This window comes from Chryseobacterium lathyri, assembly GCF_019970085.1.
In the GTDB taxonomy this organism is placed as follows: Bacteria; Bacteroidota; Bacteroidia; order Flavobacteriales; family Weeksellaceae; genus Chryseobacterium; species Chryseobacterium lathyri.
Map to the genome: position 1 here is coordinate 57,672 of NZ_JAHXYG010000001.1, position 230,686 is coordinate 288,357.

The 230,686-nt window shown below is 37.8% G+C and carries 209 protein-coding genes, 2 tRNA genes and 3 riboswitches (2 of these 214 only partly in view); of the genes, 99 read left to right on the forward strand and 112 right to left on the reverse strand.

What is annotated here, in order from left to right:
- The 3 genes from LC418_RS00260 to flxA form a co-directional block, all read right to left on the reverse strand.
- A protein-coding gene (locus tag LC418_RS00260) for a beta-ketoacyl-[acyl-carrier-protein] synthase family protein (protein ID WP_223557686.1) crosses the window boundary here: on the reverse strand, window positions 1–1,155 show its 5' portion. It extends 66 nt beyond the left edge of the window; the window shows 1,155 of its 1,221 coding nt (coding positions 1–1,155); its start codon is at window positions 1,153–1,155; its stop codon lies off the left edge, out of view.
- A gap of 102 nt (window positions 1,156–1,257) precedes the next feature.
- The gene (gene flxB / locus LC418_RS00265; protein ID WP_111958631.1) at window positions 1,258–1,989 is read right to left on the reverse strand and encodes a flexirubin biosynthesis SDR family reductase FlxB; all 732 of its coding nucleotides are present in this window, start codon (window positions 1,987–1,989) and stop codon (window positions 1,258–1,260) included.
- A gap of 77 nt (window positions 1,990–2,066) precedes the next feature.
- On the reverse strand, window positions 2,067–3,587 hold the full coding sequence (gene flxA, locus LC418_RS00270; RefSeq protein WP_223557687.1) for a flexirubin biosynthesis tyrosine ammonia-lyase FlxA: 1,521 nt from the start codon (window positions 3,585–3,587) through the stop codon (window positions 2,067–2,069).
- A 97-nt stretch (window positions 3,588–3,684) separates the two neighbouring features.
- On the opposite strand from flxA, the gene LC418_RS00275 reads away from it, so the two are divergent.
- Entirely contained in the window at window positions 3,685–4,935 is a 1,251-nt protein-coding gene (locus LC418_RS00275) for an NAD(P)/FAD-dependent oxidoreductase (protein WP_223557688.1), read from the forward strand.
- Between the two features lie 35 nt (window positions 4,936–4,970).
- On the opposite strand, the gene LC418_RS00280 is transcribed toward LC418_RS00275, so the two are convergent.
- The 4 genes from LC418_RS00280 to LC418_RS00295 form a co-directional block, all read right to left on the reverse strand.
- Complete coding sequence (locus tag LC418_RS00280) at window positions 4,971–5,579, reverse strand: hypothetical protein (RefSeq protein ID WP_223557689.1); 609 nt, start codon at window positions 5,577–5,579, stop codon at window positions 4,971–4,973.
- A 55-nt stretch (window positions 5,580–5,634) separates the two neighbouring features.
- A complete protein-coding gene (locus tag LC418_RS00285) occupies window positions 5,635–6,237 on the reverse strand; it encodes a hypothetical protein (RefSeq protein WP_223557690.1) in 603 nt (200 codons plus the stop codon).
- Window positions 6,238–6,248: 11 nt separating this feature from the next.
- A complete protein-coding gene (gene flxY / locus LC418_RS00290) occupies window positions 6,249–7,541 on the reverse strand; it encodes a flexirubin biosynthesis putative acyl-CoA ligase FlxY (protein ID WP_223557691.1) in 1,293 nt (430 codons plus the stop codon).
- Between the two features lie 84 nt (window positions 7,542–7,625).
- A complete protein-coding gene (locus LC418_RS00295) occupies window positions 7,626–9,314 on the reverse strand; it encodes a M23 family metallopeptidase (RefSeq protein ID WP_223557692.1) in 1,689 nt (562 codons plus the stop codon).
- A gap of 229 nt (window positions 9,315–9,543) precedes the next feature.
- Between LC418_RS00295 and LC418_RS00300 the strand changes: the two genes are divergently transcribed.
- The 9 genes from LC418_RS00300 to trpS all read left to right on the forward strand — a co-directional run bounded on the left by LC418_RS00300 (window position 9,544) and on the right by trpS (window position 19,782).
- Window positions 9,544–12,159 carry a hypothetical protein gene (locus tag LC418_RS00300; RefSeq protein ID WP_223557693.1) on the forward strand — a complete coding sequence of 872 codons (2,616 nt, stop codon included), beginning with the start codon at window positions 9,544–9,546 and terminating at the stop codon, window positions 12,157–12,159.
- Window positions 12,160–12,172: 13 nt separating this feature from the next.
- Window positions 12,173–12,481 carry a hypothetical protein gene (locus tag LC418_RS00305; protein ID WP_223557694.1) on the forward strand — a complete coding sequence of 103 codons (309 nt, stop codon included), beginning with the start codon at window positions 12,173–12,175 and terminating at the stop codon, window positions 12,479–12,481.
- A gap of 522 nt (window positions 12,482–13,003) precedes the next feature.
- A complete protein-coding gene (gene ileS, locus LC418_RS00310) occupies window positions 13,004–16,393 on the forward strand; it encodes an isoleucine--tRNA ligase (RefSeq protein ID WP_223557695.1) in 3,390 nt (1,129 codons plus the stop codon).
- Window positions 16,394–16,452: 59 nt separating this feature from the next.
- A complete protein-coding gene (locus tag LC418_RS00315; protein ID WP_048505480.1) occupies window positions 16,453–16,833 on the forward strand; it encodes a TraR/DksA family transcriptional regulator in 381 nt (126 codons plus the stop codon).
- Between the two features lie 81 nt (window positions 16,834–16,914).
- Window positions 16,915–17,160 carry a DUF6576 domain-containing protein gene (locus LC418_RS00320; RefSeq protein ID WP_223557696.1) on the forward strand — a complete coding sequence of 82 codons (246 nt, stop codon included), beginning with the start codon at window positions 16,915–16,917 and terminating at the stop codon, window positions 17,158–17,160.
- A gap of 20 nt (window positions 17,161–17,180) precedes the next feature.
- Window positions 17,181–17,366 carry a DUF2683 family protein gene (locus tag LC418_RS00325; RefSeq protein WP_111958618.1) on the forward strand — a complete coding sequence of 62 codons (186 nt, stop codon included), beginning with the start codon at window positions 17,181–17,183 and terminating at the stop codon, window positions 17,364–17,366.
- Window positions 17,366–18,004: a lipoprotein signal peptidase gene (locus tag LC418_RS00330; protein WP_111958616.1), complete on the forward strand. Its 639-nt coding sequence runs from the start codon at window positions 17,366–17,368 to the stop codon at window positions 18,002–18,004. The genes LC418_RS00325 and LC418_RS00330 overlap by 1 nt, the downstream gene beginning before the upstream one ends.
- 14 nt (window positions 18,005–18,018) lie before the next feature.
- Complete coding sequence (locus LC418_RS00335) at window positions 18,019–18,663, forward strand: SanA/YdcF family protein (RefSeq protein WP_223557697.1); 645 nt, start codon at window positions 18,019–18,021, stop codon at window positions 18,661–18,663.
- A 150-nt stretch (window positions 18,664–18,813) separates the two neighbouring features.
- The gene (gene trpS / locus LC418_RS00340) at window positions 18,814–19,782 is read left to right on the forward strand and encodes a tryptophan--tRNA ligase (RefSeq protein WP_223557698.1); all 969 of its coding nucleotides are present in this window, start codon (window positions 18,814–18,816) and stop codon (window positions 19,780–19,782) included.
- A gap of 3 nt (window positions 19,783–19,785) precedes the next feature.
- Here the strand turns inward: trpS and LC418_RS00345 are convergent, their stop codons facing one another.
- From LC418_RS00345 to LC418_RS00380, 8 genes are all read right to left on the reverse strand, one after another.
- Window positions 19,786–21,078 carry a sensor histidine kinase gene (locus tag LC418_RS00345; RefSeq protein ID WP_223557699.1) on the reverse strand — a complete coding sequence of 431 codons (1,293 nt, stop codon included), beginning with the start codon at window positions 21,076–21,078 and terminating at the stop codon, window positions 19,786–19,788.
- Complete coding sequence (locus LC418_RS00350) at window positions 21,079–21,750, reverse strand: response regulator transcription factor (protein WP_223557700.1); 672 nt, start codon at window positions 21,748–21,750, stop codon at window positions 21,079–21,081.
- 174 nt (window positions 21,751–21,924) lie between these two features.
- Entirely contained in the window at window positions 21,925–22,374 is a 450-nt protein-coding gene (locus tag LC418_RS00355; protein ID WP_223557701.1) for a PepSY-like domain-containing protein, read from the reverse strand.
- A gap of 250 nt (window positions 22,375–22,624) precedes the next feature.
- Window positions 22,625–23,320 (reverse strand): YjjG family noncanonical pyrimidine nucleotidase, encoded by a 696-nt coding sequence (locus LC418_RS00360; protein ID WP_223557702.1) that lies wholly within the window; start codon window positions 23,318–23,320, stop codon window positions 22,625–22,627.
- 204 nt (window positions 23,321–23,524) lie between these two features.
- Window positions 23,525–24,115, reverse strand: a complete 591-nt coding sequence (locus tag LC418_RS00365; protein WP_111958602.1) for an RNA polymerase sigma factor — start codon at window positions 24,113–24,115, stop codon at window positions 23,525–23,527.
- 197 nt (window positions 24,116–24,312) lie between these two features.
- Window positions 24,313–24,804, reverse strand: coding sequence for a hypothetical protein (locus LC418_RS00370; RefSeq protein WP_111958600.1), 492 nt, complete (start codon window positions 24,802–24,804; stop codon window positions 24,313–24,315).
- 83 nt (window positions 24,805–24,887) lie between these two features.
- Window positions 24,888–26,168, reverse strand: a complete 1,281-nt coding sequence (gene metK / locus LC418_RS00375) for a methionine adenosyltransferase (protein ID WP_111958598.1) — start codon at window positions 26,166–26,168, stop codon at window positions 24,888–24,890.
- Window positions 26,169–26,397: 229 nt separating this feature from the next.
- Window positions 26,398–27,348, reverse strand: coding sequence for a LysR substrate-binding domain-containing protein (locus LC418_RS00380; protein ID WP_111958596.1), 951 nt, complete (start codon window positions 27,346–27,348; stop codon window positions 26,398–26,400).
- Between the two features lie 132 nt (window positions 27,349–27,480).
- On the opposite strand from LC418_RS00380, the gene LC418_RS00385 reads away from it, so the two are divergent.
- From LC418_RS00385 to LC418_RS00405, 5 genes are all read left to right on the forward strand, one after another.
- On the forward strand, window positions 27,481–28,968 hold the full coding sequence (locus LC418_RS00385; protein WP_223557703.1) for a catalase: 1,488 nt from the start codon (window positions 27,481–27,483) through the stop codon (window positions 28,966–28,968).
- Between the two features lie 104 nt (window positions 28,969–29,072).
- On the forward strand, window positions 29,073–29,840 hold the full coding sequence (locus LC418_RS00390) for an enoyl-CoA hydratase/isomerase family protein (protein WP_223557704.1): 768 nt from the start codon (window positions 29,073–29,075) through the stop codon (window positions 29,838–29,840).
- A gap of 43 nt (window positions 29,841–29,883) precedes the next feature.
- Window positions 29,884–30,306 (forward strand): deoxycytidylate deaminase, encoded by a 423-nt coding sequence (locus LC418_RS00395; protein WP_111958590.1) that lies wholly within the window; start codon window positions 29,884–29,886, stop codon window positions 30,304–30,306.
- Window positions 30,307–30,312: 6 nt separating this feature from the next.
- The gene (gene xerD, locus LC418_RS00400) at window positions 30,313–31,227 is read left to right on the forward strand and encodes a site-specific tyrosine recombinase XerD (protein WP_111958588.1); all 915 of its coding nucleotides are present in this window, start codon (window positions 30,313–30,315) and stop codon (window positions 31,225–31,227) included.
- A 41-nt stretch (window positions 31,228–31,268) separates the two neighbouring features.
- Entirely contained in the window at window positions 31,269–31,787 is a 519-nt protein-coding gene (locus tag LC418_RS00405) for an NUDIX hydrolase (protein ID WP_223557705.1), read from the forward strand.
- A gap of 60 nt (window positions 31,788–31,847) precedes the next feature.
- Here LC418_RS00405 and LC418_RS00410 read toward each other — a convergent pair whose 3' ends face one another.
- From LC418_RS00410 to LC418_RS00450, 9 genes are all read right to left on the reverse strand, one after another.
- Window positions 31,848–32,306, reverse strand: a complete 459-nt coding sequence (locus LC418_RS00410; protein WP_223557706.1) for a heme-binding domain-containing protein — start codon at window positions 32,304–32,306, stop codon at window positions 31,848–31,850.
- Between the two features lie 4 nt (window positions 32,307–32,310).
- Window positions 32,311–34,065 (reverse strand): Ig-like domain-containing domain, encoded by a 1,755-nt coding sequence (locus tag LC418_RS00415; RefSeq protein WP_223557707.1) that lies wholly within the window; start codon window positions 34,063–34,065, stop codon window positions 32,311–32,313.
- A gap of 23 nt (window positions 34,066–34,088) precedes the next feature.
- Entirely contained in the window at window positions 34,089–35,351 is a 1,263-nt protein-coding gene (locus tag LC418_RS00420) for a serine hydrolase domain-containing protein (RefSeq protein ID WP_223557708.1), read from the reverse strand.
- A gap of 153 nt (window positions 35,352–35,504) precedes the next feature.
- Window positions 35,505–36,434 (reverse strand): 2-hydroxyacid dehydrogenase, encoded by a 930-nt coding sequence (locus tag LC418_RS00425; RefSeq protein ID WP_223557709.1) that lies wholly within the window; start codon window positions 36,432–36,434, stop codon window positions 35,505–35,507.
- Window positions 36,435–36,478: 44 nt separating this feature from the next.
- Window positions 36,479–36,865 carry a GxxExxY protein gene (locus LC418_RS00430; protein WP_262901748.1) on the reverse strand — a complete coding sequence of 129 codons (387 nt, stop codon included), beginning with the start codon at window positions 36,863–36,865 and terminating at the stop codon, window positions 36,479–36,481.
- An 84-nt stretch (window positions 36,866–36,949) separates the two neighbouring features.
- Entirely contained in the window at window positions 36,950–37,501 is a 552-nt protein-coding gene (locus tag LC418_RS00435) for an acyl-CoA thioesterase (protein ID WP_048500903.1), read from the reverse strand.
- Window positions 37,489–38,241: an HU domain-containing protein gene (locus LC418_RS00440; protein WP_223557710.1), complete on the reverse strand. Its 753-nt coding sequence runs from the start codon at window positions 38,239–38,241 to the stop codon at window positions 37,489–37,491. The genes LC418_RS00435 and LC418_RS00440 overlap by 13 nt, the downstream gene beginning before the upstream one ends.
- A 138-nt stretch (window positions 38,242–38,379) precedes the next feature.
- Window positions 38,380–40,518, reverse strand: coding sequence for a TonB-dependent receptor (locus LC418_RS00445; protein ID WP_223557711.1), 2,139 nt, complete (start codon window positions 40,516–40,518; stop codon window positions 38,380–38,382).
- A 301-nt stretch (window positions 40,519–40,819) separates the two neighbouring features.
- Window positions 40,820–41,590, reverse strand: coding sequence for a WG repeat-containing protein (locus LC418_RS00450; RefSeq protein WP_223557712.1), 771 nt, complete (start codon window positions 41,588–41,590; stop codon window positions 40,820–40,822).
- A gap of 411 nt (window positions 41,591–42,001) precedes the next feature.
- Between LC418_RS00450 and LC418_RS00455 the strand changes: the two genes are divergently transcribed.
- Both LC418_RS00455 and LC418_RS00460 read left to right on the forward strand, forming a co-directional pair.
- Entirely contained in the window at window positions 42,002–44,791 is a 2,790-nt protein-coding gene (locus LC418_RS00455) for a bifunctional aconitate hydratase 2/2-methylisocitrate dehydratase (protein WP_223557713.1), read from the forward strand.
- Between the two features lie 314 nt (window positions 44,792–45,105).
- On the forward strand, window positions 45,106–47,373 hold the full coding sequence (locus tag LC418_RS00460) for an aconitate hydratase (RefSeq protein WP_223557714.1): 2,268 nt from the start codon (window positions 45,106–45,108) through the stop codon (window positions 47,371–47,373).
- Window positions 47,374–47,422: 49 nt separating this feature from the next.
- On the opposite strand, the gene LC418_RS00465 is transcribed toward LC418_RS00460, so the two are convergent.
- Window positions 47,423–48,100, reverse strand: coding sequence for a LytR/AlgR family response regulator transcription factor (locus LC418_RS00465; protein ID WP_223557715.1), 678 nt, complete (start codon window positions 48,098–48,100; stop codon window positions 47,423–47,425).
- The gene (locus LC418_RS00470; RefSeq protein WP_223557716.1) at window positions 48,087–49,115 is read right to left on the reverse strand and encodes a sensor histidine kinase; all 1,029 of its coding nucleotides are present in this window, start codon (window positions 49,113–49,115) and stop codon (window positions 48,087–48,089) included. The genes LC418_RS00465 and LC418_RS00470 overlap by 14 nt, the downstream gene beginning before the upstream one ends.
- Before the next feature lie 189 nt (window positions 49,116–49,304).
- Here LC418_RS00470 and LC418_RS00475 point away from each other — a divergent pair, with 189 nt between their 5' ends.
- Complete coding sequence (locus LC418_RS00475) at window positions 49,305–51,431, forward strand: outer membrane beta-barrel family protein (protein WP_223557717.1); 2,127 nt, start codon at window positions 49,305–49,307, stop codon at window positions 51,429–51,431.
- Window positions 51,432–51,500: 69 nt separating this feature from the next.
- Here the strand turns inward: LC418_RS00475 and LC418_RS00480 are convergent, their stop codons facing one another.
- A complete protein-coding gene (locus tag LC418_RS00480) occupies window positions 51,501–54,245 on the reverse strand; it encodes a TonB-dependent receptor plug domain-containing protein (RefSeq protein ID WP_223557718.1) in 2,745 nt (914 codons plus the stop codon).
- Between the two features lie 290 nt (window positions 54,246–54,535).
- A riboswitch (SAM-I-IV-variant riboswitch) is annotated at window positions 54,536–54,634 on the reverse strand.
- A 121-nt stretch (window positions 54,635–54,755) separates the two neighbouring features.
- On the opposite strand from LC418_RS00480, the gene LC418_RS00485 reads away from it, so the two are divergent.
- The gene (locus tag LC418_RS00485) at window positions 54,756–56,978 is read left to right on the forward strand and encodes an outer membrane beta-barrel family protein (RefSeq protein WP_223557719.1); all 2,223 of its coding nucleotides are present in this window, start codon (window positions 54,756–54,758) and stop codon (window positions 56,976–56,978) included.
- 278 nt (window positions 56,979–57,256) lie between these two features.
- On the opposite strand, the gene LC418_RS00490 is transcribed toward LC418_RS00485, so the two are convergent.
- From LC418_RS00490 to LC418_RS00545, 12 genes are all read right to left on the reverse strand, one after another.
- Entirely contained in the window at window positions 57,257–57,967 is a 711-nt protein-coding gene (locus tag LC418_RS00490) for a HesA/MoeB/ThiF family protein (protein WP_223557720.1), read from the reverse strand.
- 136 nt (window positions 57,968–58,103) lie between these two features.
- Window positions 58,104–59,222 (reverse strand): 2-iminoacetate synthase ThiH, encoded by a 1,119-nt coding sequence (gene thiH / locus LC418_RS00495; RefSeq protein WP_223557721.1) that lies wholly within the window; start codon window positions 59,220–59,222, stop codon window positions 58,104–58,106.
- A 14-nt stretch (window positions 59,223–59,236) separates the two neighbouring features.
- Complete coding sequence (locus LC418_RS00500) at window positions 59,237–60,013, reverse strand: thiazole synthase (protein WP_223557722.1); 777 nt, start codon at window positions 60,011–60,013, stop codon at window positions 59,237–59,239.
- Entirely contained in the window at window positions 60,010–60,624 is a 615-nt protein-coding gene (locus LC418_RS00505) for a thiamine phosphate synthase (protein ID WP_223557723.1), read from the reverse strand. The genes LC418_RS00500 and LC418_RS00505 overlap by 4 nt, the downstream gene beginning before the upstream one ends.
- Window positions 60,625–60,626: 2 nt before the next feature.
- A complete protein-coding gene (locus tag LC418_RS00510; protein WP_223557724.1) occupies window positions 60,627–61,376 on the reverse strand; it encodes a hydroxymethylpyrimidine/phosphomethylpyrimidine kinase in 750 nt (249 codons plus the stop codon).
- On the reverse strand, window positions 61,352–61,939 hold the full coding sequence (locus LC418_RS00515) for a thiamine phosphate synthase (protein ID WP_223557725.1): 588 nt from the start codon (window positions 61,937–61,939) through the stop codon (window positions 61,352–61,354). Before LC418_RS00515 ends, LC418_RS00510 begins: the two co-directional genes overlap by 25 nt.
- Entirely contained in the window at window positions 61,936–63,747 is a 1,812-nt protein-coding gene (thiC, locus tag LC418_RS00520; RefSeq protein WP_223557726.1) for a phosphomethylpyrimidine synthase ThiC, read from the reverse strand. The genes LC418_RS00515 and thiC overlap by 4 nt, the downstream gene beginning before the upstream one ends.
- A 25-nt stretch (window positions 63,748–63,772) precedes the next feature.
- Window positions 63,773–63,979, reverse strand: a complete 207-nt coding sequence (gene thiS / locus LC418_RS00525) for a sulfur carrier protein ThiS (protein ID WP_223557727.1) — start codon at window positions 63,977–63,979, stop codon at window positions 63,773–63,775.
- A gap of 59 nt (window positions 63,980–64,038) precedes the next feature.
- A riboswitch (TPP riboswitch) is annotated at window positions 64,039–64,136 on the reverse strand.
- Window positions 64,137–64,278: 142 nt separating this feature from the next.
- Window positions 64,279–64,956, reverse strand: coding sequence for an RluA family pseudouridine synthase (locus LC418_RS00530; RefSeq protein ID WP_223557728.1), 678 nt, complete (start codon window positions 64,954–64,956; stop codon window positions 64,279–64,281).
- A 3-nt stretch (window positions 64,957–64,959) separates the two neighbouring features.
- Window positions 64,960–65,283: a hypothetical protein gene (locus tag LC418_RS00535; RefSeq protein ID WP_111958537.1), complete on the reverse strand. Its 324-nt coding sequence runs from the start codon at window positions 65,281–65,283 to the stop codon at window positions 64,960–64,962.
- Window positions 65,284–65,286: 3 nt separating this feature from the next.
- On the reverse strand, window positions 65,287–66,102 hold the full coding sequence (gene panB, locus LC418_RS00540) for a 3-methyl-2-oxobutanoate hydroxymethyltransferase (protein WP_111958535.1): 816 nt from the start codon (window positions 66,100–66,102) through the stop codon (window positions 65,287–65,289).
- A gap of 63 nt (window positions 66,103–66,165) precedes the next feature.
- Window positions 66,166–66,879, reverse strand: coding sequence for a Crp/Fnr family transcriptional regulator (locus tag LC418_RS00545; RefSeq protein ID WP_062652074.1), 714 nt, complete (start codon window positions 66,877–66,879; stop codon window positions 66,166–66,168).
- Window positions 66,880–66,968: 89 nt separating this feature from the next.
- Here LC418_RS00545 and LC418_RS00550 point away from each other — a divergent pair, with 89 nt between their 5' ends.
- The 10 genes from LC418_RS00550 to LC418_RS00595 all read left to right on the forward strand — a co-directional run bounded on the left by LC418_RS00550 (window position 66,969) and on the right by LC418_RS00595 (window position 77,471).
- The gene (locus LC418_RS00550; protein ID WP_223557729.1) at window positions 66,969–69,344 is read left to right on the forward strand and encodes a heavy metal translocating P-type ATPase; all 2,376 of its coding nucleotides are present in this window, start codon (window positions 66,969–66,971) and stop codon (window positions 69,342–69,344) included.
- A gap of 109 nt (window positions 69,345–69,453) precedes the next feature.
- Window positions 69,454–69,681: a cbb3-type cytochrome oxidase assembly protein CcoS gene (gene ccoS, locus LC418_RS00555; protein WP_111958533.1), complete on the forward strand. Its 228-nt coding sequence runs from the start codon at window positions 69,454–69,456 to the stop codon at window positions 69,679–69,681.
- A gap of 5 nt (window positions 69,682–69,686) precedes the next feature.
- Window positions 69,687–71,948 carry a cytochrome-c oxidase, cbb3-type subunit I gene (gene ccoN, locus LC418_RS00560; RefSeq protein WP_111958531.1) on the forward strand — a complete coding sequence of 754 codons (2,262 nt, stop codon included), beginning with the start codon at window positions 69,687–69,689 and terminating at the stop codon, window positions 71,946–71,948.
- A gap of 16 nt (window positions 71,949–71,964) precedes the next feature.
- Window positions 71,965–72,165 carry a cbb3-type cytochrome oxidase subunit 3 gene (locus LC418_RS00565; RefSeq protein WP_111958529.1) on the forward strand — a complete coding sequence of 67 codons (201 nt, stop codon included), beginning with the start codon at window positions 71,965–71,967 and terminating at the stop codon, window positions 72,163–72,165.
- Window positions 72,166–72,175: 10 nt separating this feature from the next.
- Window positions 72,176–73,057, forward strand: coding sequence for a cbb3-type cytochrome c oxidase N-terminal domain-containing protein (locus LC418_RS00570; protein WP_111958527.1), 882 nt, complete (start codon window positions 72,176–72,178; stop codon window positions 73,055–73,057).
- A 98-nt stretch (window positions 73,058–73,155) separates the two neighbouring features.
- On the forward strand, window positions 73,156–74,610 hold the full coding sequence (gene ccoG / locus LC418_RS00575; RefSeq protein WP_223557730.1) for a cytochrome c oxidase accessory protein CcoG: 1,455 nt from the start codon (window positions 73,156–73,158) through the stop codon (window positions 74,608–74,610).
- A gap of 50 nt (window positions 74,611–74,660) precedes the next feature.
- The gene (locus LC418_RS00580) at window positions 74,661–75,113 is read left to right on the forward strand and encodes a FixH family protein (protein WP_223557731.1); all 453 of its coding nucleotides are present in this window, start codon (window positions 74,661–74,663) and stop codon (window positions 75,111–75,113) included.
- The gene (locus tag LC418_RS00585; RefSeq protein ID WP_111958521.1) at window positions 75,104–75,859 is read left to right on the forward strand and encodes a sulfite exporter TauE/SafE family protein; all 756 of its coding nucleotides are present in this window, start codon (window positions 75,104–75,106) and stop codon (window positions 75,857–75,859) included. The genes LC418_RS00580 and LC418_RS00585 overlap by 10 nt, the downstream gene beginning before the upstream one ends.
- A 16-nt stretch (window positions 75,860–75,875) precedes the next feature.
- Entirely contained in the window at window positions 75,876–76,616 is a 741-nt protein-coding gene (locus LC418_RS00590) for a hypothetical protein (protein ID WP_223557732.1), read from the forward strand.
- A gap of 78 nt (window positions 76,617–76,694) precedes the next feature.
- A complete protein-coding gene (locus tag LC418_RS00595; RefSeq protein ID WP_223557733.1) occupies window positions 76,695–77,471 on the forward strand; it encodes a hypothetical protein in 777 nt (258 codons plus the stop codon).
- A 79-nt stretch (window positions 77,472–77,550) separates the two neighbouring features.
- Here the strand turns inward: LC418_RS00595 and serS are convergent, their stop codons facing one another.
- From serS to LC418_RS00640, 9 genes are all read right to left on the reverse strand, one after another.
- Window positions 77,551–78,819 (reverse strand): serine--tRNA ligase, encoded by a 1,269-nt coding sequence (gene serS, locus LC418_RS00600; protein ID WP_223557734.1) that lies wholly within the window; start codon window positions 78,817–78,819, stop codon window positions 77,551–77,553.
- 66 nt (window positions 78,820–78,885) lie between these two features.
- A complete protein-coding gene (locus tag LC418_RS00605) occupies window positions 78,886–79,395 on the reverse strand; it encodes a hypothetical protein (protein ID WP_223557735.1) in 510 nt (169 codons plus the stop codon).
- Between the two features lie 26 nt (window positions 79,396–79,421).
- Complete coding sequence (locus tag LC418_RS00610; RefSeq protein ID WP_223557736.1) at window positions 79,422–80,666, reverse strand: oligosaccharide flippase family protein; 1,245 nt, start codon at window positions 80,664–80,666, stop codon at window positions 79,422–79,424.
- Complete coding sequence (locus LC418_RS00615) at window positions 80,663–81,799, reverse strand: glycosyltransferase family 4 protein (RefSeq protein WP_223557737.1); 1,137 nt, start codon at window positions 81,797–81,799, stop codon at window positions 80,663–80,665. Before LC418_RS00615 ends, LC418_RS00610 begins: the two co-directional genes overlap by 4 nt.
- Window positions 81,800–82,177: 378 nt before the next feature.
- Window positions 82,178–82,666: a hypothetical protein gene (locus LC418_RS00620; RefSeq protein WP_111958507.1), complete on the reverse strand. Its 489-nt coding sequence runs from the start codon at window positions 82,664–82,666 to the stop codon at window positions 82,178–82,180.
- 102 nt (window positions 82,667–82,768) lie between these two features.
- Entirely contained in the window at window positions 82,769–83,554 is a 786-nt protein-coding gene (locus LC418_RS00625; protein ID WP_111958505.1) for a (Fe-S)-binding protein, read from the reverse strand.
- A 71-nt stretch (window positions 83,555–83,625) separates the two neighbouring features.
- Window positions 83,626–84,969: a 4Fe-4S dicluster domain-containing protein gene (locus LC418_RS00630; RefSeq protein ID WP_223557738.1), complete on the reverse strand. Its 1,344-nt coding sequence runs from the start codon at window positions 84,967–84,969 to the stop codon at window positions 83,626–83,628.
- 7 nt (window positions 84,970–84,976) lie between these two features.
- Window positions 84,977–85,927 (reverse strand): MlaD family protein, encoded by a 951-nt coding sequence (locus LC418_RS00635; RefSeq protein WP_111958719.1) that lies wholly within the window; start codon window positions 85,925–85,927, stop codon window positions 84,977–84,979.
- Between the two features lie 126 nt (window positions 85,928–86,053).
- Entirely contained in the window at window positions 86,054–88,207 is a 2,154-nt protein-coding gene (locus tag LC418_RS00640; RefSeq protein WP_223557739.1) for a peptidylprolyl isomerase, read from the reverse strand.
- A 260-nt stretch (window positions 88,208–88,467) separates the two neighbouring features.
- Between LC418_RS00640 and lon the strand changes: the two genes are divergently transcribed.
- Complete coding sequence (gene lon, locus LC418_RS00645) at window positions 88,468–90,873, forward strand: endopeptidase La (protein ID WP_111958499.1); 2,406 nt, start codon at window positions 88,468–88,470, stop codon at window positions 90,871–90,873.
- Between the two features lie 239 nt (window positions 90,874–91,112).
- Window positions 91,113–92,225 carry an AI-2E family transporter gene (locus LC418_RS00650; RefSeq protein WP_111958497.1) on the forward strand — a complete coding sequence of 371 codons (1,113 nt, stop codon included), beginning with the start codon at window positions 91,113–91,115 and terminating at the stop codon, window positions 92,223–92,225.
- Between the two features lie 66 nt (window positions 92,226–92,291).
- On the opposite strand, the gene LC418_RS00655 is transcribed toward LC418_RS00650, so the two are convergent.
- Window positions 92,292–92,531 (reverse strand): bacteriocin-like protein, encoded by a 240-nt coding sequence (locus LC418_RS00655; RefSeq protein WP_223557740.1) that lies wholly within the window; start codon window positions 92,529–92,531, stop codon window positions 92,292–92,294.
- Window positions 92,532–92,688: 157 nt separating this feature from the next.
- On the opposite strand from LC418_RS00655, the gene LC418_RS00660 reads away from it, so the two are divergent.
- Window positions 92,689–93,066 carry a DoxX family protein gene (locus LC418_RS00660; protein WP_111958493.1) on the forward strand — a complete coding sequence of 126 codons (378 nt, stop codon included), beginning with the start codon at window positions 92,689–92,691 and terminating at the stop codon, window positions 93,064–93,066.
- Window positions 93,067–93,163: 97 nt separating this feature from the next.
- Here LC418_RS00660 and LC418_RS00665 read toward each other — a convergent pair whose 3' ends face one another.
- Window positions 93,164–94,522 carry an acyl-CoA dehydrogenase family protein gene (locus LC418_RS00665; protein WP_223557741.1) on the reverse strand — a complete coding sequence of 453 codons (1,359 nt, stop codon included), beginning with the start codon at window positions 94,520–94,522 and terminating at the stop codon, window positions 93,164–93,166.
- Between the two features lie 207 nt (window positions 94,523–94,729).
- Between LC418_RS00665 and LC418_RS00670 the strand changes: the two genes are divergently transcribed.
- The 12 genes from LC418_RS00670 (at window position 94,730) to LC418_RS00725 (ending at window position 105,842) form a co-directional block, all read left to right on the forward strand.
- Complete coding sequence (locus LC418_RS00670; protein ID WP_223557742.1) at window positions 94,730–95,632, forward strand: DUF4349 domain-containing protein; 903 nt, start codon at window positions 94,730–94,732, stop codon at window positions 95,630–95,632.
- Window positions 95,633–95,789: 157 nt separating this feature from the next.
- Window positions 95,790–96,659, forward strand: a complete 870-nt coding sequence (locus tag LC418_RS00675; protein ID WP_223557743.1) for a TraB/GumN family protein — start codon at window positions 95,790–95,792, stop codon at window positions 96,657–96,659.
- A 25-nt stretch (window positions 96,660–96,684) separates the two neighbouring features.
- A complete protein-coding gene (locus tag LC418_RS00680) occupies window positions 96,685–97,194 on the forward strand; it encodes an RNA polymerase sigma factor (protein ID WP_223557744.1) in 510 nt (169 codons plus the stop codon).
- Window positions 97,184–97,792, forward strand: coding sequence for a hypothetical protein (locus LC418_RS00685; protein WP_111958483.1), 609 nt, complete (start codon window positions 97,184–97,186; stop codon window positions 97,790–97,792). Before LC418_RS00680 ends, LC418_RS00685 begins: the two co-directional genes overlap by 11 nt.
- Before the next feature lie 206 nt (window positions 97,793–97,998).
- Complete coding sequence (gene pgi / locus LC418_RS00690; RefSeq protein ID WP_223557745.1) at window positions 97,999–99,639, forward strand: glucose-6-phosphate isomerase; 1,641 nt, start codon at window positions 97,999–98,001, stop codon at window positions 99,637–99,639.
- Between the two features lie 3 nt (window positions 99,640–99,642).
- A complete protein-coding gene (locus tag LC418_RS00695; RefSeq protein ID WP_223557746.1) occupies window positions 99,643–100,467 on the forward strand; it encodes a class I SAM-dependent methyltransferase in 825 nt (274 codons plus the stop codon).
- Window positions 100,468–100,489: 22 nt separating this feature from the next.
- Window positions 100,490–101,374 carry a bifunctional 5,10-methylenetetrahydrofolate dehydrogenase/5,10-methenyltetrahydrofolate cyclohydrolase gene (locus LC418_RS00700; RefSeq protein ID WP_223557747.1) on the forward strand — a complete coding sequence of 295 codons (885 nt, stop codon included), beginning with the start codon at window positions 100,490–100,492 and terminating at the stop codon, window positions 101,372–101,374.
- Between the two features lie 7 nt (window positions 101,375–101,381).
- Window positions 101,382–102,011 (forward strand): 7-carboxy-7-deazaguanine synthase QueE, encoded by a 630-nt coding sequence (locus tag LC418_RS00705; protein WP_223557748.1) that lies wholly within the window; start codon window positions 101,382–101,384, stop codon window positions 102,009–102,011.
- A gap of 176 nt (window positions 102,012–102,187) precedes the next feature.
- Complete coding sequence (locus LC418_RS00710; protein ID WP_223557749.1) at window positions 102,188–103,558, forward strand: exopolysaccharide biosynthesis polyprenyl glycosylphosphotransferase; 1,371 nt, start codon at window positions 102,188–102,190, stop codon at window positions 103,556–103,558.
- Between the two features lie 118 nt (window positions 103,559–103,676).
- Window positions 103,677–104,429: an MlaE family ABC transporter permease gene (locus LC418_RS00715; protein WP_111958471.1), complete on the forward strand. Its 753-nt coding sequence runs from the start codon at window positions 103,677–103,679 to the stop codon at window positions 104,427–104,429.
- Entirely contained in the window at window positions 104,429–105,244 is an 816-nt protein-coding gene (locus LC418_RS00720) for an ABC transporter ATP-binding protein (RefSeq protein WP_111958469.1), read from the forward strand. Before LC418_RS00715 ends, LC418_RS00720 begins: the two co-directional genes overlap by 1 nt.
- A complete protein-coding gene (locus LC418_RS00725) occupies window positions 105,228–105,842 on the forward strand; it encodes an outer membrane beta-barrel protein (protein ID WP_111958467.1) in 615 nt (204 codons plus the stop codon). Before LC418_RS00720 ends, LC418_RS00725 begins: the two co-directional genes overlap by 17 nt.
- Before the next feature lie 33 nt (window positions 105,843–105,875).
- Here the strand turns inward: LC418_RS00725 and LC418_RS00730 are convergent, their stop codons facing one another.
- Window positions 105,876–106,184: a hypothetical protein gene (locus tag LC418_RS00730; RefSeq protein WP_111958465.1), complete on the reverse strand. Its 309-nt coding sequence runs from the start codon at window positions 106,182–106,184 to the stop codon at window positions 105,876–105,878.
- A gap of 94 nt (window positions 106,185–106,278) precedes the next feature.
- Window positions 106,279–107,085 (reverse strand): M48 family metallopeptidase, encoded by an 807-nt coding sequence (locus LC418_RS00735; RefSeq protein ID WP_111958463.1) that lies wholly within the window; start codon window positions 107,083–107,085, stop codon window positions 106,279–106,281.
- Window positions 107,086–107,193: 108 nt separating this feature from the next.
- On the opposite strand from LC418_RS00735, the gene LC418_RS00740 reads away from it, so the two are divergent.
- Window positions 107,194–107,748, forward strand: coding sequence for a DUF4251 domain-containing protein (locus LC418_RS00740; protein ID WP_223557750.1), 555 nt, complete (start codon window positions 107,194–107,196; stop codon window positions 107,746–107,748).
- Here LC418_RS00740 and meaB read toward each other — a convergent pair.
- Entirely contained in the window at window positions 107,745–108,728 is a 984-nt protein-coding gene (meaB, locus tag LC418_RS00745) for a methylmalonyl Co-A mutase-associated GTPase MeaB (protein ID WP_223557751.1), read from the reverse strand. The two genes, LC418_RS00740 and meaB, sit on opposite strands and share 4 nt — an antisense overlap.
- 141 nt (window positions 108,729–108,869) lie before the next feature.
- Here meaB and LC418_RS00750 point away from each other — a divergent pair, with 141 nt between their 5' ends.
- Entirely contained in the window at window positions 108,870–109,160 is a 291-nt protein-coding gene (locus tag LC418_RS00750; RefSeq protein ID WP_223557752.1) for a c-type cytochrome, read from the forward strand.
- Between the two features lie 21 nt (window positions 109,161–109,181).
- Complete coding sequence (locus LC418_RS00755) at window positions 109,182–109,469, forward strand: cytochrome C (RefSeq protein ID WP_111958717.1); 288 nt, start codon at window positions 109,182–109,184, stop codon at window positions 109,467–109,469.
- Window positions 109,470–109,598: 129 nt separating this feature from the next.
- Here the strand turns inward: LC418_RS00755 and LC418_RS00760 are convergent, their stop codons facing one another.
- The 8 genes from LC418_RS00760 to scpA all read right to left on the reverse strand — a co-directional run bounded on the left by LC418_RS00760 (window position 109,599) and on the right by scpA (window position 117,879).
- Entirely contained in the window at window positions 109,599–110,588 is a 990-nt protein-coding gene (locus LC418_RS00760; protein ID WP_223557753.1) for an enolase C-terminal domain-like protein, read from the reverse strand.
- A gap of 72 nt (window positions 110,589–110,660) precedes the next feature.
- Window positions 110,661–111,164, reverse strand: coding sequence for a hypothetical protein (locus LC418_RS00765; RefSeq protein ID WP_223557754.1), 504 nt, complete (start codon window positions 111,162–111,164; stop codon window positions 110,661–110,663).
- Complete coding sequence (gene prfH / locus LC418_RS00770) at window positions 111,151–111,849, reverse strand: peptide chain release factor H (protein ID WP_223557755.1); 699 nt, start codon at window positions 111,847–111,849, stop codon at window positions 111,151–111,153. The genes LC418_RS00765 and prfH overlap by 14 nt, the downstream gene beginning before the upstream one ends.
- Window position 111,850: 1 nt before the next feature.
- Entirely contained in the window at window positions 111,851–112,402 is a 552-nt protein-coding gene (locus LC418_RS00775) for a hypothetical protein (RefSeq protein ID WP_223557756.1), read from the reverse strand.
- A 195-nt stretch (window positions 112,403–112,597) separates the two neighbouring features.
- Window positions 112,598–113,989 (reverse strand): RtcB family protein, encoded by a 1,392-nt coding sequence (locus LC418_RS00780; RefSeq protein ID WP_223557757.1) that lies wholly within the window; start codon window positions 113,987–113,989, stop codon window positions 112,598–112,600.
- Between the two features lie 25 nt (window positions 113,990–114,014).
- Window positions 114,015–114,749: a hypothetical protein gene (locus LC418_RS00785; protein ID WP_223557758.1), complete on the reverse strand. Its 735-nt coding sequence runs from the start codon at window positions 114,747–114,749 to the stop codon at window positions 114,015–114,017.
- 457 nt (window positions 114,750–115,206) lie between these two features.
- Window positions 115,207–115,707, reverse strand: a complete 501-nt coding sequence (locus LC418_RS00790; RefSeq protein WP_223557759.1) for a hypothetical protein — start codon at window positions 115,705–115,707, stop codon at window positions 115,207–115,209.
- 54 nt (window positions 115,708–115,761) lie between these two features.
- Window positions 115,762–117,879: a methylmalonyl-CoA mutase gene (scpA, locus tag LC418_RS00795; RefSeq protein ID WP_111958441.1), complete on the reverse strand. Its 2,118-nt coding sequence runs from the start codon at window positions 117,877–117,879 to the stop codon at window positions 115,762–115,764.
- 440 nt (window positions 117,880–118,319) lie between these two features.
- Between scpA and LC418_RS00800 the strand changes: the two genes are divergently transcribed.
- The 6 genes from LC418_RS00800 to LC418_RS00820 all read left to right on the forward strand — a co-directional run bounded on the left by LC418_RS00800 (window position 118,320) and on the right by LC418_RS00820 (window position 122,103).
- Window positions 118,320–119,843 (forward strand): helix-turn-helix domain-containing protein, encoded by a 1,524-nt coding sequence (locus LC418_RS00800; RefSeq protein ID WP_223557760.1) that lies wholly within the window; start codon window positions 118,320–118,322, stop codon window positions 119,841–119,843.
- Window positions 119,844–119,971: 128 nt separating this feature from the next.
- The gene (locus tag LC418_RS00805; protein WP_223557761.1) at window positions 119,972–120,241 is read left to right on the forward strand and encodes a hypothetical protein; all 270 of its coding nucleotides are present in this window, start codon (window positions 119,972–119,974) and stop codon (window positions 120,239–120,241) included.
- A 167-nt stretch (window positions 120,242–120,408) separates the two neighbouring features.
- Window positions 120,409–120,546, forward strand: a complete 138-nt coding sequence (locus LC418_RS21005; protein ID WP_338075506.1) for a hypothetical protein — start codon at window positions 120,409–120,411, stop codon at window positions 120,544–120,546.
- Between the two features lie 5 nt (window positions 120,547–120,551).
- Window positions 120,552–120,659 carry a hypothetical protein gene (locus LC418_RS21010; RefSeq protein ID WP_338075515.1) on the forward strand — a complete coding sequence of 36 codons (108 nt, stop codon included), beginning with the start codon at window positions 120,552–120,554 and terminating at the stop codon, window positions 120,657–120,659.
- Complete coding sequence (locus tag LC418_RS00815) at window positions 120,635–120,970, forward strand: helix-turn-helix domain-containing protein (protein ID WP_223557762.1); 336 nt, start codon at window positions 120,635–120,637, stop codon at window positions 120,968–120,970. Before LC418_RS21010 ends, LC418_RS00815 begins: the two co-directional genes overlap by 25 nt.
- A gap of 212 nt (window positions 120,971–121,182) precedes the next feature.
- Window positions 121,183–122,103: a YckD family protein gene (locus LC418_RS00820; protein ID WP_223557763.1), complete on the forward strand. Its 921-nt coding sequence runs from the start codon at window positions 121,183–121,185 to the stop codon at window positions 122,101–122,103.
- Between the two features lie 57 nt (window positions 122,104–122,160).
- Here LC418_RS00820 and LC418_RS00825 read toward each other — a convergent pair whose 3' ends face one another.
- From LC418_RS00825 to LC418_RS00855, 7 genes are all read right to left on the reverse strand, one after another.
- Window positions 122,161–124,269: a prolyl oligopeptidase family serine peptidase gene (locus tag LC418_RS00825; RefSeq protein WP_420837275.1), complete on the reverse strand. Its 2,109-nt coding sequence runs from the start codon at window positions 124,267–124,269 to the stop codon at window positions 122,161–122,163.
- A gap of 87 nt (window positions 124,270–124,356) precedes the next feature.
- On the reverse strand, window positions 124,357–125,031 hold the full coding sequence (locus LC418_RS00830) for a hypothetical protein (protein ID WP_223557764.1): 675 nt from the start codon (window positions 125,029–125,031) through the stop codon (window positions 124,357–124,359).
- A 90-nt stretch (window positions 125,032–125,121) separates the two neighbouring features.
- Entirely contained in the window at window positions 125,122–126,207 is a 1,086-nt protein-coding gene (prfA, locus tag LC418_RS00835) for a peptide chain release factor 1 (RefSeq protein WP_111958425.1), read from the reverse strand.
- A gap of 135 nt (window positions 126,208–126,342) precedes the next feature.
- Window positions 126,343–127,638, reverse strand: a complete 1,296-nt coding sequence (locus LC418_RS00840; RefSeq protein ID WP_223557765.1) for an APC family permease — start codon at window positions 127,636–127,638, stop codon at window positions 126,343–126,345.
- Window positions 127,639–127,645: 7 nt separating this feature from the next.
- Window positions 127,646–130,066: a TonB-dependent receptor plug domain-containing protein gene (locus LC418_RS00845; RefSeq protein WP_223557766.1), complete on the reverse strand. Its 2,421-nt coding sequence runs from the start codon at window positions 130,064–130,066 to the stop codon at window positions 127,646–127,648.
- Between the two features lie 97 nt (window positions 130,067–130,163).
- Window positions 130,164–130,272: riboswitch (SAM riboswitch) on the reverse strand.
- 102 nt (window positions 130,273–130,374) lie between these two features.
- On the reverse strand, window positions 130,375–133,209 hold the full coding sequence (locus tag LC418_RS00850) for an alpha-amylase family glycosyl hydrolase (RefSeq protein ID WP_223557767.1): 2,835 nt from the start codon (window positions 133,207–133,209) through the stop codon (window positions 130,375–130,377).
- Between the two features lie 194 nt (window positions 133,210–133,403).
- Window positions 133,404–135,482, reverse strand: coding sequence for a T9SS type A sorting domain-containing protein (locus LC418_RS00855; RefSeq protein WP_223557768.1), 2,079 nt, complete (start codon window positions 135,480–135,482; stop codon window positions 133,404–133,406).
- Between the two features lie 149 nt (window positions 135,483–135,631).
- On the opposite strand from LC418_RS00855, the gene LC418_RS00860 reads away from it, so the two are divergent.
- The gene (locus LC418_RS00860; RefSeq protein ID WP_223557769.1) at window positions 135,632–136,501 is read left to right on the forward strand and encodes a helix-turn-helix transcriptional regulator; all 870 of its coding nucleotides are present in this window, start codon (window positions 135,632–135,634) and stop codon (window positions 136,499–136,501) included.
- Window positions 136,502–136,596: 95 nt separating this feature from the next.
- On the opposite strand, the gene LC418_RS00865 is transcribed toward LC418_RS00860, so the two are convergent.
- Together LC418_RS00865 and LC418_RS00870 are read right to left on the reverse strand one after the other, a co-directional pair.
- On the reverse strand, window positions 136,597–136,881 hold the full coding sequence (locus LC418_RS00865) for a hypothetical protein (RefSeq protein ID WP_174772309.1): 285 nt from the start codon (window positions 136,879–136,881) through the stop codon (window positions 136,597–136,599).
- Between the two features lie 91 nt (window positions 136,882–136,972).
- The gene (locus LC418_RS00870; protein WP_111953633.1) at window positions 136,973–138,580 is read right to left on the reverse strand and encodes a fumarate hydratase; all 1,608 of its coding nucleotides are present in this window, start codon (window positions 138,578–138,580) and stop codon (window positions 136,973–136,975) included.
- Window positions 138,581–138,716: 136 nt separating this feature from the next.
- On the opposite strand from LC418_RS00870, the gene fumC reads away from it, so the two are divergent.
- The gene (fumC, locus tag LC418_RS00875; protein WP_111953635.1) at window positions 138,717–140,111 is read left to right on the forward strand and encodes a class II fumarate hydratase; all 1,395 of its coding nucleotides are present in this window, start codon (window positions 138,717–138,719) and stop codon (window positions 140,109–140,111) included.
- Window positions 140,112–140,255: 144 nt separating this feature from the next.
- Window positions 140,256–140,462 (forward strand): bacteriocin-like protein, encoded by a 207-nt coding sequence (locus LC418_RS00880; protein ID WP_223557770.1) that lies wholly within the window; start codon window positions 140,256–140,258, stop codon window positions 140,460–140,462.
- 43 nt (window positions 140,463–140,505) lie between these two features.
- Here LC418_RS00880 and LC418_RS00885 read toward each other — a convergent pair whose 3' ends face one another.
- From LC418_RS00885 to LC418_RS00925, 9 genes are all read right to left on the reverse strand, one after another.
- Entirely contained in the window at window positions 140,506–141,231 is a 726-nt protein-coding gene (locus tag LC418_RS00885) for an ABC transporter ATP-binding protein (protein ID WP_223557771.1), read from the reverse strand.
- Window positions 141,232–141,233: 2 nt separating this feature from the next.
- Window positions 141,234–142,700, reverse strand: a complete 1,467-nt coding sequence (locus tag LC418_RS00890; protein WP_223557772.1) for a DUF5687 family protein — start codon at window positions 142,698–142,700, stop codon at window positions 141,234–141,236.
- 48 nt (window positions 142,701–142,748) lie between these two features.
- Window positions 142,749–144,398: a DNA repair protein RecN gene (locus tag LC418_RS00895; protein ID WP_223557773.1), complete on the reverse strand. Its 1,650-nt coding sequence runs from the start codon at window positions 144,396–144,398 to the stop codon at window positions 142,749–142,751.
- Between the two features lie 71 nt (window positions 144,399–144,469).
- Window positions 144,470–145,372, reverse strand: a complete 903-nt coding sequence (gene porD, locus LC418_RS00900) for a type IX secretion system protein PorD (RefSeq protein ID WP_111953645.1) — start codon at window positions 145,370–145,372, stop codon at window positions 144,470–144,472.
- A gap of 36 nt (window positions 145,373–145,408) precedes the next feature.
- Window positions 145,409–146,614: a bifunctional phosphopantothenoylcysteine decarboxylase/phosphopantothenate--cysteine ligase CoaBC gene (gene coaBC, locus LC418_RS00905; RefSeq protein WP_223557774.1), complete on the reverse strand. Its 1,206-nt coding sequence runs from the start codon at window positions 146,612–146,614 to the stop codon at window positions 145,409–145,411.
- A gap of 122 nt (window positions 146,615–146,736) precedes the next feature.
- Window positions 146,737–147,060: a DNA-directed RNA polymerase subunit omega gene (locus LC418_RS00910; protein ID WP_027372958.1), complete on the reverse strand. Its 324-nt coding sequence runs from the start codon at window positions 147,058–147,060 to the stop codon at window positions 146,737–146,739.
- A gap of 42 nt (window positions 147,061–147,102) precedes the next feature.
- A complete protein-coding gene (locus LC418_RS00915) occupies window positions 147,103–148,098 on the reverse strand; it encodes an outer membrane protein assembly factor BamD (protein WP_111953649.1) in 996 nt (331 codons plus the stop codon).
- Window positions 148,099–148,261: 163 nt separating this feature from the next.
- Window positions 148,262–148,885, reverse strand: a complete 624-nt coding sequence (locus LC418_RS00920; RefSeq protein ID WP_223557775.1) for a GyrI-like domain-containing protein — start codon at window positions 148,883–148,885, stop codon at window positions 148,262–148,264.
- Window positions 148,886–149,014: 129 nt separating this feature from the next.
- Window positions 149,015–149,644, reverse strand: a complete 630-nt coding sequence (locus LC418_RS00925; RefSeq protein WP_073328854.1) for a TetR/AcrR family transcriptional regulator — start codon at window positions 149,642–149,644, stop codon at window positions 149,015–149,017.
- A 96-nt stretch (window positions 149,645–149,740) separates the two neighbouring features.
- Here LC418_RS00925 and LC418_RS00930 point away from each other — a divergent pair, with 96 nt between their 5' ends.
- The 4 genes from LC418_RS00930 (at window position 149,741) to LC418_RS00945 (ending at window position 152,280) form a co-directional block, all read left to right on the forward strand.
- Window positions 149,741–150,367 (forward strand): TatD family hydrolase, encoded by a 627-nt coding sequence (locus LC418_RS00930; RefSeq protein ID WP_223557776.1) that lies wholly within the window; start codon window positions 149,741–149,743, stop codon window positions 150,365–150,367.
- Window positions 150,360–151,085 carry a tRNA threonylcarbamoyladenosine dehydratase gene (locus LC418_RS00935; RefSeq protein WP_111953655.1) on the forward strand — a complete coding sequence of 242 codons (726 nt, stop codon included), beginning with the start codon at window positions 150,360–150,362 and terminating at the stop codon, window positions 151,083–151,085. Before LC418_RS00930 ends, LC418_RS00935 begins: the two co-directional genes overlap by 8 nt.
- The gene (gene rnpA / locus LC418_RS00940; RefSeq protein WP_223557777.1) at window positions 151,085–151,462 is read left to right on the forward strand and encodes a ribonuclease P protein component; all 378 of its coding nucleotides are present in this window, start codon (window positions 151,085–151,087) and stop codon (window positions 151,460–151,462) included. The genes LC418_RS00935 and rnpA overlap by 1 nt, the downstream gene beginning before the upstream one ends.
- A gap of 209 nt (window positions 151,463–151,671) precedes the next feature.
- Window positions 151,672–152,280 carry a DUF4126 domain-containing protein gene (locus LC418_RS00945; RefSeq protein WP_223557778.1) on the forward strand — a complete coding sequence of 203 codons (609 nt, stop codon included), beginning with the start codon at window positions 151,672–151,674 and terminating at the stop codon, window positions 152,278–152,280.
- Window positions 152,281–152,336: 56 nt separating this feature from the next.
- Here LC418_RS00945 and LC418_RS00950 read toward each other — a convergent pair whose 3' ends face one another.
- The 14 genes from LC418_RS00950 to LC418_RS01015 all read right to left on the reverse strand — a co-directional run bounded on the left by LC418_RS00950 (window position 152,337) and on the right by LC418_RS01015 (window position 168,105).
- Entirely contained in the window at window positions 152,337–154,304 is a 1,968-nt protein-coding gene (locus LC418_RS00950; RefSeq protein WP_223557779.1) for a hypothetical protein, read from the reverse strand.
- Window positions 154,305–154,371: 67 nt separating this feature from the next.
- Window positions 154,372–154,893, reverse strand: coding sequence for an LPS assembly lipoprotein LptE (gene lptE / locus LC418_RS00955; RefSeq protein ID WP_111953663.1), 522 nt, complete (start codon window positions 154,891–154,893; stop codon window positions 154,372–154,374).
- A 153-nt stretch (window positions 154,894–155,046) separates the two neighbouring features.
- Entirely contained in the window at window positions 155,047–156,333 is a 1,287-nt protein-coding gene (locus LC418_RS00960) for a sigma-54 interaction domain-containing protein (RefSeq protein WP_223557780.1), read from the reverse strand.
- 30 nt (window positions 156,334–156,363) lie between these two features.
- Entirely contained in the window at window positions 156,364–157,161 is a 798-nt protein-coding gene (locus LC418_RS00965) for a tetratricopeptide repeat protein (protein WP_223557781.1), read from the reverse strand.
- The gene (locus LC418_RS00970; RefSeq protein ID WP_223557782.1) at window positions 157,133–157,312 is read right to left on the reverse strand and encodes a hypothetical protein; all 180 of its coding nucleotides are present in this window, start codon (window positions 157,310–157,312) and stop codon (window positions 157,133–157,135) included. The genes LC418_RS00965 and LC418_RS00970 overlap by 29 nt, the downstream gene beginning before the upstream one ends.
- Window positions 157,313–157,512: 200 nt before the next feature.
- Entirely contained in the window at window positions 157,513–158,949 is a 1,437-nt protein-coding gene (gene miaB, locus LC418_RS00975) for a tRNA (N6-isopentenyl adenosine(37)-C2)-methylthiotransferase MiaB (protein ID WP_223557783.1), read from the reverse strand.
- A 119-nt stretch (window positions 158,950–159,068) separates the two neighbouring features.
- Window positions 159,069–159,380 (reverse strand): energy transducer TonB, encoded by a 312-nt coding sequence (locus LC418_RS00980; RefSeq protein ID WP_223557784.1) that lies wholly within the window; start codon window positions 159,378–159,380, stop codon window positions 159,069–159,071.
- Between the two features lie 54 nt (window positions 159,381–159,434).
- The gene (locus LC418_RS00985; RefSeq protein ID WP_223557785.1) at window positions 159,435–159,845 is read right to left on the reverse strand and encodes an energy transducer TonB; all 411 of its coding nucleotides are present in this window, start codon (window positions 159,843–159,845) and stop codon (window positions 159,435–159,437) included.
- A 9-nt stretch (window positions 159,846–159,854) separates the two neighbouring features.
- A complete protein-coding gene (locus LC418_RS00990; RefSeq protein WP_223557786.1) occupies window positions 159,855–160,340 on the reverse strand; it encodes an energy transducer TonB in 486 nt (161 codons plus the stop codon).
- Between the two features lie 113 nt (window positions 160,341–160,453).
- Entirely contained in the window at window positions 160,454–161,698 is a 1,245-nt protein-coding gene (locus LC418_RS00995; protein WP_223557787.1) for an MFS transporter, read from the reverse strand.
- On the reverse strand, window positions 161,698–163,431 hold the full coding sequence (locus LC418_RS01000) for a thiamine pyrophosphate-dependent enzyme (RefSeq protein ID WP_223557788.1): 1,734 nt from the start codon (window positions 163,429–163,431) through the stop codon (window positions 161,698–161,700). The genes LC418_RS00995 and LC418_RS01000 overlap by 1 nt, the downstream gene beginning before the upstream one ends.
- A 265-nt stretch (window positions 163,432–163,696) precedes the next feature.
- On the reverse strand, window positions 163,697–164,896 hold the full coding sequence (lysA, locus tag LC418_RS01005) for a diaminopimelate decarboxylase (RefSeq protein WP_174772310.1): 1,200 nt from the start codon (window positions 164,894–164,896) through the stop codon (window positions 163,697–163,699).
- A 260-nt stretch (window positions 164,897–165,156) separates the two neighbouring features.
- Window positions 165,157–166,380 carry a 3'-5' exonuclease gene (locus LC418_RS01010; protein WP_223557789.1) on the reverse strand — a complete coding sequence of 408 codons (1,224 nt, stop codon included), beginning with the start codon at window positions 166,378–166,380 and terminating at the stop codon, window positions 165,157–165,159.
- Window positions 166,381–166,578: 198 nt separating this feature from the next.
- Window positions 166,579–168,105 carry a helicase HerA-like domain-containing protein gene (locus tag LC418_RS01015; protein ID WP_223557790.1) on the reverse strand — a complete coding sequence of 509 codons (1,527 nt, stop codon included), beginning with the start codon at window positions 168,103–168,105 and terminating at the stop codon, window positions 166,579–166,581.
- Between the two features lie 350 nt (window positions 168,106–168,455).
- Here LC418_RS01015 and LC418_RS01020 point away from each other — a divergent pair, with 350 nt between their 5' ends.
- From LC418_RS01020 to LC418_RS01030, 3 genes are all read left to right on the forward strand, one after another.
- Complete coding sequence (locus LC418_RS01020; protein WP_223557791.1) at window positions 168,456–169,865, forward strand: MBL fold metallo-hydrolase; 1,410 nt, start codon at window positions 168,456–168,458, stop codon at window positions 169,863–169,865.
- A 1-nt stretch (window position 169,866) separates the two neighbouring features.
- Entirely contained in the window at window positions 169,867–170,244 is a 378-nt protein-coding gene (locus LC418_RS01025; RefSeq protein WP_223557792.1) for a rhodanese-like domain-containing protein, read from the forward strand.
- Window positions 170,245–170,305: 61 nt separating this feature from the next.
- Window positions 170,306–170,605 carry a thioredoxin family protein gene (locus tag LC418_RS01030; RefSeq protein WP_034701246.1) on the forward strand — a complete coding sequence of 100 codons (300 nt, stop codon included), beginning with the start codon at window positions 170,306–170,308 and terminating at the stop codon, window positions 170,603–170,605.
- Window positions 170,606–170,726: 121 nt separating this feature from the next.
- On the opposite strand, the gene LC418_RS01035 is transcribed toward LC418_RS01030, so the two are convergent.
- Together LC418_RS01035 and LC418_RS01040 are read right to left on the reverse strand one after the other, a co-directional pair.
- A complete protein-coding gene (locus LC418_RS01035; RefSeq protein ID WP_223557793.1) occupies window positions 170,727–171,548 on the reverse strand; it encodes a hypothetical protein in 822 nt (273 codons plus the stop codon).
- A gap of 124 nt (window positions 171,549–171,672) precedes the next feature.
- Window positions 171,673–172,428, reverse strand: a complete 756-nt coding sequence (locus LC418_RS01040) for a nitrilase family protein (RefSeq protein ID WP_223557794.1) — start codon at window positions 172,426–172,428, stop codon at window positions 171,673–171,675.
- A 105-nt stretch (window positions 172,429–172,533) separates the two neighbouring features.
- Between LC418_RS01040 and LC418_RS01045 the strand changes: the two genes are divergently transcribed.
- The 5 genes from LC418_RS01045 (at window position 172,534) to LC418_RS01065 (ending at window position 175,729) form a co-directional block, all read left to right on the forward strand.
- Complete coding sequence (locus tag LC418_RS01045) at window positions 172,534–172,974, forward strand: DUF6646 family protein (protein ID WP_223557795.1); 441 nt, start codon at window positions 172,534–172,536, stop codon at window positions 172,972–172,974.
- Window positions 172,975–173,077: 103 nt separating this feature from the next.
- A complete protein-coding gene (gene rseP / locus LC418_RS01050; RefSeq protein WP_223557796.1) occupies window positions 173,078–174,559 on the forward strand; it encodes an RIP metalloprotease RseP in 1,482 nt (493 codons plus the stop codon).
- Between the two features lie 80 nt (window positions 174,560–174,639).
- Window positions 174,640–174,716: transfer RNA gene (locus LC418_RS01055), tRNA-Asn, on the forward strand.
- 81 nt (window positions 174,717–174,797) lie between these two features.
- On the forward strand, window positions 174,798–175,517 hold the full coding sequence (locus tag LC418_RS01060) for an AAA family ATPase (RefSeq protein WP_223557797.1): 720 nt from the start codon (window positions 174,798–174,800) through the stop codon (window positions 175,515–175,517).
- A gap of 138 nt (window positions 175,518–175,655) precedes the next feature.
- Window positions 175,656–175,729: transfer RNA gene (locus tag LC418_RS01065), tRNA-Asn, on the forward strand.
- 88 nt (window positions 175,730–175,817) lie between these two features.
- Here LC418_RS01065 and LC418_RS01070 read toward each other — a convergent pair.
- On the reverse strand, window positions 175,818–178,016 hold the full coding sequence (locus tag LC418_RS01070; protein WP_223557798.1) for a prolyl oligopeptidase family serine peptidase: 2,199 nt from the start codon (window positions 178,014–178,016) through the stop codon (window positions 175,818–175,820).
- 4 nt (window positions 178,017–178,020) lie between these two features.
- The gene (locus LC418_RS01075) at window positions 178,021–178,182 is read right to left on the reverse strand and encodes a hypothetical protein (protein WP_223557799.1); all 162 of its coding nucleotides are present in this window, start codon (window positions 178,180–178,182) and stop codon (window positions 178,021–178,023) included.
- Between the two features lie 726 nt (window positions 178,183–178,908).
- On the opposite strand from LC418_RS01075, the gene LC418_RS01080 reads away from it, so the two are divergent.
- Window positions 178,909–181,437: a DUF5686 family protein gene (locus tag LC418_RS01080; protein ID WP_223557800.1), complete on the forward strand. Its 2,529-nt coding sequence runs from the start codon at window positions 178,909–178,911 to the stop codon at window positions 181,435–181,437.
- Between the two features lie 157 nt (window positions 181,438–181,594).
- Here LC418_RS01080 and LC418_RS01085 read toward each other — a convergent pair whose 3' ends face one another.
- From LC418_RS01085 to rplU, 3 genes are all read right to left on the reverse strand, one after another.
- Complete coding sequence (locus tag LC418_RS01085; protein WP_223557801.1) at window positions 181,595–181,762, reverse strand: bacteriocin-like protein; 168 nt, start codon at window positions 181,760–181,762, stop codon at window positions 181,595–181,597.
- A 200-nt stretch (window positions 181,763–181,962) separates the two neighbouring features.
- On the reverse strand, window positions 181,963–182,220 hold the full coding sequence (gene rpmA / locus LC418_RS01090) for a 50S ribosomal protein L27 (RefSeq protein ID WP_111953703.1): 258 nt from the start codon (window positions 182,218–182,220) through the stop codon (window positions 181,963–181,965).
- A gap of 12 nt (window positions 182,221–182,232) precedes the next feature.
- On the reverse strand, window positions 182,233–182,808 hold the full coding sequence (rplU, locus tag LC418_RS01095) for a 50S ribosomal protein L21 (protein WP_111953705.1): 576 nt from the start codon (window positions 182,806–182,808) through the stop codon (window positions 182,233–182,235).
- Window positions 182,809–183,001: 193 nt separating this feature from the next.
- On the opposite strand from rplU, the gene LC418_RS01100 reads away from it, so the two are divergent.
- The 8 genes from LC418_RS01100 to LC418_RS01135 all read left to right on the forward strand — a co-directional run bounded on the left by LC418_RS01100 (window position 183,002) and on the right by LC418_RS01135 (window position 192,329).
- Window positions 183,002–183,889: a neutral zinc metallopeptidase gene (locus tag LC418_RS01100; protein ID WP_111953707.1), complete on the forward strand. Its 888-nt coding sequence runs from the start codon at window positions 183,002–183,004 to the stop codon at window positions 183,887–183,889.
- Between the two features lie 114 nt (window positions 183,890–184,003).
- Window positions 184,004–185,092, forward strand: coding sequence for an acyltransferase family protein (locus tag LC418_RS01105; RefSeq protein ID WP_223557802.1), 1,089 nt, complete (start codon window positions 184,004–184,006; stop codon window positions 185,090–185,092).
- A gap of 75 nt (window positions 185,093–185,167) precedes the next feature.
- Window positions 185,168–185,749: a MiaE family protein gene (locus LC418_RS01110; protein WP_111953711.1), complete on the forward strand. Its 582-nt coding sequence runs from the start codon at window positions 185,168–185,170 to the stop codon at window positions 185,747–185,749.
- Window positions 185,750–185,775: 26 nt separating this feature from the next.
- The gene (locus LC418_RS01115) at window positions 185,776–186,393 is read left to right on the forward strand and encodes a DUF502 domain-containing protein (RefSeq protein WP_111953713.1); all 618 of its coding nucleotides are present in this window, start codon (window positions 185,776–185,778) and stop codon (window positions 186,391–186,393) included.
- A 149-nt stretch (window positions 186,394–186,542) separates the two neighbouring features.
- Window positions 186,543–187,463, forward strand: a complete 921-nt coding sequence (locus LC418_RS01120) for a DsbA family protein (protein ID WP_111953715.1) — start codon at window positions 186,543–186,545, stop codon at window positions 187,461–187,463.
- Between the two features lie 24 nt (window positions 187,464–187,487).
- Window positions 187,488–188,573, forward strand: a complete 1,086-nt coding sequence (locus LC418_RS01125) for an FAD-dependent oxidoreductase (protein ID WP_223557803.1) — start codon at window positions 187,488–187,490, stop codon at window positions 188,571–188,573.
- A gap of 3 nt (window positions 188,574–188,576) precedes the next feature.
- Entirely contained in the window at window positions 188,577–189,734 is a 1,158-nt protein-coding gene (locus LC418_RS01130; protein WP_223557804.1) for a pyridoxal phosphate-dependent aminotransferase, read from the forward strand.
- Window positions 189,735–189,896: 162 nt separating this feature from the next.
- The gene (locus tag LC418_RS01135; RefSeq protein WP_223557805.1) at window positions 189,897–192,329 is read left to right on the forward strand and encodes a TonB-dependent receptor plug domain-containing protein; all 2,433 of its coding nucleotides are present in this window, start codon (window positions 189,897–189,899) and stop codon (window positions 192,327–192,329) included.
- An 82-nt stretch (window positions 192,330–192,411) separates the two neighbouring features.
- Here the strand turns inward: LC418_RS01135 and LC418_RS01140 are convergent, their stop codons facing one another.
- Window positions 192,412–193,629: a PQQ-dependent sugar dehydrogenase gene (locus tag LC418_RS01140; protein WP_223557806.1), complete on the reverse strand. Its 1,218-nt coding sequence runs from the start codon at window positions 193,627–193,629 to the stop codon at window positions 192,412–192,414.
- 105 nt (window positions 193,630–193,734) lie between these two features.
- On the opposite strand from LC418_RS01140, the gene LC418_RS01145 reads away from it, so the two are divergent.
- From LC418_RS01145 to uvrB, 3 genes are all read left to right on the forward strand, one after another.
- Entirely contained in the window at window positions 193,735–194,106 is a 372-nt protein-coding gene (locus LC418_RS01145) for a BlaI/MecI/CopY family transcriptional regulator (RefSeq protein WP_223557807.1), read from the forward strand.
- A gap of 2 nt (window positions 194,107–194,108) precedes the next feature.
- Window positions 194,109–195,506 carry a M56 family metallopeptidase gene (locus LC418_RS01150; RefSeq protein ID WP_223557808.1) on the forward strand — a complete coding sequence of 466 codons (1,398 nt, stop codon included), beginning with the start codon at window positions 194,109–194,111 and terminating at the stop codon, window positions 195,504–195,506.
- 149 nt (window positions 195,507–195,655) lie between these two features.
- On the forward strand, window positions 195,656–197,647 hold the full coding sequence (gene uvrB / locus LC418_RS01155) for an excinuclease ABC subunit UvrB (protein WP_111953729.1): 1,992 nt from the start codon (window positions 195,656–195,658) through the stop codon (window positions 197,645–197,647).
- Between the two features lie 85 nt (window positions 197,648–197,732).
- On the opposite strand, the gene LC418_RS01160 is transcribed toward uvrB, so the two are convergent.
- From LC418_RS01160 to LC418_RS01175, 4 genes are all read right to left on the reverse strand, one after another.
- Window positions 197,733–197,960 (reverse strand): DUF3820 family protein, encoded by a 228-nt coding sequence (locus tag LC418_RS01160; RefSeq protein ID WP_034701224.1) that lies wholly within the window; start codon window positions 197,958–197,960, stop codon window positions 197,733–197,735.
- 2 nt (window positions 197,961–197,962) lie between these two features.
- Window positions 197,963–199,045, reverse strand: a complete 1,083-nt coding sequence (locus LC418_RS01165) for an AI-2E family transporter (protein WP_223557809.1) — start codon at window positions 199,043–199,045, stop codon at window positions 197,963–197,965.
- Window positions 199,046–199,069: 24 nt separating this feature from the next.
- On the reverse strand, window positions 199,070–199,807 hold the full coding sequence (locus LC418_RS01170) for a beta-carotene 15,15'-monooxygenase (protein ID WP_223557810.1): 738 nt from the start codon (window positions 199,805–199,807) through the stop codon (window positions 199,070–199,072).
- 71 nt (window positions 199,808–199,878) lie between these two features.
- The gene (locus LC418_RS01175; protein ID WP_223557811.1) at window positions 199,879–200,601 is read right to left on the reverse strand and encodes a hypothetical protein; all 723 of its coding nucleotides are present in this window, start codon (window positions 200,599–200,601) and stop codon (window positions 199,879–199,881) included.
- Between the two features lie 47 nt (window positions 200,602–200,648).
- Between LC418_RS01175 and LC418_RS01180 the strand changes: the two genes are divergently transcribed.
- On the forward strand, window positions 200,649–201,626 hold the full coding sequence (locus tag LC418_RS01180) for an aminodeoxychorismate synthase component I (protein WP_223557812.1): 978 nt from the start codon (window positions 200,649–200,651) through the stop codon (window positions 201,624–201,626).
- Window positions 201,610–202,236 carry an aminotransferase class IV gene (locus tag LC418_RS01185; protein WP_223557813.1) on the forward strand — a complete coding sequence of 209 codons (627 nt, stop codon included), beginning with the start codon at window positions 201,610–201,612 and terminating at the stop codon, window positions 202,234–202,236. Before LC418_RS01180 ends, LC418_RS01185 begins: the two co-directional genes overlap by 17 nt.
- On the opposite strand, the gene menD is transcribed toward LC418_RS01185, so the two are convergent.
- The gene (menD, locus tag LC418_RS01190; protein WP_111953743.1) at window positions 202,233–203,909 is read right to left on the reverse strand and encodes a 2-succinyl-5-enolpyruvyl-6-hydroxy-3-cyclohexene-1-carboxylic-acid synthase; all 1,677 of its coding nucleotides are present in this window, start codon (window positions 203,907–203,909) and stop codon (window positions 202,233–202,235) included. The two genes, LC418_RS01185 and menD, sit on opposite strands and share 4 nt — an antisense overlap.
- Before the next feature lie 84 nt (window positions 203,910–203,993).
- Here menD and LC418_RS01195 point away from each other — a divergent pair, with 84 nt between their 5' ends.
- Together LC418_RS01195 and LC418_RS01200 are read left to right on the forward strand one after the other, a co-directional pair.
- Window positions 203,994–204,944: an isopenicillin N synthase family dioxygenase gene (locus LC418_RS01195; RefSeq protein WP_111953745.1), complete on the forward strand. Its 951-nt coding sequence runs from the start codon at window positions 203,994–203,996 to the stop codon at window positions 204,942–204,944.
- A gap of 182 nt (window positions 204,945–205,126) precedes the next feature.
- Window positions 205,127–205,288, forward strand: a complete 162-nt coding sequence (locus LC418_RS01200) for a bacteriocin-like protein (protein WP_167409392.1) — start codon at window positions 205,127–205,129, stop codon at window positions 205,286–205,288.
- 84 nt (window positions 205,289–205,372) lie between these two features.
- Here LC418_RS01200 and LC418_RS01205 read toward each other — a convergent pair whose 3' ends face one another.
- Both LC418_RS01205 and LC418_RS01210 read right to left on the reverse strand, forming a co-directional pair.
- A complete protein-coding gene (locus tag LC418_RS01205; protein WP_111953747.1) occupies window positions 205,373–206,419 on the reverse strand; it encodes a PA0069 family radical SAM protein in 1,047 nt (348 codons plus the stop codon).
- A gap of 119 nt (window positions 206,420–206,538) precedes the next feature.
- A complete protein-coding gene (locus LC418_RS01210) occupies window positions 206,539–206,733 on the reverse strand; it encodes a hypothetical protein (RefSeq protein WP_111953749.1) in 195 nt (64 codons plus the stop codon).
- Window positions 206,734–206,906: 173 nt separating this feature from the next.
- Between LC418_RS01210 and LC418_RS01215 the strand changes: the two genes are divergently transcribed.
- Window positions 206,907–207,257 (forward strand): hypothetical protein, encoded by a 351-nt coding sequence (locus LC418_RS01215; RefSeq protein WP_223557814.1) that lies wholly within the window; start codon window positions 206,907–206,909, stop codon window positions 207,255–207,257.
- A gap of 57 nt (window positions 207,258–207,314) precedes the next feature.
- Here LC418_RS01215 and LC418_RS01220 read toward each other — a convergent pair whose 3' ends face one another.
- From LC418_RS01220 to LC418_RS01230, 3 genes are read right to left on the reverse strand one after another with little or no spacing between them, the layout of a single operon-like run.
- Window positions 207,315–209,963 carry a hypothetical protein gene (locus tag LC418_RS01220; protein ID WP_223557815.1) on the reverse strand — a complete coding sequence of 883 codons (2,649 nt, stop codon included), beginning with the start codon at window positions 209,961–209,963 and terminating at the stop codon, window positions 207,315–207,317.
- 37 nt (window positions 209,964–210,000) lie between these two features.
- Entirely contained in the window at window positions 210,001–210,798 is a 798-nt protein-coding gene (locus tag LC418_RS01225; RefSeq protein ID WP_111953755.1) for a DUF2797 domain-containing protein, read from the reverse strand.
- A gap of 37 nt (window positions 210,799–210,835) precedes the next feature.
- Window positions 210,836–211,894, reverse strand: a complete 1,059-nt coding sequence (locus LC418_RS01230) for a DUF389 domain-containing protein (protein WP_223557816.1) — start codon at window positions 211,892–211,894, stop codon at window positions 210,836–210,838.
- Between the two features lie 76 nt (window positions 211,895–211,970).
- Between LC418_RS01230 and LC418_RS01235 the strand changes: the two genes are divergently transcribed.
- From LC418_RS01235 to msrA, 9 genes are all read left to right on the forward strand, one after another.
- The gene (locus LC418_RS01235; RefSeq protein ID WP_223557817.1) at window positions 211,971–212,993 is read left to right on the forward strand and encodes a GDP-mannose 4,6-dehydratase; all 1,023 of its coding nucleotides are present in this window, start codon (window positions 211,971–211,973) and stop codon (window positions 212,991–212,993) included.
- Window positions 212,994–213,135: 142 nt separating this feature from the next.
- Window positions 213,136–213,357 (forward strand): DUF2795 domain-containing protein, encoded by a 222-nt coding sequence (locus LC418_RS01240; protein WP_002662059.1) that lies wholly within the window; start codon window positions 213,136–213,138, stop codon window positions 213,355–213,357.
- Window positions 213,358–213,484: 127 nt separating this feature from the next.
- Window positions 213,485–216,559: a preprotein translocase subunit SecA gene (gene secA / locus LC418_RS01245; protein ID WP_223557818.1), complete on the forward strand. Its 3,075-nt coding sequence runs from the start codon at window positions 213,485–213,487 to the stop codon at window positions 216,557–216,559.
- A gap of 153 nt (window positions 216,560–216,712) precedes the next feature.
- A complete protein-coding gene (locus tag LC418_RS01250; protein WP_223557819.1) occupies window positions 216,713–218,857 on the forward strand; it encodes a TonB-dependent siderophore receptor in 2,145 nt (714 codons plus the stop codon).
- A gap of 40 nt (window positions 218,858–218,897) precedes the next feature.
- On the forward strand, window positions 218,898–220,100 hold the full coding sequence (locus tag LC418_RS01255; protein ID WP_223557820.1) for a PepSY-associated TM helix domain-containing protein: 1,203 nt from the start codon (window positions 218,898–218,900) through the stop codon (window positions 220,098–220,100).
- Window positions 220,100–222,217, forward strand: coding sequence for a TonB-dependent receptor (locus tag LC418_RS01260; protein ID WP_223557821.1), 2,118 nt, complete (start codon window positions 220,100–220,102; stop codon window positions 222,215–222,217). Before LC418_RS01255 ends, LC418_RS01260 begins: the two co-directional genes overlap by 1 nt.
- A gap of 51 nt (window positions 222,218–222,268) precedes the next feature.
- Window positions 222,269–223,480, forward strand: coding sequence for a PepSY-associated TM helix domain-containing protein (locus LC418_RS01265; protein ID WP_223557822.1), 1,212 nt, complete (start codon window positions 222,269–222,271; stop codon window positions 223,478–223,480).
- A gap of 84 nt (window positions 223,481–223,564) precedes the next feature.
- Window positions 223,565–224,533, forward strand: a complete 969-nt coding sequence (locus LC418_RS01270; protein WP_111953769.1) for an ROK family protein — start codon at window positions 223,565–223,567, stop codon at window positions 224,531–224,533.
- Between the two features lie 275 nt (window positions 224,534–224,808).
- Window positions 224,809–225,363, forward strand: coding sequence for a peptide-methionine (S)-S-oxide reductase MsrA (gene msrA, locus LC418_RS01275; RefSeq protein WP_223557823.1), 555 nt, complete (start codon window positions 224,809–224,811; stop codon window positions 225,361–225,363).
- 49 nt (window positions 225,364–225,412) lie between these two features.
- Here the strand turns inward: msrA and LC418_RS01280 are convergent, their stop codons facing one another.
- Window positions 225,413–226,279 carry a hypothetical protein gene (locus LC418_RS01280; protein WP_223557824.1) on the reverse strand — a complete coding sequence of 289 codons (867 nt, stop codon included), beginning with the start codon at window positions 226,277–226,279 and terminating at the stop codon, window positions 225,413–225,415.
- 381 nt (window positions 226,280–226,660) lie between these two features.
- Between LC418_RS01280 and LC418_RS01285 the strand changes: the two genes are divergently transcribed.
- The 5 genes from LC418_RS01285 to LC418_RS01305 form a co-directional block, all read left to right on the forward strand.
- Window positions 226,661–226,858 carry a hypothetical protein gene (locus tag LC418_RS01285; protein WP_223557825.1) on the forward strand — a complete coding sequence of 66 codons (198 nt, stop codon included), beginning with the start codon at window positions 226,661–226,663 and terminating at the stop codon, window positions 226,856–226,858.
- 64 nt (window positions 226,859–226,922) lie between these two features.
- Window positions 226,923–228,566 (forward strand): tetratricopeptide repeat-containing sensor histidine kinase, encoded by a 1,644-nt coding sequence (locus LC418_RS01290; protein WP_223557826.1) that lies wholly within the window; start codon window positions 226,923–226,925, stop codon window positions 228,564–228,566.
- A gap of 14 nt (window positions 228,567–228,580) precedes the next feature.
- The gene (locus LC418_RS01295; protein WP_223557827.1) at window positions 228,581–229,246 is read left to right on the forward strand and encodes a response regulator; all 666 of its coding nucleotides are present in this window, start codon (window positions 228,581–228,583) and stop codon (window positions 229,244–229,246) included.
- A 127-nt stretch (window positions 229,247–229,373) separates the two neighbouring features.
- Window positions 229,374–229,823, forward strand: coding sequence for a hypothetical protein (locus LC418_RS01300; protein WP_223557828.1), 450 nt, complete (start codon window positions 229,374–229,376; stop codon window positions 229,821–229,823).
- Window positions 229,824–229,841: 18 nt separating this feature from the next.
- Window positions 229,842–230,686 carry the 5' portion of a hypothetical protein gene (locus LC418_RS01305; protein WP_223557829.1) on the forward strand. Its footprint extends 859 nt past the window's final position, so 845 of the gene's 1,704 nt are visible here — the first part of the coding sequence; the start codon lies at window positions 229,842–229,844; its stop codon lies off the right edge, out of view.

The window sequence follows — 230,686 nt, forward strand, 5'->3', positions numbered from 1 at the left end:
TACGTCAATTTTTTGATTTTTCGTTTTTGAGACCAAATTTATCTTCTTAGCCTCATCGTCAGGGTTTTCCAGGTTAATGTTGGGTGCAACGAAATCGTTCTGCATCATCAGAATTGAGTAAACGACTTCACTTGCGCCTGCCATCCAGCATTCATGACCAGTCATGGACTTGGTAGAACTTACAGGAACACTGCTTCCGAAGATCTCGTATATCGCTTTGGCTTCATTGGCATCACCAATGGGTGTGGAAGTCGCATGAGCATTGATATAATCGATATCCTCTGCTTTTAATCCTGATTGTTTTAAAGCCCTATCCATCGCTAAGGCCGGACCGTCCACATTAGGGGTTGAGATATGTCCTCCATTGGAAGAGAAACCATAACCCACTATCTCTGCAAGGATAGTTGCTCCCCTTTTCTGGGCAGATTCTAAGCTTTCCACAATAAGGCTGGCTGCTCCCCCGCTTGGAATAAGCCCGTCTCTTCCGGTATCAAAAGGTCTTGATGCTTTTGTAGGCTCATCTTCCCTTACAGAGAAAACACCGAGGCCATCAAAGCTTGCCATTGAATATTTGTTGGTTTCCTGGGCTCCTCCACAAATGATCATATCCTGAAAACCGTTCCTGATCATCATATAAGCAAGTCCTAATGAATGTGAACCGCTGGCACACGCCGCACTGATGGTAAGATTAATTCCTTTCAGCTTAAAGATAGTTGAAAGGTTCATCGTTACGGTAGAATTCATTGATTTGAAGATCGCTCCCGATCCCATCAATGTGGTATCTTTCTTTTCTCTGGCAATGTCGATAGATTCTACTACTGCCTGAGAAACGCTGTCGTTTCCGTATAAAATACCTACTTCATGGCTGTCCAGGAAATCCTGGTCTATACCTGCCTGTTGAAGCGCATCACTGGTCGCAAGGTAAGCATATTCGCTTTCCTCGCCCATGCTTACACGCTGGCGTCTGTTGAGTAGATTTTTAAGATCGGGCTTTGGTACTACACCGGTAAGGCCTGACCTGAACCCGAATTCTTTTCTTTCCTGTACTAAAGCAATACCGGATTTTCCTTGATATAGGGATTCTCTGACTTCTTCCAAAGAGGTCCCGATGCAAGAATAAATTCCCATTCCGGTAATTACAACCCTATTTTCCATGAGTTCTATTAATTTAACAATGTATCAGTTTAACAAGGTAACAATCTTATTGAGGTCACAGCACTATTGTTACACCGGTACATTATTATATTGTTACATTATTTAAGAGTAAATTCCTCCGTTTATATTTACTATTTCCCCGGTAATGTATGAAGCTTTTCTTGAAGCTAAAAATGCTACTAAGTCTGCCACTTCTTCTGCTTCTCCAAATCTGTTGGCCGGGATCATCGCTTTAAGCTCGTCTTCATTAAAATCCTGGGTCATATCTGTTCTGATGAATCCGGGAGCTACTGCATTTACCGTAATATTTCTTTTCGCAACTTCCTGAGCTAAAGCTTTTGTAGCACCAACTAAGGCTCCTTTTGCTGCAGAATAATTGGTTTGTCCCGCTGTTCCTTTTACTCCGGAAACGGAAACCATATTGATGATTCTTCCGTATTTATTACGAAGAAGTTTTTGGATAAAGAAATTAGTTACGTTGAAAAAACCATTCAGACTTGTATTGATCACACTGTTCCAGTCTTCACTCTGCATCCACATGAATAATCCGTCTCTTGTAATTCCGGCGTTGTTTACGATCACCTCAACAATAGCATCAGGATTATTATCCTGCCATTGCGTCAAAACATTCAAGCTTTCTTCAGCATTGGCTACATCAAATTTAAGGATCTCTCCTGTAGCTCCCAATTCCTGTACTTTAGCCAAAGTTTCTTTAGCCGCTGCCTCGTTTGAAGCGTAGTTGATGAGTATATGATAGTTTTTTTCTTCCGCCAGTTTTATACAGACCGCTCTTCCAATTCCCCTGGAGCCGCCTGTGACAATTGCACATTTCATGTGTTAGTGTTTATTTAGTTTTAGTTTTTTCCGTTAATTTAATCCTCAAGTGTATAACAATTCATTATCACTGATAATTACATTGCCTTTAAATACTTTTTCACCTCCTCCAGGTAAGGATACATCACCATATCATCAGAGAATGCAGGAATAATCTTTCTTATCTCGTCATACAGCTCTTTGGTAGAAGACGAAACTTTATCCTGAAATCCAAGATATTCAACAGCCTGGATGATTGTAATTGCTTCAATAGCCAGCACTTCAAATGCATTCTCGATTACTTTTCTGCAGATCACTGCTGCATTGGTCCCCATACTTACAATATCCTGATTATCATTATTATTAGGTATACTGTGTACATACATGGAATTTGAAAGCATCTGACTTTCCGCCGTTGTAGATGTTGCTGTAAACTGAACACCCTGCATCCCGAAATTGAAGCCTAATTTACCTAAATTTACAAAAGGAGGCAATATTTCGTTGATCTTTGCATTTAAAAGGTAGTTCAACTGCCTTTCTGCAAGCATCGTAAGTTTGGTAACAACAATTTTCAGCTTATCCATTTCCAATGAAATATAATCTCCGTGGAAATTTCCGCCGTGGTATACATGCTTGTCTTTTACATTGATGATCGGGTTGTCATTCGCTGAATTGATTTCATTTTCAAGAACGTTCTCTGTATATTCCAAGGTATCCAAAACCGGACCTAAGATCTGGGGCACACATCTTAAAGAATAATATTCCTGGACTTTTTCCTTAAATACTTTTTCCTGCTCTTCAAAGTGGGTATAAAGATGGTCCTCTCTTTTTCTGATCAGTTTGCTGTCTGCCAAATGAGCACGCATTCTTTCTGCTACTTTCTGCTGACCGTAATGTTTTTTTGTACCGTTCAAAGCTTCTGATAAATGATCATCATAAGCCTGAACAATCTCATTGATCGCACAGGAAAGCCTGATTGAAATATCCGTTAACTGATTGGCTTTATATGCATTAACGATCCCTATTCCGGACATTACAGAAGTTCCGTTCATCAGGGCAAGTCCTTCACGGATTTCCACTGTGATTGGTTCTAATCCTTCTGTTTCAAAAACTTCTTTTGTTGCTTTTCTTTCTCCTTTGTAAAAAACTTCACCTTCCCCGATCAGGACCAAAGCAAGGTGGGCAAGCTGAACTAAATCACCACTAGCACCTACTCCTCCGTGTTCAAAAATCAGCGGTGTAATATCTCTGTTGATCAACTCTTTAAGCAAATGAATAACAGACTGGTGTACCCCTGAATTTCCCAATGAAAGAGTATTGAGTCTTGCCAGCATACAGGCTTTTACTTCCTCTGCAGGCAATGGGTTTCCGATTCCTGAAGAGTGGCTTCGGATCAAATTATACTGAAGCTGATGCGTATCTTCATCACTGATTTTGAACTGAGCCATCGGCCCGAAGCCGGTATTGACACCATATATTACTTTATTTTTCGAAAATTCCTTTAAAAACTGAAAACTTTCTTCCACTCTGTCCAAAAGTGATTCATTCAGCTCGATTTTTTCGTTTTCAATGATAATTTTTTGAAAATCCTTCAGTTCTAAAAAGTTATTTATTTTCATCAATTAAAAGTAATAGTTGCTAATTTTGTAAAATATTAATTAATTGTCACTAATTTTGCGGCAAAGATAGAAGTTATTATTAAAATAAAAAATCAAGATGAGTAAAGAATTTGTTGATGTTCTCGTAATCGGTGCTGGGCCTTCCGGATGCGTATCTTCTTCATACTTAAAGAAGAACAATGTCAACGTGAAAGTTGTTGAGAAGACAAAATTCCCCAGACTGGTCGTTGGTGAAAGCTTAATTCCCAGGGTAATGGATCATTTTGATGAGGCAGGACTTTTTCCGGCTTTGGATAAAATGGGCTTTGAAAAAAAGCTAGGAGCACGTTTTTTACGAGGCGATGAAGTATGCATTTTTGATTTTAGTGACAAGTTCGGGGAAGGCTGGGACTGGACCTGGCAGGTTCCGAGAGCTGATTTTGATAATACTCTGGCTCAGGAAGTAATCAACAAAGGTATTGATCTGGAGTTTGAAACGGAAGTCATTGATATTCAGTTCAACGGTACAGATTCTATAACCACCGTAAGAAACAAAGACGGTGAAACGAAAGAGATCCATTCTAAATTCGTAATCGACTCAAGCGGATACGGGAGAGTGCTGCCAAGACTTCTTGACCTTGAAAAACCTTCAAAACTTTCTCCACATTCTGCTATCTTCTCTCATGTAGAAGATATTAACAGAGAAGAGGGTGAGGAAGGTACTTTAATTTCTTTTGATATCATTGAAACTGAAGTCTGGCTTTGGGTAATTCCTTTTTCTAACGGAAACACGAGTGTGGGCATTGTAGGCCCTACTGAATATATTGAAAAACTGTCTGAAAATGATGATACAACAGAGGCATTAAGGAAAGCTATTTCCCTTTCTGATTATTATGTAAAACGTTTTGGCCATGTAGATTTTATTTTTGAGCCAAAGCACCTGAAAGATTATTCCTGCTCAGTAAAGCAGCTGTTCGGTGACGGATATGCCCTGACCGGAAACGCTTCTGAGTTCCTGGATCCTGTTTTTTCATCGGGAATGGCATTTGCTACGGAATCGGGAATGCTTGCCGCGAAACTGGCTTTGCGACAGCTTAACGGCGAGAAAATCGACTGGCAGAAAGAATACAGTGATTATATTCTTTACGGTGTAGATGTTTTCACAACTTACGTAAAGGAATGGTATACGGGGAATCTTCAGGAATTATTTTTCCACAGACCTGAAAATGAAGATGTAAAGCAGAAAATATGTGCCGTTTTAGCCGGCTATGTCTGGAATAAAGAGAATCCTTTTGTAAAAAAGCACGATACAGTTATTAAAAATCTTGCCAACCTCATCAAAACGGAGAGACAGCAGGAACAACCATAAAAAAGCGGTCTGAAATTTTCAGACCGCTTTTTGTTTTATTTAATTGCTTTTTTAATTTCCGCACCTAACTTCTTTCCTGTTACTTCGTATGCTGCTGCAATTCTTCCGTATTCCCAGGAAAAATCTTTATTCATCTTCTTTCCTTGAATTTTGTCAGCGTGTAATTTCATAACCACCTTTGAAGGGTTGTCAGTTTCCACGAATGTAAGATCTGAAGTTAATTTCGCTTCCTGTGATCCGATCATTCCACCGTACCAGCCTGCATAAATCCATTTTGCATCAATAATTAAAGTGTATTTTGCCTTTACATCATTTTTAAAAGTTATTTTTTTCGATTTGCTGTTAATTCCCTTAAAGAAATAATCCAAATACTCTGAAGCTTTAAATTTCCCCCATTGAAAAATCCAGTTTTTCCAAACAGCTTCATTCTTTTTAGCGACAATATCTTTTTCCCTGTTTTCAAGATACTGTGCTTCTGTGAAATTTTTCTCCTGATAAACAGCATTATCAAATTTCAGCTGAACATTAACTTCAGTCTGGTCTTTTAAGAAATCAAAGTTTCCTGATTCAAAGTTAATTTGATTCTGAGCAAAAACTGTTGTTGTAATGGCTATCAACAATAGAAATAATAGTTTTTTCATCATTATATTTTCTTTAAAAATTGAAGTTTCAAATATATTATAAAAAAGCAATCAATTATTACTTTTTTTCTTTGCAGTGGTTTGCTTTCAGAGCCAACATTTTAGAAGTTTTTGCATAGCATTCTGCGATCCGGTCATTATGGTTGGGAATTCCTATCACATTATCACCTGTTGCTCCAACTCCTTCAACAACCAGTAAAACATGATCGGGATTATTTGTTTCTACAAAGGTCATTCTGGAATCCAATTTTGCAGGCTCGTTGACAACCCCGGCAAACCATCCCTGGGAAATCCATGTAGGCTCTACAATAAGGGTATATTTTGTCTGCTCAATGTTTGTGGCAGCCTTTATATCGATATTTTTATTCCATGAAGCCAAAAATTTATCCGGAAAACTTTTTTCTTTTGAATATTCCCAGTCTTTTCTCCATTTTTCAGATTCTTCTTTACCGCTGGTCTGCTCAATATCCTCCATCCTATCTTTGATATACTGATCCTCACTGATCTTCTTTTTCGCAAAAGTAACGCCATCAAATTTGAAAATTACTTTGATGAATTTCTGATCTTTCAGGAATTTGTAATCTCCGGAAACAACTCTTACCCTTTGAGCCATAACACCGGCAGAAAGAGCAATTAACAAAAGAAATAATATTTTTTTCATCTCTGGTCTTATTATCTTAAATCTATAAATGTGATTGGTTTTCTGCTGTTCGGATTAAAAACAGTTTTAGACAGAATATCAAAATCTATGATTTCAATTTTAGGACTTACCCTCAGTTTTGCCCTGAAATGATCCCGAACTTCATTAACGAAGGTTTCATGGTCCTGATCTGTACTTAGCTTGATGATAATTTCATCCAACCCTATTTCATTAGACTGAATAACAATCTGATAGCATAATATAGTATTAAAATCATTTAAAATATCATTCATTGCAGGCGGATACAATGTTGTCCCTTTGTACTTGATCATCTGCTGTTTTCTTCCGACAACGGGACCAAGCCTCATGGTATTTCTTCCACAGCTGCAGGGCTCGTAATGCGCCTTTACGATATCTCCTGTTTTAAAACGCAGCAAAGGAACAGCCTCAACACCTAAAGTGGTGATCGCCAGTTCACCGTTCTCTCCTTTCTGCACAGGATTTCCATTATCATCAAGAATTTCCGTGATAATCAATTCCGGGTGATGATGACCTCCGATCTGGAACTCGCATTCCGTGAAGGCTGTACTCATTTCTGTAGAAGCATAGGTTGAGAATAACTTAATATTCCATTTCTCTTTGATTTTCTGCGAAAGAATATTGTCTGTAAAATCCTGATTTTTGATGCTTTCACCAATACAAACTGCTCCGTAGACACTGGAATTTTTATAGTCCAATCCATGTTTTTCAGCATAATCAATCATCTTCAAAAGAAAAGACGGAACTGTGATGAGGTATTTAGGTTTGTACCTTAGAATAGAATCCCACTGTAGCTCCGGAATACCGGGACCCATTCTTACCACGCTGGCACCCATTTTTCTTAGTCCCAGAAAATAGGCAAGACCTGCCATAAATCTTTTATCGATTGTGGTGATCATCTGCACTACATCTCCTTTCTGAATTCCGGCGCAGGCAAATGAAATGGCTTCATTATAAGCCAGTCTTTCAAGATCACTGTCTGATAATCCGAAAGTTACCGGATCACCCAAAGTTCCTGAAGTGGTGCTGTAGTCTACAATTTTATCCGGTGAAATACAGAAAAAATCATGATTATGTTCCTGCAGGTCATTTTTTGTGGTGGTAGGAATTTTTTGCAGATCTTCTAATGTCTGAATATCCGAGATATTGATACTGTTCTCTTTAAACAGTCTCTGATAAAAAGGCGAATGGGTTTGAAGATACGTTAACAGTTCCTGGAGCTTATGCTCTTGAAACTTTTTAATGTCCTTAAGGTCTGATCTTTCGATGTCCGGATAGAATTCCAATGATTTAATTTTAAGGAACAAATTTATTTAATTAAAATTAAACGTTTGAATGAATAAAAAATTAAAACAGGAACCCACAATATTTTACCTCTGAAAAGTAAAAGTCTGTATATTGGTATTTCCGGCCGTATTGGTTGTTGTTACTTTTAAAGTATGTGAACCTGAGCCTTTGGGACATTTTTCATCAAAAACATAGATAAAGTCATCTTTTACCCGGGCAAAGCGGAGCCATTTTCCGTCCAGTTCCGCACGGAATGATATGATGTCACCAATTTTAGTTCTTCCATTCAATCGTAGAGTACTGTTTTTCATGAGTGCTTCGTCCTTCCAACCTGCAGAGACAGATGGTAAACTTTGATCTAACAAGAGGGTTGCTGTTCCCAACCTGTTAAACTCTGCTTCTACTTTATCACCGCTCCATTTTGCTTTGACAACATCCGTATCACTTCCATAATCGAACAAAACAACTGTTCTTTCTTTTTCTTTATCCGATAATTTTCTGTTGGGCTTTATTTTCAAAGTATAACCATCATGAACCGGAATATATGGAGTATGAAGAATAACGGTGTTGGAAACAGCATCTGCATTGGAGCTTAGCTTTTCATCCATCTTAAAATTCACAGCATCATACAATGCATTTTTGCTGAGACTGATTTCGGCATTTCCCGTACTTACTGTTTTTGCTTCATCCGGTTTCACCAATTGATCCGAAGAAGTAACCTGCTGCGAATTTCTTGCATAACGGACTTTTGTAACCAGCTTACTTGTATTTCCATTGACGTCCTTTAAAACAATCTCAATATTGTGAACACTGTCATCCTCGAGATGAATAATTCCTGTTTTACCGGATAAATTGTAATTTTTCAGTTTCATTCCCGGTAATTCAGATAAATGCTGGATGCCCATTTTATCTCTTGAAAACTTTGTGTAATCTATACAGCCATTAATATATCGGGTATCGTCATAGCTCACTTTATCAATGGAAAAGCTATAGATCAGCTGACCATCCATCAACAGCTCTGCCTGATAAATTCCAAGATTAAACCCCTGATTGGCTTTATCCACAGCTTTAACCGCAAAGCTTATTTCCGGTGAAGTAACCTGAATAACATCTGTTGTATATCCATTTCCGGCTTTTTTAACTGAAATTCCATTTGCACCAGGCTCATAGGTACTGAAACGACGGTCATACCAATATAGCCCGCTGATCGAAGGAACAACACGGTCCGGAATATTAAAGCCAAAAAGCAAAGGATTGATGCATTCTTCTGTTTTAGTATCCCTGATCTCAAAATGTAAATGCGGTCCTGCCGAACCTCCGGTATTTCCACTTAAAGCAATGAGCTGCCCCTTAGAGACGGGAAACTGTCCGGGAGAAAAAGTGATATCCTGTTCCCATTTTTCGTCTTTATATTGTCTTTCTTTTACATATTCATCCAATTTATCGAAGTATTTATTTAAATGTGCATATACTGTGGTATAACCATTCGGATGGGTAATATAAACAGCATTTCCGAAGCCGTATCGTTCCACTTTTATCCTGCTTACATAACCGTCTGCAGCGGCAACAACGGATAGGTTTTCCTTGCTGTTGGTTCTCAGATCTAAACCCATATGAAAGTGATTGGAGCGGACGGCTCCAAAGTTGGCAGCCAACTGCATGGGAATATTCAGAGGGTTCCTAAAATAATTTTGTGGATAATTATCCTGGGCTGATGCTACAAAATAATTTAGAAAATAAACAACGAAGATGAGTTTGCAGAAAATTTTCATACAGCATTTGGGTTTATACGTCTATTTAAATGTACAAAATTCCGACCAATAAGCAATTCCCGTCGTATCTTATTTTTAGAATCACATTTATTTTTATACGCCAAGTTTTGTCGTTTCCAGCATTGATATTTACCCTATAAAGGTTCAGATGAAAGAATGATTTCTTTTGATCTGATTTTATATTCCAACAACCAGAACATAAAAATAGTATTAATGAAAAAACTTAAAGATGAATTTTAAAGACCCTTTAAAAAAGATGGACGATTTTGATAGGATCAGCCGGGAAATATGGGCAGATATGAAAGGAGAAAAGGTGGCTACCAATTCCGTAGAACCTTTTTTCACCAACCTTTGGGTAGACGAGGGAAAACTTTTCAGAGTGCTTGCTTCTTCCACAGATTTCAACACTTATCTTTTCGATGCCAGGAAAAACTTTATAAACTACTCGCAAGAAGTGGAAAAAGTAAACCTGAAAGAAATACCTCCTGCGAAAATTGATAGCGTAAGGGTAAAGGCCAAGATGATTGAAAAATTAGTCATACAGGAGCCTAAAATAGACCCGAAACAGTTTGAAAATTCTTTTTTAGAACGTATTGATAAAAAAGTATGGGTCAATGTGAGTCCAGGCTATATTGATCCTAAAAACTACACCCATCACACAGAAATTGGAATCAGGGAAAGAAACATTAGCTGTACCATCAATATTCCTTATCGTGAATATAACAGAGAAGCTACACAAACTGCTATCAACGAAGTAGAAACTACCATAACCTATTCTTCAAAATCTCCTGATGCGATAAAAATTAACCTCAGCGATGTGGAAGATTATATGGATGTGATCACCTATCTTTTTCCTTATCACAGAGAGATGGCACAGGTAGGTTTGATTGCCCACTTTGAGGAGGCAGGAAACGGGCTTACCACAGTTGATGATCTGATGTTTTTCTATAATCAGCTTCCTAATTTTGCTCTGACAGGCATAGATTACAAAGGAAAAGCAAAGAAGCTTTCAGATGAAATGCTATGGAATCATTTTTTACAGTTCCTAAATTTTGATTCTCAACTGCTTCGTGATGTAGATTCAATAGGGAAAGCTGCTGCTCTGGCAGTAGAGCCTTTCAGAGATAAAAGCCGATATGCTATCCGTATCCTCACAGCTATTTCCGGAGAATTTGTTTATAAAAAGATTAAAAAAGATCCTAAGCTCATTCTTCACATTTATCATTCTTTAGATGGGGAAAGTGTATACATGGGAAAAGGCATTATTTCCGATACCAATCAGGTTGCTCATGGGCAGATGTTTGAAAACAAAGAGCTTTTTGTAATTTACGTTACGGCTTTCATGCAGGCTCAGCACGCTATGGATGATGCTCATCAGCCTTTGCAAAGAGGTTCTCTTTTCGCATTGGGAGTCAGCAGAGATTCTGACACCATAGAAAGACATTGTGAGCTTACAGGATATTTTATGGAAGGAGATCCTGATAATATTGTCACCTTGATTAATACTGTAAAGGTTTTTAATCTAAAAACGAAGGAAATTGAAGCTGAAAATGAGATTGAAAACGGAGAGTTCAGACCTCTGGACATGCTGCATCTCAAAGTATATGAAAAGGAAAAACTTCGTACAGGTAAAGTTCAAACTCTTGAGACGGATACTGAAGTTCCTGCATTATTTCTTTATCATATCGCTCAGAAGAAGGCAGTAGAGGATGCATTGAGATGTCTTCGTGTTGCTGCTGATCTTATGGTGATATCAGCCAGTCTTGCGACTATAGAATCCGGGGTTTCAGGGTTACCTCTATATGTAGCTTATGCCGATATTGGGGTTGCCCTTTCAGATTTCTATATAGAGACTCAGCTTAGAGATGAGCTTAAAATGACTGCCAAAGGGCAAGATCTTTTAAAATTATGGGATGATATTTATATGGTTCAGGGCGCGACAAGTGCCATGGCGAGTATGCTGCCTAAGGCAGAAAAAGCACTGGATGCCACCGTAGAAGTATTATACACTTCCAGATATCCGCGTCAACAGGAAAGCATACAAAAGTTAATCAAAAATACATTATATTCGTTTCCTTTAAGGAATTATTCTAAAAATGGATTAAATGTTCTTTCAAAGGCCAGCCTTGAAAATATTACCAGACATTCTTCTGATTTTGAGAAGCTGAGAGTGTTTTTTATTGAGAATGCAGCGAAAGAAATAGGAGTACTTCATAAAGGAAAATTGCTTTTCAAAGGAGAATCTCCTGCAAGGACAGATATTTTTTTAGATTATGTCTATAGAAAAGCAGGTGGAAATGTAGCTAAGCTTGAAGAAGAGTTTAGCAGACTTGCCGGAATGGCAGAGAATCTCACACCCCACATTAGTCTTACTGTTGAGGAGTTTAAAGCAGGATTAAAAGTCCTTGAAGAAACTGAAATCAATGCTGAAAACGCAATTGATTACATATATGATGTATTACCATATTTCAATCACTATATACTTAACAATGAGGTAATTATGGTTTCTGATTCCAATTGTGTTAATGTTGTTCAAAAAGTAATAGAATATTTAGAAACAGGTAATATATCACAAGCATTACATTCCGATGGACAAGATGTTGAAGTTTTAGAACAAATATTTGAGAATAGTTTTTCTTCACCTGTTAAAATTGAAGATATTAGGAGTATTGATATGGCCGAAGGTGAAATTGGTATAATGTATATTTATAAAAAAGGATTTAAACATGGACACGTTTTCAATGTTATTAAAAAAAATAAAAGACTAATGCTTCTTAATGGACAAAAAGGACTTATGCAAACATTTGAAAAGGCAGATTTTGTAGAATATTTAAAAGTAAAATAAAAATAAAAACAATATGTTAACAGACGACAAAATGCTAGAAATAGCCAATAAGTATATAAAACAAATAGGGCAAAGAATAAATATTGAACTTGAAATTCCTCACGAATTCATTAAGAAAAGCTATGGCAATGTTTATGATTATGTTGCGAAGGACTCTACAAAACATCGCTTAGCAGGCAATGGCCCATTCCTCGTAAGAAATGACACCGGTATAGTCATTCAGTTTGGAACATCGGACGATGTAGAGTATTATTTAAATGGATATGAAAATGGCACATGGAAACCTAGCATTCATGGAGTTTGGGATCCTAACCAGAATTAATATCAAACTCACTCTTGTATTAAAATAAAAACCTAGATGTTGACGGAGCAAAAAGTAATAGAAACCGCAAAAGACTATATAAAAAAATTAAGTCAAAAATGAGAAATAGAACTTACTATTGCAGAGGAACACTCAATTCAAAAAGAATATGGCATGGTATTTTATTTTAACTCAAAAAAATTTGTAGAAGATAAAATTGAAAAAGCCAAGCTAATAGGCTGCTCTCCATTGGAATACGAAGCAGGAAGATGGCCAGATATGCCTAGCCTTAGCAACTTTAAATAATTCACAGCCACCTTCGGGTGGCTTTTTTATAGATAATATGGCTTCAATTTCATGCTCAAAACAGTCTGAAAAATTCACTTATTGACTATTCACCATTCACTTTTTACCACTTCCTTCATTTATATTTCTGAAATTGAACTTTTTAATAGATATAAGCTAAATAAAACATATCTTATAAACCGACAAAAATCACTAAATTTGCAGACTTAATTAATCAACGATATTGAGATATTTACAATGAGCCAATTTAAAGAATACAAAAACCTCAACCTTATTGACGTAGCCGAGAATGTAGCGGAATTTTGGAAACAGAATAAAACGTTCAGTAAAAGTGTTGAGATTCGCGAGGGTAATGCCGAGTTTGTTTTTTATGAAGGTCCGCCTTCAGCAAACGGTATGCCCGGAATTCACCACGTTATGGCCAGAGCATTAAAGGATATTTTCTGTCGTTTCCAGACTCAGAACGGGAAGCAGGTTTTCCGTAAAGCGGGCTGGGATACACACGGACTTCCTGTGGAACTGGGCGTAGAGAAAGAATTAGGAATTACGAAAGAGGATATTGGCAAAAAAATCTCTATTGAAGATTACAACAAAGCCTGCCGTGAAGCGGTAATGCGATATACAGACGTATGGAATGACCTTACGGAAAAAATCGGATACTGGGTAGACCTTGAGGATCCGTACATTACGTATAAGTCAAAATATATGGAGACGGTTTGGTGGTTGCTGAAGCAATTGTATGATAAAGAATTATTGTACAAAGGTTACACGATTCAGCCTTATTCTCCGAAAGCCGGAACAGGATTATCTTCCCACGAGCTGAATCAGCCGGGAACGTACCGTGATGTTTCGGATACAACGGTTGTGGCACAGTTCAAAGCGAAGAAAGAAACTTCTGAACTGTTCAGTGATGTGGATGGAGACGTACATGTTTTAGCATGGACGACTACTCCATGGACTTTACCTTCCAATACAGCACTTGCAGTAGGGAGAGATATTGAATATGTTTTGGTTAAAACATTCAACCAATATACCTTTGAACCTATCACCATTGTATTGGCAAGGGTTCTTTTACCTAAAGTATTCGGTAAGAAATATGCAGAAGGTACAGATGAAGATTTTGCCGGTTATACTGAAGAAAGCAAAGTGATTCCTTTCAAGATAGTAAAAGAGTTTACCGGAGAAAAATTGGCCGGAACCCAATATGAACAGCTGATCCCGTGGTTTACACCGGAGGAGTCACCTGAAAAAGCTTTCAGAGTGATCATCGGAGATTTTGTAACCACTGAGGACGGTACCGGTATCGTTCACATTGCCCCTACATTTGGTGCTGATGATGCGAGAGTAGCTAAAGAGGCAGGAATTCCTCCCATGTTGATTAAAGATGGAAACGACAATCTGGTTCCGTTGGTTGACCTGCAGGGTAGATTCATTAAAGGTGAAAATGTACCTGAAGTATTTTCAGGAAAATATATCAAGAACGAATATTACGATGATGGAACCGCTCCTGAGAAATCATGGGATGTAGAACTGGCGATCGTCTTAAAGACTGAAAATAAAGCTTTCAAAGTAGAGAAATATGTTCACAGTTATCCGCATTGCTGGAGAACTGACAAGCCGGTATTGTATTATCCTCTTGATTCATGGTTTGTGAAAATGACCGCTGTAAAAGACAGACTGGTTAATTTAAACAAGGAAATCAACTGGAAGCCGAAAGCTACCGGAGAAGGACGTTTCGCGAACTGGCTTGAAAATGTGAACGACTGGAATTTATCCCGTTCAAGATACTGGGGAATTCCGTTGCCAATCTGGAGAACAGAAGATCTTAAAGAAGAAAAGATCATAGGATCTGTAGAGGAATTATACAATGAAATAGAAAAATCTGTTGCAGCAGGATTCATGAAAGAAAATCCGTTCAAAGGTTTTATAATAGGAAATATGTCCGAGCAGAACTATGAATTGGTTGATCTTCATAAAAATGTGGTGGACAAAGTGGTTCTGGTTTCAGAGTTCGGAAAAGCAATGAACCGCGAGAGCGACCTTATCGACGTTTGGTTCGATTCAGGATCTATGCCTTATGCACAGCTGCATTATCCTTTTGAAAATAAGGAAATGATCGACAACAATAAAGCATTCCCTGCTGATTTCATTGCAGAAGGTGTTGACCAGACGAGAGGTTGGTTCTATACCCTTCATGCGATCGGTACCGCTGTTTTTGATTCGGTTGCTTATAAAAATGTGATGAGTAACGGTCTTGTTCTGGATAAGAACGGGCAGAAAATGTCAAAACGTTTAGGAAATGCTGTGGATCCTTTCGAAACACTTTCTGTATACGGTCCGGATGCTACCAGATGGTACATGATCTCGAATGCAAACCCTTGGGAAAACCTGAAATTCGACATCGAAGGAATTGACGAAGTGAGAAGAAAGTTCTTCGGAACACTTTATAATACGTACTCGTTCTTTGCATTGTATGCCAATGTGGATGGCTTCAATTATACGGAAAAAGAAGTGGAAAACCGTCCGGAAATCGACAGATGGATCCTTTCTGAGCTTAATCTTTTAATCAAAGAAGTAAAAGCATTCTACGAAGATTACGAACCGACAAGAGTAGCAAGAGCAATCAGCACATTTGTGAATGATAACCTGAGCAACTGGTACGTAAGACTGTGCAGAAGACGTTTCTGGAAAGGAGATTATTCTGATGATAAAATCTCAGCTTACCAGACTTTATATACGTGTCTTGAGACTGTGGCGAAATTATCAGCCCCTATTGCTCCGTTCTTTATGGATCAATTGTATCAGGATTTAAATAAAGTAACAGGAAAAGAAAACTGCGAATCTGTGCATTTAACAGACTTCCCTGTAGCTAATGAAAGTCTGATAGATCAGGATCTGGTAGAAAAAACACATTTGGCTCAGAACATCACGAGTATGGTTTTCTCCCTGAGAAAGAAAGAAAATGTGAAAGTTCGCCAGCCCTTACAGAAAGTACTGGTTCCGGTTCTGGATGCTAAAACTGAGGAGCAGATCTTAGCCGTTGCAGACCTGATCAAGCAGGAAGTGAACGTGAAAGAATTACAGTTGATTAATGCAGAAGAAGCATCGCATTTAATTGTAAAGCAAATCAAGCCGAATTTCAAAGCTTTAGGTCCTAAATTAGGGAAAGACATGAAAACGGTAGGCGGAGAAATTGCGAATTTCAGCACAGAGCAGATTGCCAATCTTGAAAAAGACGGAAAAATAGATATTCAAGGGTATGAGATCACCCTTGATGATGTGGAAATCTCTACAAAAGATATCCCGGGATGGACGGTAACTTCCGACGGGAAAACAACTGTGGCATTAGATTTGACGTTAACAGAAGAATTAAAATCTGAAGGTATTGCAAGGGAGTTCATCAACAGGATTCAGAATCTGCGAAAAGAGAAGGACTTTGAACTGACGGACAGGATTAAAATCTCCATTGAAGAAAACTCACCTTTCATTGAAGATGTTAAGAAAAATGAGGAATATATTTCATCTGAGGTCTTGTCAAATAAAATAGAAATTGTATCTTCACTTTCAAATTTTAACGAAATCGAAATAGATGAGGTTAATTTTAAGATAAATGTCGAAAAAAATTAACATATAGTTATTGTATTTCAAATTCCATTTCATAATTTTATTAAAAAAGAGAAAAGAATATGTCAGACGAAAGAGTAAGATACAGCGATGCTGATTTACAGGAATTTAAAGCTATCATAAGAGAAAAAATAGAAAAAGCAGAAAGAGATCTTCAGCTGATCAGAGAAAGCTTCATCAATGACCAGAATAATGGTACAGACGATACTTCTCCTACATTCAAAGCTTTTGAAGAAGGAGCAGAAACGCTGAGCAAGGAGCAGAACTCTATATTAGCAGGACGCCAGGAAAAATTTGTGCGTGATCTTAAGAATGCTTTGATCCGAATCGAAAATAAAACCTATGGTGTATGCAGAGTGACAGGAAAGCTGATCCCTAAGGAAAGACTTTTAGCCGTTCCTCATGCTACGCTGAGCATTGAAGCGAAAAATATGCAGAAATAAACCGTTAAGGTTTGTAAAAATACTATTGGGTTTATATCGTATTCACGGATACTTTATAAACCTAATTTTTAATGTATACCCATGAGCGAAGTATTAATTTTAGCAATTATTGTTGCTGCAGTTTTACTGTTTTTCAATAGAGAATGGATCAAAAACAGATTCTTTCCTGACCGGCAGAAGAACTACACCATTGATGATCAGTTTAATTCTGATAAACGTGAAAGGGAAAAAGAAATTGACAGAATTTTGAGTAAGATGGGCAAAAACGGGGTTAGTGACCTGTCTGCAAAAGACCGGAAAAGACTCGATGAGCTGTCCAAAATGTAACATTTAAAAAAGAAAAGAAAATGGAATCTATCATAGTACATCCTAAAAATCCTATGGAACTGAGTGCACTGAAAAGTGTTTTAAAAGATATGAACATCAGATACGAGCGTGCTCAGACCAAAAATACGTTCCATACAGAAAAGGTAGCCAAGAAAATCTTTGACAAGAAAAATTCTGAGAAACCTTCTAAACCAAAAGGACAGTAATGAAAAAGATCTTAGCTATAACATTTTTAGTATTGTTAATTGATCAGGCTTCAAAAATTTACATCAAAACCCATTTCAATCTGGATGACAGTGTTACTGTTCTTCCGGGCTTTAAACTGACTTTTGTAGAGAATCCGGGAATGGCTTACGGGCTTCATTTCGGAGGTATTATCGGGAAATATTTCCTGGTGATCCTTAGACTTTTCTTAATTGGAGGAATGGTTTATATGTTCAAAAAATGGCTGCAGCAGGGAGCATCCAACTATCTTTTGATCCCAATGGCTATTATTTTTGCCGGTGCCATTGGAAATATCATTGACGGAATGTTTTATGGACTTATCTTCGACAGCGGAACAGTTTACGACCCAAGCATCGACCGATGGATAGGATATGGAGGAGTTTCGAAGTTTGTTCCTTTCGGACAAGGTTATTCTGCTTTTATGAAAGGCTGTGTAGTAGATATGCTTCACTTTCCTCTGGTAGACTGGTATGTTCCTGATAATATCCCTTTGATTGGTGGTAAACACCTTGAATTCTTCAAGTATATTTTCAATGTGGCCGATTCTGCCATTACGGTAGGAGCTGCTTTATTATTAATATTCAGAAAAAAAGCTTTTCCTAACGGACTTGAGTTTTAAAAACAGTATTCCGGATGAAAAAAGTAATCAAAAATATTTTTAAAATTTTCCTGCTGCTTGTTGTAGCGGGAATTATTTTTATGGCCTGGGCTAACTACAGTATCAGAAAAGAAAGCAGCGCTTTTGTTTCTTACAATATCTCTGATGTTCCTGAAACCAAAGTGGCTTTACTGCTCGGAACCGGGAAGAATCTGAACAACGGCATGCCGAATGCTTATTTCTACAATAGGATACAGGCCGCCATAGACCTGTATAAAAGCGGAAAGATCAAATACATTATCGTAAGCGGAGACAACAGTACCAAAGATTATAATGAACCGGAAGATATGCAGCTTACTTTAATGAAATACGGCATTCCAAAGGATAGGATTATAATGGATCATGCCGGATTTCGTACTCTGGATTCCGTGGTAAGGGCAAAAGATATCTTTGGACAGCAGAAGCTGGTGATCATTTCACAGAAATTCCACAATGAAAGAGCTGTTTTTCTGGCTAAAAAAAACGAAATAGAAGCTTTCGGGTATAATGCTAATGATGTAAATAAATACGCCGGCTTAAAGACCAACCTCAGAGAGTATCTGGCCAAAGCAAAGGTTTACTGGGATTTGCTTTTCGGAGTACAGCCGAAATTCGGGGGAGAAAAAATTATTATTCCTTAACTATCTATCTTCACTGGAAATAACATTGCTTTTTAGCTTAAAAATTCTCCGCAATTTTAATTTCACACAAACATCTGTGCAAATCTGTGTAATCTGCGGGAGAATTAATTAAATTTGCAATTCATTAATTTTTATAAATAATTTAAACAAATGTCAAGAATTCTTACCGGCATTCAAGCCACCGGAACCCCCCATCTTGGAAATCTTCTTGGGGCGATTATTCCTGCTATTGAACTTTCCAAGCAGGAAGGAAATGAATCATTTTTATTCATTGCGAATCTTCATTCTCTTACCCAGATCAAAGATGCGAAGGTTTTAAAACAGAATACCTACGAGATTGCTGCGGCTTGGCTTGCTTGTGGGCTGGATACAGAAAAAACATATTTTTACAGACAGAGTGATATCCCTGAAACCTGTGAACTTTCTTGGCATTTATCATGTTTTTTTCCTTACCAGAGATTAACCCTTGCTCATTCATTTAAAGATAAAGCAGACAGGCTTCAGGACGTTAACGCCGGACTGTTCACCTATCCTATTCTGATGGCTGCGGATATTTTACTGTACGATGCAGAAATAGTTCCTGTAGGAAAAGATCAGCTTCAGCATCTTGAAATTGCCCGTGATGTAGCATCAAGGTTCAACAATCAAATGGGAGAAGTTTTTGTACTTCCTCAATCTGAGCTTCAGGAAGACACGAAATATGTTCCCGGAACAGATGGCCGTAAAATGTCTAAATCCATGGGAAATATCATTAATATATTCTTACCTGAAAAAGAGCTGAAAAAACAGGTAATGAGTATAGAAACCGATTCTAAAGCTCTGGAAGAACCAAAAGACCCTGAAACAGATAAAGTTTTTGCGATCTATGAACTGATTGCTACTCCTGAGCAGACGGAAGAATTAAGAGCTAAATACTTAGCCGGAAACTTCGGTTACGGACACGCCAAATTAGAGCTTTTAAATCTGATTTTAACCCGTTTTGCAAAAGAAAGAGAAATGTTCACTTATTATATGAACAATCTGGATGAGCTGGAAGCAAAACTTCAGGAAGGTGCTGCAAAAACAAGAGTAGTTGCAACAGAAACCATTAGAAAAGTAAGAGCAAGCTTAGGAATTTAAACATTAAGATACCAAAGCATTGTTTTTAGAAAGAATAAAGCAGTGCAATCCATCTTCAAACTCATAGACAATATCCCATCCGGGATATTGTTTTGTTATAGTCCTGATGATAGAGAGTCCCAAACCGGTAGAACTATGGTCTGAGCCCTGCTTATAAAAGCGGTTGAAGATCTGCACTTTGTCCAATGGAACACCATTACTGCTATTCCGGAAGACGAGCCTGTTATCTTCTATAATGATATTGACAATCCCCTCCTGATTATTATATTTAATTGCATTTTTAAGCAGATTGGAAAGCAGGATATCCACCAGATCAGGATTAAAATCTGCCCCAAAGAATCCTTTTTCAACAATGCTGACTTCAATTTTTTTGAATTCGATAAAATCCTCATAGCTTTTAACCAGTTCCGCAATCATTTCATTGAAATTTACTTTTGACATTTTATTGAACTGGCTATTCTCTATTTTTGAAAGCATCAGCAGGGATTTATTCAGTCCTGCCATTCTTCTCAGGTCTCCTTTCACTTCAGTAAGGAAATTCATATTCTTCTTGTCAAGATCATCATTCTGGATCATCAGATCGATCTTATTAGTCACAATAGCCAGCGGTGTCTGAAGTTCATGAGATGCATTTTCAATGAATTGCTTCTGCTGATGGAAAACAAATTCGTTCCGTTTAATCATTTCCTCTATTTCCACATTAAGCTCTTCAAATTCTTTAATAGAATAATTCTGAGGTTCCTGTGGGGAAGAAGCTCCGAACTGGTATTTCTTCAGCCTGTTTAAAATGGCATAGAACGGACGCATGGCTTTGTTCAGCATATACCCATTGACAGCAACAATACTGATCACAAGTAAAATATACAGCACGATTAAAGCTGTAGTCAGGTCATACACCAGCTCGTCCTGCTCTACAGTAGAAGTCCGTATTTCAAGTCTCTGGCGTTTTCCAAACTGATCTATAAAATCGGTCTCAAGTACGCGGTAAGGCTGGTCCTTATCATCATATTCCATATAGAACATCTTGTTATAGAGCCTGTTTTTATCTTTATATTCAGATTCTGAAATAGGTTTGATCTTAAATTCGTTAAATCCGAAATCTTTACTGTTCAACAGTTTAGGATCGTGATATACGGCCTTAATGATTTGTATCTTTCTGTCTTTCAGTCCGTCATCTACATTATCATAAACCTCGTCCAGGATATAGGCATAAAATAGCGCTGCCCAGACCGCAATGATCAACAGCAGAATGCCGATCATATATTTGATAGTGTAATATTTTAAGGAAACTTTCATCTAGACAAATTTATAACCAATTCCGTAAACGGCCTGGAAATCGGCTTCTGCATTGAGGCTTTTCAATTTTTTACGGAGATTTTTAATTTGTGAATAGATAAAGTCCAGACTGTCTGCCTGGTCAATATAATCTCCCCAAATAGCTTCAGCCAAAGTCGTTTTCTGCAACGTTTTTTCCGGGTGGATAACAAAATAGTACAGGAGGTCATATTCCTTACGGTTAAGAATCAGATCTTCATTCCCGACTTTAACGGTTCTGTTTTCCGGATCAATGCTGATGTTTTTATAGGTAATTGTATTTTCCCCATCCTGATTCTTTCTTCTGATTACAGACCTGATTCTCGCCATTAACTCAGCAAGATGAAAAGGTTTTGCCAGATAATCATCGGCCCCTATTTCCAGTCCTGCCACCTTATCATAAACAGAATCTTTGGCCGATAGAATAATCACAGGATCTTTCTTATGCAGCTTCCTGATTTCTCTCAGCAGGTCAATTCCATTTCCATCCGGCAGCATAATATCCAGAAGAATACAGTCATATTCATACGAAATGATCTTTTCCAGCCCTGTATTGTACGTAAGGGCAAATTCTACAATAAAACGCTCTGCTTCCAGAAAAGTCTGTACAGTATCTTTCAGTTCCGGTTCATCTTCTATGATTAATATCTTCATTCTGCAGTATTAGTCTATCAAATATATGAAATAGAAGAAAGATGAAAGCTCAGGGTTATTTTCAAGGACTGTTGTTTTTACAATAGTAATTGAATATTCTTCAATCGATACTGTTACTTAAAAACTTCCATCTTCTAGCTTTCATCTTCCTTCAGCTATATTTTTTCAATTGAATTAATCATCAATTCTCTTGAAGTTTCCTTTTCTGTCAAATTCAAGATCCAGGCCGTTAGAAAGTTCTGCTTTATAAGACCACCTTTCTTTTTCTATCTTAACGATATAGGTATTTGGAAAGTTCTTAGCAGCATAGTTCCTGATCGATGCCGGAATAAATGCATAAGGCAGCTTCTGATGTTTTCCGTCCACTTCTTTCCAGTCTCCGCTACTGTCGAATTCTACCTTCATCCCGTTAGCAAGATAGACCTGGTATTCATCAACACCATAGATTTCTCTGTCTTCGATTGCCGATCCTACAGCAACACCTTTAAAATGGGAGGCAAGGAAATTTTTAGCCGTTTTAGGCAGTTGATTGGCATTGATTGCTTTGTCCTGTGCAAAGATAAATCCGCCTGCCAGTAAGAAAATTAAAACGAATGCTCCGGTGATTTTCCTAAAATTTCTCATAATCTTAAATTTTTTCTGTTTTATTATGGAGCAAAGTTCAGAATCAATTTAGGAAAGAATTAGGAAAAATGAAAAGTGGAGAATGAATAATGAAAAAAAATTGAACCATTAAGATCAGATAAGTGTTTAAGAAAATTAAGAAAGCTGCTGCCTAATAAAATCATTTGATTTTTTCTTAATTAAACTTAAGACCTTCAATCATCTTAATGGTTCAAAAAATAAATTTTGTAGCTATTGAAAGCTGTGTATTTTATAAATATTCTTTAATCTGCAAAAGATGGGTAATACTTTTCAGACCTTCTTCCTGCTTATTTTCTTTATACACATCGAAGAAGATTACATCAATTCCATAATTCTGGGACCCGACAACATCCGCGATCCAGTCGTCACCAATCAGGATACTCTCTCCTTTACCGGCTTGTGCAAGCCCCAACGAATATTCAAAGATCTTCGGATTGGGTTTTCTCACCCCTACAGAATCAGCACTGGTAATGGTTTTGAAATATTTATCAATTCCTGAAAGGATGCATTTCCTCTCTGTTACTTCCTGGAAGCCATTGGAAATAACGTGCAACGTATAATCTTTTGATTTCAGATATTCCAAAATGTACTCTGCACCTTCTACCAGCTCGTTGTGGTTGAGGATCTTATCCAGGAAATGCTCTTCAAAATATTGCGAAAGCTCTTCATCATCCACTCCGAAATGTTTGAAAGTATCATAGAAACGGTGTTTTCTCAGGTATTCTTTACCGATAATACCGTCTCTGATCTTTTCCCAAAGGCTCTCATTAATTTCATGATAGACAGAATGGAAGGCCTCAAAGTCGATATTATAATGTAAGGTGATTTCCTGTTTTTCAAAAAGGTCTTTGATGGTAAGGTAAGCGTTCTTACGGTGATCCCAGAGCGTATTGTCCAGGTCAAAAAAAATGTGCTGAATTTTCATACAGCACAAAATTACTCAATTTAATTTTTGGAAATCGGGAAATTCTTGCTTTTGGTTTGTACCAATTCAAGACTTTTGGAGTAACTCAGTAAAAAATCAATTGTTTGTTTCTTAGGTTTCAAAGTTTTCACTTTTAAGGAATCATTTTTTTTCATAGGCGAAAGTATGTTTTCCTTTAAACGTGAATTTTTCGAAAATATTATTCTAACGTGTCAATACAATGTTATTTTCGTCCATGATTTTTCTCAGGTTAATGAGTGCATAGCGTACTCTTCCCAATGTGGTATTGATACTCATATTAGTATGATCTGCAATTTCTTTGAAACTTAAACCATCGAAAAATCTTAATTTAATAACTTCCTGCTGATTCTGTGGCAAGAACTGAAGCATCCTCAAAAGATCTTCCTGGATCTGCAACGTTACTAGCTGCTCTTCAATATTTTCTGAAGGCTCCCGGATCAGATCGAAAATAGAATACTCATCTGTTTCAAAAGTAGTTTCTGAAACTTTAACGTTTTTCGCTTTCAGTCTGAAATGATCAATAATAAGGTTGTGTGCAATTCTTTTTGCCCAAAGAATAAATTTTCCTTCTTCGTTATATCGTCCTTCTTTCAACATCAGGATGATTTTCATGAATGTATCCTGAAAAACATCATTGGCCAGGTCTTCATCATTAATTTTGTAAAAAATGAATGTAAACAGTTCTCTCTGATGACGATGAATAAGGGCTGATAGGGCTTCTTCATCTCCTTTCTGATAAAGGGAAATTAGTAGGCTGTCCGTTTTTGATTTCATAACTCTTCTCAATAATAAAAAATTTGCAGACCAGCAATTCTCCAGATATTTTATCTGGCCCTAGCTGTAAATACAAAACAGTTTTTTAGAGTAAAGTAAAATCAATAGGCAGTACAATTATTATATGGTGTAAATATAATAATTTTTTAATAACTGTTAACCTATTATTAAATTTTTACGGGAAAATTTAAAAAAAATCACTTAAACATATCATGAATAAAGACTGTAGGAATATTTAATGTTAAATTAACATTTAAGCCTTTCAGCTCTTTTCCGTTCAAACGGGCCTCTCCGATTGGGAAAGCATAGCCTCCGGTAAGATCCAAAAGGCCGAAAAGAGTAACTCCTATTTTTGGTGCGATATATTTATTAGTTCCTTCTGCCCCAATTAAAAGATAATATGAGTGGTAGAAATCTACATTTTTTTCAAAATTAAGAAGAACATCGGCCTGCAGTTTCGGCATGATCGCAAACTTAGACCCGGCGGATCCCATTAAAGCAGATGCACCCAAACGGTATATCACATCATCATTCTTCAGAAAAAGCAGCTTCCCTCCCAATTCTCCAAAGCTTTGGTTCTGGTATGTATATCCTACGGTGACCATTTTATGCATGGTATACTGTGCCCTTGCCACTATGCTCAGGAAAAATATAAAAAGTACGGTAACTGCTGATCTAAAATTCATCATCTCTAATTATTTAAGGTGTAAAATTAAAAAAAACTGCCTTACCCAAAGATAAAGCAGTCCTATTTATTATTTCTGAAGACAAATTAAATGCCGAAAGCAGCTTTAATTTCGTCTACTTTGTCAAGTTTTTCCCAAGTAAAGAACTCAAGACCCGTAAGGGTAATTTCATTTTTCTGACCTTTATTGAATGTTTTGTCAGCTATATAATGCTCTTTCCCCATATGCCCGTAAGAAGCCGTTTCCTGGTAGATAGGATTTCTTAATTTTAAGTTCTGCTCAATGGCATAAGGTCTTAAATCAAAGATTGAAGTCACTTTTTTAGCAATATCACCATCATGAAGATCTACTTTCGCGGTTCCATAAGTGTTGATATACAAACCGCAAGGTTCAGCAACACCAATTGCATAGGAAACCTGTACCAGAACTTCGTCAGCTACTCCTGCAGCCACTAAGTTTTTAGCAATGTGTCTTGTAGCGTAAGCAGCACTTCTGTCTACTTTCGACGGATCTTTTCCAGAGAAAGCACCACCACCGTGAGCTCCTTTTCCTCCGTAAGTATCTACGATAATTTTTCTTCCCGTAAGACCTGTATCCCCGTGAGGACCTCCGATCACAAACTTCCCTGTTGGGTTGATGTGATATTTGATCTGATCGTTGAACAATGCCTTGATCTCTTCAGTCTGCTGAGCTACTACTCTTGGAACCAGGATCTTTTTGATGTCTTCACGGATCTTATCCAGCATTTCTTCTTCAGTTCCAAAGTCATCATGCTGTGTAGAAACCACAATAGAATCAATTCTTACCGGCTTGTGATCGTCAGAATATTCAATTGTTACCTGGCTTTTTGCATCCGGACGAAGGTAAGCGATTTCGTTTCCTTCTCTTCTCAATACAGAAAGTTCTTTAAGGATCGTGTGGGCAAGGTCTAAAGCAAGCGGCATATAATTAGCCGTTTCGTTGGTTGCATAACCGAACATCATCCCCTGGTCACCAGCTCCCTGTGCGTTAGCTTTGGCTTCAAAAGATTCATCGTTTACTGCTCTATCCACTCCCTGGTTGATATCCGGAGACTGTTCGTGAATCGCGGAAATTACTCCACACGAATCTCCATTGAACATATATTCTCCCTTAGTGTATCCAATTCCGTTAATAACATCTCTTGCAATAGTTTGAACATCAAGATATGCATCGGACTTCACTTCTCCGGCCAGCACGACCTGCCCTGTTGTTACAAGGGTTTCACATGCTACCTTAGAGCTTTTATCATATGCTAAAAAGTGATCGATTAATGCATCGGAGATCTGATCGGCAATTTTATCCGGATGTCCTTCTGAAACTGATTCAGATGTAAATAGATAAGACATATTATTCTTTGTTTTTTAGATTAAAATATATGAAGAAAAATAAGAATAAATTGCCTAGAAAGAATACTGTTTTAGCATATTTTTAGAGAGGTTGCAATCAGGTCAAATTTTTCCTCGTTTATAAACGTTCGCAAATTTAAGTACTATTTTTTTAATACTAAAGGTTTTTGCTTATTAATTGTAATTTTCTTAAGATTAATGATTTATATCACTTTGCGGTCTTCTTAGTTCATTGCGGTTTGATGCTCACAAATTCCTTTGGATTTACATGATAATTCAGTTTAAGCTCAAGGGATTTTTTGATAGACAGCGCCAGCTCATCAATAATTTTCTGCTTAAAAGTCGGCTTATAGTAAATAATGCTGATCTCTCTGTAAGGAAAAGGTTTTTTGAACCTGAAAACATTTTCTTTTTGTTCTTCCGAAAGCTGGCTCAATGCTAATTCCGGCAGAATGCTGATCCCTCCCACTTTATCCACCATATGGACCAAAGTCTGAATATTGGATGCTAAAAAATCCAAATTCTTAGGCTTTAATGTATTTTCTTTTAAATGACAGATATTCTCAAACTGGTTTCTCAGGCAGTTCCCTTCTTCCAGGAGCCAGACTTTTTCCACATTCAGTTCTTCAGGTATGATGTAAGAGTTCTTTTTATTCGCTTCCGTATTGGAGCTGTAGATCATCAATTCTTCATTGAAAAGAAAGTCCTGATAAAATTCATCAGCAGAATCATAAGGGGTAGAAATAATTCCGGCATCCAGTTCACCTGCTTTTAAAGCCTTGACAATATTGTCTGTAGTCATTTCTTTTACATTCATCTGGATTTTCGGATTATCTTCCAAAAATTTAAAGATTTCTGTCGGCAAAATGAAAGAAGAAACGGTAGGAATGATTCCTAAATTGATCGTTCCTCCTAAAATATTATTCAAAAGGTTGGCTTTATTTTTCAGCTCATTGACAGATTCTATAATTACCTTTGCCTGATCAATGATTTGGAGCCCAACATCTGTAGTACGGATTGGGTGTGTTGTTCTGTCGAACACCTTCACATCCAGTTCATCCTCAAATTTTTGTATCATCGCACTTAATGTAGGCTGTGTAATAAAGCATGCCTGAGCTGCTTTACCAAAATGTTTGTACTTATCTACAGCGATAAGATACTCCAGTTGCTGAATGTTCATCTGATTAATATTATCTATTACAAAGATAAAATGTTTTTGCTATTTGTAATCAAAAATTCAAGTAAATTTGATATTTAATACGTCTGCATAAGACAGTTTACAAGGGAAATCAACCATACAAATCATAACTATATGGATTCTAAAAAATTAACGCTAAGCAATGGCGCACCTTATTTTGAACATCAGGACTCACAGACAGTAGGTCCCAGAGGGCCTGTCCTGCTGCAGGATTTCATTCTTCAGGAAAACCTTGCACACTTTGTAAGGGAAAGAATCCCCGAGAGAATTGTGCATGCCAAAGGAACCGGAGCCTACGGAACATTTACCGTAACACACGACATCAGTCAGTATACAAAAGCCAAATTATTTTCAAAAATAGGAAACTCATGCAGAATGTTTGCCCGGTTTTCTACTGTTGGGGGTGAAAAAGGAAGTGCAGATACAGCAAGGGACCCGAGAGGTTTTGCTTTAAAATTTTATACGGAAGACGGGAACTGGGATCTGGTAGGAAATAACACGCCGGTATTCTTTATTAAGGATGCCAAAAAATTTCCAGACTTCATCCATACCCAGAAAAGAGTTCCGAAAACCAATTTAAAGAGTGCTACGATGATGTGGGATTTCTGGAGCCATAATCCGGAATCTCTTCACCAGGTTCTTATTTTAATGTCTGACAGAGGAACACCTTATGGTTACAGACATATGCACGGGTTCGGATCACATACTTTTTCGATGATCAATGCTCAAAATGAAAGAGTCTGGGTAAAATTCCATTTTATAACAAAACAGGGAATCAAAAACTTCACTGATGCAGAGGCCGTAAAGATGGCTGGAGAAAACCCGGATTTTGCACAGGAAGATCTTTGCAACGCCATTGAAAATGGAGATTTTCCGAAGTGGACCATGTATATCCAGGTGATGACGGAAGAGCAGGCAAAAGATTTCAGATGGAATCCTTTTGATATTACGAAAGTATGGTTTCATGATGATTTCCCGATGATCGAAGTAGGTGAAATGGAACTGAATGAAGTTCCTGTCAATTATTTTGCACATGTGGAACAGTCTGCATTTTCACCAAGCAGTCTTATTAACGGAATCAGCTTTTCTCCGGACAAAATGCTTCAGGGAAGGTTATTCTCTTATCCCGATGCCCACAGATACAGAGTGGGAGTCAATGCTCACCAGTTGGAAGTGAATCGATGCCCTTTTGCAGTCAACAACTACCAGAGAGACGGTTTTATGGCAGATTCCAGTCAATACCAGGATAAACCGAATTATTTCCCGAACAGTTTTGATGACATTAAACCGGATCCGGGTTATAAGAATTATGAATATGAGCTGGACAGTGCCCATGTTGCCAGCTATAACAGAAATGAAAATGATGATGATCATTATACCCAACCCGGATTACTGTATACAAAATCTATGACCGCTGAAGATAGAGAGCACCTAATCAGCAACATCGTAGGAAGTATGAGAGGAATTTCCGGACCGAAAAAAGATGAGATCATCAACCGTCAATTATGTCACTTTTTCAGGACTAATATAGAACTTGGCATGAAAGTGGCATCTCAGCTAAATATCAATATTGATGCTAATATGATGAATCATTCGAAATAGGATTTTGAAGGATTCATTAAGTAAAAGGAAAAAAAACTAATATTTTTTCCTTTTTTTTGCAAAAAATTCATAATTTGCAAAAAATAATATTTTATAGTGGAAAAATGAGTTACGAAAATATATTATTAGAAAAGGAAGGGAAATTAGCTGTTGTAACCATAAACAGACCTCAAAGCTTAAATGCTTTAAACGCAAAAACGATTCAAGAGATAAGCTCAGCCATGGATGAACTTAACGCTGATGCATCCTGTAGAGTAATTATTATTACAGGAAGCGGCGAAAAATCATTTGTAGCGGGAGCCGATATAAAAGAATTCAGTGATTTTGGACAGGAAAAAGCCGAAGAACTGGCCAGAAACGGGCATAATACCCTGTTCAACAAAATTGAAAATACATCTAAGCCTGTTATTGCAGCCGTGAACGGTTTCGCATTGGGAGGAGGTTTAGAGCTAGCTATGGCTTGCCACATCAGATATGCATCAGAGAATGCAAGACTGGGGCTTCCGGAAGTTACTCTGGGATTAATTCCGGGGTATGGAGGGACTCAAAGGCTTCCTAAATTGGTAGGAAAAGGTATTGCCAACGAAATGATCTTCTCAGCCAAAATGATCCCTGCTCAAAAAGCAAAGGAAATCGGATTGGTGAATGAAGTATACCCTATTGAAGAATTATTAACCAAAACAAAAGAATTAGCGAATATTATAGCCAATAACTCACCAATGGCTATATCAAAGGCCATCCAAGCCGTAAACTTGTCTGACACGGATAAAGGTTTTGAATCTGAAATCAAATATTTCGGAGAACTTTTTGAAATGAACGACAAGAAAGAAGGAGTTACCGCTTTTTTAGAGAAAAGAAAGCCTAATTTCTAAGATTTTTAATCCAAATTATTTCGAAAAAAACTAATGCTGCGGTATGAATAAGTTTGATAAAGCTTATCTAAAAATGGCCCAAGAGTGGGCAAAATTATCCTACTGTAAGAGAAAACAGGTAGGAGCTCTTATCGTAAAAGATAGGATGATTATTTCAGATGGTTACAACGGAACTCCTTCGGGATTTGAAAACTGCTGTGAAGATGGAGAAGGGAAAACACACTGGTATGTACTTCATGCGGAAGCCAATGCTATCTTAAAGCTGGCCGCTTCCACTCAGTCTGCAAAAGGTGCTACGTTATATTTAACGCTGTCGCCATGCAAAGAATGCAGTAAGCTGATTCTGCAGGCTGGAATTACAAGACTTGTGTATATTAATGAGTATTCAGACGACGACGGGATAGCGTTCTTGAGAAACCATAACATTGAAATAGAACAAATATCGGACTGTGAACTAAAAAAATAAGCACAAATGACCTGGGATGAAAAGATCAAAGATTTTGAAATATTTCTTCGTTTCGAACGAAATTTTTCAGAAAACACTCTCGATGCCTATATTCGAGACATCAAAAAATTAAAAGATTATGCCGAAGTGGATCTGGAAAACGTCGGTCCAGACTCTATCGGTTACGAAAACTTACAGGAATATATCTTCAATCTTTCCAAACAGAAGTTCAGCGAAAGATCACAAGCAAGATGGATTTCTTCGATAAAAGCTTTCTTCAAGTTTCTGCTTGAGGACGAGTTCAGAGAAGATAATCCTGCCTCACTGCTTGAAGGTCCAAAACTGGGATTGTATCTTCCTGACACCTTAAGCCTGCCTGACATCAATAAGATTATTGCAGCCATTGAGTCGCATTCTGACCTCGGAAAGAGAAATCATTGTATCATTGAAGTTCTTTACGGATGCGGATTACGTGTCTCGGAACTTATTGACCTTAAGATTTCGAACATCAATTTCAAAGAACAGTACATTAAAGTAAACGGAAAAGGCAACAAAACACGTTTCGTTCCTCTAGCCGATTATACTGCTGAACTTTTGGAAACTTACATTAAAGAAGTACGTTCGAAAAGCAAGATCAATAAAAAATATGAGGATACGCTGTTTCTTAACAGCCGTGGAACATCCATGTCCAGAGTAATCGTATTTCTGATCATTAAAGAACTTACAGACAAAGCTGGGGTAAGCAAAAAAATATCTCCACACACTTTCAGACATTCTTTTGCAACGCACCTTTTACAGAATGGGGCAGACCTTCGTTATATCCAGGAAATGCTGGGACATTCCAGTATTACCACTACGGAGATCTATACTCATCTGAAAACAGAAGAACTTCGGGATGTGATTTTAACTTATCACCCGAGAAATATTAATATTGCTCAATAAAACGAAGTTCCATCTGACTTTTGAAAAAATATTGTTAACAGATGAAATTATTGAAATACTGCCCAAGCTGTGGCAAAGAAACCCTGCATTGGGATGGCGAAAAGAAATGGAGCTGTCCCGAATGCGGTTTTACCCTCTACAATAACGTTGCCGGCGCGGTAGCTGTTGTTATCCGATATGCTGATGAAATCTACCTTACCAGAAGAAACAGGGAACCTAAAAAGGGAAAACTTGATCTGGCCGGAGGTTTTGTAGACCCAAGGGAAAGCGCAGAGGAAACGTGCAAAAGAGAGCTTTTTGAAGAGCTTCAGCTTGATGTGGATATTTCAAAACTAAAGTATCTTACCAGCCTCCCGAACATCTATCAATATAAAGAAATTGATTACAATACAATCGATCTTTTTTATGAGTATCGTGTTCAGGAAAAGTTTGAAGTGAGCCTGGAGCTTTCTGAAATATCAGAAGCGACCTGGATTCCTTTGAATGCTTTGGACCTTGATGATATTGCTTTTGAATCTCAGCAGAGATTTTTTGTAGAATATCTGAAGAATAACCGGTAAGTTATTATAAAGAAATTTACTCCCACAGATTACAATGTGTGGGAGTTATTTTATTTGATATCAATAAGATTTTGATTTCAGCATATCTTCAAAATACTGAACTAGTAATGTTCTTTCAGCGTCTGTAAGATTAGCTTCTTTGTGGTAGACGATATATCCCGGCATAGGCATCGCTTTGCTTTGGATTGTCTGAATGGATTTGCTCAGCATGCTTTCCTTCAGTTCCTTGTTATATGTACCCCAAACAGAAAAATTGAGATGTTCCCGGCCTTCATTCACATGGCTTTTTACAGACCACGAAATAGGCGCAACATAAGCATATTTGGGATATACTGTTTCATTGGAGTGACAATCGTAACAGGCTCCTTTTATCAAACCCCTGATCTTTTCCGGAGTCTTTTTTGTATCGATGAAGTTAACTGCTGTATTGACAGGCTTATTTACTTTATCAATAGAAATAAACTGCATCAGTGCAAAAACTACCAGCGCCCAGAATAACACTTTCTTTAATGTATTCATAGCTTTATTTTACCGGTGTTAAGACTGCATTTCCGGATTCTGACTTCACTTCTTTATTCAATTCCTTCTGTACGGTGTCTTTAGGGGTTTCTGCAGGAGCATCTACAGGCTTAGGAATATTTCCTTTAGGATTATCCAGCGTTCTGGTATCTTTCAGGTCCCAGTCTTCCTTGGTTTCCCATAACGGCCGCACAACAGCTTTTTTGTAGAAGACATAAGAATCTTCAGCAAAAGTTTCTTTTTCAAAATCCGCTTCGTCCCAGAATTTATTCCCATTGTTATCCACCAGTATCCTTACGATATATTCATTAGGTTTCAGGATGTCAAATTTCACGCTGTTTCCTTTGGTATATCTTGAATAAATAACTTTATCCGAAGCATCCAGGAGCTGGATCCAATAACTGGCCTCCGGTGCATTCTGTATATTAAATGCAAGACTTCCGAATTGATCTACCTTTTCTACTTCGAAATCAAAACGTTTTGACTGTACATTTTTAGCGTAATAGGACGATACCGTCTCCTTTGGAATCGTAAGCTGATATTTTTTGCCATTCACAAAATCTGAATGAATCTGAATCTGGTAAGGATCTGTTTCAGAGATTTTAGCAGTAAATTCCTGAGTGGTTAAACTGTCACTTTTAAGAGTCCATTTTTCAGGACTTATCTTATCGATGATATAGCCGGATCTGATATTAAAGTCAGAATTCGGAGCCAATAATGGGCCTCCGCTGTCATTTTCAAGATCCATTGCATTTTTCTTGTTGTATTTATAGAATACGGAAACAGTATCCTGCTTGCTCCCGATATCGTAGCTGAATTTAAGATTTTCAGTAACCGTTTGCCCCACATCGCTTTTTACAGCATCAAACCAGATTTTTACGGTATCCGATTTCGGGCGGTGGGTCACTTTAATGTCCTGAAGCTTTTCATTTACAGAGGCTACTTTCACATTCTCAGGGTTTCCTTCAAATGTCATGATAACTCCTCCGGGACTTTCTTTCATTTCAAGATATTTCAAAGGCTTTTTGGAAGGATATATTTTTAAATTTAATCCTGAAACAGACTTTTCAACATCTACAGCTTCTTTTTGAAATCCTATTTTTTCTTTTCCGGGATCATAAATAGAATTACTATTCTCATCCTCAAAGGCTATAATCTTATATTTTCCCGGGGTAAGATAGTTAAGCTCATAATACCCATCTTCATCCACTTTGGTAATGTAATAGGGTTTCTGTCTGTAATTCATCGTATCTTTCACCTGGTAAAGCCCTACAACAAGCTTATTTTCTCCTTCTTTCTTTTTAAGCGCTACTGCATCCGAAATTTCACCGCTGATATAAAGATCATCCAGCTTATCTCCTGTAGAAAAAGCAAAATTGAAATACCTAAGAATATTAGACTCATTATTATCAGCAATTGAGTTTCCAAAGTTGAAGTTATAAGTCGTATTGGCCTGGAGGGTATCTTCCCACTGGATCATCACAAACTTATTGGCGATGTTGGAAGGAAGAATCCGCTTTATATTTTTGATAGGCGGAGAAATGATCAGGTTTTTATTGATATCCTTTAAGGTAATATATTCGTCGAAATCCAGTCTGAGCTCATGGATGTCTCTTTTTACATTAACTCTTGTAGTGTCAATATTTGAGCTTAAAAACTTTGGAGCCAGGGTATCTTTCGGTCCTCCCACGGGAGATCCTACTCTTGCACATGAGTGTACAAGAAAACAGATAACGAATAATAGAAGAAGTCTTTTCATATATGTTTAAGCAAAATTAAACATTATTCTCCAAAAACTTCATGTCCGGCATTCAAAGTATCTTTATTGTCGTTCATTACACTGTGCAGCTTATCTTTCTGAGCCGGAAAATCTTCAAATAATCCTGATAAAGCCAATGCTGTATATACTTTCCCTGAATATTTGTTCCCAATAGCTACGATCGTCACTTTTGACTTCAGCAGATGGGCAAATACGGAATTGGTTCCGTGCCACCATCCGTTATGATAAGTAAGTTTCTCGCCATTGTCAAAGATCTTCATCCTGAAACCGAGTCCGTAATTATTCATTCCTGCTTTCTCGTTGCTATACGGTGTGAAAACCATCTGCATCAGATCAGGCTTTAAGAAGTCTTTTGAAAACATGGCTTTTGAGAAGTTATAAAGGTCCCTCGGCGTTGTATACACATTTTTATCCCCATAGATAAGGTCAAGCCTGTCTAAAGGATACAGTCTGTTTCCGCCGTAATAAAAAGACTGTGCGGCTGTAGGAATATCTTTCTCCTGAAAAATATAAGTATGTTCCATTTTCAAAGGCTGAAATACCATTTCTTTCATGGCCTGCGGAAACGGAGTTTTGGTGATCTTCTCTATCAGTAAAGCCAGCATCGCAAAGTTCGTGTTGCAGTACATAAAACCTGTATCCGTATCCCTTGCCAGATCTGGTTTGTATTTGATGATCATATTCAGAACATCCTGGTTGGTAATAAAAGATTTTGAAAGTTCTGCCGGAGCCGGCTGTATTTTGGCAATAAAATATTCGTATTTCGGAAGACCGCTTCTCTGATCCAGCAATGTCTGTACAGTGACATTCGGATAAGGAAACCCCGGAAAATATTGGGTAAGATGGTCGGTCAGTTTTATTTTTCCAGCTTCCACCAATTTCAGCATGGCCATAGCCGTCAACGTCTTTGAGACAGAAGCTACATGCAGTGGTGTATTTTTATCAATCGGCATCTGGTTTCCTTCTCTGCCGAAACCTCTGTAGTTTTCATACAGAATATCATCTCCTTTTGCGACGAGTATCCCTCCGCTCAGATCTCCACCTTCCCAGATCTTTTTATAATACTGGTCGATGTACCCTGTGAGTATTCCTTTATCTCCAAGCTGATTGTCTTCTTTGGTAAAAACATTGCCCAGATCTACATTTCCGTAGTTTGGAAGATTAGTCGTGTTTTCAGCTGAAGTCTGCTTGGATTCAGAATTTTTTTTACAGGAAATAAAGGATAAAAAAACAGCTACAATAAGTAAAAAATTACGCTTCGTCATGAGTATCAAAAAATGAGCAGCAATTTAATAAAACTCAAAATAAATTCTCAGTTCGGAGCGTATATTATGAATTATTTAACATAAAAGATGAAACTCGCGAAAGGGATAAAGACACAGGCAATGAGTAATTTTATCTTTTGCCTTAGATTTTTCCTAACAGTAGGAAGCAATTATCTTGTCCACGATCACCTGTGCCAGCTTTTCTTTGCTTTGGTGAGTCCATCCGGCGATGTGTGGTGTTACGATTGTTTTTTCAGATTCCAGAAGGTATTTAAGATCTTCATTTTCTGTTTCCAGATTTTCAAAAGATGCCTTTTCATATTCAAGAACATCAAGACAGGCACCTTTTACTTTCCCTGATTTTAAAGATTCAACTAAATATTTAGTTTCTACGTTTTTTCCTCTGGCTGTATTGATGAAATAAAAATCTTTTCTCATTTCTAAAATAAACTTTTCATCAATAAGATAGTGAGTTTCAGAAGTCAGCGGAATATGCAGGCTCAGAATATCTGCAGATTGTTTTAATTCTTCTAAACTGACTTGTGTAGCATATTCATCAGAAAGCCCGGGAAGGATATCATGAAAAATAACCTTACAGCCAAATCCTGAGAATCTTTTTGCTGTAGCTTTCCCCATGTTTCCATATCCTATAAGCCCTACCGTTTTTCCGAGAAGCTCATCTCCCCTATTTTCTTCACGAAGCCAGATTCCGTTTTTCACTTCCTGGGAAGCGATAAAAAGACGGTTCATTAAAATCAACAGCATCCCTACAACATGTTCTGCTACCGAATCTCTGTTCCCTTCCGGAGAATTGATCAACTGAATTCCCAGTTTTTCTGCAACTGGAATATCAATATTTTCCATTCCCGCTCCTACTCTGGCAATAAACTTCAGGCTTTTCCCTTTTTCCAGAAAGTTTTTATCCAGAGGAATTCTGCTTCTGATGATAACTCCGTCATAGTTATCAATTTTATGACAAACCTCATCATAGGAAGATGTGAAATCTTCTTCTAATACAAAATTCTTAGCTAAAAGCTGTTCTGTGATGAGAGGATGGTTTTTATCTAAAAGAAGTATTTTCATAGTTTAAACACAAATGGCACTAATTTATTTCACAAATAACACAATTATAAAGTGCCGTTAATCACTCTTTTAACTCCATTTTTAAACTGAAGTGTATTAAAGTTAATTAACATTCCAAGTTTACAATTACTTAGGCGAAGGTATGTAAGTATTTGTGCTAAATGAATATCTTGTAATGATTCTATGGATTTTATTTCCAGCACAAATTTTTTTTCAATTAAAAAGTCAAGCCTATAACCAATATCCATTTTAACCTCATCATAAACTAATGGCATCGGTTTTTGCCTCTCTACAAGAATATCAAATTTATTTAATTCATAAAACAAACATTCTTCATAAGCACTTTCCAAAAGTCCCGGTCCTAATGACTTATGGACTATATACCCTGCTTCATAAACAATTTTTGATATATCATTTTCTGAAATATCCATCTTTATTATTTTTTTTCATTTGATTAGGCACAAACCATTTGTGAAAATTCGTGCCATCCATTCGTGTTATTTGTGTTTAATTTTTTATTTTTTATCTTTCTTGGATTCTTTTGTTTCTTCCGGTTCCTGGAATAATTTTTTAAGTTCCACCGATTCCAGGGGTTTCATTCTTCCGGAAAGGATTAATGACAGTTCTTTTCTTCTGAAAGCAGCAGCATGTCTCAGTTTTTCTTCTTCCGTTTCGGGAATCATGTCCGGGATAGGAATAGGACGGTTGAATTCATCTACTGCAACGAAAGTATAAATTCCTTCATTGGTATGAACTTTCTTCTGATTGATCGGATCATCCAACCAAACATCCACATACACCTCCATTGAAGTAGAGAAAGCTCTTGAAACTTTAGATTCCAGAACCACTACCCCACCTTCAGGGATAGGATGATTGAAAGAAACGTGATTTACAGAAGCTGTTACCACTCTTCTCTCGCAGTGTCTTGCTGCAGAAATAGAAGCACAACGGTCCATTTTTGCAAGAAGTTCACCTCCGAAAAGGTTTCTTAAAGAGTTGGTTTCGTTCGGAAGAACAATATTGGTCATGATCGTCAGAGATTCTGACGCTTTTTTTACTTTTGCCATTGAGTCTTAGTGTTGTTTTGAGCTGCCGAAGCGGGTTTTATGCCTTTTCCGGCTGGTTTTGCTAATGAATCTTTTTTCAGGGAATCTGAAACAGTCGTTTCCGGACTTTGTACCATTACTTTTACGGTGTCTTTTACAATTCTGTGTGTAGAAGTCTGGACAGAAACTTTATCAAAAGATTTTTTTCCGAAAAGAAGTTCTCTTTGGGTAAATGCCAGATACAGAATTCCTAAAACAGGAATGACAAGCAGAAAAATCCAAAGAATAGATTTTTTGAATGTATAATCTTTCTCTCTCTTTTCTTTAGTGCTTATTTTTTCACCATTGTTGATATCCGAGAGCCTGATCTCTTCAAGCCCATAAAAGTCCGGATGCCCCGCTTCTATTCTTTTTCCCTTGAAATGCGTCTTATCATCTTCAATATGGATAGCTCCGAGGTTCTGAATTTCCAGAAACTGATCTGCCTGAAGTTTTTTCTTCCAAAAATCAGTCTGGATTTTCAAGTCACTTCTGGAAGCCTCTAAAGACATTTGCTTTTCTCCGGCTATAAAGGCAGCCAGCTCGTCAGACTGTATTTCATAATCCACTGCAAAAACGATCTCGCTTGCAGGCGGAAGAATGCTTCCGTTCTCAGAATTAATAATTGCCTTGGAGTTTTTAAGCGAAAACGCACCGAATCCCGGAACCGTCACAGTTCCAAATTGTTTCAGATATTCTAAAATGTAAGCTGAAATATTCATTTGGCAGCAAATTTATAATTTTTTCGTGACTTTTTGAAGAGATTTGTAGGATATAAAAAAAGACTGCCTGAACAGTCTTTTGATAAATAGGTATAAAATTGAATGTATTAAACCCTGTTTGGCAAATTATCATCCGTATTATTGAATTTTCCAGCTGATCCCGAACATAAAATTAGTTCCTGCCTGTGAAAAATAGTATGGATCTCCACCATAAACCGCTCCGTTGTTTACATATTTTTTATTAAAGAGATTATTCACCAGTAATTTTAAAGCAATATCATTATGGGCTATGGTAAACTGGTACTGCGCATTGAAATCGGTCAGGAAATAATCTTTCAGCTCGAGGTTTTTATCCCCGGTATTATCCAGATATTGTTTTCCGACATATTGATTCGTTAAAGCAAACAGAAAACTCTTGGAAGGATTGAACTTTAGGCCAAGATTGGCAATGACATTAGGCGAAAATGAAATATTGGTATCACCCAGATTCTGAAGTGCTCCATTATTTTTAATCTTAAAGTCAAGGTTTCTGTTCTGGCTGAGACTGATATTCCCATTCACTTCCCATTGCTTGGAAAGTTTCGCCAACGCTCCGATTTCAATTCCTCTTCTGTAGCTTTTTCCGGAGTTTGTTCTGATGAATGCTCCTACATTATTTAACTGCCCGTTCAGTACTAACTGATTAACATAGTACATATAGTATAAATTAGCCGTTAGAGATAAGATTCCAAACTGTTTTTCAATACCGGCTTCAAAATCATGGAGTTTTTCGGCTTTTACTTCATTATCACTCATCAGGTCATCCCTGTTCGGCTCACGGTGGGCATGTGCGTATGAAAGGAAAACTTTCCCATTCCCGATTTTATAATTCACTCCCGCTTTTGGATTAAAGAAAAGCCAGCTCTTATCAAGATTTCCACCTTCTCCATCTCCGGCATTCAGGATCTTGGTATCATAATCAATATTTCTGATCTGAAGATCTCCGAAAAATTCAAAGTGATCCCCGGTTCTCCATAAAGCTTTTGCAAACCCTGCCAGCTCAGTTTTCACCGAACGGTTTCTGTAATATTCATACTCATTGATCTGTGGAAAATAAACCCCGGTAACATTTCCAAAATGTCTTCCATAGTATTGGTTCGCGACCACACCGAAATTAAGATCTATATTATCCAGCTTTCCGTAAAGTGTAGAAACAGCCCCGTAAAAATCATTATCCAGCCATTTTTTTCTGATAAAATCGGTTATTTCTACCGGAGAGCCATTTACAACCGGTACCGGCAAATTATAATTGGAATAATGTGTAGCCTCTACATCTGTTTCATCAACTCTTTTATAGTTTTCATAGTAGCCTTTTCCTTTCGTATAATGAAGCGTGGTTTCCAAATTCCAGTTATCATTGAATTTTTGCTCCCATAAAAGTTGGAAATGATTCTGTCTGTAATTATCCGTCTCGTTATCATAGAATTTCTCTTCTCCGGTCAACAGATCTGTGTATTGTCCTGAATAATTGAATTTAGGATTGGTTTCCCAGGTTGGCCGGTCAATTCCGTTCCATGCCTGATAAGTTTTTTCTTTTCCTCCGAAAGCCATCAGACGAAGCCTTGTTTTCCCTTCTTCAAATAATGCAGTGAAATTGTAAGAATCCAGTTTTGAAGAAGCTCTGTCAATATACCCGTCAGATTGGATACGCGTATACCTTCCCATCACCGAAAGCCTGTTGTTCCAGAATTTCCCGGAACCTGCTTCCGCTGAATATTTATAGGTATTAAATGAGCCGTAGCTGTCATCGGTTTTGAAATACATCTTCTCATCCGGTTCTTTGGAGATCACATTGATACTCGCACCAAACGCAGAAACCCCATTATTGGAAGTCCCCACCCCTCTCTGAATCACAATCTGGGAGGCAGAACTGGTAAGATCCGGAACATTGACGAAAAATGTTCCCTGGCTTTCAGAATCGTTATAGGGAACGCCGTTCATCATCACATTAATTCCTTTTCCTTCTACTCCACGAATTCTGAATCCCGTGTACCCAATTCCGTTTCCGGCATCAGAGGTTGAGATAACAGACGTTTGATTTTTTAAAAGAATTGGAAGATCCTGACCCAGATTCCTGCTGTCTACATCTTTCTGTACGTTGATGATTTCTTTGGCAACAGGAAGTCTTTTGGTAAAGTTGACAGCTTCAATTTCCCTGACCTTCAGTGAATCCTTATTTTGCGCCTGGATAAAGGCTGCAGAGCCTACCGTAAGCCCTAAAAAAAATAATCCTTTCATTCTATAAATTTTAAAAATTTAATGAATAAAAGGGGCGGATTAAATAATGTAGCAATTTACTAATTTAACAGTCTAGCAATGATTGGTATATTGTTATACTGTTCCAGTGGTACATTTTCAAAATTCCCTAAACAGCATTATCTGTTCCAGGTTCATTGGGTATAATCTCAGCTTATTAAAGCACCCCTTTATTTCAACCGCGAAATTACAAAAAAAAAGTGAGATAGGATCTTCCGATACTCTGTGAATGATAAGATCTGCATTCTCAATTTAATCTGAAAGAGATATTCTTATACAAAGATTAATAAGTTTTATTTCTGGCATCGATATAATAATAGTTCTTTCCGTCTTTCGTCACGTCAAACATTTTCCCCATTTTCCAGCTGAAATTCCTTTTTATATTGGAATATTCAAAAGGAACAATCACTTTATTATTAACATCAATTACCCCAAACCTGTCGTTGTGGGAAGCCACAATCATTGGATCTGCGGTATCATCACCTTCCAGAATGTATAAATACTGATACTGGGGATAGATCTGGTAATCCCTGTAATCTGCTGCATTCACGAATCTGGACTTTTCAATGATACCGTAAAATCCGTTTAAAACGTAGGCCTGATAAAGCTGCTGCTTATAATCCTCCAACTTACATTTTCCGAGATCCGAATCTTTGAACTGATAGACTCTTTTCCCCGCCTTATTCACCCGGTAAGAAATCATATCCTTTTCTACAGTAGCATATTCTTTAGTTCCGAATTTTCTTATTTTTTCGTTGGGAGAGTTCAAAAGATTACAATCTTCATAAAAAAAGACGGCAATATGGTATTCAGGTTTGATAATAAATTTTCCGTTCTGATTAACGTAACCAAATTTCCCATCTTCTTTTTTAGGGATCAAAACCGGAAGATCCGGACTGATGATCACCAGATCCGGGTTTGGCTTAGCCACTGCAGATCCCTTTTTCACTACAGTTTTAGTTACATTTTTAATCGGTAGCTTCTTCACGGATTTCGTCTGTGAAAAAACGAAAACCGAGATAAATACACACCAAAAATTCAGGATATTTTTCATATTCATCATTTGCCTGCAAAATTACGGCCAAAAATAGAAATTATCAAATTCATATTTATAAAGAATCTAAATAATTTCATTCTGATAAAATACTAAAAAATTCGTAAATTTGGAAGCACTTTTTAAGTGTTTGATAATCTAAAAACGTTTTGGAGATATAATTTTGATAGGAATGCTGTCAAAAAAGTGTATAAATCTTACCCAAAGAGAGTTTTTCAGCAAGACAAATCGCAGGTAAATTACTTACATTCTATTAAAGGTCAAATATATCCCACTTTGAAACGGAACATTATTTCACATTTTTAAAGGGGTAGATTATGTTGTTGATGACTATACTTGTTTTTTTGCAGCAACTTTAGTACTGACAACTGCCTTACATCTACTTTTAAAATTTAAAAGACTTCTATTATTATGAATATGTATCAGGATTACATCCAAGAGATTGAAGAAAGAAAAAACCAGGGACTCAATCCAAAGCCAATTGACGGTGCCGGATTACTAAGCGAAATCATTGAACAAATTAAAGATCCGGGTAACGAATATCGATCAGATTCTCTTAAATTTTTCATTTACAACACCTTACCAGGAACAACAAGTGCTGCAGGCGTAAAAGCTAAGTTTTTAAAAGAGATTATTCTGGGAGAATCCGTAGTAGAAGAAATATTTCCAGCCTTTGCTTTTGAATTATTATCTCACATGAAGGGAGGACCTTCTATTGAGGTACTGCTTGATCTGGCTTTAGGTAATGATATCTCTATTGCCAAGGAAGCAGCAAACGTTCTTAAGACACAGGTTTTCCTTTATGAGGCAGATACCAACCGTCTGAAGGAAGCATTCAATAGCGGTAACGAAATAGCCAAAGAAATTATTGAAAGCTATGCACAAGCAGAGTTCTTCACTAAACTTCCGGAAGTTGCTGAAGAAATAAAAGTAGTGACTTTTATCGCAGGTGAAGGTGATATCTCGACAGATTTACTTTCTCCGGGGAATCAGGCGCACTCAAGATCAGACCGTGAACTTCATGGTAAATGTATGATCACTCCTCAGGCGCAGGAAGAAATTAAAGCTTTGCAGGCACAGCATCCTGATAAAAGTGTAATGCTTATCGCAGAAAAAGGAACCATGGGTGTAGGTTCATCCAGAATGTCCGGAGTGAACAACGTAGCTTTATGGACAGGTAAGCAAGCAAGCCCGTACATCCCATTCGTGAATATTGCTCCAATCGTTGGAGGAACAAACGGTATTTCTCCGATTTTCCTTACTACGGTTGACGTTACCGGTGGTATTGGCCTTGACCTTAAAAACTGGGTAAAAAAACTGGACGAAAATGGAGAGCCAATCCGTAACGAAGCCGGGGACCCGATTCTTGAAGAAGCGTACTCCGTTGCTACAGGAACAGTTCTTACCATCAATACAAAAACAAAAAAACTTTATAACGGTGACCAGGAGCTGATTGATATTGCTAAGGCATTCACTCCACAAAAAATGGAATTCATCAAGGCTGGCGGATCATATGCAATTGTATTCGGTAAAAAGCTGCAGACATTTGCTGCAAAACTTTTAGGAATAGAAACTCCTCTTGTTTTTGCTCCGTCAAAAGAAATTTCCCACGAAGGACAAGGTTTGACTGCAGTTGAAAAAATCTTCAACAGAAACGCAGTCGGAACAACTCCGGGAAAAGTTTTGCATGCCGGTTCAGATGTTCGTGTACAGGTAAATATCGTTGGTTCTCAAGATACAACAGGGTTGATGACCGCCCAGGAACTTGAATCAATGGCAGCTACCGTGATTTCTCCAATTGTTGACGGTGCTTATCAATCCGGATGTCACACTGCTTCTGTTTGGGATAAAAAAGCGCAGGCCAACATTCCGAAACTAATGAAATTCATGAACGAATTCGGTTTGATCACAGCCCGTGACCCGAAAGGTGAATACCACGCTATGACAGACGTTATTCATAAAGTTCTTAATGATATAACGATAGATGAATGGGCAATCATTATTGGTGGTGACTCCCACACAAGAATGTCTAAAGGGGTTGCTTTTGGAGCAGACTCAGGAACAGTTGCCCTTGCACTGGCTACAGGTGAAGCATCTATGCCAATCCCTGAATCCGTAAAAGTAACTTTCAAAGGAAACATGAAAGAGCACATGGATTTCCGTGATGTTGTTCATGCTACTCAGGCTCAAATGCTTAAGCAGTTTGGAGGAGAAAACGTATTCCAGGGTAGAATCATTGAGGTTCACATCGGAACACTTCCTGCTGACCAGGCATTTACCTTTACAGACTGGACTGCGGAGATGAAGGCAAAAGCTTCCATCAATATTTCTGAGAACGAAACCCTGATCGAGTCATTGGAAATTGCAAAAGGCAGAATCCAGATCATGATTGATAAGGGTATGGACAATCATAACCATGTCCTTCAGGGATTAATTAATAAGGCTGATAAGAGAATCGCTGAAATCAGATCTGGTGAGAAACCAGCTCTGACACCGGATGCGAATGCTAAATATTATGCTGAAGTTGTTGTTGATCTTGATGCCATCGTTGAACCGATGATTGCTGACCCGGATGTAAACAACGAAGATGTTTCTAAGAGATATACTCATGATACCATCAGAGACCTTTCTTATTACGGAGGCGAGAAAAAAGTGGATCTTGGATTTGTTGGATCTTGTATGGTTCACAAAGGCGATTTGAAAATTGTTTCTCAAATGCTTAGAAATATTGAAAAACAACAAGGTAAAGTTGAGTTTAACGCTCCGCTTGTTGTAGCCGCTCCAACGTATAACATTATTGATGAATTAAAAGCAGAAGGAGACTGGGAATTTTTAGAAAAGTATTCAGGGTTTGAATTTGATGATAATGCTCCTAAAGGCGAAGCACGTGTTGAATACAAAAACATGATGTATCTTGAGCGTCCAGGCTGTAACCTTTGTATGGGGAACCAGGAAAAAGCGGCTAAAGGAGATACGGTACTGGCAACTTCTACCCGTCTTTTCCAGGGAAGAGTAGTTGAAGATTCAGAACGTAAAAAAGGAGAATCTTTATTGGCTTCAACTCCGGTGGTTGTTCTTTCTGCTATCATTGGAAGAATTCCTAATATTGATGAATATAAAGCTGCCGTTGAAGGTATTGACCTGACTAAATTTGCTCCACCTATTAAAGAGTTGGTCCAGGTTGGTCATAGTATAGCTTAACGTTAGGTCGTAGGACTGTTTTAAAATTATATAATTGAAAGATTTAGTCCTTTAGGACTTAAATCTTTCAATTTTTGTTTAGAACCTTTCTATTTAAGACTGCTTCAGAATTATTTAAAATAAAAATATAGAAAGAAATTCCAATTTTTTCTTAACTTGATAGAAATATAACATTCTGATTATTTATCATAATTATCCTTTTTATGAATTGAAGGAATAGAATTTGATGAATTAAGTAACAATGATATTTTTCCGTTTTAAAATAAAATTATTGACGGAAAAGCTTATTTAAAGAAGAAAAATTAAATTAAGATATGACTTTTGATATTGATATGATCAAAAAAGTGTACGAACGCTACCCGGAGAGAATTGCTGCGGCAAGACAAATCGTGGGAAAACCTCTTACACTTTCAGAAAAAATCCTTTACACCCATCTTTGGGAAGGTAATGCTACATCAGCACATGAGAGAGGAAACTCTTATGTAGATTTTGCACCGGACAGAGTGGCCATGCAGGATGCAACTGCGCAGATGGCGCTTTTACAGTTTATGCAGGCAGGGAAAGCTAAAGTAGCTGTTCCTTCAACGGCTCATGCCGATCACCTGATCCAGGCAAGAGTAGGTGCTGAATCAGATTTACAGGAAGGAATCAACAAAAACTCTGAAGTTTTCAACTTCCTGAGCTCTGTATGTGACAAATACGGAATTGGTTTCTGGAAGCCGGGAGCCGGTATTATTCACCAGGTTGTACTGGAGAACTACGCATTCCCCGGAGGAATGATGATTGGTACAGATTCTCACACCGTAAATGCAGGAGGTTTAGGAATGGTGGCTATCGGTGTTGGAGGTGCTGATGCAGTAGACGTAATGGCCGGAATGGCGTGGGAGCTTAAAATGCCAAAACTTATCGGGGTAAAATTAACCGGTAAAATGAGCGGATGGACTTCTGCAAAAGACGTTATCCTGAAAGTAGCAGGAATTCTTACCGTAAAAGGTGGAACAGGATGCATCGTGGAATATTTCGGAGAAGGGGCACAATCTCTTTCAGCAACTGGTAAAGGAACAATCTGTAACATGGGTGCTGAAGTAGGAGCAACAACCTCTACTTTTGGATACGATGATTCTATGAGAAGATATCTTGCGGCAACAGGAAGACAGGATGTGGTAGATGCAGCTGATAAAATAGCGGAACACTTAACCGGTGATGCTGAAGTATACGCCAACCCTGAGCAGTATTTTGATCAGGTAATCGAAATTAACCTTTCTGAGCTTACTCCACACTTAAACGGACCTTTCACTCCGGATTTGGCGACTCCTGTAGCGGAATTCAGAGCTAAAGCTGAAGCTAACGGATGGCCGATAGAAGTGGAATGGGCTCTTATTGGCTCTTGTACCAACTCTTCTTATGAAGATCTTTCGAGAGCAGCTTCCATTGTGGAAGATGCTGTAGCAAAAGGAGTTAAACCTAAAGCGATCCTGGGGATTAATCCTGGTTCTGAGCAGGTAAAATTCACAGCAGAAAGAGACGGTTTCCTGGATTCTTTCAGAAAATTTGAAAACGCAAGAATTTTCACCAATGCCTGTGGACCTTGTATCGGGCAATGGGACAGAGAAGGAGCTGATAAAGGAGAGAAAAATTCTATTATTCACTCGTTCAACAGAAACTTTGCCAAAAGAGCTGACGGTAACCCGAATACGCATGCATTCGTAGCGTCTCCGGAAATGGTAGCTGCAGTAGCAATTTCAGGAAGATTAGATTTCAATCCAATTACAGATACTTTAACTGCCGAAAACGGTGAGCAGGTAAAACTTGATGAGCCTAAGGGTTCTGAATTACCATCCAGAGGATTTGCTGTTGATGATAACGGATACCAGGCACCATCTGAAGACGGTTCTTCTGTTGTCGTGAAGGTAAGCCCTACTTCGGACAGACTTCAGTTACTGGAAGAATTCCCGGCTTGGGACGGTAAAAACATTGAAGCCGCCAGAGTATTGATCAAAGCTTTCGGAAAATGTACTACTGACCATATTTCTATGGCTGGACCATGGTTGAAATACAGAGGCCACCTCGACAATATTTCAAACAACATGCTGATTGGAGCTGTAAATGCCTATAACATGGAAACCAACCGTGTTAAAAATGAATTAACGGGTGAATATGGTGAAGTTCCGGCTGTACAAAGAGCTTATAAAGCTGCAGGAATTCCTACCATCGTTGTTGGTGACCAGAACTACGGTGAAGGTTCTTCAAGAGAGCATGCAGCAATGGAGCCTAGACATCTTGGGGTAAAAGCTGTATTGGTAAAATCATTTGCGAGAATCCATGAAACAAACCTTAAAAAGCAAGGGATGCTTGGAATCACTTTCGCTAATGAAGCTGATTATGACAAAATTCAGGAAGACGATGTGGTTAATTTCTTAGATCTTGATCAATTCGCTCCAGGAAAGCAGTTGACTTTAGAATTCATTCATACGGACGGAACTAAAGATATCATCATGGCTAACCATACGTACAACGATCAGCAGATCGACTGGTTTAAGGCAGGTTCTGCTCTTAACCTGATTAAGAAACAGGAAAATTAATTGTTAGATTTAATTAATCATAGAAAAGCGGCTTCCTCGGAAGCCGCTTTTATTTTCGTGTATTCAAAAGATTTATTCTGTAGTTTTCTCCGATTGGAATTTCATGCAATGGCAGTATTACCTTTTTAGGACCAATGCTTTTAATTTTGTCCACATTAATAATAAAAGATTTATGAATCCTGATAAACTTTTCAGAAAGCTGGTTTTCCATTGATTTCAGAGTATCCAGTACGATATACTCTTCATCCGCAGTGCGAATATTCACATAATCTTTAATGCTTTCAATATAGTGGATATCATTGAAATTAATGCGGTGTTGCTGCCCTGATGATTTTACAAAAAAATGAGATTCCATCTCTTCGTGAAAAGAAAAGCGTTCCTGGGCCTTCAACGCACATTTATAAAATCTTTCAAAGGAAACAGGCTTTAAAAGATAATCTATGATATTGTGTTCGTACCCTTCTAAAGCATACTCGGAATAGGCTGTCGTCAGAATATATTTCTTCTTTTCTCCAACAATCTTCATAAAGTTGATTCCTGTGAGTTCAGGCATCTGAATGTCCAGAAAGATCAGATGTGCATCATGGGTCTGTATATATTCCAGGGCTAAAATGGGATTTTCAGTAGAAAAAACAAGTTCAAAGAAAGGTATTTTTTCAACATACTTTTCCAAAAGAGAGACAGCCAGCGGTTCGTCATCTACAATAATACATTTAATTTTTTTCATGCCGTAAATCAATTTTTAAATCTACAACAAATTCTGTTTCTGAATCATTGATGATGAGTTGATGCTTATGAGGATATAAAATCTCTAATCTTTTTTTCACATTCTGAATGCCAATTCCTGAACCGGAGTCTGTCATTTTTTGTTTTTTAAAGTTTAAAAGATAAAAATGTAATACCTGTTCATTATCAGAAACCTTTATTTCAAAACCTTTCCCTCGAAAATCGCCGTGTTTAAAAGCATTCTCAACAAATGGGACCAACAACATTGGTGAAATATTAAGCTCCGGATGAGTAATCTCTTTTGTCATAACCAATAATTCAGGTTCCTTGATTCTAAGCTTCTCCAAAGCAATTAAACTATCAATATATCCCATCTCTTTATCCAAAGAGATCACATCTTTTTCCAAATCTTTTGTACTATACCTCAACAATCGGCTTAATTCTTCAATGGCTGGCAACGCCTTTTCAGAATTTTGATAGACCAATGAATAGATATTATTCAAAGAATTAAAAATAAAATGTGGATTGATCTGCGTTTTCAGCGCCTGAAGCTCTGCCTGCTTTTTCTCAATCATTAATTGTTTCTTGTCATTTTCAGCTACCCCATATTTTTCTAATATCCATAAGATTCCCCCAATAAACACTGTTAGAGAGGCATTATATATATTATCTGCTAAATAAAATAAAAGTTCCGCATCCTTATTATAATTCCGGAACCCGAGAGTAAGTGGAAGAATAATTTCCTCGATCCCATAACGTACAAATCCAAAACATAAAATAGCCAGCAGAAAAACAAAAACTGCAGAATAAAGCTTCTCCAGCTTAAATACTTTGGGAATGATGATGAGGTATAAAATATAAAAGGTTAAAATCTCTGTAATAAAATAAGTAATATTCAGGACATTCCACTCAAAGCCTCTGCGCTCTGGGAAAAAAAAATTCGGCATAATGACATTGCCTACAAAGTTGAAAGCCCAGTAGAGGACCTGAAGCCAGATAATTTGTTGCTTTTTCATTTTCAAATATAATTCTCTACTGGATACTATAAGGTACTTTCTCGACAAAACACCAAAAATTCCCGATGAAACCGGTTTGGTCCGTTAAAATGAAGCATTCATCTAGTCTCTATTTCCAGAGGATCTTCTATCCTATAATTTTGCTCTATAACGTAACACAAAGTTATTAGCAATTATTATAAAATAAACATGAAAAGAATACCTATACTTATCTTCACCTTATCCTGTACATTATTATCTGCACAGTCCGTAAATGATACAGCAAAAGTAAAAACAATTGAAGCCGTATCATTGGAAGGCAATAAAAAAATTATAGAACGCAAGGTTGACCGTCTTGTTTATAATGTTCAAAATTCTATGGTTTCCCAGGGAAGCTCAGGAACAGAAATTTTAAGCAATACACCTATGTTAAAAGTAGAAGAAGATAAAGGTCTTCTGTCTATTGCAGGGAAAAGCGGGGTTTCTGTCATGGTGAATGACCGTATGCTAAATCTTTCCGGATCGGAGCTGATGAACTATCTGAAAAATTTACGTTCTGAAAATATTGCTAAAATTGAAGTGATCACAACACCTCCCGCCAAGTATGAAGCACAGGGTAACAGCGGAATCATTAATATTGTTTTAAAAAAGAATCAGAATACCGGATGGAGTGGTTATCTGAATAATTATTATAAACAGGTAACTTTTGCAGGTTTTGGCGGAACTGCAGGTCTGAATTATCAGAATGAAAAAGTAAAAGCTTCTTTAAAGTTCCGGGGATATGATGAAGAAAAACAATCCATCGAGAATTATACCGTTATCAGCAATCAATCCTCTGTAAGCAGAGACCAAAGACGTGATATGAATGATGGGTTAGGTATCAATGTAAGCCTTGACTATTCATTGAGCGACAAGTCTGTTATCGGACTGATCTATGATATGGCAAGAACTCATTCTAATATGGATATCCATTCTTTTCAAAATTACTTTACTGATGATGTTTCTACACTAAAAACAGCCACAGAATCCAAACACCGTTCTACCTCTGATTCGCAAATGCTAAATCTCTATTTTGATCAGAAGTTTGGTGAACACAAATTAAGTCTGGGGGCTAATTATTATGGAAACTCGCCCGATACAAATGTCAATTTTATAACCACAGATCTTGCTGATCATTCTACTCAAATTGTAAGAAATCTTTCATCGGTAGATTACACAATTTATTCAGGGCAGGCAGATTTAACATTAAATTTAAAAGGCTTACAGTTAGAAACAGGTGTTAAATACAGTCAGTTTTCCAATAGATCGGATATTGGGTATTTTAATCTGGTTAACAGCGATTATATCATTGATCCGAAAAGGAGTAATCTTTTTGATTATGATGAAAAAAATTATGCCGCCTATATCAGTGCAAGTAAAGATTTCGGAGAGAAGTGGTCTGCAAAATTCGGTTTACGTTACGAGTATGCGCAGACAACGGGATTTTCTGCGACCACCCAATCTCAGTCTGAAAACAATTACGGAAAACTTTTTCCCACAGCTTATATTTCCTATAAAGCCAATAAAAATAACCAATTCAGCATGAATTATTCCCGAAGAATTAACCGTCCAAATTTCCGTGCTCTTGATCCTTTCAGATGGTATTCTAATCCACTTAGTTATTATGCCGGAAATCCGAGCCTTCAACCTTCATTTAATCATAATCTGGAACTTAATTATATTTTTAAAAATAAATTTTCTGCCAACCTATATTATCAGAGAAGTACAGACAATTTTGACCAGATTACTTTCCTGGATGGAATTTACCTGAACAGCACCTACCAAAACTATTATGATCAGGATAATTATGGGCTTAATCTTACTTATACGGACACTTTTTTCAAGATCTGGGAAAGCAATATTTCGACCTCATTCAGCTATAGCGAAACTCAAATTACCAACTTTAATGCAAGTCCCAAAAATGGGCAGTCAATTTATTATTCTGCAAACAATACCTTTAGATTAAATAAAACAAAAACCCTCTACTTTTTCCTGAATTACTGGCAATCCCTTCCTTCAAAAAGTGGCAATTCAACATCAAAAAGCAGTGCCGGATTAAATGCAGGAATCAAAGTCAGCCTTATGGAGAAAGCATTGCAGATGAATCTTTCTGTGAATGACATTTTCAGGCAGGGCGGCTACAGAGGAAGTGTTTATTTTACAAACAATACACAATCTTTTGATAATTACTGGGATGCAAGAAAGCTAACCGTAAGCATTACTTATAATTTTGGGAACCAAAAGGTCAAATCTAACAGCAGAACGGTCAATTTTAAAGAAAAAGAAAGAGCAGAATAATAAATTCTGCCCTCATTTAACAAAAAACAGAGATTCCTTCTCTGTTTTTTGCTTTGCTTTTTATGTATTTTAAAATTTAAATTCTACTCTGGCAAACAGGAAACGGCCTCCTATACCATACTGAGAAACCTGCCTGGAATACACAAACTGATTATCGGCTGTTAATGAGCTTATATCAGGACTTTTCGAAGGAAGGATGTTAAATATATTATTGCTGCCTATTGTTGCCGAAATGTTTTTATTGAAGTCATAGCCTACGGAAAGATCGGTCACAAAACGTTCATTCAGAACAAAGTGTTCTCTGCTTTCAGTAACTCCGTCAAAGTTGGCATCCAGCACATCAGCATCTGTCACTTTTCCAAAATAGGAATTTCTGAGGGAAACCGTAAGTGCTGAAAGTTTCAGGGTATTGGCAAGCGTAGCTTTTATACGTGGAACAGCTTCTTCAAAATACACTCTGTTCGGCTCAGAGAAATAATTATTGATCTGACTTACCAGTTTAGGCGAAGCATGAATATCACCAACTCTTCTGGTCTGATTAAAATTAAGTCCCAGGTTATTTTCCAGAGATATCCCTTCCGAAATTCTTGTATTCTGAGAAACTGTAATATCCAGTCCTTTTGTCTGGGAATCTACCGCATTAGCAAAGAAATTCGCAGCACTGGCTCTTGCAAGATCGAACGCTCCCTGTAGCACGGCTTGGTCTGAACCCGGCGCAAAACTTCCTTCCGGACGGTAGAATAAATCGGTAAGCACTACTCTATCTTTAATTTTTATAAGATAGGCGTCTGCCGTAAATACCAGACTTAAAGCCGGAATCTTCCATGTAATTCCTGTGCTGTACGACTGTGACGTCTCCTGTTTCAGTTTGGGAATTCCCAAAGCCTGAGCTGCTTCGGAATTATTTCTAAAAGTCCCTACCTGGGTAGTTTCTCCTTTCTGGATCAATGTAGAGGTTGAACTGTAATAGATCTGTGCCAGAGATGGTGCTCTAAAACCTGTAGAAACTGCACCTCTCCAGTTAAAGTTTTTAGCCAGCCTTACATTCGTTGCCAGCTTATAATTAAAGGTAGAACCAAAGTCAGAATAATTTTCAAATCGCACAGCTCCTTCTACCAGCCACCAATCCGTAGGTTCAATTTCCACATCAGCATAAGCGGCAACACTGTTTCGGCTTCCGAAAACGGCGTTATCCGGGCTGAATCCGGGGAAAACCTGTGATCCGGCTGGTCTTACAGCTCCAAAAAAGTCAGTTACTTTTTCATTGTCAGGGGTAGCAGCAGTCACTACACGTCCAAAAACATCATAAGAAACATAGGAGTTTTCATTACCCGCATTTACTTTATAGTTTTCATAACGGTATTCCCCTCCAAAAGCCACATTCAGGCCATGAAGTACATCATATTTTTTTGAGAAATCAAGATTCAGCGTATTTTGTAAGAATTCTGAGCCCCCTGCTTCAAAGGTTCTTGGAGAATTTTCTCCTAAAGAAGCATTAAACGTGTTCACCACTCCAAAATTAAAAGCATTTTTACCAAAAGTATTGCTCAGATCCACATTCCAGCCGTTCCATTTTCCTTTGATTCCTCCAGCTAGAGAATAATCATTCACATTGGCTTCAATTTGCGGCAAGTATCCATTCGGGGTAACAGCATTGATGTTTCTTTCTGTATTCGGAAGACGGTAAAATCCACCTGCATTTCCCAAACGGTAGCTGTATCCTCCAAAGGAATACACTTTCCAGTCTTCATTAACCGGAATTTCAGAGTTGAAAAAAAGCTGTGCAGACTGCAGCTTGGACTGTCCTGCCCTAAGGCTGAAATCTTTTCTTTCCAATCCTCTGTAGCTAAGCTCCTGATTTGTAAAGTCTTTCCCTAGTAAACCCTGCAATGCTGCAATGCTGTTAGCTCCTGATATCTGGTTTTTAAAATCCTGCGAAAAATAATCAACCTGTGATGCATATTGCTTGACTGTATTGATGATCTGCTGAGTGTTGGAAGTATTGGTAATGTTTTTATATAATCCATCGATATCCACTCCGTTCTGCAATGCTCTGTAATTAATGGCATTATAAGCATTAAAGATGGGTCCCTGACGTTCTCCCGCTCTTGAATATGGATCACGGTATTGCACGGATCCAGTTACATTAATGAATCCCTTTTCACCTATTCTCGCTCCATAGTTGAGGTCTGCAGATATGGTCTGTCCATCTATTCCTCCGGAAAAATTATTGGCAACTGGTGAAGCATATCCTCCCAGGAAAACCTGTCCCGATAATCCTAGCCGTCTTTTAAGTCCTAAATTCACGACTCCGGCAATGGCATCAGAACCGTATTGGGCAGAAGCACCGTCTCTCAGTACTTCTATTTTATCCAAGGCAAATGCAGGAATCGCATTAAGATCCGTTCCCACCGAGCCTCTTCCCGGTGTCAATGTAACATTAATCAACGAAGACTGGTATCTTCTTTTTCCATTAAGCAATACCAGCACCTGATCCGGGCCAAGTCCTCTTAGCAAAGCGGGATCCACGAAATCAGTTCCGTCGTTCACCGTATGTGAAGTAGAAGAGAAAGAGGGCACCACGTAATTAAGGGCCTGACTTATATTATTAACAGGACTTTGTCTTAAGATCTTTGAGATATTGATGATATCTACCGGAACCGGAGTTTCTGTAAGAGATCTTCCGGCTCCTCTCGATCCCAGGATCACTACATCATCGATCTTTTTGGATGATGCAGAATCCGACTGTCCAAAATAAAATGCTGAAATGAATGCTGCTGAAGCTATGATTGTTTTTTTGTTGAAAGTATGCATGTGCTTTTCTATTTTTTATTACTGATTGTTTGTTTGACTTCAGGCCATAGTTTTCCTGCAACCTTTATTTTAAGGTTACGGTCAAAAGCCTGAATGATTGAATTATTTTTTAAAGAAGTCTAGAAACAACAACACGTACACATGTGAGTATGGCATGAAAGCAGGTCAGAATAACGAAGTGATACTTCATGATCTGAGAAACGAAAATTTAAATTGGTCTTGTGGTTTCCCTTGTCTTTAAACATTGATTTTATTTTTAAAACAAAAATGTCAAGATGGGAAGAAAATAGAGAATAAACATTTTTTCCGGGCATGCCGGCTTATCTATTTCAGCACCTTGCTTGTTTTTGCAGGTTGCTATCCCATCTATGAGATTCTTGATAATTACCTGGCAAAGATATAATTATTTCGGAATAAAAAAAATAATTGCCCAAAAATTTAACTTTTCGCAAATTTCGCCGTAACAAATGAGCTTTTTTTACGTCTAACTGGATAGTAGTAAAAAACATTATGAGAAAAACTATATTCACGCTGTCTTTGCTGGCGTCTTTTTTTGCCTATTCACAGGAAAAAACCAATGCCTCCCCAAACAAAGAGAAACAGATTGAAGGCGTAGTCATTACCAAAACTAAAAAAGCCGTTGAACAGAAAGCAGACCGTACTATTTTTGACTTTTCTGAACAGCCACAGCTTAATAACGGGAATGTTCTGGAAGGTATAAAGAAACTTCCGGGACTGGTTTCCACAGATATTGCCGGAATGATGTACCAGGGAAAAATCCTGGATGTTTACCTGAACGGAAGACCTTTAAATATTACTTCAAACGAACTGAATTCTTTTCTTGAAGGGATGCCTGCCAACTCGGTAGACAGAATAGAAGTGATCACCCAGCCGGGAGCAGAATATCCGGCTACCTCAGGAGGTGCCATCATGAATATCATTACGAATAAGAATGCCAATAAGTATTTAACAGCAACATATTCAGGAAATTATTCGTTTACCAATTACGATAAATTCAGAAGCAGAACCACCAATTCTCTAAATCTGAATGCCAGAAATAAATATTTCGGATGGCAGCTGAATGTTGGTCAAAACTATCGCGAAAGTATGCTGAATGGCGATCAGGATGTTCTTCTTCACAACAATACGGACAGAATAGGACGCGGATATTTTGCAAAATCAGGATTGACTTTTGATCTTGGACAGGACAGATTATTGCTGAACTACGATATTTATCACAACAATAATGATAACTATACGGCGAGCAGAGGACTTGCCGACATCCCTGTCAGCCTTAATCCTGTCAAGTACCGGGAAGCCGATTATGAAGCATCCGATGTTGCCCATACCAACAACCTGAGGCAGGAAGCTGTTGTAACGTATCAGAAGCGTTTCAGCGAAAAGTCTCAAAAGCTGGACTTCCAGTTTGGATATACTAAGGCTACATCTAAATTCTCCCAGGACAATTTCTTCCAGAGAGGTTTTTACACTGATACGACCCCGTTAGAACCTTTCCTTAATGTAGGCGGCGAAAATGTACTTGATAATAAATCGGATATGAGGGTTGCTAACTTCAAGGTAGATTATTCACAGCCGATCAAGCTTCTGGATGGTGGAAAAGTGAGTTTGGGAGGTTTATATGAGAGACAGGATTATGATACGGAAAGTAAAGGCCTGACCAATCTGGAATACCAAAGGCAGACGGCTTCTACCTACCTTGAATTTCAGGCTAAACTGAAAAAGTTTGACTTTACTTTAGGAGCAAGAGCGGAAAATTATGATATTTCCGGGATTACAAGAACCATAAAGGATAATGCTGTTCTGGAAAGAGATTTAACACCTTTCAATAAATTCAAGCTTTTTCCGAATGCAAGCGTACAGTATAGCCTGATGAATCAGGTCTATATTGCAGCGAACTACAACAAAAAGATTACTCTGCCAAGTATTTCTGCCCTGAACCCGAACAACGTAATCTTTGCCAGCCCGAATACGGAAGTTACCGGTAACCCGGATCTTCAGCCTACGATCTTTGATAATTATGAATTGAAAGTTTCGGCGTTTGATTATGCCTTCATTGGGTACAGTGTAAGTTCTGCAAAAGATCAGGTAGCACAGATTATCATGAAAAACGGGAAGAACCTTTACAATAAGCAGGTGAATATTTCGAATATGAAAATTCATAACTTTAATGTAGGTCTTCCTATCCCGTTTATGATTTTCAGCAAGCCGATGAGCGAGATCATGAAGTTTAATTTTAACCCTGACAAAATTAACTTTATGTATCTGTATGCAGGTTACCAGAAACACGATATTGATAATTTAAACAATAAAGGCTTCTGGATCTTTAATATCATGACCCAGCTGCTTTTACCAAAAGACATAAAACTGACCGCCAACTATAGTTACCTGACGCCTAAGGCCGGATATTTCTATTTTACAGCGGATAAACCATTCAATAATAATCTTGACATTACACTGACGAAAAAGTTCATGAACAACCGTCTTACCGTTTCCGTTTTCGCGAATGATATTTTCAACGGACAAGTGATGCAGGTGTATTCCAATCCGCCTGAAGGCCAGCCTGTAATGATCAGAAGTAAGTATGATACGAGAAACTTTGGAATTTCAATTAACTACAAAATTCCTACCAAGAATAAGCTGGCTAAGGAAGATCCAAATATTCTGAACCAAACTAAAAAAGAAGACACAGGCGTTATGCAGCAGGCACAGTAATTTTTTAGAATTAAAAATCATAAAATGAGGCAGTAAAGAAATTTTACTGCCTCATTTATTTAAAACAATATAATTTAACCTGAGTCCGGGTAGGATATTCCTTTTTTAAGAATGTCATGAAGTTTGAAGCCAGAAGAGGGAAGACATTGTCCCTAAAACAGAACTACAGTAAGCTTTATTAATCTTTATGCCTTCATCAAATTTTTAATAAGGGTAAACTATTAACTTCCAGCCTCCCTCTTCCAGCTTCCTGCCCCTTAACCCCAACCCAGGTTAATTTAAAAATCTATGGTCTGGAATCTCCAGTTCAGAGTATCAATAAGGGTAAGCTGATTTGCTTGCACAGGAAGTTCTGTGATGATCTTTAAAACCTGCATAGCCATCATACTCCCTACAATGCCTGGCAATGCTCCCAAAACTCCGAGACTGTCACAGTCAGGCAAATTTTCGTCAAAAGGTGGTTCCGGAAACAAATTCCTAAGGTTTTTACTTCCTTTATAATTGAATACTGCGGTTTGTCCTGAAAATCCCAGGATACTTCCGTACACCAACGGTTTTCCAAGTTTAACGCAGGTATCATTGATCAGATATCTGGTGGTAAAATTATCGGATCCATCTACTATAATATCGTACTGTGAAAGGATTTCTTCTGCGTTTGAACTGTTGATTTTCGTACTAAATCCTTCAAATTTCACCTGATGATTAAGGGTATTGACAAAGGCTTCTGCACTTTTAATTTTAAAAATCCCAACTGTATTTTCATTGTGAATGATCTGGCGGTTCAGGTTGTGAAGTTCCACCTCATCAAAATCTGCCACACCTAAAGTTCCGACTCCGGCAGCGGCGAGGTACTGAATGACCGGACTTCCTAAACCTCCTGCCCCAATGACAAGGACTTTGGAAGCCATTATTCTTCGTTGCCCATCCAGACCAACTTCTTCGATAAATATCTGCCGGCTGTATCTTGCAAAAATATCTTCGCTTTTCATTCCAAAATTGTTTTGAACCATTAAGATTTTTAAGCTGTTAAGAAATATTAAGATAAGCTCCGTTTTAAGATTAAAAAAATCTATTGATTTTTCCTAATTAGACTTAATGACTTCAATGTTCTTAATGGTTTAATTTTTAAATTCCGCTATATGCCGGATCCCAGTCTTTCAACACTGGATCGTAACCTGCTTTTCTGATGCTGGCTTTTACTTCTTCCATACTCCGTTCGTCGCTGGTTTCAAATTGTTCCAAAGATTCTACATCTACAGCATAACCTCCCGGATTTGTTTTAGAAGCCGCGCTCATGGCTGTTGCTCCGAGTGAGATGATATTGTTCCTAAATTTTTCATTTTCTCTGGTAGATATGGAGATTTCCAGGTCTTCATTCCATATTCTGTAGGCACAGATCAGCTGTAGCAGGTCTTTATCTTCCATGATAAAATTGGGTTCAATGATTCCTTCTGCAGGTCTGAGTCTTGGAAAGGAAACCGAAAAACGACTTTTCCAGTATTGTTTCTGGAGATAATCAATGTGAAGAGCATTGAAAAAACTGTCTACACGCCAGTCTTCAAGCCCAAGCAACACACCAAGTCCGATCTTATGAATTCCGGCTCTTCCAATCCTGTCCGGGGTGTCTAAGCGGAAATGGAAGTTTGATTTTTTCCCTTTAGGATGGTATTCTTTATAAACCTCCTGATGATACGTTTCCTGATACACCAACACCGAATAAACACCTTCCTGATGAAGCTGGAAATATTCCTGTTCTGATAAGGGCTGTACTTCAATCGAGATATTGGCAAAATGAGGTCTCAGCAGGCGGACAGCGTTTAAAAAGTAAGAAATTCCCACTGTTTTACTGGCTTCTCCACTTACCAATAGAACGTGATTAACACCCATAGATTTCAGAACAGAAGCTTCTATCATCAACTCAGTATCAGAAAGGGTTTTCCTCCTTACATCATTATCCAGACTGAAACCACAATACGTACATATATTCTGACATTCGTTGCTGACATACATCGGTGCATAAAGCTGAATGGTTTTCCCAAAGCGTTTCTGGGTCAGCTGGCGGGTCATTTTTGCCATCAGTTCCAGTTCCTGTGCGGCGGCGGGAGAAAGCAGATTTAGAAAATCATCTAAGGTTTTATTTTTCTTCCGAAGGCTGTTCAGAACATCTGAATGGGTTACTTTTCCGAGTCTGATTCTTACCTCATCCCAATGATAACGTTCAAAAACATCTTTAAAGCTGTTCATTGTTTTCTGCTATTTTATTCAAATAAAAAAGAGGTCAAAGGGCTTGACGCTTCGGCGTGATCTGCTATTGCCCCTAATCCCGATTCAAAGGCTCTTCTTCCGGCAATAACCCCTTCTTTAAACGCCAAAGCCATATTGACAGGGTTTCTTGCCACAGCAATTGCGGTATTGACGAGAACCGCATCAGCTCCCATTTCCATTGCTTTTGCTGCATCAGAAGGTGCCCCGATTCCCGCATCTACCACAACGGGAACATTGCTCTGGCTGATGATGATCTCCAGGAAATCTAATGTTCTCAATCCTTTATTGGTACCAATTGGAGCTCCTAAAGGCATTACTACAGCAGTTCCTGCATCTTCAAGACGCTTGCAAAGTACAGGATCGGCATGGATGTATGGCATTACGATAAATCCCAATTTAGCCAGTTCTTCTGTTGCATACAGGGTTTCAATAGGATCAGGAAGAAGATATTTCGGGTCGGGATGGATTTCCAGTTTCACCCAGTTTGTTTCCAGGGCCTCTCTAGCAAGCTGTGCTGCCAGTACTGCTTCTTTCGCGGTTCTGGCCCCTGAGGTATTGGGAAGGAGGTGAACATGGGTTTCTTTTAATGAATCCAACAGTCCGTCTTCTGCTGCACCGGAATCTATTCTCTTCAGTGCCATGGTGACCATATCTGTTCCCGAAGCGATCACAGAGGTCGCCATTTCGTTTAGGTTTCCGAATTTTCCGGTTCCCAGGAACAGTCTTGAATCAAATATTCTCTCTGCTATTATTAATTTCTGATTATTCATATCATTGCTTTTTTAAATTCACTGATAACAGCCGGACGGTTGGTGATTTCTCCCGAGACTGCAGCACCATATATTCCGATCTGCTGAAGAGGTTCAATATCCTGAAGGACAACTCCTCCGATGGCGTAGATTTTCGGAATGGCTATCGATTTGTCTTTTAAATTTTTAATAATATCCTGATAGCCTTCAAATCCGAGGATCGGGCTTAGCTTTTCTTTTGTAGCTGTAAATCTCAGAGGTCCTAAACCGATATAATCGCATGGTTCACTGATTCTCTGAAGGACATCTGAAAGGGTATTGGCTGTTCCTCCGATCATTTTATTTTTACCTAAAACGTGTCTCGCCATTTCAATGGACACATCTTTCAGTCCCAAATGGACACCGTCTGCATCAATTTCTTTAGCCATTTGAACATGGTCATTAATGATACAGACCGTCTGATATTCTGAACAAAGTTTTTTTGAAATTTCACAAAGCTGAAAAAATTCGTTTTCATAAGCATTTTTCCAGCGAACCTGCAGCCATTTTATACCATTATCTAAAGCTTTCCGGATATTAAATTCCTGTTCTTCTTTGGTCTGTCCCTGAGATATGTATTGTAATTTTTCCATGATTAAACTGAATGAAAACCCAATAAAGAGGGGTTACTTTTTAAAAATTTTTCAGTATATAACTTTCCTTTCCTACAGGCATCTTCCAGACTTTCTTCTTTCGCCAGCCAACCTGCAATTGCTGAAGACAGCACGCATCCTGAACCATGTTTCGGATAGTAGCCGGAAGACTCATCAAGGTTTGGTTCCAATGAAATCTCTTCTCCGTTCCGGATCAGAATATCTGTTCCTATTCTATCATTTCTGTGGCCGCCTTTGACCAATACAGCACATGGATTCTGGTCTTGATTTAAAAGATTGTATTCTTGCAAAACCCTGTATTCATTATAGTTGGGTGTAATAAGATCAATTTTTTTTAAAACATCTTTCAAAAGAGGTAAGGTTTCCAGATCAAAAAAAGAAAATTCTGAAGTACTTTTTAATACCGGATCCCAGATGATCTTTGTTCCGGCATTATAGAACCGTATTGTTTCTATGATCTTTTCCAGAAATACCGAATCTTTTACTACTCCGATTTTTATAGCTTCAACAGGGTATTCTTTCATCAAGATACTTATAGATGTTATGATCTCATCTAAAGGCAGCCACTCTATGCTTAAACACTTGGATTCTATCTGAACAGTCATGGCTGTGCAAACACCCAGCCCCATTACGCCAAGTTGCTCAAATGTTTTTATATCCGCTAAAAGGCCTGCTCCACCTGATGGATCAAATCCCGCAATACTTATCACAAAAGGACGTTTTGTCTGCATCTTTTGAATGTATTTAATGGCTGATCATTTTCCCAAACCGCACCTAATAGTGCTGCTCCATCTGCTCCGTTTTCAAATACTGTACAGATGTTGTTTTCGTCAATCCCTCCTAATGCAATTAATCTTACTTTAGAATTTTTTCTATGCTTCATTTCTTTCATAACATTTGAATGCTTACCATATCCTTTTTTAGAAATACTCGGAAAAACGGGACTTATAAATGCATATTCCCACTCTCTTCCCAGCACATTATAGGTTTCAATATCATGAACAGAAGTAGAAAGGGTACCTTGCCCTGTATAAGATTTATAAACTTCACCGTTCCGGTCCGCTTCTCTGAAATGAAACCGGGAAATATGATGATCCTTCCCCAAATCATAATATCCGTGTAATACCAACTGGGAATAAAATTCCTCATCGATACCATACAGGAAATTTTTCATTTCTTCCCGGCTTATCATTGGTTTTCTTATATGAAGCAGGTCCAATCCTTCCTGAAACAACTGATTGATGATCTCTGTTTCGTTTTGAACTATTGTTTCGGGAGTGATAACCAGGATCATATATAAATTTCTTTTCCTTTTTCAATAAATTCCTGGGATTTATCCAACATGCCTTTTTCTGCAGAATCGCGGATTTCCTGGGTAATTTTCATAGAACAGAATTTTGGACCGCACATGGAACAGAAATGGGCAATTTTAGCACCTTCCGCCGGCAGCGTTTCATCGTGATAAGCTCTTGCCGTATCGGGATCCAATGAAAGATTGAATTGGTCTTCCCATCTGAATTCAAATCTGGCTTTACTCAAAGCATTATCTCTGTATTGCGCTCCAGGATGACCTTTCGCCAGATCTGCAGCATGTGCAGCTAATTTGTAAGTAATAACTCCAACTTTTACATCTTCTTTGTTGGGAAGACCCAAATGTTCTTTCGGAGTTACATAGCAAAGCATTGCGCATCCGAACCAGCCGATCATTGCCGCTCCTATTCCGGAAGTAATATGATCATAACCTGGGGCAATATCTGTCGTCAAAGGACCTAAAGTATAAAATGGTGCCTCCTGGCATACTTCCAGCTGCTTATCCATATTTTCTTTGATCATATGCATTGGTACATGGCCCGGCCCTTCTATCATCACCTGCACGTTGTGCTTCCATGCGATCTTGGTCAGTTCCCCTAAAGTTTCAAGTTCAGCAAACTGAGCGGCATCATTGGCATCCGCAATAGATCCAGGACGAAGACCATCTCCCAAGGAAAAAGCTACGTCGTACTTCTTCATGATCTCACAGATTTCTTCGAAATGGGTGTACAGAAAGTTTTCTTTATGATGGTAAAGACACCATTTTGCCATAATAGATCCCCCTCGTGAAACAATTCCTGTTACTCTTTTTGCTGTAAGATGGATATATCTTAATAAAACTCCGGCATGAATAGTAAAGTATGAAACGCCTTGTTCTGCCTGCTCAATTAGAGTATCTTTAAAAACTTCCCACGTAAGGTCTTCCGGAACACCTTTTACCTTTTCCAATGCCTGATAAATTGGGACTGTACCAATAGGAACCGGGCTGTTTCTGATGATCCACTCCCTTGTTTCGTGAATGTTTTTTCCCGTAGAAAGATCCATAATGGTATCAGCTCCCCAGCGGCAGGCCCAGACTGCTTTCTCTACTTCTTCTTCAATGCTGGATGAAACAGCACTGTTTCCGATGTTAGCATTAATTTTAACCAAAAAATTACGTCCGATAATCATTGGTTCACTCTCCGGGTGGTTAATGTTGTTTGGAATGATTGCTCTTCCTGCTGCAATTTCATCTCTTACAAACTCCGGGGTGATCTTACCTTTCGGAGTATTGGCACCGAAACTGTTCCCGGGATGTTGAAATGCCATATCCTGGGAAACCGTATCCAGCTGTTCTATCCTCTGATTTTCCCTGATGGCTACATATTCCATTTCAGCGGTAACGATTCCTTGTTTTGCATAATAGAGCTGCGTAAGTTCGAAGCCTTCTTTTGCCACTTTCGGTTTGTGATCGTAGGCAAAACGCAGGTCATCAAGACGTGAATCTGCAAGGCGGGCTTTTCCGTATTCTGAGGTGATTCCGCTCAGGATATCCACATCTTTTCTGTCCAGTATCCATTGCTCCCTGATTCTTGGAAGTCCTTTCATGATATCGATTGATGCATTTTCGTCCGTATAAGGACCTGAGGTATCATAAATGGTTACAGGTGCATTATCTTCCAACGTCCCGTTGGTAAGCTTTGTGGGACTGAGGTGAATTTCACGCATTGCTACGCTGATAGGATGTATTTTTCCTTCAACATAAATTTTCTTGGCGTTCGGAAATGGCGAACAAGTGATTGAATGAGCCATAAGTTTTTGTATTATTAAATGAAAATTATCCGCCCTGAGTGGCAGTAATGATTAAAACTGAATCTTTATCTTTAAGGATTGTTTCTGCCCAGTCGGACAATGGAATAATACGGTTGTTGAGAGCCACGGCTATCCCTTTTTTCTTTCCGGGTATTTCCATAGCCATGAGTGCTTCCAGATTATCGGGAAGTACTTCAAATGTTTTCGTTGTGTGGTTGATTGTAAGTTCCATTCCTAATTATTTTAAAATATACTTTAGGAATGGCCATTATTGCACAATAGAATGTACAGCAAAAGTCATTTACTTTTCCCTACGCTGGTATAATCCAGATCAGGTTCAAAGGGTAAAGTCTCAGTCTGTATGTCTACAGACACCCCTAAAGTTGTGACGAAGGTAGTTATTTTTTCAGAATAGGCAAAATTGAATTTGTTTTAAAAATAAAATGGCCATCTCAATATTGAAATGGCCATTTTATTTTTAAAAGATTCTATACTCAAAATTTTACCTAAAAAGATTGAATGAAGTAATTTTTACTCTTCACAGGCTCTCCAAATAGCATCATTCTGCGGAACGGGAGCTGTAATTTCTATTTTTTCTTTGGTTACCGGATGAATAAATTCCAGTTTCCGTGCATGAAGATTAATCCCGCCATCCGGATTGGAGCGAGGCGCTCCGTATTTCAAGTCGCCTTTTATAGGAACTCCGGTTTTCGACAGCTGAGCACGGATCTGGTGATGCCTTCCAGTTTCCAGATCAATCTCAAGGAGCATATAATTATCTAAGGTTTTGATCACATGATAGGTCAAAATCGCTTCTTTTGCTCCTTCTGTTACCTTTGGAAAAACAATGGCCTTATTATTTTTTTCATTCTTCTTTAAGTAATGAACAAGTCTTTGGCTCTGAGGGATCATTTCTTTACCCACAACAGCCCAATATGTTTTTTTTACTTCCCTGTTTTTCACCATCTGGGTAAGGCGGGAAAGTGCTTTGGAAGTTTTAGCATAGATAACCAGACCCGAGGTTGGGCGGTCTATACGGTGAACCAAACCGAGAAAAACATTTCCCGGCTTAGCATCTCTTTTTTTGATAAAATTCTTAATGGACTCCAGCAAAGATTCATCGCCGGTTTTATCGCCCTGAACAAGCTGTCCTACTTTTTTGTTAACCACCAGAAGATGGTTATCTTCATATACAATCTGCTCTTCCATACATTACGAACGCCTCGGTCTGTTAGTCAAAGAAATAACAATTCCTCCAAGAAGACCGATTGTTTTAAGCATTGAAAGTTTAGAATCTGCCGGTAAAAATGCCCCGATGACACAAAGTGCTGCCGCTGCATACATACCATACATAAAGTTTTTATTAGGAAGCGTAGGTGCCTGAACGAAGAAACTTGCTCCTATCAATACATAAAAGACTTTTCTGGAGAGAAGCTCATTAATTTCCGGAGAAAATAAATTGAACCAGCCTACCGCCATACATATGATTGCTGCGATGGATAAGATTCCCTGAAGTGATTGTTGTTGATTCATCATCAATTAGTAGCTTTCGTTTTCATTAGGGAACTCAACACTTTTCACATCTTTCACGTACTGGGCAACCGCACCTGTTATTTCTGTGTACAGATCAAGGTATCTTCTTAAGAACTTCGGACTGAAGCCTTTGTTCATCCCAACCATATCGTGGTATACAAGAACCTGTCCGTCACAATCAGCTCCTGCTCCAATTCCAATAGTCGGAATAGAAATACTTTCTGATACTTTTTTAGCTAAATCAGCAGGAATTTTTTCTAAAACAATTGAAAAACATCCTAATTCTTCCAAAAGCTGTGCGTCACTGATCAGTTTTTCTGCTTCTGCTTCTTCTTTAGCTCTTACTTTATAGGTTCCGAACTTATAGATAGACTGTGGTGTCAATCCCAAATGTCCCATAACAGGAATTCCTGCATTGATAATTTTTTTGATAGATTTTGAAATTTCTTTTCCTCCTTCAATTTTTACAGCATGAGCACCACCTTCTTTCATCATTCTAACTGCAGACTCCAGCGCTTTCTCAGGATTACTCTGGTAGGTTCCGAATGGAAGGTCCGCTACCACAAGAGCTCTGTCAACTCCACGAACAACACTTTGAGCATGATAAATCATCTGATCCAGCGTGATGGGTAAAGTCGTTTCAAAACCAGCCATCACATTAGCAGCAGAATCCCCTATCAAAATAGCATCTACCCCTCCGGCATCTACCATTTTTGCAGTAGTAAAGTCGTAGGCAGTAAGCATTGTTATTTTTTCCTTGTCGAATTTCATTTTCCGCAAGGTTTCAGTCGTAACTTTTTTAATTTCAGAGTGAACAGACATAATGTATCTATTTTTTAAAAGTTAAAAAGTCGGCTTTCGCCGACTTAAGTTTTTGTATGATTGTTATAAAACTACGTGACCTAGTTTCATCAGTTTGTCGTGGTTCAAAATTTTGATGTTTCTTCCGTCTACTTCTATGAGACTGTCCTGTTTGAATTCAGAGATCAAACGGATGGCACTTTCTGTAGCAGTACCGATGATGTTGGCAATTTCTTCTCTGGTGAGCGAAATTTTAATAAACCCTTCAGGATCTACGCCTAGTTTCTGTTCCAGAAGTATCAGGATTTCAGCCAGTCTTTCTCTTACCGTTTTCTGCGCAAGGAAGGTAATGGTATTAGATGATTCTCCCAGTTCGTAGGAGATTTTCTGAAGCATTGCAAAGGAAAGCTGCGGATCTACCTCTAAAAGATACATGAAAACATCTGCCGGAAGGAAAATGCATTCAATGTCTGTCATAGCCTCAGCCTTTGCCTGGAAGTTTTCCCCGCAAAGTAGTGAACGATAGCCGATAATATCCCCCTCTTTGATAAATCTTAAGATCTGGTCTTTTCCAAAAGCTCCGGACTTGGAAAGCTTGGCAGCACCTTTTTCTAAAACGTATACTCCTTTTGGCGTTTCTCCGTCCTCGAAAATGGTGTCGTGCTTCTGAAAACTTAATTTTTTCTTGCTGTTAATATATTTTTCAAAATCAGTGCTAGAAAGTCTTTCCTTAAATGATTTATCATTAAAAACTCTGGCGAACCTCTCTTCAATTGCAATCTGTTGTTCCTGCGACATTTTATATGACATTTATCACAAAAATAGAACTTTTTAACGCGATAAACAAAAAAAATTGTTATAATTTTGTAGTTCAATATATTATGGTGGTGAGCGAGAACTGTTTTCATTGTGGTCAAGGTATAGAAAAGGAGCGAATTTTATTTGATGAAAAGACTTTCTGCTGCAATGGCTGTAAGTCTGTTTACGAAATTCTGAATCTCAATGATTTAACCAATTTCTACGAACTTAATAAAAGGGCCGGAATCCGCCCTGATGAGAGCTCTTCTCAATTTGAATATCTTGACACTCCGGAAATCTTCGAAAAAATCACTGATTTCTCAGAAGGAAAAACAAGTCTCGTTACGTTCAAAATCCCTGTAATACACTGCTCTTCATGCATATGGCTTCTGGAAAGCTTACATACCCTGAATGAGCACATCAACTATTCTCAGGTAAACTTCACCAGAAAGACTTTACAGATCTCATTCAATCATAACGATCTCAAATTAAGCGAACTAGCTAATTTCTTAACCAATCTCGGCTATAAACCCGTTATCAGCCTTGAAACCGCCGATAAAAACGTAGATCACCTTGACAAATCTCTTCTTATAAAATTTGCTATTGCCGGATTCGCATTCGGAAACGGGATGTTCCTTGCCTTCCCTGAATATGTAGGGGGTGAGGATTACTGGATGGAGCATTATAAAGGACTCTTCAGAACACTGATGTTCCTTTTAGCCTGTCCTGTTGTATTTTATTCTGCTTCGGATTATTACAAATCTGCCTGGTATGGGTTGAAAAATAAGATCGTCAACATCGATGTTCCGATTGTCCTGGGGATTTTTGTTCTTTTTGGCCGAAGCATTTACGAAGTGGTTACAGATTACGGTCCTGGATATTTTGACACATTGTGTGGATTGCTGTTCTTTATGCTAATGGGGAAAATTTTCCAGAAAAGAACGTATAGCGCTTTATCCTACGACAGAGATTATAAATCATTCTACCCTATTGCAGTTACCAAAGTAGATTTTGAAGGAAAACAGAACAACATCCTTCTTTCTGAGATTAAAGTGGGGGACAGAATTCTGGTAAGAAACCAGGAGATCATTCCGGTGGATGCCATTCTGATCAACGGGGAAGGAAATATAGATAACAGCTTTATCACGGGAGAAAGCGAAAGCATCAGCAAGCAGCCAGGTGATAAAATTTTTGCAGGAGGAAAGCAGATAGGTTCATCATTAGAGCTAGAAGTAATTAAAGATGTGGATCAAAGTTACCTGACACAGCTTTGGAATAAGGAAGCTTTTAAGAAGCATGAAACAGGCCTTGACACACTGACCAACAACGTCAGCAAGTACTTCACATTCATCATTTTAGGTATTGCTTTAATCTCAGGAATTTACTGGTCATTTATTGACCTTAAAATCATGTTCCAGGTTATTTCAGCCATTCTTATCATTGCATGTCCTTGTGCACTAGCCTTATCTGCTCCGTTTACTTTCGGACACATCATGAGAATCTTAGGACGTAATAAGTTTTACGTGAAAGATACCTTAACGATTGAGAAAATTGCAAAACTTGATACTATTGTTTTTGATAAAACAGGAACTATTACCCACAGAAAAAAATCAAACATAAGATATGAAGGTTTTGAAATCAATGAATTTGACAACCTGAATATCAAAACTTTATTAAAAAACTCCAATCATCCGCTTTCTAAATCTCTGTATGAATTTATAGAGGTAAGTGATGACTATTTCCCTGTTGAAAATTTCCAGGAGATTTCCGGAAAAGGATATGAAGCCAGTGTAAGAGGAAATGTTTATAAAATTGGCTCCGCCCGTTATAATGATCAGGAGCCTAAAAACCTTGAAACAGCTGTATACATCAGCAAAAATGGCAAACTTTTAGGCAAATTCATCTTCAAAAATGAATACCGTCCGAGATTAAAGGAGCTATTCACAAAGCTTACCAGCTACAAAATATTCATCCTGAGCGGTGACAACTCTTCAGAGGAAAACCAGCTTAAGGAACTTATCCCTACATATCAGGGAATGGCCTTCAACCAGAGCCCGGAAGACAAGCTGAACTACATCAAAAATCTTCAGGATCAGAACATGAAAGTGGCTATGCTGGGAGACGGACTGAATGATGCCGGTGCACTGAAGCAAAGTAATGTGGGAATCGCCATAGCAGATGACACAAACAGCTTTACCCCTTCTTCCGACGTGATCATGAATGGTGATAAGGTAGTCACATTAGATAACTACCTGAATGTTTGCAAAGGATCTATTACTATTGTAAAAATGACATTCATAATCAGTTTTCTCTACAATATCGTTGGTTTAAGTTACGCAGTTACAGGTCAGATGCATCCGCTCTTCGCAGCAATCATCATGCCAATCAGTTCCATCACTGTGGTTACATTCACTACTCTTTCCACCTGGATTTTGGGCCACAAATATTTCAAAAAACAGGCGTAGAAGCCCTTATTTAGACTGATTTTAAATTAGCTGAAATCCGCATTTCGTGATGAATGTCATTATTTTTCACTAAATTTGAACCCCGAAAATAGGTTAATTTTGTTGTCCAATGGATATTCTATATTTAATGATCCTCTGCAGTGTTTCTTTAGCTGCGATTTTCTTGGTCGTATTTATAGTGTATGCCCGAAAAGGACAGTTTGAAGATGATGAATCTCCGGCTGTCAGAATCCTTTTTGATAATGGAGAAATCAAGGAAAAGGATGAAAAAGGCGACAAAGATAAAGACGAGAAAAAAATAGGAGAAAATAATAAAATTGAAGAAAAAAGTGAATAGTTGATATGGAAACACAAAAGTTTAGTTATGACAACAGTATTGTCCGTGCGTTCCTTTATGCGACCTTAGTTTTCGGTCTTATAGGATTTACGTTCGGGCTTACGGCGGCATTAATGCTTTTCTACCCGGAATTGCCGGAATTTATATTCGGTACAGATGATACAACCATCAAAAGTCTTGCATCAGGCAATATTCAAGGGTTAATAAACACTCATGGTGCATTTGGTTTTGGAAGAATCAGAATGCTTCATACCAATACTGTAATTTGGGCATTTGTATGTAATATCGTTTATACCGGTATTTATTACTCATTACAGAGATTATTAAAAACAAGAATGTACAGTGATACATTATCCTGGTTACATTTCTGGACCTGGCAGTTTATGATCGTTGCTACGTTCGTTACGTTCTTTATGGGGATCAATACTTCAAAAGAATATGCTGAACATGAATGGCCGATCGACATATTGATCGCATTCTCCTGGATTGTTTTCGGAATCAACATGTTCCTTACAATTTCAAAAAGAAGAGTAAGACACCTTTATGTAGCCATCTGGTTCTATATCGGTACATGGATTGCCGTGGCTATGCTTCACATTTTCAACAATCTTGAAGTTCCGTTATCTTTCTCCGGCTGGAAATCTTATTCAGCATATGCAGGGGTGAAAGATGCTATTGTACAGTGGTGGTACGGTCACAATGCCGTAGCTTTCGTACTGACAACTCCGGTTCTTGGTTTAATGTATTACTTCCTTCCGAAGGCAGCAGACAGACCGGTTTTCTCTTATAAACTGTCTATTATTCACTTCTGGTCATTAATTTTCGTATATATCTGGGCTGGTCCTCACCACCTTCAGTATACTGCTCTTCCTGCATGGGCGCAGGCAGTGGGAACAGGTTTCTCTATCATGCTTATCGCACCGTCATGGGGAGGGATGCTAAATGGACTTCTTACGCTGAGAGGAGCTTGGGATAAAGTAAGGGAAAATCCTATCCTTAAGTTCTTCGTAGTAGCTGTTACATGCTACGGTATGGCAACATTTGAAGGTCCGCTTTTGGCAACTAAAAATATCAACAAAATTGGTCACTTTACAGACTGGGTTATCGGTCACGTACACTTAGGAGCTCTAGGATGGAATGGTTTCATGGCATTCGGGGTTATCTATTACTTGGTACCCATTATGTGGAGAACAAAAATTTGGTCTGTAAAACTAGCTAACTGGCATTTCTGGTTAGGAACATTAGGAATCATTTTCTATGCAGTACCAATGTATATTTCAGGATTTACACAAGGTTTGATGTGGAAACAGTTCAACCCGGATGGTACTTTGATGTACAAAAACTGGCTGGATACAGTAACTGCAATCATTCCTTACTTTAAGATGAGATTCTTAGGAGGTATATTCTATATTTCCGGGGCTATCCTAATGATTGTTAACGTAATCGCTACCGTAAGAAAAGGTTCATTCCAGAAAGATGTTCCTGCTGAAGCACCTGCATTGGCCAACATCGGAAACAAACGTAAAGAAGGTGAAGGTACTCACTTATGGCTTGAAAGAATGCCTGTATTATTAGGTATTTTATCTTTCTTCACGATTTCCATCGGTAGTTCAATTGAAATTATCCCTACACTATCCCTTAAGAAAAGTGTTCCTACAATATCAGCAGTAAAACCCTATTCACCACTTGAACTGGAAGGTAGAGATATTTATATCCGTGAAGGATGTAATGCCTGTCACTCCCAGATGATCAGACCTTTCAGGGATGAGATTACAAGATTTAATGGTAAAAACGGACAGTATTCTAAAGCGGGAGAATTTGTATATGACAGACCATTCCTATGGGGTTCTAAGAGAACAGGACCGGATTTACATAGAGAAGGAGGGAAAAACCCAAGTTCTTGGCATTACAAGCACATGTATAACCCAAGATCTACCTCTGCAGGTTCTATCATGCCTCGTTATCCTTGGTTAATTGCTACCAACCTGGACAGATCCAAGATGGTAGACAAAATGAAGCTGATGAAGAATACATTTGAAGTTCCTTATACGAAAGCTGAAATAGATTCTGCCAACAACTGGGCAGACAACCAGGCATCAAAAATCGTAAAAGACATCTTCTCTGAAGCTAATGACCTTAAGGTAGCTTATGCTAAGAGACCTCAGGGAGAATTGGAGAAAAAAGAGATCGTAGCTCTTATTTCTTACCTTCAGAGATTAGGAACGGATATCAAGACTACAGAAATAAAAACAGCAAGTACTAACTAAACATTAAAAGGTTCACATGATTCCTCAGAACTTTAAAGATATATTATCCAATACAGAAAACGCTGGTCTCTACCAGACGCTGGCTCTGATTTTCTTTATGCTGTTCTTCATAGCTCTGGTAATCTATGTTTTTAGCAGACCTAAAAAATATTACAAAGAGGAAGAAGAAGCTCCACTTGGGGATGATGAGGATGACGATTTTAATTTAAAAAATTAAACTATTTATTATGAAACAAAGAACACCTGTTGTTGTAAACATCTTAATAATAACTGGACTTTTAATAGTTTTTTATTATTTGTTTGTACAGAGCTACTCGTTCCTAGCTTCACCTTACTTCTGGGGAACTGTTGTGATCAGTGCTATTTTAGCATACATCCACAGTGCTATTGGAGATTTGATTGAAAATAATAAGTTCAAAAAACTATCTCCGGAAGAAAAAGCAGCTTATCTGGCAGAAAAGAAAGTGCCTTTCTTAAGAAGAATGTACGACAGTGCATTCAAAAAACAGTCTGCTACAGAAGAAAAAGATATCCTTATCGATCATGGTTTCGATGGGATCATGGAATTGGATAACCAGCTTCCGAAATGGTGGGTAGGATTATTCTATTTTGGGACTGCTTTTTGTATTGTATATATCGCAGCATATTCTTTCACAGATTTCGCACACCCATTGAGCGAATATGAGCAGGAATATAAGGAACAGATGGCAAGCATTGCAGAATATGAAAAGAATCAGCCTCCTGTAACAATAGAAACAGCTAAATACTCTGCTGACAATATAGCGGAAGGTAAAGAACTATTCAAAACCAACTGTGCATCTTGCCACAAAGAAGACGGTAGCGGTGGTATTGGTCCAAACCTTACGGATAACTACTGGATCAACCAGCCGGAGAAAACTTTATTTAAAAATGTTTTCCATATGGACTGGAATGGTTCTCCTACCAACCCTGCGATGAGAGCATTCGGTAAAAACGGAGAAGTTTCAGGAGCAGAGATTGAAAAGATTGCAGCTTATGTATATCACATTAATCAGGAACAACCGCCAGTGACTCAGGCTCAGGGAGGAGCAGCTCCTCAGGGAACCGAAGCGCATTGGGAAAAAGAATAATTTTAAAAAAAATTAGAAACATATGAAAAAAACATAATTTGTTATTAGATTAAAATAGTAACGAATTATGTTTTTTCTTTTTTAAAATATAGTATACTATGTCAGATATAGAAGAAATAGAAGTACGAGGCGGACAGGGACAGGTTCTGGATCCTGAAACTTACAGAGATTCTATCGGGACAATGGAGCAATCCGGTAAAAGAAAATGGGTATTTCCGAGAAAACCCAAAGGAAAATACACCAACTATAGAAACATTGTAAGTTATACTTTATTAATTATTTATTTTACGGTGCCATTCCTCAAAATTAATGGCAACCCATTCTTTTTGTTTAATGTTATCGATAGGGAGTTTTTCATTTTCGGACAGCCTTTCTATCCACAGGACTTTTTTATCCTTACTCTAGGTGCTATCGCATCCTTAATATTTATCATCATTTTTACGATTGCGTTCGGAAGAATTTTCTGCGGATGGATATGTCCTCAGACAATTTTTATGGAATCTATCTTCCGTAAAATTGAATATCTTATTGAAGGGGACCGAAACAAGCAGATGAAGCTGGACAGACAGGAGTGGAACAGCGAAAAAATCTGGAAGCGAAGCCTGAAGTGGTCAGTTTATGTTATCATCTCCCTGATCATCACTCACTTTATGCTGATGTATATCGTAGGGTATAAAGAGATCTTCAGAATTATATCAGAAGGACCGTTTGCCCATCCTACCAATTTTATTATAATGGTCCTGTTTTCAGCAGCATTTTACTTTGTATTTGCCTGGTTCAGAGAACAGGTCTGTACTTTAGTTTGCCCATACGGCAGACTTCAGGGTGTTTTGATTGATAAAGACACGATTAATGTTTTCTACGACTTTAAAAGAGGAGAAAACAGATCGAAATGGAGAAAAGGTGAAGACCGTAAGGCTGCAGGAAAAGGAGACTGTATCGACTGCCATCAGTGTGTGGTTGTTTGTCCCACAGGAATTGATATTAGGGACGGACAGCAGTTGGAATGTGTAAACTGTACCGCATGTATTGATGCGTGTGATGAAGTAATGGAAAAGGTAGGACTACCAAAAGGATTGATCCGATATGCATCGGAAAATGAGATTGAAAACCAGACCGAGTTCAAATTCACCGGAAGGATGAAGGGTTTTGCAGTGGTTCTTGTTTTATTGGTTGGATTCTTAGGGTTTCTTCTTTATAACAGAGGAGAAATGGAGGCGAAATTCATTAAGCCCGCTGGAAGTACATTCTTTGTAAGAGACGGTAAGATTACCAATACCTATAATTATACATTCCTCAATAAAACCAACGACAAAAAGATTGTGACGATAAAAGTTCTTGAGCCTGCACACGGTGAGATCACGTACAGTGCATCCAGCAAGATCCAGGTAGACAGAGATAAAATTTCGAAAGGAACAATCAATATCAGCTTCCCGGAAAATGATATGAAGCTTTCAAAACAAAACATAACCATCGGTGTATATGATATGAAAGGGAAGCTTATAGATTCTTATCAGACGTATTTCGAGGGACCATTTAAATTACAATTTTAATTAAAAAGCCTCAATAATGAGGTTCAAAACAGATAAAAAAACCGGAAGAAATGAAAAACTTTAGCTGGGGACACGGTGTAGTCATTGCATTATTTGCATTCATTGTTTTTATATTATCGATGCTATTTCTTTTCCCGAACGGGCAGAAAAATTCTGAAATGGTAACCGATAATTATTATGAAGAGGAACTTAAGTACCAGGATGTCATTGATGCCAAGAAAAGAGCTGACGACCTGCAGGAAAAGCCGGTATACAGCCAGGAAAAAAACGGAATTAAGATTACTTTTCCAAAAGAATACAATAATACCAATACTACGGTAAAGTTTGTTTTAAACAGAACCGACGATCAGAATTTAGACATAAAAAAATCTGTACAGCTTGATGCCGCTCAGTCTTTTTTTATACCGGGACAGGTATTAAAAGCAGGAAATTATACCCTGAGACTTATGTGGACGAAAGACAAAACAGACTATAGAATGGATTATGATGTGATATGGAAATAGGACTTATTTTATCGGCAATTGCATTAGGATTTGCTTCCGGTTTTCACTGTATCGGAATGTGCGGGCCTATTGCTTTATCGATGGGGTTGACAAAGAAACAGGCTACTAATTTCTATCTTCAAAATTTAACCTATCAGTTCGGCAGGATTTTCACTTATTCTTTATTAGGTGCCATATTGGGAATTGTAGGAGAAGGTTTTGAAATGGCTGGCTTCCAGCAGTATCTTACGATCGTTGCAGGAATTCTTTTGATTATCATGGCTTTGTTTTCATTTGGAGGAAAAGATTTTGCCTCTAAGATTCCTTTTCTTTCTAAATTTCTCTTTTCAGTAAAATCAAATTTAGGAAAGCTGCTTCAGAAAGCAGATTACCGCTCAAGATTTACAACCGGGCTTCTTAACGGCTTTCTTCCGTGCGGGATGGTTTATATGGCTCTTACAGCCAGCCTGGCAGCCGGAGGAATATGGCAGGGAGCTTCATATATGGCTTTATTCGGACTCGGGACACTCCCATTCATGTTTGCTGTAGTTCTTGCCGGCAATCTCATGAATCAGGCTTTTAGAATTAAAATTTTAAAAGCAGTTCCTGTTATTATGATTATTTTAGGAGGATTATTTATTCTGAGAGGCCTTGAACTGGGAATTCCTTATATTTCACCGAGAGCCGAAGCTATGACGATTTCTAAAGATCATAACGGCAATTGCCACATTGAAGGCCACGACCATAGCTCAAGCAACTGTCATTAAATAGCTAACTAATTCCATGAAAAATATCCTTTTTTTATTCATTGCAGGTCTTTTTGTTCTGCAATCATGTATTATTAACTCTGAAATTGTCTATCACAAAGATGCTGCATCAACTTCTGTTACAGACATCGATATAAGACAGTTTATTTCCGAAATGAAAACTATGACTCCCGATTCTCTGAAACAGCAGAAAGAATTCGGAGAAATGGACAAGTTGCCAACGATTTGGACAAGTTTTCTGGATGTTCAGAAGCAAAGTGGCAAGCCGCAGACTACAGATCCCGATTCGATAAGACTCATGAAAAAGATCTTCATGAAAATGAACAAGGAAAATAATGAGCCGGCCGGACTTTCCTTAAAAATGGATCACTTTACCCAAGCGGACTATCAGATGTTGAAAAGCTATAACAAGAAGGAAAAACTTCCGCTGGATCAGAATATTTTCAATAACTGGGACGGACAAACATTAACGATCAACACGGAAAATTTTAATCTTAAAAACATTGAAGAAACTCTTAAAAGCAAAGCTTCTAAAGACGAGGCTGAAAAAGTGGAAGGAATGGTTACCATTTTTTTTAAAAGTATAGAAACAACCCTGAAATTTGAAAACAAAATAAAATCTATCACCGGAAAACATGATTGGGTAAAACAAACCGATAATTATACCGTTAAAATTGATTACGATCTTAAAGCGATGTATGATAAAGAGGCCAAACTCAGGAATGCCGATAAAAAAATTGTTATCGTTACAGAATAAAAAACGGGCTGAAATTTCAGTCCGTTTTTGGTTGGTATCTGTTTTGTAATACATAAGAGAACACAAAAAATTTCAGTAATGATTAAACAGATAAATTTTTTATGGGCTGCCATCCTTGTCATAGTTCTCCAGTCCTGCTCTATCAATACAGAAACTACCTATTACAAAGATTCTGCTACCAGCATGCAGTCTAATATCCTGATGGATAAAAGTGTAATGGGAATGATGAGCATGATGGGTTCTGATCCAAAGAAACTGAGCGACTTGGATAAATTGCCTACCGACTGGACAAGTCTTTATAATGTTCAGAAGCATGGAAAAATAACTCTTAATGAGGATTCGGTGAAGGTGCTGAAAAAAGTCTATATGAAAGTGGATAAAGATAAAAACGAGATCATAGGCCTTTCCTTGAAGTATGATAAACTTATGCCCGCAGAAATTACTCAGCTTCTGGCCAGCGACAAACGTCTGAAAAAGATCCCCTTACAGGACATTGCAGTCTGGAATGGTAAATCTCTGATTATTAATACTGATAAATTTAATTCTGATGGAATTCTCAAAATGCTGGAAGAAAAGGAAACAGAAGAAAAAACAGTTCCTAAAACCAAAAGTGATTCCATTGAGGCCTATGGCAAACAAATGGCTTCCGGAATGGCAGGAATGCTGAGAATGTTCAATCTTACATTTTCCAACAGGCTTAAATTTCAGAAACCCATCAAAAGTATTGAGGGCAAGCACGATTTCGTAAAACAGATCGATAACAAAACGGTTGAAATTGTTGTAAGATCCAATGACCTTGTAGATGGCAAAAACCTTGTCAATAAGGATAAGAAAGTGGTTATTACTACTGAATAATTGACCTCTAAAACCCAATATAAAATCCCCTTCCAAAAATGAAAGGGGATTATTATTATACTGAAATTGAAATATAATTTTAGTTAATCAGATCGAATCTCGCATATTCTGCAATCTTCTTAGGAATTCTGATTCCTTCAGCGGTCTGGTTGTTTTCAAGCAATGCAGCCATAATCCTTGGAAGGGCCATTGCAGAGCCATTCAGCGTATGAACCAACTGAGATTTCCCTTCTGTTTTGAAACGGCATTTCAGACGGTTCGCCTGGAAAGTTTCAAAATTAGATACAGAGCTTACTTCAAGCCACATTTCCTGTGCAGCACTCCAAACTTCAAAGTCATAGGTCATTGCTGATGTGAATCCCATATCACCACCACAAAGTCTCAACACCCTGAACGGAAGCTCAAGATCTGTAAGAATTTCCTTGATGTGCTCCACCATTTCCTCCAGCGCAGCATAAGAGTTCTCAGGCTTTTCAAGTCTTACAATCTCTACTTTTTCGAACTGGTGAAGACGGTTCAGCCCTCTTACATGAGCCCCGTAACTTCCAGCCTCTCTTCTGTAGCATTGAGAGAAAGCTGTATTTTTGATAGGAAGATCCTTTTCTTCAAGCAATACGTCACGGTAAAGGTTCGTTACAGGAACTTCAGCTGTTGGGATAAGATAAAGATCATCCAAACCAATGTGGTACATCTGTCCTTCTTTGTCAGGAAGCTGTCCTGTTCCGTATCCTGAAGCCTCATTAACCACATGAGGAGGATTAACCTCCATATAGCCTTTTTCCACATTCTTATCCAGGAAATACTGAACCAAAGCTCTCTGAAGCCTTGCCCCTTTTCCTAAATAAACAGGAAAACCTGCTCCAGCGATTTTTACCCCAAGTTCAAAATCAATCAGATTATATTTTTTGGCAAGCTCCCAGTGAGGGATCGCTCCTTCTCCAAGTCCTTCTACATCGTGAGACTGGAAAATATTCTCGTTGTCTTCTGCAGAAGCTCCACTTTTCACTAATTCAAACGGAATATTGGGAATCTGGTATAAAATATCCAGTAAAGCTTTTTCAGTTGCATCTAATTGGGATTGCAGTTCTTTACTCGACTCTTTGAATTGTGCTGTTTTAGATTTTGCAGACTCCGCTTCTTCTTTTTTTCCTTCTTTCATCAAAAGTCCAATTTCTTTGGAAATTTTGTTGATCTCGGCAAGCTGGGAATCTAATTCAAACTGTATTCTTTTTCTTTCGTCGTCGGCAGCAACAGCGTCGTCTACCAACCCAAGATTCTTGAATTGTCTTTTTTTAAGACCTTCTAAAACGCGTTCTTTATTGTCGCGCAAAAAATTGACTTGTAACATTTTATTGAGATGTTAAATATTAGATGTTAACTTAAAAAGCTAAGCTAACAGTTTTGCAAATTTAAATTATTTTATGATAGTAATGGTATTTATAGCATTGGGTGCATCTGCAGTCTTGGTAAATACGACTTGGTTATTGTAACGAACTTCCGAGACCTGAAATACCGACGGTGTCCAACGATATTTAATCTCCATTGAATCAACAGTAGTTATCACCACATTGTTCTCTGTTCTACTCAATGCGAATGCCAATTTAGAATGATATGTTCTGTTATCGGGGCTTAATGAGTCCAATGTTCTTCTTTTTGCTCCCCTTAAATATTCAAAGTAGTATATGGAGTCTGTGGTTACTTTAAGGGGTACAGATACCGGAGCCACGTCCGCAACACCAAAAGCATCATTAACCGCATAGGAAGAATAGGAACCTGTCTTTTTTGCATTCAGCAGATCCTGTCCCGCACTGTTTTTTACATAAATATTCAGAACCTGATCAATTCTCTGTAAAGAATCGTCATCGCTTCCGCAACTAACGAACGCAAAAAGCACAAACAATAATCGAAAACCCGAATTCTTCATAAGACAAAGGTAATAAAGATTTGTAATTAAGGAAGTTTCTTCAGATACAAAAAGAAAAAAATAAGATAAAACAAACCTGATATAAGTATTGTTGATGTCATGGCAATACCCATCCCTAAAGTTCCATATACAGGTATTAATAAATATGCAGCCACTGCAAGGAAAATAAGAGAAGCTATGCCCACCCAGGTATTGATTTCTACTTTACCCACTGCCGGAAGAAGATTCCCATAAAGATTTCTGGTTAACATTCCTATATTGAATCCTATTAATAAAACCATCAATAACTCCGAATTATCAATATATGCAGTTCCGAAAAAATATTTTAAGATGTAGCGATCAAAAAACATAAAGAAAATAAATATACCAATACAAACTGGTACAAATACTTTGTGGAAATTAATTACATAAGATTTTAAAAATGTTTTATTCTGATAGTTTTTAGAGAGCAATGGTAAATCGCTTTGCAAAAAACTAATGGCTAAAAAGGTGATATTGGATGGTATCAGAATGGCAACACGATAATTGGCAACAGCAGTTTCATTCATTAAAAACCCAAGCAAAAGAATGTCTAGAGAGAACATAGTGTCGGAAATAAGAGATGTTGCCGCTGTAAATGCACCATACCTCCACATTTCCCTGTAATTTTTAGGAATGAACTGATGAAATGAATAAATCTCTTTGTTCAGCCAAAACAATGAAAGATATGGTGTGATGGCAATGGCAATCAGGTAACCATAAAACTTAAAGAAATAAGTGAGAATAAGAATTAAAACTAATCCTCCGATATTAACCACATTATTAACTTTTGCAAATATCCGGTTCTTACCCGTAATCCGGTAAAAAACCTGAATATGGCTCACAAAATAATATCCCGCCAATCTTACCACACCAAAACAGAAAATAATAAAGATATTTTCATACTTTTTATAATAAAAAAGAGAAACACATAAAAATAAAATGATCAACAAAATTTCAAAGAACAGCCCTTTGAAAAAAAAGTAGGAGGAAATTTTCCGTTTTTCAGTCTCGTCAGTTGAAATTGATCCGAACCGCATTAAACTCTGTCCGCTTCCAAAACCTGTAAACGGCATAAAAATGGTAAGTACCGAAAGAGCAATACTTAATACTCCAAATTCATTTTCAGAAAGCAACCTGATTACCAATAAATTTCCTGCAAATCCACAAATTTTAGCAATCAGGAAAGATAAAAAAACGTAATGCCCTTGATTATTAAAAAAGCTTCTCAAAAAATCTTTCAAGCTTTTCATGGCTTCTTATTTTTACAAATATTTTCATAAACTTCAGAAAACTTCCGGCCAATAATTTCTTCTGAAAAAGTATCTTTTGCATATTGAGACAGTAAAGAAACACTTTCATTTTTAGGCTCTTCTAAAATTAGACTCATTGCAGAAAACAACTGTTCTTCATCTACCTTTGGAAGTAAAATGCCCGCATTTTCAGGAAAAAATTCGCTGATTCCACCAACATTTGTTGATATCACCTTAAGACCACAGGCAAATGCCTCTGCAATTACACAAGGCTGATTTTCGTCATCGCTAAAAAGAATGAAACAATCGGATTTTTGCATTCGCTCAGCAACTTGGGCTATAGTTTGTATTCCAAAAATTTCTATTCTATCTTCAGCTTTTGCATTTCTTACTTCGTCTTTCAAAGTGTCAATATTCCCATCACCTCCCAACTGTAAATTAAACCGATATCCTTTTGACAAGAGCTTTAATGCAACCTTTAATATTTTATCTGAGTTCTTTCTGGGAATCAAATTGGAGACATGGATAAATGTAAAATCAGAACCTGATTTTATTACCGGCTTAAAAAGGTTAGTATTAACCACATTGGGAATAACTTTCATTTCAGTGGTTATACCAATTTTCTTTAGTCCTTTTTCTAAATCACCACTCACAGGCAATATCTTCTCTGCAGCGTTTCCAATGATTTTGGCAATCAATTTTGTAATAAAAGGAGTGCGATTACGATTTACTTCCCTCAACGCTGTCCAATGTTCAGTAACTACAAACGGAATTTTAAATTTCTTCTTTAGATAAACAGCAAAAAGCATAGAATTATGCATTACATTAGCATGCACCAAATCCGGTTTCTGCATTTTATGATAGCCTTTTTTATACGCCTGCATTCTCCGTAAAAAATTCTGAACAGGATTTTTTGAGTTTTTATAATAAATAATACAGGTCCTGATACCGTTTATCGTCCGATCATCCTCCAGAAACTTTTGCTTTTGATTAAAATCACCAATGGCATGAACTATTTCAACATCATGTATTTTTGCCACAGCCTCAGCGTGACGCTGAACAAAATTTCCATTCGTAGGCTCTATTTTATTGGGAAACCATGATGAGATAAACAGTATTTTTTTCCTTTCCAAAATTTTATCTAGATGTATATTCACGTAAAGTCATTAATCGACCTTCAAATAATGGTTAAAATTAGTGAATTCCTATCTTTAATCCGAATAATTCCCAAAAATATCAGCATAATTAAAGGAAGTTAGCATACCATTAATGTTCAACGTATAATAATTCATTAATGACAGATTAAATACTTCCGCAGGAGCAAATTCTGTAATCCTTTCGGGTATGCAAATCAAGGATAATGTGAGATAAGAGCTGTTTCTATTACAGTAGCCCCCAGCAGGAGTACCAAACAAAAGAACCTTACATTGAAGACTTTATAAAGACTGTTTTCAACAGAAAACGGCCTAAGGCTTCAATCTAAAGTTCTGATCGATTGATTTTATATTCGCTTAAGCTATACCTGCAGCCCAGCTTTTTTCCAATGGCAGTAAAAAGTGGCTTAAAAAGTCCAGGTATGTATTTTTAGAGAAGTCAAAAACCTGGATGTCTTTTGGCAGTTCACCGCTTCTCAGCTGAGATTTAAAATCCTGAAGCTTCAATGTTTTTACCTCCCCGTCTTGTACAAAGCTGGCTTTCATCCTGTCGAAAAGTCCAAGCTGGTATTCTTCATCAATTTCGCGCATGATCTTCCCTAAGGCGTCAATACTGCAGCCTGAAGCCATTTCTTTCTCTTCATCCACGCAAACCACGATAAATTGATTTTTTTCAATTTTAAAGGATGAAGAAAGCGGTTTTCCGTGTGCCGCCCAGGTCGCCAGGAAATCGAAAAGCTTTTCGGTAATGGCCTTAGCTTCTTTGGTTTCAAAAGGTCTGGATGCCGGGTATATAATAACTCTGTAGTCGCTGGTTTCTACTATGCTGGATTCTTCAATTTTCATATCCTGTCAATTTTAAAGTATAAAATTAAGAAATATTCCTGATTTTATGATAAAGAAAAAACCCAGACACGAGCCTGAGTTTTTTCTTATTTTCTGCTGTTCTTACAGATCTTCAGCTTCTGCAAGAAGTTCTACAATATCTTTTACAGCTACTTCTGTATTTTTATTAAAATGTTTTACACCGTCCGTCATCATTGTGTTACAGAAAGGGCATCCTGTAGCAATGACTTTTGGCTCGAAAGACAAAGCTTCTTCTGTTCTTTCGATATTGATGTCTTTATTCCCTTTTTCTGGTTCTTTAAACATCTGTGCACCTCCTGCTCCACAACATAAACCATTGGTTTTGCAGCGTTTCATTTCAACAAGTTCTGCATCCAGTTTTTCAAGGAGCATTCTTGGAGCTTCATATTCGCCGTTGGCTCTTCCAAGGTAGCAAGGATCATGGAAAGTGATTTTTTTCCCTTTAAAGGCACCTCCTTCTATCTTCAGCCTTCCTTCCTCCATCAAAGTTTTAAGGAACTGAGTATGGTGAACGACTTCAAAGTGACCTCCAAGGCTTGGATATTCATTTTTCAGGGTATTGAAACAGTGAGGGCAGGCAGTGACGATCTTTTTCACTTCATAAGCATTCAGGACCTCAATATTAGTAAGGGCCATCATCTGAAAAACAAATTCGTTTCCTGCTCTTTTTGCGGGATCCCCGGTACAGCTTTCTTCCTGTCCAAGTACGGCAAATTCAACTCCTATTTTGTTTAATATCTTGCAAAATGCTTTTGTAATTTTTTTGGCGCGGTCGTCAAAACTTCCGGCACATCCAACCCAAAATAAAACTTCCGGGGCCTTTCCTTCGGCAGCATATTCTGCCATTGTTTTTATATTGAAATCCATTTTCTCAAATTTACGAATATGCCAATGTACCAGTTTACCAATGAATTGCTACATTGTTACATTATTTTACATTAATTCTCATTTGCCCAATTCAGACGGTCTGCCTGGTTATACTGCCAAGGAGCAGCATTGTTTTCTACATTTGTCATCATCAGATTCAGTTCCTGAGGGGCAGCGGACTGTTCCATCACAAGGAATCTTCTCATTTCGAAAATGATAGAAAGCGGATCCAGCAATACCGGACATGCTTCTGTACATGCATTACATGTGGTACAAGCCCAAAGCTCTTCTTTGGTAATATAATCATTCAGAAGCTTCTTACCGTCGTCTTCGAATTTTCCGTTCTTGTCTATATTTCGTCCTACTTCTTCGATCCTGTCTCTTGTTTTCATCAGAATCAGTCTCGGAGAAAGTTTTTTACCTGTAATATTAGCCGGACATACGGCAGTACATCTTCCGCATTCTGTACAGGAGTATGCATTAAGCAACTGCACCTGGTTAAGATCAAATATATCTTCTGCTCCAAATTTAGACGGAACATCTGCTGTTTCGCCTTCAGCCGGTGCAGCATAAGGATCTGTGTTAGGATCCATCATCAGTTTGATCTCCTTGGTGACAGAATCCAGGTTATTGAATTTTCCTTTTTTCTCAAGGTTCGCAAACCATGTGCTTGGAAAAGCTAAAATAATATGAAGGTGTTTTGAGTAATAAAGGTAGTTCATGAAGAAAAGAATCCCCACAAAGTGGAACCACCATGCAAATCTTTCAATAAAAACCAAGAAGCCATTGTCAAAACTAAACACTTCTAAGAATGGAACAAAAAGCATCTGGCTAATCGGGAAAGAACCTATATGATGAAAACCTTCTGCATTTCTAGCCTGCAAAACAGATTCTGAGGCATTCATACTGAAGAAAGCTACCATTAGAGCAAACTCTATGATCAGAATCCAGTTGGCATCGTTTTTAGGCCAGCCAAAAAGCTCTTTCATATTAAGTCTTTTAACGCCATAGAAATTTCTTCTGATAAAGAAAATAACTACTCCGATGATTACTAAAAGAGCCAGTACTTCTAATGTTGCCGTAAAGAAGCTGTAGAAACTATTTCCGAAAATGGAAGCCAAAAACCTGTGAGTTCCAAAGATCCCATCAACAATAATTTCTATCAATTCAATGTTGATAATAACAAAACCCACATATACAAAAAGATGGAGGATACCCGCTACAGGACGTTTTACCATTTTGCTCTGGCCCATCGCCACTCTGGCCATGGTTTCCCAGCGCTCAGCTTTTCTGTCACTTCTATTGATTTCCCTTCCTAACCTGATATTTCTATAAATCTTTTGCAGGCTTTTTGCAAACAGCCCGAATCCTGCAATTAATAAGATCAGAAAAATAATGTTATCAATGTACTGCATAAGGTGATTAGTCTTTATTATTCTTACCGAAAACTGAGAAATTGATGTATCTCTTAGGATTTGCTTTCATGTCTTCAATCAATGAATTCAGGTTAGTGGAAGCAGAGTTCAGGTTATTGTAAAGCTGCTCGTCCTTCATTAATTTCCCTAAGCTTCCCTGTCCGTTATCGACACCTGCTATTACCTGGTTAAGTTTTCCTACGGTAGCGTCCAAATTAGCAATTGTCGCATTCAGTCTTTTAGTATCAATGCTTTCTGCAAGGTTCCCGTATTTATCTAATGTCACCTTTCCGCTTTGCATGGTAAGGCTTGCATCGTCAAGTACTTTTTGAAGTTTAGGATCGTTATGTCCCACAAGAGTATTTACACTTCCTGCTGTAGTCTGCAAAGCACCTACCGTCTTATTAAGATTGGCAAGCAGCGCCCTGATTTCTTCTCTGTTTTGTGCATTGACCACTTGGTTTGCATTCGCCATCAAAGAGTCTACTCTGTACAGAACAGTCTGCAACTGATCTTTAACAGGACCTACCTGAGAAGAAAGGCTTCCTAATGTTCCCAGTTTGAAAGATCCCTGAAGCGTATCACCGTCTTTTGCAGTTGGACCTCCATACATCAGGTTTACTCTCATTTCTTTTCCTGACATCAGGCCTGGTTCAAAGATTTCAAGGGTTGAATTTTTGGAAAATTCGAATTTGTCATCTACCGTAATTTTCACCACAAAACTGATCTTTCCGTCTTTTGCTGTTCTAGGAATGATTTTATCAACCTGACCTACTTTCAAACCATTAATGGAAACCGCAGATGACTGCGCAAGCCCTTCCACATTATCGTATTTTGCGTAAAATATATTATCGGTAGTAAAAAGACTTCTGCCTTTCATGAATTGAAACAACACCACAAAGCCTACAATAGCTATAAGTGCAATCACACCAGCTTTTAATTCTTTACTGAACTTCACTTGCTAAATTTTTTCTAATGAGCAAATATAACACATTTTAAATTAATCTTTTTCTTTATTGTTCTGCGTTAAATACAAAAAAGCGGCAGAAAATTCTGCCGCTTTTATATCTGTAAAATTAAAATCTTACTGCTGCTGATTTCCCAGCTTGTTCCAGATTTCAATTCTGTAATCTTTGATATCTGCATTATCCTGAAGACTCTTCATCCAAGCCTGTCCGAACATACTTGCACTTCTCTGGGTAATAGATTCTGTAAACTGCTTAAGGTCACCCGGCTGCTTGTTCACTGTTTCTGATTTTTTGATCAATACATAAACTCCTGTTCCTCCTTCAATAGGGTTAGAAAGCTTACCTTTTGCAACTCCAAAAGCAGCACCTGCAACTTTAGGTTCCATAGCACCGGCTACTGAAGGGTTAAGCATATTAACCTGAGCAGATTGTTTTGTTGAAGCAAACAGTTTTGCGATCTGGTCTAAGTTTGAAGCTTTAGCTCCGGCAATTTTATCAGAGATCTGTTTAGCCGCCAATTTATTTTTAACGACCACCTCGATCTGATCTCTTACAGATTCAGGATCTGCAAGACCTGCTTCCTGTTTTCCGTTAAGATATGCTACGATTTTATCTCCTGTTCCTTCTACAGTAAAGAATTCTGTATCTCCTTTAGTTCTTTTCTTATCGAATGCCCATGCCAGGATTTCTCCGTCTTTATCTGTCCCAAGTCCCTGAAGCTGCCCGTCGAATCTTTTAGCGGCTTTAGGATTAGAGAACTGATAGTTTCCTTTTTTAGCAATATTCACGAAATCGTTGAAAGATTTCCCCTGAACCTGCTGAATGAATCTTCTTGCTTTTTTATCAGATTCAGCTTCTGTAGCATCTGAAGGTTTAACTTCTTTTACAAGGTTAGCTACCTTATAGCTCATAGCACCGGCTTTTTTATCTTCAATATTGATGATATGGTATCCGAACTGTGTTTCTACCACTCCTGTAGCGCCTTTAGGGTTATTTGCCAGATAGGTAAGGAACTCAGGAACGAAAGGTGTTTCCGGGGTTGTCCAGCCTAAACTTCCACCTTGTGCTGCAGAGTTAGGATCGTTAGAAAGTTTCAGGAATTCCGTAAATTTAGCAGGAGTAGCCTTCACAATAGCTCCGATAGAGTCTGCCAATTTCTTAGCCTGCTCCTTAGATCTTGTTACACCCTGTCCTGCAGGGCTTCCTTTGAAAGCGATAAGAATATGTCTTGACAATGTAGAATCTGAAGTCTTTTTATCCAAAAGCTTCGACACTACATAGAAATTTTGTTCTTTGTAGGGCCCAAAAGTCTGTCCGATAGCTGCAGTTGCAATTTGTCCCTGAATTGTCTGAGGCAATTGGGCAGGCGCTGAATATTGATTGTTGAAAGGCATATCAGAATTAGCCATCACGAACATAGAGTCGTTCTTTGTATTCTGGAAGTTCTCTGTTCCTCCGCTTGCATCCGTACCACCTGAGAAAAGCTTATTGATCTCTTTCTGAGCCGCAGCATCATCTGCCGGGCTAGGCTTAGAAGGGAAATATACAATTCCGATGTTTCTGCTTGGCTCCGCTTTAAACATGACAGGGTGTTGCTTGATATAGTTTTCAAGGTCTGCCGTAGTAACGTTAATTTTTGTTTTTTGAAGGTATGCTGCATAGTCGATCTTTACAAAATCGATAACAGCCAGCTGGTCTCTCTGCTTCATAAGCTCTTCAGCTTCTTTTTTGCCAGTAGTGATTCCCGCTGAAATATTAGTAAACACCTGTCTTGCCATCAGTCTGTATTCCACAGTTTTTCTGGTCTTCAGCCATTGGTTGTAGCCTTCCGGGTTGGTGTTCTTTAATGTTTCAATTTCTTTTTTAAGCTCTTGAGTTTTAAAATTACCTTTCTCATCAAAGAACTGTTGGTTTTGAGCGAACATCTGATCATACTGGATCTGATTCCAGAAATAATCATCAGTCATTTCAAAGCCCAATTTCTCAAATTGTTGTTTGATAAGTTTAGATTGTACAAGTAACTGCCAAGCCTGCTCTTCAAGTCCCGTTTTTGGACGGCCCTGTTGCTCAGCCTGCTGCTGCAGTACGAAAAGCTGATCATTGAACTCTTCGCGGGTGACTTTCTCACCGTTTACTTTTCCTAAAACATCAGGATTTTTTCCAAAAACCTTGTCGATGCTGTCGGGATTTACCAGAAACGCTAAAAGCGCCAATGCGATCACTCCCATCAAAAGCCAAGGCTTACTCCTAATCTGTCCTAAAATTGCCATTTTATATATTATAGTTTTTTATCAGTTTGCGAAAATACACATTTTTAAGAAATTAGAGAAGCAGAACTCCTTTATTTTAATTTTTAAAATGAAAGATTACTAAAAAAAGGAAATTTTGACCATATTTTTTAGCAAAAAACAAATGGCATAGGTATTGTGCAATTTAGAGAACTATAATACGCTGCACGTTTTCAGCGCATATTGTAAAATATCATTTTAACGATTTAAAACGAAGATGACAATTTGTCATTTGATTAACTATGACAGAATTTGAAGATATTAGTTTAGAGGAAATGATCAGCGATGGGTTTGACATTGTAGCCGAGGAGATCAATCTTTCAGACTTTTCGGAGACTGATAAAAATTCCGAACAGAGAATATTCCCTATACTTCCCGTAAGAAATATGGTCATGTTTCCGAATGTGGTAATTCCTATTACTGCAGGAAGAAAAACATCGATACAGCTTCTTGAAGAAGCACAGAAAAATGGTGAGTTCATTGGAATCGTGAGCCAGAAAAACTCAGATTTGGAGCAACCAGCCGAGAAAGATATGTACCAGACCGGTACATTGGCAAAAATCATCAAAATCATCAAACTTCCTGAAGGCAATATTACAGCTATTACTAAAGGTTTCCACAGATTTAAAATAAAAAGAATCGTAGAAAGCCGGCCTTATTTCAAAGCTGAAATCACAAAACTGAAAGATTCCAGGCCAAAAAATAAGGAAGAATATGAGGCTTTACTTGAGAATATCAAAGATCTAGCCTTGAAAATAATCGAGCTGGACCCTAATATTCCAAATGCGGCCAATTTCGCCATCAAAAACATCAATAATAATGATGATCTTCTGAATTTCATCTGCACTAATGCAAGCTTTCCTTCTACGGAAAAACAAAAGCTGCTTGAGGAGAAAAGCCTTATGGAAAGGGCCAACAAGTGCTATGAGATGATGCATGAGGATTTCAGAAAACTGGAACTGAGAAACCAGATTCATCAGAAAACATCAAAGGATCTTGACAAACAGCAGAGAGAATATTTTCTGAATCAGCAGATCAGAACCATTCAGGATGAACTGGGAGGCGGCCCGGAAAGCGATGTCGAGGATCTTATCAATAAGGCAAGAAGAAAAAAGTGGAATCAGGAAGTGGAAGATCATTTCCAGAAAGAGATCAGCAGACTGCAGCGCCAAAACCCGAATTCGCCGGACTATAACGTTCAGAGAAATTATCTTGATTTCTTCACAGATCTTCCGTGGGAAACCTATACAAAAGATGTTTTTGATATTGCCAAGGCTGAAAAAACTTTAGACAAAGCTCATTTCGGACTGGAAGATATTAAGAAAAGAATTCTGGAGCACATGGCTGTTTTAAAGCTAAAAAACAACATGAAATCCCCTATTCTTTTACTTGTAGGGCCTCCGGGAGTAGGAAAAACATCTTTAGGAAAATCGGTTGCTGATGCCCTGGGAAGAAAATATGTAAGATTATCTCTGGGTGGACTTCATGACGAAAGTGAAATCCGTGGACACAGAAAAACATATATTGGAGCCATGGCAGGAAGAATCCTGCAATCTATCAAAAAAGCAGGCACTTCCAATCCGGTAATCGTTCTTGATGAAATTGACAAAATCGCTCAGGGGCTTCACGGTGACCCAAGCTCTGCCCTTTTGGAAGTTCTTGATCCTGAACAGAATAAATCTTTCTATGACAATTTCCTGGAAATGGGTTACGATTTGTCTAAAGTGATGTTTATCGCTACGGCAAATTCATTGTCTACGATCCAGACGCCATTGTTAGACAGGACGGAGATCATTCAGATCGCCGGATATACGATGGAGGAAAAAACAGAGATTGCAAAGAGACATTTGATCAAAAAACAGCAGGAAGAAAACGGTTTGGATGCGAAATCATTCAAACTCGGAAATTCTGAACTTAAACATATCATTGAAGCACACACTTCAGAAAGCGGTGTAAGAACCCTGGAAAAAAGGATTGCATCCATTGCAAGATGGGTTGCCCTTCAGACCGCTTTAATGAAAGAATATGACCCAAGGATCACTATTGAAAAAATAGATGAGATTCTTGGTGTTCCAAGACCGAAAAGCCTGTCTGAAATCACCGGGGTGCCTGGTGTAGTTACAGGTCTTGCATGGACCAGTGTGGGTGGAGATATTTTATACATTGAAAGTATTTTAAGTAATGGAAAAGGAGGTCTTACCATGACCGGAAATCTGGGTACCGTTATGAAAGAATCTGCAACCATCGCCTTGGAATATATCAAAGCTAAACATGACGAGCTTGGAATAGCGCAGGAAGAGCTGGATAAGAAAAACATCCACGTTCACGTCCCGGAAGGGGCAACACCGAAAGACGGGCCGTCTGCAGGTATTGCTATGCTAACGTCAATGGTTTCTTCATTCAAAAATAAGAAAGTAAAACCTCATCTTGCGATGACGGGTGAAATTACGTTAAGAGGAAAAGTACTTCCTGTAGGCGGAATCAAAGAAAAGCTTCTTGCAGCCACGAGAGCAGGAATAAAAGAGGTAATTCTTTGTGAAGCGAACAGAAAAGATGTGGAAGAGATCAAAAAAGATTATCTGAAAAACCTGACTGTACATTATGTGAACAGAATGGAGGAAGTAGTCGACTTTGCGATCGAAAAATAATTCAGAACATATCAACTCTCAATAAGGAAACGCATCTCAGATTATATTTGAGGTGCGTTTTTTGTCATTAAGTTCAGCTACAAAAGCACAAAAAAATAATTGAGATTAACTTTTAAAAAACACGTACCACACGACACTGTCCTATGGCTTCTCTTTTAAAAAGAATTATGTTAATTAAACCAAAACACGTCTTTAATTAGACGGGTTTTCTTATTTTTATGCAACAGATTTGAAAAATTATGAATTTTCTTCGACTTCCTTTTCTTGTTAACCTTACGCTTGTAGTTATTTCCATCATTGGCTTGGGTTACCTGCTGGCACTCGGGCAGAGCATATTAGCCCCTTTCTTCTTAGCTTTTTTAATGGCCATGCTCTTTCTTCCCGCCGCCACTTTCATGGAAAGAAAATTAAGATTTCCAAGATCTATATCAACAATGACTTCGGTTTTTGTGATGCTGGCTATCTTATCCGGGCTTATTTATTTTTTCGGATCACAACTTTCTGATTTCAGCAAAGACATTCCCCACCTAAGGGATCAGGTGACGACTGTTTTCAGTAATCTGCAGCACTGGATTTCAAAAACCTTCAATGTAAAGATAGATGAGCAGCTGGATTATATTAACCAGGGCTTGAATAAGCTGCTTTCCTCCTCGGGAGTAATCCTTGGCTTTACTTTCGGGATATTTTCAAGCGGTTTTGGCTTTATCGTATTTTTCACCTTGTTCTTTATTTTTATTTTAAATTACAGAAGGGTTCTTAATAATTTCATTGTAACCGTTTTTAACGAAAAACATAAAGCAAGTGTGCAGGAAGTGGTTAACGAGATCAGAGTCATGACGAAAAAATATATTTTCGGGCTTTGTCTGCAGGTTTTGATTGTTTCAATGCTCTGCACCATCCTTCTTACTGTTTTAGGAATAAAATATGCCATACTCCTGGCTATTTTGACAGGCTTATTAAATGTAATTCCTTATCTGGGAATATGTATCTCCCTCTTAATATCATGTTTTATTGCCTTTGCAACAGGCGCCCCTTCTACCTGTGTATACGTAGCAATCGGGTATATTGCCATACATATCATTGACGGAAATATTGTCCTTCCGTTTGTTGTAGGTTCAAAAGTAAAGATCAATGCTCTGTTTTCCTTCATCGGAATTATTTTAGGCGAACATCTTTGGGGGATCGCAGGAATGTTCCTCTGCATTCCGGCTATTGCAATCATTAAAATTATTTTTGAAAGAGTAGACGGCTTAAAGCCATGGGGCAAGCTGCTCGGGGAAGAAGAAAAGCCGAATAAAAAGAAAAAGAGCTACAAGATTTCTAAGAATATCACATTGAAGGAAATGGATTGACCATTGACAATGAGTTATTACAAATAAAAAAAGCTGCCTCCATTGAGACAGCTCCTATAGTTGATCTTATAGTGCGCACAATGGGCTCATTCCGCTTGGACAGGTCTGGTTACACGGAATATATGCATGGCTATCAGGGCAATATCCCAAATCTTCGCCACCACCACCTGGACCACCTAAACACGGGTCTCCCGGTGGAATGATACACGGGCAGCCTTCCGGTCCTATATCACAGATAGGAGGTTTTCCTCCGCCATGAACTTTCTTTAAACTCTCACGATTTAATTTTTGAAGATTTTTCAGCATAATACGATTGTTTAGTTTTGATTTGTATAACAAATATATTAAATGAAATTAGAAATTATTCCAAACATAGGGATAAATCTGAAATATTAACAAATTTTAATAAAAACAGACTTACGAATAGCATTTTTGTTTTACATTTGATATAAAATCAACAATTATGAAAATCGTAAAATTTATCTTTGCCCTTCTTTTCGGGCTTATGTTTATCAATGCCGGATTAAACAAATTCTTTAATTATATGCCAATGGAAAAGCCAACGCCTGAGCAAATGAAACTTTTTGCCGCATTTGGAGAAATTCACTGGCTGATGCCTCTGGTGGGAATTGTAGAAGTTGTTGGCGGGCTATTATTTATTTTCCCAAAAACAAGAGCATTAGGAGCCATTGTCATTTTACCCGTAATGGTGGGAATTGTGGTTCACGTATTCACAATAGACAAATCTACCATGGGAATGTCCATCGCAGGAGCTCTGTTCCTGATTAATCTTTGGATGATTATTGATAACAGGGAGAAATACAAGGCTTTGATTAGCTAGGAAGTTATTGATGAATGGTGAATTATCAATTAGCTTCGCTGTCAATTTTATATCCTGCGATACTCAGTAATGACAATTCACCATTCACATTAAAAATCTATACAAATGCACTGAATCCTGTAATTGATCTTCCTACAATCAGTGAATTGATTTCTTTTGTTCCTTCGTAAGAATAAATGGCTTCGGCATCTGCCACAAATCTTGCCACGTCATACTCAAGAAGAATACCGTTTCCACCCATCACTTCTCTCGCCCTGGAAACAATATCTCTGGTTCTCAAAGTACAGAAAACTTTGGCCAGAGACGCATGTTCATCCTTTAAAATTCCTTCATCCTGCATTTCCGAAAGCCGGAAGACCATAGTCTGCATGGCAGTAAGGTTGGAAAGCATTTCCACAAGATGTCCCTGGATCATCTGGAATGAAGCAATAGGTTTTCCGAACTGTTCTCTGGTTCTGGTATACTGTAGTGCACTTTCATAGGCCCCTCTTGCACAGCCTGTAGCCATCCATGCCACTCCTGCCCTGGTCATACGCAGAACTTTTCCGGTATCTTTAAATGAATTTGCATTCTGGAGGCGGTTTTCTTCGGTAACCAGGCAATCAGTTAAAGTGATTAATCCGTTTTGAACGATCCTTAATGCCATTTTCCCTTTTATCTTTTCTACGGAATAGCCCGGATTATCTTTTTCCACAATGAAGCCCTTCACTTCACCGCTGTCCAGATCTCTTGCCCAGATAATGACAAGATCAGCAAATGTTGCATTCCCGATCCATTTCTTTTGTCCATTGAGAATCCAGCCTTGCTCTGTTTTTTTACAGGTAACGGTAAGACCGCCTGCTGCTCCGGACCCTACTTCAGGTTCTGTGAGGCCGAAAGCACCTATTTTTTCGAATTTCTGCATCTGGGGAAGCCACTTCTGCTTCTGCTCCTCTGATCCGCAGATGTAAATAGATCCCATCGCCAGCCCTGACTGCACACCAAAAAACGTAGCAATAGAGGCATCAATTCTCGCCATTTCCATGGCAATGACACCTTCCATCAGAAAGGGCATTCCCGGACAGCCATACCCTTCATAGGTTACACCACAGATATTCAGTTTCTGAAATTTCGGAATGAGTTCAAAAGGAAATTCATCCCTCAGCCAATAATGATTGACCAAAGGTTTCACTTCTTTTTCCATAAACGCTCTTACTTTAAGCTGAATCTCCCGTTGTTCCGGAGTAAGCGTATGGTAGATGTCGTAAAAATCACCATCAATGGGAGGAAGCTCCCGTTTTTTCTTATTGGGATCAAGCATTTTCATCATTCCGTTCAGCTGTTTATCATCCAGCTTGGAGAAATTCTGCATTAGCTTAGGCAGATCAACTTTTTGAGAAATAGCACTCAGCTGGTCAAAATCTATAGATCTGAATAATTCTATCGCGTTTCTGATTTTGGAAAAAGTATTTGACATAGTAATGTTTTGTGGGATTGATTTGTAAAAGTTAAGCAAAAACTGCTCCGAAAACAAGTCATTCTATGAGGTCTCATTTTACAAAACACTCATTCACAGCAAATTAAAACTGAATATTTCTTTACAAACTTTTTGCGATTGATTTTCAAATATTACAATAGATCCTGCCTGAACTTTGACCTAAGAAAACCCACAAAAATCAACGCTATGAAAACGACTTACATTAAATTATCTCTGTCAGCAATTCTTTTATCAGGAATCTATTCATGTAAAAAAGGAGAAGCGGTCTCCACTGAAAGCTATGCTACAGATTCTGCTGTTGCCGTAGTTACAGACAGCGTTTCCTCTGTAGCCACTATGACGGTAAAGGACAAACAGTTCATTAAAACAGCTGACGTAAATATGGAAGTCAAGGATGTCTATGAAGCAACCGTTTCCATTGAAAAAACAGTTCAGGATCTCGGAGGATTTGTAGCCCACAGCAATCTTCAGAGCAATGTGATCTCACAGGAGGCCTATAATACTTCCGATAATGACGCGATGCTAATCAAAAAGTACCAGACAGAAAATACGATGCAGGTACGCGTTCCGACGGAAAAACTTGGTGAATTGCTTGTGAAAATTAATGATAAAAAACTTTTCCTGAACTCCAGAACGATCAATGCCGAAGATGTAACCTCCAACATCAAATATGCAGAAATGGAAGGCAAAAGAATTAAAAAGACAGGCGAAAATATCGATCAGCTGAAAACAAATAAAGACAAAGTAAAGCTGGACAACGACAATATGGCGGAAGGAAATCTGCAGCAGCTTGCCAATATGGATACCACCGACAACATTAAATACAGCACGATAGATATTTACATTAAAGAGCCTAAACTCCGTATTGCAGAAATTGCAGTAACCAATACCAGAAATATTGATAATAAATATAAATTTAACTTCATATATGACGCTAAAAATGCTTTTGTAGAAGGATTTTACCTGATTCAAAAGATCGCAGTGGGACTTATCACCATATGGCCGCTTTTATTAATCTTAGTCACCGTTGTATACTTTTTAAGAAAAAGAAAACTGACAAAACCGGAACGCACAAAAATTCAGGAATAACAAAAGCAATCCTAACCAGCTGGTTATCATCATAATTTTAAATTTTACAGACCTCCTTCACGGGAGGTTTTTTATTTTTTTCAAAAAAAACTGTAACGATCATTATCCTGCCCTTACCTACTGTTTAAAGAATGAATAATAAAAAAACTTTAATCATATGAAAAATTTAGTAAAACTTGGGTTCGCAACGTTATTATCGGCAACCGTTATGACAGTAAAAGCTCAAAATACCAACGCGGAAAACAGTACACTTTGGGAAGTTTCCGGAAACAGTCTTACCCAACCTTCTTATATTGCAGGAACCTGTCATATTATGTGCAGCCAGGATTTTGAGATCAAACCGAAAGTGATGAAAGCTCTTGAAAAATCTGATAATCTGGTGATGGAAATCAATTATACAGATCCCGCTGAAATGACAGCCATGCAGAAAATGTATCAGACGGATAAAAAACTATCGGATCAGCTTAGTCCTGAAGAAGCAAAAGAGCTGGATAAAATCCTCGCGGACTACGGAACAGATTTGAAGAAGATGGACAATTCCAGCTCACAGGCATTGTATGCACTAATTTCGATGAAAGCTATACCGTGTCCACAAACTGAAGTAAAGCTGTATGAAATAGAACTCCTCAAAAATGCGCTGAAAAGTAAAAAGAAAGTCTTCGGGCTGGAAAAAGTAGAGGACCAGATGACTTCAATCAATAAAGCCTACGATCTGAAAGCAGTCATTCAACAGTTAAAAATGGGAAAGGAATATGAAATCCTGCTTAAGAAAATGATCACTGCCTTTAAAAAAGAAGATGTACAGTCCCTTTATACCCTTTTTAAAGATGATAAAATGATGAATGCCGAACAGGAAAAAGCCATGCTTACAGACAGAAATAAAAACTGGGCAGAAAAAATGCCTGAGATGATGAAAAAAGAAAGTGCTTTCTTTGCAGTAGGAGGTGCTCATCTGATGGGAGAAAACGGAATTATCCAGCTTTTAAGATCCAAAGGATATACTGTAAAACCTGTATCAAGCCTATAACATCTAACCAAACCATGAAATTATTGTGAGCAGCCAGACTGAAACCGATTTTTTAAAGCTCGTCAATCAGCATAAAGGTATTTTATATAAGGCCTCCCGGATCTATGCGGATTCTTTGGAAGACCGGGAAGACCTCCAGCAGGAAATCCTTATCCAGCTCTGGAAATCTTACCAGAACTTCAAAGGCAACAGTGAGTTCTCTACATGGATGTACCGGGTCGCAATTAATACCGCTATTACTTATTTAAAAAAAGAAAAAAAACGGACGGATAACCAAACGGATGTGCCCCATTATTTTGAAGTCCAGAATGAAGACTATAACCCTTCAAAGGACCGGCAGCTGGAAGTTTTCTACACTGCGGTCCAGGAACTTAAAGCGCTTGAAAAAGCTATTATATTCTATTTCATGGAAGGCATGTCTCATAAAGAAATTGGTGATAACCTTGGCCTAAGCGAAGGTAATGCCCGTGTAAAACTCAACAGAACCAAAGAAAAAATACAGCAAATCATAAAAAAATCAGGCTATGAATTTTGATCAATTAAAAGAACAGTGGAATAATGAAGACGGTGAAAACGTCAACATTCCCAACACCATAGAACAGTTAAAGAAAAGCAAGCATCCTATCGAAAAGATCCAGAAAAGCATGAAATCGGAATTTCCAATGCAGATCATTGCCGTTATTCTTATTGCATTCTTTCCGCAACAGCTGGATTTCCCTTCATCACAGTATGTTATTTATTATACATCCTATGCGATGCTTGTGGTCATATCCTCTTACTATCTGTTCGGATTCTATAAATTTTATAAGCAAACCGAACTGTATACCGGAAACACCAAAAACAGCCTCTGGAAAATATACCACGAGCTGAAACTGAACATGGAAAGATACCAGTCTTTCGGATTTCTCCTTCTTCCACACTTCATGATCACTTTAGGATTGGAGTTTTACAATATATTTCAGAAAAAAGGAATGCCTTTAGAAAGTTTTGCAGATTCTTATCAGCGGGCTTTTATCCTGATTGTACTTCTCGGAACCGTAGCGATTGTAGCCAGCATTGTTTTATGGACTCAATACTTTTACGGACGCCACGCCAAACGTTTGGAAAATATACTTAACGAAACGGACGAATAGTTTTTCTGATCCATCTTTTACAAAACAATAACCATGAAACCTCAGACTTGTTCTGAGGTTTTCTTTTTAAAAAATTGTTATTTATCGCGTTCAAATTTATCTGAGGTTTTATTTTTCCTTAAATTTGCACATCAGAAATAAAATGATAAGGATTTTAAACATTTGATCCTGCCTCTTACTTTCTGAACCCATATAATTTCTAAGATATGCTATCAAAAATAAATCCTATACAAACTACCAGCTGGAAAGCTCTTGATGACCATTTTGCAGGCAACGACTTTGATTTGAGAAGCCTTTTCCAGTATAATCCTGACCGTTTTAAAGAATTTTCTCTACAGAAAGACAATTTCCTTTTTGATTATTCTAAAAACCTTATCGATACAAGAACGAAGGAACTTTTACTTCAATTGGCAGATGAATGCCAGCTAAAAGATGCTATTTCTAAGATGTTTTCTGGTGATAAGATCAATGAAACAGAAGGAAGAGCAGTATTACATACAGCTTTAAGGGATTTCTCAGATAAAGAAATCATTGTAGACGGAGAAAATATTAAACCTCAGATCAGAAGAGTTCTTGACCATATGAAAGCTTTTTCTGAAAAAATTATTTCAGGGGAACACAAAGGCTTCAGCGGAAAAGAAATTACCGATGTGGTCAATATCGGAATCGGAGGTTCAGATCTTGGGCCGGTAATGGTTTGTTCAGCTTTAAAACATTTTAAAACAAGATTAAATGTTCATTTTGTTTCCAATGTTGATGGTAATCACATCGCTGAAACTGTTAAAACCCTGAATCCTGAAACTACATTGTTCATCATTGCTTCCAAGACTTTTACCACTCAGGAAACAATGACGAATGCCAATTCTGCAAAAGACTGGTTCCTGAAAGCAGGAAAAGAAGAAGATGTTGCTAAGCATTTCGTTGCCTTATCCACTAATGTTGAAGCAGTTAAAAATTTCGGAATTGCAGAAGAAAACATTTTCGAATTCTGGGACTGGGTAGGCGGAAGATATTCTCTTTGGAGCGCTATCGGCCTGAGTATTGTTCTGGCAGTTGGCTATGACAATTTCGAGCAGCTTTTAAAAGGTGCAAATGATACCGATCAGCATTTCCAGACTGCAGATTTCTCTGAAAACGTTCCGGTATTAATGGGACTTTTGGGTATCTGGTACCGTAATTTCTACGCAGCGACAAGCTACGCAATACTTCCTTATTCTCAATATCTGGACAGATTTGCAGCTTATCTTCAGCAGGGAGATATGGAAAGCAACGGAAAATGCGTAGACAGAAACGGAGAGTTCGTAGAATATGAAACGGGACCTATTATCTGGGGCGAGCCCGGAACAAACGGCCAGCATGCTTTTTACCAGCTAATTCACCAGGGAACTGAACTTATTCCTGCAGATTTTATTGCTTATGTAAAAAGCAGCAATTTAGTTTCTGATCATCAGCCTAAGCTTTTGGCTAACTTTTTTGCACAGACTGAAGCACTTGCCTTCGGAAAATCTGAAGAGGAAGTAGAGGAAGAATTAAGAAGCGCTGGAAAATCCGATGAAGAAATTGATAAGTTATTAAACTATAAAGTCTTCCACGGAAACACACCTACTAACTCTATATTATTCAAAGAATTAACCCCTTTTTCATTAGGCCAGTTAATTGCCATGTATGAGCATAAGATCTTTGTTCAGGGGGTGATCTGGAACATTTTCAGCTTCGATCAGTTCGGGGTGGAATTAGGAAAAGTTTTAGCTAATAAGATCCTTCCTGAGCTTGAAAACAATGAAGCAATCAGCTCTCACGACAGTTCTACGAATGGATTGATTAATTATTATAAAGGAAACAAGTAGCAGATGTCTGCATTACGGTCATATTATTATAAGCTTCCTCCCGGCCTCAGGCTTCTGGGGCGGAAAATTTATTATTTTCCGATAGATTTTTATGAAGGAATTACGGGAAAAAGATCAAAAAATGAACCTAAAAAAGGAGACATCTATGTAGGAGGCAGTGACTTTATTCCTCATGGGATCCGTCAGGTAAATGCGCTTAAAAAATATATAGGCTTACAAAATACAGACCATGTTCTGGATGTGGGATGCGGGATCGGAAGAACGGCAGTAGCCCTTACCGGCACCATTGATAAAGGAACATACGACGGTTTTGATGCCGTAGAAAAGGGAATCAACTGGTGTAATAAACACATCGGAAAAAAACATCCGAATTTTAAATTTCAGTTTACCCCGATTTATAATGACCTGTACAATACTTTCAGCCAAAAAGCAGAGAGTTTTACATTTCCTTATGATGAGTCACGGTTTGATAAGGTATTTCTGTTCTCAGTTTTCACGCATATGCAGATACCAGAGATCAAAAGATATCTTAGTGAAATCAGCAGAGTGCTGAAAAACGACGGGCAATGTCTGGCCACATTCTTTCTGTATGATGAAACCCAAAAAGAATATGGCACAATGCCGTTCCCACATCAGTATGAAGGCTACAGGCTTATGGATGATAAAGTGACCGCAGCCAATATTGCAGTAAGCATCCCATTACTGAACGAGATGGCCGCAGAAGCAGGATTAAAAGTAACCACCATAAAAGGAGGATTCTGGAGAACCGATGTAGAAAAGGAAGGTGCCGATGAATTCCAGGATATTGTTGTATTCAATAAAATCTAAATAAAAAGTAAAAAAAGTAAAAATGGCAGAAATTCTTGACGGACTTAAAGTATCCAAAGAAATAAAGGCAGAAATCAAGGTGGAAGTGGAAAAAATCCTTGAAGGCAAGAAAAGAGCACCCCATCTGGTGGCTATTCTTGTAGGAAACAACGGAGCAAGCAAAGCCTATGTGAACAGCAAAGTAAAAGACTGTGAGGAAGTAGGATTCCGTTCTTCGCTTTTAAAGTTCCCAAGCACCGTTTCCGAGTCTGAATTGCTGGAGAAAATTGATGAATTAAATAAATCTAAGGAGGTAGACGGTTTCATTGTACAGCTTCCTTTACCGGACCAGATCGATCAGGAAAAAATCATTTTGGCGATTGATCCAAGAAAAGACGTAGACGGTTTTCACCCTGAAAATTTTGGGAAAATGGCATTGGAAATGGACACTTTCCTGCCTGCTACTCCTTTTGGGATCCTGACATTACTGGAAAGATATAATATTGAAACCAAAGGAAAAGACTGTGTAATTATCGGAAGAAGCAAGATCGTAGGAAGACCTATGAGCATCCTGATGGGAAGAAAAGATTTCCCGGGTAACTCTACCGTGACTTTAACACACTCTTATACAAAAGACATCGAAGAATACACAAAAAAAGCAGACATCGTTATTACCGCATTAGGTGATCCTCATTTCTTAAAAGGAGATATGATCAAAGACGGTGCAGTAATCGTGGATGTGGGTATTACAAGAGTAGACGATGACTCTTCAAAGGGATACTACCTTGCAGGTGATGTAGATTTTGACAGCTGTGCAGCTAAAGCAAGCTGGATCACACCCGTACCTGGAGGAGTAGGCCCTATGACCAGAGCCATGCTGATGAAAAATACCATCATCGCTTACAAAACCTCAGTCTATAACGACTAATTTTAAAATGAACAAAGAAGAAGATATTTTATTAAAAGAAGGTAAAATGCTCCCTGTAATGGAGCATTTTTACACTTTACAGGGAGAAGGGGCACACACCGGAAAGGCATCTTATTTCATCAGATTGGGAGGCTGCGACGTTGGATGTCATTGGTGTGATGTAAAAGAAAGCTGGGATCCGAACCTTCATCCATTGATGAATGCAGAGGAAATTGCAGAAACTGCTGCAAAGCACAGTAAAACAATTGTTTTAACCGGCGGTGAACCGTTGATGTGGAATTTAGATATCTTAACGTCAAAGCTAAAAGAACTGGGATGCACCATCCATATTGAAACCTCAGGAGCTTATCCAATGAGCGGGCAGATCGACTGGATTACCCTTTCGCCTAAGAAAACAGGACTTCCGAAAGAAGAGATCTACGAAAAAGCAAGTGAGCTTAAAGTGATTATCTTCAATCAGCATGACTTTACTTTTGCTCAGGAACAGGCGGCAAAGGTTTCTGAAAATTGCAAACTGTATATGCAGAGCGAATGGAGCAAGCGTGATGAAATGTACCCAAAGATCACTGATTTTATTTTAGCCCATCCGGAATGGCAGGCTTCGGTTCAGACTCATAAATACCTGAATATTCCATAAGATTACTTTTAAATTCACCGAAATGCTGGATCAGAATATTTTTTATTCATATGATTGTTTTTTTGCCTGACATACTTAAATAATAGGAGAGAAAGTTTATAATATTCATAGAATCCCGGAATATACCGCAAAAATTATGTACATTAGATCTTCGTATCCGTTATAAATACTGATAGATGCAGAGAATTCGATACTCTAGATACCTGAAATCGATTATTATTTTGCTTGACCTTGTGGTTATTGCATCTATCTTTATATTCTTTTTCATAAGCAGAAACGAAAGCTTAAGATATCATAAGGAAACATGGTACCAGAATATTTTTTCCCTGGTATTGCTTTTTTTGTTCTGGATGCTTCTAAGCGGCAGGACAAAAATTTATAATATTCAGAGGAATCTCACCTATACTTTGTTTCTGGAACGCCTTCTTATCCATTTTCTGTTCTTTATACTCGGCGTTCTGCTCATTGGAAAAGTAAGCAAAAATGTATTTTTTAATTCAGATATTTACTGGCTTTCCTTCTATCTTTTTTTCTTTATTTTCCTGGCGAAATCAATCATTTATTTTATTATAAAATATTTCCGTTCATTGGGGATCAATTATAGAAATGTGATGTTTTTGGGGGAAACAGGTTCTACAGAAATTCTGAAGAATATATTTCAGGACAGAAAAGATTACGGATATAAAATATTTGAGTACGGAACTTCTGATATAAAACCAACCGAACTTGTTGAATTTTGGAAAAAAAACGGAATCCACACGCTGTTTTTATCTACAGAAAACCATTTCACCGAAAATCTTGAAACTGAGATCTTCAAACTGGCTGAAGACCATAAGGTCCATGTCTCATTAATTCCGAGCATTACACAGAGCGATTTTTTCCTGTACGATCTTGGATACATTCAGACACAGCCTATTCTCAGCCAGGCAAAATACCCTTTGGATTATTACTCCAATTTCCTGGTTAAAAGGATTTTTGATATCGCTTTTTCTATCCTTATATTAGTTTTACTAGGTTCCTGGTTATTTCCGATGATTGCAATTCTCATAAAAATAACATCTAAAGGGCCTGTTTTCTTTGTTCAGAAGAGATATGGTTTCCATGAAGAAGTATTTTCATGTCTCAAATTCAGAACCATGATCGTTAATGATGAATCAGCTACGAAAACTACGGAAGAAAATGATGTCAGAATCACAAAAATCGGACGTTTTCTCAGGAAAACCAGCCTTGACGAGCTTCCCCAGTTTATCAATGTTTTGAAAGGGGAAATGTCTATTGTGGGACCACGTCCGCATATGCTTTCTGTAGATAACTTTTACAAACCTAAGATAGGAAGATACAGCTTAAGAAGTATGGTGTCGCCTGGTATCACTGGCCTTGCCCAGGTAAGCGGGCTGCGAGGAGATTATGGAGATGTGGAGGTTGAAATGAAAAAAAGGATTCTTGCAGACACATTCTATGTAAGAAACTGGAGTTTTGTTTTGGATCTTATTATTATTTTAAAGACCGTTTTATTGGTGATCGGCGGTGATAAAAACGCAAAATAAATAAAACAAAAGGCTAAGACTGAAATTGAGGAACCATATTTGCTTCTAGGTTAAATAATCCTCCGTTGAGCACCTGAGGTCTAACCTGAATTAAATAAAAAAAGTCTAATTTAGCAGCATGTTAAAAAAGTTTTTTACAGCAATAGGAGAATACATTATCCTTCTAGGTAAATCCTTGCAGAAGCCCCAGAAAATGAGGGTTTTTTGGAAGCTGTTCATGAGAGAAATCAATGATCTTGGCGTCAATTCTTTTGGGCTTGTGATCTTCACTTCTATATTTGTGGGAGCCGTTGTGGCTATCCAGATGTTCAATAATTTTGATTCGTCTTCTTTTCCTATTCCACCTTCATTCGTGGGATATGCCACAAAAGCTGTTTTGGTATTGGAATTTTCACCGACAATCATCAGCTTGATCCTGGCAGGTAAAGTAGGATCATATATTGCCTCAAGTATAGGCACCATGAGGGTTTCAGAACAGATCGACGCATTGGACATCATGGGAGTAAACTCTCCGAATTTCCTGATATTACCCAAAATTTTTGCCTGTGTGATTTTTAATCCTTTGCTTATTGCCATCAGTATTGTATTCGGTATCGGAGGTGGCTACCTGGCAGGTATTCTAACTGGAAACTGGACAGAAAATGATTATATAGTAGGTATCCAGATGTATATGCCAAATTTATTTGTATACTATGCATTTGTAAAAACCACAGTGTTTGCTTTTATTATTGCTACGGTACCTTCTTACTTCGGCTATAATGTAAAAGGAGGATCGCTGGAAGTAGGTAGAGCCAGTACTCAGGCCGTAGTATGGACCATGGTATTTATTATCATTTCGGAATTAATTTTAACCCAATTAATATTAAGCTGATGATTGAGGTAAAAGATCTTAAGAAGAGTTTTGACGAGGTTGAAGTACTGAAGGGAATTTCAACTTCTTTTGACAAAGGAAAGGTAAACCTGATCATTGGGCAGAGTGGCTCCGGAAAGACTGTTTTCCTGAAAAGCTTATTGAATGTTTATCAGCCATCATCAGGAGAGATCCTGTTTGACGGCAGGGATATCAACGTCATGACGCGTGAGGAAAAACAGCATCTGCGTTCAGAGATCGGAACAGTATTCCAGGGTAGTGCACTTTTTGATTCTCTTACGGTGGAAGAGAATATCATGTTTCCGCTGGATATGTTTACCAACCTTACTTTCAGAGAAAAAAAGAAAAGAGTATTTGAAGTAATTGGCAGGGTACATCTTGATAAGGCCGGGAGAAAATTTCCGTCTGAGATTTCCGGGGGAATGCAGAAACGTGTTGCCATTGCGAGAGCAATCGTGAACAATCCTAAATATCTGTTCTGCGATGAGCCGAACTCCGGTCTTGATCCCTATACTTCCAATGTCATTGATGATCTTCTTCTTGAAATCACCAAAGAATATAATACAACAACTATCATCAATACGCACGATATGAATTCCGTGATGACAATTGGGGAGAAAATTGTATACCTGAGACTGGGGATCAAAGAATGGGAAGGAAACAAGGATATTCTCATTACTGCGGGCAATAAAAATCTTATTGACTTCGTTTATTCTTCAGAACTGTTTAAAGAACTGAGAGAATATTTACTTGAAAATAATAAAACGATTGAAAATACAATCTCTAAAATAGATGATAATGAAAAAGGTACTTAGTATAGCATTAATCGGGTTTTCAATGTTCGCTTCTGCGCAGATCTCTCTGGCAGGAAAAGCCAACTTAATATTCCCGACAGGCTCTCCTTCATGGAAAAACATTAAAGGAACGGTAAATGAAGCCATTGAGGGAACAGGAAAAAACAATGCAGGTTTTAACGTGGGGCTTTCTTTAAAAATAGGACTTCCGACTGCACTTTATGTAATGCCGGAATTATACTACACTCATTTCAAAAATGAATTCACTACGGAGAATACTACTTTTGATGTAAAGAGCAACCGTATCGATATGCCGGTTCTTTTAGGGTATAATCTTTTAGGGGATATGCTGGGAGTTTTTGTAGGACCGGTAGCAAGCTACAATTTAAGCAAGGAAGATACCTACAATGATTTTAAAGAAAACGTTAAAAACAATTTCACAGTAGGATACCAGTTCGGTGCGCAGCTTGAAATTAAAAAGCTGATCATTAATGCACGATACGAAGGGGCTTTCAGCAAAGATGAAAGAAACTTCATCAATAAGGTCTCCGGATCAGAAATCAGGTATGACAACAGACCGAATCTGTTTTTGGTAGGCGTAGGTTATAAGTTTAAATAATTTGAAAATAACACTATAAAAAACCCTCAAATATTAAATTTGAGGGTTTTTATTTTGCTGAAGTTCCGCTTCCCGTCTGGCAATATCTGCCGCCTGTTTTTCAAGATCTTCTTTTTCTTGCTGTAGTCTTTTGAATTCTCTTTTCTTCTCTTCAGCCTTTATTGCGCTTCCTTTGCTTACATATCCTACCATTCCGCCAATAATAAGGCCAATTCCTACTCCGGCCATTACACCCATCATGTGTGAGATGGTAATTCCTCCCACCGTAAAATCAGTGGTCAGATAAAAAAGCAGTGCCGACACGGCAAGCAGTATAAGTCCGGTAATTGATAAACTTTTCATAAATATTGTGTTTAGTGGTTTACATTGAAAAAAGCCTTACCCAATTTAGTGAAAAATTCAATAAGGCTCTATACAAGATTAAATTCTGGAATAATTATATTTTCCCTCCGGCTGCTTTATAGTATTCCAAAGCTTTTGGAAGGTTTTTATTGATATCTGAGATCCTTGTTTCAGGATTCGGGTGGGTAGATAAAAATTCCGGCTGTCTTGAGCCTGATGCTGCCCCTTCCATTCTGTTCCAGAAAGGAATCGCTTCTCTCGGATCATATCCTGCCATAGACATCAGGTATAATCCCATCTGGTCTGCTTCTGATTCCTGATTTCTACCATATTTCAACAGAGCTACCTGCGATCCGATAGGATATACTTTTTCAAAAATACCGGCCCATTGTGAGTTGGAAATTGTTCCGCCCAGAATAGAACCTCCATACTGCGCAACCATAGCCTGGGAAATTCTTTCATTGCCATGCCCTGCCAAAGCGTGTGAAACTTCGTGTCCCATCACAACAGCAAGACCATTGTCATTTTTTGTAACAGGAAGAATTCCTGTATAAACGGCAACTTTACCGCCAGGCATACACCAGGCGTTCAGCTCATTGCTTTGTATAAGATTGAATTCCCAGTTATAATTAGCAAGATCTGCAGATCTTCCTATACTTTGGTAATATCTTTCTGCTGCACTTTTTATTCTGCTTCCTACACTCGTTATTCTTTTTGCATCTGCAGTTCCTGTGATAATTTTAGATTTAGACAATGTCGTTTTATATTCCTGAGCAGACATTGTTAATATTTCCGAATTATTTGCAATCTGTAATGAAGACCTGCCCGTAATTGGATTAGTAGTACATGCTACAGTTGACAAGGCAACTGCTCCTATTCCTAATAGATGTGTAAATTTCATAGTTGTTTGAGTGTTAATAATTCAACATTTACAATTTTTATTCCAAAATGATTCAGAAGGAATATATTTGCATACATTTTGCTATTTAAATTTACAATTATTACGGTTATGAAAAAGTATATTTCACTTATATTTATTTTTGGATTTCTTTTTTTCTTTCAAAGCTGCTCCTCACAGGCTTCATTAGATTCCAAAACAGTTGATGCACTTGTAAGTTCCCAGGAATTTACTTTTCATGCACAAAGAGCAAATCCTATGAATTATGATGTTATCAATGTTATGAACTCAATGCCAAATTCTACTTCAATGAGGATTCTAGAACTTAACGGAGATGAGTATAGCATTACCATCAATAAAAACAATCTGGAGGTTGTACTTCCTTATTTCGGAAGAGTATTTAATTCTACTTTCGGAGATAGAGATAAAAACAGCTACCGTTTTACATCCAAGGACTTCACTGTCAATAAGGCTCAGAATAAAAAAGGAAACTGGATCTTAAAGATTAAGCCCAATGATACAAGAAATGTTGATGAGATTATTATAGAAATTTTTAAAAGCGGTAAAGCATTTGTTTCTATGAGAAGTAATGACAGACAGCCTATTACTTATGACGGTTATGTTTCTAAAAATGAGGAAATGCCAAAAGATAAGGAGAAGCTTTAGTCTTTAGATAGAAATTTTTCAACAAACAGTTTTGCTTCAGTGCTGGGATTAGAAACCATTTCTGAAGCATTTTTTTTGTGCTGTATGTAAGCAGCTTCTACAGAATCGCTCCTTTTCATCATAGCCAGAATATATTCCTGAACCCAATATTCAAAACGTTTTTCTGCCTGCTGGGTGCGGACTTCGTTAAAACGTGAGGTTTTCTTTTTCAGATCTATGAATTCATCAATTTTGGTGTATATTTCTTCCAAGCCTTCATTGTAAAGGGCAGAGCCTAATAATACCGGGATTTTCCAGCCTTTTTCTTTGGGAGGGATAAAATCCAGTGCCCGTTTCAATTCCAGCCTGGTATTTTTGGCTTTCTGAATGTTTTCCTTTTCTACTTTATTGATAAAGATAAGATCTACCATTTCCATAATACCCCTTTTGATACCCTGAAGTTCATCTCCACCGCCAATAATTTTCAGGAAAAGAAATACATCCGTAATATCAGCTACAAGTACTTCAGACTGCCCTACTCCAACTGTTTCGATCAAAATATAATCATATCCTGCCGCTTCGCAGATCATCATGGTCTCAAAGGTGGTATTCGCAACACCACCAAGAAATCCGGAACTTGGGGAAGGGCGGATAAAGGCATTTTCTTCTTTTGCCAATTCTTCCATTCTGGTTTTATCTCCCAAAATGCTTCCTTTGTTAATGGAAGAACTGGGATCGATGGCAAGAACAGCAACTTTTTTGCCGTTAGCAATAGCAAGTCTTCCGAAATTTTCAATGAATGTAGACTTTCCTGCACCGGGAACTCCGGTGATTCCTACCCGTATGGAATTTCCTGTGAAAGGCATTATTTTCTTCAGAAGCTCTTCTGCCTGGGTCCTGTGCTCGGCTTTCTTGCTTTCGACTAATGTAATAGCTTTTGCGATCAGGCGTTTATTTCCTGACTGTATTCCTTCCATTAGTTCTTCTGTAGAAAATTTCATTGATTCAAAAATATAAAAATAACCTTCAAACTTCCATACAAACGGGCATTAATTTTATTTCTTCTAAATTAAAACTAGATACTGCCTCATCATCTGGAAGGGGAAATTCCTACATTTGTTACGAATCAAAATTCAAGAAACATGAAAAAAATATCCGCTGCTGCATTATTTACCTGCCTATTACTGGCTTCCTGTACGCCAAAAGCTTCTACAGCCGGACCTATAGGACCCGCCGTTTCTACTGCAGAACAAATAGCTCAGGGAAAAACAATCTTTGAAAATTCCTGTGGCAGATGCCATAAGCTTCCAGATCCTACAGCACACACCTCTGTACAGTGGGTAGGAATTATGAATTCAATGGCTCCGAAAGCGAAACTGAATGACGAGCAGCATCAGTGGGTATACGACTATATTGTTTCTGTGAAAAAATAATCACCAAATCAGAATATGGATATGAAAAAAGTAATCTTAAGTATGACCGCAGGCGCTGCGTTTATGGTATCATGCGGACCTAAAAGCGTTGCCGTAACAGGGCCAAAGTACACCGCATCTGAGCAGCTGGTTCAGGGGAAAACTATTTTTGAAAATTCATGCTCCAAATGCCACAAGCTTCCGGATCCTGCTAAGCATGATGACCAAGGATGGATCAAAACATTAAGCAGAATGGCTCCTAAAGCAAAATTAAGCGATGAGCAGCACCAAATGGTATATGATTACCTGATTTCTGTGAATAAGAAGTAGATTTTTGAGTTAGAGAGTGAAAGAGTTGGAGGGAGATAGGGTTTGAGAGTTGGAGCGTATCAGTGTTTAAGCAATGTTATTCACTATTCACTATTCACTATTCACTATTCACTATTCACAATAAATAAATTATAATTCTATCCCAAGTCCCGGTTTTCCCGACAAGATAATGTTTCCGTTTTTTACAAAATTTCCGGAGGCATAGTCATTGGAAATGAGGTTTGCACCATCAAGGTCGGCAAAATCAGTAAGGCCCGCCAATACACAGCCAGCGGAGATCCCAACCGTGGATTCCGTCATGCAGCCTATCATTGTTTTATAACCCAGTTCTTTTGCTTTTATAATCATCTCCAATGCCGGAGTGAGTCCACCGCATTTCATCAGTTTGATATTGACACTTTTATAATAAGGCAGAAGCTCTTCCAGGGAATTAAGATCCTGGGAATCTTCATCTGCCATCCAATTGGCAAAACCTTCTTTTTTCAAAACTTTATACTGGTCAACCGGTCTTGGCTGTTCCAAATAGGAGAATTGTAGGACATCTTTATTTTCCTGAAGCCAGAGACAGTCCTGATCTGTAAAACTGGCATTGGAATCTAAAGCAATATTGAGGTTTAATCTCAGCAGCTTTTCGATATTGTCTTTATGCAGCCCTTTACATTTTACTTTGAATCTGTTCCAGCTGCTTTTTTCTATTTTCCGGATCTGATTTTCAATATCTGCTACTGAAATGGTAATGGAGCTTTCTGCCAGACCTTCAGAAGGAATATGATTGAGTTCTGTAAAGCTTTTGTTTTCCAGTTTTCCAAAAAGATCCCAATAGGCACAATCCAGAGCTGATAACAAAAAAGGATGGAGATCTAGCGTGAAAAGAAAAAGGAAAAAATCTGCAGGATGAATGATCTTCTGCTTTTCAAGTAAAGGCTGTATTTCTTTTAATTTTATAATAAAACTCTCCAGATCAATATGATAATAATCTATGGCAACACATTCACCATATCCTTTACAGTTTAAATAAGATAATTCTATCAGTAATGCTTCTCTTGTGTCATAATTACCATAGGCAATCGAGAAAGTTTCCTTTAGCTGAAGCTTTTTAAGTTCATAATTAAGTTCCATATATTAAAGCTACAAAAAAAGGACCTTAAAAAGATCCTTCTGTAATGAGTAAGACATCATTTAAGAAAGTAATTACTTTTTTCCTTTCTTTTTAGTTTTTGTCATTTTGCTTTTAATAAATTTCTCCCTGCTTTTCAAAAAATCAATCATAGCCTGGTTATAGCTGTATTTTCTTGCTTCTTTTAAAGGTTCCAATGCTTTTTTATATTCCAGCCTGATTTCAAACAACAGCGATTTCTGTATCAATATTCTTGCTTTGTCTATTCCTTTGATTCTTAAAGCATAATGGATCAGTTTTTCTGCTTCATCGAGGTCTTCATTGTCCAAAAGACATTTGATATAATGCTGTGGTGTGTTGAGATTGGCTACATTACACTGCATGGCTTCTTCGAAATACATTTTTGCCCTTTCGTAATCGGTCAGCATTTCGCTGTATATTCTTCCCATCAGGCAGAGGCTGTCTGCATCTTCAGGATCATAGGACAGGGCATAGTTCAAAGCTTCCAGGCAGTCCGGAAGGCTGTATGGATAATTATCCAGGGCTTCAAAATAATATTTACTTTTAGTTAAGGTCATTTCTGTAGTTTTTGAGTTCTTTTTTCAGGATATTTCTCTGTTTTTTAAATGATTTATCCTGATGATTCTTTTTAAAATCTGTCCCGGAGAATGTGCGGACCGGATTTCCTCTCTGCACCTGCAGATGATTGTTCCATGTATCCTGCATTCTTTTTTCAAGCTGTTTGATATACAATCCGGTTACTTTTTCTTTCAGCCGCATAATGGCCAGCTTTTTATTCTCCAGCTGTGACCGGGAATCCTGTGCAAATACACTTTCTCCGGTGGGTATATGAACGGCCCGAACAGCCGTGTTGACTTTATTTACATTTTGTCCGCCACTTCCCTGGCTTCTTGTAGTCTGGAACTGAATATCTTTTTCATTAAAATTGATCTTCTCCAGCCCCTCCAGCTCGAAAACACCGATAAACCAGTTGCTTCTTTTATGGAGTTTCCTGAATGTGCTTTTACCGGTCCAGCATATGCTTCCTAACCATGTTTTTAAAAATGGATCCAGATCTTTTGCTTTTAGAAGAATGGTTACAGATTTTAAAGTCAGGTTTTCATCGCCGTTTTCACGGTGAATGATTTCGTAATCTATTGTATTGTTTTTAATTTCCTCAAGGAAGACCTTCAGAATTTTAGCGGTGACCCACTGGCACTCTAAAGGCCCTCTTCCTGAGGTTATTTGTATAAGCTTTTCCATTTTACTTTACTTTAGGGATTTCACTTAATTTTGGATGACCAATAGGGTCGATCCCTTTCTGCAGTAAATCTTTAGCAGCCATTACAGCCCAGCATTTATCACTGGAATGGATGTTTCTGTAAAACGTCAGTAAAAGTTCAGGTTTGACAACGGTAAAGCCATTGATTTCAATCGTCTCCAAGTCATTCCTTTCGAAGAAATCTATAGTAATTCTGTGAGATTTTCCGTTTTGGAGTTCCATTGTCTTTTCATATCTGCGGAAATTCTCTTCGCTCTGTAAATGATCATAGCGGGTCCATACTTTCTGAAAACCTTCCTGCTGAAGAATTATAACTGTTTCTGCTGTGTTTTCTTTCTTTACAAAAACATCAATATCCTTATGGTCATGGGCATGCTTGTATTCCGTATGTCCTGTTTCTGACATGAAATGCCAGGCCCAGCCTCCTGATATGATGACTTTATCTTTTAGTTTATTTAAAATTTCAAGCCCGTGCAGAATTCTAAATTCCGGCCAGACTTCTCCGTATCTTTTTATATTATGAGGTGCTCCCATTTTTTGTTTTTTGTTGAGAGTTGATGGTTTATAATTGACAGTACAATTTTTTTGATCTGCCAACTATAAACACCAACCTTATTATTATTATTTTTTAAACCTTATAGGTTTTGAAAACCTATAAGATTGGAATACTGCAAGTTTATAACTAATAGTGAAATTCTCTCAACTGATAACTATAAACCAGCAACTTACTTATTTATCCATTCTCACAATTCGGGGTTGAAATGTTCCGAGAATATCGACCAATTCACTTTGTGCATTCATTACTTCATGGATGTCTTTATAAGCCATCGGTGCTTCTTCAGTATTTCCGCCTATCAAAGTGACTTTCTTCAGCTTAAGCTCTTTTTTGATATCATTCTGAGTGAAAAGGCTTCTGCATTCTCCTCTTGAATGGGCTCTTCCTGCTCCATGTGATGCCGAATTCAGTGAATCCGGGTTTCCTTTTCCACGAACGATAAAGCCTTTTGCCGTCATGGAACCCGGAATCATTCCCAGTTCGTTTACATTAGCAGGTGTAGCTCCTTTCCTGTGAACAATCACTTCTTTTCCGTTATGAATCTCCTTCCATGCAAAATTGTGATGGTTTTCAATTTTTGCTTTTACTCTTCCGCCGACCGCTTTTACCAGTCTTCTATGGATGTCATCATGACAGGCAGAGGCATAATCTCCGGCAAGGTTCATTGCTGTCCAGTATTCCAGGCCGAGATGGGTATTCAGATCCAGCCAGGCGAACTGTTGGGCTTCTTTTGGCAACGGACACTGATCTGCAGCAACTCTTGAATAGTATTGTGCAATCTCAGCTCCTAAACCTCTGGAACCGCTATGTGAAAGTATTCCCAGATATTTTCCTTTTGGAAGGCCGATCTGGTCATCTTCTTCCGTAATTTCAACTTCTCCGAATTCCACAAAGTGATTCCCTCCGCCGGAAGAACCCATTTGTTTGATGGCTTTTCCTTTTAATCTCCTTAAAACCGGAATCATATCGAAGGTATCTCTCTCAAAGATTTCATGATCTATATGAGATTTATGGATTTCGTACATCCCGAATTTGGTGTGTTCGGCAAGAGCTTTTTCATATTTATCTCTTGCTCCGTCAAGATATGAAACCGGTATATCCAAAATACTGAGACTCATCCTGCAGCCAATATCCATGCCTACTCCGTAAGGGATCACTGCGTTTTCTACCGCAAGAACACCGCCTATCGGAAGTCCGTAACCGCTGTGTGCATCGGGCATTAAAGCGCCCTGCGTTGAAATCGGCAGTTTTAAAGCTGTGTACAGCTGGTTTTTGGCTTCTTCAGAGATATTGTTTCCAAAGATCTGAAAGGAAGCACGCTGTGTATTGAGCATCCTTTTTTCTGTTTTTCTGGATGAAAGCAGCGATTCTGCAATCTGCCCGAAAGTCAGGTCTTTTTCAAAGTTCTCCGGGTTGAGGAGGATTTCTTTTAAAATAGATTTTACATGGTGAATATTCTTCGTTGCAAAATTTCTTTTCATAACCTCCAAAGCCACATTGACGCTTTGATTGTTCGGATAACCGAGTTTTAATATATCTTTTCCTTTTAGTTTTAAATTTCCCATTGTTTTTTGTTTTAAATAATTGGACTTATAAGTCCTCAAAATAATCTGCAAGCTCTGTTGCAGACATGATACAGGCAGTATATTTTCTGCTTTTGATAAGATCAGTTTCATAATCTGCTTTCCATGGTTTTGGTCTACCATAAATTTTTTTCCGGATAATTCCCGCCACTTTATATTGCCTTAAATAGGATCCCAGTTCATCACATTCTTTTTCCAGTTCAGAATCCAATGGTTTATAATGGGTGATCATATTGGGTCTTACTCGGAGGATAAATCTCCAGGGTTCAATAAATTCGTAGTAGATATCGTTTCTTTTCCGGAATGGATTGTATTCTTCTTTTTTAAGAAAGTACTGTCTTTCTCTCTGTGTGAATCCTAACTTTGGATCATTCCATCCCAATGAAGAAATCCTTTTAAGTTTCTGTTCTCGTTCCACGTATATTCTTCTTCCAGACTTTTTCTTTTTTTTCAGGAATTGTCGGCTTTCAGAATACATGTAGGTGTTGATTTTGTTCAAAATCCCTTCGAAAAAATCTGCATCTTTGGATCTTTTCACATCATCCCGGAGAACAAAGAATCTTACAAATCCTCTCTGATAAGGATTTTCCAGCGGAATCCAGGGAATTTTCCTTCTGATATCCCACAGCTTTTCACTACGATTATATTTTTTTCTTATCTGTTTTTCTACATCTTTTCTACCTGCTCTTTTTCTGCTTCTTGCACTTCTCAGTCGAAGAAACAGAAGATTATAATTTTCCATAAATTATAAGAAACAAGATGCCGTTACAATATCCAGATTTTGAATTTGTGCACATCTTTTCTTACTCAACTAAAATATAAGTTGATTGATTTTACGATAATGAACAGTATAAAATAGATCATAAAGATCTTTTCACTTTGTTCTTAATGACACTAAAAAATTTCGGGGAAACTGGAGTTTAAATATTGCGCAATAAAAAACCCGAAATCTTTACGACTTCGGGTTTTGATATTTCGTTGTACTATTATTCTAAGAGTATACCAAACCACGAAGCCTTACCACCATAAGCGGTACTCCAGCTGAAGAATTTTGATTCGTTTTGAACATTGCTTCGTTGTTTTTTAATGGGTTAAACTTGATTTTCAGGTGCAAATATATTAATTTTTCTGAATATTCAAATTTTTTAAATAAAAAAGCCTGAATAATTTTATATCCAGGCTTTGCTTTATTGGGATGATTAATCTTTTGATCCTAAGCTATCCATCTCGTCGTCCATCCCTTTAGCTTCATTGGAATGGTAAACTCTTTCTGATCCCAGAAAATAGATATTATGCCTTGCTTTGGCAATGATTCCGTTGTATTCCTGCTCCGACATACCTTCAGGAATGCTGTCCCGTGCTTCTGACGGTTTACGGTAAACCTCAAGTGCACCGTTTTCATTTAAAACAGTCTTGGCGACCTTAGCCTGCTGCAAGTCATCCGCATACACAATAACATTGCTTCTGCCAATACTGTGCTTGCGGTAAGCCTCCAGCATTTCTGCATCGTGAGCAAAAACGTATTCAAAAAATTCTTTTGTTTGTTGATCCTCCTGATAATGATCAGCTGACAATCCGCTTTCTACCTTAGATTTTGAAACAATAATATTTGCTTCATCAAAACCTTTTTCTTTTAAATTCTTTTTAATTTCCTCTGTATCTACAGTCACCGGAAATACTGAAACTACTGTATAAGCCATAATGAAATTTCACTTAAACTATACAAAAGCTATGCAGTTATTCTATAAAAAATGTTAATTTAAAAATCTTTCTAAGATTTCCACCGCACATTTAGGAAGATTGGTTCCCGGACCGAAAATAAAATCGGCACCGTTGGCATACAGAAATTCGTAGTCCTGCTGTGGAATAACGCCACCTACCACAATGGTCACATCATCAGCTCCCAGTTTTTTGAGCTCTTCGACCACCTGAGGGACAAGGGTTTTGTGCCCAGCTGCCAGTGAGGAAACTCCAAGAATGTGGATATCGTTTTCTACAGCCTGTTTGGCTACTTCTTCAGGAGTCTGAAACAATGGTGCCACATCGACATCAAATCCCATATCTGCGAATGCAGTAGCTACTACTTTGGCACCTCTGTCATGTCCGTCCTGTCCCATTTTCGCAACCATCAATCTTGGCCGACGGCCTTCTTCTTCTTCGAATTTCTGAGTCAGATGAAGGGCTTTTTCAAAATATTCGTTTTTTCCGGCATTCATAGCGTATACTCCAGAGATTGTTCTAATATTGGCTTTATATCTACCGAAGGTTTCTTCCATGGCATCGCTCATTTCACCAAGAGTCACTCTTCTTCTTGCTGCTTCTATACATAATGCCAGAAGATTTCCTTTCCCTGTCTTTGCACTTTCACGGATCTCGTTCAGGATTTCTGTAACAGCTTGAGGATTTCTTTCTGCTTTTATTTTTTCAAGTCTTTCGATCTGTTTTCTGCGGACTTCTGTATTATCGATATCCAGGATCTCTATTCCGTCCTGTTTTAAGACTGTTCTGAATGAATTTACGCCAATAATAAATTCTTCACCACTGTCGATTTTAGCCTGCTTTTTAGCGGCTGCTTCTTCAATCCTCATTTTTGGAATTCCGGCTTCAATAGCTTTTGTCATTCCTCCTTCCTGCTCTACCTCATCGATGTATTTCATCGCTTCCTCGATCATTTGCTGGGTAAGGCTTTCCACAAGGTTACTTCCACCCATAGGGTCTACAACGTCGCAGATCCCGCTTTCCTGCTGGAGGATAATCTGGGTATTTCTTGCAATTTTCGCTGAATAATCTGTTGGAAGTGCGATGGCTTCATCCAGAGCGTTGGTATGCAGCGACTGGGTTCCTCCTAAAGCTGAAGAAAGAGCCTCAATAGCTGTTCTTGTAATATTGTTAAAGGGTTCCTGTTCTGTAAGAGACCAACCAGAGGTCTGTGAGTGGGTTCTTAATGCTAAAGATTTTGCATTCTGCGGGTTGAACTGCTTTAAAAGAGTTGCCCAGATGTATCTTGCAGCACGCATTTTTGCAATTTCCATGAAATGATTCATCCCGATTGCCCAGAAAAATGAAAGCCTTGGGGCAAAATCATCGACGTTCATTCCGGCTTTAATTCCTGTTCTTACATATTCAAGACCGTCTGCCAAGGTATAGGCCATTTCCAGTACCGGAGTGGCGCCTGCTTCCTGCATATGGTATCCTGAAATGGAAATAGAATTGAATTTGGGAATATTTTGAGCAGTATATTCAAAAATATCTGCAATAATTTTCATGGAAGGCGCCGGCGGATAAATATAGGTATTCCTCACCATGAACTCTTTCAAAATGTCGTTCTGAATGGTTCCCGAAAGCAATTCCTGCTTTACACCCTGCTCTTCAGCAGCCACAATATAGAAGGACAAAATTGGAAGTACAGCACCGTTCATGGTCATGGATACAGAAATCTGATCTAATGGAATTTCATTGAAAAGGATCTTCATATCTTCCACAGAATCGATGGCGACACCTGCTTTACCTACATCTCCTACTACTCTTGAGTGATCGGAATCATATCCTCTGTGTGTTGCGAGATCAAAAGCAACTGATAATCCTTTCTGTCCTGCTGCCAGGTTTCTTCTGTAAAATGCGTTTGATTCTTCTGCAGTAGAGAAACCTGCATACTGCCTTACCGTCCATGGTTTCTGTACGTACATGGTAGAATATGGGCCTCTGAGATAGGGTGCAATTCCTGGAGAAGTCTGTGTTAAAGATTTATTTTTAACATCTTCTGAGGTGTAAGATGATTTTAATTCTAATCCGTCTTTTTCAAAGTTATAGATCTCTCTTTGCTGAGGCTCTATGCTAAAATCCGGAGTTTTCACAGAAATTGTCTTTCGCATTCCAATAATTTTTGTCTCCGTAAAGTTAATTTTTTTGAGCGAAACATGAAACTTATGTTAATGTACAGTTTTCCTTAGCTTTAAGCATAAAAAACACTGGACAAATGCCCGGTCTCTGTTATTGAAATACTTACTTATTATTATATTATTTCAATTTCTTTATTCCCATTTCATATAAAGCAAATGCTATAAGATCCGTATTTTACCTGATCAGTTGCTCTTCCGGCACAGTGAAACATATGCATAAATTACAGTTTGGAATTCGAGATGCTTAGTATTTGATTATTTACAAGCTTATTTTTTTAATACTTTTGTAAGAAAGCAGGTATTTAATGAAAAATTTTTTATTTTTTCCCTTTCTATTCTTATCTACATTAATTTTCTCACAAAATTCCGTTGACGATTCAAAAAAAATATCACAAACGGAACTCGTAAAGGTTATGAGGAGAATTCAGCAGGCGCAAGATAAAAACCCAGACTCTGCTTTGGCAATCGCTAATTCTTATCTGCCCACATTTAAAGATCATAATTCTTTGGCAGAACTTTACCTGGAAATAAGCACCTGTTATTATTTTTTAGGAAAAAACAATGAAGCACTCTCATTTGCCCAAAAAGCTAAAGACGTTTCATATCTTGGCGAAAATTATAATCAAAGAGTACGAATTTGCGGACTTTTAGCGAACAGATACAGAGATATCGGGCTTATTCCGAAAGCAAAATCTTCCTTGAAAGAAGGGTTGAAGGATGCTGAAAAAATTCATGATCCACAGGAAAGCAACTGGGTGAAATCCCTTCTTCTCACAGAATATTCAAAAGCCCTTACTGAAGAAAAAAAATACGATTCCGCAAGTATTTACATCACAAAATCTTTAGATGCACTTTCCCATATGAAAACATCCGATAAGGTAAAATTTCAGTATACGGTTACGTATTTGGGAGCTGGAGTGAATTATGTTTTTGCCAAACAATGGGAGAAAGCAGAAGCTATGCTGGAAAAAGCAATTATTTCTGCGAAAGGTACAGAGTGGGAGCAATATCATATTTCTTCTGCCCAAATATACCTTTCTGTTATTTATACCAACCGGAAAGAGTATCAGAAAGCTATTGATACATTGATAAGTGCCGAAAAACTTACTGAGCCTAAGGATCCCAAAAGAGTAGAATTATATCATTATTTAGCCCAAAACTATCTGGCTGAAAATAATTTGAAGGAGTATAAAAAGTATAATGAACTATACCAAACCGCGAGAAGCAGTCTTTCCGCAGAAAACCAAAAAGCGGTCAACAAATCTGTACAGATTTTGGATAGTATTATAAAAGAAGAGGCCGACAAAAGAAAACGTACGTATAATTTTTTGATGGCACTTGGCATTTTTACGGTTCTGAGTCTGGCGGGAATTATTTTTTATTATCAGCGTAAGAAAGCAAAACAAAAGCAACTCTTCCAAAACATAATTTCCAGGCTTGAACAAAAGTTAAAAGAAAACAATAGCAGTACTTTTATTCCTAAGGAAAATCCTCTGGAATCAGTGATAGATACTACAGAATCGCAAAAAGACCGTACTATTCCGGAAGCTGTAGAAAAAAAAATATTGCAGAAATTGAAAAAATTTGAGCAGTCCGAAAAATTTATTAATCCCAATCTCAGTTTATCTTCCCTGGCATCTGACCTTAAGACCAATCCACGCTATCTTTCAGAAATCATCAGCCAACATTATGGCAAAAACTTCAATACTTACATCAATGAACTTCGTATAGAATATATATGCAGAAATATACTGGAAGATTCTAAGTATAGAAAGTATAAGGTAGGTGCCCTTGCTGAAATCTCCGGTTTCTCTTCCGCAGAAAATTTCTCAAAAATTTTTAAAAAAATCACGGGAATTTCGCCTTCTGTTTTTATTGAAAATGCGACTAATGAAAATAAAATACAAACAAAAGATCAAGATCAAACAAATACCTGATAATAAACTAGTTATTTATCTTTTTCATGCTGTAAGATTCCGAAATTGACAGGTATATAAATAGGGTTTCATAAATAGTCGGGATAGTTTTGTTCCAATAAAATTATTCTAACAGAAAAAACATATTTATGAAAAAAGCATTATTTACTGTCGCTATTTTGGCTTCGGTAATTTATTTTGATCAGGTAGGGATAAATACACTGACTTCCAAAGCAGCCTTAGATGTTGTAGCAGCTCCTTCTGATATTACTAAGACTGATGGACTGATTGCTCCAAGGATAACAGGTAATGAGCTCAAAGCAAAAGATGCCTTGTACACTACACTCCCAATCAGTATACAAAGCCTGAAAAAATCTTGTCATCATTCTAAAATAAAGATCAGCAAAAATGAATTTTAAAGATATCCATATTGGAAATTTAATCAGCCAGCATATAGCGAAATGCAACATAGAAATATCCCGAGCGTGTGATTTTTTCAAATGTTCTGAAAGAGAAATAGAAGCCATGTATAAATCCAAAACCCTGGACACGGATATTCTTCTGAAGTAGAGCAAATTACTGAAATATGATTTTTTCAGGATATATTCCCAACATCTGGTTCTTTATTCCCCACCCAAAAGTCAAAACTTCAATCAAAGAAGAAATTCAGGCAGTCTCAAACCTGCAGAATTCCGGAAGAGCGTCTACACAAAAGAGATTATAGATTTTATCCTCCACCTTGTTGCTTCCGGAGAAAAAAGTAAAACACAGATCATTGAAGAATATAAAATACCAAAAACCACCTTATACAAATGGATAAAAAAACATCAGAGATAGATACAGATTTTCCCGATTATATTAAAATATATTCTGACCTCATCATCATGAAGCATCCTGAAAAAATAGAGGAATGCCAGTATTATCTTTCCAAAAAAAAGCTATCTACCCTGGAGGTCATCAAACTGAATGAGATTATTTTCGGAAAGGTATATACTAATCAAAAATACCGTTCCTACGATCATTCGACAATAATAGCCATACTGGATTACCAAAAAACGAACAGGATGAATGATTCTGAGTTAGCCAATCATTATAGCCTCAGCAGAAACACGGTAAAAAAATGGAAAGAAAAATTCAGCAAAAAATAATTTATTTATAAAATGCAACTCTTTATACCTATTCAGGGCTTACAAAATGTATCAAAAAGAGATTACCATACAGGAACAAGAAAGGGCAATCAAATAATTAAGTATCAAATAGTTATAATTAAGTATCTATCTGTAAAATTCTGAATTTTACAGATAAAAAGCTTTCTTTCTGTTTAAGAGACTACTACTTTTGCTTCCAAAATCAGAAACAGATGAAAAGAATTTTTTTACCCTGCCTTGTTTTATGCATGGCGAGCGTATCGGCTCAAGTAGGAACCGGGAATGTAGGAATCAATACCTCAACTCCTGAAAAAACGCTGGATGTAAACGGTGATTTCAGATCTTCCAAAACAGATACATCCACTAATACCCAATATTTACTGGAAACCAACACCACCTTGGCCCCAGAATATAATATAGCCGGAGTTATCAATCCTTCAGATGGAACAGGGAGCATATTTGCACAGACTAAAAACATTTCCTCTTTTAATACAGGTACCTCCGACGGTGGAGCAGCATTAGACTTGATTAATATGCCGGGGTATAGCGTAGCGATGCTTACAAATTCAAATGGAAGTCTAAATTCAAATATGACAGCAAGTCAGGGTGGCTTTTCTATGAGTTCACAGGATACCTCTACAGGAGTATATACCTCTTTTACTGTTCCCAATAGCATATATCTAGGTCCTTATTTTATGTACAAGGACAATACAGGAACTACTACCGGTGAATATTACCTTCCCAGAAATTACGGACTAAGGGGGCAAGTCCTTGTAACCCATGGTAAATCAACTGCTCCTGGAAATGTTGCGGGAACGCCAAATGATCTAGTGTGGAGGGATGTAGCTGATCTTATTGTTTTAAAATCTCCCGGAGGCAATTGCTATAAAATTACCGTAACCGATGCCGGAGTTCTGGGAACAACCTCTGATGCTGACTGTATGGTAGACCCGTATAATCCCGCCACTTATTCCAATACTTCAAGAATGGCCAGCGGAAACAACACGCGTACTACAACCAGTCCGGAAAAAATAATGGAAGAGCAGAAAAAGCAGATTGAAGAAATACAAAAGCAAATGAATGAGATCAGAAATCAGCTGATACAAAAGAATAAAACTAAAAGCACAAAGTAAAATATACAATAGTTTCGGCCGCTCAGAGAGCGGCCGAAATTTATTATTTACATTATATTATTTCAATTTTGTTATTCCCATTTCGTACAGGGCAAAAGAAATAAGATCTGCATTTTCACTGATTACCTGGTCGGTTGCCCTTCCGGCTCCGTGACCTGCATTTTTCTCAATTCTTAATAAAATTGGATTTTTACAGCCTTGCTTATCCTGAAGTTCTGCTCCGAATTTAAAAGAGTGTGCCGGAACCACCCTGTCATCATGATCACTTGTAATGATCATTGTGGAAGGATAGCATATTCCTTTTTTCACATTGTGCACCGGAGAGTATGATTTAAGATATTCAAACATTTCTTTGCTGTCTTCCGCAGTCCCATAATCATAAGACCAGCCGGCTCCTGCTGTGAACTTATTGTACCTCAGCATATCCAACACTCCTACTCCTGGGAAAGCTACTCTTGCAAGGTCGGGACGCATGGTCATAGTGGCTCCTACCAGAAGCCCTCCGTTCGATCTTCCGGATAATGCCATATATTCTTTTGAAGTATATCCTTTGCTTTGCAGATATTCTCCTGCTGCAATGAAGTCTTCAAAAACATTTTTCTTTTGTGTTTTTGTTCCTGCATCATGCCATTTTTTACCATATTCACCACCACCGCGGATATTTGGCACTGCGTAGATTCCTCCGTTTTCCATCCAGATCGCATTCACTACAGAGAATGAAGGCTGAAGGCTGATATTGAAACCTCCGTAAGAATACAGGATCGTAGGATTTTTACCGTTCAGCTTTGTTCCTTTTTTATAGTTGATCATCATAGGAATCTTGGTTCCGTCCTTTGAAGTATAGAACACTTGCTCTGAAATATAATCTTCCGGATTGAATTTTACTTTAGGCTTCTGATAAACTTCTGATTTCCCTGAATCCGCATTGAATTTGTAGGTCGTTCCCGGTGTAATATAGTTGCTGAATGAAAAATACAATTCTTTTTCTTCTTCTTTTCCTCCAAAACCTCCTACGTTTCCTTTTCCTGGAAGAGCAATTTCCCTGATCAGTTTTCCTGTTTTGTCAAACTGCTTTACCTGATCAATAGCATCAACCATATAAGTAGCAAAGAAATATCCGCCTCCTGTAGATATTCCCAATACATTTTCTGTTTGCGGGATAACATCTTTCCAGGTTTCCGGTGAAGGATTGGTAATGCTGGTTTTTACAAGGCGCATGTTCGGGGCATCTTTATCGGTAAAGATAAAAAGGTCATCCCCCTGAGTGTCTACAATACTGGCATTAATATCAAAACCTTTATTAATCTGTACAAAGTCACCGCCTTTTTTTAAGTCTTTGATATACAATTCGTTCCCATTGGTTGCATTGGCTGCAGAAATAATCAGGTACCTTTGGTCTTCAGAAACCCCTGCTCCAAGATATCTTCTAGGTGTTTTATCTCCTCCGAAGATCAATTTGTCTTCAGACTGTTTAGTTCCTAATTTATGGAAATACACTTTGTGCTTATCTGTCATTCCCGAAAGGACCGTTCCTTCTTTCGGTTTATCATAGCTCGAATAGTAGAATCCTTCATCACCCTGCCATGAAATTCCGCTGAATTTTACATCTACCAATGTTTCATCAATCTGTTTTTTGGTAATGGCGTCTATGATAATGATCTTATTCCAGTCGCTCCCACCTTCAGAAATGGAGTATGCTGCCAGGTTTCCTTTTTTATTGAATGACAAATTGGAAAGAGAGGTCGTTCCTTTTTCTGAAAATTTATTAGGATCTAAAAATATCTCCGTTGTTTTGGTCTTATTATCTGTTCTGTATAAGATAGACTGCGCCTGAAGGCCATTATTTTTATAATAGTACGTATAATCTCCTTCTTTGAAAGGTGCTGAAATTTTCTCATAATTCCAGATCTCAGTTAGCTGATCCTTGATTGTATTTCTGAACGGGATCTTTGAAAGATAATTCTGGCTGTAGGCTACTTCATCATCTACCCATTTCTTTGTGGCGTCAGAATCATTTTCAAGATCTCTGAAAGGGTCTGCAACTGCATTACCAAAATAAGTATCTGTCTGACTTCCTTTTTCTGCTTTAGGATAATTCATTTTTTGAGAATAAATAGTTGCTGAAAACAAAACTCCAGCAGTTAATAACATAGGCTTAAAATTCATAATCAAGGGTTTTCTCAAAAATACGTAAAGTATACGAAATAAAAAAAGCCCTGAAACCAGAGCTTTATTACTATTTTTCAAAGATCATTATTTAGATCCGAAACTATCAAAATAGAAATCTGTCAATCCTGCAACAATTTCATCAGGGCTGCCGTTCCAGTAGTATGTTTTTCCACCTTCGTTTAGCTGGTACAAACTGAACTTTTGCTCCGTTATCACTATTTTATCAGCATTTTTAAAAGCCTGTACACTTTGAACAAGGTATTTTTTAAGGTCTTCAGGCTTAACGTTTTTCATATCCCCGGTTGGAATATCAGAAAATTTAGCCGGAACCTTGAAGCTGACTGAATAATTAACCTCAGCAATTTTCTGATCCTCTATATATTCATTCTGGACAATTTTTACGTCTTTAACGGAAAGTTTTCCATTTTTAAAATTTTCCATCATAGCAGTGAAATAATCTTCGGCTTCCTTTCTGCAGGCATCTGCCGTGGTTTTGGAAAAAGCAGATAAAAAGTTGTCGGTGGTTTCTTTCATCATATCCCTGGAAACGGTTTTAAAATCTACCTGATAAGCATTTTCTCCTTCTACGGTAGGTCTTAAATAATCATTCAGCTTAGAAAGTACAGCATCATCGTTTTTAACGAAAGTTCCAAAATACATTTCAAAGACTTCAGAAGGTTTCTTCACTTCTGTCTGAGCCAGCAGATTTTGACTTAACAATGCCAGCATCATGAATATAATGACCTTAAAATTGTTCATATTATTTTGTTTTAATTCAATGTTTTTTTGAATGAATATACAGCAAAAAAAAAGCTCCTGGATTTCAAGAGCCTGATTTATAATTTATTTTTAATAATTTTCTTCTTCTCCCTTCATCTTCTCTGCATTTTCCGCCATGATGACTGCATCTATCATTTCAGAAATATCTCCGTTCATATAAGCATCGAGGTTATACATAGATTTATTGATTCTATGATCTGTCACTCTCCCCTGAGGATAGTTGTAAGTTTTAATCTTTGCGGAACGGTCTCCCGTAGAAACCATTGTTTTTCTCTGTGCAGCAATATCTCCCTGAACTTCCTGAAGTTTAATATCATACAGTTTTGCACGAAGCATTTCCATTGCGAGCTCACGGTTTGCCAGCTGAGAACGGGCCTGCTGACATACAACCACTAAACCTGAAGGCTTGTGAGTAAGCTGTACCTTAGTCTCTACTTTGTTAACGTTCTGTCCACCGGCACCTCCTGAACGGGATGTCTGCATTTCGATATCTGCAGGGTTGATCTCTACATCCACTTCTTCAGCTTCCGGAAGCACAGCAATGGTGATGGCAGAAGTATGAACCCTTCCCTGAGATTCAGTTTCGGGAACACGCTGTACACGGTGAACTCCGGACTCGAATTTCATGATTCCGTAAACACCTTCCCCTTCTACTTTCATGATGAGTTCTTTGTAGCCTTTTGCTGCTTCGTTAGAATCCGTCACTTCATGTCTCCATCCTTTTGTTTTGAAGTACATGCTATACATTCTGTAGATGTCTTCCACAAAAATAGCCGCTTCATCACCTCCTGTTCCGGCACGTAATTCTACAATGATGTTTTTATCATCTGCAGGGTCTTTAGGAATCAAAAGAACTTTTAATTCTTCTTCCAGGCCGGGTATTTTAGCCTGAGCTTCCATTTTTTCCTCTTTCGCAAGGTCTACAAGATCTCTGTCTGAACCGTCGGCGATGATCTCATCAGATTCTTCAATCGTATCCAGGGCACCTTTATACTGATCGTAAACTTTTACAATCTTTCCTAAATCACTGTATTCTTTATTCAGAGAAGAATATTTTTTTTGATCTGAAATGATATCAGGCTGTATAATAAGGTCGGCAACCTCATTATATCTTTGTTTAATAGCTTCTAGTTTTGGAATTAATGATTTAGACATTCTGCAATTTTTGAGAGTGCAAAGATAAGAATTTATTAATTCAAATTAAAATTCCTTTGACCTGCCAGATTCACATAATTTTTTGAATCATTAGGATTTATGGTGTTTTTTAGAATAAACAGAATATTTACCCTGTCAAGGTTTTTTAAAAAATTTCCTGTCAATGACATATAAAATCAGTCCAAAGGCTACAATTCCAAGTCCTATAATGCTTTCTTTAGGATTATGGATGAGTGTAAAGTAGAGGATATACATACTGAAAAGCAGAAAAACTGCAGGAAAAATGTAAAATATATTGGATTTAAATATTTTCCGCTGGTCTTTTTTAAGAAAGAAAACCGTCGAAATAGAAAGGCTGGCAAACAGCTGAAGAATAAAAGCGGTATACACAAAGATCTCTTTAAAACTTCCTGTCAGAATGATCACTGAAGCAATCACTGCATGAGCAAAAATAGCCCTTACGGGAATTCCTTTTTTATTATTGACAGCAAGTGATCTCCACAAATGGTTTTCTTTCGCAAAAGCCTGTGTAAGTCTTGAGCCTACCCATAAATAGCCACTGATGGTAGCAATCAGCTGTAAGGCAATAAAAACATTGACGATTTTCCCAAAACCGCTGCCCAGCATATTCCCTGCGGCTTCCCCCATAACATCTTCTTTCCCTGCCAGCTGGCTTACAGATGCATGTTTCAGCATGATAAAATTGACCAGCAGATAACTTACTGTGACAAAAACAGTTCCCACAATTAAAGCTTTAGGAAGATTTCTCTGAACGTCTTTTATTTCTCCTGCAATGTAAGAAGCAGAATTCCAGCCGGTATAGGAATAGGTAACAAAAACCAGGGATGTAGCAAAAGCTGGAAGCATAATCTCGTTCTGCCAGCTGTCAGTGAATTTCAGGCTGTTTCCTATCTCAGATCCTGAAAGCACAACGCCAAGAATCACCAGTATAATAATAAAAGCAATTTTGATAAAGGTAAAAAAATTATGAAACCTGCTTGATGTTTTAAGGCTGAACGATAAGCTCGCTGCCACAAGAAAAATGAAGCCTATGGCAAAACCGTTTCCAAAAGTATAATTAAACGCTGAAAGGTATTTTGACATTGCCAGTGCCGCCAAAGCAACAGGCGCAGAAAACCCGATGATAAGAGAAATCCAGCTCACCAAATAGCCAAATACCGGATGATAAGTTTCTTTAAGATAAATATAATCTCCGCCGTTTCCTTTAAAATAAGATCCCAGCTCGGCATAGCAAAACGCTCCGAACAGGGCTAGGATTCCGCCGATGATCCACAACAGGAAAATACTGTAGGTGTTGGTAATATCAGACAGCTGAAAGCCTAACGTGGTGAATATTCCTGTCCCGATCATATTAGAGACAACAATTGCGGCAGCCGTTTTCCAGCCAATCTGATGTGTAGCAGTACTCATTTAGCAGTTAAAAATTAAAATTAAGTCTTCCGAAGAAATAACTCCCCAGCGTTCCCATCTGGACCGGCGCATATTTAAACACTCCATAGTATGAATTTTCATAGATCTGAAGGTCCGGAAACACATCAAAGGCATTATTGGCTCCTATGGTAAGATTAATATTTTTCGTTATATCATAGCCTACACTCACATCTGTAACCACTTTAGGAGAGAACTTCTGAACTTTTCCAAATGGGTAGCCATCTCTTATGACCTGGCCAAAATACGTATTTCTCACCATAAAATTGAATTTTCCAATTGCATAATTCAATCCTAAGGAAGCTTTTGTCTTAGGAGAAAGTGTTTCGATGATATTGATCTGGTCAGGACCGAAATATTCATCCTGGGAAGGCACTAAGTTTTCAGGAAAATGGAAATCTGTGATCTTGGTTTCTGTATAATTTCCTGCCAGATTGATATTTAAATTTCCTCCGCCCAGTTTCCAATCATAAGTGATAACAACATCTACTCCTTTTGTTTCTGTGTCTACTGCATTAGCGAAGAATCTTCCGCTTTCTACGTCGTACTGGGCCAGTCTCGGATCTTCGATATTACTGGTGATCACTATTCGGTCTTTTACTCTGATCCAATATCCGTCAACTGTTACAAACAGCCTGTTGGCAGGTTTCAGGGTAAGGCCTGCACTGGCATTGACTGATGTTTCTTGTTTTAATTGATCAAATCCAAGCGCTCTGGCTGCATCACTGTCATTCCTGAAAATCCCTTTGGTTACAATTCCCGATCCTGAAGTGGAGATGTCGGCATAGGAATTATTAAAATACTGCTGCTGAAGCGATGGAGCCCTGAAGCCAGTTCCTACTGATGCCCGTATTGCATAATCTTTTACAAATTCATATCTCACGGCCAGTTTTCCATTCAGTGTATTTCCAAAATCTGAATAATTTTCAAATCTTCCTGCCAGATCTATGTTCAATTTTTTAGCGATATCATAAGAAACATCAGCATATACGGCTGTTGAATTCCTGGATTTCTTTAAAGCATTGTCCGGAGAAAAACCGATAAATGATTGTGAGCCGCCATTCCCCTCCACGGTAGATCCGGGAACCGCAGGATTTCCATTGATATCATACCGGGTGTAGGAAGCTTCATCTCCCGGTTTGATCTCGTACTGCTCAAAACGGAATTCTCCCCCAAATGCTATATTAAACTGATTCAGATTTTTAGAAACATCAAGATTCACCGTGTTCTGAAGAAAGCTGTGCGCTCCTGCATAAAAGCTCGTTGGAGATTTCGCCCCTAAAGATGCATTATTGGTATTGTCTACATTATAATTGAAAGTATTGCTTCCGAAAGTATTACTTACATCAAGCAACCAGTTGTTAACATTATATTTTGCCCCTACAGCATAAGAAAAGTCGTAAACCTGCGAGTTCAAAGAGGCCTGAAATCCGTTTGGATAGATAGAAGAAACTACATTATCTTTTTCTCCGGGAAGCCTTCTGAAACCGAAGCCTTTTCCTTCTTTAATACTGAAACCTCCAAAGGAATACAGCTTAAAGCTTTCACTTAAAGGGTATTCAGAATTAAAAAACAACTGGGCCTGCCTGATTTGTGCATCCCCGATCTGAAAATTAAAGTCATCCCTGGTAAGGCCTCGTTCTCTAATAATCTGATCATCAGCAGCTCTGGCCGCGATAGGATCATTAGCAAATTCATAGGCAAAATTATCTCCGAAAATGTCCAGATCATGATTTTGAGTTCTTGTGGTCTTTCCTCTGTGGCTCAATTGCAATGAAAGGTTTATATAACTTTCCTTTTTCCCAAGAGAAGATCCGTAATTGATTCCGGCCTGATAGGTTTCACCATCATTTCTTCCGCTAATTCCATAGGATGCTGAAGCTGATGCTCCTATATCTTTCTTAAGAATAATATTGACTACTCCTGCAATGGCATCAGAACCGTATTGTGCTGCTGCACCGTCTCTTAACACTTCTATCCTGTCAATAGCGATTATCGGAATTGTACTGAGATCTGTTCCTACAGAGCCATTTCCAACGGTATTCTGATAATTGACCAGTGAAGTGGTGTGTCTTCTTTTCCCATTGATGAGTACCAAAACCTGATCCGGCACCATTCCTCTCAAGGTTACGGGATCAATATGTTCTGTCCCGTCAGAAGCTGACTGCCTTACAGAATTAAATGATGGAATCACATAATTCAGCAGATCCTGAACCGTCGTCTGTGGCGCAGATTTCTGTAGCTTTTCTATATTAATAACATCTACGGGAACCGGTGTTTCCAGTTTTGTCCTTTTCGTATTGCGGTTTCCTACGATAATTATATCTTCGATCTGATTTCCTTTTTCCTGTTCCTGTGCGTTCACCAAAACAGCTCCCAGGAGTATAACAGACAGGCTTAATTTTTTCATCTTTGTCCTTGTAAATTAATCATAAATATTCCCCACGGACCTCATCCGCAGCTATAAAAGACTTCAAGAAATGGAATTGTTGTCAGAATATTGACTTTTCTCATCTTCCCCAAACTGGGTTGGAATTAGCACCTTTACACTTTTTAGAGTCGTGCAGGTTGCTAAGGTTTCATAGGGCCAAATCCCTCCACCTTTCTTGATAAATCTACTGCAAAAGTAGACTAATATTTTTAATTGGCAAAAATTAGATTTATATATTCTGTAGTGTTTTATAAAAAAGAGGGACGATGTTTATCGTCCCTCTTTTGTTATTTAATAATCATCTTCTGAATGGCAGTGCCTGTTTCAGACCGTAGATGAACCAAATAGGTTCCCGGCGGGTAATTCGCTTTCAATTCATAAGTTCCGTTTTCGGTATTTAATTTAATGGAATCCAATTTTTTACCGCTCATGTCAAAAATAACAATCTCTCCGTTTTTGGCTTTATGATATATTAATTTTGCCACACCGTTTTTCACAGGATTATCTGCAATCTGAAGCGAGAGTTTATTCGCAGCATTTACATCAGATGTTGACAGTGCCCCTGCGTAATTTCCAAAAATTCTGAACTCTCCCGGTTGTAAGGTAATAGGAGCTGTTGTAGAAGCAATATTAGAAACAGAGTTATCCATCAGGTTCTGCCACTGCCCTGTATAAGGGAAGTAAGGAACAACATTTTGAGCGGCAGTGGTATAATTCGCCAAAACTACCACATTCTTCATTCCTGCTATTGAATTGTCATATACATAAATTCTGGTGATCAGGCCTTCAGGATCGTTGGTAAGATTGTTAGACTCTACAGTATATGTTTTGGATTTGAAAACCGGATAAGTATTTCTGATATTGATAATTTTAGCCCAGGTATTATACACTGCTTTTCTGTTGGCGTTGGTATCATATCCTAAAGTAAAGGCAACAGGTTTTTCATCTGTACGGCATCCGCTGCTGATTGTACCGTCTGCACATCGGTTGATGCTGAATTCATAGCCCAATTCACCAAACTGCCAGATCATTTTCGGGCCTGGAATGGTAAAGAATGTTGCTCCGAAAGTTTTCATTCTTTCAAGAGCAGTGTTCAGATTGGTAACGTTGTAACTTCCATTAACCGCACCATACGCAAGGTTTTTAAACATCAATCTTTCTTCATCGTGACTTTCCCCGTATCCTACAGCATGCATATTGGTAAAGCCGTGAAGACTGTGGTTCATTCTGTCATAGTTACTGTTTTCCTTATAGCCCATTGTGTTTTGGTTGTAAGGCTCAGTCTGCTTATTCCAAAGCATTACCCCTTTTCCTTCGGCAATTCTATAGTTGGCCCACTGCTGCTCTTCAGCATCGGTTCCTAAATGTTCAAATATCATATAGGAATTTGGGTCTATAGCCCACTGTTTGTCGGCATAATTTTTCATAATATCTACTCTGTCCTGCTGGTAAGCATTGGTACAGGCTTCATCATTTTCAGAGCAGTTCTGGGTAAATCCTTTCGTCAGATCCCAACGGAATCCATCAATATGGTACTCAGTCAGCCATTGCTGAAGACTTCTTTCAACATAATACTGCGTTGAAGGACTTGAGTGATTAAAATCATTAAACACATTATAGGAATGCTTCGGAACCTGATTAAAATAAGGATTATTAGCAGCGATATCACCAAAACCGTCTCCATCCGGATCAATATTCCACAGTCTAGCCAAAGGTGAACGTCCTGTTGCATGATTAAATGCAATATCTAAAATAACTGCTATCCCATTCTGATGGCACAGGTCTACAAATTCTTTAAATTTTTCAGGAGTTCCGTAAGCTTTGTCCAGGGCATAATGGAAAGAAGTATTGTATCCCCATGAAAGATTGCCTTCAAATTCCATAATAGGAAGAAGCTCTATAGCATTAATATTTAAATTCTTTAAATAAGATATCTTGTTGATTAATGACTGCCAGTTTTTTTCCTGTGTGAAATCCCTCAGTAATAATTCATAAACCACTAGATTTTCTCTAGCAGGTCTTTGAAAGTTGGTCACCTGCCAGTTGTAAGGTGACTGCCCGGTTTTAAACATAGATACTTCAAAGTTTTGTCCTGCAGGAAACGGAGGTAAATTAGGATAGGTGGCAGCTGAAATCCACTGATCATCATAGGAAGATAAGATCTGAGGTGAATAAGGATCCGCTACTTTTCTCAGATCATTGGTTCTGTACTGGAAAGTATATAACTGTTGTGGAGTCAATCCGGTCAGCTCTATCCAGTACATATCAGGATTTGTAATATCCCGCTTCATTAAATAAGAGTCATTCACTGTCCAGTTATTAAAGCTTCCGATGACATGAACAAAGTTTTTATGAGGGGCATAAAGTGCGAGACCTACTTTTGTATTGTCTGTAGGATTATAATTGATTCCCTGTCTGATCCAAGCCGGAATTGCTTCAGAAATTACATTTCTTGGGACCTGCAATATGAATGTAGCATTCTTAGTATTTGAATTGGCTGTTGCAATCAGTTCCATATTGGCATCCTGAGTCACCGTATAGTTATAACTGTACGACTGTGAAAGAGTTGAAGTAGAATTTACTACTGCTCCGTTTGCTTTTAGCTGAAATGTTGAGGCAACATTAGTGGATGCCGTAATATTGACTGAATTTCCTGCCGGAACTGTAGTCAAACTGTTCGCAGCCGGATTGGTTAAGTTCAAATTTAAGATCCCTACATTGATAAATATATCGGGAGAGGTTTGGTGAGCTCCGGTTTTATCTTTTAATAAAAACCCGAACCTTCCGATTCCCGTTCTTCCATAAAAAGCAGTAGGAGTAAAGGTTAGAGAGTAAGTGTCTGTCCCTGAATTGTAAGTGAGCTTATTCAGCTCATTAGAATTATTCCAGCTGCCGTTTGTAGGACAGTCCTGGCTGTTCTGATAGTTAGTGTCCAAGGACCAGGACCAGATATAAATGGCATTATTTGAAACACCCCAGGCTGCTTCATCAATCTGATCTCCCGGAACGGTTAAAGTAATAGCATCCGTTTCATTAAATGGATTCGGGGCAATCGTGTAGTTGATCTGCCCAAAAACAAAGGCTGCAACAAACAGATAAATAAGGGAATAAAATTTCTTCATTTTTTTATTTTTTTTATCGAATATAGGATTTATTTTTCTTTAAGTTCTTCATTTTTTTATTCACATAAAAAGACCCGTGAGTTTTTTCACAGGTCTTTGCAGGAAAAGTAATTGTAATGAACTATTATTTAAAATAAACTAATCATGATATTCCACAACAAAAGGCTTTGCTGATCAACCAAACGGACCAGGACCTAGTTTTTAATAATTTTCTTAGAAAAAATATGGCCGTTCTTTAATTTTAATTCCACGATATAAATTCCATCCGGAAGTCCGTTCATATGGATTTGATTATTAACAAACTGTACATTATTAAGTCTGTGCCCTGTCATATTGGTCACATTTACACTTTCAATCAGTGAATCTGCTTTGATATTAAGGATTCCGTTAGTAGGGTTAGGATACATTCCCACTGTTTCAATATTTCTTATGATATCAGATGTTCCAAGAGCAGAAGCAGTTTTTATACATCTTACTGCTGAGCCTTGTCCCCTCATCGCCCCTGAAGAAGGATTGGCAATGGTAGAACCTATATATAAGTATTTTCCCCCTGAATTTGATGTATCCGAACTCCAGAAATACCCTCTCTGTCCTGCAAACGTAAGTGCCCCGCTGGAAGAACTTCTGTAACCGGACGCAGGAAGTTTCAGGTGACTGTTGTAAGCTGTGCCGGGATTGGCAATATTTTCTGCATTCACAATACCTGTCCATTCTGCCTGCGATGGCATTTTCCACCCTGTTCCTACAGCCCGGCAAGGATCTGCCCCTACATGCTTGGATACATTTGCAGGATCTGAAGCAGTCCATTTATCGGTAGCCTCAAAGGTTCCCCACCATGAAGGTGAGCCAATGATAAAAGCACTCAAACCAGCTAATCCGTCCGGTGAATTGGGAGATACCGGAGCCGCTGTTCCTGAATTTCTAAGCTGATGCCCGTCATCCCATCTTCCCCATTGGAAAAGGTCTCCATAGGAACTCTCGTCACCCATGGCAGAGGCAATCTGAGAGCTTCCCAGGTTTTGCTGCAGCCATATATTTCCGTCACCACCTCTTACAGTTGCATAGGTAACCTGCTGTCCACGGTAAGTAAAAGTAACACAGCCCGTATCTCCGGCATTGCTGCCCGGGTCTGTATTGGTACAGCCAGGCGGAACACCGTCTAACGGAATTCTTTTCACTTTAGTAACATCTTCCGTGTAAGCCAACACCAAATAATTATTTGCTCTGTCTATGGCCAGGTCGTTATCTCTTGCCTCTCCGTCAGAAATAAAATTCCCGCCTAAAGTCACCCAATTTTGGATAGCAGCATCAAATTTATACACTGTATTTCTTAACACATCATCATTTTCAAAACGGCTGGCAACCACATAAGGCTGTCCGGACTGGGTCACCGCTATAGCTACGTGCTGTACCTTCCCACCGGAAAAATTAGCCTGTCCAAGCTGTACCCATGCATTTCCTTCAAATTTCTTAACGTTCAGTTTCTGCCCGTTAGCCGAACTGGAAACATAAGCTACATACAGATTATTATTTCCATCTATAGCAATATCTGAGGTATACTGTTCTGAGGAAGAAGCGGCATCTACAATACTTCCTCCAACCAGGCTCCATGCATCCGTAGCCACTGCTGAAGTATTATTCTGATACACCCTTACACCTCCGGATATACTGCAGGTGTATACTTTTTGATCAGATCCTATAACCATTTCTGCAAATGTAGCCCCATTGGAAAATCCTGTATTTCCTACCTGTTCCCAGGCTCCGTTTATATAACGCTGTACTGTTCCTGAATTCTGACCTCCAAATGTAAAAAGTATGTTAGATGGAGAAACTGCAGAAGCATGATAGTTAGCTGCTGATGTTGTAACGTTGGGAAGCGATGACCATACAGTTCCGTTAAATTGCTGTGCTGCAATTCCCGAACCCGGATAACCAATCTGACTGGTATAAAAAACATTCCCGGAACCGTCTAATGATAGAGAGTTAAACGTTGCCGTTCCTTCAGTAATTCCTGGAGATCCTCCTACATATGACCATGAAGTTCCATTGAATTGCTGTACAGAGCCTTTAGCGACAGAAGTGTCATAATAAGAAAGGTAATAATTCCCTGTCTGGTCTACGGCCAGGTTATTATAACTGCTTCCAGCTGCTGAAACTCCCGCTGCACTTCCTACATCTTCCCATTGCTGGGCATATAGATAACTTCCTGCGATGGTCAGCAATGCTAAACCGGCTCCTATTTTACGCATCGCAAAATGTAAATTTTGAAACATATTTAATATTATTTTTAATTATTCTAAATTTAATTTAATTTTGCACAAAATTACCTTTCATTCTTAACCCTGAGTTATCATTTCCAAACTTTTTGTTATCCGATGTTAGGCTTTGTTTCAAAAAATTATACATTCCTAAATCATTGTGTATGAAGAATTCCTCCAGAAACGGATTGCTTTTCACTTCCGACCATATCAAGATGATCATGCAGGAAGAGCATCAGCCTAAAAAGTTTTCAAGATTACATATGATTGAGAGTAAGGCGAGCTTCAGTCTTCTCTTTCTGCTAAGCCCCAATATCAGATTAGAAGCGAATGACTGTGAAACAAAATTCATGTTCAGAAAAAACCAGTATATTCTCCACTATTCTTCTCATGAAAGCACAGCCGAACTTTGGACAGAAAGCCAGGAAACTATAAAATATTTCCAGATACAGATCAATTACCAGCATATCTTTAACCTTATCGATCCCGAATCGAGCAGAGAAAATGCGGAAATTCTGGAAAATATGATCCGGAACAATTATATTTTTCTCCACAAGAAAACTCCTCCCTACATGACTGTGGAAATGCACATGATTTTAAATGAGCTGATCAGCTATTCAAAGAAAGGAATGATGCAGAGGTTATTTGTCGAGGCAAAGATTATTAAACTCCTCATCCTTATTTTTGAGCAATTCAATGAAAAAAACAATACCCGGGAAGAGCCTGGCATTTCTTTTACCGTCAAAAAGTTCATCGATGAGAATTATCACAAAAATATAAGAGCAGAAGACATCGGAAAGCTGACGGGTATCAGCCAGAATAAGATCAGGAAAGAATTTAAACATCAGTATGATATGACCGTGACGGATTATATTTCGGAACTGAGAATGCTTAAGGCAAAGAAAATGATCATCAACAAAGACATTATGATTAAGGAAATCGCTATTGAATGTGGTTATGAGTATGTCCAGAATTTTACCCGTGCATTTAAGAAAAAATTCGGAGTTTCCCCGGAAAAGCTGAGAAACGGGTAATAAAAAAACCGCCTAAAAAATTAAGCGGTTTATATATGTTGTTTTGCTTTGATATTACTTTTTCAGAATTAAGGTGAAAAAGCAATGACAATCAATTAATGATGATGTCCGTGATCATGGATGAAAGGTCCGTTCCCTTTAGGGTTGCTGAAGATTACTTCTACACCTTCCTGCTCATTTACTTGTTTTCTTCTGATATCTTCAGGGTCGAAAGGTTTTACTTTTCCGAAATATTCTTTCAGACCTTCAGTTAACCACATTGGGATTACCAATCCGAAGAACATGAAGATACACCAGAATCCTACTAAGAACATAATTATAAAGAATACAGTCCATAGGAACTGGTAAAACGGCCAAAATGCTGATAAAATAGTTATCATTCTCTAAGATTTTAGGCAAAAATAGGACTTTTTTGTTTTGTACACAAAAGATACAAGCCCTATTTTATAATTTATTTTGATTTTAAACTAATTAGTGGGCAAGATCTGCGAAGAAATCATTGCCTTTATCGTCTGTAATGATGAATGCCGGGAAATCTTTTACTTCAATTTTTCTTACGGCTTCCATCCCTAATTCAGGGAAATCCACAATATCTACAGACACAATATTGTCTTTGGCAAGGATGGCGGCAGGTCCTCCGATGGACCCCAGATAAAAACCTCCATATTTACCACAGGCATTGGTAACATCTTTACTTCTGTTCCCTTTGGCCAGCATGATCATACTTCCGCCGTGGCTCTGGAACTCATCAACGTATACATCCATTCTTCCTGCTGTCGTAGGCCCGAAGCTTCCTGAAGCCATTCCTTCCGGAGTTTTTGCCGGTCCTGCATAATAGATCGGATGATTTTTGAAATATTCCGGCATCGGTTTTCCGCTATCGATGATCTCTTTGATCTTTGCGTGGGCAATATCCCTTGCTACAATTAACGTTCCGTTCAATTTCAATCTTGTTTTGATCGGGTATTTGGACAGTTCGGCAAGAATTTCAGGCATTGGTTTATTTAGGTTAATCTCAACAGCCTCTTCCAGGTGTGGAGGCGTATCCGGTAAAAATCTTTTCGGATCCTGTTCAAGTTGTTCAAGGAAGATACCCTCTTTTGTAATTTTTCCTTTGATATTTCTGTCTGCTGAACATGAAACGCCCATTCCGACCGGACAAGAAGCAGCATGACGAGGAAGTCTGATTACTCTTACATCATGGGTAAGGTACTTTCCTCCGAACTGTGCTCCGATAGCACTTTCCTGACAGATTTTCTGAACTTTAGCTTCCCATTCAAGGTCTCTGAAGGCCTGTCCTGCTTCGTTTCCTTCTGTCGGAAGATGATCGTAATATTTTGCAGATGCTTTTTTCACGGCAGCCAGATTCGCTTCAGCAGAAGTTCCCCCAATAACCAGCGCCAGGTGATAAGGCGGGCATGCCGCTGTACCCAGATCTGAAATTCTTTCTTTAACGAATTCTTCAAGAGATTTTTCGTTCAGTAATGATTTGGTTTTTTGATAAAGGAATGTTTTGTTGGCAGAACCTCCTCCTTTCGTTAAAAATAAAAATTCGTAGTAATCTCCTTTTTTAGCATAGATATCAATCTGTGCAGGAAGATTTGACCCTGAATTTTTTTCGTCAAACATCGTCAAAGGGACTACCTGGGAATATCTCAGGTTTCTTTTCTGATAGGTATTGTAAATTCCTTTGCTTAAATATTCTCCGTCATCAACCCCTGTATAAACATTTTCTCCTTTTTTCCCCATTACAATAGCCGTACCTGTATCCTGGCATGAAGGAAGAGCTCCTTCAACGGCAACCGCAGCATTCTGCAACAAGTTATAGGCAACGAATCTGTCGTTATCAGTAGCCTCCGGATCGTCGATGATTCTTCTCAGACTTTCAAGGTGTGAAGAGCGGAGCATAAAAGAAACGTCTGCCATTGCTTCTTCAGCCAGAAGTTCAAGACCTTTAGGATCAATGGTCAAAATCTCTCTTTCTCCTAATTTTTCAACCTTTACGTAATCTGATGTAAGCTTTTTGTACACCGTATCGTCTTTCTGGATCGGATACGGATCCTGATATCTAAAATCCATTCAATTTTTGTTTGTGCAAAAATACGGCATCCTCAAAAAAGCATGAGTAAAATCAGTCATCTGTATTGATATTTATAATGATTATAAATTGCGTGATTCTGCGTTTATAATTAACTTTATAAAAATTTCAATCACAATGAATTACAGAATCGAAAAGGATACTATGGGAGAGGTTCAGGTGCCTGCAGATAAGTTTTGGGGAGCACAGACTGAACGTTCAAGGAATAATTTTAAAATAGGACCTGAAGGTTCTATGCCCCACGAAATCATTGAAGCTTTTGCTTATTTAAAGAAAGCAGCAGCTTATACCAATACTGATCTTGGCGTTCTTTCTGCAGAGAAAAGAGATATGATTGCTAAGGTATGCGACGAAATCCTGGAAGGAAAGCTGAATGATCAGTTTCCATTGGTGATCTGGCAGACGGGCTCGGGAACGCAATCGAATATGAACGTTAATGAAGTGGTTTCAAACAGGGCTCATGTTAACAATGGAGGAACTTTAGGCGACAAATCTGAAATTCATCCGAATGATGATGTGAATAAATCACAGTCTTCCAATGACACTTATCCTACAGCCATGCATATTGCCGCTTATAAGAAAGTAGTGGAAGTAACCATTCCTGCTGTTGAAAAATTAAAGAATACACTTGCTGCAAAAGCAGAAGCTTTTAAAGATATTGTAAAAATCGGCAGAACGCATCTTATGGATGCTACTCCGCTTACTCTGGGACAGGAATTTTCAGGATACAGAGCTCAGCTTGAATTTGGATTAAGAGCTTTAAAAAATACACTTCCCCATCTTTCTGAACTTGCGTTGGGCGGTACCGCAGTAGGTACAGGACTTAACACTCCAAACGGTTATGATGTAAAAGTAGCTGAATATATCGCGAAATTTACGAACCATCCTTTTGTTACGGCTGAAAATAAATTTGAAGCTCTGGCCGCTCATGATGCGATTGTGGAATCTCACGGCGCATTAAAACAACTGGCTGTTTCTTTATTCAAGATTGCCCAGGATATCAGGTTATTAGCGTCAGGACCACGTTCAGGAATCGGCGAAATTCATATTCCTGAAAATGAACCGGGATCTTCTATCATGCCGGGGAAAGTAAATCCTACGCAAAACGAGGCAATGACTATGGTTTGTGCACAGGTTTTAGGAAATGATACTACGATTTCTTTTGCAGGAACGCAGGGAAATTATGAACTTAATGTTTTCAAACCTGTTATGGCCTATAATTTCCTTCAGTCTGCCCAATTGATTGCAGATGCATGTATCTCATTCAATGATCATTGTGCTGAAGGTATTGAACCCAACCATGAGAGAATTAAAGAGTTGGTAGACAAATCATTAATGCTTGTTACTGCTTTAAATACCCACATCGGTTATGAAAATGCAGCAAAAATTGCAAAAACAGCCCATAAAAATGGCACTACTCTAAAAGAAGAAGCTGTAAACCTTGGCTTTTTAACGGCTGAGCAGTTTGACGAATGGGTGAAGCCGGAAGATATGGTGGGAAGCCTGAAATAAATTTTTAGAATTATAGATTAAATGTAGAAAAGCCTCAGGAATCCTGAGGCTTTTAATTTGTATAAAATACTGATATTCAAAATTTTAAATCTATTTCAATTATATAATTTCATATATTAGTGATATAATATAAAAACTAATCTTATGAAAAATTTAAAAAAATTCAGCAGAGAAAGCCTGAAACAGGTATTTGGAGGTGCGGTTATTCCGCGCTGTCCTACGAACTGGTATCTTGTTCAGTACAATGGTTATTATGCATGCTGCAGTAATCCCACGGACAATCCTTGCCAGGGGTTGTGCATGGTGCATGTAGATATGTGTGCAATTCCGATAGAGGAAGATCCTATTTAAGATAATTGATGGAATGGCCGGGAAAATTTTCTCGACCTTTTTATTATAAACTAACTGCTGAAGGCACTGAAACCTGATCTGCAAAATACTGTTCAAGATCCTTTAACGTTTCCGGATTGGTCTTTATATCTTTTACAAGCTGTCCTTTATTCACAACAACGATTCTGTTACAGACTTCTGTGGTATGGGAAAGATCATGGCTCGAGATCAGAAAAGTTACACCATCCTGCTTTGAAAGTTCTTTGATCAGATTTTTCAGTTTGATCTGGGTGGAAGGATCCAGGTTCGCAAAAGGTTCATCAAGGATAATGATCTCCGGATTTCCGATGACAGCTCCTACTATTCCTACTTTTTTCTGATTTCCTTTTGACAGATCACGGACGTATTTTCCTGAATTAAGAATCTCACCATTGAAAAAATCGTGAAATGGCTTTAAAAATTCATCAATGGAAGCCTTATTCTGGCCTCTCAGTTCTCCGATGAAATAAAAATATTCTTCCGGTGTCAGATAGCCAATCAGGAAAGTATCATCCACGAAAGCAGAAACTTTGTTTTTCCAGGCTTCAGATTCATTCACCTTGATATCATCAATGCTTACGAAGCCTGTAGTAGGCTGAATCAGATCAAGCATAAGACTGAAAAGAGTGGTTTTTCCGGCGCCATTGTTTCCTACAAGCCCAAATGTTTCACCGTTAGGGATTTCAAGATGCTCAATATTAAGAACTGTGGCAGTTCCGTAAGTCTTGGATAAATTATTGATAGTAATCATAGTTAATCTTTGTTTTTAAATGCGTCCAGTGTACTGTATTTTTCGCGTTTATATTGTTTGACGATGATATCGAATATTTTTTCTCTGAGGAAGAATCCTGCAAGTCCAAAAACTGCGATGCTTACAACTCCGGCCGTAATTCCAAAGAAATATTTTGAAAGGGCAAAAACACCCATTGGAAGCAGCATTTTCGGAATTAATAAGAGCATGGATTTCAGATTAAAGCTGTTTTTCTGTCCTATCCTTTTTTCTTTTGAATTAAGATCAATTTGGGTTTTATTAAATGCCCCGGACCAAAGGGTAAGCTGGGAATTCACTCCGATATTATAAAGTCCTGCTGCCAAAAATGTGATATAAACTTCCCAACCGAAGTAAGCATAAAATAATGCAACAATAATTGAAGCTGCCGTCACAATATTGATCAGCCACCATTTTGCCTTGAGATATTCTTTGTAAGGAACATTCAGCGTCATCATCAATGGATAGTAAGAACTGTCGAATGCAGGAACCCTCTGCCCGAAGAGAAACTGAAAGCCTCCTGTTACAAACAGTCCCATAAACATCATCATGGCAGGCGTCTTATAAATCACAGAGGTATACATCAGCAATCCGTAAAAAAGAAAGAAAAAACTTCCGATCAGAATTCCTTTGGTGACTTTATTCCGTCTCAGCATTTTAATATCATTGTTGATAAAGGTTCCGATAACGCCATATTTGTTTAGAAAAGCAATATTTTCCGTTTTCCCAAACTGTTTTTTAGCTTCAAGCCCCTGATCCAAATAAAATTCTTTCCGGACGCAATTAAAGCATATTTTCCAAAGACTGAAAAACAGCATAACCGGAATTACAATCATATAAGGATTCTTGTAGAAACCGTAAACAAATCTCTCTGAGTAAGAAAGCACAGGGACTATATTATAATACCCAAGCCCGGCCACTGCAGCAAATAGAAGCCCTATGATAATTGCTACTATTTCCTTATCATTAAACAGAATATTAATGAAATTATTAAGGTAAAACAAAAAAGAAATCCCGATTAACCAGGCCAAAATACCCGTCACACTGTATCCATTGAACAGTGCAATGAGGGAAAATGTAATAAAGAATAAAGAATTCAGCCAGCTTAATGCCGAAAGAAAGGTTTTCACAAGCATATAATTGACCAGTGTATTCTTGGGAATATTCTGGGTCAGAAACGGTTTAATATTCTGGGTAGACATTTCCTGCCAGATGTATTTCAGAATGAGGTCCAGTGCCCAGGCAACCACTACAAGTTTTGAAATCGCTTTTAAAGGATCTTGGTGCATTTCGTCCCGCACATAGAAGAATGCGGCAAAAGCACCTCCTGCCAGGCACGCCATAAAGTAGAGGATTCCTATAAAACGAAGGATCTTCATGGCAAGATTCACCCCTACAGAAGTACCACGGAAAAAGCTCTTGATTTCGAGCCTGAGGAACTTTAGAAACATATTTAGTTTTTTTACATTAGTCAGTATAATGTAAAATATGTTACAATTTTAGCCAATAAGTTCTTTAGCCTGTGCCAGTGCGGCCTCAGTAATTTTGCTCCCGGAAAGAAGCTGGGCAATCTCGTTCAGCTTTTCCTCGTCATCCAGAGGAATGATGGTGGATTGTGTTTTACCGGAAATATCACGTTTAACCACTTTGTAGTTATTATTTCCTTTGGCTGCAACTTGTGCAAGGTGAGAAATAACAATAAGCTGCATGTCTGTGGCCATTTCCCTCATCAGGTTTCCAATCTCTTCTGCTACTTTCCCGGAAACTCCGGTATCTATTTCATCCAGAATCAGGGTTGGAAGCTCGTCGCTTTCGGCAATGATTTTCTTCACTGCAAGCATGACCCTTGATCTTTCACCACCGGAAATAGCCGTCTGAATTGGTTTTAAAGGGAAGCCTGAGTTAGCTTGAAACAGCAACTGTATATTTTCTTTCCCGAATGCATTAAATTCAGGGGTATCCTGAAGCTCAATGTCAACTCGGGCTTTTTCAAGACCTAATTTTTTAAGAAGAGCTTCTGCTTTTTTGACAAAGACAGGAATAGATTTTTTTCTGTTTTTTGAAAGTTTTTCGGCCAGAGACTGAAGTGTTTTTTCTTTTTTGGAAATACTTTCTTCAATTTCCAAAATTTTATCTTCAAGTTCTGAAGCACCTTTCTGTTCCCCTGCAAGCTGGTCTCTGAGTTCTTTCAATTCATTGATATCAGAAACGCTATGCTTTAGAAACTGGGCATTGATTTTATTATTAAGATCAACAAGGATAGCAAGATTGGCTGGATTGATTTCTATTCTTTCCGATTCATTTTCAAGTTCGGAAATAATATCTTTTAGCTCCACAAAAGAAGTTTCCAGTCTTTCATCAAGTTCTGAAAAACTACTTGAAACTTCTGATATTTTTGATAGTTTATTTTTAGCTTCGTTGAAGAAAGAAAGGATCCCGACTTCTTCCTGGTGAAACCTTGAAAGAATCTGGACCAGGTTTTCAGAGATCATTTCGGCATTCTCCTGGATAGAAAGCTGGTTCTGAAGGTCTTCATAGTCTATATCGTCCAGTTTCAGTTCCTCCAGTTCGTTTAAGAGAAACTCTTTATAATCGCTTTCTTTCCTGTTTTCAGAAAGCTGGGCCTGAAATTTTTTAAGCTGTATTTTTAAACTCTGAAAATCTGAAAATTCATTCTGATATTCTTCAATGGCTTTTTTATTTTCAGAAAGGCCGTCAATAATTTTAAACTGGTATTCTGAGGTAAAAAGGTTTGAAGTTTCAAACTGCGAGTGGATATCAATCAGTTTTGAAGATAATTCTTTAAGTACATCAAGGGTTACCGGTACATCATTGATAAATGCTCTGGATTTTCCGGAAGGAAGAATTTCCCTTCGGATGATGGTCTGATGCTCATAATCGAGATCATTTTCAATAAAGAATTTTTTGAACTGGTTATTTAAATCAAATTCAGTTTCTACAATACTTTTCTCTTCTGATTTGGAAATAGACTTTACGTCTGCCCTTTCGCCCAAGATAAGCCTTAAGGCACCTAAAATAATAGATTTTCCTGCTCCGGTCTCGCCGGTGATGACCTGTAAACCGTTATGCAATGATACTTCAAGAGTATCAATCAAGGCAAAATTTTTAATATAAATTCTCGAAAGCATGGATAATAGCTGATTACTTTAAGTAATGCAAATATAGAATTAAGTATTCAAAAACTTAAAACGAAGGATCTTTATTTCCACTTACTCCACTTATTCTCCGAATATTTAGGTGTGAAGATCATCATCAGCTGTTTAAGATCATTCATAACAAGTCCTCCATTATTTCCTGAATTGAAAATATTGAAGATCTCATCACTTTTATTATCAAGAAACAGATTGAAGTAATAGGATTGCTGGAAAGAGTTTTCATACCTTTTCAGCTGCATAAGGGCGTCAAAAATCACTTTTTTCGCAGCGGTCTGATCCTGATTGAACAGATTATCCAAACCTGCTCTGTGATAGGTATACATCGTGGAACGCAATTGATTCCAGTTCGGGTTGATAATTTCATTGATGAGGATGGTACGGCTTCTTGGCTCATTGATGACATTCCAGCCTTCATAGTTTCTGTTCTGAGAGTTCTGGGCAATCTGCTGGGCTTTTGCAAACCATGGTGTTCCGCCCATAGACTGGAAGCTGTCTGCGTCATAACCTAAAATGACGTACACATAAAAGCTGATCACATCAATAAGGTTTTTTCCTGAGAACTGTCTTTCATTGAATACAAGATTTTCGTTTTCAATATATTCAAAGGCAAATCTCTGGTCCTGAAGGTTAATCAGCGGAGACTCATAGCTGGTACTGAATACGGGACGCACAGCCTGAATCACAATGCTTCCCTTGAAACGGTTTCCGTCTCTTTCAGCAATAACAACTGCAAAATTACATTTGATCTTTTCGAAATTCTGAAGTTTTTTCCCCGTCCAGCTGGTATTATTGATGAAGTCTCTAAGACTTTTCTCCAAGGCTTTATAGGCCTGCTGGTTACTTCCTCCCAGTTGCTGGGAGTTGATCTGTACGGTCGCAAGCAATTCCTGGGAAAAACTCAGATTATATATAAAAAGCAGCAAAAATAGGCTTATGATTTTTTTCATTATCTATTAAAAATTGAGAACGGAAATTTATTAAAATTATTTTAAAAGTTGAGCCTCAACAAAATCCAGAATATCTGCAGCGACTTCATCTTTTGATTTGAGATCAAATTCTTTTTTTCCTGTTTTGGTAAATATCTTAATTTTATTGGTGTCGTTTTTAAAGCCTGCACCTTCATCACGGAGGGAGTTCAGCACGATCATATCAAGATTTTTCTTTTCGAGTTTCCCTTTGGCATTTTCTTCTTCATTCTGGGTTTCCAAGGCAAAACCTACCAAAAACTGATGGGTTTTCTTTTCACCCATTGTTTTAAGAATATCAGGATTTTTAATCAGTTCAATGGTTAAATTATCATCATTTTTTTTTATTTTCTCTTTCGCAACCTCTTTTGGGGCATAGTCTGCTACGGCGGCACTGGCAATACCAATATCCACGCGGTCATAAAATTCAAACACTTTATTCAGCATTTCTTTGGCAGAGGTTACTTTATGAAGCTGGATATTTTTATCTTCTGTCTTCTGTGAGCTGGGTCCTGATATCAAAATAACTTTTGCTCCTCTTTTTGAGGCTTCTTCAGCAAGGGAAAAACCCATTTTGCCTGAGGAATGGTTACCGATAAATCTTACGGGATCAAGAGCTTCATAGGTTGGCCCGGCTGTGATCAGCACTGTTTTTCCTTCTAAGCTTTTGGCATGATTTACGGAGTTAAAAAAGTTTTCAACAGTTTTAAAGATAGTCTCAGGTTCTGCCATTCTTCCCTGCCCTACCAATCCGCTGGCCAGTTCACCGGTTTCAGCGGGGATAATGATGTGACCGTAATCTTCTGCCAGTTCAATATTCCGTTTGGTGGAAGGATGCGCATACATATCAAGGTCCATTGCCGGAGCAATAAATACAGGGCATTTTGCAGACATATAGGTAGCAATCACGAGGTTGTCACACATACCGTGAACCATTTTAGCCAAGGTATTAGCCGTACATGGAGCTACGATCATTACATCTGCCCATAAGGCCATCTCCACATGGCTGTTCCAGGTACCGTTATTGCCATAAAAATCTGAATATACAGGTTTTCTGGAAAGGGTTGAAAGACTTAATTTCGTTACAAACTGCTCTGCATCGGGCGTCATAATCATCTGAACTTCGGCTCCTTTTTTTACAAAATCCCTGATCAGGAAATGAATTTTATAGGCCGCAATTCCCCCAGAAACAGCGATAAGTATCTTTTTACCGGAAACACTCATTTAGTTTTAATTTTTGAAATACTAAATTACTTATTTTTTCGCACAAAGACAGGTATAAACAGACAAAGGTCATAAAAGAACTGAATTCCTTTATGACCTTCATATATAAAAAACACAAATAATTATTTTCTGTCTTCTGTCTTTCTGAAATAGATATCTTCATTCAGCCATTCTTCGATAGCAATAGAAGTAGGCTTAGGAAGTTTTTCATAATGTTTAGAGATTTCAATCTGCTCTCTGTTTTCGAAAACTTCTTCCAATGTAGAATTGTGCACCGCAAATTCGTCCAGTTTATTGTGAAGTTCTGTACGGATTTCTGCGTTGATCTGCTCTGCTCTCTTTCCCATGATAACAATAGCTTCATAGATTGAACCTACTTTATCTTCAATCTTGTCTTTATCGTAAGTAATAGTATTTACTTCTGCTTTTGTATCTTTTACGCTCATTTTGAGAAATTTATTTTATTAATAAGATGGCAAATTTACGAATTATCTTTGGATTTTGAAAGTGGCCGCCGGAGGAGGGGTCTGAAGTGCTGCACTATCCCTCTGGATCTGCATTGCCTTCTTTTCATTGCTGATCTGATCTTTAATCTGCTGCTCAGCTTTAGTTTTTTCTGCCATTTTATCAGCCTCCTTTTTCTGTCTTGCCGTTAATGCTGCAATTCTTGCTTCTGTCTGTTTTTTAACAACAGCAAAGTTTTCTTTTTCTTTTGTCAGTTTCGCTCTAAGGTCTACTGCTGTTTTAGAATATTCCGTATTCGGAAGCTCTTTTTCTACCAGCTTTGTATAAGCAAGGGCACTTTCTATACGCTCATCTTTAAGGTCATATACAGACTTTAAAGCCAGCTCATAGCGTGATTTCATGATATAATCATAAATCTTCGGACGAAGCTTGGTACTTGGAAAATCTTCCAGTACGTTTTCAAAAGCAACGTTAGCAGCTTTGTACTCACCCATTTTGAAGTACTGTCTGGCATTTTCATATGCCTTGAATTCTAATTTATAAGACAGCTCATCAATCAGCTGACTGATATTTTTAGATCTTTCAGAGTTTGGATAATTGGTCAGGAAATCCTGAAGCTCATTGATTGCGGTTTCTGTAGTGGACTGGTCCAGGTTATAATCCATAGAACCTTCGTAGTAGCATAATGCAGACATATACGCTGCTTCTTCTGCTCTTGGATCTTTAGGGAAGTTGACCGCAAAGTTTTTAAACTGATGCCCCGCCAGCTTATAGCTTTTGTCATAATAATTCGCATAAGCAGTATTAAAACCTACATTAGGAAAATCATCTGTTCCTGCTACGAGGTTAGTAAGCCTGTCATATAGTGCTAATGCATTCTTCCACTTCTTTTTGGCAAAGTTATCATTAGCTGCCTTTAAGATAAAATTCTTGTCAGCACTCTTCATTGCTTTTTCCTGCTGGCTTACGCATGAGGAAATCACTGCCACTGCAAAAAGACCTAAAATATATTTTTTCATATAAAAAATTCAACAGTTTTCGGATGATACAGCCGATTTACTAATTTGCAAAAATATAACTTTTTTGTCAATAGATTTTTTTTTATGAATATTTAACGTATTTTAGTTTACAATAGATGCTGAATTATCAATTGCAATAAAAATATCCAAAATACATTTTAGGCTATTTTACCGGTTCCCTTAAAATCGTCCTTAACTTTTCAGGGGCTGTTTTCCTAAAATCAGAGAGGTAAATTTCGTGGTGCAAACCATTCCTGGAAAGACGGTTATTATCCATAAAAACACTGATTTTTTTCAAAGATTCAGGCTCCGTAGAAAACGGCCCCAAATGCATTATCTGAACTGAACGTCCTTCCTCTAATGTGAACCATTCAACAGCCGTGGCTTTTTGTATTTTCTTTTCACCGGATACTTTGTCTATTGCGTTTACGAGGTCTTCAGGCTTAACAAATTCAGGCATACGAATCATTAAGCGGTACTCCCATTCGCTTCTGGGAACTTCAACCGGACTACTATCAATCGTTTTTCCAGCATATTTTTTTTCATCGAACCACCAAAGTCCTTCTAACTTTGACACCACAAAATCTTCATTTTTTTCTTTATGTGTAAATTTTAAGGTATAAGCAATGGAATACAATGCTTCAATGTTTTTTTTAAAAGGTTCTCCGGAGGGATCTCCTTTACCGCAAATTGAAATAAAAGATGCTTTTTCAATCTGTACTAGCTGTGGCTGAGCTTTAGCTGTAAAATACGTTTTGTATTTTTTAGCAAGATCTAATTTTTCCATATTAATTATTTTAATTTGTTAAAAATATTCGGTGTGTTTTCCGATCTAATTAATATGCAAAGTATATTTTTTCCGCTAATAGATTCTTATATTTATAATCATTTAACGCATTTTAAGTGTGCACCTATTTTAATCCGCGGCATATCCTAAAATAGCAAAAACACTGACTAAAAGATTCATTCTTACTTTTTTTTCTGCTTCTTTGGTATAAGCCTCTTCATTTTTACTCGGCACATACAGCTCATAGAAATTTTTGTTCCTGATGACAAATAATGTAGACCCAATGATCATGGTAAGAATATCTTCAGGCTTTGGTGTGAAAGTAAATACGCCTGATGCAACCCCTTTTTTGATAACATCATCCAGCTTTTTCACAAACAGCTGATAGAAATCCAATAGCTCATCTTTTAAGTTTTCGGTATGTCTGAGCTCCTGTGTCACAAACCCGTGGAAATAATTGTATTTGAATAGTTGCGAAACAATGTACTTAATGATCTCCCTGAGCTGCATTTCGGGTTTGCCATCCTTAATGGTATCTGCAAATTCTGAAAAATTCTCTCTGGTCTTCAATACGCGGTATTGATAGAGATAGGACATCATTTTTTCTTTGGAACCGAAGTAATAGGAAATCATGGCCACATTAATGTTGGCCTTGGAACAGATATCCCTTACAGAGGTTCCTTCATATCCCTTTTTGGCGATAAGCTCTTCGGCAATGTCCAAAATATGGATCTGTTTTTCTGTAAATTTTTTTCTCATGAAGTGCACTTTGAGTAAAGTTAAGAAATTTTTAACAAAATTATAAACGTTCGTTTAATAATTTTAAATTAATTCTGGATAGTTGTACTTTTGTGAATGGATTTTTTTGATTTTCACCATCATAAGAAGAATAACCTGAATGGGATCTACAATATAGATTTTGGGACAGTTCCTCCGGATTCTCCTTATTCTATAGGTATACATCCTAAAGATATTGTTGTGGATTCTATGAAGGAACAGTTCAGCTGGCTGGAATCCAATATTTCAGAAAACTGTCTGGCTATCGGTGAATGCGGACTGGACTCTATTGTATCGATACCCCAGAATATCCAGGAAAAGGTTTTCCAGAGACAGATTATTATTTCAAACGAGGTGAAAAAACCTCTGATTATTCACTGTGTAAGAAAGTTTTATGAGGTCATTTCTTTTAAAAAGAAGGCTGAACAGGCGGTTATCATTCACGGTTTTAATAAAAAGCAACAGATAGCGGAAGACCTTCTGAAAAATAATTTTTATTTGAGTTTTGGAAAAGCTGTTTTGTATCATCTATCTTTGCAGGATATTGTAAGAAACACTCCTTTAGACAGATTGTTTTTAGAAACTGATAATGAAGATTTTAACATAGAGGAGTTATATTCAAAAGTTTCGGAATTAAAGGGTATTTCTTTGGAAAAACTGAATGAACATATTGTAGAAAATTTAGACACGATAAAGAATGGATAAGTATTGGCTGGAGAGAACAGAGCTCCTGATCAAAGAAGAAGGGCTGGAGAAACTTAATAAAGCAAATGTACTGGTAATAGGCTTAGGAGGCGTGGGCTCTTTTGCCGCAGAATTTTTAGCCAGAGCGGGTGTAGGGAATATGACTATTGTAGACGGCGATACGGTGGACATCACCAACGTCAACAGGCAGCTTCCGGCATTGCATTCTACAGTGGGGAAACATAAAGTGGAGGTTGTTGCTGAAAGGCTTCTTGACATCAATCCGAAAATTAATTTAATCAAGATCAACGAATTCCTGAATCCTGAAAGAATGGACGAAGTCATTGATTCTGATAAGTTTAACTATATTTTGGACTGTATCGACAGTGTTACTCCAAAGCTATGCTTAATAAAAGCAGCCAAAAGAAGAAAAATAAAACTGATCAGCTCTATGGGAGCCGGTGGAAAAACAGATCCCAGCAAAGTAATGGTAAGAGATATCAGCAAAACGCAGAACTGTTTTCTTGCCAGACAGATCAGAAAAAGACTTAAAAAGGAAAAGATCAATAAGGGTTTCAGATGTGTATTCTCGAATGAGCTTCAGCAGGAAGAAAGTTTGAAAATGACGGACGGAGCCAATTACAAAAGGTCTTTCTACGGCACTATCAGCTATATCCCTGCCATCTTCGGATTGTATGCAGCAGCTGAGGTGATTAATTATCTAGTGAAACAAGATTAATGCAGAACTTTAAATATTCCAGGGAAGAAAAGCTCAAAAAAAATACTGAGATTGCTTTACTTTTTGACAAAGGTAAATGGAGAAGCTGCGGAAATCTGAGGGTAATCATTCTGAAGGACAGGCCCAATCTGGAGGTGGAAAGCCATAAGTTCGGGGTATCTGTTTCTAAAAGATATTTCAAAAAGGCTGTATATAGGAATCGGGTAAAAAGACTTTTACGGGAGTGTTATCGTCTGAACAAGAATCTGTTTAAAGAGGCTTTCGGAGAAAAAACATTGGCTATGATGTTTTGGGTTTCCCCAGAAATGCCTGCTAAGTTTCAGGAAGTGGAGGAGCAGTTCATCAAGCTTTGTCATATGCAGAAGAAGCCTCAATGATGTAGCAATATAACAGTGTAGTAATTTCCCAATGCAATCATCTTGTGTAAACTCTTGTAAAGTCTGAAGGTGTGTTTAGCTACAGATGGCACAGATTTTCACAGATGATTCCGGAAAGTTGTTGTTATAAAATCTACAAGTATTTATTTTTTACAAAACCTTGCATAGTTTTTGTAATTTTAGAGGAAACAATAAATCTGAAAATTAAAATGTTAGATCATGTTCCCTATTTTTCCTACATACTCAGTGCCTTCATTGGTATAGGATTGGCAGCCGCTACGGGCTTCAGAGTTTTTCTGCCGATGTTTGCGGTAAGTCTTGCCTCTTATTTTCACTGGATCCCGATGAATGAGCATTTTGAATGGCTTTCGGGGCTTCCGGCACTTATTACTACCGGAATTGCAACAATCGCTGAAATTTTAACCTATTACATCCCGTTTGTGGATCATCTACTGGATACGGTCTCGGTTCCTTTGGCTACTGTGGCGGGCTCTGTTTTATTTGCCAGCCAGTTTGCCGATCTTGGAACTTTTCCGCAATGGGCACTTGCATTAATTGCCGGGGGCGGAACAGCTGCTACGATCAGTTCCGGTTTCGCAGGAATCCGGGCAGCTTCTACTGCGACAACAGGCGGCCTGGGAAATTCTGTAGTGGGAACTACTGAAACTGCAGGAGCCGGAATCATGTCTATACTGGCGATGGCTGCACCGATTATTGCTGCCGTTTTTGCACTTATCATGATTATTCTTGTTATTATCTTTGGACGGAAAGCCCTGCGGAAACTGCGTGGCAGTAAAAACACCACTGATAGTATATAAAAAATAAGGCTGGACACTTTTCTGTGATCAGCCTTTTATTATTTTTTTAAGTCTATTCAGCTTTTACTTCTGAAATCTTTTATTTCCTTGATTTTAGATTGGAAATATTCCTTTTTTTCCGGGTTTTTATTGATCAGAATTTCAAATGCCTTGATGGCTTTAGTATAGAGTTTCTGCTCGAAATAAAGGTTGGCAAGTGTCTCTGTCATCAAATGAGAAATGTCATCATTCTTTTCTTTGACAACGTAAGTACTCTCGTCTCTTAACTGACTTATTTTAGGATTATTTTCAATGAAAGCTTCAATTACCTTTTCCTGAACCGGAGTTTTTTCCTTTTGAGAAACCTCCTCTTCTGTTCTGCCGATCTTAAGCCAGCTCTGCCATGTATTGATAAATCCGGGCACATTGCTGTCGGCCTGTGTTTGGCTCTCTGCTTTGCCCTGATGAACAGGCTCTTCTTCTTTTGCTGCTTTTTCTACTGCCAGACTCGAAATATCGGTCCCAAAGAAAGATACATTCATAACTGGTGCTTCTTCTTTTGGCATTTTTGTTTCGATCATTGCTTCTGAATTTTCAACTTCTTCATTTTTCTCTTCTACAATTTCAGGTATTTCTTCTTCAGCAACAGAAAGTTTTTCGTCTGAGACTGTTTCAGAATCTTTTTGAGGTTCTTCAACCGTTTGTGGAACAATTCTTTCTTGTTTATCTTCTATTACCGGGATTTTCTCCTCTTTTGGGATTTCTGCCTTAGCCGCAGGAACTGCACTGGCATGGCTGATCATGGAATCGGGCAGATTGGACTCAAGACTCATAGGCTTCCACACAAAAGCTTGTTCTACCGCAGTTCCGATTTCTTCTACTTTTTCCCGAATCTCTACAGGCTCTTCATGCTGAATTGGCTGTTCGATTATATCTTCTTTTACTTCCGTAGCAGGTTCTTCGGCTTTTGGTTCTTCTTTTTCCGTGGACCAGAAATGAAAGCTCTGTGTTTCAGCAAAACTGATCTCATGATCAGCAGTTTCCGGCTCTTCATTTTCAACCTTTGATACCGCCTGTACTTCTTTCATTTTTTTCTCTACTTCTTCAATAAGGCGTCTCATTTCTTCCTCATGCTTATTTACATTCGGCTTAGGAATTTCAGCAGTTACAGCTTCGTTATCTGTGTTTCCTTGGATTTTAACATCCGGCAGAAATTCATCCATCCCGTGGAAACTGATCTCAGCATGAGGCTCATTTACATGGGCATCTTCATTTGTAATTTCCGGGTCCGGCGCTGTTTCAGCAGTCACGGGCTCTTCAATAGCTTCATTTGTCTCAGTCTGTTCAGCTGATGGCTCTGTTTCCGGTGTCAGAGTTTCTACTTCATGGAAGCTTAGTGCATCATCTGTCTGTATTTTCAGCTCTTCTGAGGGGCTGTCAATTTTATTTTCCTCAACAATTAATTCAGGAGTGAATTCTACTCCGGCTTCTGAGTTTTCAGGCTGATCGTTTTTATTTGCGGCCGGCTCGGTTATAATTTTTTCGTTAAGATGTTCTGTTACCGGTTCAGTTTTTTGCGTAACTATTACTCCTGATTCCAGCGTAGATTCAAGATCTATTATTTCAGAATGGACTTCGTCCAGGAAGTTTTCTTCTCCTTCAAATAGAATTCTGTTTCTTTCCCCATTAACATGAATATGCTTAACTTCCTTTGCAGGCGGAATCATAACTGCTGCCTCTTCATATTTGTTTTCCCTTTTTTCGGGAGACTCGTCTCTTTTTATCGGGAATGTTTTCTCTTTATAAGAATATTTTACTGGTTTTTCCAGAATTTTAGAAGCATATCTATCTTCTACAGTTTCCAGTTTCGGTTCACGTTGGATTTTACCGTTGATCAGCTGGTAAAGAAGTTTCTTATCTGTGGTATAAGCGGCGGTCGTGGAAAGTTCTTTCTGATAGTTTTCTTTATCGTAAAGATGTACCCCAAACAAATGAAGCGCCCTGATGTTCTGAACATAGGGAAAAGCATGTATTTCTTCTTTCAAAAGAGCTAGATCTTCTGACTGTATATTTTTGGGACTCTTTAATAGTTCTAAAACTCTGGGATTCATCTTACCAATTGGCTACAATATCGTTAAATATCTTATTAATAATTCTATCTGTTACAAGTTTTACCTGGGAAGTTTCTATCTGGCTCTGGCTCAGGTCGCTGTTGTAAACCACTTCATCCGAATAGGTTCTGTCAAAACTGGAATCCGGATGTATTTTATTTTCGTAATGCACTTTTACACTGATGGTCAGCTTGTTCTGTGCCTGCTGTACAACGCCTCCCGAAGGGTTTGTCAGTGTATTGGAGCTGATCGTAGTCGGCGAAAAATTATAGTCTGAAATTTCACCTTCTATCAGAATGTCAGGATTTGATTTTGTTCCTTTTAATGTGGTTCTCTGCAGAAATCTGTTCTGGATATCTGTAGAAAACTGCTGGGAAAGGGTAGGATTCACCAGCGCTGCATTATTCGGAAATTCATTGATCTGGACGGTTTTTTCGTCTGTCAATGATGATCCTGTAAAAGAGTAACACTGCTGGAACAGCGAAAGAATTACAAACCCAAATATTATTTTTAATTTACTCATACCTTTTTTATTTCTCTAATACATCTTTACAGACTACATCCTCATACAGATTCCCAAAGGTATGGAAAACAGTATTCTTATCCCGCATGCAATAATTATAAGCTTGGAAATGCTTTCTACGGGGGGTGAGTAGCTCCAAATTCTTCATCTCCGTTAGTCTTCTAAGTTATATTGTTTTATTTTTCTGTATAAAGTTCTTTGTGAAATACCAAGCTCGTCTGCCGCCCTGTTCCTGCGTCCCTTATGCTTATCCAATGCTTTGATAATCAAATCTTTTTCATTATTCTGAAGAGATAAGGATTCAGGTCTGTTTTCTTCTATTTCTATATCTTCAATATCTTCATAGCTGTCGTCAGCATTTGAAATGATGGTAGGTGCAGACTGTACTCCCGGTGATTTGTCCTCGAAATACAGCAGTGAATTTTGGCTCACCGGCTGTGTCTGCTCTGCAGAATAGATCCTGTTGATCAGATTTTTCTCCTGATTGCTGAGATCAGCAGTTCCTCTGTTTTTGATCAGTTCTGAGGTAAGTGATTTTAAGTCGTTGATATCACTTCTCATGTCAAAGAGAATTTTGTACATAATTTCTCTTTCACTTCCGAAATCATTCTGCTTTTGGGCATTCTGATTATTCACCACCATCGGCAAATGGGTTTCCATAGGGATATATTCAGCCAGCTTTTCAACTGTTACCTGTCTGTTTCTTTCCACTACGGTCATCTGCTCTACCAGGTTTCTCAGCTGGCGGATATTTCCCGGAAAGCTATAATTTTCAATATAATGAACGGCACTTGGCTCAAGTTCCAGTTCCGGCATTCTGTATTTTTCTGCAAAGTCTATAGAGAATTTTCTGAATAGCAAGTGAATGTCTCCTTTTCTTTCCCGTAAAGGCGGCATGTCGATCTGCACAGTATTCAGACGGTAAAATAAGTCTTCACGGAATCTTCCGTCGTGAATAGCCTTCATCATATTCACGTTGGTAGCTGCCACAATTCTCACATTGGTTTTCTGAACCTGAGAGGAACCCACTTTCATGAATTCACCGCTTTCCAGCACCCTCAAAAGACGGACCTGGGTCTGCAGGGGAAGCTCTCCTACCTCATCAAGGAAAATGGTTCCACCGTCTGCTACCTCAAAATATCCCTTTCTGGTTGCTGTAGCTCCGGTAAATGCTCCTTTTTCGTGGCCAAATAACTCAGAATCAATGGTCCCTTCCGGAATTGCTCCACAATTAACCACAATATAGGGCTGATGCTTTCTTTTGGATTCTGAATGAATGATTTTCGGGATAAATTCTTTTCCAACACCACTTTCTCCAATGACCAGGACGGAAATGTCCGTAGGCGCAACCTGGATTGCTTTTTCTAAAGCGCGGTTCAGTGCCGGGAAGTTCCCGATGATTCCAAAGCGGTTTTTTATGTTTTGTAAGTCGTTGCTCATAAGTAAATTTTTGATTATTGATTTAATAATCTACAGTTCCTCGATCTGTTTTCTGTAGATTTTGTTGAAGTGATGAGTGTAGACATCTTTCATGGTCTTTCCTTCATCATAAGTCATTAATGCTAACTTTTTTAAATCCAAATAATCTTTGTTCCTGATTTTAGAAACTTTACTTTTAAAGTATATATTCTCGGCAAAGTTGTTTTCTTTGCTTTGTTTTTCAAAATTTTCTAAGGCTTTGTCGCATCTGCTAAGCTCAAAATAGGTTACCCCCAACTGGTAGTGGTCGTACATCCCTTTAAAATACCCTTTGGAAGCCAAAAGGTTTTCAATGATCCCGACCGCTTTTTCTTTCTGTCCTAAAGCACTGTAAGACATGGCTTTCACCACCTCTAAATGATAGTCTCTGTTTAAAGACCTTCCCAGATCATCAGGATAGTATTTTTTTAATTCTTCTAAATCCCGGATTGCCCCTTTATAATCCCGCAAAAACTGGAATTTGTACCAGCCTCTGTACCCTAAATGCATTTTATGATCTGCAGCAACAGCTTTGTCAATAAGTATTTTCCAGGTTATAAAATCCCCGTTTTTAAAGTAGGGAACGGCTTTCTCCATATAGGAACTGGAGAAATCGGAACAGAGCCCAATCGCTTTATCAAAGGCTTCCTGGGATTCCCTGCTTCCTTGCCTGTCTGAAGCCCAGTTGTATAGTTCACAAGCTTTTTTGCAGTCCTCACCCTCTACTGCATTACAGTTGACCTGCGCAATAGTATTGGTGTAAACGATAAGTAACAAAAAGCTAAGGTAATACCTCTGAAACTTTTCCATTTTCAATTTTATAGGTTAAATACTGATAATAGCCTGCTTTAAAACCTTTTTTCTCTTTTGGCATCCAGCAGCCGTCCAGCGATTTCGTAAACCGCAGCAGTCTGTCTTCCAATTCTTTATCCGAACCCGTTTCTTCAAGATCTGTATTCATCTGCTGAACCCTGACAGTCCTGTTTTTCCTTCACAATTTACTAAAAATCTTACGGTAATATAACCGTTCATCTTAGTTTCGGAAGATATTTTTTCTTTTTTGCAGTTTTTCTATAGTGGTCAGTTTCTCTCCTTTATAGTCAAACCCCTTTGTCCCCTGGTCATATTGAAGACTGCCAGTTTTTCAGGAAAACTTTAAAATTACTCCGCTGTTCTTCCTAAAAGTGTGCCCTGTGTATTGCCATAGACAAAAACGTCCACAATGTCACCTATTTTCTGGCCTTCAAGCATATCAAAAACACAGACTGCATTCTGTGAGTTTCTTCCCTTCCACTGGTTTTTATTTTTTCTGGATATCCCTTCGATGAGGACCTGATGATGTCTTCCTACATAAGATTCCATTCTTTTTCTGGATAGCTCTCCCTGAAGGGCAATAACCTCAGCCAGACGCTTTTGTTTGACGTCAGCAGGAATATTGTCTTCCATTTTTTTATGGGCAGGCGTTCCCGGTCTTTCGGAATAAGCAAACATATAACCGTAGTCATACTCCACTTCTTTCATCAGGCTTAAGGTATCCTGGTGATCCTGTTCTGTTTCATTGCAGAAACCGATGATCATGTCCTGTGAAAAAGCAATATCAGGAACAATTTCCTTTGCTTTTTTAATTAAATCTAAATATTCTTCACGGGTATGCTGCCTGTTCATAGCCAGAAGCATATTGTTACTGCCGCTCTGTACTGGAAGGTGAACATATTTACAGATATTGTCATGTTTTGCAATCATTCTGAACACTTCAAGGCTCATGTCCTGAGGATTTGAAGTAGAGAACCGGATTCTCATTTCAGGTACAGCTTTAGCTACTAAATCAAGCAGTTGTGCAAAATTAACAGCCGTAGCTTTCTGCATTTCGGAAGCTTTAACGAAATCTTTTTTCGGACCTCCTCCGTACCATAAGTATGAGTCTACGTTTTGCCCTAAAAGGGTGATCTCTTTGTATCCGTTATTTAAAAGGTCTTTACATTCTTTAATGATGGAATGCGGATCGCGGCTTCTTTCTCTACCTCTGGTAAAAGGAACTACACAGAAGGTACACATATTATCGCAACCTCTGGTGATGGTTACAAAAGCTGTAACCCCGTTTCCGCCTAAGCGTACAGGGTTGATATCTGCATAGGTCTCTTCTTTTGAAAGGATTACGTTGATGGCGTCTCTTCCGTCCTCTGTTTCTTTCAGAAGGTTGGGAAGATCCCTGTAGGCATCAGGACCTACCACAAGGTCTACCAGCTGCTCTTCTTCCAAAAATTTGGTTTTTAATCTTTCTGCCATGCATCCCAAAACTCCTACCGTCATATTAGGCTTCTCTTTCTTCAGGTTTTTGAACTGTGAAAGACGCATTCTTACGGTTTGCTCCGCTTTTTCACGAATGGAGCATGTATTTAAAAGGATAAGGTCTGCTTCTTCTACTTTCAGGGTTGTATTATACCCCTGCTCATTAAGAATAGATGCAACAATTTCAGAATCAGAAAAGTTCATCTGACAGCCATAGCTTTCTAAAAACAACTTTTTAGAATTCTCAGGTCTTTCAGCGATAGCAAAAGCTTCTCCCTGTTTTGTTTCGTCTATATATTTTTCCTGCACAATAATCGTTTTAAAAGTTCAATGCTCAGCATTTAAATTTCAAAGCATCGTGATGAATTTTAAATCCCAAACAAATTAGTCTGCAAAGATACAAAATATTGTGACAGAATGGCAGGGGATTATTTCGGAGGATTAAAGTTTAACGGAAGGGTATAAAAAGATTCAACCGGCTCTCCATATCTCTTTGCAGGTGTCCATTTTTTCTTTCTCATCCTTTTGATTCCGTCTATGATCCTTTGGTCAAATTCATCATTTCCGGAAGACTCCTGCAGCTTTATATTTTCCATTTTTCCTTCTTTGCTCACGGAGAAATTTACTACGAGCTTAAAGGGCTGCGTCCAGACGAAACCACTGAGATCGATTTGTTTAGCCACTTCTGCTCTGAAACTGTTCATTCCTCCCGGCATAGCTTTTTTCGAAGAATTTTGCACAGCTCCTGTCCTGATAACTTCAGGGAAAATATAACCAATAATGCAAACAGCATTCTAATCATGGTCATATGCATTGGTACTGAAATTAACCTTGATGATCATTTTAGAATCAACAGGAGTATCACCATACATGGCCGGCGTCCATTTTCCTTTGATCTTCTTCATAGCATATTTTACATCATCAATAAACATTTCACTGTTTTTAATCTTAGGGACAACGTCAAGCTTGTTCATTTTACCTTCCGGTGAAATATTGATTAAAAAAGTTATTTTACCATTGATGGCGTAGCTTTGGGTATCAACATAAGCGTAAAGCATATCCATAAATTGTTTCCGAAAAGCTTCATCACCACCGGGGAATTTAGCTTTCTGGGTATATGAAGCTACTTCTACCGGGGCCGTATTTTGAGAAAAGCTTTTAATTCCGATACATAGTAAAAGTAATAATAAAAGGTATTTTTTCATCTGAGTAGTTTATAAATCTGTAGCGATTGAAGAGAAATGCATTTTAATTTTGATCTGTGAAGCAACAGGCTGACCGTTACACGAAGCGGGAATCCAGTTCTTTTTGATTCTTCTTACTACATATTTCATATCATCAAAAAAGTAAGTGCTGTTGGCTACTTTAGGAGTTCCTTCAATATGGGTCACTTTTCCGGTCTGATCAACGGTGAGAGTAAATGTAAAATCTCCGTTCAGGACATAAAAATCTGAATTCAGGTAATCGTACATAAATTTTTGCAAGGTTTCTTTATAAACCGTTACACCGCCTTCAAAGGCTGCCGGCTTGAAATCGTTACAGTTTTTCACCGCCACCTGCAAAAGAGGTTCTTTGATATCTATTTTTAAAAGATTTTTATTGATTTCCGTAATCGGGTTATCATCCCTTTCTTCAACATCCTGCTGGGCAAATGTAAAGTTTGCCACAAGAAGCGCCATCACTAATGTAAAAATTTTCATAAACTGTTCATGAGTTATTAAATTGCTTTAACAAATTTACTTATTTAAACGCTTTCTAAGAAAGAAAAACTTCAGGCTGCGCTTGAAGTTTTCCATAAACTATTGAAATTCATTTAAGCGTTTAAAGTCTGTAATTGTGCTTTACTTCCCGTTTCTTTTAACAAGAATGAAATCAAAACTGCAAGAACAATTCCTGCAATCCAGAATAACAGGGAAGACTGAAAATGCATCTCTCCTGAAGAAGCCTCTAAACTTTTCCCAAACCATCTGCTGAATACCGGACTCACCAAGGTAGTTACTCCAAAGGTGATGAAATTAATTGCTCCGGTTGCACTTCCTTTTACATAATCAGGATTTGCTTCTTTAATGATAGAATACGGGATCATGGCAGCCCCGGAACCAAGGCCAAAAGTAAACATGCTTACTTTGGCCGGATACAATTCCGGAAGATACAGCAGCTGCAGAAAACTGAAGATCATCAGGATTGCTCCTCCGATTAAAACAGGTTTCCTTCTTCCGATTTTATCTGTAATAAAACCTAAAAGCGGACATCCGAATACCCATCCGAAAGCAACCATTGCACTGGTAATGGCAGCATCATGAAACATAAAGCCTTTATCTTTTTCGAAGAATGCAACGCCCCATGTCATTGCAAATATGGTGGTAGGAGCAAATAGTAATCCTGAAATAATGCCACAGAGCCAGGATTGGGGATTTTTAAAGACAATTTTATATGGCTCTAGATATCCAACTTTTTTAACAGCATCGCCAGGCTGTACTTCAGATTGTTTTTCACCGGGAATTACCAAGAACAGGCAAAATGCTGTAATAACTGTAATAATACCCGACCAAAGCCAGAAGGTGTCTATATTTACCCCTTCTTCTACCCACGGGCCCACGATAAACTGTCCCGCCGTCCCGCCGAGCATTCCGATACATTGTGTAAATCCAACAGCCGTTGCCAAAGATTTGGAAGAGAATCCTTTACTTGCAAGATAAACACAGCCAGGAAATGCAAAAGCACATCCTGCTCCCTGCAACAGTCTTCCAGCCACGCCACCAGAATAGGAAGAAGCTAAAAACAGCAAACAGCCTATCCCCAGGATTAAAGCGCCTGCAAAAAGTGACTTTTTGCCGCCAAATTTATCCAAAGCCATCCCCGCGATGAGGCTGCAGGTAGAGTAAGTATAGTAATACGTCCCGATCAGGCTGACAAGCTTCAGTTCTGTTGTACTGAAATTATTGACCAATTCCGGAATCATGACTGCCGGTGCTGAACGGACCACATAATCCAGAAAATAAAACACCAGCCCGAATAACCACGCGATTATATAAAACTTTTTTAAGGAAGCATTCATTACAGCAGTCCTTTAATATGTTTATAGTTGGATTTCACAGTTTCCAGAACCTCTTCCATCTTACCGCCAAGCATCAGCTGGGCCATAGATTTTGTCATTCCCATGACCTGATCAAAGTCTATTTTCGGGGGAAGAGCCAGTGCATTTGGATTGGTAAATATATTAAGAAGATAAGGCCCATTATAAGCAAGACATTCTTTAATGGCATCTTCTACTTCTTCTGGCTTATGAACATTCTTTCCGGGATATCCCATGGCCTGTGCGATCATTGCGAAATCCGGGTTAATCATATCGGTTTCATTATCCGGCATACCGCCTACTTCCATTTCAAGTTTTACCATTCCCAGGGTTCTGTTATTGAAAACGATCAGTTTTACCGGGAGCTTATACTGAAAGATGGTTGCCATATCTCCCAAGAGCATTGAAATTCCTCCGTCTCCGCACATAGCGATCACTTCTCTGTCCGGATGAGCCAAAGAGGCACCTATAGCCATCGGCATAGCATTCGCCATTGATCCGTGATTGAAGGAGCCCAACATCTTTCTTTCGCCTGTCCCTGTAATAAACCTTGCTCCCCACACGCAGCACATGCCTGTGTCTACTGTGAAAATGGCATCTTTTTTAGCCAACCGGTCTAAAGTATGTGCAACATATTCAGGCTGTATGGCATTTTCTTTTCCAAAGTCTTTCACGTAAGCAAATTGAGTTTCTTTTACTTTTTCATAAAATGCCAATTGTTCATTAAGGAAATGAGCATCTGTTTTTTCTTGCAGCAACGGCAGCAGGGCTTTAATGGTTTCTTTTACATCTCCTGCCAGACCTAGTTCCAGTTTTGCTCTTCTTCCCAATCTTTCAGGACTTTCATCGATCTGGACAATTTTGTTTTTTACAGGCATGAATTTTTGGTACGGGAAATCGGTTCCTAAAAGAATAACAAGATCTGCTTCGTGCATCGCATGATAGGCTGACGGAAATCCCAGTAGCCCTGTAAGCCCCACTTCATTAGGGTTATTAGGCTGAATGGCCATTTTTCCACGGAAAGAATAGCCTACCGGAGCTTTTAGAAACTTCGATAGTTCTACAACCTCAGCATTCGCTTCTCCTGCTCCAATTCCACAATAAAGGGTAACTTTTTTGCTTTCATTAACCAAGGTAGCCAGCTGTTCTAATTCTTCATCAGAAGGTCTGATGACGGGATTGGTCCTGAATATCTGGGCAGATGTAGGCCCTTCTTCGGCATCAAGTTCTGATACATCTCCCGGAAGCCCGATTACTGCCACACCTTTTTTTGAGATGGCATGCTGAATGGCGGTCTGAAGCGTTCTCTGTACCTGCTCCGGTCTTGTGATCATCTGGTTGTAGTGACTGCAATCATCAAATAGTTTTATAGTATTCGTTTCCTGGAAATAATCCATTCCCATTTCATCACTTGGGATCGTGGAAGCGATGACAAGCATGGGAACGTGGGATTTATGTGCTTCATAAACTCCATTGATCAGATGAACGTGTCCCGGACCGCAGCTCCCTGCACATACTGCAAACCCATCAAGCTCTGCTTCTGCCGCAGCCGCATATGCACCTACTTCTTCATGCCTTACATGAATCCATTCAATGCTGCTTTTTTTAACAGCAATATTAAGATGATTAAGGCTGTCGCCGGTTACTGCATAAATTCTTTTCACATTGGCATTTTCGAGCATTTCAACAATCTGCTCTGCTATGTTTTTAGCCATAATTAGTATTTTTTGGTGTTTATTTTAGTTAAGGAATCCCGAAAGGATCGTGAATGGGAAGTGTTTAAAATTCTTACCTCTCTCAAATTTAGCTAATAAATTATAATTTCTATTCCTAAAAAGTATTAAAATTTCAACATATTAAAGCTCTTTTGATTACAGTAAAACGCTTTAAAACATTAACAAGAATGAATTTTTTTCCGGTTCCTTCAAACAAAAAAACTCTGCAGTAATCTGCAGAGCTTCTATAAGTTTATATTTGATTTTAAATTACTTCTATCTGGTTTCTCAACAGGTCTTCAAATTCATCTCTTTTACGGATCAGGTGTGCTTTTCCGTCTAAGAATAAGACTTCTGCCGGTTTTAATCTTGAATTAAAGTTTGAGCTCATTTCAAAACCGTACGCTCCGGCATTATAGAAAACAAGAATATCACCTTCTCTTACTTCATTCAGTTTTCTGTCCCAGGCAAAAGTATCGGTTTCGCAGATGTTCCCTACTACCGTATAGATTCTTTCCGCTCCTTTTGGATTTGAAAGGTTTTCGATTTTATGGTAAGAGTCATAGAACATCGGACGGATCAGGTGATTAAACCCTGAATTCACTCCTACAAATACAGTAGCCGTGGTTTGCTTGATCACATTAGCTTTTACCAAAAGATATCCGCTTTTTCCTACTAAGAATTTTCCGGGCTCAAACCATAGTTCAAACTTTCTTCCTGTAGATTTTGTGAACTCGGACAATACTTTTTCTACTTTTTTACCTAAGGTTTTCACATCTGTTTCTTCTTCGCTGTCCTGGTAAGGAATTTTGAACCCGCTTCCCATATCCAGATATTTAAGGTTAGGGAAATGCTCGGAAAGTTCCAGCATAATGTCTAATGCCTGCAGGAAAACATCCGGATCTTTAATCTCGCTTCCTGTGTGCATGTGAAGACCCTCCACATTAAGGTTGGTGCTCTTCATCACTCTTTCGATATGGCGAACCTGGTGAATAGAAATCCCGAACTTGCTGTCGATGTGTCCTGTTGAAATTTTATAGTTTCCTCCTGCAAAAATATGTGGGTTGATTCTTACAAGGATCGGATAAGAGTTTCCAAATTTATTCCCGAACTGCTCAAGAATAGAGATATTATCAATATTAATGTGAACACCCAGCTTCATTGCGTCTTCAATTTCGGCAAGGTCTACACAGTTTGGCGTGAAAAGGATCTTTTCTTTAGTGAATCCGGCCTTCAGCCCAAGTTTTACTTCATTTATTGATACACAATCCAAAGATGCGCCCAGATTCTTAACATACTTTAAGATGTTGATATTGGTCAACGCCTTGGCAGCATAAAAGAACTTCGTGTGTTTTAAGAAAGAAGATGTAAGCTTCTCGTATTGGGTTTTAATAGATTCAGCATCGTAAACATACACTGGCGTGCCATATTCATTGGCAATCTGTAGCAAATCTTTTGAATTCATAATTTGATTTTAACATAAAAAAAGGCAGATTCTTCCAAAAGAGCCTGCCACATTAATTATTTTTATGCAAGACAACTCTTTTAAATATTCCAAACCTTAGAGAACTTTACAGCCCCCTTTTTTCCAGTTTTAATTTGTTTAAAATTTTGCATTGCTTCTTTTTTATTTTTGCAAAAGTACTATTTATTTTTTATTTCAGGGAAATTCATTTGAAAAGCATTTTTTTCCTGATAAAAACTTGTAAAGTATTAATTCTTCTATTATTTTGGCAATGGCAGCGTCTCAAAATCACCACGAAGCAGGGCAAGCTGGAGATCATTATGGAGATCTGTAGAAGATAGAGGCAGGTCTATTTTCAGTTTTGAAAGCTTACTGAGGGTTTGTATCTGTGTAAACAGTTCATAAAAGCCATATGAAACTACCCTGCCGTTTTCAATAATCAGAAACAGTTTCTCACCCAGTTTTCTTCCCTGACCGAGCCAAAGTTCATTTCTTTTTCTGAAATCTATCTTTTTGAGGAAAACATTGACATCATTAAATTCTTCCTGCAAGCCAATAAACTGAACCGCTTTTGTTCCCTGGGTAAATGATCTGAATTTCAGGATAGGCCTTTCCGTTTTATTCAGTTTATTTTTTTCAACTATGTACTTATTATTCCTAAAGTAAAGTCCGAACGGACATACTTCTCTTTTTTTGATATTTTTGGAATTAAGGATCAGTTTTGCAATAATATCTGTTCCTGTAAGCTCATAATTAATCTGTTCAACATCTTTCTGAATCTGTTCCCATTTTTTAGACTTGGAATTGAAGACTTTTTTTGAAAACTTATTGATATCCTGAACGTAATCTGATAGCATGATTTTTCCGGCTTCGTTCTGGAAATAAACAAAACCTTTTTCGTTGGGAAGATCCTGAGTCAGAACTTTGATCTTATTAATATACGTCTTTGCATTGGTCTCGTCATGCTGCTTCTGGATGATCTCATTTTCAGTATCTTTTGATATTAAAAGCTTGAACAGTTCCAGCGTTGCCCTTGCATCTCCTTCAGCCCTGTGATGGTTCGTCAATGGAATACCGAGCGATTTCACCAGCTTACCCAATGAATAACTTACTTCATCGGGAATCATTTTTTTTGCCAAAGGAATGGTATCTAAGGTATTGGTCTGAAAGTCATAGCCAAGTCTTTTGAAAGACTGGCGCAGCATTCTGTAATCAAAATCAATATTATGGCCTACCAAAGTCGTATTTTCAGTAATCTCAATGATTCTTTTAGCTATTTCATGGAATTTTGGAGCCGTTTTCACCATTTTAGGCGTAATGTTTGTCAGTTTCTGCACAAACGGGGTAATATCACTTTCGGGATTGACAAGAGATATAAACTGGTCCGTAATCTTCTGACCATCATACCTGTAGATGGCTATGTCTATAATGCATTCATGTCTATAACCTGCACCATTACTTTCTATATCTATAATTGAATACATTGAGTTGTAGTTATACTGCTATTTTTAAATTAAATATTTACCCGTAAAGGTAATCCTGCTAAAATAACAAAAAATATGTCAAAAAAAGTAAACCGCACCTTGAGGCCACTCATAAAACAGCTTCAGGACAACCAATTTAACACCATAACACTGATGTTCTTTTTCATAACAAATCAGTTTATCAACTTATTTTAAATACTATCTCCTTCTTCCGCCAAGCCCGAACATTCCCAGCAAAGCTTTTGCTCCTTCCCGCATCAAAGTACTGGTAAAAGTCCTTCCGGCCTTGCTTTGAAGTACTTGCTCAAACATTCCTGGTTCTTCTTTTACAGGTTTTGTCTTCTGAGTCGGCGCTGAGTTTTGAGCTGCCTGCTCCATTCTGTTGGTCAATATTTCGTAAGCAGATTCTTTATCCACAGGCTGTTCATATTTAGCGACCAAAGAAGAATTTCCAGTCAGTTCTGAAATTTCAGCGTCATTCAGAACATCCATTCTTGATTCCGGAGAAATCAGATAAGTATGAACAAGAGGTGTCGGGATTCCTTTTTCATCCAAAGCCGTTATAAAAGCCTCTCCGATCCCAAGGTTCTGAATCAGATTCGATGCATTATAAAATTCTGTCGTTGGGTAATTTTCGACAGCTTTGGTAATTTCTTTTTTATCTTTTGCGGTAAAACCTCTCAGGGCATGCTGTATTTTCAGTCCAAGCTGTGACAAAATATTTTCAGGAACATCCCCTGGAATCTGCGTGATAAAATAGATTCCGACACCCTTAGAGCGGATCAGCTTGACCATTGTTTCGATCTGTGAAAGCAAAGTTTTTGAAGATTCATCAAAAATAAGGTGAGCTTCATCTATGAAAAGGACAAGTTTAGGTTTTCCGCTGTCTCCTTCTTCAGGGAAAGTCATATAAATTTCGGCAAAGAGCGAAAGCATAAAGGTAGAAAACAATTGTGGCTTATTCTGAATTTCCGACACCCTTAAAATATTCACGACTCCCTTTCCATCTCTGGTTTCAAGAAGGTCATGAACATCAAAGCTTAATTCGCCAAAGAAATTAGCTGCGCCCTGCTGTTCCAGCGCAACGATAGATCTTAAAATGGCTCCTAAAGAAGCCGGAGCTATAGAGCCGTAGTTAGCCGCCAGTTCAGCTTTTCCCTGAGCATTATCCGTTACATACTGCAAGACTTTTTTTAAGTCATTGAGATCAATTAACGGAAGGCCTTTATCATCACTGTATTTAAAAACAATAGACATAATACTCTGCTGAGTATCATTAAGTTCCAGGATCTTACTTAATAAAATTGGGCCAAATTCTGTAACAGTAGCTCTTAATTTCACTCCTTTTCCTCCTGATATGCTCATCAGTTCTACCGGAAAGGCCTGCGGATTATAAGGAAGCTGTGTTTTAGCATATCTCTCCTCAATGACAGGATTCATTTGCCCCGCTTCAGCTATTCCTGAAAAATCTCCTTTAATATCCAAAACCAAAGAAGGAATTCCTGCATGGGAAAGCTGTTCAGCAAATACCTGAAGCGTTTTCGTTTTACCCGTTCCTGTTGCTCCTGCGATAAGACCGTGACGGTTAATGGTTTTCAAAGGAATTGTAACGTTAACTTCCGGTACTACTTCTCCGTCCAGCATTCCTTTTCCCAATATAATGTGTTCTCCTTTCGGAGTGTATTTTGCATTTAGTTCTTCAATAAATTGTGTTTTATCTGCCATCTGATCTTTTTTAACTGATAAATATAAAATTTTTTATAAAATATTCGGTCATTAAAATAATATTAATGATCTATTCAGCAGAGGTCTTTCTCTCCATCTTTTATAAATTTCACAAATTGGTTAAAAAAGGTGCAAGTAATAGCATTACATAATTATTTCTATTTTTCAGACATGATAAAAAACAGTTGTGTCAAATAGCGATTCTTCACTTTCGGCTTTTCATTTGAAAACAAAGGGTTTTATATCTGCCAGCCTATGAATATTGAAAGAAACTATCGTCTGAATTTAACAATTCATTCACATTTCATCTAATACTTTGTATCTTTATCTAAAATTTAAAAAAGATCCCAATGAAAATTGAACAAATATATACGGGCTGTCTGGCTCAGGGTGCCTATTATATTGTATCAGAGAATGAAGCTGCGATTATTGATCCTCTAAGAGAGGTTAAACCTTATCTGGATCGCCTTGACAAAGATCATGTTACTTTAAAATACATTTTCGAAACCCATTTCCATGCGGATTTTGTTTCAGGACATTTGGATCTAAGCAAAAAAACAGGAGCTCCTATTGTATACGGACCTACTGCCCAACCTGCATTTGAAGCGATCATTGCTGAAGACAACCAGATTTTTGAAATCGGAAAAATAAAAATAAAAGCATTGCATACTCCGGGACATACAATGGAGAGTACAACCTACCTTTTAATTGACGAAAATGGCACTGAGACTGCTATTTTTACTGGAGACACTTTATTTTTAGGTGATGTTGGAAGACCCGACCTGGCACAAAAAGCAACTAATCTTACCCAGGAGGATCTTGCAGGCATTCTTTATGAAAGCCTTCAGACTAAAATTTTACCTTTGAACGACAGCATTACGGTATATCCTGCACATGGAGCCGGGTCAGCATGCGGAAAGAATATGCAGAAGGAAACGGTAGATATTTTAGGAAATCAGAAAAAAACGAATTACGCCCTTAATCAGCCGGATAAAGAATCTTTTATCAGAGAAGTTCTTGACGGTCTTACTGCTCCTCCGAAATACTTCGGAATGAACGTCGCTATGAATAAAGGCGGATATGAAAGTCTGGATGTAGTGATGAACAAAGGATTAAATCCTGTTACTGCAGAAGATTTTGAAGCATTGGCAGAAGAAACCGGAGCTTTGATTTTAGACACAAGAAGCCCTGCAGAATTCCATAAAGGATTCATTCCGAATTCGATCAACATTGGCCTTAAGGGAGATTTTGCCCCTTGGGTAGGGAATATGATCGTAGATGTAAAACACCCAATTCTGCTTGTAAGCGATGAAGGTACTGAAGAAGAAGTAATCACAAGATTAAGCAGGGTAGGTTTTGATAATGTTTTAGGGTACTTGGACGGAAGCTTCAACACCTGGAAAAATGCAGGTAAAGAAATTGATGAGGTCAAAAGAATTTCTCCTGCAGAATTTGCAGAACAGTTCACTGAAAATGCCAAAATTATTGACGTAAGAAAATTAAGTGAGTATTCTGCTGAACATGTTGACAACGCATTTAACAAGCCATTGGATATCATCAGCGACTGGGTAAAAACCATTGATGATTCTGAACATTTCTTCCTTCACTGTGCCGGCGGATACAGAAGCATGATTGCAGCAAGCATACTTAACTCACACGGAATCAGAAATTTTACTGAAATAGAAGGTGGCTTCAACGGCATCAAAAAGATAGAAAAATTGCCTACAACAGATTTTGTTTGCCAATCAAAAACATTGTAAGATGATAAAAGGAAAGGTTGCAGGATACTTCATTGCTATTATTCTAACGTTAACAGCCTGTAAAACAACAAGTACCAGCCTCACTCAAAAGGTTAACATCAAAGAAATGGTCAACAGCCCTGATGTTACTTTAGTCGATGTAAGAATTCCTGAACAATATGAAGCAGGAACTGCAAAAGGCGCAATCAATATTCCACTAGCTGAAATACAGAACAATATGGATTCGCTTAAAGGCAAGAAAGTGGTTGTTTTCTGCAACAAAGGTATTCAGGCCGATCAGGCTATGGAAATCTTAAAGAAAAATGGGGTGGAAGCTTATGATGGTACAAGCTTGCAAAATGTAAAAGCAATTCAGGACGAGAAACAGTCCGGAAAATAAAAATGTCATACCATTAAGATTTATTTCCTGAATCTTAATGGTTTAAATAAAAACCAAAACTATGTCACAAAAGTTTCAAGAAATCATTAATTCGGAAAGACCTGTACTTATTGACTTTTTTGCCACATGGTGCCAGCCATGCAAAGTACAGTCATCAGTGTTAAATACCGTAAAGGAAAATATAGGTGAAGGAGCAAGAATCATCAAAGTAGATGTAGACCAATATCCTGCTCTTGCTGCACAATATGGTGTACGTGGAGTCCCAACTCTGGCAGTCTTTAAAAACGGAGAACTCTTATGGAAAGAAAGCGGCGTACATGATGTGAATACACTCACGGAACTGCTTAAACAATATTCTTAAACTGTGATTTTTCACAGTTTTTTTTATTTTTATATCCCATAGATTTACACAGATAATTGAGAATAGAATCCGTTTCGATTCTTAAAATCCATGGGATTTTTATAACGAATTACCAGTATATTTACGGGCAATTCTTCTCATACTCTTTTATGATTCCAATGTAAATTTCAGCCTGCCTGTTCTGTATTTTATCTCCAACGATATAAAATAATTTTTTGGCTTGCACTCTATCCTTTTTTACTTCTTGTAAAGTAGTTTTATAAATTTCCTGATATTCTTTTTGTAAAGTTTTATCCAAATGCTTTTCCTGCATCATTTCTTTCTCAAAAGAATTTAAATACTGATTAAATGAACTACAATCTCCGCCAATTGCTCTGAAAGCATCAACGATATTTTCAATGGATGATCCCATCTTAGAATTGAACTGACTCTTTTGTTTTACTGCCAAAACCGTGTAAGGTTCACCACTTTTTTGGATATAAAAGTTTGAATGAGTATAATAGCATGCATTCAATCCCATACACTCAAATACATTTGAACTGTATAATTTAATTTTACCGTCATAGAGTAAGTATTCGAACGTTTCGGCTGTATCATTTGAAAGATCTCCTTTCTTATTTACCGTTTTTACTTTAATTTTTTCCTGAATTTGAGAAATTTCATCACCATTATAATAAATAATCTTTCTTACATCTTTAGAGTTTATTTCTTTCGTCTTCTCACCTGCCTGTGTTGTATATTGAAATGCAGATATTCTGTTGTGGACTATTATTTGTCCCACATTAATAGTTTTAGTAACTGCGTTCACAGAGTTTGCTTTAAATGAAGATCCATCTTCCAATTGAAATTCAGCAATATCATTTTCTTGATTACGTGTATTTTCCTGCGCGTTCATCACCAAATTCAAAACACAGAAGACAACAAACAGTAGTTTTTTATTCATATATTATTCTTTCTAATTATATATTTAAAATTAAAAAAAATTACAATATACTTTTGAAAAAAATAAAAAACATTTCAAAACATTCAATAAAAATCAAAAAATATTAAAAATATTAACTTTCGAATTATTTAATTTTGATCTCAAAATTATCTCTGTCATTCAGAAACTGGAAGTGCTGCCTGAAATCTTTCAGTTCCTCCATATTCAGTTCTGCAGAAATGATATTTCCGTTCTTTTGTGAAATTTCTCTCCCATCTGCAAAAAAACAATGTGAGCTTTCCTGGTAAAAAAGACCATTCCCATCTGTCCCGATTCTGTTCAAACCAAAAACAAAAGACAGGTTTTCTATTGCCCTGGCTTTCAGAAGGTGTTCCCAGGCTCCCACTCTTTTTTCCGGCCAGTTGGCTACGTATAGAACAGCATCATAATCATCATTATTTCTTGCAAAAACCGGGAAACGGAGATCGTAGCAGACCTGCAATAAAATCCTGAAGCCTTTATAATTTACAATAACTCTTTTATCTCCGGGCGTATATACTTTATCTTCTCCCGAGAAAGAAAACAGGTGCCTTTTATCATAGAAAACGGTTTCAGAATCAGGCTGTACGAAGTACATTCTGTTATAAAATTTACCATTTTCTTCTACCGGAGCACTCCCGCAAATGGCTGCATTTTTTTCTTTTGAGATTTTTTTCAGAAATTCCAGGGATTCTTCATTTCTATCCGAAACCTCAGCAGCATCCATACAGAAACCGGTGGAAAACATTTCCGGAAGCAGGAAAATATCAGCTTTCTGGTCTTTCAACTGTTCTCCGATCAGTTGAAAATTTCTGTCTTTATCTTTCCAGACAATATCTAAATTAAGTCCTGCAATTCTCATAAACTTTGTTAAATAACTTCAATAAAAATACGATTTTCCGTTGATTTCGGTTCTATTTTTGATGAGGATATTTTCATTATTATCATTTTATAAAAAGTAAAGTTTATGAAGAAATTGTTTTTTGTGTTGATGATTGCTTTTTTCGGTACTGCAGCCAATGCGCAGGCATACACGGGTAAAGGCGACCAAAAAGTTCAGGCAGGATTAAGCGCCTGGGGATACGGAACCGGAGTTACCGGAACCTATGATTACGGATTGAATAAACTGATATCCGTTGGGGCCGGGCTGAATGTTTATTTTGATAATTATAAAGATCATGATAAAGATAACCGTGTTTTTGTTTTCGGAAGATTGAATTTCCATCTTAATGAAGCACTTGATTTACCTGCAAAATGGGATATTTATCCAGGTGTTGACGTTGGTGTTCTTGGAAAGGATTTCGGGATCGGAGCACACATTGGAGCGCGTTACTTTTTCACCGAAAAAGTGGGTGTTTTTGCAGAAGTCGGCAACAACGGCAGCATAGGGGTTTCTTTCAACCTGTAGAATTCACTAAATATATGACGAAGCTTCTCATTTAGAGGGGCTTTTTTATTTGGCATAGTTTTGATAATTGTTACCTTTGCAAATTAAAATCTAAAATTTATTAATGGAATTAGCAATCAAGATTTTCCAGTTCATACTAAGTATTTCTATTTTAGTGGTTCTTCATGAGCTTGGACACTTTTTACCGGCAAAATGGTTTAAGACCAGGGCTGAGAAATTCTTCCTGTTTTTCGATCCATGGTTTTCTATCTTTTCAATGAAGAAGATCAACGGAAAATGGCGGTATAAATTTCTTTCCAAAAACCTTCCGGACACAGAAACTATCGTAGTAGACGGAAAAGAGAAAGAAGTTCCTATCGATATATCAAAACTTTCAGACAACGACTGGAGAAAACATCCTGAACAGACAAAATACGGTATCGGATGGCTTCCCTTCGGTGGCTATGTGAAAATTGCAGGGATGATTGATGAAAGTATGGATAAAGAGCAGATGAAAAAACCTGCACAGCCATGGGAATTCAGATCCAAACCGGCATGGCAGAGACTGATTATCATGCTGGGAGGAGTTACTGTTAACTTTTTCCTTGCCTGGATCATTTTTGGAAGTCTTTCATACTTCAACGGAGAAACTTCTTTTGATACAACGAAAGTAGAAACCCCAATGCATTATACCAATGTTGCAAAAGCAATGGGCTTTGAAGATGGAGACAAGATCTTAAAGGTAGACGGAAAGGTTCAGAACAATCTGGATAAGCTGTCTTTGGATATTTTATTAAGTGATCAAATAACTGTTTTAAGGAAAGGAAAAGAGGTTACTTTTAACACCAACGATGACGGAAAAGCACTCGCTTTTAAAGATGAAAACCCAAAAGCATTCCTGAATCCAAGATACGCTCCTGTAATTGATACTATTGTGAATCCTAAAACTGCTGAAGCAGGGTTAAAAGTAGGTGACCAGGTAGTTTCGGTAAACGGTCAGAAGATCAATTATTATGATGAACTTCAAGGTGTTGTTATAAAAAATGCAGGTAAGGCTATTAATATGGAGGTATTAAGAGCTGGCGCTGTACAGCCGCTAAGTCTCGAAGTTTCTAAGGAAGGCACATTAGGAATAGCTTCTTACAAACAGCTTGAAAAATTCGCCAACACACAGCATTTTACTGTTGTAGAATCTATCGGAAGAGGATTTACAAGAAGTATTGAAAGCTTAACGTATCAGGTGAAGCAGTTTAAACTGGTATTCAATAAGAAAGTTCAGGGATATAAGAAAGTAGGAGGTCCACTGGCGATCATTAAGAATATGCCGGTACAGAAATCTAAAGATGGTGCCGTCTCTATTAACTGGAGCTTATTCTGGAGTTTCACAGCTATGTTTTCTGTTTGGCTGGCATTCCTGAACCTGATTCCTATTCCGGGACTTGATGGTGGGCACGTTTTATTTACTTTGTGGGAAGTGATTACGGGGAAACCTGTTCCTCAAAAAGTATTGGAAAACGCACAGATGATCGGGGTTATCTTCCTGTTAGGATTGATGTTACTGATCTTCGGAAGTGATATCTTTAAAGCACTTACAGGCAGTTTATAATTTTTTTGATTTTTTTCTAAAAAATATTTGTGCGGTATAAATATTCGTCCTATATTTGCACCACTTAAAACAAAGGACATTCCTCCTTAGCTCAGTTGGTTAGAGCATCTGACTGTTAATCAGAGGGTCGCTGGTTCGAGCCCAGCAGGAGGAGCCAAAAAAGACTTACAGAAATGTAGGTCTTTTTTATTTTGCATAGATTTTGCTTGATGGAATCAGAATATGTAAAATAATTCTAATGCCTTACCTATCCCGGATTTACTTAAAAGACAATCATCCGGAAGATTTTCCTTTTAATCTTCCTTTTCTTAGTAATGGTTTAGATTTAAAACTCAAAAGCAATGTCACTTTTTTCGTTGGAGAAAATGGCATCGGTAAATCTACATTACTGGAGGCCATTGCAGAAAAGTGTGATTTCAATGTATCCGGAGGCAGCAGAAACCACAACTACAATTTCCACAAAACCGAATCAGGACTATCCGAACATCTTACACTCTCCTGGAAAACGAAAACCGGGCAGGGATTCTTTATGAGAGCTGAAAGCTTTTTCAACTTTGCAACTTATATAGATGAAGTAGCCAAAGAAGACAGAAGAGTTCTGAATGCCTATGGAGGAAAATCCCTGCATCAGCAATCCCACGGCGAAGCTTTTCTTGCCTTATTTCATAATCATTTCCAGAATGGCCTTTATATTCTTGATGAGCCGGAATCCGCTCTTTCGCCACAAAGGCAATTATCATTATTATCCATCATTCACAAATTGGAAAAAGCAGGGAAAGCCCAGTTCATTATTTCCAGCCATTCCCCGATCCTGATGAGCTATCCCGGTGCAGAAATTTATTTATTGGATAACAAAATTCAACAGGTTAGTTATAGAGAAACAGAGCATTATCAGCTAACAAAGAATTTTTTAGAATCCCCGGAACTCTATTTCCGGCATTTATTTGAAGATGATTAGAATTAATTCAATTATTTTCTGAAAATATTTCTTACTGAGATTCAACATTTTTAGTCAAAAATAGCCTTTAATCGGGGATAAAATTTGCCTGATATTAATATTCCTTTTATATTTGCATCACCTTAAACAGAGGAAAATTCCTCCTTAGCTCAGTTGGTTAGAGCATCTGACTGTTAATCAGAGGGTCGCTGGTTCGAGCCCAGCAGGAGGAGCAAAAAGACTTACAGAAATGTAAGTCTTTTTTTGTTTCTATCCAACTTCAGTGAAGTAGTACGAAAAATAGATTAGGAAATGTGACACCTATTTCTTATGATCTTTTTTAGGCTGATAATCAGGATGTCCTAACTGCCAGAATGCAAATGCGAAGATATTAGATAGGTTAGAATATCTTTGAGCAACAGGGATTCCTGCACCGTGCCCGCCTTCATAATCGATATTTAAAAGAATAGGATTTTTTGAAATATTATTAGTCAATAATTTAGCCACAAACTTAGTAGATTGCCATGGTGCAATTCTAGGATCATTAATTCCGGCACAAATTAAAGTAGCTGGGTATCTTTTTCCTTTTTTGATATACTGATAAGAATCCATTTCCAATAGTCCTTTAAATTCATTTGGATCATTTGGATTTCCATATTCTTTCATGCTTGTCTCCTGAATCCCATTATTATCAAATCGTGTAGTGTTCAGTACACCAGATTCAATGATAGCCACTTTAAATAATTCAGGTCTTTCTGTCATTGCCCTTCCGATAGCAATACCACCGGCACTCGCTCCCCAGATAGCAATTTTTTTAGGTGAGGTAAGCTTTTTATCAATTAAATATTCAGCATTGGCTATTAAGTCTTTCCAGGTATTAGGCTTTTTATTTTTTTGTCCGTCAATATGCCATTGAGCACCTTTCTCTCCTCCTCCTCTTACGTGAGGAATAGCAACTATACCACCCTGATTTACCCATAATAAATAACTCTTGGCAAAGAATGGTGTTGCAGACTCGCCAAAGGCTCCATAGCAGTCCATAAGTACGGGATTCTTTCCATTCCTCTTAATATTTTTATTATAAATTAAAGACAATGGGACTTCTGTCCCATCATAAGATTTTATGGAAAGCTCTTCTACAACAATATCTTTAAACTCAGGATACTCTATGATAGGAGCAAGATTTTCCTGTTTAAATGTATTGGTAGATAAATCATACTTAAAACGTTGTTCATCATTGGCCCATCCGGAACAACTGATCCATATATCAGAAAAAGTTTTTCCTTTCGATTGTAAATCTATACTCCCTGAAACATACGGCAACTTGATCGGGATATCTTTTCCATTCTGATATAAATACAATTTAGCCTCTACGCCATTTCTGGCAGTTACATAGTAAATACCATCTTTTGTAAGGGCATACTGCTTAATTACTTCATCTTTTTTTTCAGGAACCAATACTTCTGGTTCTTTAAAATTTTTAGCCGTAATATTAGTTTTACACAATTTATAATTTGGCGAATTATATCCTGACAAAAAATAAATGTCATTTTCTGATAATCTTATTGAAAACGCCTTACTGTCTTTATCATATAATAATTTCCAGTCTTTACCTCCTTGTAATAAATCTTTCTTATCAATAAAAAATGCCTTTCTGAAATTTTCCGCATCTACCAGTATTCCTATATAATATTGATCTTCTGGATCGAACGTCAATATAGCAGGATATTCCGTTTTACCAATTTTCAAATCAGCATTATTAGTGCCTGAAAAAACATCATTTAGCTCTTTAGGATCTTTTCCAATTCTATAAAGTATAGATTGGGTATTTTTTCTGAAATCTTTTGATTGTAAATCAACAATTGGATAATAAACATAAAAAAATCCACTATTATCTCCTAACCATTTAATTCCGCCGATGTTAGAGGGATTTGTATTAATAATAGCTTGTGGGTAAATATTTTTTGTATCCACATCCATTACAATTACTTCTGACAACTCTTTACCTCCCTGAGTCAAAGAAATTGCTATTTTACTTCCATCCCAGCTAGGACTTATAAGATTAATAACAAAATTGCTCTTGGAACCCTCTGCTATTTTCTTTGATGAAACAAAGTTTACAGGATCATAAAGTAAATTTTCTTTTCCGTTAAATCCGTCTCTATAGTAAACTTTTGCAGTCTTTTCACCTACATTTCTTTTTAAATAAAAATATTTGTCATTACTGGTTATTTTTAAATCATATACAGAGTATCCCTGCTTCTGATCAAACTCTAATCTTTTATTTAAATAATAGTTTTTATTGGGGATTGAGTTCAAAATAGAAGTAGTGAAGCCCGTTTGGGCTTTCATCCAATCTATAACTTTAGGATCTTGCAGGTTTTCTAAATTCCTATACTCGTCAACCATTTTCACCCCAAAATAATTTTCTGTAACAGGGATTGATGGAGCCAGGTTATTTAATTGCGCTTTCAGGAGTATTGTAAAAAAGAGAGTAATGATAAATATTTTATTTCGCATCCTATTAAAAACTATTTGTGGTTGAATTTTTTATCCCATCCTCAAAAGCAAAACTCTCATCCTCTCCATTTGCATAGGCGACAATAAATTGCTGGGCTTTTTTATATATCTTGTTCGGGTGATCAATTTTTGCCATTTGTAATTTTTTGATGATATTTTTTTTCATCTTGGCTGTTCTTTTCGTTTTAAAATCCATTTTAAGCCCAAGTGCTTACAAAGAAAGCAATATTTTTTCAATTCCAAAAAAGGATACCCATATACTCAAAAAGACTTACAGAAATGTAGGTCTTTTTTTATGCCTTTATTTTATATTCTTAATCCATCAGAAAGTACCAATCCATCTATTAATGCTACAATCAAGAATTTATTAACAATTTTCTCAAAATAGTAAAAATGTTAGTTAAATCTTCTGTATTTAATATTAACCAAAAGCATATCACCATTACATTTTGCGGAAAAGTATACTAATCAGTAATAAACCATTGAAAATAAATGAAATACAACTGTTAGTAATTTGTGGAAAAAATACCAATAAGCTATTGGCATGTTATGGAGAATACTTTATAAGCCTGTTAAATATATGTGAATAGCCTGTTGAAAAGGCATTGATAAGTTGATGCACTCAATTAATACGTTGATAAATTGTGGAAAAAATGTTAATTGCAAATGTCAGAACATTCATTTATCAATATTTGCTTTTTGATATAGCATTTTTAACAGCGTTTGTTTCATATTAAATCCAATATTATTAAGTCATTAATTACTATAATCTTTTACTGTTATTTTCGTTACATTTGTAGTTTTATGAATTTTCGTAGAAAACGTTAAAAAAAATGATCTTTTTTAAATAAACAGCACGCTTTTTGTTTGTGCTAATTGCTTGAAGAAACAAATGATGTTAAATAACAACTCCAAATATTATAATCTATTCTTTCTGTTTTTTATATCCTGCCTGGCATACGCCCAAAACACAGCAAACGGAAGAATTGTAGATGCAAAAACCAATAAAGAAATTTCCGGTGTAGACGTCTTTATTAATGATAATACTGAACCTTTTCTAAAAACTTCCCTTGGAACCTTTAGCGTCCAGTCGGACAGTATTATTTATAAGCTGAAATTTGCGAAAAAAAATTATTCCACAGAAACCGTTACCGTCACTCCCGAAAACGCGGCCAATATTTTTGTACAGCTTTCGCAAGAAAAAGTAAGCACAATTGGTGAGATCGTTATTCACAACGAAAAGCCCAAATACAAAAATAAGAAAGAAAACCCGGCTTATGCTATCATGCAGGAAGTATGGAAAAGAAAACGAAACAATGGGTTAGAGAAATTCGACACCTATACTTATAAAGAGTACGAGAAAATCCAGTTTGACGCGAATAACCTGGACAGCGCTTTTATGAGTAAAAAGATCTTCAATAAGCTTGATTTCATTTTTGATTATGCCGATTCTACAGCCAGCGGAAAGATTGGGCTTCCTATCTTCCTGAATGAATCCATTTATGAAAATTTCGGAGAAAACAAACCCGGAAAAAAGACAAAAAGATTGCTGGTTGCCCAAAAAACATCAGGATTTCAGGATAATCAGGTAATTACCATTACTGCAAAAAACCTCTACCGCGATATTAATATTTACGACAATACATTAAATTATTTTGATATAGGATTCCCAAGCCCCGTCGGGACAAACGGATTCAGCACTTATGATTATAATTTAACAGATACCATTTCTATTCATGGTGAGAATGCCTATAAAATAAGATACCAACCCAAAAGAAAAGACGTTTTAGCCTTTCAGGGCTACCTTTATATTGATACCGATAATTACGCTGTATTAGGAGCCACTTTAAAATCCACACAGAAGATCAATGTTAACTTTATCAACAGTATTTCCACGGAGCTGGAATACGACAACCCCGACGAAAATACATTCCTTCCTAAAAAGTTCATTACAGAGATAGAACTTACACCTTTCGCAAAAAAGAGGACCTCTAAAAGCATCATAGCCAAACGGTCGGTTGATTATTCTCAATATGAATTCAATAAACCTCTCGATGATAAAGTATTCACACGGAAACAGGAAGAATACGATGATAAATTTGTAGATAAAGACGATGCCTATTGGGTAAAAGCAAGACCTGACTCACTCTCAAAATCTGAACAAGGCGTCTATGAAATGCTTGACAAGCTTCAGCAGACTCCAAAATTCAATCGTATCGTTAAAATCTATGAAACACTTGCATCAGGATATTACAATGCCTTTAAAGGTATTGATATAGGCCCTATTTTTTCAATTTACGGTAAAAATGAAGTGGAAGGTGACAGGATAAGGCTGGGAGCAAGAACTTACTTTGGGCAAAATGACCCATGGAGAGTTCAGTTTTACACAGCTTATGGGTTTAAAGACGAAAAAGTTAAATACGGAGCCGAAGCCCGCTATATGTTCAACAGAGTGAACAGGTTCATGATCGGGGCAGGAACAAAAAGAGATATTGAACAATTAGGTGTACAGCTTACTACCGATGACGGAATCATGGCACGTACGTTTGCTTCATCTACCCTTTTTGCAAGAGGTGAAAACGCTTCTTTGAGCTCTATAAACAAGACTAATATTTTCGCTTCTATTGAACCCTGGAAAAACTTCCAGGTAAGGGTAGACGGAACATTACAGAGCATAAAATCCGCCAATCCGGATAAATTCAGCTTGATGTATTACCGCAATGGAGATTTGAGAAAAACACTTAATGATTCCCACGTCACCTTAAGTTTAATTGCAAGACCTGGAGCAAAATTCTCCCAGACAGGAGTTGACCGTTATGAGCACGGAACATTGGCTCCAACTATTATCCTGAAGTACACTAGAGGAATTGAGGGGCTTTTTAACGGCGACTTCAACTATAACCGTCTTCAATTCATGTTCTACAAGCCTATTCTGATCGGAAGCTGGGGTAAAACTATTGTTAACTTTGAAGCAGGAAAAACTTTTGACACAGTTCCTCTGGCACTGCAGAATGTAATCCCAGGAAACCAGTCATACAGCCTTGCGCAGAATACATTTTCACAACTTAATTATTATGAATTTGTAGCAGACACCTATTCAACGCTTCATCTTGAACATCATTTCAATGGAAAAATACTTTCTTTCATTCCTTTGATTAAAAAACTGAAACTTAGAGAAATCGCATTTATCAGAACCGCTTACGGAACTTTAAGTGATGCCTCTAAATCCATTAATGTGGAAGGGTTCAAATATTCAGCGCCAAGCGAGCAGATCTATTTTGAATACGGTTTCGGAATTGAAAATATCGGAATCGGAAACCTTAGAATATTCAGGGTAGATTTTAACTGGCGAGGAAATTATCTCGACAGACCGGATATTTCAACATTCGGAATAAAAGCAGGATTCCAGGTAGGATTTTAAAACAAAAAGCTCCTTGTCAAGTAGACAAGGAGCTTTTTTGATCAATTACAGATGAGTCTATCTACAAAACAGCAGGCGTAAAATTTTTACAGCAGTATGTTTTAATATAAAAACCTCAGCACTGCCGAGGTTTATATTTTTCAATAACTTATTTATTCTAACATCCGCATGGATCCGGATCTATAATCATGTTACGGCACATTAATCTCTGTTGTGGAGTCCATGTGCACCATTCTACGCAAGTAGTTGCAGGAGGAGGACATGCTAAAGCACCACCATCTATTGTTCTCAATTGTTTTTTTGATAGCTTTTTTAGATTTTTCATAGTATTTTGTTTTAATTTGTTGCCTACTCTATCTGCTTTTCGGCATCCGCAAATGATTTGTTATTTGATTGTTAACAAATATATAAATATTTCACTACAATAAGAATATTAGCAAAAATATTTTTCTTTTCACAGAATTAGGCACAAAAAAAACCTCAGCCATTAAGCTGAGGTTTAAATTTTATAAAACGCTTAAATAATTATGCGTTTGGCTCTACAGATACGAAAGATCTGTTGTTTGCTTTCTTTCTGAAAACTACTTTACCGTCTACTAATGCAAACAAAGTATGGTCTTTTCCAATACCCACGTTTTCACCCGGGTGGTGTTGTGTACCTCTCTGTCTGATAATAATATTTCCGGCAATAGCTTCTTGTCCACCGAAAATCTTCACACCTAATCTCTTAGAGTGAGACTCTCTACCGTTCTTGGAACTACCGACTCCTTTCTTGTGTGCCATTTTATTACTGGATTATTTGTTAAGTGCTTTAAATTGATCAATATTCTTAACGATAGCAGCATCTACTTCTTCGTGAGTAAGAACATTCTTTTCTAATTCAACTTTAACCGCTTTACCTAAAGTAATTAAAGTTTCTCTGTTTTCTTTAGACTGAGACAGGTTGTTTTTCTTTAAGTGATAGTTCAGTTCGTGATCTTCACCAAAGTTAACCGTTGCGTTGTCTGAAAGAACTTCAGCCTTTACAGTTTCTTTTTTAGCAGCTTTCTTAGTACTTCCGTCAAAACCAGTGATACCAGTGATTTTAATTTGAGTTAAAGATTGTCTGTGACCGTTTTTCACCTGATAACCTTTTCTTCTTTTCTTTTTGAAAACGATTACTTTATCAGCTTTTACATGGTCTAGGATCTCTGCATCTACAGTGATTCCGTTTACAGCTGGGGCGCCAACAGTGATTGAACCGTTTACAGTAAGAAGAATTTTGTCAAAAGAAACTTTATCTCCTTTTTCTCCTTTTAAACGGTTTACAAACAACTTCTGGTCTTGCTCAACTTTGTATTGAAGCCCTGCTATTTCTACAATTGCAAACATTGTTTATAAATTTTTAGTTATTTCGAGGTGCAAATATATGAATAAATTTCCAAATAGCTTACAATCAGTCCCGTATTTTTAGTAAAAAAAATAACAAAATCCATTTCACTATGTTTTGAATAATTTTTAACATTAATATGCTCATACTTAAGAGATAATTTTATACCTTCGTTATCACCAAAAAATATTTTATATGAAAAGAAACTTTAAATTCTGCTTATTAGCAGGAGCCATTGCCGCTTTTTCATTATCAGCGTGCCGTGATGACAAAATGGAAGAATCTGTCCTTCCTGAATCTCAATCTGCAAGTGCAAAGATCGAACAACCCGGAGAACTTCAAAAAAGCTGCTCCTATGTAGATCAGTACTGGAGCTCAACCGCAGTGCTTAAAACGGGTCTTTCAAACACAACAGACACCAACTTTATGAATTCCCAGATGACTAAAATTGCCAGTCTTTGGGGAAGAAGCAATCCAACTCTTCGTTTTGTAGACGATCCTTCCAATTTCAATTCCACCTACAATGCGATCTCTTATTCCACAGGAAAAATTTATTATGGTTACGCAATCTATGCGGATGCAAAGAATAAAGGAGGAGATATCGTGAATGCCATGATCCTTGCTCATGAATACGGGCACCAGTTACAGTATATTTTCGGTCTTCCTACTGTAAACGAATCTACAGCAAGACCAAACGAACTGGAAGCAGACGGTTTTGCAGGATATTATTTAAGAAGACCAAACGGATACAACAAAACCAGTTTCGCTGAAATTGCTGCAGCTTATGAATTTGCACAGAGCATCGGTGACTACCAGACCACAAGCGCGAATCACCACGGAACTCCTCCTCAAAGAAGATCTGCAGTACGTTTAGGATTCCTTCTTGGGCAGTACGATCTTAACGCAGCCAATTTTGACTACAATTTCTTCTACTATTATCAGGGCGTGTTAAACGGTACCTACAAAATGGGCAAAAACACTGTAAATCCGGAGATCGATGCTTATATGAGCCAGTATATCGATGAACTTAGAAAGATCCAGACCGGAGAAATTTCTGAAGAAGAATTTAAGCACCTTAAATAACATTCATTTTTAGCATATTTAACAAAGGAGACAGGCAGCAATGTTCTGTCTCTTTTTAGTTTATTGGATAAATATCCCAAACTTTATTTATTTTTGAACCATATCCTACAACACATGAACAGAGATCTCTATATTGATTTTGCCAAGGGAATGGCAACCCTCTCCATTATATTCATCCATACCGCTTTTTGGTCCGGGCAGTTTTATATTCCTGCCGAAGTGAGAGTATTTTCCCTGGTATTTGATGTAGCCCTCTTTTATGCTTTAAGCGGAATCACATCAGGATCAAACATCGAAAAAACATTTTACAGGTTATTAAAACTTCAGATCACTTATATGATCTTTGTAACATTTCTGTTCTTTCTGGATTATTTTTTCAAGGTCTTCGGATTAATGTTCTTTTCCCTGGAATGGCTCCAGAGTTTCTATTCAACCTTTGGTTCAAAGTATGCAGCGACCAGCGTATCAGATATTCCGCAATGGCAGAATCTTGGCAACTGGTATCTTCACCAGTACACAAACGCCGATACATTCCCCGTTGTCATGGGAAGCTTCTGGTATCTGAAAGTATATTTTATACTGGCTGTTTTCGGAGTACTGATCTTAAGATTCTTCCCAAAACATGTCAACTGGTTTATAGCACTATGCCTGACACTGACTCTAATATTTAATGTTTTCCCGGAATATTATCCCGGAGGACAGGTAGGCTATGTCGCTTTTTATCTTGCCATCTTTTTAATTGCCAACAGAATGCGTGGTAAAAAGATTCCTGCAAAAGCAATCCCTGTTTTATATATGATAGTCGCAGCAGCACTGATCTGGATGTTTTGGTATTATGGAAATGAGATTTTCTACAAAATCAATAAAAATAAATTCCCGCCAAAAATTCCTTATATAATTTGGTCACTGTTTTCATTAACGACATTATTTGTACTTTATAACAGGTTAAAAATTACAAAAGAAAATTTCGTTACCTACATTGGTAAAAATGCCATATTTTTTTATTTCGCACAGGGTATAAGCTCATCACTGGTTTATTTCATTGTGGTTGCCTTACAGGAAAACATGCCGTGGTGGGTACTCATGATTTTAATTTATACCGTTAATGTAATCTTTGCTTTCATTATTGCGGCTGGATTGAAAAAAGTGGATGATACAGGCTGGAAAATTCTGGAATTTTTAAGAAAAAAAACAGCTTCTTAACGCTTTAGCAATCAATTTGAAATAAAATAATTTTTCTTATCGCAATTTATTTTAATTTTACAGAAAATTCAAAGCATGTTTAAGTTGAAACTTCCCACCGATCCAAGGTGGGCAAATATTGCAGAGGAAAACATTGAAGAAATTTTAACGGATCACGCGTGGTGTGAGCAAAAAGCAGCAACTAATGCTATTGGCTTAATCACTATGCTTCCCGAATATCCTGAAATTGTTACTGAGCTTCTCGCCATCGCGCAGGAAGAGCTGGATCATTTCAATCAGGTTCATGAGATCATTAAAAAACGGGGGTATACTTTTGGGCGTACTAGAAAAGATGACTATGTAAATGAACTTGTGAATTTCATTCAGAAAGGAGGCAACAGAGATGATCTTATTGTTGACAAAATGCTTTTTGCCGCTATGATAGAAGCCAGAAGCTGTGAAAGATTTAAAGTTCTTACTGAAAATATTAAAGATGAAGAGCTGAAGACATTTTATAAAGAGCTGATGATCTCTGAAGCTAACCATTATACAACATTTATAGGGTTTGCGAGACAGCTTGGAAATCCCGAAAAAGTAAACAAGCGCTGGGACGCATGGCTGGAATATGAAGCCAATATCATTAAATCTTACGGAAACAAAGAAACAATCCACGGTTAAAAAAATAAAAAAGTAAAGAATCCACGTTGAAAAAACTGACCTTCGAAAATATTGCCAATTTTTTTCTGAAAAATTTCTTTCAGGGGTTGGTTATTATTGGTCCAATCGGGCTTACTATTTTTGTGATCTGGTATGTTGTAAGCGCTGTTGACAACATTATTCCTTCTGTCGCAAAAGAGATTCCGGGTCTTGTTTTTGTTTCAACGATACTTATCACAGCAGTTCTGGGATATCTCGGAAACAAATTTGTCGTAGGTAAATTCTTTTTCGATACTATGGATAGCCTTCTGGAAAAAATTCCGGGAGTAAAGCATATTTATACCCCTACAAAAGACGTTATGTCATCATTTGTAGGAGACAAAAAGAAATTCAACGATCCTGTCTGGGTAAAGACAAATGAAAATCCGGAGATCTGGAGAATCGGCTTTCTGACTCAAAAAGAAATGTCAGACGTTGAAAAACACAATTACGTGGCGGTATACCTGCCCCATTCCTACGCTATTTCAGGCTGGGTAATTGTTACTGAAGAAAAAAACATCAAACCTGTAGTGGGAATGACCGCAGCTTCTGCCATGAAGTTTGCAGTGAGTGGTGGTGTCGCAGGGTTCCATTCGGACGACAATATCTTTAAAGCTCCGGAATAATTCTACTTTATTATTCTTTCAATAATAACCGGTCTGGTTATTATTCCTTTGTCCTGCCCAAATATTATGTTAACCAAAAAAACTTCATTTTGGACATTTTTACCTACCTACTTTTATTCTTTAATTTACTTAACTCAAACAACAATAATATGAACAAGAATCCTCTTCTAAATTGTGATCCGGAAAAAGGAATATGCGAAATCCTGGAAACACAAGATTCAGAATACTCAACAGAACAGCTTCAGGGTACTAAAGATAAAATCACCATTATTTATTACACAGATCCCATCTGCTCTTCCTGCTGGGGAATTGAAGCCCAGCTGAGAAAAATGAAATTAGAATACGGCAATTCGGTAGAAATAGATTACAGAATGGGAGGGCTTTTACCATCATGGGATATTTACAATTCCGGAGGGATCAGTAAACCAAGTGATGTTGCCGGCCATTGGGAAGAGGTAAGTCCTTATTATAAAATGCCAATTGAGGGAGGAGTCTGGCTGACAGATCCTTTAAATTCTTCCTATCCCCCATCCATTGCTTTTAAAGCAGCACAAATGCAGGATAAAAAGAAAGCTGTAAACTATATGAGAATTATCCGTGAAATGGTTTTTCTTGATAAATTAAATATTACAAAATCCGAGCATCTTGAAAAAGCAGCGGAAATGGCAGGATTAGATGTAGCCCAGTGGAAAGAGGATTATGAATCCAAAGCTCAGATCGAATTCAAAAAAGATCTGGACCTTGGAAGACAGCTTGGGGTAAGAGGATTCCCTACTTTGATCTTCACCAAAGACGATGAAATCTTAGACATTCTCTACGGTTTTAAACCTTATACAGATTTTGAACGCAGAATAACAAAAATAAGCCCTGACGCAAAAAAACAGGAATATTCTACAGAACCTGACCAGTTGTTTGCAGTTTATCCTACTCTAACCACTCAGGAATTTGCGGTTCTTTCCAATATCTCTTTCGATAAAGCATTTGACACGCTCAAGAAACTTACTGAAGAAAACAAAGTCTCCCGCAAAAAATACAAAAACGGAGATCTTTGGATTTGTAATAAAAACTAATAACACTATTTAAAACTAATAAGGATGTATAAAGTTGCAATCATAGGAGCGGGAGTTTCCGGATTGAGTATGGCAAATTATTTGGAGAAAAATAATATTGATTACCATATTTATGAAAGAAGAACTCAAAATGACCTGAAGGGACACGGATTTATCCTTCCCAAAGAAGGCATTGAATACCTTTCCAATATCATTAATATTGATGATCTCTACAAAAAAGGCCAGTTTTTAAAAAAGTATCTTCACTACCATCAAAATGGCGAGATTCTTTCTGAAAAAGACCTTGAAGATGTTTTTGTCGTTTCAAGAAGTACCCTGATAGAGATTTTGGCTGAAGGCATTCCTTCCGATAAAATATCTTATGATACAACAGTTACCCTGAATGGTTTTTCCGGCGGGAAATCCTGTATAACCCTCAATGACGGCACATCCTTAGAAGCTGACATTATTATAGCTTCAGACGGTTCAAGAAGCAGAATCAGAAGAAAAATTTTTGAAGATGAAAAAATGAAAGCCGTTTTAGAAAATGAAGTGGTCAATATTATTGAAAATGAAGAAATTGCCAGCAAGCTTGAAAGTAATTTTTTGAAATTTCATCATGAAAACGGCGGCCTTACGTTCGGAGTATTAAAGCTTTCCTCTACAAAAATACTATGGTACTGCCAGTTTGATATTACCCGGTTTTTCATCAATGAAGATTATACTCCAGACTGTATCAAACAATTCATTGTTGATAATTTCGGAGACTGGAATCCTCTTATGTCCTCGATTATCAATGATTCCAGCTATGAAAATGCCCACATATGGAGGGTGTATGAATTGGAAAAGCTCAATCCTTTTTATCACGAAAATATTGTATTTATAGGCGATGCGGCTCATCCTCTGATTCCTTTTACAAGTCAGGGTGTTACTTCGGCTTTAAAAGACTCTTATGTTTTAACAAGCCTTTTACTGGAAGGCAATAATCTTCCGGAAACTTTCCAGAAATATGAGGAAGAGAGAAAAGCAGAAATTGAGATCCACATCAAAAACGGAAGAACACTCCTGAACCAGTTCCTGCTTCCATTAAACGAGCAGCAAAAAAACACCTTACCAATTTCATACAAATAAAAAATGTTTACAAATAAAGATATCAATTTTGAGGCCCTGAAAAGAAAAGCGTATAACGGAAGATGGGCAACCCTAGAAAACGGGATTATTCCTTTAACAGCAGCAGATCCGGATTTCAGAATGTCTCCCGAGATCGAGCAGGGAATTATTGAATATATCAAAGACGGATACCTCAGCTATGGTCCGTTTTCAGGAATTCCTGAATTCAAAAAGAGCGTTGCAAAACACTTCAATACGGAAAAGAACGGAAGTTTTACCCCGGAAAATGTTTTAGCAGTGAACAGTGCTGCCCAGGGAATGTTTCTGGTCGCCAAATATGTTTTAGGCCCCGGAGATGAGGCTATTATTTTCGATCCGGTAGATTTCCTGTTCAAAAAGACAGTGGAAGCAGCGGGGGGAAACATCAAATTATGCGCTGTTGACTCCAAAACAGGAGAGATCGATTTTGAAATGCTGACTTCTTTAATCTCATCAAAAACAAAACTGATCAGCATCTGTAATCCTCACAATCCGGTGGGAAGGGTTTATTCAAAAGAGATTTTAATAAAAATTTCAGAAATAGCTGAAGCTCATAATCTATGGGTAATGAGTGACGAGATCTGGAGTGATATCGTTTATGACAAGAAAGAATTCAATACGTATTCTTCAGTGTCAGAAGCTGCAAAAAAGAAGAGCTTTACTGTTTTTGGATTTTCAAAATCATTCGGAATCGCCGGTTTGAGAATTGGAGCTGTTTTGTGTAATGATCAGGAACTTTTGGATGATTTTACCGAAAAATCCCAGTTCAATTCTACCATTGAAGGTGTTTCTACATTATCTCAGATTGCAGCAAGTGTGGCTATTGAAAAGGCCAGGCCGTGGTTTAATGATTTCCTTGAGCATTTGCAGCACAACAGGGATCTTGCCTATAGCATGTTGAGTAATTCCGGTATTTTAACCCCGAATTTACCTGAAGCAACGTTTGTTATTTTCCCGAAAATTGAAAACGGATTTTCAAGCGAAGCCTTTACACATCACGTTTTAAAAGAGGGAAAAGTAGCTATTGTTCCAGGCTCTGAAAGATGGTTTGGAAAAGGTGCCGAAGGTCATATCAGGATTTGCTTTTCTACTTCCAGGGAAATTCTGGAAGAGGGACTTAGCCGCATTATCAAAAGTTTTTAAAGTTAATATTTTTCATCATTACAAACATATTGATTAAAATTTTTCTTTATTTAATTAAAATTTAACTTAATTTAAATAATTCTTACACAATAGCATATTTTCATATTGATTTGAGATTAAAATTCAATATTTTTGATACAATCACTAACTTAAATATGAAATATGAAATTAAAGTACACAAGTGTTCTTTTTTTGGGAACAGTTTCGATGTTGTATTCGCAAAATACAAATGATACGATTTCCAAGGAATCAAAAATAGAGGAAGTTTCCATTACCGGAAGCCGGAATAAAAAAAGGACCGTCACCAACACTCCTGTTCCCGTTGATGTAATTGATATTAAACAAGTTAGCCAGTCGACGGGACAGATAGAAGTGAACCAGCTTCTTCAGTTCAGTGCCCCTTCCTTCAATTCCAATAAACAGTCGGGATCAGACGGCGCTGATGCAACTGACCCAGCAACCCTTCGTGGACTTGGCCCGGATCAGACTCTGCTCTTACTGAACGGAAAAAGATATCACCAATCTTCACTGATCAATGTTTTTGGAACAAAAGGAAGAGGAAACACAGGATCGGATATGAACACCATTCCGATCGGGGCGATAAAAAGGATTGAAGTGCTTCGGGACGGAGCCTCAGCACAATACGGATCTGATGCGATAGCGGGGGTTATCAATGTTATTCTTAATGACCGCAGTCAGGGTTTTGAGGGCAATGCCTTTTATGGAATGAATCTTTTTAAAAGCCCCGGGAACAAAGATGTGGTGTCGGATCATAAAATAGACGGAACTACTTTCGATTTCAGCGGAAATCTGGGAACCAAAATAGGCAACAAAGGAGGTTTCGGTAATTTCACTGTTGAATTTGTCAATAAAGACCGTACCATACGGAATGCCAATCCGGAAAAGTATTCATCTCCAAGGGAAAGGTTTGGGGATGCAAAATCACAGAATATTTATTTCTTCGGAAATGTAGAGCTTCCCCTGTCTGACGGGTTGAAATTCTATTCCCGCCAGGGATTTTCCTATCGTAAGACGAATGCCTATGCATGGACAAGATCACCGGATGCCGACGGAAATATCCCTGAAGTTTATCCTAACGGTTTTAATCCTATAGAAGATACCAGCATTACAGATTTCACTTTTGACAACGGTCTGAAATTTAAAGTTGCTAGCTGGGATGTCGATTTTTACAATGCATTCGGAAGCAACAGGTTTACTTATCAGATAGACAATACAATTAATGCCACTCTGGGAATAAAGTCTCCTACGAGTTTTAATGCCGGCGGACATTCTCTATTGCAGAATACAACAGGTTTTAATGCTTCAAAACAGTTTAAGGTATTGGAAGGTTTAAACGTTGCTCTCGGATCCGAATTCAGATATGAAGAATTTGAGATTATTAAAGGAGAAGAAGCATCATATGCAATGTATGACGTTAACGGAAATATTGTAACATCTGACACTCCTGAAGGTCTCCTTGTTACCAATCCATTATCCGGCGATGTGCGCCCCGGCGGCTCGCAGGGATTTCCTGGATATTCACAGGAATTTAATAAAAACAGGAATAATTTTGCCGCCTATGTAGACACTGAACTGGATATCACCAAAGACTGGATGATCAGCGTGGCAGGAAGGTTTGAAAACTACAGTGACTTCGGAAGTACTTTGAATGGTAAATTTGCGACACGGTATGCCATTACTCCTCAATTTGCATTCAGAGGTTCTGTTTCTACAGGATTCAGGGCGCCTTCTCTGGCACAAAAGTATTACAGTCTTCAGTTTACAAACTTTCAAGGAGGAAATCTTGTCACGATACAGCTTGCTGCTAATGATAGTAACCTAGCACAAACAGTTGGAATTCCACAATTAAAGCAAGAAACCTCGTTAAATGGAAGTGCCGGATTCACTTTCAATACAGGAAAGTTCACGGCAACAGTGGATGGATATTACATTAAAGTAAAAGACCGGATTGTATTGACAGGAAATTTCACACAGGATGATGATGCTATAGGTCAAATACTAGCTGATAATCATATCGACCAGGCCCAGTTTTTCACCAATGCAATAGATACCAGAACAAAAGGGGTTGATATTATATTAAGCTACACGGAAAATATTGGTTCGGGAAAGCTTTCCGCTACTTTAGCAGGGAACTACAATGACATGGAAATCACTAAGATCAATACTTCAGAAAAGTTAAAAGGAAAAGAGGACGTATACCTGAGTGCGAGAGAAAGAGCATTCATTTTAGCGTCCGCTCCCAAAACAAAGGTCAATCTGAACTTAAATTACAAAATTGATAAGTTCAATGCCAATCTTCAGCTGGTAAGATTTGATAAGGTAAAGCTGATAGGCTACAACGGTGCAGATGACTACCAGCTTTATGGAGCAAAAGTAACAACCGACTTATCTTTTGGTTATGAATTTTCCAAAAGCTTCAATCTTACTATTGGAAGCAAGAACCTGTTTAACCGTTATCCTACATTACAAACTGCCGCTGTAGACGGCAATACAGAATCCGGAGGCATTTTCGATCCTGTACAGATGGGTTTTGCAGGAAGACAGGCTTTTGCAAGACTTAATTTTAAGTTTTAAAATAAGTATAAAGGGCTGTATCAACGTAAAGAATAATCAACAATTTGATTTTGTTGAAATAATCTGCTGATACAGCCTCTTTTTATTTTTTAGAGATTTTATAGAGCTTACCACTGTCTGTAACGGCATACAGGCTGCCATCCATTCCATCCAACACATCTCTGAAACGTTCTTTCTGGTCAGCAAGAAGGCGTTCTTCGCCCACCACCTTATTATCTTTCATAACAATCCTGTTAATGTGCTCGCCACTTAAACACCCGATGATAAGATTTCCTTTCCATTCCTCAATATTTCCGGTATAGAACGTGACTCCGCTTGGAGAAATTACAGGATCCCAATAATAAACGGGCTGTTCTGTTCCCTCTTTTTGGGTTATACCATCCCCCACTTTGGCTCCGGAATATTCAATTCCATAGGTTACATCTCCCCAGCCATAATTTTTCCCGGGTTGTATCAGATTAATTTCATCACCACCTCTGGGGCCCATTTCAACATCCCAAAGCGTTCCGTTCGGATCTATTGCCATTCCCTGCGGATTCCTTACGCCATAGGCATAAATTTCCGCCTTATATCCCTGTTTTCCAATAAACGGATTTCCCGGAGCCGGTTTTCCGTCTTTTGTAATTTTTAATATCTTTCCTAAATAATTATCTGTTTTCTGGGCATACACTCTTGTCTGTTTGTCAGATCTTTCCCCTGTACTTACAAATAGATTTCCGTCCCTGTCAAAAGCCAGTCTGCTCCCATAATGCTTATCGCCATCATAGGAAGGTTCTGCACGGAAAATAACTTTAACTTCTGAAATATTTTTAAGATCTGCCGAGAGCTTTCCTTTTGCCACCGATGTCAGATTTCCTTCACCAAATGGTTCTGAAAAACTAAAATAAATAATATTATTCGTCTTAAAATCAGGATCAAGGGCTACATCCAGCATTCCTCCCTGCCCTTTTGAATCTACTTTGGGGAATCCTCCGATTTTAGAAACCTGTTTTCCATCTGTTGAAACCACATTCATATGGCCGTTTTTATCGGTAATAAGAAACCTTCCATCAGGAAGATTTACAATTCCCCATGGCCTGCCAAGGTCTTTATTAAGGACTTCAACTTTATAGGCTGTTGTGGTTTTTACAGCTTTAATTCTGGTTTGTCCATCAAAAGCGGGTTTATAATTCGTATTCGGTTTTTCGGTCTCTACACTACCGTCGTTTCCTGTCTGCTGGGCATTTGCATTGTTCTTCTTACATGAGGATAAAAGTAAAAAAACACTGAGTGCCGGTACATAAATTGTTTTGAATTTCATAGCGTTGTGATTAGTGGTTAAAAATAAATGGAAAAATAGTGCCACAAAAATTTGCAGGTGAAAATTTTTATTCTACATTTGTAGAACAAATTACAACATTGTAGAATGAAAGAGATAAAATTAACCGATTCGGAAAAAAATCTTATGGAAATCCTTTGGGAAAAGAAGCGAGTTTTCATGAAAGACATTCTTGATTCGTATCCGGAACCCAAACCTGCCGCGACAACCATCGCCACACTGCTGAAAAGGATGCAGAATAAAGACCTGGTAGGTTATACATTGTATGGAAATTCCCGTGAATACTATCCAAAAGTAGAGAAAGGGGAATATTTTAATGAGGAAATGACCTCTATGATTGACCGTTTTTTCAACAGCTCGGTGACTCAGTTTGCATCATTTTTTACTTCTAATGCAAAGTTCAGTCAGAAGCAGTTGAAAGAACTCCGTGATATAATCGACCAAAAGATAAAAGAATAAACATGTTCATCATTGTTCTAAAAATGTTGCTGTGCTCTTCAGTATGTATTGCTGTATATTACCTGTTTTTGGAAAAAGAAAAAATGTACCGGTTTAACAGGTTTTATTTGCTTGTTTCTTTGATTTTCTCTCTTGTGATCCCATTCATTTCCATCACAGTACAGCCTCCAAAAACAGTGAATAAGTCTGAGATCATATTTGAAGATGCCGCACAACAGATCATCCAGACACAGCCTGCCCAGGAAATTTTTGATTGGATAAATCTGGTGTGGTTCATCTACGGAGCCGTTGCTCTTTTCCTTTTAATAAAAAGTATCTTGTCAATTATAGCTATCAGAAACGTACAGGGTGAAAAGATGATATATCAGAATTATACTGTTAAGGTAGCTCATGAAAACCTTCCTCCGTTTAGCTTTTGGAATACCATTTATTTAGGTAGGAGTTATATAAAAAATAATATAATTGATCCAAGGATCTTCCTGCATGAAAAAAACCATATTGACCAGAAACACAGCATAGATCTTATTTTTATAGATATCCTGAAAATTTTCACATGGTTCAATCCAATTCTTCATATTTATAAAAAAGCAATCATTACCAACCATGAATTTCTTGCAGACAAAGCTGTTTTGAACAGCAGATACGATATAAAAGAGTACCAGAATCTGATTCTTGATGAGATTATCAATATCCAGAACCCGCCTCTTACCCATTCATTTAATTTTAACAACACCAAAAAACGATTTATTATGATGACAAAGAAAAAATCCAGATTCACTGTCCTGAAAAAAATGGCAGGAATCACAACTCTCATTGCAGCAACAGCTCTATTCGCAGAAAGAACATACGCAGTCAATCCTATTGCTCCTTACAACCCCCAAAAAGTGGGCGCAGGGACTGTAGAAAATGTGGAGTCTCCTCAAGTCACTTCAACTAACTCTGGTTATTTTGAAAAAATAAAAGAGAAGCCCAGTAAAGCAGTGGAATTCAAGAAAGAAAGTACAAAAGCCGCTGCAGATACTATCTCCCCAAAGAAAACAGCACAAGCAAATAGTAATGAAGGTAATAACACAAATGTAAACCAACAAGAGGATAGGGATTTTGTTCAAGCAGAATTTCCAGAAGGAGCAAAATTACTTCGCTCAAAAATTGGGTCAATGCTTGACACAAGTATATTTGACGGAAAAGAAAAACTGGTAAAATCAACAGCACATATACATGTTGATGAAACCGGAAAAATAAGTCAAATAACAGCTTCCGGTGATAATGAGACATTCAATAAAGAAATTGTTAAAACCGTTACAGCAGTAAATAACGGAATGGTATGGAAGCCTGCAACAAGAAATGGAAAAGCGACAGCAAGCATCTTCACATTGCCTATGTCCATGAGTTTTCAGTAAGATGAATTAACAAGCGCTATAAGTTTAGCGCTTTTTTATTTTGTATACTTTACGGACAGAGAAAAAAAACACAATTAAAACATTCACCTTCAAATACTTTATGAAGGCTAAAAATTTCTTTCGTATTTTTGTTGTATACATCATTTCCTATGAATTTTAATCTTCAATCAGAATATAAACCTACAGGCGACCAGCCACAAGCAATCGAAAAGCTTACAGAAGGCATTGAGATCGGCGAAAAATACCAGACCCTTCTTGGTGTAACGGGCTCCGGGAAAACCTTTACTGTCGCAAACGTTGTACAGAATGTACAGAAACCCACATTGGTTCTTGCCCACAACAAGACTCTGGCAGCACAGCTATTCATGGAGTTTAAGGAATTTTTTCCCGATAACGCTGTTGAGTATTTTGTCAGCTATTATGATTATTACCAACCGGAAGCCTATATTGCAACAACCGGGACTTATATTGAGAAAGATCTGAGCATTAACGAAGAAGTAGAAAAACTACGTCTCTCCGCAACAGCCAGCCTTCTTTCAGGAAGAAGAGATGTACTGATTGTAGCCTCTGTTTCATGTATTTACGGTATCGGAAACCCTTCAGAATTTCATAAATCACTTATCACATTAGCTATTGGAGAAAAAGTAACGAGAACCGCACTCCTCCATTCTTTAGTTAACGCGCTATATGCCAGAACATTGGGAGACTTTCAGAGAGGTACATTCCGGGTAAAAGGAGATGTTATTGATGTTTTTCCGGCATATGCTGATAATGCAGTGAGGATTCAGTTTTTTGGGGATGAAATCGAAAAAATCCAGAGTTTTGATCCTGTAAGTGGAAATGTAGAATCTAATTTTGATCAGATTCAGATTTATCCCGCGAACCTCTTTGTGACATCAAAAGAAACTCTAAACGGAGCTATCAGAAGCATCCAGGACGATATGGTAAAGCAGGTAGATTTCTTTAATTCTATTGAAAAACCCCTGGAAGCTAAAAGACTTCAGGAAAGAACAGAACTGGATCTTGAAATGATCAAGGAACTGGGCTACTGCTCAGGGATTGAGAACTATTCAAGATATCTTGACGGAAGGCTTCCCGGTTCAAGACCATTCTGCCTGATTGATTATTTCCCGAAAGACTTTTTAATGGTTATTGATGAAAGCCACGTTACTATTCCCCAGGTTCATGCCATGTACGGTGGCGACCGGAGCAGAAAGGAAGCTTTGGTAGAATATGGCTTCAGACTTCCGGCCGCTATGGACAACAGACCTCTTAAGTTTGAGGAATTTGAAGCCATGCAAAACCAGGTGATTTATGTTTCTGCAACACCAGCTGATTATGAGCTGGAGAAAACCGGAGGAGCTTATATTGAGCAGATCATCCGTCCAACAGGGCTTCTGGACCCTGTTATCGAAGTAAGGCCAAGCCTAAACCAGATTGATGACCTGATGGAGGAGATCCAAAAAAGAGCAGACGCTGACGAAAGAGTTCTGGTTACCACCTTAACGAAGAAAATGGCCGAAGAACTTACCAAATACTTCATGAAATTCGGGATCAGGACAAGATATATCCATTCAGATGTAGAAACGTTGGAACGTATCCAGATTATGCAGGACCTACGTTTGGGGATTTTTGATGTACTCATCGGGGTCAATCTGTTAAGAGAGGGACTTGACCTTCCGGAAGTGTCTCTGGTAGCCATTCTGGATGCTGATAAAGAGGGAATGCTCAGAAGCAGAAGATCGATGATCCAGACGGTAGGACGTGCAGCAAGAAATGTTAACGGAAAAGCAATCATGTACGCCGATAAGATCACAAAATCCATGCAGGCCGCCCTGGATGAAACCGAATACCGTCGTAAGAAACAAATACAGCATAATGAAGCCAATGGACTTGTTCCTCAGGCCTTAAATAAAAAGATCTCAGAAAATCTTGTGGGAAGAAGTAAAGATTTCCCAGATCCGAAATACACCCAGAAGGAGATTCTTCAGAAGGCAGCTGAAACAAAAGCCAGCTACGGAGATAAAGACATTGAAAAAATCATTGTCCAGAAGCAGAAAGAAATGGAAGCTGCCGCTAAAAATCTTGATTTCATAAAAGCGGCCAAGCTTAGAGATGAAATCACAGCTTTGAGAGAATAACAGATTGTATTATAATAATTTTTAGGGCCGCATCTTCGATGCGGCCCTAAATTTATACTTATTTGTCAATCAGAAAGACTCTTCCTTATCTTAAAGAAGCTCTGATTGGTATCAGAAGGTCCATCAGGCCATTGAGCTTAATTTCGTAAACGGTTGAAAGCTGCATTCCTAATTTTCCTTTAGGCATACCCTTTCTGTTGAACCACTCCAGGTAGCTTACCGGAAGATCAGCGAGTACCGTTCCTTCATATTTTCCAAAAGGCATCTTTACGATGCAGATCTCCTTTAATATTTCTGAATTTACGCCTTCCACTTTTATACAATTAAATTAACTTTTTCTTCTTCATCATTATCCGGCAGTTTAAGATCTGGCGGTGTGTCTTCATCTGAAAATTCATTCCTGTAAACCTGGATCAGAAGCAGGGTAAATGAAATAAGGATCGGTCCGAAAATCAGTCCCATAAAGCCAAATAAATTCATTCCCATAATAATTCCGAACACAGTATTCAACGGATGAATATTTTCAAGTTTCTTTAAAAGGGTAAATCGAAGCAGATTATCCGTAAGCCCGACTACTATCAAACAATAGGCGGCCAAGCCAAGTCCCTGGCCCGTATTGCCTTCAGCAATCATAAAAATACATACCGGAATATACACAATAGCTGCACCTACAACAGGAACCATTGAAGCAGCAGCTGTTAAAGCAAAAAGAAGAACCGGACTGGGTGCTCCAAAGATAAAGTACCCTATCAGTGCTACGATTCCCTGCCCTAAGGCTACAACAGGAATTCCAATCGCGTTGGCCATGATCAGCTTTCTAAGCTTATCGCCGATCAAAGAAATATTAGCCCTTTTTAATGGAGCGGAAGAGCTCAGGATCTTCTCAAACAGTCTTGGCCTATCCAGCATAAAATAAAGGATAAAATACATGGACATTACCACAGTAAGGGTATTAAATGTACCACTTAATGCTGATGTAGAAAACTTTCCTGCAGAATTCTTTACTTTATCCATATTCTCTTTACTGAGAATATCAAAACTTGTTTTTGAGTAGATGTATGAGTGTATTTTATCCAGAAATACATTGAATTTGGTCATATAAACCTGGGCATTTCCCAGCTTATCGATCAGAAGGTCGGCAATAAAATAGATTGGAAGAATAAGGATAATAAGACTGGCCAGCATCAAAACAAGCGATGATTGCCAGGATTTCCATTTTTTTTCTTCCTGCAGATAGAAATTATATCTTCTACAGACCACATAAATAGTGATCGCTCCAAGTACTGATGGTATGAACAGTGAAAGATTAAAACAGATTAATCCGGTAAGCACCAGAATTATAGCCAGCAGGGCAACTTGTTTTATCGCAACATTGCTTATCTGTTTATCTTTATCCATTGTGTTCCTATCTTATTATTTTATTTATTTCTTAAATTCGATTTGTCTCGGTTTTCCTAAAAAAGCACAATAAGCAGAATACATAACAATCATCATAAAAGGAGCCGTTAAGATAATACCAATACCGCATAAAACAATTCCGGCAATAGAGATCAGTCCTCCCAATACGGTAGTACCAAGAAACGTTCCGTAATTTTCTTTGGCAATGTTAAAAGACTTCCCTAATGCTTCAGTAGCCGATGCATTTTCGAATAATAGAATAGGATATCCCAATAAAAGGAAAGGATAAACAAAAATAAACGGGAAAAAGCACAGCGCCATCGCAACACTTGAAATAATCCCCGAAAGAATACTGTAGATCAGGATATTCACAAAATTCTGCTTATATCCGATGAAAAGGTCTGCAAAATCGATCTGACTTTTAGTATTGTATTTATTCACTATATAGATCAGTCCTACGTATAATGGAGCCAATAAAATCCCCAGAAGACCGGACAATGAAAGATAAAGCGAAAATCCCGGAGCATTCCAGTAGCTGAAATTAGAGTAATCTCCACCTGCATCTTTCATTTCTTCCATCATGGACGCAGAATTGAACCCGCTGACAGACTGAATGATGAATCCTCCTATAAGGTAAATTATCATCGCGACGATTCCGTAAAGAAATACGCCTTTATACATTTCAAATGAATGCGAAATAATGGATCCTGTATCCCTGTTTGGAACAGATCCCTGTTGATCAAATTCGTTAAATTCTGACATAGTTTAATATTTAATGGTTTCACCAAATTTAACTTTTTTTGGCATAAAAACATATTAAACCTTTTGAAAGTTTAACTTTTTTCCGAGAAAATCGTTTTATACAGTGAGTAAATCATTGCGTTCCAAAACGGAAACGTAAAGAGTCCGCCTATAAAAAATAATGCAAACCCAATAAACTTAAAGAAAATCGCAACAATAACGCAGACCAGTATTTCTAAAAAATATTTTCTTAAAGCCTGAAGATTCAGTGAAACAGCTTCGAAAATCCGTTTATTGTTAAAAAACATCAGTGGGGCAACAAAAATGGTGACAAATACCCATATAACAGCTAGGATAATAGTCTGAAATGTATAGACATAGACAAATGACCAGAAAATATAATATCCTATATATTTGAAAAAATTAAACCCATTGTATCCTACAAGCAGATCTCCAAGTTCCAGTTTTTCATTCATATCAATTTTCCTGTAAATCTGATAAAACCCAATATTAAGGGGATAAAGAAAAATAGAAGTTCCGATAATAGCCCAGGAAAAATATTGGAATCCCGGATTGGACTGCATTTTTACGATCTGCGCAGAATATGCTTCCATGCCATCTTTTGCATATTTCGCCGCTTCTGCATATTGGGCTAAAATACCATACTTCCCATCAAAGAAGAAAAGCACCGTAAAAAAGATCCCAAAATAAAAAATTGAAAATATTAATTGAAAGAAAAGAGTCTTATTCCAATAGAAAAAAGCCTGCTTCAGTATAAAATCTATTCCTGGTTTCTGAGGATATCTGCTCTGCATTAAAAAAATTTTACACAAAAGTAATCATCATTAATTATTTTTGCAGGATGTTTTCAATGAATCATCAAAAATTTATGGAAATGGACGAACTTTCCCTTCAGAAGGTTCCGTACTTTTTCATGATCGATTTCCTTTCGGAGAATATAGAAATCTATAGAGAAAATGAAATTAATAAATCAGGCTTATTAGTTGATTTTCAGCAACTATCAAACTCAAAACAGAAACACACCCTCAATAAAAAAATTGAATGGGAATCATTTCCGGAAACGCTGGAAAGCTTTAAAAAAGGATTTGATAAGGTTCAGAAAAATATTCGTCTGGGAAATTCTTATCTTGTCAATTATACAAGAAAGACTAGGATTCAGACCAATTTAAGCCTCGAAGAAATTTTTTATCACTCAAATGCGAAGTATAAAGTGTTTTATAAAGATTTTTTTGTATTTTTTTCTCCTGAAACTTTTGTAAAGATTATTGACGGCAAAATTTTGACTTATCCAATGAAAGGTACTATTGATGCATCATTGGAAAACGCGGCTGAAGTTTTGAAAAACGACAAAAAAGAAAAAGCGGAGCATTATACTGTTGTGGATCTTCTCCGGAATGATCTCAGCATGGTTGCAGATGATGTGAAAGTTGACCAGTTCCAGCATATAGACCTCATCAGGACACAGCAAAAAGACCTGTATGCGATGAGTTCTGAAATTTCAGGAAATATAAAGCCTGAGTTTGCAGGAAAAGTAGGCAGCATAATGGAAAAACTGCTTCCCGCCGGGTCAATCCTCGGCGCTCCAAAGCCGAGAACACTGGAAATAATCTTAGATGCGGAAGGATATGACAGGGGTTATTATACCGGAGTATGCGGCTGGTTTGACGGTGAAAACCTTGACAGCTGTGTGATGATACGCTTTATTGAAAAAGAGGGAGACCTGCTTTATTTCAAAAGCGGTGGCGGTATAACGCATATGAGCAAGTTAGAAGACGAATATCAGGAAATGAAAAATAAAATCTATGTCCCAATTCATTGAAAGCATAAAAGTAGAAGATCAGGAGATTTTTCTTCTGGAACTACATCAAAAACGTATCAACCAGACTTTTGCCCATTTCGGGAAAGAGGGCTCTATTGATCTGGCCAAGATCTTCAAAAATCTCGAACATGATGAGGACGGTCTTTTCAAACTGAGACTTTCCTATGACCTTGATAAGAGGGTACGGACAATGATGATCCCATACGCTATTCCTGAGATACAAAGCTTCCAGCTGGTTGAAAACAACAGCTTTGACTATTCTTTCAAATTTGAAGACCGTAAGGAACTGGACAAGATGAAAATGAAATCAAAAGCTGAAGAGATCATCATTGTTAAAAACAACCACATCACTGACACTTCTTTTTCTAACATTCTTTTCTTAAAAGGTAAGGACTGGTTTACGCCGGCTACTTATCTGCTGAACGGAGTACAGAGGCAGAATCTTCTGAAGCATAAAAAGATAAAAGAAACTGGAATCACACTTCAGAACATTAAGCAGTTTTCTCATTTTCAACTGATTAATGCTCTAAATGATTTTGATGATATGTTTATTTATCCTATTGACAAGATTACAAATTTACCGGGGAATGAAGAATATCTTGATCTTTAATTCCCTTTCATGAACTCGAAATAAGCTTTCTGAACATCTGCGCTGTTTTTCCCGTATGTATTTACTTCAAGGATTTTCGGCTGCAGATCAGGTTTGAAGAAATTCTCCAGCACACGGTCCAGCGTAGGCTCATCTTCCACTTTGATGTAGGAGAAACCGAAATGTTTTGCTAAATGTTCAGCATGTTTGCGGTGTTTTGTCGCTATAAATTCGTCTAAAGTATTGGGATTGGCATTCCCCGGTCCCGGAATAATTTTAAAAATATTTCCTTCCCCGTTATTGAAAATAATAATTCTTACAAATGGTGGAATATATTGGTTCCAAAGCCCGTTGATATCATAGAAAAAGCCTAAATCTCCTGTAATAAGCAGGGTTGGATTTGCATTTTTTATGGCAAAACCCATTGCCGTAGAAGTAGAGCCATCTATACCACTTGTTCCTCTGTTACAGTACATTTTCCTTTTTCCAAAATCAAAAAGCTGTGCATATCTGATCGCGGAGGAATTACTGAAATGGATATTGTAATTTTCAGGAATGGTCTGTGAAGCTTTATTAAAGAAATAAAAATCCGAAAATTCGGCTTTATTCAGGAATTGTTCATGTTTAGCATCTTTTTTATCCCTTAGAACGTCCCAAAGATTAAAATAGGGTCTCGGTTCAAGGTTGATGAATTTCAGAAGCTTGGAAAAGAAAACCTCTGGCTTCACTTCAATCTTTTCAGTCAGAGAGAAATAGGTATCCGGCTGCCACACTTCATCCAGGTGCCAATGTTGCTTCGGACGGGCACTTCTCAGGAATTGTTTTACTTTTTTGGAAACTACATTCTGACCTACCGTAATCAGAAGATCCGGAGCATAGGTTTTATAATCCTCTTCAGTAAAATTAAAAATATAACGGTCAATATGCCTGAAAAACTTCTCATGATACAGATTAGAGTTAGCTTCACTCAATACAACAACAGAATGGTTTTTCACCAGTTGCGTTAATTGATTTTCCAGCTCCGGGCTGTGATCTTTGGTCCCCACAAGAATCATAATTCTCTGGGACGTATGCCAGTCTGCGATTAAATTGGATGGCACCTCATATTCCTTATGCCTGATCGTTTTTTCAACGGAGGGAAAAGAGGGAAGCTCTGAAACCAGTTCATATAAAGGCTCTTCCAACGGAATATTGATGTGTACCGGTCCCTGTTTTTCAAAACAAAGCTCGATTGCTTTTTTAATAATGTCAAAATTAACATCCTCTGCATTTTCTTTACTGTCTTCCAAGAGCTGAAAGTCACCATAAGAATGCTGATGAAAAATATCCTTCTGCCTGATGGTTTGCCCGTCAAAAATATCTACAAAATCCGTAGGCCGGTCGGCGGTCAGGATCAAAAGCGGAACATTCTGATAGAAAGCTTCTGTAACTGCTGGGTAGTAGTTGGCGACTGCAGAGCCGCTGGTACATGTTATTGCTACCGGCTTTTTCTCACTTTTAGCCATTCCTATTCCTACAAAAGCTGCGCTTCTTTCATCTACAATACTGTAACAGTTGAAAGCATCAATTTCCGAAAAATGAATCGCCAGGGGCGCATTTCTGGATCCCGGGGAAATGATAACATCTGAAATTCCGTACTGCTGAAGAAGATGGGCAAGTATCTGAATACTTCTCTTAGAAGAATATTTTTTCATACAGCAAATTTAACTGATAAATACTTATTTTAGAATTATTTCATTTAAAAAATATGTAATTTTGTGATTCGTAAATTTCTAAAAATGGATAAAATACCTAGTGTAGACCTGCGTGATTTCCTTTCGGACAACCCGGAACGCAAACAGAAATTTGTAAATGAAATCGGAAAAGCTTATGAAGAAATTGGTTTTGTTGCCTTAAAAGGCCATTTTCTTGATGACAAACTAGTAGATGAACTCTACGGAGAAGTTAAAAACTTTTTTGAACTCCCTGTAGAAACGAAGCAGAAGTATGAAATTCCAGGAATCGGTGGCCAGAGAGGTTACGTAGGATTCGGTAAAGAAACCGCTAAGGGTTTCAAAAAAGGTGATTTAAAAGAATTTTGGCATTTCGGACAGTATGTGTCTGATGATTCAAAATACAAATCCGAGTATCCTGACAACGTGATCGTTGATGAGCTTCCAAAATTCAATGAAGTAGGTAAAGAAGCCTATCAAATGCTCGAAAAAACAGGCCAGTATGTATTAAGAGCTTTAGCTTTGTATCTTGGTCTGGACGAGTTTTATTTTGACGATAAAATCGCTGAAGGAAACTCTATTTTAAGACCCATCCACTATCCACCAATTACCCAGGAGCCGGATGATGCGGTAAGAGCTGCTGCTCATGGAGACATTAACCTGATCACTCTTTTGATGGGATCTCAGGGAAAAGGCCTTCAGGTTCAAAACCACAACGGAGAATGGATCGATGCGATTGCTGAACCGGATGAATTAATGATCAATGTTGGAGATATGCTCTCAAGACATACCAACAACAAATTGAAATCTACTATTCACAGAGTGGTTAACCCTCCAAGAGAATTATGGGGAACATCAAGATATTCTATTCCGTTCTTTATGCATCCGGTGAGCGAAATGTCATTGAATGCTCTTGAAAACTGTATTGATGAAAACAATCCGAAGCTGTATGAAGATACAACTGCAGGAGAATTTTTACATGAAAGACTTATTGAATTAGGACTTATCAAAAAGTAATATAAAAAAGTCAATAATTGATCTGTATTCCGGGTACCAAGATAATAGGATACCCTTCAGATTAATTATTGACTTTTATTTTTATATCACAAATTTTTAATATTAAAATCTACCATATCTTATTTTAGTTAAAAATATTTTAATTATCTTTACTTTAATATCAAATTTTTAATTAAAACAGTATGAAAAATTTAAAAAAACTAAACAAAGGCCAGTTAAAAAGCATCTCAGGAGCAGGAGCAATTAAGCTTCCGGAACCGGAATTCTGTATGTATTATTGCAGCGGAACTGTAATCTGTGCAGCTTGCAGCGATGATTTCCAATGTCCGGATGACTCTATGTAATTTTGAAATCAAAAACGAATAAGAAAACCGTTCCTTTTGGAGCGGTTTTTATTTAAGAAAGACTTTACTAAAAACTCTTTAAATTCAATCGAACAGCCTCAATTGCTGATCTTTGGCTCCGGTAAAATTCGCTGTAGACAGTTTGGGAAATTCGCTTCCGTCAAAAAATTTCTTTCTCCCGATTTTGAATGTATTGTGAATCATTTCAGCGATATTCCCCTCTCCTCTCTGTCTTTCAAAATATCTTTTGTCGCCCAGTTTTCCTCCTCTCATAGATCGGATAAGATTTAAAACCTTTTGTGCCCTGTCCGGGAAATGGGTTTCTATCCAATTGACAAAAACAGGCTCTACCGTATCATTGAGCCTTACCAACGTATACCCGAAGCTTAAGGCTCCTGCATCGGAAATAGCTTTTAAAATGCTTAACGGCTCATCACTGTTCAGCCCGGGAATAATGGGTGCCACCATGACATGCACGGGAATTTTGTTTTCTGTAAGAATCTCTACAGCCTTCAGTTTATTCGGAGCCGAGCTTGTTCTCGGTTCCATTTTCCGCCTAAGCTCTTCATTAATAGTAGGTATACTAAGAGACACAGAAACCAGGTTCTGCTCCGCCATAGGTTTTAGAATATCCAGGTCTCTCAGAACAAGCGCATTTTTTGTCAGAATATTAACTGGATGTCTGTAATCCAGGCAGACCTGAAGTAGTTTTCGGGTGATTTCAAACTGCCTTTCTGCAGGCTGATAGCAGTCAGTGTTTCCGGAAAGAAGGATAGGTGCTGGTCTGTAACCTCTTTTCTGAAAAAATTTCTCTAACAGTTCCGGAGCATTTTTCTTTACCATGATTTTTCTTTCAAAATCAATTCCGGCACTATAGCCCCAATATTCATGGGTGGGTCTTGCAAAGCAATAGGAACATCCGTGTTCGCAGCCCTGATACGGATTCATGGAATATTCCATGGGCAGGTCTTCGCTTTTCACCTGATTCACAATGGTTTTCGGAAAAACTTCCGTAAAAGAAGTTTTTACGGTTTCGAAATCTTCATCATCCGGCTCATAGGTATACCTGTCGAAACGGTTGATCACGTTTCGCTGCGCTCCTTGTCCTTTTATGAATTTTTCGTTCTGCATTGTGATGTAAAATTAAAGTGGATTTCTTATAAAATATAAGTTTTAACATTAAAGTTATCCACAAAAAATCCGGCCCCTTTGACAGAGCCGGATTTAACATAATTAAATATATTCTTTTACTACTTCAGTGCATAAAATTCCACTCCGTGATATTCATCATCGTGGTTTTTTTCATCAAAATGTCTGTGATAATCCGAATAGGTATCACTATATTTTTTATCTTTTTTAGTCAATATCTTTTTTATTCCAATAAAACCTAATACTGCCAAAAGACCAACTCCCCCTGCCAGTAAAACGCCAACTTCTTTTTTCATATTTTGTCCGATTTATTAAAGTAGTTATTGCAAAAAGTATACCTATTTTATTTTTTTGAATTATAAATTTTGTTAACATTCAGCATTATTTTAATCAAAGATGTAATTGTCTTTTTATGTAAATTTGACAAATCAATGGTTTAATTATTGTAGTAGTTTAAGAAAATAATATTATGGATAATTCAGAAAATAACGACAGGATGACAACTTTGAGCCAGGTCATGAATACTCTTGCAGGAAGAGGAATACACAGAGAATTCAGAATGAATGAGGCCTGCGAAATGAAATTTGAAAATTCAGAAAAAGTATACCAGCCGTCAGAGCTGGCCATTTTAAAAACTTACCGTTTTGAAGGAGACAGCAATCCGGATGATAGCGCAGTATTGTACGTTGTAAAGGATAATGAAGGAAACCGAGGAATGATTATAGACTCTTACGGGGCAGACAGCAACTATCCGGGAGAAGAATTTGATAAATTTTTAAGAGACATTCCTATTCTGGAAAGTGATGAATTTAACTTTTAGCGGCTTAAAGATTAAATCCAGAAATAACAACTTTATCCCTTAAGATATATCCCGGAACTATTCAGTTACGGGTTTTTCTTTTTTCTTAAAAACTCCTTTCAGGAAGCCTTTCTTTTCCTTTTTCTGTGGCTTAGGCTCTTCTTTTTTTGCTTTAATATCCTGTTTCAGTTCTTTTACTGTTTGTTTTACTTCTTTTACAGAAGAAACGGCATCTTTTACGGTTTTCTCGGTTTTATCAATATTCACACCTATTAAAGTCTTCTTCAGCCCCTGCTCAATTCCTTTCCAGAAAAGATTGAAGAATGATTTTGTAGGGTCTCTTTCAACATTTTCCACAGCAACAGCTTCAGGAAATTTTTCGGAGTCGGATCTTATAAAGAGATTGGCAACAGCAGTCAGTACACCCTTTTTCTCATGATTATCCTTATTCAGAACGGCAATTTTGAGATCTTTATGTTTCAGGTTGAATGTTCCGTGTATTCCTGCAGGATTTCCTTTGAAATTAAATAACATTTGCTGAATTGTTCCAGAAGTGGCCGTGACATGAAGGTAAGGTCTGATAAACGGATTAATTCCGCCTGCCGGAAGATTGGTTGTTTTCCCGGAAATTGAAAATGCATCGGTATGATCTGCCACATCAAAGCCCCAATTGACAGAAAGCGGCGCCAGGTTCATAAACGAGCAGTTGATGTTGATACCTACTTTTGTAGATCTTCCTTTTGTTTTGGCAGAATTAAGATTTTTAACGTTCATATTAAAACTGCTGAACGTCAGTTTTCCGGGCCCTGCACTTTCCGGAGTATCTTCTTCATAGACCAGAACTGAATTTTTCAGGTCAAGGTTATTAACGGTCATTGGAATTTTTATAGACCTTAGCAACCTGGAATACAAAGGTTTTATTTTAGGATCATCTTTGGGAATCTTACTTCTGAAAATATTGGCATTTGCAGCAAGAACAGTCACATTGGAAGCATTGATGGATTTATTGTCCGAAAACAGGTCCCAGCTTCCGTCTGCCGTTATCTGTGTCGCCTTGAGGTCGTACAGATCCCGTTCAACAGGTATCATTCTGATAAACTGTGCTCTTGAAACGAGAGGCTTCATCGCAAAGTTATTGATCTGAATTTTATTTTTATTTAATTTTAAAAGACTGGCGCTTAAATTATAGAATTGTGTTTTGTAAGCGAAGTTCCGGGTTGTGAGGAAATAGTCTCTAATTTTGAAAGAAAGTCCTTGCCCATTAGGTTTTCGAGCTATTTCAATGGCATTGACAGTCGCATTGAGGTCATGAAATGCCAATGGCTGCATTCCTTTATCGTAAACAATATCAGAGTTTTTAAGAGTCATTTTTCGGACTATTACGGATTGTATTATTCCCTGGCCATGGTTCTTTTTCACTTTGCTTTCAGCAGCCTTAATCGTTCCGTTTATATTCTCAACAAGAACATCTTTAAGATCAAGATTAAGTTTTCTGTCAATAAATTCAAACTTATTAATGTTGAATGCAATATGGCTGGTTTTTAAATCCATAGAACCCTTCTCTGCTGCCATTGTTCCGGGAGAGAGGATCAGATTCCTGATTTCACCGCTTTTGGGGTTTAATGCAAAGCTCTCAATGGCAAAGTTCCGGTGATTTGAGTACTGTATATCCTTTCCTGAAAAATGGAAATCTTTATATCCAACAGGAATCACTTCTGCCGCAGTGACCTTATCAAACTTCAGCTGGTTGACTTTTACATTCAGTGTTTTTGCAAAAAACAGCCTGCTTCCGTCAGGTTTATTGACCAATACAGAGAGGTTGTTAAGTCTCACATCTTCCAGATTGATCTCAAAATTCATTTTTTTCTCTGCCTTTTGGGGTTTTACTCCGGTATTATATACATTAAGAACCGGATTTTGAAAATCAGCATTGGCCAGCGAAATTTTGTTCTTCTTTAAAACCACATCTTTAAAATCCATTTTTGGAATGGAAAACTCAAACAGTTTTGGTTTCTTGGGATAGAATCTTTTAAACTGTTCGAAAGAAAGCAGCGGAATCAGACGAAAATTTCCGACCGACATCTGTCCGTTTGACGTTGCAATATTGCTGATGGTAATGGCATAAACATTATCCGGACGAAAGAAAAAATTTCTCCCTTTGATATCATAACGGTCAAAAACTACCGGAAGCTTATCTTCTACAGACTCTTCGGTCATCTGGAGGTTTTCTACAAAAAGATCTAGATCCTTCACAGACAGAAATTTCTGTTTGGTATGCTTAAAAATATTGATGACCCCTTTATTGATCCTTATATTTTCAAACAAAACCGGATTTCGCTTTTTTCCTGTTTTATGGTCTACAGGTTTGGCAAGGCTGATATTTAAATTGGGTTTCGCCAGCAGAAGGTCAGATGAGCTGATTCTTTTATTGAAAACAGCATCATAAATTCCGAAACGGCTGATCTTTAGGGTATCAATTGTTCCCTGGAGCCCAATTACGTTGGTATTTTGGGGATCTTTGCTGTTTACCGTTATTCCTGCTACAAAAATATTTCCTGAACCAAGATCTACATCCAGTTTTTTATAAGAAACCTTATAGTCGGTATTATTCTTTATATATTCAGGAAGCTGGGTTTTAAGCCAGATATTCAACCCGAAATTTGCAGCCAGAAGAATGACCAACAGAATTCCAAGGCCTATCAATAACTTTTTAACCCATTTATTCATATTTGTGATTTGGTTTTCGTTATTTTAAATATAAGGATTAATTTTTTATTTCCAGCTCAATTACATACCCCTCATGTCCTCTCACATTCATGAAATCTCCCCCTTGAAAACTTAAATACTGCCCCTTGATACCGATAAGCTTTCCGGTAAACTCAGGTTTCTTATCCAGAGTGAAAGACGTTATTTTAGCTGGTTTTTCAAAAGGATAATCGAATTTCCATAAGTTTTCTCCTTCGCTGTAGAACTTCTCGAAATCCTCAGGAAAATACTGCCTGATCTTCTGCTGGAAATCGGCAAGGTCTATTTCGCCTTCAAAATCATCCTGAAGCATTTTTTTCCAGTTTGTTTTATCAGGAAGATGCTCTTTTAAAGCAACTTCTATCATTCCTGCTTCATAACGGTTCTCTGTTCTGGCGATCGGAAGGGCAAAAGTGGCCCCCTGATCGATCCATCTCGTCGGGATCTGGTTATTTCTCGTTACACCAACTTTTACATCCCCGGTATAAGCAAGATATACGGTATGAGGCTGCAGTTGGATTTGTTTTTCCACTTCCAGGTCACGTTCAGCGACCCCCAAGTGAGCCGTAGAAAGCTCAGGCCGTATAATTGTATCACTGGCGTAAGGACTTTCAAAGAAGCAGTTTTTACAGAACCCCATTCTATAAACAGGTTTATTTTCTCCGCAGTTAACACACTGAAATCCGGTGTGTTTTACCCTCAATTCTTTTCCGAACAGCTCATTCATATGGATAAGGTCTCCCGAAAGGTTGAGATAATATTGAATTGGCTGTGCATCGAAACTCGTCATTTTTAAAATTTGCCCTTGAAACTGCATAATTGTTCTGTTTATCGTAAATATATTAAAATTAAATTTATTTGATTTTATTCTGTGATTTGATCCTGTCTATTTCTTCTTTCAGCGCTGTTATCTGACTCTGAAGTTTTTGCATTTCCGGATTTTCAGAACTTCTCACCCCTGGTGAATATTGCCAGATCAAGTGAATATCTTTTACCAGCTCATTGTGGGCATCCAGTCTTTTTTTACTAATCGTGACACTGTCATTCAAAAGTGTTATCTTCAAGAAGTCCTGATCATTTTCTTTAAATGCCTCATAGCTGATAATAGCCAGCTCCGAATGGTTTTCTTTAATATTTTTAATATAATTTTCTGCACGCTCCTTTAGCTTTTCCTTTTCCCATTTCTTTTTTGTAAGTAGAATACTGGGAAATAAGATAACGATTGAAAGTAAACTGATGAAACCAGAAATTTTACGGTTGTGAGATCTATCCTTTATTCTGTAATATCTTTGATACCCTAAAAATATACTTAATATCCAGGTCCCTACTCCTATAAAAAAGCAATTGATAAGATAAAAATAAAAGCCTCCCCAAAAATACTCCCAATTTCCATTCGCTATTCCAAAACCAGCTGTACAAAGAGGCGGAATACATGCCGTGGAAACAGCAACACCCGCAATTACTTTTACGGCTTCCTTCCTTACAATTCCGAGGAACCAGGCCAGACCGCCCAATAAAGCCAGGAAACAATCAAAAATCGTAGCGGTCTTAAAACTTTCCAATTGAGAAGTCTCTGAATGAAAAGGGGAAACAAAAAAATACAGTGCGGAGGAACACATCGCAACAACAATCATCAGAACCCAATTGATAATGCCAAGTCTTATAAGCCTCCTGTTTCCCGTAGAAAGACCAAAGGCCATTCCTACAATTGGGCCCATTAACGGTGAAATAAGCATCGCACCAATAACAGCTGCTGAACTGTTGATATTCAGGCCTACACATGCAATTCCCATAGAAATTACCAGAAGCCATAAATTATGTCCCCGAAAATAAATACCTTCTTCTATTTCCTGGAATGTAAATTCTTCATCTTCTTCCTTGGGTAATACAAATAGTTTTCGGAAATTGATCATGTATTATTCTTTCTGACAAAAGTATGAAAACAGCATTCAAGTATTATTAATAAATTTGCCTATTAAAAATCCACAAATGATTTATCTTGTAACTGGCGGAAGCGGCTTTATTGGTTCACACTTAATAGAACGATTATTAAGGAATGGACATTCTGTCATAAACGTTGACAATTTTGATAATTTCTATAATTATCAGACAAAAATTAAAAATACATTAGAGTCTATTGATAAAATTTCGGATTTTGAGTTTTCGGACAAAGAGACCGATATTACACATCTGGTTAGCCTTTCACAATCGGATAAATATCAGTTATATTATCAGGATATCCGTGATAAAAAGGGACTTGAAACTATTTTTAAAAATCACAAAATCGACCTTGTCATTCATCTTGCAGCCCTTGCAGGAGTACGTCCGTCCATTGAAAGGCCTCTGGAATATGAGGAAGTAAATGTACGTGGAACGATGAATCTTTGGGAACTCTGCAAAGAATTCAACATCAATAAATTCATATGCGCCTCTTCGTCAAGCGTTTATGGCAACAATGAAAAAACTCCGTTTTCAGAAGCAGATAATGTAGACCACCCTATTTCACCTTATGCTGCAACCAAAAAAAGCGGCGAAATTTTGGGACACGTTTACCATAATCTGTATCATATAGACATGATCCAGCTTAGATTCTTCACCGTATACGGCCCCAGACAGAGGCCGGATCTTGCCATCCATAAATTTACAAAACTGATCTCAGAAGGGCAGGAAATACCATTCTATGGTGATGGAAATACAGCAAGAGACTACACTTATATTGATGATATTATCGACGGAATCACAAAATCCATTCTCTATTTAGAAGCTCATTCCGGGGTTTACGAAATTATTAACCTAGGAGAAAGTGAGGTGATTACTTTATCAGAAATGCTTGGCACAATAGAAACCGCCCTGGGAATTTCTGCCATGAAGAAAAATCTGCCAATGCAGCCTGGAGATGTCCAGAAAACCTGTGCAGATATCACAAAAGCAAAGACATTAATTGGCTACAAACCAGACACAGACTTCCAAAATGGCATAAAAAAATTTGTGGAATGGTTTTTGAGAAAATGACATCATATAAGTTGCTGGCACAGCTGTAATGCAGCCTATGACGGGCAATGAACAAAAATTAATCAAAAAGAATTGAAAATCAAGTATAAAAAAGCGTATAATATAAGCTAATTTTATACTTTTGCAAAAAAATCAGAAAATTATGTACTGGACATTAGAATTAGCCTCATACCTAAGTGACGCACCTTGGCCAATGACAAAAGCAGAACTTATTGACTATGCAATCAGAACTGGTGCACCAATGGAAGTAGTTGAAAACCTTCAGGCAATTGAAGACGAAGGAGAAATCTATGAATCTATCGAAGAGGTTTGGAGTGATTATCCTACCGACGAGGATTTCCTTTGGAACGAAGACGAATATTAATGAAAGCAATAAGCTTTGAGCGTCATGCTTAGAGCTTTTTTGCCCTTTTTTATATAAAACATTCACACGATAAGCGTGTCAGTAAAACGCTTAAAGCATATTGCTTTAAGCATAAAGCAAAAAATTTATGAGTTTTTTAAACAAAGTTCTTAAAGGGTTTTTGGGAGACAAAAAAGCGCAGGACCTAAAAGAAGTAAAAAAAGTTGTAACAAAAATCAAAGCTGTAGAACCAGCCATTCAACAGTTAACTGATGATGGGCTGAGAGAAAAAACTGCTGAATTTAAAGAGAACATAAAATCTTCAACCAGCAAAATAACAGCGCAGATAGAACAAATAAAAGAGCAGGTAAAAAATTCAACTAACGTAGATGAAAAAGAAGCTCTTTTCTCAAAGATTGAATCTCTGAAGAAAGAATCATACGACATTGAAGAGAAAGTTCTTGCTCAGGTTCTTCCTGAAGCTTTTGCCCTGGTAAAAGAAACAGCAAGAAGATGGGCCCAGAACGGAGGCATCCGTGTTAAAGCAACTGATTGGGACAGACAATTGGCTGCTGCGGGTAAAGATTTCGTAGAGATTCAGGGAGATACTGCAATCTGGAAAAGCTCATGGGACGCAGCCGGAACTCCTGTAGTTTGGGATATGGTCCATTATGATGTTCAGTTTATCGGAGGGGTTATTCTTCACAGCGGTAAAATTGCCGAAATGGCAACCGGTGAAGGTAAAACTTTGGTAGGAACATTGCCTATTTACTTAAATGCTCTTCCTGAAAGAGGGGTTCACGTAGTAACTGTAAACGACTATCTTGCGAAAAGAGACTCCGCATGGATGGGCCCTCTTTATCAGTTCCACGGAATGTCTATCGACTGTATCGATAACCACCAGCCGAACTCAGACGGAAGAAGAAAAGCATACAATTCAGATATTACCTACGGAACGAATAACGAATTCGGGTTCGATTATCTGAGAGATAACATGGTAACTTCACCTACAGAACTTGTGCAAAGAGAATTGAACTTTGCCATTGTGGATGAGGTAGATTCCGTATTGGTAGATGATGCCAGAACACCGTTGATTATTTCAGGTCCGGTTCCTCAGGGAGACAGACAGGAATTCGATGTTCTTAAACCTTCTATCGACAGAATTGTTGAAGTTCAGAAAAAAACAGTTTCCTCCATCTTTAATGAGGCGAAAAAATTAATCGCTGCAGGAAACACAAAAGAAGGAGGATTCAAATTGCTTCAGGCATACAGAGGTCTTCCTAAAAACAGACAGTTAATCAAATTCTTATCGGAAAGCGGAAACAGAGCATTGCTTCAAAAAACTGAGGCTCAGTATATGCAGGACAACAACCGTGATATGCCGATTGTAGATAAAGATCTTTACTTTGTAATAGAAGAAAAGAACAATCAGGTAGATCTTACGGATAAAGGTGTTGAATACATGTCTCAGGGAAATGAAGATAACAATTTCTTCGTTCTTCCGGATATCGGGACAGAAATCGCAGAAGTTGAGGCTAAAAATTTATCTAAAGAAGAAGAATTTGAAGCTAAAGAAAAACTTTTCTCTGAATTCGCTGAAAAATCTGAGCGTGTACACACGATGAGCCAGCTGTTAAAAGCCTATACATTATTCGAAAAAGATGATGAGTATGTAGTTATTGACGGTGAAGTAAAGATTGTTGACGAGCAGACAGGCCGTATCATGGAGGGAAGACGTTATTCAGATGGTCTCCATCAGGCAATTGAAGCTAAAGAAAATGTAAAAATTGAAGCAGCTACGCAGACTTTTGCGACAGTAACGCTTCAGAACTATTTCCGTATGTACAACAAGCTTGCGGGGATGACAGGTACTGCTGAAACAGAGGCAGGAGAGCTTTGGGAAATCTACAAATTAGATGTTGTGGTAATTCCTACCAACCGTCCTATCTTAAGACATGACAGACAGGATCTAGTTTTCAAAACTAACCGTGAAAAATATAATGCTGTAATCGAGGAAATTGAAAAATTAACAGCAGCAAAAAGACCTGTACTTGTAGGTACTACTTCTGTTGAAATCTCTCAGTTGCTTTCTAAAGCGCTTCAATTAAGAAAAATTCCACACCAGGTACTGAATGCGAAGCTTCACAAAAAAGAAGCGGAGATCGTTGCCGGAGCAGGACAGCCGGGAGTTGTAACGATTGCAACGAACATGGCAGGTCGTGGTACGGATATCAAGCTTACCAAAGAAGTAAAAGAAGCTGGTGGTTTAGCCATTATCGGTACGGAAAGACATGATTCAAGACGTGTAGACAGACAGCTTAGAGGTAGAGCGGGACGTCAGGGAGACCCTGGTAGTTCTCAGTTCTATGTGTCTCTTGAAGATAACCTGATGCGTTTATTCGGTTCCGAGAGAATCGCAAAAATGATGGACAGAATGGGTCATAAGGAAGGTGAAGTTATTCAGCATTCTATGATCAGTAAGTCTATTGAAAGAGCTCAGAAGAAAGTGGAAGAAAACAACTTCGGGATCAGAAAAAGACTTCTTGAATATGATGACGTAATGAACAAGCAGCGTGACGTAATCTATAAGAGAAGAAAGAATGCCCTGTTCGGAGATCACCTGAAATATGACATTACGAACATGATTTTCGATGTTTCCAATTCAATTGTTGTTAAAGGAAAAGCTACAGGAAACTATAAGGATTTCGAATTTGATGTCATTAAGTTCTTCACTATGGAATCTCCGGTTTCTGAAAATGACTTCAAGAGCAAGCAGGTTCCTGAATTAACAGATCTTCTTTTCAAAGCAGCTCAGGAAGATTATAAAATGAAACTGAACTTACTGAAAGAGAAATCATTCCCTATCATTGAGAACGTATATCAAAACCAGGGTTCCATGTTCAAAATGATCCAGGTTCCTTTCACAGATGGTCACAAGACAATGACTATTGTTGCGGATCTTAAAGAAGCTTACGAAACTCAATGTGAAAGCCTGATCAATGATTTTGAAAAGAACATCACTTTATCCATCATTGATGAAAACTGGAAACTTCACCTTCGTGAAATGGATGACCTGAGAAGATCTTCACAGGGAGCTGTTTACGAACAGAAAGATCCACTGGTAATTTACAAACAGGAATCATTCCACTTATTCAGTGAAATGGTAGACAAGATGAACAAAGAAATTATTTCTTTCTTATACAAAGGAGAAATTCCGGCCTAAGAATTCAATAATAAAATCTTATAAAAACCCCGCTTCAGCAGTGCTGAAGCGGGGTTTTGCTATTCATCAACTAATAATTTATGACAAATATCAATTTTATTATTTATTTAGAACAATTAAAAACAATATATTTGCAGAAAATTAGACTTATTCATGAAAAATGTACTGATCTGTGCCTCATTGTTAGGTTCTATCCTGGTTTTTTCTCAGGAAAAAGACACTATTAAATCTAATGATATCGAAGAGGTTGTTGTCAACGGAAGATATTATCAAAAATATAAACTTAACGAAGTCTCCGGATCATTAAGGCTACAGACTCCTCTTATAGAGCTGCCACAGAACGTACAGTCTATAAGCGGGCAGGTTCTGGCCGACCAGATCACTTTAAACATGTCCGAAGGAATTGTCCGTAACGTAAGTGGTGCCAGAAAAGTAGAACACTGGGACAATGTTTACTCAAACGTTTTCATGCGAGGAGCAAGTATCGCAACTTACATGAACGGAATGAATGTTTCTTCAACATGGGGGCCTATTAATCCGGACGCATCTATCATCGACAGAATAGAATTCGTAAAAGGCCCTGCTGGTTTCATGGGATCTATGGGTGACCCTGCTGGATTCTATAATGTAGTCACAAAAAAACCTACCGGAAAATTTGCCAACAGCGTAAGATTCACAACGGGAAGCTACAACCTTTTCAGAGGTGAAGCTGATCTTGACGGTGTTATTGTGAAGGATGGTGTTTTGGATTACCGTTTAAACTTAATGGGAAGCTCCAACAAATCATGGTCAGAAAATGATAAAACAAGTAAAATAATCATCGCTCCGTCTATTACATTCAGACCTACAAAAACAACAACATTCACGGCTCAGTATAATTATCAATATCTGAAATTCAACCAGCCGGGAGCATATTTAATGTCTAACGACGGCTATGCTTCGTTGAATGTTCATACCAATTTTAATGATCCGAACTTCAAAAAAACAGAAGTGAAAGATCAGAGTTTATTCTTAAGCCTGGATCAGAAATTATTCAAAGACTGGGTTTGGAGTACACAGTATGCCTACATGGATATGAATTATGACGGTGGCTCATGGTGGGGTGGCTTCTATGGTTCAGATCCGAATATTCTCAGCAGATCTTTAAGCAATTGGCAAGCTCTCGGAAAAAACAATTTATTCCAAACCTACGTGAGAGGAAGCTTACAAACAGGAAATATTACTCATAAAATTATTGCCGGATTCGATTATGGGAATAGAAAATACCAAGCTGACTTCTCTTATTTAGGAGACGGAGGATCCATCGATATTCATAATATTGTTTATGGTGTAAACCCTAATATACTTCCTCCTGAAAGCGCATATTATCTAAACAGAAATGCCGATTATTATAATGATCAAGGAGTGAAATATACTTCTTATTATGCTCAGGATCAAATAGAGATGTTTAATAATAAGTTACGCATTACACTCGCAGGAAGATATACCAGCGGAACAACATTCTCGGGATATCCTAATTTAGATCCGATAAAAGCAGATCAGGCTGGAGAATTTACACCAAGAGTTGGGGCCAGCTACTCTATTAAAGATGATTTTTCAGTGTATGGAATTTTTGATAAAACATTTGTCCCTCAGTCCGCAATAGGGATTAACGGATCTTCAATTACAGATCCTTTAAAAGGACAAAATCTTGAATTTGGAGTAAAAAAAGACTGGTTGGGAGGAAAATGGAACTCTACTTTTGCGGTATATGAAATCCGAAGAAAAAACATTTTGGTTGCCGGAAATTCAAATGATAACAACGGAAATGCTTTTATGATTCCAACAGGAGAACAAAGAGCACGTGGTTTCGAAGCCGACATTAAAGGAGAAATAGTAAAAGGATTGAACATTGTGGTAAACTATGCTTATACAGATGCCAAAACAATCAAAGACACCGATGCAAGCAGAATAGGTGTGCAGTCTCCCGGAAATGCCAAAAATGTACAGAATACCTGGTTAAGCTACAGATTTGAACATGGTAATTTAAAAGGATTTGGTATTTCAGCAGGTTATCAATATCAGGGAGGGAGACAGTCCTGGTTTGGAACAACGGCAAAGTATGATCAAAGCCTTGAAGATTATTTTGACACCAACTTCGGGATTTCTTATGTAGCAAAAAAATTCGATGTCAATCTATTGCTGAACAACGTTCTGAACAGAAAGCTTTACAGCGGGTATAGATCAGATGATGGCTCATACGCATGGATCTACAATGCTCCACGTAACTGGAGGTTATCAATCGGATATAAATTTTAAATAATTAAAAGTTAGCCTTTGCGAAGGTTAACTTTTTTCTATGAAGAAAAAGCACCACCATAAAAAGAAAGTTTCTTTTACAAAGAAATGGTCTGCCAAACTGCATTTGTGGTTTGGTTTGTCCGTTGGTATCATTGTTTTCATTGTTGCTTTAACAGGTACAATGTATGTTTTCAAAGATGAGATTCAAAAAGTTCTCAGAAAAGATGCCATTTATGTAAAAGCTGAAACCATCACCCAAAATCCTCTTTCCATTCAAGTTCTTAAAGAAAAGGTTTCTTTGGAAATGAATGAAAAATACCCTGTCAGCTCTATTGAAATTCAGTTAGATAAAAACAAATCTTATGAATTTCTTTATTACGAAAAAAACAAAAAAGCCTGGAATTATTTTGATGAAGTTCTTATCAATAAACTGGTATATGTTAATCAGTATACAGGAGAAATTACTGGAATTTATAATGAAAAATATGACCTCTTTCCTATTTTAAAAGCCATTCACTGGAGTTTATTATTAAAATCAGATTGGGGAAAATATGTAGTAGGAATTCCTACAGTCCTGTTTATCTTCATGCTGATCACGGGAATTATTTTATGGTGGCCAAAGAACAAAAAAGCAAGAAAAGGACGATTCTGGTTCAGCTGGGAAAATGTGAAGACCTGGAAACGTAAAAATTACGACCTTCATAATGTATTAGGTTTTTATGCTTCATTCTTGGCCCTGCTGATGAGTATTACAGGGATTTACTTTGCCTATCCGTACGTCAAAAACACCTTCAATCTTACACTTTCGGGCTCTTTGGAGCTGCCAAAAGAAAAGGAAATCAAATCTCCGGACTCCCTGATGATCAAAAACACATCCGTTTTTGATCTTACCGCTCAGGAAACCAGAAAGCTTTATCCCACCTCTTCCAGTTTCAGAATTCCACTGAACGGAAAAAACAAAAAGGGAAAAGAATTAAAGAACATACCGATTACCATATATGGACAGGAAGGACGCTACAGTGAGAGAAATACATTGGTCTTTGACAAATATTCAGGGAAACTTCTTGCAGATAAACCTCATCAGAAACTGAGCAATGCAGAAAAATATGCCAATGCCAACTATGATATCCACACAGGATCCTATTTTGGGCTGTTCGGGAAAATTTTATGGTTCATTACGGGTCTCATCTGCACATCACTCCCCGTTACCGGCTTTTTAGTATGGTGGGGAAAACAAAAGAAACAAGGAAAGAAAATATAATGAAAAAAGCGCTTTTATCAGCCGCATGCTTAGGGTCGGCAACAGTTTTTGCACAGGTTAAGGACAGCCTGCAGACCAACAATGTGGATGAAGTTGTGATGACTGCTTCCAGAAAAAAAGAAAGTATTAAAGAAATACCAAGCTCAGTAACGATTGTTGCAGAAAAGCAGATCCAGTCTCAGCTTACCGTCAATTCTGATATCACCAGCATTCTTCAGTATACGGTTCCCAGCTTAGGGACCAACTCCGGGCAGACCTCCAACACAGGCCAGACTTTAAGAGGTCGTCAGGTTCTTGTTCTTATTGACGGAATTCCACAATCTACCCCTTTAAGAAACGGGGCAAGAGACATCAGAAGCATCGATCCTTCTGTTATTGAAAGAATTGAAGTGATCAAAGGAGCCTCTTCTATCTACGGAAACGGTGCAGACGGCGGAATCATCAACTATATCACCAGAAGAAGTAAATCTGATAAAAAAATTTCCGGACTTACCCAGGTTGGTTTTACAGGCCAGACCTATGGAGGAACTTTAGGAATAAGAGCCAGCCAGCTGCTATCCGGAAAAGTGAATAAATTTGATTATGTTTTCTCTCTTGCCTATGAAAGAACCGGCTATATGAAAGATGCCGACGGAGTGAACCTTACTCCAACCTACAGCCCTGCAAAAATGGATAACTATAACGGAATGCTTAAAGTTGGTTACAATATCAATAATGACCAGAGAATTGAAGCTTCTTACATTGGATATTCCTCCAGATCTGATCTTAACTTAGGGCTCGTAACCGGAAAATACGGCTTTAAACCAACCATTGGCGAAGGTGTAGGAAAAAATCTCGAAACGACGCCTCAGGGAACACCAAAAAACCACAATTTCAGGATCAATTATGATAACCAGAATCTTTTTGGAGGAACTACTTCATTGAATTTCAATGCTTATATGCAGGATTTCAAGACAGTATACGGATACAGCGACACCTTCTTCGGAGGAGGGCAGTCCAACGTCATTTCCAAAAAATATGGCGCCAGATTCAACTTTGATACAAAGCTTTGGAACGCTCAAAATTCGCAGGCTGAAGTCATGTACGGAATGGATATCCTTAATGACCAGACCGTTCAGAAGCTTGAAGATGGGCGTTACTGGACACCGGATATGAATATGACCAATCTGGCCCCTTTTGTGTTGGTTAAAATCGATTTATTAAAAAAATTAACCATTAAAGGAGGTCTTCGCTACGAAAACATGAACGTTAAAGTAGGAGATTTTAATACCCTTTCCTCTATTAAAAGTGACGGAACTTTTACAACAAGCATTTTTGTTACCGGTGGAAAACTAAAATATAATGCATTAGTGGCTAATTTAGGAGTACGTTACAATATTGAACCGTTCGTTAACCTGTTCGGAAGCTTCTCTCAGTCCTACTCTATCAATGAGCTGGGAAGAATTCTGAGAACATCTACCCAGGGAACCATTCAAAATCTTGAAACCAAGCCTATCATTGTCAACAATTATGAATTCGGTGCTACAGGACAGATTTCAAAATGGGTCAACTACGAAATTACGTCTTATGTAAGCACTTCAAAACTGGGGGCTTCATTTGTACAGAGTGCAGACCGGGCATTAACCATACAGAGGTCGCCAGAAATTGTTTACGGTGTAGAAGGGTTCCTTCACTTTACCCCTGCAAAATGGATCAATTTCGGAGGAAGCTACAGCTGGATGGAAGGGATTACCTCTATTAAAGACGATGGGGATTATTCTGCAAAAATCAATAACAGCCGGATTTCTGCGCCTAAGATACTTGCTTATGTTCAGGCAAGACCTATACAAACTCTATCAATTGGTTTTGACATGCTGCACGCCTTTGAGCAGGACAGATTTCAGCCAAATGCAAAAACCGGATTATTTGTATACGGAGAAGGTTATGTTCCGGAATACACTGTTTTTAATTTTAAATCAAGCTACGAAATCAATACAAACTGGAGAGTTTCGTTGGGTATTGAAAACCTGTTCAACAAAATGTATCAGCCTGCCATAGCATGGTGGTCTGCTCGTGACAGCGAATTCGTGAATTCACTGGGGAGAAGAGGCACTCTGATGCTTGAATATAAATTTTAATTAAACTAAATAAAAAGATAAATTTATCTTTGTGATACTTTGAACTGCGATATGAGAAAAAAACATCATCATAAGAAAAAACCGGGCTTTTTCAAAAAATGGTCAGCCAAACTGCACCTGTGGCTAGGTCTGGGAATTGGCTTTTTGATTTTTATCATTTCCATTACAGGAGCGCTTTATGTTTTCAAAGACGAAATAGAAAATCTCACCAGAAAGGACGTCATCTACCACAATGAACAGAATATAGCACAAAAGCAGGTTCTCCCCATCAGAGTAATAGAAAAAGCTGTTGCCGAACAGGTAAAAGAAAAGTATCCTATCCATTGGGTAAATGTCCCTATCGATAAAAAAATGTCGTACATATTTTATTGGTATGAGCATAATACGGATACCTGGAATTATTTTGATGAATTTCCGATCTATAAAGCGGCTTATGTAAATCCTTATACGGGAAAAGTCCTCAGAACATATGATGAAAAGAACGGATTCTTCAATATTGTAAAAATGATCCACTGGAGCTTTTTACTGAAACAGGACTGGGGAACCTATGTAGTGGGAATCCCCGTTATCATTTTTATCATTATGCTAATTACCGGAATTGTTCTCTGGTGGCCTAAAAATAAAGCAGCAAGAAAGCAACGTTTTTCTTTTAAATGGAAAAACATCAAAAGCTGGAAAAGAAAGAATTATGACCTTCACAATGTGCTTGGCTTTTATTCCTCCATCTTTGCTCTCATCTTCGCAATTACAGGACTTTTTTATGCTTTTTTCTTTGTACAGGCTATGATATACGTGATATTCTCCGGGGGAGAAACAAAATATCCGGATTTTTCCTACATTAAAACCAAGGCTCCGATAGAACTACGGACTGAAGGAACACTGGACAAAGTCATTCATACTGTACAGCAGAAATATCCTGATGCTTTCGGTTTTGCTATTGACCTTGGCCATGAACATATGGATGATCATGAGCATCCTAATTTTGAAGTGTTTGTAAAGCACCTTTCTTATTCTTATCACAAAAGCAGCAGCCTTATTTTTGATGAAAACTCCGGCGAACTGCTCCACACCCACGATCCCAAGGACAAAAACTTCGGCGAAAAAGCAGTAGCGGCCAACTATGACATTCATGTAGGAGCCATTTTAGGGCTTCCAACAAAGATCATTGCATTTATTGTAAGCCTCCTTTGTGCATCCTTACCTGTAACCGGATTTATGATCTGGTGGGGCAGAAGAAAAAAGAAACCGATAAAAGCTGCATAAAAGTTTTTTAAATAAAAGTTTGTTAATAATTCATTAATACAATCTTTTTTATAATTTTAACCCTTTAGAATTTATAAACAGGAAATGTCATTAATAGATTTATCAAAACAAGTTGCTCTAGGAATTGATATCGGCGGAACGAATACAAAGTTCGGAGTAGTAAACCATCGCGGTGAAGTTCTGGAAAAAGGAAGTCTGAGAACTGATGAGTACGAAAAAGTGGAAGACTTTATCGAAGCATTGTATGAGCAGGTTCAGCCCCTGATCGAAAAATACGGTACAGAGAAAAACTTTGACGGAATTGGAGTAGGCGCTCCTAATGCCAACTATTATAAAGGAACCATCGAACAGGCTCCCAACTTACCCTGGAAAGGACTGATCCCTTTCAGTGAGCTGATGAAAGCCAAATTCAGCCTGCCATGCACCATTACCAATGATGCTAATGCAGCTGCACTTGGGGAAATGCTTTTCGGAGCAGCCCGTGGTATGAAGGATTTTATTATGATCACTCTGGGAACCGGTGTAGGCAGTGGAATTATTTCCAATGGAAGCCTGATTTACGGACATGACGGTTTTGCAGGAGAACTTGGCCACACGATCGTAAAACCCGGCGGAAGAAAGCACTGGAGCACAGGATCTGAAGGAAGCCTGGAAGCTTATGCATCAGCCACAGGAATTGCGATCACCGCAAAAAAAATGAGGGCTGAATTTCCTGAATCTATGCTGAGCCAATATCCTGAAGAATCCATTAACTCAAAAACGGTACATGAATGTGCCATAAAAGGTGACCCAATTTCTATTGAGGTTTTCAGATATACGGGACAGAAGCTGGGTGAAGCTTTGGCGAATTTCGTCATGTTTTCTTCACCGGAAGCCATTCTTTTATTCGGCGGCGTGATCAAGGCCGGTGATTTTATTTTGAAGCCTGCAAAGCTTCATATGGAAAGAAATCTTCTTCCGATCTTCAGAAATAAAGTAAAACTGGTTTTCAGTGAACTTGATGAAGCAGATGCTGCCATTCTTGGAGCAAGTGCTTTAGTTTGGGAAAAATAACTGAAACAGCATTAAAATATAGAAGCATCCTTTTGGGGATGCTTTTTGTTTTTAAACAACATACTCAATTGATTTTCCACAGATCTCACAGAATTATTTTGTGCCATATCTTTCAATTTATCGTCTCATCAATCATTAAAACATGCTATCAATTCTGTTTTAAATCATTCTGTTTATCATCCGAAATGAAAAAGTTTTTCTTATTTTTGATTGGTTTTTTACTCATTTTCTGCAAATGCAGAGAGAAGAAAACGGCTAATAAATAATTAAAAATAATGGATAATAATAATTTAGAACAGATCACTTTCGGCGGTGGATGCTTCTGGTGTGTGGAAAGCTGTTTCAATATGCTTAAAGGCGTGCAATCTGCTATCTCCGGATATTCAGGAGGCCACAAAGACAATCCAACCTATGAGGAAGTGTGTACAGGAGAAACGGGACACGCTGAAGTGGTACAGATTACTTTCGACCCTAAAATCATTTCTTATGCACAGCTGATGGATGTATTTTTCTTCCTTCATGATCCTACCCAGCTAAACAGACAGGGCAATGATATCGGAACACAATACCGTTCCGTTATTTATTATAAGGATGAAGCAGAAAAAGCTAAAGCTGAGGAAGCCCTTAAAAAATCCGAAGAATCAGGTAAATGGCCCGGAAAATATGTGACAGAAATAACTCAGTTCGAGAAGTTCTGGCCTGCTGAACAGCATCACCAGGGTTATTATAACGTGAACCCTAACAAACCTTACTGTAGTGCCGTAGTAGGCCCGAAGATCCAGAAATTTAAAAAACATTTTGGAGAACTAGGAATGCTGAATGAAGCGTAAAAAATATAAAGCGAATATCTTTTTGATGTTCGCTTTTTTTTGTGAAAAATTACTCTTCTGCTTCTATAGAATCTTTTTGTTTGCCGGCATATTTATAAATAATAAGAGATGTTGATTTTCGTAATTCTCTTCCGTTATCCGGATCTATTCCATCGTCTGTAAAAAACTCAACTTCATTATAATATTTTGAATACCAAGTTCTGCCAAGAGCATTCTGTTTGGTCAGAGTATCTTTTCTTGTAATCTTTTTAAAATGTTGGAACAGGTGCTCGTTCATGGCTACAATATCAAGTCCCGGCCTAATATAACTGCTGTCTGTCGCAACATATCTTTCGCCATTCCAGTACATATATTTTTTTTCACCAGCAGGCTCCACCCCTGACATCAAGCCTAAGGTAAAAGGTCCGTCATTTATTTTCTTGTTATTAGAAAATACAACATTTCCTGTGACAAGGAATAAGAGCAGCGCAATCTCCATAATACCCAAGCCATTCTGTTTTACGAATTCCGGCACACTGAAATTTTGCGTAGTCTCTACTGTATTTGTTAGGCTAATGACAATACCAGAATTTACCCCTGGGATAACTTCTTTATCATCAACACTTATTTTCACCGTAGTTGATTTTGCTTCATCATTCTTTTTGACAAAGGTTCTGGAAAAATCTGTGAAGTCTGTATAACCTAAGTATTCACTGAGCTTATTCAGAATTTTTATGTCTTTTATATTGGGTTCTGTATTATCCCGTAAACAAGCATCATAGTACCTAACGAAGGTCTTTTCGTTAATTATAAACTTTAGCTTTTTCTCAAAATGGTCAACAAGTTCTTTACACCAACCATTCTTAGTGCTTTCAGCAGGGAAATCTTTTCTTGCCTTCTCAAATACCTCATGAATTAGTAGTTTTTTCTTGGACATATATAGTTTTTTCTGTCTTTACAAAATAGGTGATTATCTATCATACCACATTACGGATTCCCATAAGGCCTCCGTTGTCCAGAACGTGTCCACAGATGTCCAAAACGTGTCTAACATCTGCGTCATCATTTGCCGCATCTTTGCTTCAGAAATCAGTGACAAACAAAACATTACAAAAACAAATGTACAAAACTGATTTCAAAATAACCAGATAAAACGGAGGAAAACTCCGGGTTGGGAAGCAGATGTTTTTCCTCCGTTTTTGAAGGTTCACTTCCCAAAAATTTAAGAAGCGCTTCGAAATTTTAAACCGTGTACTGCCCGTGATATCTACATCACAGGAGGAAGAAAAACAATTTCAACTTCAAAAAATTTAAGGAAATGATCCAGTTTATAATAATGCTATTAGGTTTAGCATTTTCAAATAATAACGCTAATACGGCAACATGTAATAACAATCAAGAACAACCAACAGTGCAACTGGCAGGTGATCTGGGAGAAGGTTTAGATCCGGGAGACGGAGGCCCAATTGGAGGAAATACGGGACAACTCCCACCTCCTCCCTCAAATAACCCTTAATATTCAGTAAAAGAGCGGATTGTATAAATCTGCTCTTTTTCTTATTTTGCAGGAAAAACTATTCATGAAAACATTTTTGTTTCTATCCTTACTGATCATCTTATTTTCCTGCAGAAGGGAAAGTAACATAGAAAGCCATCACAAAAACCCCAATTATGAGAAAGCAAAGCAATTCCGTATTGCAAATAAATCTGATTCGGCATTTTATTATTATAATTTGGCAAAAAGTGATTACACAGCCAACAACGATTCATTAGGTGCCGCCAAATCATTAGTAAATATGGCAATGCTGCAAACTACTTCTGGCGATTTCTATGGAAGTATTGAATCTTCATTGGAGGCAAATAGCCTGCTTAAAAATGAAAAAGACAGCATTACAAGAAGCACTTTAGCTATAAATTATAATAATATGGCTATGGCATTTAACTTTCTTAAAGAGTATGAAAAAGCTTTTGAGCTATTTAAAAAAGCACTAAAATATGTTGACAATAAGGAAGGCCAATATTTATGTTATAATAATATTTCAGATGTATTAATAAGCCAGAAAAATATAAAATTGGCAAAAAAATATCTGCAAAATGCAATCCTGGCAAAAGACAGTATTAATTATTCCAGAGCTTTAAATAATTTTGCCAAAGCAAAATACCTAGATGATAAAAATTATAACCCACTATCAGAGCTATATAAAGCATTGGCAATTAGAGAAACACAACAGGATAATTGGGGGAAAAATTCTAGTTATGCTACGTTATCCGACTACTTTGCAGAAAAAGATAAAATAAAAGCTCTTTTTTTTGCAGAAAAAATGCTACAAACTGCGTCAAATAACAGAAGCCCAGATGACAAAAAAGAAGCTTTATTGAGAATCATCTATTTAGATCCCCCTAATTACTTAAAAAACTTTCAAAAATTTAATACTGTTAGTGATAGTATACAAACAGCAAGAAGCAAAGCAAAAAACCAATTTGCTCTTATTAGGTTTGATGTTGAGAAAATGAAAACGGACATTGCAGAAGGGCGCAACCAATTATTAATAAAAAATGTTCTTGTTGCAAGTCTAATTATAATGATCATCATTATAATTCTTTTATATCGGAAACGACAGACAAGACTAAGAAAAGAAAAAGAATTAGAGATTAAAAACACACAGCTCACAATCTCAAAAAAAGTTCATGATGTAGTCGCCAATGGCATTTATCAGGTCATGACCAAAATAGAAAACCAGGAAAATTTTGATAAAGAAGAAGCCTTGGACGAGCTGGAATTTGTTTATGAAAAATCCAGAGATATTTCCTATGAAAAACCTGATCATGAAAATGATAAAAAAGATTACAAAGAGAAAATATCAAGCCTTATCGCTTCTTTTAAGAATGAAAATACAGATACTTATACCGTAGGAAATGAAGCAGGAATTTGGACTGACATTTCTCAGTACACTTTCGATGAAATATATCAAATCGCCCGAGAGCTGTTAGTCAATATGAAAAAACACAGCCACGCTTCGCGGGTTATTTTTAAATTTGAAAAAATTGATAATATCATTAAAATTCAATATTCAGACGATGGAATCGGAATTCCCGGGGATATGGTCTACAAAAATGGACTGAAAAATACGGGAACCCGTATTGCCGCTATCCGCGGAGAAATTATTTTTGACAATAAATCTGAAAAAGGACTGAAGATTACGATTTCATTTCCTGCTTCTTAAAAAAGACCTAAAGAATGTTCAAAAAAATTTTAATAGCCGAAGACCACGAAAGCAGCAGTATATCTGTACAAAAAACACTGGAAGATCTCCATATCTTTCATGCTGACTACGTATATTACTGTGATGATGCAGTCGCTAAAGTTAAAAAATCAATTCGCGAGAATGATCTTTATGATTTATTAATTACCGATCTCTCTTTTGATGAGGATCACCGTGAGCAAAACATTAAAGAAGGAAAGGAACTGATTAGGGAAGCACGTGAATTAATCCCCAATCTCAAAGTGATCGTTTTTTCCGGAGAACATAAATCCGGAGTCATTGATTCTCTTTTTAACGAATATAACATCAACGGCTTTGTCCGTAAAGCCCGAAACGATTCGAAGGAGCTGAAAAAAGCAATCGCATCGGTTTATGTCAATGAAAACTATCTGCCCCTTGACCTTAAGCAGGAAGTTAAAAAGCTTAATAGCTATGAGTTTGCGTCCTATGATATTACACTCGTTTCTCTCCTTTCTCAGGGAGTCTTGCAAAAAAACATTCCTACTTACCTTCAGAATAACAATATTAAACCCAACAGCCTGAGCAGTGTGGAAAAAAGGCTGAACAGCTTAAAAGAAAACCTCAATGTAGCAAGCAATGAACAGCTGGTTGCTTTCTGCAAAGACCTGGGAATTATTTAATCCCGTTTCAATACTTTTATATTAAACCTTTCAAAAAACTTGAAAGGTTTCTGTTTTACGGATTCCCGTAAGGAAAATTATCACCATCCCGATATTTTTGTCAGTATCAAATTAAAAAATCCAGGCAATGGCAAAAATAATTTTTCAAAATGAGGCACTAGTTGGCACATCTGAAATCAGGCCCGCTTCTACTCAGATTTTAAGTGACAGGGATATTCTAAAAAAACGATCGGAAAAATATCTAAACTTAATTAAAACAATGGATACAGAACTCCTTAGTGAAACAAGAGGAAAGGAAGAGATGATGGCAAAGATTCATGAAGAATTTGGTTCCGCTCAGCTCGCTGATCTTCCCGTAGGAATTTTGGCTAAATGCTATTTAGGACATCCTTATGAAGTTCACACTTTAGATTTAAGTGCAGAGCAAATCATTAAACATTATACCATAGGAGAACCCCTGCCCGACCATTTTGAAAAAGCAAGAACCCTGGCTAAACATAACGCTTATCTTTTTGTAGAAGTATATAAAGATAAACTTATCCTCATCCGCGAAGACGGAACAGCAGCCAAACTATAACCCTGAAAAATCAATACAATGTCACAAAAAGTAATTTCATACGCAGACCTTTCAAGGATCAACAGTGCCTTGAGCTCGCTCAAAACAGATATGCGGGAAGTCAATATAGAATTGGGAGGCCTTAATACAAAGCATGATCACCTGAAAAGTGATTTATTGCAGCTGACCCTTTCATTCTCTGATTTTGTAGAATCAGATATAAAACATAAAGCATTGCAACTCGCCGAAACTCGACAGGGAAATCTGAAACAGGACCTTCAGATAAAGTTCGGATATTATGCAGAAGTCCGTAGAATGGCCACCGGAATTCTCCAGGGTGTAGACACCGGAATTATAGGCGATGATACATTACGCTACACAACCGAGGAGGTTATGATAAAAGCCCCCAATTATTGGCTAGCTCCAGCTTTGGTTGTACTTGCTTCCTGGATTCGTGATGATAAAGACACCACTGAAAAAGCCTTGATCGAAAGCTTAAAAAGAGACGATTACAAAACAACTCTTTTCCTTATGCTTGTTATGAGAAGATTAGGAAGAAATGATGCCTGTTTCCAATGGATGAAAAGGTATTTTCTTCATCAGAATCCACACAACCTGGACAGGGAGTTTATCATTATTCTGGAAGCCATCACAACCGGAGTTTTTCAGCCCACTTCTCATCAGTTGATGATTACCAATGTTAAAAGCTGGATTGAACAGCTTACTCAAACAGATAACTATATTGATAAACAGAAAGCTCAATGGACTCATTTTTTTGAAAAAAAAGGCTCCTTATCCTCGAAAAAATACCCGTTACTTGAGGAGTTTGCCACGAATTGGGACAATCTGAAAACTTCTGTAACCCAGGCAAGATCTCATCATGC

What these genes read in the sequence shown, in the direction of transcription:
- flxB (WP_111958631.1), bottom strand. Translation starts at nt 1,989, where the DNA reads ATGAAATGTGCAATTGTCACAGGCGGCTCCAGGGGAATTGGAAGAGCG.
- flxA (WP_223557687.1), bottom strand. Translation starts at nt 3,587, where the DNA reads ATGAAAATAAATAACTTTTTAGAACTGAAGGATTTTCAAAAAATTATC.
- LC418_RS00275 (WP_223557688.1), top strand. Translation starts at nt 3,685, where the DNA reads ATGAGTAAAGAATTTGTTGATGTTCTCGTAATCGGTGCTGGGCCTTCC.
- LC418_RS00280 (WP_223557689.1), bottom strand. Translation starts at nt 5,579, where the DNA reads ATGATGAAAAAACTATTATTTCTATTGTTGATAGCCATTACAACAACA.
- LC418_RS00285 (WP_223557690.1), bottom strand. Translation starts at nt 6,237, where the DNA reads ATGAAAAAAATATTATTTCTTTTGTTAATTGCTCTTTCTGCCGGTGTT.
- LC418_RS00295 (WP_223557692.1), bottom strand. Translation starts at nt 9,314, where the DNA reads ATGAAAATTTTCTGCAAACTCATCTTCGTTGTTTATTTTCTAAATTAT.
- LC418_RS00300 (WP_223557693.1), top strand. Translation starts at nt 9,544, where the DNA reads ATGAATTTTAAAGACCCTTTAAAAAAGATGGACGATTTTGATAGGATC.
- LC418_RS00305 (WP_223557694.1), top strand. Translation starts at nt 12,173, where the DNA reads ATGTTAACAGACGACAAAATGCTAGAAATAGCCAATAAGTATATAAAA.
- ileS (WP_223557695.1), top strand. Translation starts at nt 13,004, where the DNA reads ATGAGCCAATTTAAAGAATACAAAAACCTCAACCTTATTGACGTAGCC.
- LC418_RS00315 (WP_048505480.1), top strand. Translation starts at nt 16,453, where the DNA reads ATGTCAGACGAAAGAGTAAGATACAGCGATGCTGATTTACAGGAATTT.
- LC418_RS00320 (WP_223557696.1), top strand. Translation starts at nt 16,915, where the DNA reads ATGAGCGAAGTATTAATTTTAGCAATTATTGTTGCTGCAGTTTTACTG.
- LC418_RS00325 (WP_111958618.1), top strand. Translation starts at nt 17,181, where the DNA reads ATGGAATCTATCATAGTACATCCTAAAAATCCTATGGAACTGAGTGCA.
- LC418_RS00330 (WP_111958616.1), top strand. Translation starts at nt 17,366, where the DNA reads ATGAAAAAGATCTTAGCTATAACATTTTTAGTATTGTTAATTGATCAG.
- LC418_RS00335 (WP_223557697.1), top strand. Translation starts at nt 18,019, where the DNA reads ATGAAAAAAGTAATCAAAAATATTTTTAAAATTTTCCTGCTGCTTGTT.
- trpS (WP_223557698.1), top strand. Translation starts at nt 18,814, where the DNA reads ATGTCAAGAATTCTTACCGGCATTCAAGCCACCGGAACCCCCCATCTT.
- LC418_RS00345 (WP_223557699.1), bottom strand. Translation starts at nt 21,078, where the DNA reads ATGAAAGTTTCCTTAAAATATTACACTATCAAATATATGATCGGCATT.
- LC418_RS00350 (WP_223557700.1), bottom strand. Translation starts at nt 21,750, where the DNA reads ATGAAGATATTAATCATAGAAGATGAACCGGAACTGAAAGATACTGTA.
- LC418_RS00355 (WP_223557701.1), bottom strand. Translation starts at nt 22,374, where the DNA reads ATGAGAAATTTTAGGAAAATCACCGGAGCATTCGTTTTAATTTTCTTA.
- LC418_RS00360 (WP_223557702.1), bottom strand. Translation starts at nt 23,320, where the DNA reads ATGAAAATTCAGCACATTTTTTTTGACCTGGACAATACGCTCTGGGAT.
- LC418_RS00365 (WP_111958602.1), bottom strand. Translation starts at nt 24,115, where the DNA reads ATGAAATCAAAAACGGACAGCCTACTAATTTCCCTTTATCAGAAAGGA.
- LC418_RS00370 (WP_111958600.1), bottom strand. Translation starts at nt 24,804, where the DNA reads ATGATGAATTTTAGATCAGCAGTTACCGTACTTTTTATATTTTTCCTG.
- metK (WP_111958598.1), bottom strand. Translation starts at nt 26,168, where the DNA reads ATGTCTTATCTATTTACATCTGAATCAGTTTCAGAAGGACATCCGGAT.
- LC418_RS00380 (WP_111958596.1), bottom strand. Translation starts at nt 27,348, where the DNA reads ATGAACATTCAGCAACTGGAGTATCTTATCGCTGTAGATAAGTACAAA.
- LC418_RS00385 (WP_223557703.1), top strand. Translation starts at nt 27,481, where the DNA reads ATGGATTCTAAAAAATTAACGCTAAGCAATGGCGCACCTTATTTTGAA.
- LC418_RS00390 (WP_223557704.1), top strand. Translation starts at nt 29,073, where the DNA reads ATGAGTTACGAAAATATATTATTAGAAAAGGAAGGGAAATTAGCTGTT.
- LC418_RS00395 (WP_111958590.1), top strand. Translation starts at nt 29,884, where the DNA reads ATGAATAAGTTTGATAAAGCTTATCTAAAAATGGCCCAAGAGTGGGCA.
- xerD (WP_111958588.1), top strand. Translation starts at nt 30,313, where the DNA reads ATGACCTGGGATGAAAAGATCAAAGATTTTGAAATATTTCTTCGTTTC.
- LC418_RS00405 (WP_223557705.1), top strand. Translation starts at nt 31,269, where the DNA reads ATGAAATTATTGAAATACTGCCCAAGCTGTGGCAAAGAAACCCTGCAT.
- LC418_RS00410 (WP_223557706.1), bottom strand. Translation starts at nt 32,306, where the DNA reads ATGAATACATTAAAGAAAGTGTTATTCTGGGCGCTGGTAGTTTTTGCA.
- LC418_RS00415 (WP_223557707.1), bottom strand. Translation starts at nt 34,065, where the DNA reads ATGAAAAGACTTCTTCTATTATTCGTTATCTGTTTTCTTGTACACTCA.
- LC418_RS00420 (WP_223557708.1), bottom strand. Translation starts at nt 35,351, where the DNA reads ATGACGAAGCGTAATTTTTTACTTATTGTAGCTGTTTTTTTATCCTTT.
- LC418_RS00425 (WP_223557709.1), bottom strand. Translation starts at nt 36,434, where the DNA reads ATGAAAATACTTCTTTTAGATAAAAACCATCCTCTCATCACAGAACAG.
- LC418_RS00430 (WP_262901748.1), bottom strand. Translation starts at nt 36,865, where the DNA reads ATGGATATTTCAGAAAATGATATATCAAAAATTGTTTATGAAGCAGGG.
- LC418_RS00435 (WP_048500903.1), bottom strand. Translation starts at nt 37,501, where the DNA reads ATGGCAAAAGTAAAAAAAGCGTCAGAATCTCTGACGATCATGACCAAT.
- LC418_RS00440 (WP_223557710.1), bottom strand. Translation starts at nt 38,241, where the DNA reads ATGAATATTTCAGCTTACATTTTAGAATATCTGAAACAATTTGGAACT.
- LC418_RS00445 (WP_223557711.1), bottom strand. Translation starts at nt 40,518, where the DNA reads ATGAAAGGATTATTTTTTTTAGGGCTTACGGTAGGCTCTGCAGCCTTT.
- LC418_RS00450 (WP_223557712.1), bottom strand. Translation starts at nt 41,590, where the DNA reads ATGAAAAATATCCTGAATTTTTGGTGTGTATTTATCTCGGTTTTCGTT.
- LC418_RS00455 (WP_223557713.1), top strand. Translation starts at nt 42,002, where the DNA reads ATGAATATGTATCAGGATTACATCCAAGAGATTGAAGAAAGAAAAAAC.
- LC418_RS00460 (WP_223557714.1), top strand. Translation starts at nt 45,106, where the DNA reads ATGACTTTTGATATTGATATGATCAAAAAAGTGTACGAACGCTACCCG.
- LC418_RS00465 (WP_223557715.1), bottom strand. Translation starts at nt 48,100, where the DNA reads ATGAAAAAAATTAAATGTATTATTGTAGATGACGAACCGCTGGCTGTC.
- LC418_RS00470 (WP_223557716.1), bottom strand. Translation starts at nt 49,115, where the DNA reads ATGAAAAAGCAACAAATTATCTGGCTTCAGGTCCTCTACTGGGCTTTC.
- LC418_RS00475 (WP_223557717.1), top strand. Translation starts at nt 49,305, where the DNA reads ATGAAAAGAATACCTATACTTATCTTCACCTTATCCTGTACATTATTA.
- LC418_RS00480 (WP_223557718.1), bottom strand. Translation starts at nt 54,245, where the DNA reads ATGCATACTTTCAACAAAAAAACAATCATAGCTTCAGCAGCATTCATT.
- LC418_RS00485 (WP_223557719.1), top strand. Translation starts at nt 54,756, where the DNA reads ATGAGAAAAACTATATTCACGCTGTCTTTGCTGGCGTCTTTTTTTGCC.
- LC418_RS00490 (WP_223557720.1), bottom strand. Translation starts at nt 57,967, where the DNA reads ATGAAAAGCGAAGATATTTTTGCAAGATACAGCCGGCAGATATTTATC.
- thiH (WP_223557721.1), bottom strand. Translation starts at nt 59,222, where the DNA reads ATGAACAGCTTTAAAGATGTTTTTGAACGTTATCATTGGGATGAGGTA.
- LC418_RS00500 (WP_223557722.1), bottom strand. Translation starts at nt 60,013, where the DNA reads ATGAATAATCAGAAATTAATAATAGCAGAGAGAATATTTGATTCAAGA.
- LC418_RS00505 (WP_223557723.1), bottom strand. Translation starts at nt 60,624, where the DNA reads ATGGAAAAATTACAATACATATCTCAGGGACAGACCAAAGAAGAACAG.
- LC418_RS00510 (WP_223557724.1), bottom strand. Translation starts at nt 61,376, where the DNA reads ATGCAGACAAAACGTCCTTTTGTGATAAGTATTGCGGGATTTGATCCA.
- LC418_RS00515 (WP_223557725.1), bottom strand. Translation starts at nt 61,939, where the DNA reads ATGATCCTGGTTATCACTCCCGAAACAATAGTTCAAAACGAAACAGAG.
- thiC (WP_223557726.1), bottom strand. Translation starts at nt 63,747, where the DNA reads ATGGCTCATTCAATCACTTGTTCGCCATTTCCGAACGCCAAGAAAATT.
- thiS (WP_223557727.1), bottom strand. Translation starts at nt 63,979, where the DNA reads ATGGAACTTACAATCAACCACACAACGAAAACATTTGAAGTACTTCCC.
- LC418_RS00530 (WP_223557728.1), bottom strand. Translation starts at nt 64,956, where the DNA reads ATGGAAGAGCAGATTGTATATGAAGATAACCATCTTCTGGTGGTTAAC.
- LC418_RS00535 (WP_111958537.1), bottom strand. Translation starts at nt 65,283, where the DNA reads ATGATGAATCAACAACAATCACTTCAGGGAATCTTATCCATCGCAGCA.
- panB (WP_111958535.1), bottom strand. Translation starts at nt 66,102, where the DNA reads ATGTCTGTTCACTCTGAAATTAAAAAAGTTACGACTGAAACCTTGCGG.
- LC418_RS00545 (WP_062652074.1), bottom strand. Translation starts at nt 66,879, where the DNA reads ATGTCGCAGGAACAACAGATTGCAATTGAAGAGAGGTTCGCCAGAGTT.
- ccoS (WP_111958533.1), top strand. Translation starts at nt 69,454, where the DNA reads ATGGATATTCTATATTTAATGATCCTCTGCAGTGTTTCTTTAGCTGCG.
- ccoN (WP_111958531.1), top strand. Translation starts at nt 69,687, where the DNA reads ATGGAAACACAAAAGTTTAGTTATGACAACAGTATTGTCCGTGCGTTC.
- LC418_RS00565 (WP_111958529.1), top strand. Translation starts at nt 71,965, where the DNA reads ATGATTCCTCAGAACTTTAAAGATATATTATCCAATACAGAAAACGCT.
- LC418_RS00570 (WP_111958527.1), top strand. Translation starts at nt 72,176, where the DNA reads ATGAAACAAAGAACACCTGTTGTTGTAAACATCTTAATAATAACTGGA.
- ccoG (WP_223557730.1), top strand. Translation starts at nt 73,156, where the DNA reads ATGTCAGATATAGAAGAAATAGAAGTACGAGGCGGACAGGGACAGGTT.
- LC418_RS00580 (WP_223557731.1), top strand. Translation starts at nt 74,661, where the DNA reads ATGAAAAACTTTAGCTGGGGACACGGTGTAGTCATTGCATTATTTGCA.
- LC418_RS00585 (WP_111958521.1), top strand. Translation starts at nt 75,104, where the DNA reads ATGGAAATAGGACTTATTTTATCGGCAATTGCATTAGGATTTGCTTCC.
- LC418_RS00590 (WP_223557732.1), top strand. Translation starts at nt 75,876, where the DNA reads ATGAAAAATATCCTTTTTTTATTCATTGCAGGTCTTTTTGTTCTGCAA.
- LC418_RS00595 (WP_223557733.1), top strand. Translation starts at nt 76,695, where the DNA reads ATGATTAAACAGATAAATTTTTTATGGGCTGCCATCCTTGTCATAGTT.
- serS (WP_223557734.1), bottom strand. Translation starts at nt 78,819, where the DNA reads ATGTTACAAGTCAATTTTTTGCGCGACAATAAAGAACGCGTTTTAGAA.
- LC418_RS00605 (WP_223557735.1), bottom strand. Translation starts at nt 79,395, where the DNA reads ATGAAGAATTCGGGTTTTCGATTATTGTTTGTGCTTTTTGCGTTCGTT.
- LC418_RS00610 (WP_223557736.1), bottom strand. Translation starts at nt 80,666, where the DNA reads ATGAAAAGCTTGAAAGATTTTTTGAGAAGCTTTTTTAATAATCAAGGG.
- LC418_RS00620 (WP_111958507.1), bottom strand. Translation starts at nt 82,666, where the DNA reads ATGAAAATTGAAGAATCCAGCATAGTAGAAACCAGCGACTACAGAGTT.
- LC418_RS00625 (WP_111958505.1), bottom strand. Translation starts at nt 83,554, where the DNA reads ATGGATTTCAATATAAAAACAATGGCAGAATATGCTGCCGAAGGAAAG.
- LC418_RS00630 (WP_223557738.1), bottom strand. Translation starts at nt 84,969, where the DNA reads ATGCAGTACATTGATAACATTATTTTTCTGATCTTATTAATTGCAGGA.
- LC418_RS00640 (WP_223557739.1), bottom strand. Translation starts at nt 88,207, where the DNA reads ATGGCAATTTTAGGACAGATTAGGAGTAAGCCTTGGCTTTTGATGGGA.
- lon (WP_111958499.1), top strand. Translation starts at nt 88,468, where the DNA reads ATGACAGAATTTGAAGATATTAGTTTAGAGGAAATGATCAGCGATGGG.
- LC418_RS00650 (WP_111958497.1), top strand. Translation starts at nt 91,113, where the DNA reads ATGAATTTTCTTCGACTTCCTTTTCTTGTTAACCTTACGCTTGTAGTT.
- LC418_RS00655 (WP_223557740.1), bottom strand. Translation starts at nt 92,531, where the DNA reads ATGCTGAAAAATCTTCAAAAATTAAATCGTGAGAGTTTAAAGAAAGTT.
- LC418_RS00660 (WP_111958493.1), top strand. Translation starts at nt 92,689, where the DNA reads ATGAAAATCGTAAAATTTATCTTTGCCCTTCTTTTCGGGCTTATGTTT.
- LC418_RS00665 (WP_223557741.1), bottom strand. Translation starts at nt 94,522, where the DNA reads ATGTCAAATACTTTTTCCAAAATCAGAAACGCGATAGAATTATTCAGA.
- LC418_RS00670 (WP_223557742.1), top strand. Translation starts at nt 94,730, where the DNA reads ATGAAAACGACTTACATTAAATTATCTCTGTCAGCAATTCTTTTATCA.
- LC418_RS00675 (WP_223557743.1), top strand. Translation starts at nt 95,790, where the DNA reads ATGAAAAATTTAGTAAAACTTGGGTTCGCAACGTTATTATCGGCAACC.
- LC418_RS00685 (WP_111958483.1), top strand. Translation starts at nt 97,184, where the DNA reads ATGAATTTTGATCAATTAAAAGAACAGTGGAATAATGAAGACGGTGAA.
- pgi (WP_223557745.1), top strand. Translation starts at nt 97,999, where the DNA reads ATGCTATCAAAAATAAATCCTATACAAACTACCAGCTGGAAAGCTCTT.
- LC418_RS00695 (WP_223557746.1), top strand. Translation starts at nt 99,643, where the DNA reads ATGTCTGCATTACGGTCATATTATTATAAGCTTCCTCCCGGCCTCAGG.
- LC418_RS00700 (WP_223557747.1), top strand. Translation starts at nt 100,490, where the DNA reads ATGGCAGAAATTCTTGACGGACTTAAAGTATCCAAAGAAATAAAGGCA.
- LC418_RS00705 (WP_223557748.1), top strand. Translation starts at nt 101,382, where the DNA reads ATGAACAAAGAAGAAGATATTTTATTAAAAGAAGGTAAAATGCTCCCT.
- LC418_RS00710 (WP_223557749.1), top strand. Translation starts at nt 102,188, where the DNA reads ATGCAGAGAATTCGATACTCTAGATACCTGAAATCGATTATTATTTTG.
- LC418_RS00715 (WP_111958471.1), top strand. Translation starts at nt 103,677, where the DNA reads ATGTTAAAAAAGTTTTTTACAGCAATAGGAGAATACATTATCCTTCTA.
- LC418_RS00720 (WP_111958469.1), top strand. Translation starts at nt 104,429, where the DNA reads ATGATTGAGGTAAAAGATCTTAAGAAGAGTTTTGACGAGGTTGAAGTA.
- LC418_RS00725 (WP_111958467.1), top strand. Translation starts at nt 105,228, where the DNA reads ATGAAAAAGGTACTTAGTATAGCATTAATCGGGTTTTCAATGTTCGCT.
- LC418_RS00730 (WP_111958465.1), bottom strand. Translation starts at nt 106,184, where the DNA reads ATGAAAAGTTTATCAATTACCGGACTTATACTGCTTGCCGTGTCGGCA.
- LC418_RS00735 (WP_111958463.1), bottom strand. Translation starts at nt 107,085, where the DNA reads ATGAAATTTACACATCTATTAGGAATAGGAGCAGTTGCCTTGTCAACT.
- LC418_RS00740 (WP_223557750.1), top strand. Translation starts at nt 107,194, where the DNA reads ATGAAAAAGTATATTTCACTTATATTTATTTTTGGATTTCTTTTTTTC.
- meaB (WP_223557751.1), bottom strand. Translation starts at nt 108,728, where the DNA reads ATGAAATTTTCTACAGAAGAACTAATGGAAGGAATACAGTCAGGAAAT.
- LC418_RS00750 (WP_223557752.1), top strand. Translation starts at nt 108,870, where the DNA reads ATGAAAAAAATATCCGCTGCTGCATTATTTACCTGCCTATTACTGGCT.
- LC418_RS00755 (WP_111958717.1), top strand. Translation starts at nt 109,182, where the DNA reads ATGAAAAAAGTAATCTTAAGTATGACCGCAGGCGCTGCGTTTATGGTA.
- LC418_RS00760 (WP_223557753.1), bottom strand. Translation starts at nt 110,588, where the DNA reads ATGGAACTTAATTATGAACTTAAAAAGCTTCAGCTAAAGGAAACTTTC.
- LC418_RS00765 (WP_223557754.1), bottom strand. Translation starts at nt 111,164, where the DNA reads ATGACCTTAACTAAAAGTAAATATTATTTTGAAGCCCTGGATAATTAT.
- prfH (WP_223557755.1), bottom strand. Translation starts at nt 111,849, where the DNA reads ATGGAAAAGCTTATACAAATAACCTCAGGAAGAGGGCCTTTAGAGTGC.
- LC418_RS00775 (WP_223557756.1), bottom strand. Translation starts at nt 112,402, where the DNA reads ATGGGAGCACCTCATAATATAAAAAGATACGGAGAAGTCTGGCCGGAA.
- LC418_RS00780 (WP_223557757.1), bottom strand. Translation starts at nt 113,989, where the DNA reads ATGGGAAATTTAAAACTAAAAGGAAAAGATATATTAAAACTCGGTTAT.
- LC418_RS00785 (WP_223557758.1), bottom strand. Translation starts at nt 114,749, where the DNA reads ATGGAAAATTATAATCTTCTGTTTCTTCGACTGAGAAGTGCAAGAAGC.
- LC418_RS00790 (WP_223557759.1), bottom strand. Translation starts at nt 115,707, where the DNA reads ATGGCTTATACAGTAGTTTCAGTATTTCCGGTGACTGTAGATACAGAG.
- scpA (WP_111958441.1), bottom strand. Translation starts at nt 117,879, where the DNA reads ATGCGAAAGACAATTTCTGTGAAAACTCCGGATTTTAGCATAGAGCCT.
- LC418_RS00800 (WP_223557760.1), top strand. Translation starts at nt 118,320, where the DNA reads ATGAGGAGAATTCAGCAGGCGCAAGATAAAAACCCAGACTCTGCTTTG.
- LC418_RS00805 (WP_223557761.1), top strand. Translation starts at nt 119,972, where the DNA reads ATGAAAAAAGCATTATTTACTGTCGCTATTTTGGCTTCGGTAATTTAT.
- LC418_RS21005 (WP_338075506.1), top strand. Translation starts at nt 120,409, where the DNA reads ATGATTTTTTCAGGATATATTCCCAACATCTGGTTCTTTATTCCCCAC.
- LC418_RS00815 (WP_223557762.1), top strand. Translation starts at nt 120,635, where the DNA reads ATGGATAAAAAAACATCAGAGATAGATACAGATTTTCCCGATTATATT.
- LC418_RS00820 (WP_223557763.1), top strand. Translation starts at nt 121,183, where the DNA reads ATGAAAAGAATTTTTTTACCCTGCCTTGTTTTATGCATGGCGAGCGTA.
- LC418_RS00825 (WP_420837275.1), bottom strand. Translation starts at nt 124,269, where the DNA reads ATGAATTTTAAGCCTATGTTATTAACTGCTGGAGTTTTGTTTTCAGCA.
- LC418_RS00830 (WP_223557764.1), bottom strand. Translation starts at nt 125,031, where the DNA reads ATGAACAATTTTAAGGTCATTATATTCATGATGCTGGCATTGTTAAGT.
- prfA (WP_111958425.1), bottom strand. Translation starts at nt 126,207, where the DNA reads ATGTCTAAATCATTAATTCCAAAACTAGAAGCTATTAAACAAAGATAT.
- LC418_RS00840 (WP_223557765.1), bottom strand. Translation starts at nt 127,638, where the DNA reads ATGAGTACTGCTACACATCAGATTGGCTGGAAAACGGCTGCCGCAATT.
- LC418_RS00845 (WP_223557766.1), bottom strand. Translation starts at nt 130,066, where the DNA reads ATGAAAAAATTAAGCCTGTCTGTTATACTCCTGGGAGCTGTTTTGGTG.
- LC418_RS00850 (WP_223557767.1), bottom strand. Translation starts at nt 133,209, where the DNA reads ATGAAGAAATTTTATTCCCTTATTTATCTGTTTGTTGCAGCCTTTGTT.
- LC418_RS00855 (WP_223557768.1), bottom strand. Translation starts at nt 135,482, where the DNA reads ATGTTTCAAAATTTACATTTTGCGATGCGTAAAATAGGAGCCGGTTTA.
- LC418_RS00860 (WP_223557769.1), top strand. Translation starts at nt 135,632, where the DNA reads ATGAAGAATTCCTCCAGAAACGGATTGCTTTTCACTTCCGACCATATC.
- LC418_RS00865 (WP_174772309.1), bottom strand. Translation starts at nt 136,881, where the DNA reads ATGATAACTATTTTATCAGCATTTTGGCCGTTTTACCAGTTCCTATGG.
- LC418_RS00870 (WP_111953633.1), bottom strand. Translation starts at nt 138,580, where the DNA reads ATGGATTTTAGATATCAGGATCCGTATCCGATCCAGAAAGACGATACG.
- fumC (WP_111953635.1), top strand. Translation starts at nt 138,717, where the DNA reads ATGAATTACAGAATCGAAAAGGATACTATGGGAGAGGTTCAGGTGCCT.
- LC418_RS00880 (WP_223557770.1), top strand. Translation starts at nt 140,256, where the DNA reads ATGAAAAATTTAAAAAAATTCAGCAGAGAAAGCCTGAAACAGGTATTT.
- LC418_RS00885 (WP_223557771.1), bottom strand. Translation starts at nt 141,231, where the DNA reads ATGATTACTATCAATAATTTATCCAAGACTTACGGAACTGCCACAGTT.
- LC418_RS00890 (WP_223557772.1), bottom strand. Translation starts at nt 142,700, where the DNA reads ATGTTTCTAAAGTTCCTCAGGCTCGAAATCAAGAGCTTTTTCCGTGGT.
- LC418_RS00895 (WP_223557773.1), bottom strand. Translation starts at nt 144,398, where the DNA reads ATGCTTTCGAGAATTTATATTAAAAATTTTGCCTTGATTGATACTCTT.
- porD (WP_111953645.1), bottom strand. Translation starts at nt 145,372, where the DNA reads ATGAAAAAAATCATAAGCCTATTTTTGCTGCTTTTTATATATAATCTG.
- coaBC (WP_223557774.1), bottom strand. Translation starts at nt 146,614, where the DNA reads ATGAGTGTTTCCGGTAAAAAGATACTTATCGCTGTTTCTGGGGGAATT.
- LC418_RS00910 (WP_027372958.1), bottom strand. Translation starts at nt 147,060, where the DNA reads ATGAGCGTAAAAGATACAAAAGCAGAAGTAAATACTATTACTTACGAT.
- LC418_RS00915 (WP_111953649.1), bottom strand. Translation starts at nt 148,098, where the DNA reads ATGAAAAAATATATTTTAGGTCTTTTTGCAGTGGCAGTGATTTCCTCA.
- LC418_RS00920 (WP_223557775.1), bottom strand. Translation starts at nt 148,885, where the DNA reads ATGGAAAAATTAGATCTTGCTAAAAAATACAAAACGTATTTTACAGCT.
- LC418_RS00925 (WP_073328854.1), bottom strand. Translation starts at nt 149,644, where the DNA reads ATGAGAAAAAAATTTACAGAAAAACAGATCCATATTTTGGACATTGCC.
- LC418_RS00930 (WP_223557776.1), top strand. Translation starts at nt 149,741, where the DNA reads ATGGATTTTTTTGATTTTCACCATCATAAGAAGAATAACCTGAATGGG.
- LC418_RS00935 (WP_111953655.1), top strand. Translation starts at nt 150,360, where the DNA reads ATGGATAAGTATTGGCTGGAGAGAACAGAGCTCCTGATCAAAGAAGAA.
- rnpA (WP_223557777.1), top strand. Translation starts at nt 151,085, where the DNA reads ATGCAGAACTTTAAATATTCCAGGGAAGAAAAGCTCAAAAAAAATACT.
- LC418_RS00945 (WP_223557778.1), top strand. Translation starts at nt 151,672, where the DNA reads ATGTTAGATCATGTTCCCTATTTTTCCTACATACTCAGTGCCTTCATT.
- lptE (WP_111953663.1), bottom strand. Translation starts at nt 154,893, where the DNA reads ATGAGTAAATTAAAAATAATATTTGGGTTTGTAATTCTTTCGCTGTTC.
- LC418_RS00960 (WP_223557780.1), bottom strand. Translation starts at nt 156,333, where the DNA reads ATGAGCAACGACTTACAAAACATAAAAAACCGCTTTGGAATCATCGGG.
- LC418_RS00965 (WP_223557781.1), bottom strand. Translation starts at nt 157,161, where the DNA reads ATGGAAAAGTTTCAGAGGTATTACCTTAGCTTTTTGTTACTTATCGTT.
- LC418_RS00970 (WP_223557782.1), bottom strand. Translation starts at nt 157,312, where the DNA reads ATGAATACAGATCTTGAAGAAACGGGTTCGGATAAAGAATTGGAAGAC.
- LC418_RS00985 (WP_223557785.1), bottom strand. Translation starts at nt 159,845, where the DNA reads ATGAAAAAATACCTTTTATTATTACTTTTACTATGTATCGGAATTAAA.
- LC418_RS00990 (WP_223557786.1), bottom strand. Translation starts at nt 160,340, where the DNA reads ATGAAAATTTTTACATTAGTGATGGCGCTTCTTGTGGCAAACTTTACA.
- LC418_RS00995 (WP_223557787.1), bottom strand. Translation starts at nt 161,698, where the DNA reads ATGAATGCTTCCTTAAAAAAGTTTTATATAATCGCGTGGTTATTCGGG.
- LC418_RS01000 (WP_223557788.1), bottom strand. Translation starts at nt 163,431, where the DNA reads ATGGCTAAAAACATAGCAGAGCAGATTGTTGAAATGCTCGAAAATGCC.
- lysA (WP_174772310.1), bottom strand. Translation starts at nt 164,896, where the DNA reads ATGAATTCAAAAGATTTGCTACAGATTGCCAATGAATATGGCACGCCA.
- LC418_RS01010 (WP_223557789.1), bottom strand. Translation starts at nt 166,380, where the DNA reads ATGTATTCAATTATAGATATAGAAAGTAATGGTGCAGGTTATAGACAT.
- LC418_RS01015 (WP_223557790.1), bottom strand. Translation starts at nt 168,105, where the DNA reads ATGGCAGATAAAACACAATTTATTGAAGAACTAAATGCAAAATACACT.
- LC418_RS01020 (WP_223557791.1), top strand. Translation starts at nt 168,456, where the DNA reads ATGAAAATTGAACAAATATATACGGGCTGTCTGGCTCAGGGTGCCTAT.
- LC418_RS01025 (WP_223557792.1), top strand. Translation starts at nt 169,867, where the DNA reads ATGATAAAAGGAAAGGTTGCAGGATACTTCATTGCTATTATTCTAACG.
- LC418_RS01030 (WP_034701246.1), top strand. Translation starts at nt 170,306, where the DNA reads ATGTCACAAAAGTTTCAAGAAATCATTAATTCGGAAAGACCTGTACTT.
- LC418_RS01035 (WP_223557793.1), bottom strand. Translation starts at nt 171,548, where the DNA reads ATGAATAAAAAACTACTGTTTGTTGTCTTCTGTGTTTTGAATTTGGTG.
- LC418_RS01040 (WP_223557794.1), bottom strand. Translation starts at nt 172,428, where the DNA reads ATGAGAATTGCAGGACTTAATTTAGATATTGTCTGGAAAGATAAAGAC.
- LC418_RS01045 (WP_223557795.1), top strand. Translation starts at nt 172,534, where the DNA reads ATGAAGAAATTGTTTTTTGTGTTGATGATTGCTTTTTTCGGTACTGCA.
- rseP (WP_223557796.1), top strand. Translation starts at nt 173,078, where the DNA reads ATGGAATTAGCAATCAAGATTTTCCAGTTCATACTAAGTATTTCTATT.
- LC418_RS01060 (WP_223557797.1), top strand. Translation starts at nt 174,798, where the DNA reads ATGCCTTACCTATCCCGGATTTACTTAAAAGACAATCATCCGGAAGAT.
- LC418_RS01070 (WP_223557798.1), bottom strand. Translation starts at nt 178,016, where the DNA reads ATGCGAAATAAAATATTTATCATTACTCTCTTTTTTACAATACTCCTG.
- LC418_RS01075 (WP_223557799.1), bottom strand. Translation starts at nt 178,182, where the DNA reads ATGAAAAAAAATATCATCAAAAAATTACAAATGGCAAAAATTGATCAC.
- LC418_RS01080 (WP_223557800.1), top strand. Translation starts at nt 178,909, where the DNA reads ATGATGTTAAATAACAACTCCAAATATTATAATCTATTCTTTCTGTTT.
- LC418_RS01085 (WP_223557801.1), bottom strand. Translation starts at nt 181,762, where the DNA reads ATGAAAAATCTAAAAAAGCTATCAAAAAAACAATTGAGAACAATAGAT.
- rpmA (WP_111953703.1), bottom strand. Translation starts at nt 182,220, where the DNA reads ATGGCACACAAGAAAGGAGTCGGTAGTTCCAAGAACGGTAGAGAGTCT.
- rplU (WP_111953705.1), bottom strand. Translation starts at nt 182,808, where the DNA reads ATGTTTGCAATTGTAGAAATAGCAGGGCTTCAATACAAAGTTGAGCAA.
- LC418_RS01100 (WP_111953707.1), top strand. Translation starts at nt 183,002, where the DNA reads ATGAAAAGAAACTTTAAATTCTGCTTATTAGCAGGAGCCATTGCCGCT.
- LC418_RS01105 (WP_223557802.1), top strand. Translation starts at nt 184,004, where the DNA reads ATGAACAGAGATCTCTATATTGATTTTGCCAAGGGAATGGCAACCCTC.
- LC418_RS01110 (WP_111953711.1), top strand. Translation starts at nt 185,168, where the DNA reads ATGTTTAAGTTGAAACTTCCCACCGATCCAAGGTGGGCAAATATTGCA.
- LC418_RS01120 (WP_111953715.1), top strand. Translation starts at nt 186,543, where the DNA reads ATGAACAAGAATCCTCTTCTAAATTGTGATCCGGAAAAAGGAATATGC.
- LC418_RS01125 (WP_223557803.1), top strand. Translation starts at nt 187,488, where the DNA reads ATGTATAAAGTTGCAATCATAGGAGCGGGAGTTTCCGGATTGAGTATG.
- LC418_RS01130 (WP_223557804.1), top strand. Translation starts at nt 188,577, where the DNA reads ATGTTTACAAATAAAGATATCAATTTTGAGGCCCTGAAAAGAAAAGCG.
- LC418_RS01135 (WP_223557805.1), top strand. Translation starts at nt 189,897, where the DNA reads ATGAAATTAAAGTACACAAGTGTTCTTTTTTTGGGAACAGTTTCGATG.
- LC418_RS01140 (WP_223557806.1), bottom strand. Translation starts at nt 193,629, where the DNA reads ATGAAATTCAAAACAATTTATGTACCGGCACTCAGTGTTTTTTTACTT.
- LC418_RS01145 (WP_223557807.1), top strand. Translation starts at nt 193,735, where the DNA reads ATGAAAGAGATAAAATTAACCGATTCGGAAAAAAATCTTATGGAAATC.
- LC418_RS01150 (WP_223557808.1), top strand. Translation starts at nt 194,109, where the DNA reads ATGTTCATCATTGTTCTAAAAATGTTGCTGTGCTCTTCAGTATGTATT.
- uvrB (WP_111953729.1), top strand. Translation starts at nt 195,656, where the DNA reads ATGAATTTTAATCTTCAATCAGAATATAAACCTACAGGCGACCAGCCA.
- LC418_RS01165 (WP_223557809.1), bottom strand. Translation starts at nt 199,045, where the DNA reads ATGGATAAAGATAAACAGATAAGCAATGTTGCGATAAAACAAGTTGCC.
- LC418_RS01170 (WP_223557810.1), bottom strand. Translation starts at nt 199,807, where the DNA reads ATGTCAGAATTTAACGAATTTGATCAACAGGGATCTGTTCCAAACAGG.
- LC418_RS01175 (WP_223557811.1), bottom strand. Translation starts at nt 200,601, where the DNA reads ATGCAGAGCAGATATCCTCAGAAACCAGGAATAGATTTTATACTGAAG.
- LC418_RS01180 (WP_223557812.1), top strand. Translation starts at nt 200,649, where the DNA reads ATGTTTTCAATGAATCATCAAAAATTTATGGAAATGGACGAACTTTCC.
- LC418_RS01185 (WP_223557813.1), top strand. Translation starts at nt 201,610, where the DNA reads ATGTCCCAATTCATTGAAAGCATAAAAGTAGAAGATCAGGAGATTTTT.
- menD (WP_111953743.1), bottom strand. Translation starts at nt 203,909, where the DNA reads ATGAAAAAATATTCTTCTAAGAGAAGTATTCAGATACTTGCCCATCTT.
- LC418_RS01195 (WP_111953745.1), top strand. Translation starts at nt 203,994, where the DNA reads ATGGATAAAATACCTAGTGTAGACCTGCGTGATTTCCTTTCGGACAAC.
- LC418_RS01200 (WP_167409392.1), top strand. Translation starts at nt 205,127, where the DNA reads ATGAAAAATTTAAAAAAACTAAACAAAGGCCAGTTAAAAAGCATCTCA.
- LC418_RS01205 (WP_111953747.1), bottom strand. Translation starts at nt 206,419, where the DNA reads ATGCAGAACGAAAAATTCATAAAAGGACAAGGAGCGCAGCGAAACGTG.
- LC418_RS01210 (WP_111953749.1), bottom strand. Translation starts at nt 206,733, where the DNA reads ATGAAAAAAGAAGTTGGCGTTTTACTGGCAGGGGGAGTTGGTCTTTTG.
- LC418_RS01215 (WP_223557814.1), top strand. Translation starts at nt 206,907, where the DNA reads ATGGATAATTCAGAAAATAACGACAGGATGACAACTTTGAGCCAGGTC.
- LC418_RS01220 (WP_223557815.1), bottom strand. Translation starts at nt 209,963, where the DNA reads ATGAATAAATGGGTTAAAAAGTTATTGATAGGCCTTGGAATTCTGTTG.
- LC418_RS01225 (WP_111953755.1), bottom strand. Translation starts at nt 210,798, where the DNA reads ATGCAGTTTCAAGGGCAAATTTTAAAAATGACGAGTTTCGATGCACAG.
- LC418_RS01230 (WP_223557816.1), bottom strand. Translation starts at nt 211,894, where the DNA reads ATGATCAATTTCCGAAAACTATTTGTATTACCCAAGGAAGAAGATGAA.
- LC418_RS01235 (WP_223557817.1), top strand. Translation starts at nt 211,971, where the DNA reads ATGATTTATCTTGTAACTGGCGGAAGCGGCTTTATTGGTTCACACTTA.
- LC418_RS01240 (WP_002662059.1), top strand. Translation starts at nt 213,136, where the DNA reads ATGTACTGGACATTAGAATTAGCCTCATACCTAAGTGACGCACCTTGG.
- secA (WP_223557818.1), top strand. Translation starts at nt 213,485, where the DNA reads ATGAGTTTTTTAAACAAAGTTCTTAAAGGGTTTTTGGGAGACAAAAAA.
- LC418_RS01250 (WP_223557819.1), top strand. Translation starts at nt 216,713, where the DNA reads ATGAAAAATGTACTGATCTGTGCCTCATTGTTAGGTTCTATCCTGGTT.
- LC418_RS01255 (WP_223557820.1), top strand. Translation starts at nt 218,898, where the DNA reads ATGAAGAAAAAGCACCACCATAAAAAGAAAGTTTCTTTTACAAAGAAA.
- LC418_RS01260 (WP_223557821.1), top strand. Translation starts at nt 220,100, where the DNA reads ATGAAAAAAGCGCTTTTATCAGCCGCATGCTTAGGGTCGGCAACAGTT.
- LC418_RS01265 (WP_223557822.1), top strand. Translation starts at nt 222,269, where the DNA reads ATGAGAAAAAAACATCATCATAAGAAAAAACCGGGCTTTTTCAAAAAA.
- LC418_RS01270 (WP_111953769.1), top strand. Translation starts at nt 223,565, where the DNA reads ATGTCATTAATAGATTTATCAAAACAAGTTGCTCTAGGAATTGATATC.
- msrA (WP_223557823.1), top strand. Translation starts at nt 224,809, where the DNA reads ATGGATAATAATAATTTAGAACAGATCACTTTCGGCGGTGGATGCTTC.
- LC418_RS01280 (WP_223557824.1), bottom strand. Translation starts at nt 226,279, where the DNA reads ATGTCCAAGAAAAAACTACTAATTCATGAGGTATTTGAGAAGGCAAGA.
- LC418_RS01285 (WP_223557825.1), top strand. Translation starts at nt 226,661, where the DNA reads ATGATCCAGTTTATAATAATGCTATTAGGTTTAGCATTTTCAAATAAT.
- LC418_RS01290 (WP_223557826.1), top strand. Translation starts at nt 226,923, where the DNA reads ATGAAAACATTTTTGTTTCTATCCTTACTGATCATCTTATTTTCCTGC.
- LC418_RS01295 (WP_223557827.1), top strand. Translation starts at nt 228,581, where the DNA reads ATGTTCAAAAAAATTTTAATAGCCGAAGACCACGAAAGCAGCAGTATA.
- LC418_RS01300 (WP_223557828.1), top strand. Translation starts at nt 229,374, where the DNA reads ATGGCAAAAATAATTTTTCAAAATGAGGCACTAGTTGGCACATCTGAA.